Origin of the sequence: Pantoea sp. Fr+CA_20, assembly GCF_024520835.1 — a bacterium.
In the GTDB taxonomy this organism is placed as follows: Bacteria; Pseudomonadota; Gammaproteobacteria; order Enterobacterales; family Enterobacteriaceae; genus Pantoea; species Pantoea allii.
Genome location: NZ_JALNPN010000001.1, coordinates 343,262 through 513,684 on the forward strand (window position 1 = coordinate 343,262; position 170,423 = coordinate 513,684).

The 170,423-nt window shown below is 52.8% G+C and carries 145 protein-coding genes, 1 tRNA gene and 4 pseudogenes; 98 read left to right on the forward strand and 52 right to left on the reverse strand.

Features of this window, described 5'->3' with window-relative positions; translation table 11 throughout:
- The first annotated feature begins 202 nt into the window (after positions 1 to 202).
- Together NR177_RS01605 and NR177_RS01610 are read left to right on the forward strand one after the other, a co-directional pair.
- Positions 203 to 727: an SCP2 sterol-binding domain-containing protein gene (locus NR177_RS01605; RefSeq protein WP_256852151.1), complete on the forward strand. Its 525-nt coding sequence runs from the start codon at positions 203 to 205 to the stop codon at positions 725 to 727.
- Complete coding sequence (locus NR177_RS01610; protein WP_256852152.1) at positions 721 to 1,227, forward strand: GNAT family N-acetyltransferase; 507 nt, start codon at positions 721 to 723, stop codon at positions 1,225 to 1,227. Before NR177_RS01605 ends, NR177_RS01610 begins: the two co-directional genes overlap by 7 nt.
- Here the strand turns inward: NR177_RS01610 and NR177_RS01615 are convergent.
- Positions 1,211 to 1,498, reverse strand: a complete 288-nt coding sequence (locus NR177_RS01615) for a GIY-YIG nuclease family protein (RefSeq protein ID WP_256852153.1) — start codon at positions 1,496 to 1,498, stop codon at positions 1,211 to 1,213. The two genes, NR177_RS01610 and NR177_RS01615, sit on opposite strands and share 17 nt — an antisense overlap.
- Positions 1,499 to 1,579: 81 nt before the next feature.
- Here NR177_RS01615 and NR177_RS01620 point away from each other — a divergent pair, with 81 nt between their 5' ends.
- On the forward strand, positions 1,580 to 2,008 hold the full coding sequence (locus NR177_RS01620) for a YhbP family protein (protein WP_256852154.1): 429 nt from the start codon (positions 1,580 to 1,582) through the stop codon (positions 2,006 to 2,008).
- Between the two features lie 40 nt (positions 2,009 to 2,048).
- Here NR177_RS01620 and NR177_RS01625 read toward each other — a convergent pair whose 3' ends face one another.
- A complete protein-coding gene (locus tag NR177_RS01625) occupies positions 2,049 to 2,570 on the reverse strand; it encodes a type 1 glutamine amidotransferase domain-containing protein (RefSeq protein WP_256852155.1) in 522 nt (173 codons plus the stop codon).
- A gap of 146 nt (positions 2,571 to 2,716) precedes the next feature.
- Here NR177_RS01625 and NR177_RS01630 point away from each other — a divergent pair, with 146 nt between their 5' ends.
- Positions 2,717 to 3,352 (forward strand): NAD-dependent epimerase/dehydratase family protein, encoded by a 636-nt coding sequence (locus tag NR177_RS01630; protein ID WP_109716690.1) that lies wholly within the window; start codon positions 2,717 to 2,719, stop codon positions 3,350 to 3,352.
- On the opposite strand, the gene nrdG is transcribed toward NR177_RS01630, so the two are convergent.
- From nrdG to galR, 3 genes are all read right to left on the reverse strand, one after another.
- A complete protein-coding gene (gene nrdG / locus NR177_RS01635; RefSeq protein ID WP_109716689.1) occupies positions 3,344 to 3,811 on the reverse strand; it encodes an anaerobic ribonucleoside-triphosphate reductase-activating protein in 468 nt (155 codons plus the stop codon). The two genes, NR177_RS01630 and nrdG, sit on opposite strands and share 9 nt — an antisense overlap.
- Positions 3,808 to 5,946, reverse strand: a complete 2,139-nt coding sequence (gene nrdD, locus NR177_RS01640; protein ID WP_256852156.1) for an anaerobic ribonucleoside-triphosphate reductase — start codon at positions 5,944 to 5,946, stop codon at positions 3,808 to 3,810. The genes nrdG and nrdD overlap by 4 nt, the downstream gene beginning before the upstream one ends.
- A gap of 437 nt (positions 5,947 to 6,383) precedes the next feature.
- Complete coding sequence (gene galR / locus NR177_RS01645) at positions 6,384 to 7,394, reverse strand: HTH-type transcriptional regulator GalR (protein ID WP_063878175.1); 1,011 nt, start codon at positions 7,392 to 7,394, stop codon at positions 6,384 to 6,386.
- A 187-nt stretch (positions 7,395 to 7,581) separates the two neighbouring features.
- Here galR and NR177_RS01650 point away from each other — a divergent pair, with 187 nt between their 5' ends.
- The 9 genes from NR177_RS01650 to NR177_RS01690 all read left to right on the forward strand — a co-directional run bounded on the left by NR177_RS01650 (position 7,582) and on the right by NR177_RS01690 (position 26,636).
- The gene (locus NR177_RS01650) at positions 7,582 to 9,855 is read left to right on the forward strand and encodes a molybdopterin guanine dinucleotide-containing S/N-oxide reductase (protein ID WP_063881088.1); all 2,274 of its coding nucleotides are present in this window, start codon (positions 7,582 to 7,584) and stop codon (positions 9,853 to 9,855) included.
- Between the two features lie 276 nt (positions 9,856 to 10,131).
- Positions 10,132 to 11,871, forward strand: coding sequence for a penicillin-binding transpeptidase domain-containing protein (locus tag NR177_RS01655; RefSeq protein WP_256852157.1), 1,740 nt, complete (start codon positions 10,132 to 10,134; stop codon positions 11,869 to 11,871).
- Between the two features lie 436 nt (positions 11,872 to 12,307).
- Positions 12,308 to 13,528 carry an MdtA/MuxA family multidrug efflux RND transporter periplasmic adaptor subunit gene (locus NR177_RS01660; protein ID WP_256852158.1) on the forward strand — a complete coding sequence of 407 codons (1,221 nt, stop codon included), beginning with the start codon at positions 12,308 to 12,310 and terminating at the stop codon, positions 13,526 to 13,528.
- Positions 13,525 to 16,737: an efflux RND transporter permease subunit gene (locus NR177_RS01665; RefSeq protein WP_256852159.1), complete on the forward strand. Its 3,213-nt coding sequence runs from the start codon at positions 13,525 to 13,527 to the stop codon at positions 16,735 to 16,737. Before NR177_RS01660 ends, NR177_RS01665 begins: the two co-directional genes overlap by 4 nt.
- Positions 16,734 to 19,835, forward strand: a complete 3,102-nt coding sequence (locus NR177_RS01670; RefSeq protein ID WP_256852160.1) for an efflux RND transporter permease subunit — start codon at positions 16,734 to 16,736, stop codon at positions 19,833 to 19,835. Before NR177_RS01665 ends, NR177_RS01670 begins: the two co-directional genes overlap by 4 nt.
- A 3-nt stretch (positions 19,836 to 19,838) precedes the next feature.
- Complete coding sequence (locus NR177_RS01675; RefSeq protein WP_063878180.1) at positions 19,839 to 21,230, forward strand: efflux transporter outer membrane subunit; 1,392 nt, start codon at positions 19,839 to 19,841, stop codon at positions 21,228 to 21,230.
- A 98-nt stretch (positions 21,231 to 21,328) separates the two neighbouring features.
- Positions 21,329 to 23,479, forward strand: coding sequence for a bifunctional acyl-ACP--phospholipid O-acyltransferase/long-chain-fatty-acid--ACP ligase (gene aas, locus NR177_RS01680; protein WP_256852161.1), 2,151 nt, complete (start codon positions 21,329 to 21,331; stop codon positions 23,477 to 23,479).
- Complete coding sequence (gene lplT, locus NR177_RS01685) at positions 23,476 to 24,669, forward strand: lysophospholipid transporter LplT (protein ID WP_256852162.1); 1,194 nt, start codon at positions 23,476 to 23,478, stop codon at positions 24,667 to 24,669. The genes aas and lplT overlap by 4 nt, the downstream gene beginning before the upstream one ends.
- A 317-nt stretch (positions 24,670 to 24,986) precedes the next feature.
- Positions 24,987 to 26,636: a methyl-accepting chemotaxis protein gene (locus NR177_RS01690; RefSeq protein WP_256852163.1), complete on the forward strand. Its 1,650-nt coding sequence runs from the start codon at positions 24,987 to 24,989 to the stop codon at positions 26,634 to 26,636.
- 107 nt (positions 26,637 to 26,743) lie between these two features.
- Here the strand turns inward: NR177_RS01690 and ridA are convergent, their stop codons facing one another.
- The 4 genes from ridA to argF form a co-directional block, all read right to left on the reverse strand.
- A complete protein-coding gene (gene ridA / locus NR177_RS01695) occupies positions 26,744 to 27,130 on the reverse strand; it encodes a 2-iminobutanoate/2-iminopropanoate deaminase (RefSeq protein ID WP_014606727.1) in 387 nt (128 codons plus the stop codon).
- An 82-nt stretch (positions 27,131 to 27,212) separates the two neighbouring features.
- Positions 27,213 to 27,677, reverse strand: a complete 465-nt coding sequence (pyrI, locus tag NR177_RS01700) for an aspartate carbamoyltransferase regulatory subunit (RefSeq protein ID WP_063878184.1) — start codon at positions 27,675 to 27,677, stop codon at positions 27,213 to 27,215.
- 11 nt (positions 27,678 to 27,688) lie between these two features.
- Entirely contained in the window at positions 27,689 to 28,624 is a 936-nt protein-coding gene (gene pyrB / locus NR177_RS01705) for an aspartate carbamoyltransferase (RefSeq protein WP_241567408.1), read from the reverse strand.
- Between the two features lie 242 nt (positions 28,625 to 28,866).
- The gene (gene argF, locus NR177_RS01710; protein ID WP_241567409.1) at positions 28,867 to 29,874 is read right to left on the reverse strand and encodes an ornithine carbamoyltransferase; all 1,008 of its coding nucleotides are present in this window, start codon (positions 29,872 to 29,874) and stop codon (positions 28,867 to 28,869) included.
- Positions 29,875 to 30,037: 163 nt separating this feature from the next.
- Here argF and rraB point away from each other — a divergent pair, with 163 nt between their 5' ends.
- The 4 genes from rraB to NR177_RS01730 all read left to right on the forward strand — a co-directional run bounded on the left by rraB (position 30,038) and on the right by NR177_RS01730 (position 33,771).
- Entirely contained in the window at positions 30,038 to 30,460 is a 423-nt protein-coding gene (gene rraB / locus NR177_RS01715) for a ribonuclease E inhibitor RraB (RefSeq protein ID WP_063878187.1), read from the forward strand.
- Positions 30,461 to 30,517: 57 nt separating this feature from the next.
- Positions 30,518 to 31,279: a tRNA-(ms[2]io[6]A)-hydroxylase gene (locus tag NR177_RS01720; protein WP_096011480.1), complete on the forward strand. Its 762-nt coding sequence runs from the start codon at positions 30,518 to 30,520 to the stop codon at positions 31,277 to 31,279.
- A gap of 367 nt (positions 31,280 to 31,646) precedes the next feature.
- Positions 31,647 to 32,975 carry an OprD family porin gene (locus tag NR177_RS01725; RefSeq protein WP_256852164.1) on the forward strand — a complete coding sequence of 443 codons (1,329 nt, stop codon included), beginning with the start codon at positions 31,647 to 31,649 and terminating at the stop codon, positions 32,973 to 32,975.
- A 10-nt stretch (positions 32,976 to 32,985) separates the two neighbouring features.
- Positions 32,986 to 33,771, forward strand: a complete 786-nt coding sequence (locus tag NR177_RS01730) for a histidine phosphatase family protein (protein ID WP_063878190.1) — start codon at positions 32,986 to 32,988, stop codon at positions 33,769 to 33,771.
- Here NR177_RS01730 and NR177_RS01735 read toward each other — a convergent pair.
- From NR177_RS01735 to pepA, 4 genes are all read right to left on the reverse strand, one after another.
- Positions 33,766 to 34,275: a GNAT family N-acetyltransferase gene (locus NR177_RS01735; RefSeq protein WP_256852225.1), complete on the reverse strand. Its 510-nt coding sequence runs from the start codon at positions 34,273 to 34,275 to the stop codon at positions 33,766 to 33,768. The two genes, NR177_RS01730 and NR177_RS01735, sit on opposite strands and share 6 nt — an antisense overlap.
- A 78-nt stretch (positions 34,276 to 34,353) precedes the next feature.
- The gene (locus tag NR177_RS01740) at positions 34,354 to 37,209 is read right to left on the reverse strand and encodes a valine--tRNA ligase (protein WP_256852165.1); all 2,856 of its coding nucleotides are present in this window, start codon (positions 37,207 to 37,209) and stop codon (positions 34,354 to 34,356) included.
- Between the two features lie 5 nt (positions 37,210 to 37,214).
- Entirely contained in the window at positions 37,215 to 37,673 is a 459-nt protein-coding gene (locus NR177_RS01745; protein WP_063878193.1) for a DNA polymerase III subunit chi, read from the reverse strand.
- A 69-nt stretch (positions 37,674 to 37,742) separates the two neighbouring features.
- Positions 37,743 to 39,254 carry a leucyl aminopeptidase gene (gene pepA / locus NR177_RS01750; protein WP_013024392.1) on the reverse strand — a complete coding sequence of 504 codons (1,512 nt, stop codon included), beginning with the start codon at positions 39,252 to 39,254 and terminating at the stop codon, positions 37,743 to 37,745.
- 268 nt (positions 39,255 to 39,522) lie between these two features.
- On the opposite strand from pepA, the gene lptF reads away from it, so the two are divergent.
- Both lptF and lptG read left to right on the forward strand, forming a co-directional pair.
- The gene (lptF, locus tag NR177_RS01755; protein WP_063878194.1) at positions 39,523 to 40,623 is read left to right on the forward strand and encodes an LPS export ABC transporter permease LptF; all 1,101 of its coding nucleotides are present in this window, start codon (positions 39,523 to 39,525) and stop codon (positions 40,621 to 40,623) included.
- Complete coding sequence (lptG, locus tag NR177_RS01760; protein WP_063878195.1) at positions 40,623 to 41,699, forward strand: LPS export ABC transporter permease LptG; 1,077 nt, start codon at positions 40,623 to 40,625, stop codon at positions 41,697 to 41,699. The genes lptF and lptG overlap by 1 nt, the downstream gene beginning before the upstream one ends.
- A gap of 129 nt (positions 41,700 to 41,828) precedes the next feature.
- Here lptG and NR177_RS01765 read toward each other — a convergent pair whose 3' ends face one another.
- Positions 41,829 to 42,458, reverse strand: a complete 630-nt coding sequence (locus tag NR177_RS01765; RefSeq protein WP_256852166.1) for an NADPH-dependent F420 reductase — start codon at positions 42,456 to 42,458, stop codon at positions 41,829 to 41,831.
- A gap of 103 nt (positions 42,459 to 42,561) precedes the next feature.
- On the opposite strand from NR177_RS01765, the gene NR177_RS01770 reads away from it, so the two are divergent.
- Positions 42,562 to 43,470, forward strand: coding sequence for a LysR family transcriptional regulator (locus tag NR177_RS01770; RefSeq protein WP_256852226.1), 909 nt, complete (start codon positions 42,562 to 42,564; stop codon positions 43,468 to 43,470).
- Between the two features lie 9 nt (positions 43,471 to 43,479).
- On the opposite strand, the gene NR177_RS01775 is transcribed toward NR177_RS01770, so the two are convergent.
- From NR177_RS01775 to NR177_RS01805, 7 genes are all read right to left on the reverse strand, one after another.
- On the reverse strand, positions 43,480 to 44,115 hold the full coding sequence (locus NR177_RS01775) for a Vat family streptogramin A O-acetyltransferase (protein WP_063878198.1): 636 nt from the start codon (positions 44,113 to 44,115) through the stop codon (positions 43,480 to 43,482).
- 117 nt (positions 44,116 to 44,232) lie between these two features.
- Positions 44,233 to 45,342, reverse strand: coding sequence for a M20 family metallopeptidase (locus tag NR177_RS01780; RefSeq protein ID WP_256852227.1), 1,110 nt, complete (start codon positions 45,340 to 45,342; stop codon positions 44,233 to 44,235).
- 5 nt (positions 45,343 to 45,347) lie between these two features.
- A complete protein-coding gene (locus NR177_RS01785; RefSeq protein ID WP_145393469.1) occupies positions 45,348 to 46,103 on the reverse strand; it encodes a glutamine amidotransferase in 756 nt (251 codons plus the stop codon).
- A 12-nt stretch (positions 46,104 to 46,115) separates the two neighbouring features.
- Positions 46,116 to 47,195: a phosphotriesterase gene (locus NR177_RS01790; RefSeq protein WP_256852167.1), complete on the reverse strand. Its 1,080-nt coding sequence runs from the start codon at positions 47,193 to 47,195 to the stop codon at positions 46,116 to 46,118.
- A 3-nt stretch (positions 47,196 to 47,198) separates the two neighbouring features.
- Positions 47,199 to 48,200: an ABC transporter permease gene (locus NR177_RS01795; RefSeq protein ID WP_162287594.1), complete on the reverse strand. Its 1,002-nt coding sequence runs from the start codon at positions 48,198 to 48,200 to the stop codon at positions 47,199 to 47,201.
- A gap of 22 nt (positions 48,201 to 48,222) precedes the next feature.
- On the reverse strand, positions 48,223 to 48,969 hold the full coding sequence (locus NR177_RS01800; RefSeq protein ID WP_162287595.1) for an ATP-binding cassette domain-containing protein: 747 nt from the start codon (positions 48,967 to 48,969) through the stop codon (positions 48,223 to 48,225).
- Between the two features lie 376 nt (positions 48,970 to 49,345).
- Entirely contained in the window at positions 49,346 to 50,368 is a 1,023-nt protein-coding gene (locus tag NR177_RS01805; RefSeq protein ID WP_218994798.1) for a LacI family DNA-binding transcriptional regulator, read from the reverse strand.
- Positions 50,369 to 50,693: 325 nt separating this feature from the next.
- Between NR177_RS01805 and NR177_RS01810 the strand changes: the two genes are divergently transcribed.
- A complete protein-coding gene (locus NR177_RS01810; RefSeq protein ID WP_063878204.1) occupies positions 50,694 to 51,644 on the forward strand; it encodes a substrate-binding domain-containing protein in 951 nt (316 codons plus the stop codon).
- On the opposite strand, the gene NR177_RS01815 is transcribed toward NR177_RS01810, so the two are convergent.
- Positions 51,637 to 52,518, reverse strand: a complete 882-nt coding sequence (locus NR177_RS01815; RefSeq protein WP_256852168.1) for a ribokinase — start codon at positions 52,516 to 52,518, stop codon at positions 51,637 to 51,639. The genes NR177_RS01810 and NR177_RS01815 overlap by 8 nt on opposite strands.
- 29 nt (positions 52,519 to 52,547) lie before the next feature.
- On the opposite strand from NR177_RS01815, the gene NR177_RS01820 reads away from it, so the two are divergent.
- Entirely contained in the window at positions 52,548 to 53,393 is an 846-nt protein-coding gene (locus NR177_RS01820) for a BtpA/SgcQ family protein (protein ID WP_063878206.1), read from the forward strand.
- A gap of 621 nt (positions 53,394 to 54,014) precedes the next feature.
- On the opposite strand, the gene NR177_RS01825 is transcribed toward NR177_RS01820, so the two are convergent.
- Complete coding sequence (locus NR177_RS01825; RefSeq protein WP_218994802.1) at positions 54,015 to 55,304, reverse strand: DUF445 domain-containing protein; 1,290 nt, start codon at positions 55,302 to 55,304, stop codon at positions 54,015 to 54,017.
- A 245-nt stretch (positions 55,305 to 55,549) separates the two neighbouring features.
- Between NR177_RS01825 and NR177_RS01830 the strand changes: the two genes are divergently transcribed.
- Entirely contained in the window at positions 55,550 to 56,044 is a 495-nt protein-coding gene (locus tag NR177_RS01830; RefSeq protein WP_096011491.1) for a hypothetical protein, read from the forward strand.
- Positions 56,045 to 56,060: 16 nt separating this feature from the next.
- Here NR177_RS01830 and NR177_RS01835 read toward each other — a convergent pair.
- A pseudogene (locus NR177_RS01835) lies at positions 56,061 to 56,323 on the reverse strand (helicase HerA-like domain-containing protein); the annotation flags it as partial.
- A 95-nt stretch (positions 56,324 to 56,418) separates the two neighbouring features.
- On the opposite strand from NR177_RS01835, the gene NR177_RS01840 reads away from it, so the two are divergent.
- Positions 56,419 to 57,156: a metallophosphoesterase gene (locus NR177_RS01840; RefSeq protein ID WP_256852169.1), complete on the forward strand. Its 738-nt coding sequence runs from the start codon at positions 56,419 to 56,421 to the stop codon at positions 57,154 to 57,156.
- Between the two features lie 84 nt (positions 57,157 to 57,240).
- On the opposite strand, the gene NR177_RS01845 is transcribed toward NR177_RS01840, so the two are convergent.
- The 4 genes from NR177_RS01845 to NR177_RS01860 all read right to left on the reverse strand — a co-directional run bounded on the left by NR177_RS01845 (position 57,241) and on the right by NR177_RS01860 (position 60,944).
- Complete coding sequence (locus tag NR177_RS01845; protein ID WP_256852170.1) at positions 57,241 to 58,809, reverse strand: ABC transporter substrate-binding protein; 1,569 nt, start codon at positions 58,807 to 58,809, stop codon at positions 57,241 to 57,243.
- Positions 58,810 to 58,953: 144 nt separating this feature from the next.
- The gene (locus NR177_RS01850) at positions 58,954 to 59,622 is read right to left on the reverse strand and encodes a MarC family NAAT transporter (RefSeq protein ID WP_063878210.1); all 669 of its coding nucleotides are present in this window, start codon (positions 59,620 to 59,622) and stop codon (positions 58,954 to 58,956) included.
- A 12-nt stretch (positions 59,623 to 59,634) separates the two neighbouring features.
- Positions 59,635 to 60,270, reverse strand: coding sequence for a hypothetical protein (locus NR177_RS01855; protein ID WP_096011493.1), 636 nt, complete (start codon positions 60,268 to 60,270; stop codon positions 59,635 to 59,637).
- A gap of 182 nt (positions 60,271 to 60,452) precedes the next feature.
- A complete protein-coding gene (locus tag NR177_RS01860) occupies positions 60,453 to 60,944 on the reverse strand; it encodes a DUF2501 domain-containing protein (RefSeq protein WP_256852171.1) in 492 nt (163 codons plus the stop codon).
- A 230-nt stretch (positions 60,945 to 61,174) separates the two neighbouring features.
- Here NR177_RS01860 and NR177_RS01865 point away from each other — a divergent pair.
- From NR177_RS01865 to NR177_RS01875, 3 genes are all read left to right on the forward strand, one after another.
- Positions 61,175 to 61,259, forward strand: a tRNA-Leu gene (locus NR177_RS01865).
- Between the two features lie 343 nt (positions 61,260 to 61,602).
- Entirely contained in the window at positions 61,603 to 62,925 is a 1,323-nt protein-coding gene (locus tag NR177_RS01870) for a hypothetical protein (RefSeq protein WP_256852172.1), read from the forward strand.
- A gap of 90 nt (positions 62,926 to 63,015) precedes the next feature.
- Entirely contained in the window at positions 63,016 to 63,873 is an 858-nt protein-coding gene (locus tag NR177_RS01875; protein ID WP_256852173.1) for a DNA adenine methylase, read from the forward strand.
- Positions 63,874 to 64,528: 655 nt separating this feature from the next.
- Here the strand turns inward: NR177_RS01875 and NR177_RS01880 are convergent.
- The 4 genes and pseudogenes from NR177_RS01880 to NR177_RS01895 form a co-directional block, all read right to left on the reverse strand.
- Positions 64,529 to 67,576 (reverse strand): NACHT domain-containing protein, encoded by a 3,048-nt coding sequence (locus NR177_RS01880; RefSeq protein WP_256852174.1) that lies wholly within the window; start codon positions 67,574 to 67,576, stop codon positions 64,529 to 64,531.
- A gap of 45 nt (positions 67,577 to 67,621) precedes the next feature.
- A complete protein-coding gene (locus NR177_RS01885) occupies positions 67,622 to 68,074 on the reverse strand; it encodes a hypothetical protein (protein WP_256852175.1) in 453 nt (150 codons plus the stop codon).
- 474 nt (positions 68,075 to 68,548) lie between these two features.
- Positions 68,549 to 69,696: pseudogene (locus tag NR177_RS01890) on the reverse strand (IS3 family transposase).
- Positions 69,697 to 69,784: 88 nt separating this feature from the next.
- Positions 69,785 to 70,618, reverse strand: coding sequence for a GIY-YIG nuclease family protein (locus NR177_RS01895; protein WP_256852176.1), 834 nt, complete (start codon positions 70,616 to 70,618; stop codon positions 69,785 to 69,787).
- A 566-nt stretch (positions 70,619 to 71,184) separates the two neighbouring features.
- Between NR177_RS01895 and NR177_RS01900 the strand changes: the two genes are divergently transcribed.
- From NR177_RS01900 to NR177_RS01910, 3 genes are all read left to right on the forward strand, one after another.
- Positions 71,185 to 72,384 (forward strand): hypothetical protein, encoded by a 1,200-nt coding sequence (locus NR177_RS01900; RefSeq protein ID WP_256852177.1) that lies wholly within the window; start codon positions 71,185 to 71,187, stop codon positions 72,382 to 72,384.
- Between the two features lie 1,244 nt (positions 72,385 to 73,628).
- On the forward strand, positions 73,629 to 77,147 hold the full coding sequence (locus tag NR177_RS01905) for an AAA domain-containing protein (RefSeq protein WP_256852178.1): 3,519 nt from the start codon (positions 73,629 to 73,631) through the stop codon (positions 77,145 to 77,147).
- A gap of 111 nt (positions 77,148 to 77,258) precedes the next feature.
- Positions 77,259 to 78,269 carry a hypothetical protein gene (locus NR177_RS01910; protein WP_256852179.1) on the forward strand — a complete coding sequence of 337 codons (1,011 nt, stop codon included), beginning with the start codon at positions 77,259 to 77,261 and terminating at the stop codon, positions 78,267 to 78,269.
- 385 nt (positions 78,270 to 78,654) lie between these two features.
- On the opposite strand, the gene NR177_RS01915 is transcribed toward NR177_RS01910, so the two are convergent.
- On the reverse strand, positions 78,655 to 79,230 hold the full coding sequence (locus tag NR177_RS01915) for a hypothetical protein (protein ID WP_256852180.1): 576 nt from the start codon (positions 79,228 to 79,230) through the stop codon (positions 78,655 to 78,657).
- Between the two features lie 590 nt (positions 79,231 to 79,820).
- On the opposite strand from NR177_RS01915, the gene NR177_RS01920 reads away from it, so the two are divergent.
- The 4 genes from NR177_RS01920 (at position 79,821) to NR177_RS01930 (ending at position 81,304) form a co-directional block, all read left to right on the forward strand.
- Positions 79,821 to 80,198 (forward strand): putative T6SS immunity periplasmic lipoprotein, encoded by a 378-nt coding sequence (locus NR177_RS01920; protein ID WP_256852181.1) that lies wholly within the window; start codon positions 79,821 to 79,823, stop codon positions 80,196 to 80,198.
- Between the two features lie 169 nt (positions 80,199 to 80,367).
- Positions 80,368 to 80,451, forward strand: a complete 84-nt coding sequence (locus NR177_RS23935) for a hypothetical protein (protein ID WP_372340327.1) — start codon at positions 80,368 to 80,370, stop codon at positions 80,449 to 80,451.
- Positions 80,452 to 80,458: 7 nt separating this feature from the next.
- Positions 80,459 to 80,758, forward strand: a complete 300-nt coding sequence (locus NR177_RS01925) for a contact-dependent growth inhibition system immunity protein (RefSeq protein WP_372340322.1) — start codon at positions 80,459 to 80,461, stop codon at positions 80,756 to 80,758.
- 120 nt (positions 80,759 to 80,878) lie between these two features.
- Positions 80,879 to 81,304: a hypothetical protein gene (locus NR177_RS01930; RefSeq protein ID WP_256852183.1), complete on the forward strand. Its 426-nt coding sequence runs from the start codon at positions 80,879 to 80,881 to the stop codon at positions 81,302 to 81,304.
- A 172-nt stretch (positions 81,305 to 81,476) separates the two neighbouring features.
- Here the strand turns inward: NR177_RS01930 and NR177_RS01935 are convergent, their stop codons facing one another.
- The 3 genes from NR177_RS01935 to NR177_RS01945 all read right to left on the reverse strand — a co-directional run bounded on the left by NR177_RS01935 (position 81,477) and on the right by NR177_RS01945 (position 83,270).
- Positions 81,477 to 81,803 carry a SymE family type I addiction module toxin gene (locus NR177_RS01935; RefSeq protein ID WP_063878236.1) on the reverse strand — a complete coding sequence of 109 codons (327 nt, stop codon included), beginning with the start codon at positions 81,801 to 81,803 and terminating at the stop codon, positions 81,477 to 81,479.
- Positions 81,804 to 82,212: 409 nt separating this feature from the next.
- Positions 82,213 to 82,803, reverse strand: a complete 591-nt coding sequence (locus NR177_RS01940) for a putative adenosine monophosphate-protein transferase Fic (RefSeq protein WP_256852184.1) — start codon at positions 82,801 to 82,803, stop codon at positions 82,213 to 82,215.
- A gap of 5 nt (positions 82,804 to 82,808) precedes the next feature.
- On the reverse strand, positions 82,809 to 83,270 hold the full coding sequence (locus NR177_RS01945; RefSeq protein WP_256852185.1) for a YhfG family protein: 462 nt from the start codon (positions 83,268 to 83,270) through the stop codon (positions 82,809 to 82,811).
- Positions 83,271 to 84,120: 850 nt separating this feature from the next.
- On the opposite strand from NR177_RS01945, the gene NR177_RS01950 reads away from it, so the two are divergent.
- The 26 genes from NR177_RS01950 to NR177_RS02075 all read left to right on the forward strand — a co-directional run bounded on the left by NR177_RS01950 (position 84,121) and on the right by NR177_RS02075 (position 112,514).
- Positions 84,121 to 84,312 (forward strand): DUF4762 family protein, encoded by a 192-nt coding sequence (locus NR177_RS01950; protein ID WP_063878238.1) that lies wholly within the window; start codon positions 84,121 to 84,123, stop codon positions 84,310 to 84,312.
- Positions 84,313 to 84,446: 134 nt separating this feature from the next.
- On the forward strand, positions 84,447 to 85,118 hold the full coding sequence (locus NR177_RS01955) for a DsbA family protein (protein ID WP_241567428.1): 672 nt from the start codon (positions 84,447 to 84,449) through the stop codon (positions 85,116 to 85,118).
- 2 nt (positions 85,119 to 85,120) lie between these two features.
- A complete protein-coding gene (locus NR177_RS01960) occupies positions 85,121 to 86,068 on the forward strand; it encodes an ABC transporter (protein ID WP_256852186.1) in 948 nt (315 codons plus the stop codon).
- A gap of 46 nt (positions 86,069 to 86,114) precedes the next feature.
- Positions 86,115 to 88,256 (forward strand): peptidase domain-containing ABC transporter, encoded by a 2,142-nt coding sequence (locus NR177_RS01965; RefSeq protein ID WP_256852187.1) that lies wholly within the window; start codon positions 86,115 to 86,117, stop codon positions 88,254 to 88,256.
- Positions 88,257 to 88,369: 113 nt separating this feature from the next.
- Positions 88,370 to 89,440 (forward strand): efflux RND transporter periplasmic adaptor subunit, encoded by a 1,071-nt coding sequence (locus tag NR177_RS01970; protein ID WP_256852228.1) that lies wholly within the window; start codon positions 88,370 to 88,372, stop codon positions 89,438 to 89,440.
- A complete protein-coding gene (locus NR177_RS01975) occupies positions 89,433 to 91,379 on the forward strand; it encodes an ABC transporter permease (RefSeq protein ID WP_256852188.1) in 1,947 nt (648 codons plus the stop codon). The genes NR177_RS01970 and NR177_RS01975 overlap by 8 nt, the downstream gene beginning before the upstream one ends.
- A complete protein-coding gene (locus NR177_RS01980; RefSeq protein ID WP_096011504.1) occupies positions 91,376 to 92,764 on the forward strand; it encodes an efflux transporter outer membrane subunit in 1,389 nt (462 codons plus the stop codon). The genes NR177_RS01975 and NR177_RS01980 overlap by 4 nt, the downstream gene beginning before the upstream one ends.
- 15 nt (positions 92,765 to 92,779) lie before the next feature.
- Positions 92,780 to 94,045, forward strand: a complete 1,266-nt coding sequence (locus NR177_RS01985) for a beta-ketoacyl synthase (RefSeq protein ID WP_063881093.1) — start codon at positions 92,780 to 92,782, stop codon at positions 94,043 to 94,045.
- A 3-nt stretch (positions 94,046 to 94,048) separates the two neighbouring features.
- Positions 94,049 to 94,861 carry a MaoC/PaaZ C-terminal domain-containing protein gene (locus NR177_RS01990; RefSeq protein ID WP_063878244.1) on the forward strand — a complete coding sequence of 271 codons (813 nt, stop codon included), beginning with the start codon at positions 94,049 to 94,051 and terminating at the stop codon, positions 94,859 to 94,861.
- A gap of 70 nt (positions 94,862 to 94,931) precedes the next feature.
- Positions 94,932 to 95,180, forward strand: a complete 249-nt coding sequence (locus NR177_RS01995; RefSeq protein WP_063878245.1) for an acyl carrier protein — start codon at positions 94,932 to 94,934, stop codon at positions 95,178 to 95,180.
- Positions 95,181 to 95,183: 3 nt separating this feature from the next.
- Positions 95,184 to 95,918 (forward strand): SDR family NAD(P)-dependent oxidoreductase, encoded by a 735-nt coding sequence (locus NR177_RS02000; protein ID WP_063878246.1) that lies wholly within the window; start codon positions 95,184 to 95,186, stop codon positions 95,916 to 95,918.
- A 719-nt stretch (positions 95,919 to 96,637) separates the two neighbouring features.
- Positions 96,638 to 97,186, forward strand: a complete 549-nt coding sequence (locus NR177_RS02005; RefSeq protein WP_063878247.1) for a tyrosine-type DNA invertase — start codon at positions 96,638 to 96,640, stop codon at positions 97,184 to 97,186.
- Positions 97,187 to 97,681: 495 nt separating this feature from the next.
- Positions 97,682 to 98,203: a fimbrial protein gene (locus NR177_RS02010; RefSeq protein ID WP_063878248.1), complete on the forward strand. Its 522-nt coding sequence runs from the start codon at positions 97,682 to 97,684 to the stop codon at positions 98,201 to 98,203.
- Between the two features lie 78 nt (positions 98,204 to 98,281).
- Positions 98,282 to 98,968: a molecular chaperone gene (locus NR177_RS02015; protein WP_256852189.1), complete on the forward strand. Its 687-nt coding sequence runs from the start codon at positions 98,282 to 98,284 to the stop codon at positions 98,966 to 98,968.
- A 90-nt stretch (positions 98,969 to 99,058) separates the two neighbouring features.
- On the forward strand, positions 99,059 to 101,617 hold the full coding sequence (locus NR177_RS02020; protein WP_172897479.1) for a fimbria/pilus outer membrane usher protein: 2,559 nt from the start codon (positions 99,059 to 99,061) through the stop codon (positions 101,615 to 101,617).
- Positions 101,618 to 101,631: 14 nt separating this feature from the next.
- A complete protein-coding gene (locus tag NR177_RS02025) occupies positions 101,632 to 102,717 on the forward strand; it encodes a fimbrial protein (protein WP_256852190.1) in 1,086 nt (361 codons plus the stop codon).
- A 31-nt stretch (positions 102,718 to 102,748) separates the two neighbouring features.
- Positions 102,749 to 103,294 (forward strand): fimbrial protein, encoded by a 546-nt coding sequence (locus NR177_RS02030; protein ID WP_256852191.1) that lies wholly within the window; start codon positions 102,749 to 102,751, stop codon positions 103,292 to 103,294.
- 105 nt (positions 103,295 to 103,399) lie between these two features.
- On the forward strand, positions 103,400 to 104,101 hold the full coding sequence (locus tag NR177_RS02035) for a response regulator transcription factor (RefSeq protein WP_244915420.1): 702 nt from the start codon (positions 103,400 to 103,402) through the stop codon (positions 104,099 to 104,101).
- 71 nt (positions 104,102 to 104,172) lie between these two features.
- Entirely contained in the window at positions 104,173 to 104,844 is a 672-nt protein-coding gene (locus NR177_RS02040) for a response regulator transcription factor (RefSeq protein WP_063878251.1), read from the forward strand.
- Positions 104,841 to 105,515, forward strand: coding sequence for a LuxR C-terminal-related transcriptional regulator (locus NR177_RS02045; protein ID WP_241567439.1), 675 nt, complete (start codon positions 104,841 to 104,843; stop codon positions 105,513 to 105,515). The genes NR177_RS02040 and NR177_RS02045 overlap by 4 nt, the downstream gene beginning before the upstream one ends.
- Before the next feature lie 814 nt (positions 105,516 to 106,329).
- Positions 106,330 to 106,881, forward strand: a complete 552-nt coding sequence (locus NR177_RS02050; RefSeq protein WP_063878253.1) for a tyrosine-type DNA invertase — start codon at positions 106,330 to 106,332, stop codon at positions 106,879 to 106,881.
- A gap of 535 nt (positions 106,882 to 107,416) precedes the next feature.
- The gene (locus tag NR177_RS02055) at positions 107,417 to 107,869 is read left to right on the forward strand and encodes a hypothetical protein (protein WP_256852192.1); all 453 of its coding nucleotides are present in this window, start codon (positions 107,417 to 107,419) and stop codon (positions 107,867 to 107,869) included.
- 21 nt (positions 107,870 to 107,890) lie between these two features.
- Positions 107,891 to 108,268, forward strand: coding sequence for a hypothetical protein (locus NR177_RS02060; protein ID WP_218994854.1), 378 nt, complete (start codon positions 107,891 to 107,893; stop codon positions 108,266 to 108,268).
- A 241-nt stretch (positions 108,269 to 108,509) separates the two neighbouring features.
- On the forward strand, positions 108,510 to 109,895 hold the full coding sequence (locus NR177_RS02065; protein WP_256852193.1) for a lysine decarboxylase: 1,386 nt from the start codon (positions 108,510 to 108,512) through the stop codon (positions 109,893 to 109,895).
- 32 nt (positions 109,896 to 109,927) lie between these two features.
- Positions 109,928 to 111,424 carry a class I adenylate-forming enzyme family protein gene (locus NR177_RS02070; protein WP_256852194.1) on the forward strand — a complete coding sequence of 499 codons (1,497 nt, stop codon included), beginning with the start codon at positions 109,928 to 109,930 and terminating at the stop codon, positions 111,422 to 111,424.
- Between the two features lie 124 nt (positions 111,425 to 111,548).
- Positions 111,549 to 112,514, forward strand: coding sequence for a DMT family transporter (locus tag NR177_RS02075; RefSeq protein WP_109716644.1), 966 nt, complete (start codon positions 111,549 to 111,551; stop codon positions 112,512 to 112,514).
- Positions 112,515 to 112,558: 44 nt separating this feature from the next.
- On the opposite strand, the gene NR177_RS02080 is transcribed toward NR177_RS02075, so the two are convergent.
- The 8 genes and pseudogenes from NR177_RS02080 to NR177_RS02115 all read right to left on the reverse strand — a co-directional run bounded on the left by NR177_RS02080 (position 112,559) and on the right by NR177_RS02115 (position 121,578).
- The gene (locus NR177_RS02080; protein ID WP_063878257.1) at positions 112,559 to 113,437 is read right to left on the reverse strand and encodes a LysR family transcriptional regulator; all 879 of its coding nucleotides are present in this window, start codon (positions 113,435 to 113,437) and stop codon (positions 112,559 to 112,561) included.
- 322 nt (positions 113,438 to 113,759) lie between these two features.
- On the reverse strand, positions 113,760 to 114,629 hold the full coding sequence (locus NR177_RS02085) for a phosphorothioated DNA-binding restriction endonuclease (RefSeq protein WP_145393509.1): 870 nt from the start codon (positions 114,627 to 114,629) through the stop codon (positions 113,760 to 113,762).
- 516 nt (positions 114,630 to 115,145) lie between these two features.
- Positions 115,146 to 115,310: pseudogene (locus NR177_RS02090) on the reverse strand (chemotaxis protein); the annotation flags it as partial.
- 13 nt (positions 115,311 to 115,323) lie between these two features.
- Positions 115,324 to 115,815 (reverse strand): annotated as a pseudogene (locus NR177_RS02095) (Hcp family type VI secretion system effector).
- A gap of 242 nt (positions 115,816 to 116,057) precedes the next feature.
- Positions 116,058 to 116,576 carry a DUF2778 domain-containing protein gene (locus NR177_RS02100; RefSeq protein WP_256852195.1) on the reverse strand — a complete coding sequence of 173 codons (519 nt, stop codon included), beginning with the start codon at positions 116,574 to 116,576 and terminating at the stop codon, positions 116,058 to 116,060.
- A gap of 750 nt (positions 116,577 to 117,326) precedes the next feature.
- Positions 117,327 to 118,871 carry a methyl-accepting chemotaxis protein gene (locus tag NR177_RS02105; RefSeq protein ID WP_145393515.1) on the reverse strand — a complete coding sequence of 515 codons (1,545 nt, stop codon included), beginning with the start codon at positions 118,869 to 118,871 and terminating at the stop codon, positions 117,327 to 117,329.
- 548 nt (positions 118,872 to 119,419) lie between these two features.
- Positions 119,420 to 120,046: a LysE family translocator gene (locus tag NR177_RS02110; RefSeq protein ID WP_256852229.1), complete on the reverse strand. Its 627-nt coding sequence runs from the start codon at positions 120,044 to 120,046 to the stop codon at positions 119,420 to 119,422.
- A 245-nt stretch (positions 120,047 to 120,291) separates the two neighbouring features.
- Positions 120,292 to 121,578, reverse strand: a complete 1,287-nt coding sequence (locus tag NR177_RS02115; RefSeq protein ID WP_063878264.1) for an MFS transporter — start codon at positions 121,576 to 121,578, stop codon at positions 120,292 to 120,294.
- A 650-nt stretch (positions 121,579 to 122,228) separates the two neighbouring features.
- On the opposite strand from NR177_RS02115, the gene NR177_RS02120 reads away from it, so the two are divergent.
- From NR177_RS02120 to acpT, 25 genes are all read left to right on the forward strand, one after another.
- On the forward strand, positions 122,229 to 122,819 hold the full coding sequence (locus tag NR177_RS02120) for a DUF2778 domain-containing protein (RefSeq protein WP_306277960.1): 591 nt from the start codon (positions 122,229 to 122,231) through the stop codon (positions 122,817 to 122,819).
- Entirely contained in the window at positions 122,816 to 123,031 is a 216-nt protein-coding gene (locus NR177_RS02125; RefSeq protein ID WP_063878265.1) for a hypothetical protein, read from the forward strand. The genes NR177_RS02120 and NR177_RS02125 overlap by 4 nt, the downstream gene beginning before the upstream one ends.
- Positions 123,032 to 123,333: 302 nt before the next feature.
- The gene (locus NR177_RS02130; RefSeq protein WP_256852196.1) at positions 123,334 to 124,038 is read left to right on the forward strand and encodes a PfkB family carbohydrate kinase; all 705 of its coding nucleotides are present in this window, start codon (positions 123,334 to 123,336) and stop codon (positions 124,036 to 124,038) included.
- Between the two features lie 46 nt (positions 124,039 to 124,084).
- Positions 124,085 to 125,005 carry a dihydrodipicolinate synthase family protein gene (locus NR177_RS02135; protein ID WP_256852197.1) on the forward strand — a complete coding sequence of 307 codons (921 nt, stop codon included), beginning with the start codon at positions 124,085 to 124,087 and terminating at the stop codon, positions 125,003 to 125,005.
- A 49-nt stretch (positions 125,006 to 125,054) separates the two neighbouring features.
- The gene (locus NR177_RS02140) at positions 125,055 to 125,546 is read left to right on the forward strand and encodes a YhcH/YjgK/YiaL family protein (RefSeq protein WP_172897470.1); all 492 of its coding nucleotides are present in this window, start codon (positions 125,055 to 125,057) and stop codon (positions 125,544 to 125,546) included.
- Positions 125,543 to 126,832 carry an MFS transporter gene (locus tag NR177_RS02145; protein WP_096011518.1) on the forward strand — a complete coding sequence of 430 codons (1,290 nt, stop codon included), beginning with the start codon at positions 125,543 to 125,545 and terminating at the stop codon, positions 126,830 to 126,832. Before NR177_RS02140 ends, NR177_RS02145 begins: the two co-directional genes overlap by 4 nt.
- 497 nt (positions 126,833 to 127,329) lie before the next feature.
- Positions 127,330 to 127,719, forward strand: coding sequence for a lipoprotein (locus tag NR177_RS02150; RefSeq protein ID WP_256852198.1), 390 nt, complete (start codon positions 127,330 to 127,332; stop codon positions 127,717 to 127,719).
- 66 nt (positions 127,720 to 127,785) lie between these two features.
- On the forward strand, positions 127,786 to 128,847 hold the full coding sequence (locus NR177_RS02155; protein WP_256852199.1) for a class I SAM-dependent methyltransferase: 1,062 nt from the start codon (positions 127,786 to 127,788) through the stop codon (positions 128,845 to 128,847).
- Positions 128,848 to 128,900: 53 nt separating this feature from the next.
- Positions 128,901 to 129,623 (forward strand): beta-ketoacyl synthase chain length factor, encoded by a 723-nt coding sequence (locus tag NR177_RS02160; RefSeq protein ID WP_256852200.1) that lies wholly within the window; start codon positions 128,901 to 128,903, stop codon positions 129,621 to 129,623.
- Positions 129,620 to 130,435 carry a lysophospholipid acyltransferase family protein gene (locus NR177_RS02165; RefSeq protein WP_372340323.1) on the forward strand — a complete coding sequence of 272 codons (816 nt, stop codon included), beginning with the start codon at positions 129,620 to 129,622 and terminating at the stop codon, positions 130,433 to 130,435. The genes NR177_RS02160 and NR177_RS02165 overlap by 4 nt, the downstream gene beginning before the upstream one ends.
- A complete protein-coding gene (locus NR177_RS02170; protein WP_109716630.1) occupies positions 130,416 to 130,673 on the forward strand; it encodes a phosphopantetheine-binding protein in 258 nt (85 codons plus the stop codon). The genes NR177_RS02165 and NR177_RS02170 overlap by 20 nt, the downstream gene beginning before the upstream one ends.
- A 12-nt stretch (positions 130,674 to 130,685) precedes the next feature.
- A complete protein-coding gene (locus NR177_RS02175; RefSeq protein WP_109716629.1) occupies positions 130,686 to 130,937 on the forward strand; it encodes an acyl carrier protein in 252 nt (83 codons plus the stop codon).
- Between the two features lie 6 nt (positions 130,938 to 130,943).
- On the forward strand, positions 130,944 to 131,522 hold the full coding sequence (locus tag NR177_RS02180) for a hypothetical protein (protein ID WP_256852201.1): 579 nt from the start codon (positions 130,944 to 130,946) through the stop codon (positions 131,520 to 131,522).
- A complete protein-coding gene (locus tag NR177_RS02185; RefSeq protein WP_256852231.1) occupies positions 131,522 to 132,883 on the forward strand; it encodes an AMP-binding protein in 1,362 nt (453 codons plus the stop codon). The genes NR177_RS02180 and NR177_RS02185 overlap by 1 nt, the downstream gene beginning before the upstream one ends.
- Positions 132,870 to 133,223 (forward strand): hydroxymyristoyl-ACP dehydratase, encoded by a 354-nt coding sequence (locus NR177_RS02190; RefSeq protein WP_256852202.1) that lies wholly within the window; start codon positions 132,870 to 132,872, stop codon positions 133,221 to 133,223. The genes NR177_RS02185 and NR177_RS02190 overlap by 14 nt, the downstream gene beginning before the upstream one ends.
- A complete protein-coding gene (locus tag NR177_RS02195) occupies positions 133,214 to 134,905 on the forward strand; it encodes a glycosyltransferase (RefSeq protein ID WP_145393533.1) in 1,692 nt (563 codons plus the stop codon). The genes NR177_RS02190 and NR177_RS02195 overlap by 10 nt, the downstream gene beginning before the upstream one ends.
- A 3-nt stretch (positions 134,906 to 134,908) precedes the next feature.
- Complete coding sequence (locus NR177_RS02200; RefSeq protein ID WP_109716625.1) at positions 134,909 to 135,331, forward strand: thioesterase family protein; 423 nt, start codon at positions 134,909 to 134,911, stop codon at positions 135,329 to 135,331.
- Positions 135,328 to 135,933, forward strand: a complete 606-nt coding sequence (locus NR177_RS02205; RefSeq protein ID WP_145393537.1) for an outer membrane lipoprotein carrier protein LolA — start codon at positions 135,328 to 135,330, stop codon at positions 135,931 to 135,933. The genes NR177_RS02200 and NR177_RS02205 overlap by 4 nt, the downstream gene beginning before the upstream one ends.
- Positions 135,902 to 138,220 carry an MMPL family transporter gene (locus tag NR177_RS02210; RefSeq protein ID WP_256852203.1) on the forward strand — a complete coding sequence of 773 codons (2,319 nt, stop codon included), beginning with the start codon at positions 135,902 to 135,904 and terminating at the stop codon, positions 138,218 to 138,220. The genes NR177_RS02205 and NR177_RS02210 overlap by 32 nt, the downstream gene beginning before the upstream one ends.
- An 83-nt stretch (positions 138,221 to 138,303) precedes the next feature.
- Entirely contained in the window at positions 138,304 to 138,873 is a 570-nt protein-coding gene (locus NR177_RS02215; RefSeq protein ID WP_172897584.1) for a DUF3261 domain-containing protein, read from the forward strand.
- A gap of 1 nt (position 138,874) precedes the next feature.
- A complete protein-coding gene (locus NR177_RS02220; protein ID WP_256852204.1) occupies positions 138,875 to 140,044 on the forward strand; it encodes a beta-ketoacyl-[acyl-carrier-protein] synthase family protein in 1,170 nt (389 codons plus the stop codon).
- Positions 140,041 to 140,517: a 3-hydroxy-fatty acyl-ACP dehydratase gene (locus tag NR177_RS02225; protein ID WP_256852205.1), complete on the forward strand. Its 477-nt coding sequence runs from the start codon at positions 140,041 to 140,043 to the stop codon at positions 140,515 to 140,517. The genes NR177_RS02220 and NR177_RS02225 overlap by 4 nt, the downstream gene beginning before the upstream one ends.
- Positions 140,514 to 141,245, forward strand: coding sequence for a 3-ketoacyl-ACP reductase FabG2 (locus tag NR177_RS02230; RefSeq protein WP_109716620.1), 732 nt, complete (start codon positions 140,514 to 140,516; stop codon positions 141,243 to 141,245). Before NR177_RS02225 ends, NR177_RS02230 begins: the two co-directional genes overlap by 4 nt.
- A complete protein-coding gene (locus NR177_RS02235) occupies positions 141,242 to 142,471 on the forward strand; it encodes a beta-ketoacyl-ACP synthase (RefSeq protein WP_256852206.1) in 1,230 nt (409 codons plus the stop codon). The genes NR177_RS02230 and NR177_RS02235 overlap by 4 nt, the downstream gene beginning before the upstream one ends.
- 1 nt (position 142,472) lies before the next feature.
- A complete protein-coding gene (gene acpT, locus NR177_RS02240) occupies positions 142,473 to 143,054 on the forward strand; it encodes a 4'-phosphopantetheinyl transferase AcpT (RefSeq protein ID WP_256852207.1) in 582 nt (193 codons plus the stop codon).
- 135 nt (positions 143,055 to 143,189) lie between these two features.
- Here acpT and NR177_RS02245 read toward each other — a convergent pair whose 3' ends face one another.
- Positions 143,190 to 144,434 (reverse strand): ADP-ribosylglycohydrolase family protein, encoded by a 1,245-nt coding sequence (locus NR177_RS02245; protein ID WP_256852208.1) that lies wholly within the window; start codon positions 144,432 to 144,434, stop codon positions 143,190 to 143,192.
- 224 nt (positions 144,435 to 144,658) lie between these two features.
- Positions 144,659 to 144,871, reverse strand: coding sequence for a hypothetical protein (locus tag NR177_RS02250; protein ID WP_063878268.1), 213 nt, complete (start codon positions 144,869 to 144,871; stop codon positions 144,659 to 144,661).
- 246 nt (positions 144,872 to 145,117) lie between these two features.
- Here NR177_RS02250 and NR177_RS02255 point away from each other — a divergent pair, with 246 nt between their 5' ends.
- On the forward strand, positions 145,118 to 146,308 hold the full coding sequence (locus tag NR177_RS02255) for an alpha/beta hydrolase-fold protein (protein WP_145393553.1): 1,191 nt from the start codon (positions 145,118 to 145,120) through the stop codon (positions 146,306 to 146,308).
- A 107-nt stretch (positions 146,309 to 146,415) separates the two neighbouring features.
- Here NR177_RS02255 and NR177_RS02260 read toward each other — a convergent pair whose 3' ends face one another.
- A complete protein-coding gene (locus NR177_RS02260) occupies positions 146,416 to 146,856 on the reverse strand; it encodes a GNAT family N-acetyltransferase (protein WP_181377109.1) in 441 nt (146 codons plus the stop codon).
- A gap of 473 nt (positions 146,857 to 147,329) precedes the next feature.
- On the opposite strand from NR177_RS02260, the gene NR177_RS02265 reads away from it, so the two are divergent.
- From NR177_RS02265 to NR177_RS02290, 6 genes are all read left to right on the forward strand, one after another.
- A complete protein-coding gene (locus tag NR177_RS02265) occupies positions 147,330 to 148,004 on the forward strand; it encodes an EAL domain-containing protein (protein ID WP_244915418.1) in 675 nt (224 codons plus the stop codon).
- Between the two features lie 508 nt (positions 148,005 to 148,512).
- Positions 148,513 to 149,478, forward strand: a complete 966-nt coding sequence (locus NR177_RS02270; RefSeq protein WP_063878273.1) for a D-2-hydroxyacid dehydrogenase — start codon at positions 148,513 to 148,515, stop codon at positions 149,476 to 149,478.
- A gap of 25 nt (positions 149,479 to 149,503) precedes the next feature.
- Positions 149,504 to 150,313: a class I fructose-bisphosphate aldolase gene (locus NR177_RS02275; protein ID WP_096011523.1), complete on the forward strand. Its 810-nt coding sequence runs from the start codon at positions 149,504 to 149,506 to the stop codon at positions 150,311 to 150,313.
- 30 nt (positions 150,314 to 150,343) lie between these two features.
- On the forward strand, positions 150,344 to 151,384 hold the full coding sequence (locus NR177_RS02280; RefSeq protein WP_217268292.1) for a zinc-dependent dehydrogenase: 1,041 nt from the start codon (positions 150,344 to 150,346) through the stop codon (positions 151,382 to 151,384).
- Positions 151,385 to 151,408: 24 nt separating this feature from the next.
- Positions 151,409 to 152,920: an FGGY-family carbohydrate kinase gene (locus NR177_RS02285; protein ID WP_244915416.1), complete on the forward strand. Its 1,512-nt coding sequence runs from the start codon at positions 151,409 to 151,411 to the stop codon at positions 152,918 to 152,920.
- A 77-nt stretch (positions 152,921 to 152,997) separates the two neighbouring features.
- Positions 152,998 to 154,326 (forward strand): MFS transporter, encoded by a 1,329-nt coding sequence (locus NR177_RS02290; RefSeq protein ID WP_256852209.1) that lies wholly within the window; start codon positions 152,998 to 153,000, stop codon positions 154,324 to 154,326.
- Between the two features lie 344 nt (positions 154,327 to 154,670).
- Here NR177_RS02290 and NR177_RS02295 read toward each other — a convergent pair whose 3' ends face one another.
- Positions 154,671 to 155,738 carry an AraC family transcriptional regulator gene (locus NR177_RS02295; RefSeq protein WP_063878278.1) on the reverse strand — a complete coding sequence of 356 codons (1,068 nt, stop codon included), beginning with the start codon at positions 155,736 to 155,738 and terminating at the stop codon, positions 154,671 to 154,673.
- Positions 155,739 to 155,867: 129 nt separating this feature from the next.
- Positions 155,868 to 156,872 (reverse strand): phosphotransferase enzyme family protein, encoded by a 1,005-nt coding sequence (locus NR177_RS02300; RefSeq protein ID WP_256852232.1) that lies wholly within the window; start codon positions 156,870 to 156,872, stop codon positions 155,868 to 155,870.
- A 244-nt stretch (positions 156,873 to 157,116) separates the two neighbouring features.
- Between NR177_RS02300 and eat the strand changes: the two genes are divergently transcribed.
- The gene (gene eat / locus NR177_RS02305; protein WP_256852210.1) at positions 157,117 to 158,481 is read left to right on the forward strand and encodes an ethanolamine permease; all 1,365 of its coding nucleotides are present in this window, start codon (positions 157,117 to 157,119) and stop codon (positions 158,479 to 158,481) included.
- A gap of 63 nt (positions 158,482 to 158,544) precedes the next feature.
- The gene (locus NR177_RS02310) at positions 158,545 to 159,885 is read left to right on the forward strand and encodes an aspartate aminotransferase family protein (protein WP_109716612.1); all 1,341 of its coding nucleotides are present in this window, start codon (positions 158,545 to 158,547) and stop codon (positions 159,883 to 159,885) included.
- Between the two features lie 579 nt (positions 159,886 to 160,464).
- On the opposite strand, the gene NR177_RS02315 is transcribed toward NR177_RS02310, so the two are convergent.
- The 3 genes from NR177_RS02315 to NR177_RS02325 form a co-directional block, all read right to left on the reverse strand.
- Positions 160,465 to 160,809 (reverse strand): hypothetical protein, encoded by a 345-nt coding sequence (locus tag NR177_RS02315; RefSeq protein ID WP_256852211.1) that lies wholly within the window; start codon positions 160,807 to 160,809, stop codon positions 160,465 to 160,467.
- Positions 160,810 to 161,007: 198 nt separating this feature from the next.
- Positions 161,008 to 161,613, reverse strand: a complete 606-nt coding sequence (locus NR177_RS02320) for a hypothetical protein (RefSeq protein WP_096011530.1) — start codon at positions 161,611 to 161,613, stop codon at positions 161,008 to 161,010.
- Positions 161,614 to 161,624: 11 nt separating this feature from the next.
- Complete coding sequence (locus NR177_RS02325; protein ID WP_096011531.1) at positions 161,625 to 162,587, reverse strand: hypothetical protein; 963 nt, start codon at positions 162,585 to 162,587, stop codon at positions 161,625 to 161,627.
- Between the two features lie 392 nt (positions 162,588 to 162,979).
- Here NR177_RS02325 and NR177_RS02330 point away from each other — a divergent pair, with 392 nt between their 5' ends.
- The 4 genes from NR177_RS02330 to NR177_RS02345 all read left to right on the forward strand — a co-directional run.
- A complete protein-coding gene (locus NR177_RS02330; protein ID WP_063878283.1) occupies positions 162,980 to 163,294 on the forward strand; it encodes a hypothetical protein in 315 nt (104 codons plus the stop codon).
- A 719-nt stretch (positions 163,295 to 164,013) separates the two neighbouring features.
- Positions 164,014 to 165,750: an ABC transporter permease subunit gene (locus NR177_RS02335; RefSeq protein ID WP_109716610.1), complete on the forward strand. Its 1,737-nt coding sequence runs from the start codon at positions 164,014 to 164,016 to the stop codon at positions 165,748 to 165,750.
- A gap of 10 nt (positions 165,751 to 165,760) precedes the next feature.
- Positions 165,761 to 167,098, forward strand: a complete 1,338-nt coding sequence (locus NR177_RS02340) for an AAA-associated domain-containing protein (protein ID WP_063878285.1) — start codon at positions 165,761 to 165,763, stop codon at positions 167,096 to 167,098.
- A gap of 461 nt (positions 167,099 to 167,559) precedes the next feature.
- The coding region (locus tag NR177_RS02345) for an Ice nucleation protein (protein ID WP_256852212.1) at positions 167,560 to 170,423 on the forward strand (2,864 nt) is incomplete at its 3' end.

The following is a 170,423-nucleotide window of genomic DNA, read 5'->3' on the forward strand; positions in this document are numbered from 1 at the left end:
CAATCCTCTCGACATGCAGATGGAGCACGAGTCTAGTCATGGCGCTTCGGGGAAATGTTGATTTGGGGCAGTGAAACCGTCATTGATGAGATAGCCTGGCATTTTTTTAACCCTTCAGCGGCGGGTTTTATTGATCTCACCAGCGGCGAGAACCGCTGTCTGTGGCAATATAGCTAAAATTTTTTTGACGGGAGTGCAAAGCGTGTTCCAGCGGTTATCTGCCAGTTTAGTGAAAAATGGCCATAAAATCCTCAGCTTACCTGTAACATTCGCCCCGTTCACGTTGAAGCAGCGGCTCTTGCAACAACTCTTAAACTGGCAATTTCGTCATGTTTTAGCCGAAGGTGAGTTAGACTTCCTTCAGGGACGCTTTTTGGGTATTGAGATTAGCGATGTTAATCTCACGTGGATCACCACGCTGGAAGGCGGTCGACTGAGGGTGTTGCAGAATGCCGAAGCAGATGTCTGGTTCCGGGGCAACGCCAATGATTTGTTGCTGGTAGCAGCACGCAAAGCGGATCCAGATATGCTTTTCTTTCAGCGACGACTGCTGATTGAAGGGGATACGGAACTGGGACTGGAGGTTAAGAACGTAATGGATGCAATTGAACTCGACACCATGCCCAAGGGGTTACGTACCGCCATTCAGCAGATGGCTGCAATCGTGGAGACAACAATGCAACAGGACGCGAAAGCCGCACAGGCACGCGCGGGTGGCTCATGTTAATACGCACAGAAATTGGCGTGGATGCCGCCGGTATCGATGCATTACTGCGACGTTGCTTTCCCACATCAGCTGAAGCTGAGCTCACTCAGGCCCTGCGCGAAGACGGCCTGTTAACGTTGGGCGTGGTCGCGACTGACGATGAAGGTCAGGTGCTGGGTTATGCCGCGTTTAGCCCGGTCACCATGCAGGGCGAAGATCGCAATTGGGTCGGGCTGGCCCCGCTGGCCGTGGATGAAAGCCTGCGTGGACAGGGCATCGCGAAACAACTGGTTTATGAAGGTCTGGATACGCTGAATGAGTTTGGCTACAGTGCGGTTGTGGTGCTGGGCGACCCCGCACTGTATCACCATCTGGGCTTCGAACCTGCGGCCCGGCACGGTTTGCACTGCCGCTGGCCGGGCAGCGAAGCGGCCTTCCAGGTTTATCGTCTGGCGGACAACGCGTTTGACGGCGCTGAAGGACGTATTGAGTATTCCGCGCCCTTTAATCGGCTGAGCTAAGCCACACTTCAAGGCGAGTGGGTTGCTCGGCAACCAGCTGCAGTTTTCGTTGACGGGTCAGTTGCTTAACCTGATATTCCAGCACGGAAGCCTGCGCGCGGTCACCCGCCGCGCAGGCATAAACCAGCGTTAACGGGCCTTTACCGCGCAAGGCTCGGGCACCGCGACCCTGCTCATGCTGCCCAAGGCGGCGCGTGACGTCAGTCGTGATGCCGGTATACAGGCTGCCTGCGGCTGTTTGTATCAGGTAAAGTTGCCAGTGCTGACTCATAATCTGTCCCAGAAATGCCTGCCCGGCAGTGTACCGTGCTTCCTTGCGGTGCGCTATCCATCGCCCTTACCGGAGTTGATTGTGTCTGATCTTTCCCATCTTGTTCGTTACCTGAAAAAGCAGCATGTGCTTTCATTATGCTGCTGTGCCGACAACGATTTGTGGTGTGCAAACTGCTACTACGTGTTTGATGAGTCACGCATGGTATTCTGGCTGATGACCGAGTCAGATACACGTCACGGCCTGCTGGCGATAAAACACCACAGCGTAGCGGGCACCATCAATGGACAACCGAAGACGGTATTGCTGATAAAGGGCGTGCAGTATCGTGGTCAGATCAGGCAGCTCAGCGACGAAGAAGCAACGGAAGCGCGCACCGCCTATCAACGGCGTTTTCCGGTCTCGCGCAAGGTCGCCGCGCCCTTATGGGAAATTACGCTGGATGAGCTGAAAATGACGGACAATGCATTGGGATTTGGTAAAAAAATTGTCTGGCAACGTGGGGCGTAAATAAAGCGCCCCCTTCCTGGCGGAAAAGGGCGTAAGGCCGTTACAGCGCCTGCAGAATACGCAGGGATTCACGGTTAAACGCGGGCAGGTCCGCAGGCGTGCGGCTGGTGACCAGTTTGTCACTGTCAACCACCACTTCCTCGTCGCGGAAGTCGGCACCGGCATTGATCAGGTCAATGGCAATGGCTTTTACGCTGGTTATTTTACGACCGCGCACACCATTCGCACTAATCAACAGTTGTGGCCCGTGGCAAATAGCAAAAATGGGTTTGCCGCTCGCCACAAATTCTTTGGTAAAGGCAACAAAGCGATCATCACCGCGCAATGCATCCGGTGAGTGTCCGCCTGGCAACAGCAGGGCATCAAATTCTGCCGGACTCACTTCGTCGATGCTGCGATCGATCGTGACTTCAGCCTCACCCTGTTTGCCTTTCACGGTTTTGCCCGCTTGCTCCTCAATCGTTACCACTTCATAGCCTGCGCGTTTGTAGATCTCGGCTGGCGAGGTAAACTCAGAGTCTTCAAATTCATCGGTGATCAGAACCGCAATTTTGGTGCTCATCTTTACCCTCCTTTAGGCATGTTAGGCGCATACTGCGCTATCCTGATTACCTGTTAAGTCTGGTTGTCGATTCTGAGAACGCAAGCCAGGCGGCTCACATTGGCCAGATTTTGCACGGCTGGCGGCGAAACAGGGAATATTCCGAGATGAATCGTATATTACTGACGGGCGCAACCGGGTTAGTGGGATCGCACCTGCTGCGTTTACTGATCGATGACCCGCGCGTTGATGAAATTATTGCGCCGACTCGCCGTGCGCTGCCGGCGATGAATAAAGTGATCAATCCCGTTGAAGCCGATCTAACCGATGTCCTGCGCCCGCTGGACACACCCTTGACGACGGTATTTTGCTGTCTGGGCACGACCCGCAAACAGGCGGGCAGTAAACAGACATTTATTCACGTAGATTACACGCTGGTGGTGGATACTGCGTTGAACGGTTTACGTCTGGGCGCCAGACAGATGCTGGTGGTCAGCGCGCACGGCGCAAATCGTCATTCCCCTTTTTTATACAATCGCGTTAAGGGTGAGATGGAAAATGCGTTGCGCCATCAGGACTGGCCGCACCTGACGGTGGTCCGGCCTTCACTGTTGCTGGGTGAGCGAAAAGATAAACGCCGTGGGGAAAGCCTGATGGCCCCGCTGTTCGCCTGGCTGCCAGGCAACTGGCGCGCCGTCTCGGCCCAGGATGTAGCGCGCTGCCTGCATCACCAGGCGTTTGCTGAGGAAAAATCCGGGTTCACGCTGATCGCGTCGGGTGATATCCCGCGTGCGTCAGCGTAAGTACCAGATTTGCTGATTGCGGCTGCCACGCCACAGAAGCGTGGCATCTTTCTCTGCCGCTTCAAACCGCCCGTCAATCATGACGTCTATCCAGGGCAGGATTGCCCGCTGCGCCGGGCTGAGCGTCTGCATCTCATAGCCGGTCCACAACCAGATGTCTTTGCCTGCACACTCCTGTTTGACCCGTTTCACCAGGCGACGGATATGCGGCACATTGTGGGGATGCAGCGGATCGCCGCCGCTCAGCGATAAACCCTGACGCGGGATGCGCGTATCTTTCAAGTCAGCCAGTAGCTGCTCTTCCATCGCCAGTGTAAAAGGCACGCCAGAATCCAGCCGCCAGGTGCTCTGATTGTAACAGCCACGGCACTGGTGCTCGCAGCCCGAAACAAACAGCGTACAGCGTGTGCCGGGGCCGTTAACAATATCGACATCATAGTAGCGATGGATGCGCATCATCCCAGCGGTCCGCTATCAAGGTGTTTCACCCGACGCTGAACCTCCTGCTGTTTACCAGCGTTGAACGGACGGGCATCCGGGCTTCCCAGGTAACCACACACGCGCCGCGTAACCGAAACCCGCGCAGGATCGTGATTGCCACAGTTGGGACAGGTAAAGCCACGGCTGGTGCAGGTAAATTCACCGTTAAAACCGCAATCGTAGCACTCGTCAATAGGCGTATTAGTACCGTAGTAAGGCACCCGGTCGTAGCTGTAATCCCAAACGTCTTCCAGCGCTTTCAGGTTGTGCTGCACGTTGGGATATTCGCCGTAACAGATAAACCCGCCGTTAGCCAACGAAGGATAGGGCGCTTCAAAATCGATCTTATCGTAAGGATTCACCTTCTTCTCGACGTCCAGATGAAAGCTGTTGGTGTAGTAGCCTTTATCGGTAACGCCGTTTACCACCCCGAACTGTGCGGCATCCAGACGGCAGAAACGGTCACACAGGTTTTCACTGGGCGTGCTGTAAAGGCTGAAGCCATAGCCGGTTTCATCTTTCCAGGCGTCCGTCGCGGCGCGCATCCGTGCCACAATGGCAACACCTTTGGCACGCAGTGTCGCATCATCGAAAGGATGCTGTTTTGCGCCACTCAGGGCGTTCAGGGTTTCATGCAAACCGATGTAGCCCAGCGACAGCGAGGCGCGACCGTTACGAAAAATCGGGCCAATCTCTTCATCGGCATTGAGCCGGACGCCGCAGGCTCCTTCCATATAGAGGATCGGCGCAACGCGGGCTTTGGTTTTTTCCAACCGGGCGACGCGCGTCATGAGTGCCCGTTTTGCCAGCGCCAGCCGCTCATCCAGCAGCGCCCAGAAACGGGTTTCGTCGCCAGCGGCTTCCAGTGCAATGCGCGGTAAATTCAGGCTGATGACACCGATGTTGTTGCGGCCTTCATGAATCTGCTCGCCGTTTTCTTCATAAACGCCCAGGAAGCTGCGGCAGCCCATCGGGGTTTTAAAGGAGCCAGTGACCTTAACGACCTGCTCGTAATTAAGAATATCGGGGTACATGCGCTTGCTGGCACAGATCAGTGCCAGTTGCTTGATATCGTAGTTAATATCGTCCGCACGGCGGTTAATGCCTTCACGAATCGTAAACACCAGTTTAGGAAACACGGCGGTTTTGTGGTTTTTACCCAGCCCAGCCAGGCGGTTACGCAGAATGGCGGTCTGAACCAGCCGTGCTGCCCAACTGGTGCCCAGGCCAAAACCAAAGGTTACAAACGGCGTTTGGCCATTTGCCGTATGTAACGTGTTCACCTCGTATTCCAGCGACTGAAAAGCGTCATAGCACTCTTTTTCAGTGCGCTCGTGGGCATAGGCTTCCGCCTGAGGAATGTGCCAGTTCTGAGCCACGGCAAGGTGCTTAGCGAAGCTCTTTTCCACATAGGGTGCCAACACTTCATCGATGCGATTCAGGGTGGTACCGCCATAAATATGGCTGGCGACCTGAGCAATAATCTGCGCCGTAACGGCCGTTGCGGTGGCAATGGATTTTGGCGGCTCGATCTCGGCATTCCCCATTTTAAAGCCGTTGGTCAGCATGCCTTGCAGATCGATCAGCATGCAGTTAAACATGGGAAAGAAGGGCGAATAGTCGAGATCGTGATAGTGGATCTCGCCGCGCTCATGCGCCTGCACAACATCTCGCGGCAGGATCTGCTGCTGGGCGTAGTGTTTTGCCACGATCCCGGCCAGCAGATCGCGCTGCGTCGGGATCACTTTGCTGTCTTTATTGGCATTTTCATGCAGCAGGGCGGCGTTGGTCTGATCCACCAGACCGCGAATGGCGTGATGCAGTTGGCTGCGGCGTTCGCGCTCTACGTCGCGATCGTGACGATACTCAATATAGGCGCGTGCCAGCTGAGGATAAGGCCCCGCCATCAACGTTTCTTCCACCGCATACTGGATATCACCAATATCCACTTCCTCGCGATCGGCCAGTTGGGTACTGACCCGATCGGCCACCGTGGCGCACCAGGGTGCATCTTCCACATTTGCTGCCCGTGCCGCGGCCGCCACCGCTGCAGCGATACGCTGTGCGTCAAAGCCTACGCGGCATCCGTCGCGCTTCACCACCACCGTTGCCATTTTCTCTCCATTAACTACATATAGGTGTGTTTTTGGATTTTAGGCTCAACATGTAGTAATTGCAGCGAATTAATTGGCTTGTTTTTGACCTGAAGCAAAGAAGCCGTGAACAAGGAGATAAAACCAGCGCCGGAAAAAAAACGGCCCAGGATCGCCTTTCTCTGCGCGCTAATTTGCTTACGCCACAAAATGGCTTAACTCTGTTTATCGTTCTTTTTTGCCATTGACTCGCAGGGAACCGTGCCAGTGTCGTCACGCCGAAAGATGCTGTGCATTGACCTTTTCGTCGCCGCCTTGCGGCAACACCAATGCCCTGGCTGAGTCCACAGAACGCAACGGCTGAAAGAGGATGACGGGAAAAGCACTGTGAGCACGGGGGTGGCGCGCTCCGTGTGGGTTAAATGCCGCGCTGAGCGCGCGGCATGCTAAAGGTGAAATCAGGATGAGGTAATCGGGCCACCAACCGAATGGCGACGTACCAGCGTAGGGCTGAACATATTGGTCACTTCGGGCAGCGGCTGTTGATGCGCCAGCGCCAGGGCCAGTTCGGCGGCCTGCTGGGCCATCGTGACAATCGGGTAACGCACGGTGGTTAAACGCGGGCGAACGTAGCGGGAAACCAGTACGTCATCAAAGCCGATCAGTGACATCTCTTCCGGCACCTGCACGCCGTTATCACTCAGCACCGCCAGCGCACCGGCTGCCATGGAGTCGTTGTAGCAGGCCACGGCGGTGAAGTTTTTACCCCGTCCCAACAGTTCGGTCATGGCCTGTTCACCGCCGACTTCGTCCGGTTCGCCCCAGGCGACCAGCCTGTCATTGCAGGGCAGACCATGCTCCTGCAGCGCATCGTAATAACCCTGCAGGCGATCTTCGGCATCGGAAATGGTATGGGTGGAGCAGATAAAGGCAATATTCTGGTGGCCCAGTTGAATCAGATGGCGCGTGGCGAGCCAGGCACCGTAGCGGTCATCGAGCGCGATACAGCGCTTTTCAAACCCTTTCAGCAGCCGGTTCAGTAACACCATGCCCGGCATTTGCTTCATCAACACTTCCAGCTCGCTGTCGGGGATTTTTTTGGCGTGAACCACCAGCGCCGCGCAGCGATGCCGCATCAGTTGTTCAATCGCCTGGCGCTCTTTTTGCTCATTATGGTAACCGTTACCAATCAGCAAAAAGTTACCTGTCTGGCCTGCCACCTCATCAACGGCTTTAACCATCGCGCCGAAAAAAGGATCGGAAACATCGCCGACCACCAGCCCCAGGGTTTCGGTTGACTGCTGGGCCAGCGCCCGTGCATTGGCGTTTGGATGATACTGCAGCGATTCCATGGCCTGACTGACAGCCTGACGCGAACTGTCACTGGCTTTAGGTGAATTATTGATCACGCGGGAAACCGTGGCGACAGAAACACCCGCCAACCGGGCAACATCCTTAATGGTAGCCATGCGTTTACCTGATTTTGGGGAAACGTTTACACATCGCACCAGTGTTACGGAAAAGCGGGCGCACATCAAGACAACAGAATGCCAGCGCTGTCGCAAACAGGGTAAAATCAGACGGTTGGTGATGCCTTCTGCCAGGTGCCTGGCCCATGCTATGCTGCTTATCCCAACACCTGCCAAAGCGATGACCATGAAAATAAAAGTGCCACATCTGGCGCACTGGGGCGCCTTCACTGCGGTAAGCGAAAATGACCGTCTTATCGGCTGTGAACCTTTTTTTGCTGACGCCGATCCCTCGCCGATGCTCAACACCATTCCTGAACTGGTTTATTCAGACAAGCGCATTCGCCAGCCGATGGTGCGCCGCTCATGGCTGAAATCCCGCGAAAACAGCGACCGCACGCTGCGCGGACGCGAAGATTTTGTTGCCGTTGACTGGGATACCGCACTGGATCTGGTGGCAGAGGAAAATCGCCGCATTCGCGAACGTTACGGTGCGTCGGGCATTTTTAACGGCTCTTACGGCTGGTCATCGGCAGGACGGGTTAACCATGCGCGTACGCTGGTGCGCCGCTTCTATTTCCAGGGCGGCGGCGGGGTCGATCAGCAAGGCAACTACAGCTGGGGCGCCGCGCAGTTTTTCCTGCCCTACGTGATGGGCACCTACATGCCGCTGACCGGGCGCGTCACCGACTGGCCGCAGGTGGTGGAACATGCGGAAGTGTTTGTCGCCTTTGGTGGGCTGGCGCTGAAAAACGCGCAAATCGCATCCGGCGGCGCAGGCCAGCACAGCCTGAAACCGGCGCTGGAGCAGCTGGCGGCGAAAGGCACGCCGGTGATTAACATCAGCCCGATGCGCGATGACTGTCCTGCGTTCGTCAATGCAGAGTGGATTCCGATCCGGCCCAATACCGATGTGGCGTTGATGCTGGCTCTGGGCTATGAAATTTATCAGCGTGGCGCGACCGACGAGGCGTTTCTTTCCCGGCACTGCACCGGCTGGCCACAACTGCGTGCCTACCTGCTGGGCGAAAGCGACGGCATCGCCAAAACTGCCGGCTGGGCAAGTAAGATCACCGATATCCCGGCGGATCGCATTGTGCAACTGGCCCAGCAGCTGATCGGCAAACGCAGTTTTATCACCTGCTCCTATTCCGTCCAGCGCGCCCACCGTGGCGAACAGCCTTACTGGATGATGATCGCGCTCTCTTCCATGCTCGGGCAGCCGGGCTTGCCGGGCGCGGGCTTCTCGTTTGGGCACGGCTCAATGAACAGCGTAGGCAATCCGCGTCAGGAAGGCCCCGCGCCGATGATGAGTACCGGGCCGAATCCATCGGGTCTGTCCATTCCGGTGGCGCGCATCAGCGACATGCTGCTTAACCCCGGCCAGCCTTACGGTTTCCAGGGCGACACTCTGCACTATCCGGACATTCATATGGTGCACTGGGCGGGCGGCAATCCGTTCCACCATCATCAACAGCTTAACCGGCTGGTGGAAGGCTGGCAGAAGCCCGATACCGTGGTGGTTCAGGATATTGTCTGGACGGCTGCTGCACAGATGGCCGATATCGTACTGCCCGCGACCACCACGCTGGAGCGCAATGATATCGGCGGTTCATCGCGTGACCGTTTTGTGCTGGCGATGCATCAGGCGATTAAGCCGCAGCATCAGGCGCGCAATGACTTTGATATTTTTGCCGATCTGGCGGAACGCTTAGGCTATCGCGATACCTTCACCGAAGGGCGCAACGAGATGCAGTGGATAGAACATCTCTACCAGCAATGTGCGGTGGCGCACGGCCGTCGTGGCATTCCTTTCCCTGAGTTCGCTGAGTTCTGGCAGCGTGGCTTTGTGGAGATTCCCGAAGGCGGCAAGCCCTACATCTTTATGGAAGATTTCCGCGCCGATCCCGAGGCCAACCCGATCCAGACCGCCAGCGGTAAAATTGAGCTGTTCTGTCAGACCATCGCGGATTACCAACTGGAGGATATGGCCGGACATCCGGAATGGCGTGAGCCTCAGGAATGGCTGGGCGCGGCAGCCAGCCGTGATTATCCGCTTCACATGATCTCCATTCAGCCATCGGACCGGCTACACAGCCAGTTAGATGCGACGGCCAGCGTTCAGGGCAACAAAACCGCCGGGCATGAAACCCTGTATATGCATCCGGCGGATGCAGCGGCGCGTGATATCGAGGACGGCGATGCGATTGAGGTCAGTAATGCGCGCGGTAAAATACTGGCTGGCGTGCGGTTAACGGAAGGGCTGAAGCAGGGCGTGGTGATCATTGCCACCGGCGCCTGGTTTGATCCCGGCTTTGGCAAAGCGTGGCAGCCCTATGACCGTGCAGGTAACCCGAACGTGTTAACCCTGGATATCGGCACATCATCCCTGACGCAGGGGCCCAATGCCATGAGTTGCCTGGTTGACATTAAAAAACATGCCGTTTGCACAAAAGCGTAAGGATCTCATGGCTGGTTACATTTTGCAGGCATCTGTTGCGTTTCAGTCGTGGCAAAAAAGCCGCACCGCTTGCTACAGTCAGGGTCCCAGAGGTATTGATGGGTGAACATCAATTGATTTTTTCTTGATTACACCGACCTGCGTAGATACGCAGGTTTTTTTTGCCCTGAACAAAATGAACGATAACGAACTGATACACAGTTTTCCTGTGTTTTTGCCAGCGCTTTGATTATAACTGCTGGATTGACCTCTTTTTTTTAAGCGCAGCGGATTGCCATGCCCCGGATTAAAAAATTACTGGGTAAAGACCAGATAAAAGCCCCGTTTAACCCTTTCCGTTTTCGTCTGATCTGCCTCGGCGTATTTACCTGCCTGGCGGTTCTGCTGGCGCGCGTGGCCGATTTGCAGTTTCTTAACCAGCCGATGCTTGAGCATGAGGCCGATCAGCGCTCGCTGCGCACCGTCACGTTGCCCACCAGCCGCGGCACGTTGCTGGATCGCAATGGCGAAGCGCTGGCGCTCAGCGTGCCGTCGCGGGACGTGATCGCCGACCCGCAGCGCGTGCTGGAGAGCAATCCTGATTTTACCAGCGCCAAATGGGCCTATCTGGCGGCGGCGCTGAGTATGCGACCCGAAGAGGTGGCGGCGCAAATCACCGCGAACCCAAAACGTCGTTTCCTCTACCTTGGGCGCAAAGTCGAGCTGGGGATCGCCAAAGACATCAAAGATCTGAAGCTTAAGGGCATCAGTGAAGTTTACGATGACAGCCGTTTTTATCCGATGAGTGAAGCCTCCGCACCGCTGATAGGGATTGTCGGGGCCGATAACACGGGCCTGAACGGGCTGGAAAAAGGCTTCGATAAAGTCCTGCAGGGCCAGCCGGGTAAAGAAGTCTATCGCCAGGATGCGGCGGGCAATATCATCTCGATGATCAGCTATCAGCCGCCCACGCAGCCGCCCACGGTCCAGCTCAGCATCGATAAATTCAGCCAGTACACGCTGTACAGTAAGCTGCGCGATGGCGTGCTGTTAAACAAGGCCGATTCGGGCGCGGCGGTGTTGGTTAAAATTGATACCGGCGAGATTCTGGCAATGGCCTCTTATCCGTCGTTCAATCCCAACAACTATCAGAGGGCAACCCCGGCGCAGATGCGCAATACCGCCATTAACGACAGCTACGAGCCGGGTTCGACGGTAAAACCGCTGGTAGTGATGGAAGGGCTGGAGCGCCACCTGGTGCGACCGGATTCTGTGCTGGATACCACGCCTTACCGGGTTAACGGCCACCTGATTCGCGACGTCGGCCACTGGCCACGTCTGACCATGACCGGTATCTTGCAAAAATCGAGCGACATCGGCGTGTCACATATTGCCCTGGCGATGCCGGCAGAGGCGCTGGTAAACACCTTCTATGCGTTTGGTCTTGGCAAACCGACCGGGTTAGGCTTAACCGGTGAAAGCGTGGGCTACTTCCCGTTGCACCGCACGCGCTGGGCGGATATCGAACGTGCGACCTTCTCCTTTGGCTATGGTTTGCGCGTCACGCCGCTGCAAATTGCCCGGGAATACGCCACGCTGGGCTCCTATGGCGTTTATCGTCCGCTGTCGATCACCAAAGTCACGCCGCCGGTGCTGGGCAAGCAGGTCGCGAACCCGGAAACGGTGAAGGAAGTCGTGCACATGCTGGAAAGTGACGTCTTACCGGGCGGGACCGGCGTCAAGGCGGCGGTGCCGGGCTACCGTCTGGCCACCAAAACCGGTACGGCGGAAAAAATGGGCACCAGCGGAAAGTATGACGGTGGCTATGTCAACTACACCGCCGGGATTGCCCCGGCCAGTCATCCCGAGGTGGCGCTGGTGGTCATGATTAACCATCCGACCGCAGGCGATCACTTCGGCGGCTCCGTTGCTGCGCCGGTGTTCGGTAACATCATGGGGCCGGTGCTCAAGCACATGAATATTGCCCCGGATGCTATCTACAGCAAGCCTGTGGATAGCGGTTCAGATAAATCCTAACCAAATCAAACTGTAAGCGAGGTGTGGATGTTTTTACACCTCGTTTCATTTCGCCGAATTCATTTTCCTTTTTCATCTGTCCCTGTCCCTCACAGAGTGAGAGGATGGAAATCCCAGAGGTATTGATGGGTGTGAAAACGGGCACTGCTCCGGCAAGGCCAATCGTTATTACACCAACCCACGCAGATGCGTGGGTTTTTTTTGCCTGAAGCACAGGCCTGCCTTCGTCGCCGGCATGGTCAGCCATCGTATCCACGCGGCCTTTCTCTGCGCGCTCGCCTTGCTGACAGCAGACTGGTAAGGTTTCTTAACGCAAACCTTACGGTTTGGCGATGGAAAGTCGTAACACAAGTAGCTGATAATCTTTGCTGATGCCGTTTCGATGAATCCTCCTCCTGATGAGGATTCCCTTTTTCCTCAATATCTGAAGAGTTCGATGACTACTTACGTCTCCCGTTCCCGTGGTTCCCGCTGGCTGAAATGGCTGCTTCTGCTCATTGTGCTGCTCATTGTCGCCGGCGTGGCCTGGCGTCTGCTGGGCCATAGAGGCGCAGGGGGCAATATGCCCGCTGGTGGTCATGCGCGCCACGCGGGTCCCGGTATGCTGAAGGGCGGTACGACGCTGGTGCACAGCGGCACCGCCAGCACGGCCGATGTGCCGGTCTATCTCAACGCGCCCGGCACGGTTATTCCTAACGCCAGCGTGACGGTCACCAGCCGGGTGGACGGTCAACTGGAGAAGGTTTACTTCACCGAAGGGCAGAAAGTTGAAGCGGGCCAGCTGCTGGCGCAGATCGATCCCCGCAGCTACGTGGCAACGCTGAACCAGTATCAGGGCGAGCTCAGCGAAAATGCGGCATTGCTGAAAAGCGCCGAACTGACGCTGGCGCGCTACCGCAAACTGGCGGCTCAGGACTCCCTGTCCCGACAGGATTTGGATACGCAAATCGCGACCGTGGGACAGTATCGTGGTGCGGTTGCCGCCGATCAGGCCCAGATCGCCAGCGCCAGGCTTAACATCGGCTACGCGCGCATCACCGCGCCCGTCAGCGGTCGGGTAGGGCTACGTCAGGTCGATCCGGGCAATATGATTCAGAGCAGCTCAACGACCGGGCTGGTAACCATTACCCAGATGCAGCCTGCCGCCGTCACCTTCAGCGTGCCACAAAGCCATATCCCGACGCTGGTGAAAGCCCTTCATCACGATCAGACGCTGCCCGCCACCGCCTTCGATCAGGATAATCAGCATGTGCTGAGTCAGGGACAGGTGAAATTTATCAGTAATGAGATCGACACGGCGACCGGCACCATTGCACTGAAAGCGATGTTTGCTAACGACGACGAGGCGCTGTACGCCAACCAGTTTGTGAACGTTCGCCTGCAAACCAGCGTGCTGAAAAACGCCACCATCATTCCGGCGCAGGCGTTGCAGCTGAGCAGCGACGGCAGCTTTGTCTTTATCATCAATAAAGACAACACCGTCACCCGGCAGCCGGTCACCGCAGGCCCGGCGTATGGCGAAGCGTGGCAGGCTGTTCTGCAGGGCGTGAAGCCCGGCGACCGCCTGGTTACAGAAGGGATCGATCGCCTGACCAACGGCAGTAAAGTCGCGGTCGCAGACAGCACTCAACCGACCGCACCTGCCGAGGCCCAATGAATCCGTCACGCCTCTTTATCCTGCGACCGGTCGCCACCATCCTGCTGATGGCCGGCGTGCTGATCGCCGGTATTTTTGCCTACCGGTTTCTCTCCACCTCGGCGCTGCCGCAGGTCGATTACCCCACCATCCAGGTGACAACGCTCTATCCCGGCGCGAGTCCGGATGTCATGGCCTCGACGGTGACTTCGCCGCTGGAGCGCCAACTGGGGCAGATGTCGGGACTCAGCCAGATGACCTCGACCAGCTCCAGCGGATCGTCCATCATCACGCTGAAGTTCAGCCTGGATCTGTCGCTGGACGTGGCCGAACAGGAGGTGCAGGCCGCCATTAACGCAGCCAGTAATCTGCTGCCGACCGATCTGCCGAACCCGCCCACCTATAAGAAAGTCAATCCGGCCGACAGCGCGGTGATCACCTTAGCCGCCAGCTCGGACACGCTGCCACTGACGCAGGTTCAGGATCTGGTGAATACGCGCGTGGCACTGAAGCTGTCGCAAATTTCCGGTGTGGGCATGGTGACGCTTGCGGGCGGCCATCAACCGGCGATTCGCGTACAGATGAACCCTCAGGCGCTGGCGGCCCATGGCCTGACGCTGGCAGACGTGAATACGTTAATCAGCAACAGCAATGTCAAAGGTTCCAAAGGCGGATTTGACGGTCGCTATCACTCGGTGACGATCGATGCCAATGACCAGCTGCGCACCGCTGCCGAATACGGCAACCTGATCCTGACCTACCAGAACGGGGCGGCGCTGAGGCTGAAGGATATCGCGCATATAGAACAGGGGCCGGAGAACAGCTTTCAGTCTGCCTGGGCCAACGGCAGCCCGGCTATCGTGATCGGCGTGCAGCGTCAGCCCGGGGCCAACGTTATCCAGGTGGTCGACAGCATCAAGGCGCAGTTGCCGACGCTGCAGGCCGCGCTGCCTGACGGCGTGAAAATGACGGTCCTGTCCGATCGTACCCAGACCATTCGTGCTTCCATCAGCGACGTGCAGTTTGAGCTGATGCTCTCGATTGCGCTGGTGGTGATGGTGACGTTTCTGTTCCTGCGCAACGTGGCAGCGACGCTGATTCCCAGCGTGGCGGTGCCGCTCTCGCTGGTGGGAACCTTTGGCGTCATGTATCTCGCGGGCTTCAGCCTCAATAACCTGTCGCTGATGGCGCTGACCATCGCCACCGGCTTTGTGATCGACGACGCGATTGTGGTGGTCGAGAACATTTCCCGACGGCTGGAAGCGGGCGAGCCACCGATGGAAGCGGCGTTAAAAGGATCGCAGCAGATTGGCTTTACCATTATCTCTCTGACCTTTTCCCTGATTGCGGTGCTGATTCCGCTGCTGTTTATGGGCGATGTCGTAGGACGCCTGTTTCGCGAGTTTGCCATCACGCTGGCGGTGTCCATTCTGGTCTCGATGCTGGTCTCGCTGACCTTAACGCCAATGCTCTGTGCCTACCTGCTGCGCCATATTCCGCCAGAGAAACAGTCCCGCTTTGCGCGCAAAGGCGGCGAGATTTTCGACCGGCTCATTCGCGGCTATGATCGCCTGCTGACCCTGGTGCTGGACCATCAGAAACTGACGCTGCTGGTGGCGCTGGCGACCTTTGCCCTGACCGCGCTGCTGTATATGATTGTCCCGAAGGGCTTTTTTCCGATCCAGGATACCGGGTTGATTCAGGGCGTAACGGTGGCTTCTCAGGACGTTTCCTTTACGGAGATGGCGAAGCGTCAGCAGGCGCTGTCAGCGGTGATCATGCAGAACCCGGCGGTCGAGAGCGTCTCTTCGACAATTGGTATTGATGGCAATAACACCAGCCTGAACAGTGGTCGGTTGCAGATCAACCTTAAGCCCTTTGGTCAGCGCGATGACAAAGCCGGTGCGATCATCAAACAGCTCCAGCAGGCAGCAACAGGCGTGGTCGGCATTCAGCTCTACCTGCAACTGGCACAGGATCTGACCGTCAACGATCAGGTCACGCCGAGCCAGTATCAGTTCACCCTTGATGATGCCAACAGCGAAGACCTGGTGACCTGGTCGCCGAAACTGGTGGCGGCCTTGCAGAAACGGCCAGAGTTCAACGGCGTGGTCAGCAACCTGCAGGATCAGGGCCGGGTCGCTTATGTCGAGCTGAACCGGGACAAAGCCGCGCGCGTTGGCGTCACCGCCGCGGACGTGGATACCGCGCTCTACAGCGCGTTTGGGCAGCGTCTGGTCTCGACGATCTTTACCCAGTCGAATCAGTATCGCGTGGTGCTGGAAGTCGCACCGCAGTACCAGCAAAGCCCGGCCTCATTTGATGATGTGTTTCTGAAACCCTCTGCCAGCACGAGCAGCAGCGCATCAGGCAGTACGTCCACCAGCACCAGCAGCACGGAAACCACGTCAACTTCGACCGCCAGCAGTCCCACGGCAACAACGACCAGCAGCAGCGGCATGGTCAAACTCACCTCCATCGCCACGATCCACCAGCGGACCGGTTCGCTGATGCATATGCGGCTGAATCAGTTCCCGGCGGTGATGATCTCCTTCAACCTCAGTGACGGCTATTCGCTGGAAGACGCGCAGAACGCCATTAGCGAGGTGACTGCACAGCTGCATCTGCCGTCGGCAGTGACGCTGCGTTATCAAGGGGAAACCTCGGCGTTTCAGAGTGCCACCAGTAATACGTTGTGGCTGATCCTGGCGGCGCTGCTCACGATGTATGTGGTGCTGGGCATTCTGTACGAAAGTTTTATTCATCCGGTGACCATTCTCTCGACGCTGCCCTCGGCGGCGGTCGGCGCGCTGTTAACCCTGCTGCTGGCCAATACGGCGTTCAGCCTGATTGCGTTGATTGGGGTCATTCTGCTGATCGGCATCGTCAAGAAGAACGCCATTATGATGATCGACTTTGCGCTGGAGGCCGAAAATAAGCAGCATCTTTCGCCCCGGGACGCGATTCACCAGGCCTGTCTGTTGCGTTTCCGGCCCATCCTGATGACCACCATGGCGGCGCTGCTGGGCGCGCTGCCGCTGATGCTGGCCTCCGGATCGGGCGCGGAACTGCGCCAACCGTTGGGGCTGGTGATTGTCGGCGGATTGATCGTCAGTCAGGTGCTGACCCTGTTTTCTACCCCGGTCATCTATCTGTGGTTTGACGGCATCGCCCAGCGCGGCAATGCCTGGGTGAAACGCCGACAGCAACAGGCGCGGAGCGGGCAATGAACCTGACCCAGCTGTTTATCTTTCGCCCGGTCACCACGCTGCTGCTGACGATGGCGATCCTGCTGCTCGGCGTGCTGGGCTACCGCCTGTTGCCGGTGGCCCCGCTGCCGCAGGTGGATTTCCCCACCATTATGGTTAACGCCAGCCTGGCCGGTGCCAGCCCGGAAACGATGGCGGCAACCGTTGCCACCCCGCTGGAACGGTCGCTGGGACAGATTGCCGGTATTACCGAGATGACCTCGAACAGTTCACAGGGCACCAGCACCATCATTTTGCAGTTTGAACTTAATCGCGATATCAACGGCGCGGCACGTGACGTACAGGCGGCGATCAACGCCGCACGCAGCCTGCTGCCGAGCGCGATGGCGTCGCTGCCGACCTACCACAAAGCCAACCCGTCGGATGCGCCGATTGTGATGCTGGCGCTGACCTCCGCCACCCGCACGCCGGGGGAACTCTACGATCTGGCCGAAAGCAAAATCGAACAGGCGATGGGGCAGGTCAAAGGCGTGGGTGATGTGTCGCTGATGGGGAGCGCACTGCCCGCGGTGCGCATCGATCTGCAGCCGCTAAAACTCATCCATGCGGGTATTTCGCTTGATACGGTGCGCAGCGCAGTGGCCGACAGCACCAGTAATCTGCCCAAAGGCTCGCTACAGGGCAGCAGCCAGTCGTGGATGGTGGACGGCAATGGACAGCTGGACAAGGCTGCCAGCTATCGCAACCTGATTATCAGCAACAAAGACGGCAATGTCGTGCGCCTGGGCGACGTCGCCAGCGTGTACGATTCAGTGGAGGACCGCTATCAGGCGGGCTTCCTCAATGCTCAACCGGCGGTCATGGTGGGCATCAAGCGCCAGGCGGGCGCCAATATGCTGGACACCATTGACGCCATCAAAGCCCAACTGCCAGCCCTGGAAAAAGATCTGCCTGCCGATACCCAGCTTAAGGTGGTGGTGGACCGTTCACCGGGCGTGCGCGCCTCGCTTTACGATACCGAAGAAACGCTGCTGATTGCCGTGCTGTTGGTTATTGCGGTGGTGTTTGTCTTTTTACGCAACCTGCAGGCCGTCATGATTCCGGCCCTGGCGCTGCCGGTCTCGCTGATCGGAACCTGTGCGGTGATGTACCTGCTGGGCTACAGCCTGGATAACCTCTCCCTGATGGCGCTCATCATTTCGACCGGCTTTGTGGTCGATGACGCCATCGTGGTGCTGGAAAACATCACCCGCCATATTGAAGCCGGACATCGCCCGCTGCGAGCGGCACTGCGCGGTGCGCGCGAGGTCAGCTTTACCGTACTGTCGATGACGGTATCGCTGATCGCCGTGTTTATTCCCATCCTGCTGATGGGCAGCCTGCTGGGTCGGCTGTTTCGGGAGTTTGCCATCACCTTGACCGTGTCTCTGCTGATTTCGATGTTTGTTTCGCTGAGCCTGACGCCAATGCTCTGCGCACGGCTGCTGAAGCCGAAACCCAGCGTATATAAGCGCCCGCATCCGTTCTATCAGTTGATTGAAAATCAGTTAAACCACGCACTTGCGGCTTACTCACGTGGCCTGAACTGGGTGATGCGCCATCAGAAACTGACTCTGTTCAGCCTGCTGCTCACCGTGCTGCTTAACCTGTTTCTTTATACGGTGGTGCAAAAGGGCTTCTTCCCGGAACAGGATACCGGCTTGCTGATGGGAGCCTTACGGGCGGATCAGAATATTTCGTTTCAGGCGATGAAGCCCAAAATGCTGCAGTTCACCAACATCATTCGGTCCGATCCGGCGGTTGAAAGCGTGATGTCGTCCATGGGCAGCGGGATGTTTGGCTCGCGCAACAACGCCGACTTTTTTGTCCGGCTAAAAGATTTTGATCAGCGTGATGCCACGGCCAGCGAAGTGGCCAACCGGTTAAGTCAGAAAACCAGTAAGATCCCCGGTGCGCAGCTGTTTCTGATGGCGGCGCAGGACCTGCACATCGGCGGACGCAGCGCCAATGCCAGCTACCAGTACAGCCTGCAGGCGGACGACCTTGCGCTGCTACGCGAATGGACGCCCAAAGTCCAGGCGGCGCTGGCGGCGATTCCGCAGCTCAACAGCGTCGATTCCGACGCGCAAACCGGCGGTCAGGAAGTGATGCTGACTATTGACCGCGACCGGGCGACCCAACTGGGCGTGAATGTGAAGATGCTGGACACCATGCTGAATAACGCCTTCAGCCAGCGCCAGATTGCCACGCTGTACCACACGCTGAATCAGTATCATGTGGTGATGTCGCTGCAGGACAGCGATACCCGCGATCCGGCGATTCTGCAGCAGCTTTACGTGATTAACGATAACGGCGATCGCATTCCGCTGTCGGCGTTTGTCAGCTTCGCGGGCGGCAATGCCCCGCTGACGGTGACACATCAGGGACAGTCTGCGACCAGCACCATCGCCTTTAACCTGAATGACGGCGTGTCGCTGGAGCAGGCGGAGGCGCTGATCAAGCAGGCGATGGCCCGGCTTGGCTTGCCCTCAACGATTCAGGCGGGCTATGCCGGGACGGCGGCCGAGTTTAACCAGTTGACCGCTACAATGCCGTGGCTGATTGTGGCGGCACTGGTGGCGGTCTATATCGTCCTCGGCGTGCTGTATGAGAGCTACATTCACCCGCTGACCATTCTGTCGACCTTGCCCTCGGCGGGCGTCGGCGCGCTGCTGTTACTGTTACTGACGAACACCCAGCTCACGATAATCGCGCTTATCGGCATTATCCTGTTGATTGGTATTGTGAAAAAGAACGCGATTATGATGATCGACTTTGCCATCGATGCCGAGCGGCGGCTGGGCATGTCGCCACAGCAGGCGATTACCCAGGCCTGCCTGATGCGCTTCCGTCCCATAATGATGACCACGCTGGCCGCGTTCTTCGGGGCGCTGCCGCTGGCGTTGGGCAGCGGCGGCGATGCCGACTTACGCAGCCCGCTCGGCATTGCCATCGCCGGGGGATTAGCGCTGAGCCAGCTGCTGACGCTGTTTACCACGCCGGTCATTTATCTGTGGCTCGATCGCCTGAGCCGTGCCACTCAACGTCAATGGCGTCGTCTGCGCCATGCGGAATCCTGAATCATGAAATCACTTATTCCCGCCGTGCTGGTGGTGCTGTTGAGCGGTTGTACTGTCGGCCCTGATTATCAACGCCCGACGATGGCTATGCCGGTTCACTACAAAGAAGCGAAAGGCTGGCAGCAGGCCACGCCGCAGGACGACCAGCACAAAGGCGCATGGTGGACGGTGTATCAGGATGCCACGCTAAGCAGCCTGCTCAGCCAGGTCAGCATCTCTAATCAGAATGTGGCGGAATATGCGGCCCAGTATCGTCAGGCGCAGGCGCTGGCGGCGCAGTCTCGTGCAGCACTGTTTCCCACCTTAGGCTATGACGCCAGCACGACGCGGAGCGGCAGCCACGGCGCTACCGACAGTACGCGCACCACCAGCAGCAGCCATCAGGCGGCACTGAATGCCAGCTGGGAGCTGGATTTATGGGGCAAACTGCGTCGAACGCGGGAAGAAAATCAGGCCAGCGCGCAGGCCAGCGCCGCCGAGCTGGCCAATATTACGCTGAGCGCCCAGGCCGAGCTGGCGGAGGACTACTTCCAGTTGCGCATCATGGACGAAAAAATTGCGCTGTATCAGCAGAGCATTGCCGCCTATCAACGCTATCTGAGGGTGATACAGAACCAGTATCAGGCGGGGACAGAATCGCGCGCCACGGTGGCTCAGGCGCAGCAACAGTTGGAGAGCGCCAGCGCCTCGGCACAGGATTATCAGTGGCAGCGCGCTCAAATGGAACATGCTATCGCCCTGCTGGTGGGCAAAGCGCCTGCGGATTTCAGCCTGCCTGTGGCAACGCTGATGGCGACGCTGCCTGCGGTTCCCGGCGGCTTACCGTCCGAACTGCTGCAGCGTCGCCCGGATATCGCCTACGCCGAGCGTAAAATGGCGGCATCCAACGCGGCGGTCGGTGTGGCGGTTGCGGGGTATTACCCCGATCTCACCCTCAGCGCCAGCGGCGGCGTGAGTGCCTCTGCGCTGCATAACCTGTTCGCCTTACCTAACCGCGTCTGGTCGTTGGGGCCAGAGCTAAGCGGCACGCTGCTGGACTTCGGCGCGACCTCGGCCAGCGTTGAGCAGGCCCGCGCCGCCTATGATGCCAGCGTGGCGAACTATCGGCAGACGGTGCTGACGGCGATGCAGGACGTTGAAGACCGGCTGGTGGAGCTGAATACCCTGCAGGGCGAAATCGCCGCGCAGCAGCGCGCCACCGCCGCCGCGCAGACCTCGGCCCAGGTCACGCGTAATCAGTATGAGGCCGGGATGATTGACTATCTGGATGTGGCGACAACGGAAAACAGCAGCCTGAGCGCGCAACAAAGTTTACTGACGCTAAAAAGCACCCAGTGGGTGAGCAGCGTGGCACTTATCGCGGCGCTGGGCGGCGGCTGGCATACCGCACCCTGAAGGCGGACATCGCGCTGAATTCTGCCAATAATCAGTTGTCGATTCCGCCTAAATCCTGCATCGTGAGTGGCTGTTTTTCATGATGCTAAGGAGCCGGCATGTTATTCACTTTTTTCCGCCTGGTATTTCGCCTGCTGTGGCGGGTGGAATTACGGGGCGATACCGCTGAACTGCATAAGCAGAAGGTGCTGATTACGCCCAATCACACCTCGTTTCTGGATGGGGCGCTGCTGGCGCTGTTTCTGCCCATCAAACCGGTTTTTGCGATCTATTCGTCGATCAGCGAACACTGGTTTTTACGCCTGATCAAGCCCTATGCGGATTTCGTCCCGCTTGACCCCATGAAGCCGATGGCGCTGAAGCAACTGGTGCGGCTCATCGACAGCGGTCGCCCGGTGGTGATTTTCCCCGAGGGTCGCATTACCGTCACCGGATCGCTGATGAAGATCTACAGCGGGGCAGGCTTTGTGGCGGCAAAATCTGGTGCAACCGTGGTGCCGATGCGCATTGAAGGCGCAGAATTTACCCCCTTTGGTCGCCTGGCGGGCGTCTTCAAGCGCCGTTTGTTCCCCCGCATTACCCTGAACATTTTACCCGGCACCCATATTCCAATGCCTGAGGCGAAGCGCGCCCGTGATCGTCGCGTGCTGGCCGGTGAGCACCTGCACCATATTATGATGGAAGCGCGCATGGCCGTGCGCCCGCGGGAAACCCTGTTCGAGGCCTTTCTCAATGCCCGCCAGCGCTACGGCGCCTTTAAACGCTGCATTGAAGACGTAAATTTCAAACCCGACAGCTACACCGGCTTACTGAAAAAAGCCCTGGGCGTTGGCCGTATTCTGGAACGTTACAGCCAGCCCAAAGAATATGTCGGACTGCTGCTGCCCAACGCGACGGTCACGGCGGCGGCAATCCTGGGCGCGTCCCTGCGCGGGCGCGTGCCCGCGATGCTGAATTACACCGCAGGCGTCAGCGGTATGCGCGCGGCGCTCACCGCCTCCCAGGTGAAAACGGTGTTTACCTCCCGCCAGTTTCTGGACAAAGGTAACCTGTGGCACCTGCCGCAGGGTCTGACAGAGGTGCAGTGGATTTACCTGGAAGATCTGAAAGAGACCGTGACGCTCAAGGACAAGCTCTGGATACTGGCGCACCTGATTGTGCCGCGCCAGGCCCAGGTGGCGCAGCAGCCTGAAGAGGCGGCGATGGTGCTGTTTACCTCAGGATCGGAAGGTCATCCCAAAGGTGTGGTGCACTCCCACAAAAGCCTGCTGGCCAACGTTGAGCAGATCCGTACCGTGGCGGACTTTACGCCGCGCGACCGCTTTATGTCGGCCTTGCCGCTGTTTCATGCTTTCGGCCTGACCGTAGGGCTGTTCACGCCACTGATGACCGGCGCGCAGGTGTTTCTTTATCCCAGCCCGCTGCACTACCGGATTGTGCCGGAGCTGGTTTATGACCGTAACTGCACTGTGCTGTTTGGCACCTCGACGTTTCTGGGCAACTATGCCCGCTTTGCTCAGCCCTATGACTTTGCGCGCCTGCGCTACGTGGTGGCCGGGGCGGAGAAGCTGCAGGAGAACACGCGCCAGCTGTATATGGACAAGTACGGTATCCGTATTCTGGAAGGTTATGGCGTGACCGAATGCGCACCGGTGGTGGCGATCAACGTACCAATGGCCGCCAAAGCGCATACCGTTGGCCGCATCCTGCCCGGGATGGATTCTCGTCTGATGTCGGTGCCGGGCATTGAAAACGGCGGGCGCCTGCAACTGCGTGGCCCCAACATCATGAAGGGCTATCTGCGGGTCGAAAACCCCGGCGTGCTGGAAACCCCGGCGGCCGATAACGGCGAAGGGCAGATGGAAGCAGGCTGGTACGATACCGGCGATATCGTCAGCTTCGATGATGGCGGCTTCTGCCAGATTCAGGGGCGCGCCAAACGCTTTGCGAAAATAGCTGGCGAGATGGTGTCGCTGGAGGTGGTGGAGCAAATCGCCCTGAAAGCCTCACCGGATAAACAGCATGCTGCCTCGCTGCGCCCTGACGGTAATCGTGGTGAAGCATTAGTGCTGTTTACTACCGACAGCGCACTGGCCCGTGACGGCCTGCAAAAAGCCGCCCGCGAGCTGGGAGCCGCCGATCTGGCCGTGCCGCGCGATATCCGCGTCGTAAAAACGTTGCCCTTACTCGGCAGTGGTAAACCTGACTATGTCACCCTGAAAAAAATGGCGGAAGAGGAACAGGCATGATGGTAGAACGTGATGCGCCGTTATTGTCGCGCGGCATGATAGCGGTAATGGTGGCGCAGTTTTTCTCGGCGTTTGGCGATAATGCCCTGCTTTTTGCTACTCTGGCGCTGTTGAAAAACCAGTTCTACCCCGACTGGAGCCAACCGGTCCTGCAGATGCTGTTTGTCGCGACCTATATCCTGCTGGCCCCCTTTGTGGGGCAGATGGCTGACAGTTTTGCCAAAGGCCGGGTGATGATGTTTGCCAACAGCCTGAAGCTGCTGGGCGCGATGATCATCTGCTTTGGTTTTAATCCTTTCCTGGGTTACACCCTGGTGGGGATCGGCGCGGCGGCGTATTCGCCCGCCAAATACGGCATCCTCGTGGAAATTGCCCATGACGAGAAGCTGGTTAAAGCCAACGGACTGATGGAAGCCTCGACCATTGCGGCCATCCTGCTGGGTTCTGTGGCGGGCGGCATTCTGGCGGACTGGAATCTGGTTGCCGCGCTGGCGGTCTGCGCCCTGACTTATGCCGTGGCGGTAATGGCAAACCTGTTTATTCCCAAACTGCAGGCTGCACGTCCCGGCCAGAGCTGGAACTTTGCCGCGATGCTGCGCAGTTTTAGCCGCGCGACGCGCGTGCTGTGGAATAACCCCGAAACGCGCTTTTCCCTGCTCGGCACCAGCATGTTCTGGGGCGCTGGCGTCACGCTGCGTTTTCTGCTGGTGCTGTGGGTGCCGGTGGCGCTGGGTATCCAGGATAACAAAACCCCGACCACGCTGAATGCCATGGTGGCGATAGGGATCGTGGTCGGCGCGGCGCTGGCGGCCAGGCTGGTGACGCTGGAAACCGTGCGCCGCTGTATGCCTGCCGGTGTGCTGATTGGGGTGATGGTAGTGATTTTCTCGCTGCAACATACCATGCTGAATGCTTACCTGCTGCTGCTGGTGATTGGCGTACTGGGCGGTTTCTTTGTGGTGCCGCTTAACGCGCTGTTGCAGGAGCGGGGCAAACAGAGCGTCGGCGCTGGCAATGCGATTGCGGTGCAGAACCTGGTTGAAAACACCGCCATGTTGGTGATGCTTGGGCTGTATACCTTAGCCATTCGGGCCGGTGCGCCTGCGGTGGCGACCGGCATCGGCTTCGGCGCGCTGTTTGCGCTGGCGATTACCGTACTGTGGCTGTGGCGTCCGTCCTCCCGCTCCTGATGTAACAACGGCAGGGCGCGCTGGCCCTGCCGTTATCTCCCTTTCTTCTTCCTCTTCCTGACGCTGTCGCCAGTGAAACGGTGTCTCTTTTTTGGCGACGTTTTACATTTACTATTCAAAATAATATAGTTTATTTGGTTATTGTTTTTTTCTGTTATTTTATTTTAATTACCATAACTTTTTGCAATGAATAATTAATTTAAACTTGAAATCGAATTCAAGGTTAAAAAATTTGAAATAAATATTTATTTATTATTGCCGATTAATTTCTGGCTTCCTTTGAGAATTCACTCGGGGAAAGAAAGGAGCTTGGTTTAATGAATATGACGCAAAGACTCTCTCTGGCTTTTTCACTTCTGGCAGGTTCGTTAATTATTCTAGGGATTGTAACCATTTCACTTCTCTCAGGTTTTCAGGCGAGATTTGAATATGTGCAGGTAAACACAATTGATTCGCTCAAAGTGCTGAATCGGTTGGTAGATGAAAGTAATCGCCTCTCTGTGGCGTTATATCGACATCAGACTGAAGATGAGAGCGGTAAACTGGCCAGCCTTGAAACGGTGATTCAAAAACGTATTGAGGATATTTCGACATTAACGAAATATTATTTCGATAATGATATTACCAATGACGAAGATCGGGCGATGACGGATAAGTCACTCCGGCTGATCGATGCCGTTAAACAAAGTCTGCCAGCGTTTCTCACGGCCTCCCGGTCGCATCAGAATGCACTCAGCCTGTCGTTGTTAAGTGATGGTGAAGGCATTGGTGGCGCCATCACTCAGCTCAAAAGCAGTTATCGCAATCAGTTCGAGTTCAACAGCAAAATTGGTGAAGCGTTACGTCTGCAAAACCAACATATTTATCAGTTGACCAAATGGGGCATGGTGGCCGGTATCGCACTGGCGATTATCGGCCTGGGCATGTTGACGATTTTAACCATCATGCGCGTCCGTCACAGCCTGAACGCCATTGGCGAGCTGATGGAGCGTGCCAGCACCCATCTTGATCTTTCCCTGAAGGCCGATGACAGCCGGCGTGATGAAGTTGGCATTATGGCGCGGTCTTATAATCGTCTGATGGAAAGCATCTCCGCCGCCATGCATGCGGTCAGCAGCGCTTCACAGTCGGTCAGCAGTGCGTCGGGCCAGATTGCGGCGGGCAATGAGGACCTGTCTGCCCGTACGGAAGAGCAGGCCGCCTCGCTGGAGCAAACCGCGGCCAGCATGACCCAAATCAGCGAAACCGTCAGGCAGACCGCAGACAACACGCGCCAGGCAAGTCACCTTGCAGAAAACACGCGCAATCTGTCCGAAACCAGCTCAGCCGCACTCAATACCATGCTGGATACGATGCAGGCGATTCGTGACAGCTCGGGGAAGGTGGGAGAAATTATTACCCTGATTGAAGGCATTGCGTTTCAGACCAATATTCTGGCGCTGAACGCGGCGGTCGAAGCGGCCCGCGCAGGGGAACATGGGCGCGGCTTTGCGGTTGTGGCGGGCGAAGTGCGCAATCTGTCGCAGCGGTCCACCACCGCCGCCCGTGAAATCAAAGCGCTGATTCAGACGTCCAATGGGTTGATCGCATCGGGAACGTCCCAGGCGGATAACGTGAATCACAATATGGAGACGATGCGCGGTGCGGTCAGTCAGGTCACCGATCTGGTTAACGAAATCGCCGCTGCGGCCACCGAGCAGAGTCAGGGCATTTCGCAGGTTCATCAGGCGGTTAATCAGATGGACGATGTGACTCAACAGAATGCGGCCCTGGTCGAAGAAGCCTCAGCCGCGTCGCTCTCTTTACAGGAGCAGGCTGATACGCTTGCTGCGCTGGTGCGGAAGTTTACGCTCGCAGGCCCGCAGGCGGCGGTAGCCATGCCTCGGGCTAAACCCGCAGCCGTTGTGGCATCCAGACCGGCGCTGGCCCTGGCGGCAGGCGGGCAGGATAACTGGCAAAGCTTTTAAGATGACGGGTCTGAAAGCAGAGTAACAGGTCGGCGGTGAGAAGGGCGAATCCGTATTTACGCCAGGCCGAAAGCAGCGTGCGCACTCAGCAGTGCGCACGTTTTTTATCAACGACGCAGCGCGATCGCTTCAATCTCAATCTTCACGTCTTTTGGCAGACGCGCCACTTCCACGCAGGAACGCGCCGGGAAGGGCGCATTATGCTCGGTAAAAAAGGCTTCGTAGGTGGCGTTTACGGTCGCAAAGTCATTCAGATCTTTCACGAATACCGTGGTCTTCACGATATCGGCAACCTTCAGGCCCGCGGCTTCCACTATCGCCTTCACGTTTTCCAGCGACTGGCGCGCCTGTGCTGAGACGTCTTCGGCGACGTCGCCCGTGGCCGGGTTCACCGGAATCTGACCCGAGGTGATGATCATGCTGCCGAGATCAACGCCCTGAACGTATGGGCCGATAGCCGCTGGGGCTTTTTCCGTACTGATTTCACGAGACATCATTTCTCCTTAGATAAAGGCCGTGGCAGCAAAGGCGCTACCCGCCATAAAACGTGGTTCATTATAAGCGCGGCAGGGCCGATTAAAAGTGACCCAATACCACATGACGGGCGAACTCTTTCTCACAGTATTTACATTTCAGGTGCACCTCATCGGCGCGATGCTTCACGGCAAAGCTGGAGCACACCGGTTCGCTGCGGCTGATGCAGTTGCTGTTCGGACAGGTCAGCACCCGGTCTATCCGGTCCGGCAACGTGGGCGCGATCTTGGCGACCACTTCATAATCATCAATGCGGTTGACGGTGGCGTGCGGCGCATAAAACGCCAGCTGATTGATCTGATCTTCCGTAAGGTAGGTGTTTTCGATCTTAATCAGATCTTTACGGCCCATCTCACCGGATGGCAGGTTCAGGCCGATGGTAATGCGCTGGTCGGTTTCGGTCAGACGAAACAGCGACAGGAGCTTAAAGCCCACCTGCGCAGGGATATGATCGATAACCGTGCCATTTTTGATGGCTTCGACCTGCAGTTTGTTATCCTGGCTCATACTGTCTCTCCTTACAGGGCGGTGTCGCGGTTTAAGACCAGTGCCAGCAAAGCCTGGCGTGCGTAGATGCCGTTACCGGCCTGCTGGAAGTACCAGGCGTACGGCGTGCTGTCCACGTCGGTGGTGATTTCATCAATGCGCGGCAGCGGATGCAGCACCTTCATGTTATCGCGGGCACCGTTCAGGTCTGCCGCGCGTAAAATAAACTGCGCTTTGACGTTGGCATATTCGGACGGATCGAGCCGCTCTTTCTGCACCCGCGTCATGTAGAGAATATCCAGCTCCGGCATCACCGCTTCGAAACTGTCGTGGCGTGACCAGGCAATATTCTGCTCATCCAGCATATCCGTAATATAGGCCGGCATCGCCAGCGCATCCGGGGCGATAAAGAAGAAGCGGTTGCCGTCAAACTTGGCCAGCGCCTGGGTCAGTGAGTGCACGGTGCGACCATATTTCAGATCACCGACCATCGCCACGTTCAGGTTGCTGAGTCGGCCCTGGGTTTCATGGATGGTAAACAGGTCCAGCAGGGTTTGCGTAGGATGCTGGTTTGCCCCGTCTCCGGCATTCAGAATCGGAATGCCATTGGAAAACTCCGTAGCCAGTCGCGCAGCGCCCTCCTGCGGGTGACGCATTACAATGGCATCCACGTAGGTGCTGATCACGGAAATGGTATCGGCCAGGGTTTCCCCTTTTTTGCCCAACGAGGTATTGCTGCCGTCGGCAAAGCCCACTGCGGACGCGCCCAGGCGATGTATCGCGGTTTCAAATGACAGTCGGGTGCGGGTCGAGGCTTCGAAGAAGCAACTGGCTATCACGTTATGCTTCAGCAGTTCCGGCTGAGGGTGGTTTTTTAGCTGCGCCGCGGTGTGCAGCACCAGCTCCAGCTCGTCGCGGCTGAGATCGTTAATTGAAATGATATGCTTGCGATATAGCGGGTTAGCCATAGCTCTCTCCTCTGCGCGGCCGGATAACGGACAAAAAAAAGCCCCTTATACAGGGGCTTTTTTAAGATCGGTTCGATGACGGAAAGAAACAGCGGTGCCGCCTGCATTGAGGCGAGGTAGCGCGTCACATTGTCCACGATGCTGTTGCATGTTTCCTCCGGCAAATTGTGGCGCATTATACGCCATCAGGAATGGGCATCAAGGAAAAATCGCGCAGCAGGTAAACGTTTGCGGTTGCCCGATCAGCGCTGTCCCAGGGTGGCTACCATCACCGCTTTAATGGTGTGCATACGGTTTTCCGCCTGGTCAAAGACGATGCTGTGTGCCGATTCGAAGACGTCATTGCTGACTTCCATTCCATCCTGCAGGCCATACTGTTCCGCCATCTGACGGCCCAGCGTGGTCTGATCGTCATGAAATGCCGGTAAGCAGTGCAGGAATTTCACCTGCGGGTTGCCGGTCAGCGCCAGCATCGCTCTGTTCACCTGATAGTTGCGCAGCAGGGCAATGCGTTCTTCCCACACCGCTTTCGCTTCACCCATGGAAACCCAGACATCTGTATAGATGAAATCGGCACCTTTAACGCCTTCGGCGATATCGTCTGTCAGCGTGATTTTGCCGCCGGTCTTCTCTGCGACCTGACGGCATTGTGCCACCAGACCGGCTTCCGGCCAGCAGCTTTGTGGCGCGACCATACGCAGATCTAAGCCAACCTGCGCGGCGGCTTCCAGCATGCTGTTGCCCATGTTGTTACGCGCATCACCCACGTACACCAGCGTCATCTCGCTGAGCGGCTTGCCTGGCAGGTGTTCCTGCATGGTCAGCAGATCGGCCAGCAGCTGCGTCGGGTGGAACTCGGTGGTCAGGCCGTTCCAGACCGGTACACCGGCATGTTCAGCCAGGGTTTCGACCAGCGCCTGGCCATAACCACGGTACTGAATGCCGTCATACATGCGGCCCAGCACGCGCGCGGTATCTTTCATCGACTCTTTATGGCCGATCTGGCTACCGCTTGGGCCGAGGTAAGTCACGTTTGCACCCTGATCGTATGCGGCAACTTCGAAAGAGCATCGGGTACGGGTCGAGTCTTTTTCGAAGATGAGCGCGATGTTTTTGCCTTTCAGGTATTGGGTTTCACTGGCGGTTTTTTTTGCGCGTTTTAATTCGGCGGACAGGCTCAGCAAATAGTCAATTTCCGCCGGGGTAAAATCCAGCAGTCTGAGGAAATGACGTTGATACAACTGACTCATACAGCACTCCGGTACGGGTTTCATAATGAATTAAAATTCAATCTAACCGTATGAATATGCATTTTCAACCCTAGCGAGAATAATCTTTTATGTTTTGTGTAGTGGCGCGACAGGCAGTATGGGAAAATAATCACTTATTGCCGAACTCAGAGAGGATATCGCCATGGCATTTGAAGCATTGTTGGAAGAGCAGCGTGAAGAGACGCGGCTGATCATCGAAGAACTGTTAGAGGATGGCAGCGATCCCGATGCGCTCTATACCATTGAGCACCATCTCTCCTGTAACAACTTCGACTCACTCGAAAAAGCGGCGGTGGACGCCTTTAAACTGGGCTATGAAGTCACCGAGCCAGAAGAGCTGGAGCTGGAAGACGGCACGACCGTGATGTGCGTGGACATTCTCAGCGAAGGCGCGCTGAAAGCGGAAATCATCGATGCCCAGGTAGAGCAGTTGGTAAACCTGGTGGCGAAATACAACGTTGACTACGACGGCTGGGGCACCTATTTCGAAGATCCGAATGCCCCGGATGACGATGAAGACGACGGCGAGGCTATCGACGAAGACGACAACGGTATTCGTCATTAATTAACGCCGGGCGGAGCCTGCTCCGCCTTTTCTGTTCCCCTGTGTTGTCTGACCGTCATGAATTACGCACCCTTACTTGAACCCATACATCAGTTTTTACGCTGCCGCACACCTCAGGCCTGGATTGATGAGGCGCGCAAACCAGAAAACCTGACTCTGCTGCTCACCGATCATCTGGTGTGCGAACTCAAAGCGGCCCAGACCGCGGTGTGGCTGATCCGCAAATACGTTGCTGACAAGCCCAGCGGTGACCAGATTCTGGCCTGGCTGAAGCCTTACGAGAATTTTATCTTTCGTGAGGACGGCGACAGCGATTTTATCAATGCGCATAAAACGCTGACCAAAGCCATTATCGTGCGCAACGAACTGCCGTGGGCTGACGATCTGGTTGAGAAGATGGTGCTGCTGATCAAAGAAGAGCTGCACCACTTTTATCAGGTGTGGGAAATTATGCAGTCGCGTGGGCTGGTTTATCAGAAAATCACCTCAAGCCGTTATGCGAAAGGTCTGCTGCGTGAAGTGACCACCCACGAACCCGATACGCTGGTGGATAAGCTGATTTGCGGTGCCTATATTGAGGCGCGCTCCTGCGAGCGTTTCGCCAGCCTGGCACCTTACCTGGACAGCGAATTAGAGAAGTTCTATATCTCGTTGTTGCGCTCAGAAGCCCGTCATTATCAGGACTATCTGACGCTGGCGGCGCAGATTTCGCCAAAAGATATTACGGCGCGCGTGCGGGCGATTGGTGAGGCAGAGGCGAAGCTCATTGCTGAGCCGGACAAGGAGCTGCGCTTTCACAGCGGTGTGCCGGCGTTCTGATGAGAGTAAACGGTCTCTATCTATGACCGTTTACTGTTTGTAAATGGAATCAGATAGAATTTATTTATAATAAAAAGATAAATATTAAGTGTTAGTTTAATGCGAATGCGTTATCTCAGATAAATATAATTTGCGTCACTCATCACAGAATTTTTTTTTCTGCTCTGATTTTTATTTGCGGAATAAGTATATTGCTCTTGCCGAATTAGGGTTGTTATTTTTCAAGCAAAACCTGATTCATAATTCTTCTCTGCCAGAGAGGATTATGAATCAGGTTTTTTTTCGTCGGGTATAACCCGGAAACAGAATTAGCGACTTTCTTTGAGGCCACTTTTCCTGAAAAGCGTTTAATGGAAGGATTCATAAAATGAGGAGAAAGACCTGTATTTCGCTATTTATCTTGCCCTTTTTGCAGCCACCTGTTGCATGGGCTGAGTCTTCGCAAGCGTTAGCGCTCTCTGACTCCGCTTTCCTGCGCGATTCTCAGTTCAATCTCAGGCTGCGTAATCACTGGAAGTATCTCAAGGAAAATGAAGCACAGCCTGTCACTGTTCATAATGCCTGGGGACAGGCGGCCAGTCTGAATTTTCGTTCCGGCTATCTGTGGGACTGGCTGGGATTTGATGCAACCTATACCCGAGCGATTAGGCTGGGAGCCAGCGACAACTTTGCTACGCGCGGCCTGCTTTACGACAGCGGCGGTAATCAGCGAAAAGCTGACGCGCATGGCTTTAGCAAGTTTGGTCAACGCTATCTGAAAGTGAAGCTGGGCGACGGGCACGCAGGATTGGAAGGGAAAGCGGGCTGGCAGGCATTAAAAAATACCGGCGTGCTGACCACCACTGACCGCTTATCACGCAATAGTTACTTAGGCTATAGCGGCATGCTGAGCGGACAGAAGGTGCGGCTGGATTTGGCTTACGTGACGAAAACGATCCGACACGACTCGCCAGACAGTCTTGCCCTACAAACGCAGGACAAACGGAAAATTGCTGCGATCTATACGGGCGGCCTGAGCTATAACGGTGAACGCGGACGGTTCACTTATGCATTTGGCGAAGCGGACGCCTATCAGCGTCGCCATGTTATCGAAGCGAGTTACTCCTTTTCTCCGCACTGGCGTTTGTCCTCTCAAGTTTATGGCAGTCAGGGGCTGGAAAATTATAAAAGGATGTCCGCCAGCACAAGATCGTTCGATGATAACGCGTGGCATTATGTTGGTGAAGCTGAATGGATTAACACTGGATGGACACATAAATTCGCTGCCGCCTGGAGCGCCGCGCCCAAACATAATGCGGTGGGATATTATGCGCGCCCGCTGACCAAAAATACCCGTGGTCGTTTTAACTCGCTGACTTCTGCCGGAAAAGATTACACCCGCGATAAAGAACTTGCGCTGGTGTCGCAGACGATGTTTGAAATCTCAAAAGGCGTGTTTAGTGGCATTCAGATTAATTATGGACAGTTTACTTATCGTCATCAGCGTATACGTTCGGGGGAATTTGCGCTCATCAATCGTTTCACTGAACTTCATCCCGCCCTGAAGAATTTATCGATTTTTACATTGTTCGGCTATGGCTGGTCCTACAAAAATAATAAAGAAACACCCGTTTTTAATGCGCAAGGAAGGTATATGCGTTCTCCCAACCTGTCTGCGGAGATTGCGGTTGAGTATAAATTAAACCTGTTTAAATAAGGAAAATACGATGAAAAGAATAGTTAAAGCATTGCTGGTTTTTATGATGGTGGGGACTCTCGCAGGCGAAGCCATCGCCGCCGATGTGACCCTGTTTGTTACGCGGCATGGCAAAACAATGTTTAACACGGTGCAGCGCGCACAGGGCTGGTCCGATACGCCGCTAACCGCTTCTGGGGCGGCGGTAGCGGAGCAGTTAGGGCGAGGACTTCAGCCTCTTACTTTCATCGCAGCCTGGTCCAGTGATGCTGGCAGGGCCAGAGAAACCGCGCAACGTGCTATGAAGTCATGGAAGCGGATTCCCACGCTTAATGAACATAAAGGATTGCGCGAAGTCTGTTTTGGACTTTATGAAGGTGATCTGGATAAGAATATGATTACTGCTGCGGCGCTTCAGGCGGGCTATACCTCTGATGCGGCGATGATGAACGCATTCAGCGCAGGTAAGATTCACATTGACGGGATTATTGATGCTATTCATCGGGCCGAAGCGTCGGGTACAGCCTCACTGCCGGGCATCAACTCCACCGGACAGGCTGAAAGCTATCAGCAGGTGGCAAAACGCATGCTCGAAAGCATGACAGAAATTGCACAGCAGGCTCAGCAGCAGGGCGGTGGTAATGTGCTGGTCGTCAGCCATGGCATGGCGATTACCGCGCTATTGCAAGCCCTTGGCGATACGTCTTTAAAGCAGTCGCTCGAAAATGCGAGCGTTACACGGCTGCGCTACACAGATAGCGGAGAGTTCGTCATTGAGTCCGTTAACGACATGCGCTACGTCGAGCGCGGCTTATAGTGCCTTTAGCATTCGCACTTCGCAGTCGACATGGCCGGTGCAGCCCATCGCGCTGTCGATATGCTCAAAGCCCAGTGACTCATAGAGTTTAATCGCCCGTGTCAGGCTGGCGGTGGTTTCGAGATAGCAGCGGCGAAAGCCGTGGCGGCGTGCATGATCCATCGCCCGCAGCGCCAGCTCGCGCGCCAGACCCTGACCGCGCACCGTCGGCAGAAAATACATCTTCTGCAGTTCACAAATGTCAGGTGCGCTGCAGGCGAGAGGCGCAACACCGCCGCCGCCAGCCACCTTGCCCTGATATTCAATAATCCAGTAGGCGCTCTGTTCGGCACTGTACAACTCAAACAGGTGGTCAAGCTGGGGATCGGATACGGTATAGCCCTTGTCTGCCGTAAGGCCGAACTCGGCCGATACGTCGCGAATCACCTGGGCGATGTGCGGATTGTCGGCAGTCGTAATCGGCCGCACCAGGAGGTCAAAACGCGGGTTGGCACTGGTCGTCATCATCTCTTCCGGATTTGTACGAGGTCAAAAAAAAGCCGGGCAAGCCCGGCTTTATGAATAAGCTGTCAGCTACGATGCTTACAATGCCGCAATGACCGCCTGCTGTTCAATCAGTTTTGCTTTTGACTGTTCCATCTCAGCAACGCGCTCGCGCTCTTTGGCGACGACCGCTTCTGGTGCGCGCGAGACAAAGCCTTCGTTCGCCAGCTTGGTCTGGATTTTTTCGATTTCCACATCCAGCTTCAGCAGCTCTTTGGCCAGGCGCTCCAGCTCGGCGGTTTTATCCACCAGATCCGCCATCGGGATCAGCAGCTCTGCGCCTTCGACGATTTTGGTCACCGAAACCGGACCTTTCTCGCCCGCAGGCAGAATAGTCAGGCTTTCCAGCCGCGCCAGGCGTGACAGGAAGTTACGGTTCGCCTCAACGCGGCGCTGGGCAGCAGGGGAGCAGTCACGCAGCAGCACATCCAGCAGCTTGCTGGGCGCAATGTTCATCTCTGCACGAATGTTACGGACGGCGATGATTGCCTGCTTCATCCACTCGATATCGGCCTTAGCTTCAGCATCTTCTTTCGCCGCGTCGTACTGCGGGAACGGCTGCAGCATGATGGTGTCATCGCTGATGTTTTTCAGGCCCTTCACGCGCTGCCAGATGGTTTCCGTGATAAACGGAATAATCGGGTGCGCCAGGCGCAGCAGCGCTTCCAGCACGTGGACCAGCGTATGGCGGGTGCCACGCAGTTCTGCTTCGCTGCCGCTGTTCATCACCGGCTTGGTCAGCTCCAGATACCAGTCACAGAACTGGTTCCAGGTGAAGTCATACAGGATGTTCGCCGCAATATCGAAACGATAGCTGTCCAGCGCCTCACGGTAGGCTTTTACCGTATGGTTGAATTCCGTCAGAATCCAGCGATCCGCCAGCGACAGCGTCATGTCGCCGCCGTTCTGACCGCAGTCCTGGTCTTCGGTATTCATCAGCACAAAACGGCTGGCATTCCACAGCTTGTTACAGAAGTTGCGATAACCTTCCAGGCGCTTCATGTCCCAGTTGATATCACGCCCGGTCGAGGCCAGCGCCGCCAGCGTAAAGCGCAGGGCATCCGTACCCGATGGCTCGATGCCGTTCGGGAACTGCTTCTCGGTGCGCTTGCGGATTTTTTCCGCCAGCTGAGGCTGCATCATGTTACCGGTGCGTTTTTCCAGCAGTTCTTCCAGTGAAATACCGTCAACCATATCCAGCGGGTCAATCACGTTGCCCTTGGATTTCGACATTTTCTGGCCTTCTTCGTCGCGGATCAAACCGGTCATATACACGGTTTTAAACGGCACCTGCGGCTTGCCGTTTTCATCTTTGATGAAGTGCATGGTCAGCATGATCATGCGGGCAATCCAGAAGAAGATGATGTCGAAGCCACTCACCAGCACGCTGGTCGGGTGGAAGGTGCGCAGGGCTTCGGTGTTTTCCGGCCAGCCCAGCGTTGAGAAAGTCCACAGGCCCGATGAGAACCAGGTGTCCAGCACGTCATCGTCCTGACGCAGCGCGACATCGACTGCCAGGTTGTTTTCGCTGCGCACCTCGTCTTCTGTGCGGCCCACATAGACGTTGCCGTTATTGTCGTACCAGGCCGGAATACGGTGGCCCCACCACAGCTGACGGGAAATACACCAGTCCTGGATATCACGCATCCAGGAGAAGTACATGTTCTCGTACTGCTTCGGCACGAACTGAATGTCGCCGTTCTCAACGGCTTCCACCGCCACTTTGGCCAGCGGTGCCGTGCGCACGTACCACTGATCGGTCAGCATCGGTTCGATAACAACGCCACCACGGTCACCGTAAGGCACGGTTAAATCGTGAGGTTTGATCTCTTCCAGCAGGCCAAGCGCGTCTACCGCCGCCACGATGGCTTTACGCGCGGCAAAGCGCTCCATGTTCTGGAACGCGGCAGGAATCGCGTCGCTGTAAGCGGTGCTGGCTTCGCCGTTGGTATCGTAAACCTGCGCGCTGTCGCGGATCTCGCCGTCGAAGGTCAGGATGTTGATCATCGGCAGCTTATGACGACGGCCCACTTCGTAGTCATTGAAGTCGTGCGCCGGGGTGATTTTCACACAGCCGGTGCCTTTTTCCATGTCCGCGTGCTCGTCACCGACGATCGGGATCAGACGATCAACCAGCGGCAGCATCACAAACTTGCCGATCAGATCTTTATAACGTGGATCTTCCGGGTTAACGGCCACGCCGGTATCGCCCAGCAGGGTTTCCGGACGGGTGGTCGCAACGACCAGATAATCTTTACCGTCGGCGGTTTTCGCGCCCTCTGCCAGCGGATAGCGGATATGCCACATAGAGCCTTTGCTCTCGCGGTTTTCCACTTCCAGGTCAGAGATGGCGGTACGCAGTTTCGGGTCCCAGTTCACCAGGCGCTTGCCACGGTAAATCAGGTTCTCTTTATACAGGCGCACAAAGACTTCTTTCACCGCATTGGACAGACCGTCGTCCATGGTGAAACGCTCGCGCTCCCAGTCAACCGAGTTGCCCAGACGGCGCATCTGACGGGTAATCGTCCCGCCGGATTCGGCTTTCCACTGCCAGATTTTGTCGATGAACGCATCACGACCGTAATCCTGACGGGTTTTGCCTTCTTCTGCCGCGATCTTGCGCTCCACCACCATTTGGGTGGCGATGCCTGCGTGGTCAGTACCGGCCTGCCACAGGGTATTTTTGCCCTGCATGCGCTGGTAGCGAATCATGGTGTCCATGATCGTTTGCTGGAAGGCGTGACCCATGTGCAAGCTACCGGTGACGTTCGGCGGCGGGATCATGATGCAAAAGCTTTCCTGGCTGGTGTCGCCATTCGGTTTGAAGTAGCCCTGCTTTTCCCAATGCTCGTAAAGCGGCTGCTCAATATCTTGCGGGTTATATGTCTTATCCATTTCTGCTATGTCGTTTGCGGCTGTGGCGGCGTTGCCGTATTCAATTGGAAGCCAACGCTGCGATAGGCTTTATAGCGATCGCGCGCCAGCTGTTTGAGAGCGTCTTCGTAAGGAACGAAGTCTATCACTTCATGGAAAGCAGTAGCAAAATCTGCGAACTGCGGCAGCAGGCTAATCAGCAGGTCGCGTGGCGAATTGCCCCGACGCTGCGGCCATGCCAGCTCTACCGGTGCGCCGTAGCGCGGACCTTCCCCGGCGAGATTGTGGGGCACAAAGGCGTTGGCGGGGCGCTGCCACAGCGCCTCATCAAGGCGAATGGCTTGCTGCTCATCTTCACAGGCGATGAGCACCCGCTTACCGGCCCGCCAGCGTGTTTCCGCCAGATCGCACACCAGCGCTTCAACGGCGGTTAAGCCCTCGCTGGATGCATCGGTTTCCAACACGTAGAAGGTTGCGTTTTTCATCGAATTGCCTGTTTAACGAAAAGAAGGGCGGAGTAAACTCCGCCCCGATGGGGTCGGTTATCCGTACGATTAATCGTCGCCGTTCAGACCGGCACGATTTAACAGGAACTGAGACAGCATCGGTACAGGACGACCGGTGGCACCTTTGGCCTTACCTGACCGCCAGGCGGTACCGGCGATGTCCAGATGTGCCCAGTTATATTTGCGCGCAAAACGGGCCAGGAAGCAAGCGGCGGTAATGGCACCACCCGGACGGCCGCCAATGTTCGCCATATCGGCAAAATTGGATTCCAGCTGTTCCTGATACTCATCGGCCATCGGTAAACGCCAGGCGCGATCGCCGGACTGCTCGGAGGCACCAATCAGCTCATGCGCCAGCGGGTTGTGGTTCGACAGCAGTCCGCTGACGTGATGACCCAGCGCAATAACGCAGGCACCGGTCAGGGTTGCTACATCGATGACGACTTCCGGATCGAAGCGTTCCACGTAGGTCAGCGCATCGCACAGCACCAGGCGGCCTTCAGCATCGGTGTTTAACACTTCAACCGTTTGGCCTGACATGGTGGTCAGCACGTCGCCCGGCCGCATGGATTTACCGTCCGGCATGTTTTCACAGCCCACCAGCACGCCCACCACGTTCAGTGGCAGATTCAGCTCGGCGACCATGCGCATCACGCCATAAACCGAGGCCGCGCCGCACATGTCGTACTTCATCTCATCCATGCTGTCCGCAGGCTTGATGGAGATACCGCCGGAGTCAAACGTCAGCCCTTTGCCGACCAGCACAATCGGACGCGCATCGGTATCCGGGTTGCCTTTGTACTCAATCACCGACATCAGGGATTCATTATGCGATCCGGCACCCACGGCGAGATAGGCGTTCATGCCCAGCTCTTTCATCTGCTGCTCGCCAATCACGCGCGTCGTGATGTTTTTGCTGTAGGCATCAGCCAGCTGACGTGCCTGAGAAGCCAGGTAAGCCGGATTGCAAATATTGGGCGGCATATTGCCAAGATCTTTTGCTGCTTTCACCCCGGCGGCGACCGCCAGTCCGTGTTGAATCGCACGCTCACCGCTGGTTAACTCACGGCGCGTGGGCACGTTAAACACCAGCTTACGCAGTGGACGACGCGGCTCCGCTTTGTTGCTCTTCAACTGGTCGAAGTTATACAGCGCCTCTTTCGAGGTCTCGACGGCCTGGCGCACTTTCCAGTAGGTGTTGCGCCCTTTGACGTGCAGTTCGGTCAGGAAGCACACGGCTTCCATCGAGCCGGTGTCATTCAGCGTATTGATGGTTTTCTGAATCACCTGCTTGTACTGGCGCTCATCAAGCTCACGCTCTTTACCGCAGCCAATCAGCAAAATACGCTCTGACAGGATATTCGGCACATGATGCAGCAGCAGCGTCTGACCCACTTTGCCTTCCAGTTCACCGCGGCGCAGCAGGGCGCTGATATAGCCGTCGCTGATTTTATCCAGTTGCTCGGCAATCGGTGACAGACGACGCGGTTCGAAAACACCAACTACAATGCATGCACTGCGCTGTTTTTCCGGACTACCGCTTTTTACACTGAACTCCATGCACTCTCCTGAATCTTAAAGACAACGGCCGCGGCTGCCGCTAGAATGTAGCGCGTTCGTGACCCATTTATTAAGCTAAGCAACATGACAGCGTGCTGCTGGAGGTCATAATGAATCAGGGTGACAAGATGTTGTTTTTTCATCACCCAAACGCGATTACCATACATTTCTAGCGTCGACGACGGCCATTTATGAAGAAAAATGGCTAATAAGCGTTGAAATTAGCGATTTTCCTGCAAAAAGACAAGTTTTCACAGGCGTATTAAGCGTGATCATTATTAGATATCTGGTTCGGGAAACGCTCAAAAGCCAGCTGGCTATCCTGTTTATCCTGTTGTTGATCTTCTTCTGTCAGAAGTTGGTGAGGATTTTAGGGGCCGCGGTGGATGGCGAAGTGCCGACAAACCTTGTTCTGACGCTGTTAGGACTTGGCGTGCCTGAAATGGCGCAACTTATTTTACCCCTAAGCCTGTTTCTGGCGATTTTGATGACGCTCGGGCGGCTGTATACGGAAAGTGAAATTACCGTAATGCACGCCTGCGGCCTGAGCAAGGCGGTGCTGGTCAAGGCGGCGATGGTGCTGATGCTGTTCACCTCGGTGGTGGCAGCGGTGAACGTCATCTGGCTGGGCCCCTGGTCGTCGCGCTATCAGGAACAGGTTACACAAAATGCCAAGGCCAATCCTGGTACTGCCGCACTGGCTGCGGGACAGTTCCAGACGTCCAGCGATGGCAGCGCCGTGCTGTTCCTTGAGAACGTTAAGGGCAATCAGTTTGGTCACGTCTTCCTGGCGCAGCTACGGCCGAAAGGCAATGCCCGACCTTCTGTGGTGCTGGCGGACAGCGGGCACATGGAACAAAAGAAAGACGGTTCACAGGTTGTGACCCTGGACAAAGGGACGCGCTTTGAGGGAACGGCGCTGCTGCGCGATTTCCGTATCACCGATTTCACCAACTATCAGGCCTACGTGGGCTATAAGCAGGCAATACTCGATCCTAACGATGTGGATCAGGCCACGTTCGGCACGCTGTTAGCCAACAAAACGCCAGAGTTTAAAGCCGAGCTCAACTGGCGCCTTACGTTGGTGTTTTCCGTGCTGGTGATGGCGTTGATGGTAGTGCCGCTCAGCGTGGTCAACCCGCGTCAGGGCCGCGTGCTCTCAATGTTGCCCGCGATGCTGTTGTATCTGATTTTCTTCCTGCTGCAGAGTTCGCTGCGCTCAAGCGGTGCCAAAGGCCGTCTTGATCCGGCCATCTGGATGTGGGTGGTGAATCTCAGTTATCTGACGCTGGCGATCTTGCTTAACCTGTGGGATACCGTGCCAATGCGTCGAATTCGTGCGCGCTTTACACGCGGAGGATCGGTCTGATGTTTCGCGTTCTCGATCGCTATATCGGTAAAACGATATTTAATACCATCCTGATGACGCTGTTTATGCTGGTTTCGCTGTCCGGCATTATCAAATTTGTCGATCAGCTGCGTAAAACCGGACAGGGTGCCTACAGCGCGCTGGATGCGGGCTATTACACCTTGCTGAGCGTGCCGAAAGATATTGAAATCTTCTTTCCGATGGCGGCCTTACTGGGGGCGCTGTTAGGTCTGGGTACGCTGGCGCAGCGGAGTGAACTGGTCGTCATGCAGGCAGCGGGCTTTACCCGTATGCAGGTCGCCCTGTCGGTCATGAAGACGGCAATTCCGCTGGTGCTGCTGACCATGGCTATCGGTGAGTTTGTTGCCCCACAGGGCGAGCAGATGGCGCGTAACTTCCGCGCTCAGCAGCTCTACGGTGGTGCGCTGGTGTCAACCCAGAGCGGCCTGTGGGCCAAAGATGGCAACAACTTTATCTATATTGAGCGCGTGAAAGGCGACAATGAAATCGACGGCGTCAGCATTTACAGCTTCAATGACGATCGCCGTTTACAGAGCGTCCGCTATGCCGCGACGGCCAAATGGGATAAAGACAAGAAGCTGTGGGTTCTGTCCCAGGTGGATGAGTCGAATCTGACCGATCCGAAACAAATTACCGGCTCACAGAGTCTGGGCGGGGAATGGAAAACGAATCTGACGCCAGACAAACTGGGCGTGGTGGCGCTGGACCCGGATGCGCTGTCGATTACCGGCCTCTATGATTACAGTAAATACCTGAAGCAAAGTGGGCAGGAAGCTGGCCGTTATCAGCTCAACATGTGGAGCAAAATCTTCCAGCCGCTGTCCGTGGCGGTCATGATGCTGATGGCGCTGTCGTTTATCTTTGGTCCGCTGCGTAGCGTCTCGATGGGCGTCCGCGTGGTCACCGGGATCAGCTTCGGCTTTCTGTTTTACGTGCTGGATCAGATTTTTGGTCCACTCAGCCTGGTCTACGGCCTGCCGCCCATTTTTGGCGCGATCCTGCCAAGCTTTGCCTTCTTTGCCATCAGTCTGTTTATGCTGATAAAACGGCGCTAAATGCTGACAGTCAGAAAGGCCGCGCGATGCGGCCTTTTTTTATGGGCGGGCAGACAATAAAACGTTATTTCAGGCTAAGGATGCCTGTCACAGACATAAGGTGCGATGCCCTGTCGCCCTGAACCTGTTTTAGCGACGGGAAGTGCCTGCCAGCGCGGCCTTCAGTTGAGCGCGTGTCATGCGTACGCAATATACTGGCGTCCCGCGTTCGAAACGCCAGCCTTCAGCTAACGGCCCCACATCGACCGGATCGAAGCCAAACGTGTCGTATAACGTAGCGACACGCTTTTTAGCCTGCTCATCATCCCCTGCCAACGGCAGTGCACGTCGGTTCGCATCGCCTGCGGGCAGCCCCTGAACCTCCAGGTCGGTCATCTGAATGGCATTAAACGCTTTTACGACGGTCGCGTCAGGGAACTGCTGGGCAAGTCTTTCGCTAGTGGTTAGCGTACCGTTATCCAGTTCTGCAATCTGTCCATCGCGCTCGGGATAGTAGTTTACCGCATCAATTATTAGCTTATTTTTTAGTCGTGATGATGGAAGCTGTGCCACAGCGTTAAGTGGCACGGCAATCACCACTATGTCGCTAAAGTCCGCCGCTTCCTCTACGGTGCCAGCTTCGCAGCCAATCATAGGTTTCAGGCTAAATAGCGTCTGCGGTCCGCGAGAGTTACTTAACATCACCTGATGGCCTGCCTGGGTTGCCAGTCTGGCGATCGCTCGTCCAACAAACCCTGCACCAATAATGCCGATTTTCATTATGTCGTCCTCCAGTATTGTCGATAGCACTCACGTTAATTAAAAATATTTGGTTGATAAATACGCAGTTAAGAGCAAGATAAACAACAAAAAGGAGGGAATGATGGACAGGCTTACCAGCATGAATGTTTTTGTCAAAGCCGCAGAGGCCGGCTCCTTTGCTGCGGCAGCCGAGCAGCTTCGACTCTCACCTCAAATGGTGGCAAAACATATCGCCAGCCTGGAAACGCGACTGGGCACGGTGCTGCTGAACCGCACGACGCGGCGGCAAAGTCTGACGGATGTTGGCCGTAATTATTACGAACGCTGCAAGGTTGTTCTGGCAGAGGCGGCAGAGGCCGACGCGATTGCCATGGAGATGAAAAGCACACCTTCAGGCACACTAAAGGTGAGCGCGCCCCTGACTTTCGGGGCGTTCACTCTGGCACCTTTTATTACCCGTTATCTGGCACGCTATACGGAAATTCAGGTTGACCTGGAACTTAGCGACCGCTTAGTTGAGCCGTTCGAAGAAGGGTACGAAGTAGTGATTCGTATTGGTGAATTAACGGACAGTTCATTAGTTGCGTATCCGCTTAAGCCTTATCGGTTGATTGCCTGCGCTTCGCCCACCTATCTGGCACGAATGGGCATGCCCGCAACGCCCGCAGACCTGATGGATCACGTGTGTTTGGTGTATGGCATCTGGTCACCGTCCATGCCTTGTCGTTGGCATTTTCAACGCGCTGGCAGGGTTGAGGAAGTAAAACCACAGGGTCGCTTCCGTTCTAATGACTGGAAGGCGCTGTTGCACGCAGCACTGGAAGGACATGGTGTGACGCTCGGCCCGGCCGATGTGCTGAATGAAGAGATCGAAAAAGGCCGACTTATACAGATTTTGCCTGAATACGATGGACCTGCGCGGCCAATGAATATGTTAATCCCCGCAGGTCGACGTCAGACGGTGAAAATTCGCAGTTTTGTTGATGCCATTAATCAGACATTTGGTCTGCACCGCAGCACAACGGACTGATTCCCGAGGCTACTTTTGGCACGCCAGCAGCGCCTCCACATCTCCCGACACAATCTGCTCAAGGTGCGCAGTAATCCATGCCGGTGATTGGTCCCACCACGCCAGCGACTCCAGTTGGGCCACGACCTCTGGGGCAAAGCGGGCACGGACGGGCTTCGCGGGATTACCGCCGACGACCGTGTAGGCTGGCACGTCCGAGGTGACGACGGAACGGGAAGCGATAATCGCGCCGTTACCTACCTTAACGCCGGGCATGATCAGCGCCTCATAGCCTATCCACACATCGTTACCGATCACCGTGTCGCCTTTGTAGGGCAGATCGCCTTCGCCCGGCATCACCTTTTCCCAGCCGTTGCCAAAGATCTGAAACGGGTACGTCGAGATGCCGGACACTTTGTGATTGGCCCCGTTCATTATGAATTGCGCACCTTTGGCAATGGCGCAAAACTTGCCAATAATCAGCTTGTCGCCAATGAAGGGGTAATGGTAAAGCACGTTACGCTCGAAGTTTTCCGCGTCCAGCGGATCGTCATAATAGGTGTAATCACCCACGATGATATTGGGATTGCGAAGGGTGTTCTTGATAAAACACACTTGTGGAAAGCCTGGCAATGGATGAGGATTTGCGGGGTTGGGTCCGTTCATAAAGGCTCCTTTTAGCTGACCTCAGGGTAGCGCTAGCGCGCGACGTTAAGGTGATGCGCTCACGTCTGCGGCGGCGACTTCATCAGCATAACACCCTTTCAGAAGAGTACCTGGTGGTCAGCTTATCCCGTCACAAATCAACGCACCATACAGCGTCTCCGCTTCCGTTAACCGGCTCAGCAGGCAATATTCATCGGTCTGATGCGCCATCGACGGCTCGCCGGGGCCAAGAATAATGCAGGGCGGATTGCCCAGCGCGGGCAACAGCAGTGAAGCATCGGTAAAGTAGGGCACAATCCGCGGCACCAGCGGTGCATCATGCAGTGGCTGGCATCGTTGATAAACTGCCTGAATCCATGCCTGATCGCCTTCACTCAGCACGGCAGGCAGATCCACCAGCGTGGAAACCGTCACACTTTCACCCAGTAAGGTGGTGAGCTGCTGGCGAATGGTGGCGTGCTCAAGATTGGGGGCGCTACGAATATCCACGTCGAACTGCGTGCGGTCAGGCACGGAGTTGATGTTGAGGCCACCAGAGATGCGCCCGACGTTGATCGTCGGCTGCTTCATCAGTGGATGCGGCACGCCGGGTGAGAAATGTTGAATTTTACCCAGCGCATCAGCCGCCAGGTAAATGGCATTAATGCCCAGCTCCGGCATCGCGCCGTGGGCGGTTTTCCCCCGGGTTTCACAGCGCAGCCACAGTGCGCCTTTGTGGCCGATAACCGGATAATTCGCGGTAGGTTCGCCCACGATAAGCGCCCCGACCTCGGGCAGCGTGGCGTTTTCGATGAGCGCCCGCGCCCCGTCGCAGCCGGTTTCTTCCCCGCCGGTGATCAGCAGGACAACGCCCGTACCCTGCCGAATCGCCTGTTGGTGCGTAACGCAGGCCACAGCAAAGGCGGCGACGGCCGCCTTCATATCGCTCGATCCCCTGCCATAGAGCCGATCGCCCGCGATCTCACCAAAAGCATCGTGTTGCCAGTCGGCATTGCCAAGCGGCACCGTATCCAGATGTCCGGTAAACGCCAGCGCAGGTCCGGCACGCTCGCCGGACATCCGGGCTATCAGGTTACGGCGGCCTTCACCGAAGGTAGACAGCGTGACCTCAAAGCCGTTTTCACCCAGCCAGTCGGCAAAAAACTGCATACAGGCCGCTTCGTTACCCGGCGGATTAATGGTATCAAAGCGAATCAGCTGTAACGCCAGATCCGCCGTGCGGGTGATCGTCATCAGTGGCGTACCGTTAACCAGTCGAGGCAGTTGATCCACAGCTGACGATAGCCCTGCCACTGGGAAAACTCCTGCGGCAGCCAGTGGGCCGACATATCGCTGGTCCACACCAGTGAGCGGCCCTGCTGATATTCGCGCACCGCCAGCAGTGGATGATCTGTGCCGGCGACGGTGGCCAGCAGCTTGCCTTCGGGATGCATTTCCACCTCGTTATAGCCAAGCAGCCACGGCCACTCGCCCGGCAAATCGGCAAACACCGCGTGGGATTCCGTCACGCTGGGATAGCAGCCTTCGGGCGTTTCAATCCGGTCGTCCCAGGCCAGGCAACGCACCGGCAGCACTTTTTCCACCGCGGTATTGCGATAGCGCGCGCCGCCATTGATGCCCTGGAAACTGAAGTAGCCGCCAATCATCATCAGGGCACCGCCCGCCGCCACATAATCGTGGATCAGCGTCAGGCGATTCGCCGTGCGTTGGCTCTTCAGCCAGGTATCCGGGTGCAGGAGCAACGTGTTTGCACCGATATCCGACAGAATGATGGCGTCCCACTGTTGCAGCCCCGCCAGGGTCAGCGGAAACGCCGTCGCCGCTGCATGGGCGGGCATATAGGTGATGGCATAATCACTGTCTGCCAGCGCCGCCATAAAGTCGGTCGCGCCGTTGTGCCAGGTGGCGGTCGCAAACTGATCGAAGCCTTTAACGTGTACGGATGTGCTGGTCCAGGATTCGCCGACCAGTAAAATGTTCTTCTGCATTACGCTTCTCCCTTACCCACCAAATACGCGCTGTGGGTTAGCAATCATTAAGGTTTCAAGTTGTTCGCCGCTGACGCCGTGGCGTTTCAGGCGCGGAACAAAATGTTTAAGGATGTAGCCATAGCCGTGGCCGCCGTAGCGGGTGAGCATGGTTTTCAGGAATACGTCCTGGGACAGCAAAATCTGCTCGATAAAGCCGTCATCAATCAGTTCGCGGATAGCGCGGGCGTTCTCTTCGTCGGACGGTGACTGGGCGGACTCATCGGCGTAGTAATAGCTCATGCCGATCATGTCGTATTCCAGAAACGCGCCGCGCTGGGCCAGTTCACGCTGATAGCGCTTGTCGGCAAAGCTGGGGTTCATATGGCACAGCACCACATGACGCAGATCGGCTCCTTCGTGTTCCAGGATATCCAGCACCTTGTGGCCCAGCCGTTCCCAGCCGGGCAGGTGAACTTCAATCGGCACCCGGGTTGCTGCACTGGCGCGGCCTGCTGCCCGCAGGGATTTCTCCTCGCTGGCGGTAAAGCGGCTGGACACGCCGATCTCGCCGATCAACCCGGCGAGTACGTCGGGTTTGTCTTCCCGGCCACCAAGGTCGTAAATCAGCTTGTCAGCCAGGTCCTCGATGCTGAGGGTTTTCACCCACTCCGGGTGCGAAGGTTCCAGGTACAGGCCGGTACTCATGATGATGTTCAGCCCGGTCAGACGCGCGATGCGCTGCAGGGCTTTCGGGTCGCGTCCGATGCCGATATTGGTCGGATCGACCACCGTTTCACCGCCGAGCGCACGGAATTTCATCAGCTCCTCAATCGCCAAATCCACATCAAACAGCTGACAGTTGTCGCGGCTGATTAACGGGTTGAGTGAGAGCTCGCCCAGGTTTTCCATGCTCACCGGCATGTCCGCGAGGTGGCGATCGCCACAGCAGCAGGGCGGTACCCACTTGCCGGACGCATCCAGCAGAATGTGTTCATGCATCAGCGTCACGCCCATTTCACCGATCGGCAGCGGCCCCAGCACCGTCATGACATAGCCACTGTGGATGCCGAGCGGCAGGGGATCGGGATGCCGAAAAATCGAGTGTTTCATCACCTATCCTTTTGCCGCCGCGCGGGTCGGATTGAGAATGCGGGTGTTCAGCCAGATCGCCAGCAGAATGATGGTGCCGGTGGCGATCTGGGTATAGAACGGGGAGATATGAGACAGGATCAGGCCATTCTGGATAATGGCGATCGACAGCGCGCCCAGCAGCGTGCCAATCACGGTGCCGAAGCCGCCGAACAGGCTGGTACTGCCCAGCACCACGGCCGCAATCACCTGTAACTCAAAGCCTTCGCCCTGGTTAGACGAACCGCTGCCCAGACGGGCGGTAATAATCATGCCCGCCAGCGCGGCGGCCATCCCGCTGATGATATACACCTTCATGGTCACAGCTTTGGTGTTAATCCCACTGCGGCGCGCGCCTTCGGCATTCGCCCCAATCGCCGTCACATAACGACCAAAACGCATATGGTTCAGCACGATATGGCCGACAATCAGCACCACAATGCCAATCAGTGCCGGCATCGGCACGCCCAGCACCTTAGCGCGGCCCATCAAGGCAAACAGGCTGTCGGCAGGGATGGGAATGGAGTAACCCTGGGTAATCAGCAGCGCCACGCCGCGCACCACGGCTAAAGTCGCCAGCGTGACGATAAAGGCGGGAATGCCTTCATAGGCGATAAAGAACCCGTTGATGGCACCGACCAGCGCGCCCAGCAGCAGGCCACCCAGCAACACGACCGGCCAGGGCAGTCCCCAGCTATTCAGTGCGATAGCCGACAGTGCACCGACCAGCGCCAGCGTCGATCCCACGGAAAGATCGATCCCGCCGGTGGTGATCACCAGCGTCATGGCCGTGGCCACGATCAGCAAGGGCGCACTCTGGCGAATAATATTGAGCCAGTTGGCACTGCTGAGAAAGTTGCCGGTGATCAGGGAAAACACCACGCAACAGAACACAAAAAACAGCGCGATGCTGACCACGCCAGAGTGGTTGTGCAGCAGGCGACGCGGCAACGAGTGTTGGGCCATACGGGAACCGCTCAGATTCATGATAGTCATCCTGTTACCTCGCTCAGTGCGTCGCCGCAGAGCGGGCGACAAATTTTTCGCCCACGATCAGATTGACGATCTCGCTCAGGTCGGTGTCCGCCACCCGGCGATCTGCCACGTTCGTGCCTTCGTACATCACCATGATCCGGTCGCAGACCAGGAACAGATCCTGTAAGCGATGGGTAATCAGGATCACGCTGACGCCGCGCGCCGACACCCGACGAATCAGTTCCAGCACCGCTTCGACTTCGGCCACGGCCAGCGCCGCAGTGGGTTCATCCATGATCAAGACTTTGGGATCAAAGGCGGCCGCGCGGGCGATGGCGATAGCCTGGCGTTGTCCGCCAGACAGATTGCGCACCAGCAAACGCGTGTCGGGAATGGAGATGCCCAGACCTTTCAGCATTTCCCGCGCATCGGTATGCATTTTTTCCTGATCGAGAAAGGGGATGCCGAGGATCGATTTCATCGGCTCGCGTCCCATAAACAGGTTGCCTGCCACATCGACCGTGTCGCACAACGACAGATCCTGATAAACCATTTCGATATGGCAACGGCGTGAATCCGCAGGATTACTGAAATGCTGCGGTTCTCCATCAATACGAATCGTGCCGCTGGTGGGCACCACCGCGCCAGACAGCACCTTGGTCAGCGTGGACTTGCCCGCGCCGTTATCGCCCACCAGACCCAGCACTTCGCCAGGCGCCAGCTGTAAATTGACGCCGCGCAGGGAACGTATCGCGCCGTAGGTTTTGGTGATATTCACCATCTCTACCCGTGCCGGGGCAGTATGTAATTGCTGCATTCGATAACTCCCATCACCACTCACGGGAAAAGCTGAACGGAGGTAAAAAAGCGTTATCCTGCACGGTTTACGCCCTTGTAAACCGGTTTACCTGCCAGATAAAGCCTTTATGCATAACCTCTGAACAACCGCTGTAACGATATTTGCTTGCCAGATACGCTATTGCAGCATCCGTGCCAGCCTGCAACACAGGCATTACACACGCGGTTTAACCATTTGTTTTTAAACACGTTTAAATGTTAATTTCTGGTAAACCGGTTTACTAACTATAACGCTGAGAAATTAAAAAGCTCGTTATTTGCGCTAAAATTGTGCGCTTTTGCGCCATTTTGGGACGCAGTTAGCAAATTTGTATGGAATCACGCGCCACCCATTCCACCGCAAGACGGGTTTCGGCGGGGATATCGGCTTCGTCATTCAGGATGCGCAGCATGATGTTAACCGCGGTCTGGCCAAGTTCCCGGGCGGGCTGGCGAATGGTGGAAATGCGGGGTTGGGTAAAATCGGCATAGGTGGCGTCGTCGAATCCCACCAGCGACAGCGCCTCGGGAGCCCGCAGCCCGCGCGCGCGCAGGCCATCCAGCAAGCCCAGCACCAGGTAATCACTGGCGGCAAACACGGCGGTCGGGCGGTGCGTCCGGCTGAACAGATGCTGAAGCGCCTGTTCACCAAAGGTGCGCTGGTATTCGCCGTACATCACCCATTCGGGCGGAACGTCCAGACCTGCCTGCTTCATGGCGGTGCAGAAACCCTGATAGCGTTCGCGCACGCTCATCAGTTCATCCGGCCCGCCCACAAACGCGATGTGACGATGACCGGCAGCGATCAGTTTTTCGGTGGCAATACGACCGCCCTGCACGTTATCGGCAAAGACTTTTGGCACCAGGCTGCCGGGAATATCTTCATCCAGCAGCACAATGCGCTGATGGCGGTTAATTTCCTTACGCAGCAGTCCGTTATCCGGGTGGTTGGTGGTAAACAGCAGGCCATCCACCTGGCAGGTATCCAGCCAGCGAATAAACTGGCTTTCTTTGCCGGGATGGTTGCGGGTGAGGCACAGCACCAGGCTGTAGCCGTGGGCCGAAGCGGCTTCTTCCGCCGCGTCCGCCAGTTCGGCGAAGAAGGGGTTGGTGATATCGGGCAGCACCAGGCCTAAGGTTTCACTGCCGCCTTTGCTCAGACGGCGTGCCAGGCTGTTGCCACGATAATCCAGTTGGCGAATGGCGGCTTCGATACGGTCGATGGTGTCCTGCGGCAGCATAATGCTTTGATTCATATAGCGGGATACGGTCGCTTTTGACAGCCCGGCCAGCGTCGCTACGTCGGATAACAGCACCCGTTTTTTGATCATATCCACAGCCATGTTGCCCAGAATCGGCTATCTGTAACACAGTTACGCGCAACGGATACAGTATTTTTGAGCCAGACCAGGCGATAAAATAATCGCTTGACAAAATCTGAGCGGAAGAGAATGGTAGAGTCAGTTTACCGCATTACCCGGGAGTCACTCCCAAACCGGCTTAACCCGTTTCAGGTGTTCACCATAATGGACAGTGAACAGAAATGACGTTATTCAGGTTCAGGCTGAATAAGCCCTTCCTACGATATTTGCCCGCCAACAATAATCCCTCTGCATTTCGATGCGGAGATCGACTGGTTATCGCGTATTCCCGACGAGGAATTTTATGATGATGTCATTTAACACCAGAAAATTGCGTTCTGTTGCGCTGGCAACGGGCTTACTGGCAGCGGGTTCTGTTTTTTCTTTGGCTCACGCAGCACCGACTTATGCGCTGGTACAGATTAACCAGCAGGCCCTGTTTTTTAATCAGATGAATAAGGGCGCACAGGAGGCGGCGAAAGCCAGCGGTAAAGAAGTAGTGATTTTTAACGCCAACGATAATCCCGTATCGCAAAACGACGCCATTGAAAATTATATTCAGCAGGGCGTAAAGGGCATTATGGTGGACGCGATTGATGTGAACGGCATCATGCCTGCAATTAAAGAAGCGGCTGCCGCAAAAATTCCGGTAATCGCGATTGATGCGGTATTACCGGCTGGTCCACAGGCGGCGCAGGTGGGCGTGGATAATCTGGAAGGCGGTAAGATTATCGGTAAATATTTTGTCGACTATGTGGCAAAAAATATGGGCGGCAAAGCGCGGCTGGGGATTGTGGGGGCACTGAATTCTGCGGTCCAAAACCAACGTCAAAAAGGCTTTGAAGACACCATCAAGAGCAATCCTGGCATCACCGTGGCCGATGTGGTTGACGGCCAGAACGTGCAGGATAACGCGATGACGGCGGCTGAGAACCTGATCACCGGGAACCCGGACTTAACAGCCATTTATGCCACCGGCGAACCGGCCTTACTGGGGGCGATTGCGGCCGTGGAGAACCAGGGACGCCAGAAAGACATCAAGGTGTTCGGCTGGGATCTGACCTCAAAGGCTATCACCGGCATTGATAACGGTTACGTCACGGCGGTGTTGCAGCAGGACCCGAAAAAAATGGGGGAAGAAGCCGTGAAGGCGCTGAACCAGATTACCGCAGGCAAAAGCGTACCCAAAACCATACTGGTACCGGCCACGGTCGTGACCAAAGCTAACGTCGACAGCTACCGCGCGATGTTTAAGTAACCGATGCCTCGCCGCCTGCACGCAGCAGCGCGGCGAGTTCGTTGACGGAGGGGAAGGCGCTTAGCGTGCCACGGCGACTCACCGTTATGGCGGCGGCGTGGCTGGCATGAGTAAGTGCTAACTTATCTGTCTGAACCTGACGGATGAGCGCCGACGCCAGCATCACCGCAAGAAAGGTATCGCCTGCGCCGGTGGTATCCAGCGCCTGAACGTGCTGGGCCGGGCAAAACGTACGTTGGGTGCCCTGAATCAGCCAGGCACCGGCGCTACCGTGAGTAACCACTAACGTTTTGACCGCTTCAGGCTGCAACTGCCGGGCTTCGTGCTGATTCACCACGGCAATATCCACCAGCGGCCAGCAGGCACTAAATCCGGCATGGACTGGCGAAGGATTAAATACGGTGATCAGGCCACGCGATTTCGCCAGCCGGAACAGCGCATGGGTTTTCTCTGGCGAGAAATTGCCCTGTTGTAGCAGCATATCGCCCGGACGAGCCGCCGCCAGATGGCTGACGATCGTGTCGAGGCTCAGCGCCTCGGCGGCCCCGGTACTGGTAATAATGGCGTTGTCACCGTCCGCGCTGTTTAAAATAAGCGAGGTATCGCTAAAGGGGTGAACAGGTTCAGCCGGCAGCAAATAAAGCGGCTCCTGCGTGAGCTGCTGGCGAATCCATATTCCATTACTGTCTTGTCCCGTTGCGGCAATTAAATGGGTTTCAATGCCGCAGCGGGATAACAGAATGGCCTGATTCGCGCCTTTGCCGCCGATATCCTGCGACATTTTATTTCCATGAATGGATGCGCCCTTTAGCGGAATATCGGCAATGGACCAGGTTTCATCGACAGTGATATTTCCGGCCACATACACACGCATAGTGTTTCCCTGAACAGGATGAAGAAAAGATGGTTGCTATATCAGCAGGAAAAAATGATGCAATACAAGCGATATTTTCCCGCCCAAAAGCGGTGATTGGCGTTATTCACTGTGACCCGTTTCCCGGTGCGCCACAATATCGGGGGAAACCGGTTAAGGCGATAATTGAGCGTGCCCTGCGCGATGCGGAAAATTATATTTGCGGTGGCGTTCATGGCCTGATCATTGAAAACCACGGCGATATTCCGTTTTCAAAACCCGAGGATATTGGCCCGGAAACGTCCGCCCTGATGGCGGTCATCACGGAAAAAGTGCGTGAACGTTTCGGTGTGCCATTGGGGATTAACGTATTAGCCAATGCGGCACTGCCGGCCTTTGCCACCGCGCTGGCGGGCGGAGCCGATTTTATCCGCGTTAATCAGTGGGCCAACGCCTACATCGCCAACGAAGGCTTTATAGAAGGCGCTGCCGCCAAAGCCCTGCGCTATCGCAGCCAGCTGCGCGCCGAGCATATCCGGGTGTTTGCCGACAGCCACGTCAAACACGGCAGCCATGCAATTGTGGCCGACCGCTCTATCCAGGAGCTGACGCGCGATGTCGACTTCTTTGACGCGGACGCGGTGATCGCCACCGGACAGCGCACCGGCGACAGCGCCACTCTGGACGAGATTGACGACATTCGTGCCGCCACCGCCTTGCCGCTGCTGGTGGGCTCGGGCGTGACGCCAGCCAATGTCTGCCAGATTCTGGGCCGCACCCAGGGCGTGATTGTGGCCAGCGCGCTCAAGGTGGATGGCGTGTGGTGGAACGATGTGGATCTGGAAAGGGTGAAACACTTTATGGCCGTGGCGCAGGCGGCGCTGGATAAGGCGTAGCCGCCGTTTAGCGCCAGCCACAGACAACAAAAAACCCCGCTGGTGAGGCGAGGTTTTTTGTTTACATCAGCACGGTTAAGTGCGGTGCACACCATGCAGTATCAACGTTTTGAAATATACGAACAAATCCGCTATAGCGCAAGTGGGTGAGGTTTTATTGTTCGTTCTTCCTTAGCCGTTATGCGGCAGCGCTCGTAATAACGGGTCTTAACGCTTTGTCTATAAAGTTATTTTGTTATGCTTTTCCACGTTGATAGTGATGTGCTCTGAGGCCGCACCGGGTTGTGAAAGCGGCATTCCATGACAGACAAGTCCTGGCTGAAACGGGTGGTGCCGTCAGTGCCTTAACCTCCTGGGGCACATCATGCAGTATCAACCTGATCAGCCTGTCACAGGCAGCGGAAAGGTACGCAGGCTGAAAGTGCTCCTGACCACAGGAGTCAGCGTATGAGATGGATAGAAATCGCACGCGTATTTCTGAAGCTCATGGTTGCGCTACTGCAACTGCTTGAAATTATCGTGAAGACCTTCAGGTAAATCACGTTCAGGCCGCACCTAAGGGAGGTGATATTCACCTCCCTTTAACAATGCGGTTGAAAAGAGGAACAGCGCCGTTGTAACTCAGGCCAGCCAGCCTTTTACCACCGGCAGCACCGCCGGAATCTGCGACAGCAGGTAGAGAATCAGGCCGATGGTGCCGCCCACCAGCGTCCCGTTGATGCGGATAAACTGCAGGTCTTTACCGATGTTGAGTTCGATCTGTTGGGACATATCACGGGCATCCCAGCTTTTCACGGTGTCGCTGATATGGCGCGTCAGAAAGCCGGCAAACTCAGGCGCGACGCTGCGGGCGGCGTCTTCCAGATGCTGATTCATGGAGCTGCGCAGTCCTTCGTCGGCGGCCAGGGTTTCACCCAGCCACAGCGCCGCCAGACGGACTTTGTCCTGCACTTTTGAATCGTCGCTGCTCAGATCGGCTTTCAGCCAGTTACGCAGATCACCCCAGAGTTCACCGATATAGCGGTTGAGCGTGGGATCGTCTTTTAACCAGCCTTTGATCACCTCTGCGCGCTCGGCCATTTCGGGATCGTTTTTAAGCTTCTCAATCAAACGATCCACCGCACGGTTAAAACCCAGACGCAGCTCATGGCCCTGATCCAGCGCCACATCGTCCAGCAGGGAGTCCACCGCATTGGCCACCAGCTCTGCGCTGTGCTCGCCCAGCCATTCAGTTGGCAACATTTTGGCTTTGATAGGATGTTCACGCTTCAGCCAGCGCACCAGCTGGCTGGCGATAAACTCCCGGGTGCTGGGTTTATGCAGCAGGCGCAGCAGCTGATCCACCGCCGCATCCAGCAGTTCCTGATGACGGTTGTTTTTGGTCAGGCTTTCCAGCATCAGCGCGCCACTCTGACTGAGATCGACTTTATCGATCGCCTTGTGCACTGCCCGGCGGATAAAGTGCTGAATCCGGGCGTCATCTGTCAGATCAAGAAAGCCACGCATCACCTGTAACAGATGGCGGCCGATCCGATCGGCATTGCCGGGGGCGCTCAGCCAGGAAGCTAACATCTGAGAAGGATCGTGACGGCGGATCAGGTTCAGCAGCGAATCGGTATCCAGAAACTTTTCCTGCACGAAGCGGCCAAGATTTTCCCCGATACGATCTTTATTCCGCGGGATGATCGCCGTATGACGGGCGATAAAGGGCACCGGCACGCGCCGAAACAGCGCGACCACCGCAAACCAGTCGGCCAGCGCACCGACCATCGCGGCTTCGGCAATGGCTTTGATGCCGCTAACGTAAAAGTTGGGCGGCAGAAACAGGGTGACCACAAAGGTGGCGGCGGCAAGCAGCAGCAGCGACAGCGCCAGACGTTTCGTCCGTTTTAGTTCGAGTTGTTTATCCATATCCTGATCTTAGCAGCTTGCCTGATAAGTAAGTGAAAAATGCCCGACTGCGCCCGTGCGCCACAGGTCAGAATGGTACTGAATCCTACCCTGTTATTCGGCGAACGCTCCCCGAATCGGACTGTTCCTAAAACTAATCACCGTGAAAATTACCACTCTGATAAACAGTTACGCCAGGGTACATTTCGGGTGCAGTCTCAATACGTTGACGCATCTTATCCATGGAACCAGACCAGGAGAATCACGTGAAAGCAATCGCAACGGCAACCGCAAGTCTGTTGATGTTAATGAGTGGCGTGACCGCGCAGGCAGAAGGGCTCACCACCTCGGCGGATGGTAAAAACCTGACCGTCAGCTTCGGCCAGCCCACCATCAAGCAGGTGCTGCACTACCGTAAAATGTACGACAAAAAACCCTTCCCCGATGCCGAGATTTATTACTACGACAACGGCACCTATAAAATCATCTCGCAGGGCGAAAACCACTACGGCGTTTACGTGATGCAGGGTAAGTTCGATGATGAGACCTTTACCGTGCGCTTTATCTCACTGCCGTCCACTGACTGGGGTAATAAAACCGCCTTCCACCAGTTAACCTTTGTGCGCGGCGACAAGCAGAACGTGTTTATTCAGAACGCGATTGTGGATACCGGCGAGGCGATAGCCCAGCAGAACGGCACTTACACGCAGGAAAAGAACACCGTGACCAATCCGGTGTCCACCAGCTGGAAACACAAGTAATCGCAAGGTGGCGGCCTGGCTGCCACCGGATTAAGCTGCGGCTGCCAGTCTTTGCCAGCCGCGCTTGCAACTTCTCGCTGTCATGGTCTTCCATCGTTACGCCGGTTAAATCATCTTACATATCCGCCATAAACACCGGCACGCCAATCGACGAAAAAGATTCCGCCAGCTTTTGCAGCATCATGTTTTCCCTCTACCTGTAGCGTAGGTGATCAGGCCGCGACGGTTTGCCAACTGTGGCAGCAGGTGCCAGAGAAGTATCGTGAAAGTGCAGAGGATATTGGATGCCGCTTTGCTGGCAGAGATCAGACAAATGGCCCTTCTTCTGCTAAACGTGCTTAGCTTAGATCAGGCTCACTCGCGGATGAGATCTTATGCTGATTGCACAAATTACAGATATTCACGCCTCGCCAGATAACAATAATTTGGATCGATTTGATCAGGTAATGGCATGGCTCGCGCATCTGAAAACGGATGTGCTGGTGCTGACAGGGGATATGGTTGAGGGGCAATGGCGGCAAGGTTACGAACACATTGCCGGGCACCTGAGTCGGTTAGGTTATCCGACGTTGCTGCTACCGGGTAATGCAGACAATCGCGCTCTGATGCGCTCAGTATGGAGCAATCAATTGTGGGCTAATGATGTCTCAGGTGAAGCCCTGCATTTTACGCATGATGCCGGAGAACTGAGGCTTATCGGGCTGGACTCGACCGTTGAGGGCGAGGATGTTGGTTGTGTAACGGACCATCTCGCGTGGCTGGAGCAGCAGCTCGCGGCAGCAGACGATTCGCCATCTTTGCTATTTTTACATCATCACGTTTTTACATCTGGTATTCCGACACTCGATGCAACGATGTGTAGAGGGCGGGATAAGCTGGAAGCGCTTCTTCATCATTATCCGGCTAAACTCCTGATGATTGCGACAGGCCATGTTCATCGTCCTGTGGCTGGCCTGTTTGCGGGCATTCCAGCATATATCTGCGGTTCAGTCTGCCCGGCTAATCCCGTATGGTTTGGAACGGAGAATGTTCCTCCCGCCAATGACTCGCCCGCGCTGATGATTCACCGTTACGTTGACGATGTGCTTAGCTGTCATCACGTCTGCGTTTAATTCACCAGCAGCGGATGGGATCTGGTGCAAATAGCCAGCGAGGCGGCAGACGCCAGTGCAGTTTACGTGCCGCCGCCCTCAGATTTACTTCTCCACCTCTTCAAAATTCAGCAGCGTGACGCCAATGCCTTGTTGCGCGTGCGTCACGTTTTTGCGCAGTGCCACCTGTACCTTGCCCTGCAGCATCACCACGTAAGGGGAGTTCTGCTGTAACTGCTTTTGCAGGGACACATAATCTGCCCGACGCTGTGCGGCATCGCTTTCTCCGGCGGCTTTACGGGTCAGGGCGCTCAGTTGCGGAATATCCCAGCCCACGCGCCAGGCCAGGGTTTTGCTGCCGTTGGGGACGTTATAGGCGAAGGTGCTGGCGTTGGTGTTCGGATCGATGTAGTCCGCGCCCCAGTAGGTAAAGATGGACTCGAAGTTGCGGCTGCGCATTTTGCTCCACAGCTCTGATTCCGCCACCGGCTGGATATCCAGATTCACATCCGCTTTGGCAAAGCTCGACTGCAGCGCCTGGGCGATATCGATATAAGGCGGCTGATTCACCACCGACAGCGCGATATGCGCGCCGGGCTTAATGCCGCCTTTGGCTAAAATCGCTTTGGCTTTCTCGACATCGTAGTGGAACGGTGTGGTCTCCAGCGCGCCGTCAAAACCCTGCGGCAGGAAGCTCTGGTGCACGCGGTATTGCCCTTTCAGCAACTGATTCGCCAGGCTGTCGTAGTCCACCAGCCAGCGCGCTGCCTGCCATAAGGCCGGATTGCCCAGCGCAGGCTGCTGCGGGCTTTTGGTATTAAAACCCAGGTAGTAGATCAGGCTGGAGGGAAAGGCGGCGATGTGCACGTTGGGATCGCTTTTCAGCGAGGCAAGCTGATCCGGCCCCAACTGGTACGCCGCATCCACATCGCCCTGCTGGATCAACAGCCGACGGGTGCCCGGATCGGCCACGCCTTTCAGCAGTACCCGTTTCAGGTGCGATTTCTGCGTGCTGTTGGGATTGGCCTCCAGCACCAGCGCCTGCAGGGGCACAAACTGTTTGATCGCATAGGCCGCGCTGCCCGCCGAGTGGGTTTTCAGCCAGCCATTGCCGAAGTCGTTGTTGGCGGCATGCGACTGCGCCAGCTTGCTGTCAACGATGGAGGAGACGGACGCGGTCAGCAAATGCAGGGCCAGATCCTGCCCAATCTCTGCCGGCCAGCGCAGCTCCACCTGATGGTCGTTGATGACGGTGAATTGCTGGTCGATATTCTCCGGCGTCCAGCCAAATTCCCCAAGGATAAACGAGGGCGCTTTGTTCAGCCTGACCGCGCGGGTTAAGGAGAACACCACATCCTGCGCCGTTAACGGATTACCGCTGGTAAAACGCGCCTGCGGGTTCAGGTCAAACACCAGGCTGTGCGGCGTTTTGCCCGGCTGCCAGCGTAGCGCCGCCAGCGGGGACAGTTTTTGCGGGTCCTGATTGTCCGGCTGCAGTAAGGTCTGATAGATATTGCGCAGGCTGCCGGTGCTGACGGTTTCAAAGCTTTCCGCCGGATCGAAACTGATAATGCCGTCCAGCGGCACGGCGACCACGAAGGTATCTTTCGGCGTCGCCGCGTGGGCGGCAGAGGAGAGAGCAAGGGCGGTAAGCAGGAGCAGCGGTTTGCGCATAGCGGTTATCCTTAATGATTGATAACCCTACTTTAACCCGCGCCAGAGCAGGTCAAAATGCCGGTTTGTTCTGAGCTATGCCAGTTTCGTCTTAGCCGATTTGTCTTAGGTGATAAGCCGCCCAACCGCGGGCGGCTCAGGCCGTCAGTGGAAGGTGTGAATGACTTCCAGCACGCCGTTGATGATGAACTGCACGCCCATGCACACCAGCAGGAAGCCCATCAGACGCGAGATCGCCTCAATGCCGCCTTTGCCCACCAGGCGCATGATCGCCCCCGAACTGCGCAGGGAAATCCATAAAATCACGCTCACCACCAGGAAGGTCAGCACCGGGGCCACGTTGAGTACCCAGGCGGGAAAATCCACCCCGCTGCGCACCGTGGAGGCCGATGAGATGATCATCGCGATCGTCCCCGGCCCGGCGGTGCTTGGCATCGCCAGCGGCACAAAGGCGATGTTCACCGGTTCCTGCGCGGTTTCCAGCTCATCGTGCTTGTGTTTGGCTTCAACCGAGTGGCCCACCGGCTTCGCCGGAAACAGCATGCGAAAACCAATAAAGGCCACGATCAGCCCGCCCGCGATGCGCAGCCCCGGAATGGAGATGCCGAAGGTGTGCAACACCGCGCTGCCCGCATACCAGGCTACCATCATGATGGCGAACACATAGATGCTTGCCTGCAGCGCCTGACGGTTGCGCTCCTGAAAACTCATCTCACCGGCCAGGCCCAAAAACAGCGCCACGGTGGTAAGCGGGTTGGCGAGCGGCAATATCACCACTAAGCCCAACCCGATCGCTTTGATTAACTCCAGCATACCTTAACCTGCTTAATGTTTCGGACGTTCCAGCGCTTCCAGCAGTTCCGGGAAGAAGTCTTGCAGGATCTCCGGCGTCATCAGCTCCGGGTACTGCATCAGGTGCTCGCGGATACGTTCATTCACGTCCGGGATCAGGCGCTGTGCGGCATCGCTGGCGCTGATCTTGTGCTTTTTCATGCTGCGAAGCAGGTCGGCGGGCAGGTTGTCTTCGTCTTCGCTGTCTTCCACCATCTCCAACGCATCCAACTCGTCGAACATCTCCATCAGGGCTTCGGTCTGCGGCGTGCGGGATTCATATTCGCGCGGATGTTCCTGCTCCAGATAACGCAGCATGGCGCGCATCGGCGTGCCGTCGGGCGAGGAAGGCGGTTCGGTTGCGAACCACGTCAGCATTTGGTGGCTGGTAATCTGGTGGACGTGATAGCCCTGATCCACCAGTTCGTCGGCCAGCAGTTCGGCGCTTTCGTTTTCGATCAAACAGATATGCGTGCGGTTAGGATCGTACTGTTCGAGCCACTGGTAGATCTCTTCGATCACCCCGTCGTCGTACTCGAACTTTTTATTGACGAAGCTCCCTTCTGACGCATTTACGCAGGCTGTGATCAGGTCTGGATCGAAGTAAATGGCGATGTTGATACCTTTCATGCGTGCTGTCCTGTTCAAATCAAAACATCACTATAACGCTCAACGCATTAAGAAGGGAAACTTATGGCTAAAGGTGTTGGGATTCAGGGTGATGCATGCGGTAAACAGGGCGGGAATGCGCGGGGAGAATGACGTGCCGGAAGAGGCGATTGACCTGCCAGCACAGGGCTGGCAGGTGGCTGTCAGGAGATAAAGTTTTTACCCTGTTTCAGCACCACGTCACAGGCTTTGGTTTTCAGCTTCTCGCCCATCGGGGAGTTGCTGAGGCTTTGCAGGTTTAGCTGTTGGCCATTGCCGGTGTTCAGCAGTCCGGCCACGCCCTGGGTGTAATCCGGTTTCTGCTGCTGTGCGGCGGTGGTATCCAGGCCAAGCTTGCTCAGCACCTGGTCCTTCACCGACTGCACGTTGTTTTTCACCACGTTGTGCTCCACGCAGTACTGCATGACGCCTGCGGCGTTGGTCATGCTGTTGGCGCTCATGGCTTTGTCATTGCTGTTCAGCAGGCTGGTAATGGAGGACATCGACAGTCCGACATTCTGCTGACCGGATGCACCGTTATTTTGCTGGCTCAGCTGGTTGGCGGCACTGCTGAGTTGATCCTGCCAGCTTGCGGCTGACGCATTGCCCGCCAGCAGCAGGGCTGCCAGGGCGCAGACGATATGGCGCTTTTTCATTTCGACCTCGGTTTGGTTTTATGCTTCATGCTGTTAAGAGGCGGTGCGGATGAGAAAGTTCAGACGAATGATGAGGGGAAGGCGGTTTGGGAGGATTCTGGCAGCGGGAAAGGGCGGGTTTGCCGGGTTCCGTGTGTTTTTTCGCCGCTTAACGCACAACACAGCGGAATTGGGTTGCGTGCTGGGCACGTAACGGTATAATCCCCAACGTTTTCCGCATCCTCTTCAGTGCCGAAGTGGCGAAATCGGTAGACGCAGTTGATTCAAAATCAACCATCGAAAGATGTGCCGGTTCGAGTCCGGCCTTCGGCACCAAGTGAAGTGAGTTGTAGGACTAAGAAGCTGCCTGAGGGCGGCTTTTTTTGTGTCTGTAGTATAGCCACATTGTTTTTATCTAAGCCCCTGCTAATTAACACTTAAATTTTTATAAGTTTTGAAAGTTACAATACTCATTTCCTTAAGTATTGATTTTAAAGGTTAAAATCCCGCGTTTAGTCTTAATGAAAGTAGATTTTAGCTTAATGCTTATTACAATTCCCGTGAAAATTTTCGATTTGCTTTTAACAGGAAAGTTTTAATTGCATAATAGTGTTGAGTTAAATATCTGGTAGTGATAGATGATACTATGTTTCGAACCTTAAAAAGTCAGGTATAAATCATGGAAAGTATCAGTGTTAGAGTATTGGATTTATATTTAGATAGCAAAAATCCGCGACATGAGCCAATTTCTGACAGACAGAAAATAATTGAGCACTTGGTTAAGACAGAAAAAATAAAAGCTTTAGCCAAAGATATATCTGATAAAGGCATTAGCCCATTGGATCTGCCAGCAATTATTAAAGATGGTAAGGGCAACTTCGTTGTTGTTGAAGGGAATGGAAGAATATGTGCTTTAACACTTTTAAATGATCCAGAATTATGTCCGGAGGGAGATAAAACATATTTCAAACAGCTCTCAGAAAAAAGTAAAAACGTCCCTGAAGAATTGATTTGCGTCCTATTTGATACTCGTGAAGAAGCTAATGTATGGATTGAACTTAGACATAATGGAGAGCAAGGAGGTGTTGGTTTAGTTACTTGGGATGCAACCCAGAAAGCGCGTTTTTTCGATTCTTCAGATAATACATTAGCGCTAAAGCTTATTGATTATGCACAGGAAAGAAAAATAATAACTGCTGCTCAAAGGCAGACGAAAATTTTGACAACAATCTCAAGGTTCGTTGGAAACCCTATCTTTAGGAGTGTGCTTGGAGTGACTACGGGACGTTCAGATCCCAATGTTAAACTTGATGTGCCTCGTGAGGATTTTGATAAAGTTTTGAAAAAATTTTTTGATGATCTTTTTGCGGGGGTAAATAACGTTACCTCTCGTTCTAAGAAAGATGATTGGGAACGTTATGCTAAGAAATTAAAAACTGAAGGTTATGCACCTAATTCACATGTTGATGAGTACGATCTGTTAGAAAAAACATCAAAGCAATCGTCACCACAAAAACCACCTCAGTCTCAAATTGATGGCTCTATAAATAATCCAAGTCCAGATTCAAGAAAGTACATAATACCTTATGACTTCAAAGTTGTTATCAAGGATAAGATTATTAAAAGAGCATATGATGAACTCCGAACACTAAATTGTGATGAGTACACATTAGCATCCGCTTTAGTTTGTAGAGCGTTTTTAGAAAATGTTTATGGCCGTTTCTACGAGAAAACATATGGTAATCATCCTAATGGAATGCAAACACACAGCGTTCTTGATAAAGTAATTAAGAAACTCGAAGAAAACAAAGATGAGTTCACCAAAATAGAATCAAATGCACTCGGTGCATTGAGAAGGGTTCAAAATAATGAAAACAACGTTTTATCCCCAAAAACATTGGGCGCATTTGCACATGCTAGCTGGTATCCTGACTCAAAAGCATTAAAAAGAGAGTGGGATAATATCTCAGCAGTCGTCGCCATACTATTGAAAAACATATGATTTTTAGTGTGTGTGAATTTTTAGTCTATGGCCACATGGCGTGGCCTGTAGTATACTATCGTACATAAACATTAGCTTAAGAGTATAGTCATGCCACAAACCCCATCCCCATTAAGATACCCCGGAGGAAAAACTTCGATAGTTGATATGGTGTCTAAAATTATTGAGTCTAACAAGCTTACTGGTGGACATTATGCAGAGCCATACGCAGGTGGTGCTGGTTTAGCTTTATCTTTGCTATTTAATGGTAAAGTGCATGAAATCCATTTGAATGATTTAGATAAGGCGGTATGGTCATTTTGGAATTCTATAATTAACAGAACAAGTGATTTTATTGATAAGATAATTGAAACCGAAGTGACTATTGATGAGTGGAAAAAACAGCGAGAAATCCAACTTAATCGTAATCTTTATTCGGATTTTGAATTGGGTTTTTCTTCCTTTTTCCTCAATAGGACTAATAGATCTGGTGTTATCCTTAAAGCTGGTGTCATTGGTGGTATTAAGCAACAGGGCCAATATAAATTAGGATGTCGATTTAATAAGGATGGTCTCATAAAAAAAATAAAAAGGATATCCAAATATAAACATAGGATACATGTTTATAATCTTGATGCTGTTGATTTTATAAAAAATATAGATAGTTCATGTGGGGCTGATGCGTTTCTTTGTATTGATCCGCCATATTATAATAAAGGATCCACATTATATACCAATTTTTATGAGCCAAGAGATCATGAATATTTATCAAATATTATTTTATCTATAAAAAAACCATGGATACTCACTTATGATAATGCCATGGAAATAAGTGAGTTATATAAAAAACGTAGGCAATTTAACTTTAATCTTAATTATAGCGCGGCAACCAAAAGAGTCGGGACGGAGTTGTTGGTTGTAAGTAAAGGTCTAAAGATCCCCAATGATTTAAATATCGTTAAAAAATAATTTTATATTGACTTACTATGGTTTAATCTTTTTTATTATAACCATGATAGAGGGTTTGAAAGTCTCGGCTTTATAATGTGTCTTTTTTAGTATTTGGTAATGTGTTCTCATTTTTTCAAATGTGATCTTCTAATATATAGTCTCAGCGCTTTGGTGCTAAACGCAAAATAGATTAAATATTAATTAGTAAACGTCAAAAAATGTTATTCTCTTTACAAATGATAATTTTTCTGGAATTATATATTCGATCTGAGCCAATGCTTGAGCTTTTTAATCCCAGAATCACATCTTATCATTCTTAGGAAATAACGCTTTTTTTAGATTGTTAATTAAATTTAGTATCATTTAATATGGATTTATCATAAATTAAAAGAAAATATTTACGAGAATAGTGCCTTGTTAGCGTGGTTAAAAAATCCTTAGTTGGCAAACACAGGAGTTTTGTTGGATTTAGCAAAAAAATTAAATTAATAGGTAGTCTAAGAGATAGTATAAAATATACGTGTTAATTAACGATATTCCATAAAGTTATCATGAAGATGAGTTGGGATATTAAAGATTACATTTTAAATAAAATGGATTACTGTCAAGGCTGGCCATTTGAAAAGCCAGCCTTAATATTAAGTAATTATGAAATGAAAAAAAATAAAAGCTTTTATTTTTCACTTAATTTTTTTATTAGTTTGGTTATCTGACCTTGTGCATGTCCTTCTTCGCAAAGTGCAACTGCATCAAGCTCAACATCTTTAGCAACGCTATATAAGCCGTTGTCGAAATCAAGAATACCAATATCACACATTATATTTAAAAACTCATCATAGGATTTACCTGTTACTAAATTACTTTGAGCTTTTATTTTATTTAAACTCATTGATAGAAAACCAAGGCCTTGACGCATTGACTTTAAAACTTGTTTAACGTCAGATTTAGCTTTGGTAGCTATCTCACCTCTTTTATCATCCCCAGCATACAGCAAGTGTCGCATACCATCATCTAACTTACATTCTATAAAAACATCTGATCTTATATTCTCGCGCTTGAAACTGGCTGTGCAATCGCTAAATTCACAGTTTATGAACTTTGTATTTTCATTAATTTTGCAATTGAAAAAATTTCTAAAATGACGGAAAATACCGTTTTCTACTACACAATCGGTAAAGTCAATTGATAAACAATCTGACATAATACATATACCTTTAATCATACTATTAGTATGAAGCTTTTCCAGTATTTTTCTTCGTTCTGTAGCGGTTTTTGGATTCCAAAATTCAAAAGCTAGCATATGCAGCTCATGAATTGCTCTATATGTTATAATCCCACTACCATTTTTCTTAACTCCATTTAATAAGGTGATTATTTTTTCTTCAAAGCTAAAGTCTTCAATATCTTGAGCTATTAATTTTTTTATTAATCGTTCTCTCAATCCAAAACTTTCACTTTTAGTGCTGCCAAATATCGACCTTACTATTCTTATATCATTTGGAGTTACTAAGCTTTTATCTAAAAAAACAAAAAAAAGCTTGTTCAACATAATATGAGCTACGTATTCTGTATGAGACATACTGGTAATTAAATCTTTTTCTTCTAATAAGAAAAATTTTAGATAGGGTTCTCTTCTAGGAGGCGCGGTAGAGCCATTTTTTTGTAAGTAGACCTCAATATAATCTTCAAAATGGTCAGATTCCATTTTATTTTCTTTCTCTATAACTATTTCATCTAATAAATCACAGTAATCATCAACAGTAATGTGTAGGGATTGCTTTTCAATTTCACGCATTAAAGCTCGGGCAAGGCAGTAGTCAAAAGGCTCATTTAGCAGTAGTTTTTTAGTTATAATTTCTTCTTTTTCCCAGCTTTCTCTTACCTTTTCAAAGTGAAATTGTCTGATAACATGTAAAAGATAAGGGTTAACTAAGTCATTATTGTTTTTTATTTTTAATGCAAACTCTTTTATTCTTTTTTGTATTTCTTTCTCGTCTTTTGTAGTGTATTCATCAATATCCTTTGCAGAGAATCCTTTGATATAAACAAGATCAGAATTCTCAACACTAGAGAATCTTAAAGCGTTAGAATCACGTGATGTAATCAATACTCGACATGATTTTAGGTTTTCATTCAACTGATTTATTGATTCTAAGAATAATTCCATTTTGAATTTATCACCTAATGCTGACTCAATTTCATCAACCCCGTCTATTATAAGTATGATGGATCCACAGCTAAGAGCTAATGGAAATGTTTCGTGAGAAATAGGTCTTGCTTGCCCCGAAATGTTACGAGTATACTCCATGTATAACTTTGAAATTGAGTCTATTGTTTCACCGCTAAAATTGTTAATAATGTCTGTTTTTGTTATTAGAAGAATTCTTTTTTCAATGTTTGGAGCATCGTTTATCATCTTCGCTAAACTTAGACAGAATGTGGTTTTTCCAATGCCACCTTGCCCCAATATAATTGAAATGGGATTTATTCTGAGGCTTGAATAATCAGTGCTCTTAATAAAACTTCGTGCATACTTGCTGCCGAGTAAAGAAATTTCATTATTACAATATACTATTTGATCAACGTAATTTTCTGGTGGTTGAATTAGCTTCATTGATGTGTTTTTTTCAACGACGCGTTTGTAAATAAACTTACCAATTTCTGAAATAAAGTATTTTTCACAATTGGATTTAATTAATATATCTTCGTAAACCTTTTTGTTGCTATTGGTTATTTCATTGTTTGTAGCTATGCAAATATCAATCCTAGATGGTTTTGATATACTTTTAATAGTAGCTCGTATTGTTTCGGGTATGCTATGTGCTTTAGAAATATACAGTATTATCCATGCATTACCCATGTCAGGATGTTGATGAACTTGATACGAGTTTCTTGCTGTTGTAACTTTATTAATTTTAATGTCGCTGTTGTTGTTAAATATTTCTTTCGAAATCAATTCATAATCAATGTCATTTTTGAAATTTACGTCAAAATTGTTATCATAATAATTATCTAAATCATCATATTCCGTTATGAAATCATAGAAGAAATCTATGCAATTGTTTGCAGCAATTTTTTGATAATCATCCTCTTTATTAATACCATCATCAGATGATGCTTTTATAACAATCCAAGGGGTTTTTTTTATGTCACAACAGACACCAACAAGATATGACTCCATGTCCCCACACAAAGCATCAGGAATAGCTTTTGAAATTGCATCTTTAAAATGATAGTTATTTACAACTTTATCGCCACATGCAAAGTTACCACCAAATATTTTAAAGCTGTAGCTTTTGTTGATAGCAAAATTCATTATTTTTGAGTAAATATCTCCATCTGATTGTATGGATTTTACTCTGTGCTGTATATTTTCCTCGTTAATTTTAGCTGATTCATAATCTGATGAATGTTTACAGACAGCTACATCACCAATTTTGAATTTTTCGTTAATGCCAAAGCAAATACCTAATTCGATAACTAAGGATGGCTGCAGATAATTTAATAATTCTGGAAGTTTATGAGATATGGTATCTCTACCTCTTCCTCCAATTTCCATAAAACGGACAAGAAAAAAAGCTTTGTTATTTATAAGTCCGTGCTCTATTACTATTGAATGATGTACTTCGGAGTTTAATGTTGTAAATTTAACCTTTATTGCTAAATATTCGCTGTCAGTTACGCAAATTAAAAGTGGTTTTTTTTCTTGCCGAGGTTGCATGTGGAATTTTCCTTATGAAAGTCACTTATGATAAAATAATTGCTTTTATTCAAACAGATAAATGACTAGAGGAGTTGTAATGAGCAATAGTCCAACGTTTGCTAATACATAAAATGTAACTCTAAAACATTTACCATAGGTCCATATAGAAAGAGTGTCTTTGCTAATATAATTTTCATTATATTCATTTGTGAATATTTTTAAGGCTGGATCTAATAATTCTTTTTCTAGTAACTTTAAGGCTGATTCAGATTTTTTTATTAAACTTGAAACTCTATAGTCTAATTTATAAAATATAAAAGTTATAAAAATTATTCCTAACCCTATTAATGGAATTAGATAAATAAATTTCCCACCTTGTTGTAAACAGATTCCACTTCCTGCAGCTAAAAGACCTATTGCAGCAACATAAAAATTGAAAACAGTCATTCTTTGCTGTGAATGCAGTTCAAAGTACTTCCAAGCATGATCAAATGCCCAATTTTTTTCTTCTTTCATTTAGGTGTTCTCTTCTTGTAGGTTTTGAAATTATATTTTTAACTTATAAACTCCATGAAAAATCAATGAAAAGCATCGTAACTGAATTGAGTTTTAATTTTAGCTATTTTGTTATGCATAATAGGAGGATTTTAAAAAATTGTAACGCAAAAAAAATTTTGGTCAATAGAATAATATAGACACCGCTAGAATAAAATTAGTTTAACTAGGTGATAATCAGCAGTGGTGCTGATATGGAGTTATATACCCATGATGACGATACTAAGTTACTGATATTGTTTAAAAAATGTTTTAGATAAGAGTTGATGATATGAAATATTTCATAAAATCAATACGTTATTTTGGATGTTGGATTCTTATTCGGTATAACTTCTCCATACTCAAAGTAAGCTTTGGGAGGAGTTTGTTGTCTATGGGGGGAGTCAACACTCTTATTAGAAACGAATTCATGATGACTGAATCGCCACGGATAATCTAGACACTTCTGAGCCGTTGATAATATAGGTTTTCGTATTCAGCCGGTGGCATCTGCTCGCTCGAGCCATGCCGACGCTTACTGTTATAAAACATTCGATGTAATCAAAAATATCACTGCGGGCTTCTTCCCGTGTTCCGTAGATCTTTTTCTTTATCCGTTCGCGTTTCAGCAACTGGAAAAAGCTTTCTGCAACCGCATTATCGTGGCAGTTACCGCGACGGCTCATGCTGCCCTCCAGGTTGTGTGATTTCAGGAACGATTGCCACTCATGGCTTGTGTACTGACTACGCTGTTCCGAATGAACCAGCACCTGTTTTTGGGGATTACGCCGCCATACAGCCATCAGCAGTGCGTTCAGGACAATGTCGTTTGTCATCCGGGATTGCATGGACCAGCCGATAATTTTGCGTGAGAACAGATCAACAACCACGGCAAGATACAGCCAGCCTTCGTGGGTCCTGATGTAAGTTATGTCCGTTACCCAACTCACATCCGGCGAGTCCGGATTGAATTGCCGCTGGAGCCTGTTGGGTGCAACGATGCTGGCTTCGCCTTTACGTGCCCGTGGGCCACGGTACCCATCCTGAGCTTTTTATTCCGGCACGCTTCATCAGTCACCAGACCAAGTTCACTCCGCACTGCTGCCCGGTATCACGCAGATCGAGATAGATCTTGCGATAACCATAGACGCAGCCAGACTCAAGCCAGAACTGTTTGATCTGCCCGGTCAGCATCTGGTCTGCCTGGGGACGCTGTGAATATGGCTGCTGAAGCCAGAAATAAAATCCACCCGGATGGACATCCAGAACCCGACAGAGCAAACGAACAGGCCAGCAACAGCTGTTGTCGCGAATAAAGGCGTACCTCAGTCGGACAGCTTTGCGAAGTACGCCGCGGCTTTTTTTAATATGTCCTGCTCGTCGGTAACCCGCTTCAGCTCTCTCTGGAGACGGCGGATCTCGGCCTGAGCATCTGACGGTTCTTTATTAGTGGATGAGTCCGGACCGTACTTCTTTATCCAGGCGTAAAGGCTGTGGGTGGTGATATCGAGACGTGTTGCAACGCTGGAAACAGAATGACCACGATCAACAACCTGTTTGACTACTTCAATTTTAAACTCTTCAGGATAACGCTTACCGCTCATGGGCACCTCTCTTTAAGTCATCTTAAATGACTCTGAGGTGTCTGTTAAACCCGTGGCGATTCAGTTCTGCGTGCTTTTATATACTTTATTAGTTTCGGTTATGGCCAAACTCCCGCGAGAGCAGTATTTTTTTCCAGTGAGTTTCACGGCGGTCAATTTCACATTTTTCGGCGTTAATATCCATGACTTCGAGGATCGCGAAAGTGATATTCTGCAGTCGGTTTTCATCGCCTGTGCCAAAAGCTTCCTTAAGCCCTACATTGCCGCCATGCCCGGAACCAAAATAATATTCCCATCGGCCCCATATCCCCGCGATTCCATCGGCTTTTCCAACGTAGAGTTTTCCGCCATCCCGATCGGTTAATACATAGATGCCTTTAACCACGGACAGTGCGGTGCGCCAAGATTGCAGATTAAGTCTGAGGATCGCACCGATGCTGTTCCTGTCCAGCACGACGTTGCGGTAGCCTGGAAACTCGCCGAAGGTCAGACGTACCGGGGTGATGGAGTTAATAACCAGTTCACTCTGAATACTTTCACCGAGGCGAATGAAGTTACGGGCTGCATTTTTAAAGCTGATATACATCCTTCCTGCGTATTCTTCAGTCTCAGGAATTTTCTGAAGGTGGTACTGATAATACAGTTCCTCACGATCAGGATAGGCTTTCTTTCCCGAATTGCCTGTCTGCTGAAATGCTCCCGCAAATAGCCAAGTTTCAGTCCCCGGGATCCTGATCAGTGAAACGATATATCTACGGCTAAACTCCAACCGCTTCTGCCAGCACTGCCAGTCGTCGAAAGTGCCTCCAAGGAATTTAACCAACGGATCTTCTTTATAATCATTCATTTGCGCAAGGTGGACTTTGGTGGCTTCAGGTGTCAGATCAGGAAACTCCATCTTCAGATAATCAAAAAGCTTCAATTCCTCTCCTTAATAATCAGCTGAGTCTGTTAACTCTTTGCTGTGACTTCACGTTATACGCCAGCATTCTACTAGGCTGTTGCCCATAAATTAACACGATTCGATATAAGCATCGTTCTCTTCCGGCAGGTAACTTACTAACGGCTAAATAAGTATGTCGCGGGCTCCGCTGTTACCCGGCTCCCCCTTGGCGGGCGACGCCTTATGGGGAAAGATACCCTCTTACATTGCAAGCTTTAGGTATCATTGCTGATGATAGTCTACTTTGAGCGAGGTGTGGACACAGCCGCCCCAAGATAAATGCTTCAGTTTAATTCGAATACTCAACAAGATGCATGATGACATTGATTACGCGGAGTTGGTCACTTGCTTTATCTTTGATTAAAGCAGTACGTTTAGATATTGCCCGAAAAAATAAAGCCGATTTCTGTAAGAACACTAGTTTTTCAAGGGATGCTTAACTTTAGAGGAGATCATACACGTAATGTATTCAGAACGATTTTAACCTACTTAAAGAATTTTCCCTCAGGACAACCATTCGACCATTTATGATACAGGTGCGCATCATGTCAGATTTAGCAAAACGGGAAGAAAACGGAGCAAAAGGTGAAGCCATCACGCAGTCCATTCTATTGTCGAGATTCTGGGTTATGAAGCGATCTGTAGATGTCGATGGTGCTGATTTTCTTGTGCAGCGTCGTTCAGATAGCTTGGAGGCACTGCGGCAACGCGCCCATAGCATCGATATTTTTGGCATTATCCAGTCGAAGTACTTTGAAAACTCAAATCGTGTTGATGTCCAGAAGTCTTATGTTCTTGATGATGGAATCCCTCGTAAAGATTTTTTCTGTATGTTGCATTCTCATGACGAAGAAGAGGAGACGCTTCATTATTTCTTCTCAGCTGAAGATATTGTCAAAGAGTTCAATTTATCACCCTGTGAGAAGTTTTACTGGTTTGCTTTGACATCAAATCGTCAATACGAAGCTTACAAAAATAAAAAACAAAAATTTATTCTTGACAAAATTGAGCTGGGTATGTTTCAGACGGAGGGGGACGCTAATAAAAAATTCATCAAAAATAAACTTACTGCCTATGCGAAACCTACCATGCATTTTCAGGATAAGCCCGATTTTGAATACATAATGAAAATATTTGATAATGTGCGTGTTGTAATTATACAAGATATGGCAGGAGGATCTCGGCGTTTGCTTGAACCAAGACGTGACCTGTTTGAAAATCAGGGTGACTATTATTGGGGAGATGATGACACCGGCTGCCATTTCCTTGCAGTATCGATGCTGGCGCATCATTTGGACGGCGAATCTCCCGCCGATGTTGCTGTCAGAAAATTACGAGAGCATTTACAAAATCTGGATGCGGAATCGTCATATGTGATCAGGAGTGAAATGCTTCAGGAGTGCATCAATAGCCCGGTGTCTGCATTAAATAGATTACAGGAGCTTGAAGATGAGCTTCCTATTGATCGTAAGGGTCTAGATGTTGCATTTTTTGAATTTATCTCCCTTTTGGGGACTGAGTTGAAAATAAAATGTCGCGACGGCATTGAGTCAGTTCTGGATATTAAAGGATGTGATTACATGAAGACTGTCGTTGATACAGCAAATATATTTACAAGAGGCATTGAAAGCTCAGGTGAATCAACTAAAAGAATGATGGCGATCATGTTGCATGTTGAGCGAGATCCTGGGACAAAAAAAGTATTCAAAATTTTCTATGTGTATATGATTCGTATCGTGGATTGAGGTGTTGGCCTGCTTACCATGATTTAACACAAATTGGTATTAGTAACATCAGCTCCTGGCACGGAGCTGACATCTAAATTCAAAACGAGGGATAATAAGAGATGTGCTAATATTCGTGAAACTTCTCCACTGATTCGTAATGGTGCGTTTGACATCATTTCTCTAGAGAAGATAACTTCTTAGCATGGAAACCGGATAACTCTATGAATATGCTGGTTAATCACTGAGTCAGGGAAAGTCTGGCTTTCATAATCCGCCCAGAGGATGGTCTCACTAAATTGTACGCGCGTGCCGACTGGCTCATTATCGAACAGGTATTTGATATCATATTTCCGCTGACGGATATCCTCATGGAGGATGGGGAACACAATTAAAGATGCACGACCAAGATTGATATTATCAATGACCTAATCAGTATCAATGTAGTATAGGTAGAAATTTCTTTAGCTGTTTGCAAATGTCCGCATTTGGCACGGAGCTGCCTGTCAGATTAGGTTTAGATCTGTGCCATAGCTCTGTCAGGTCAACTCTAAGCTAATACAACTCAGTCATGTTTGCCTGGGGTCTATGCCTAAGAACAATGAGTTTTCGTATTGGTATCTGTGTTGGTATAAAATGAAAGTTTTTTATTAACTATTTTAGATCATTAGCTTGAATGTCATATGCGAGTCCGGCTTAAGCACTATTCATATTTTAAGGCTTTCAATTTTTTAAAAATCAGCGCTTACTATGATTTTTATATCCTGTGTAATTCAGAGCAGCCCGTTAAAATCCTAGGCTGAGTAACTGGGGGGCTTAATTTCTATTAGCGAAAATTCAAAAAAAAGAAGAGCAATGCCAAACATTTTTAAGCTGAAAATATTGAAGAGAAAAATATAAAAATGACATCATTCTGGTGAGTTAAGTTTTAATTTTTCTACTGGTCTTGAGTACTGAAGCAATAAATACAGGCTCCTTTTAACAAAAGAATTATACGTCTTACATTCGGTATTCGGTGCTCATCGCATATCAAAATTTATAAAGAAAAGAGAAAAAATGAAAACGACTTTTCGTCCAAGTCACAGTATACACCATGCTCTGGTTAGTTAAGTAAGGCTTACAGGTTCTTTTTGGATAAATAATTTTTATGTGTGGATAACACCAACAAATCATTGCACTCGCGCTCGCATCGTGGAAAATGCTTAATCATAAGGTGCGTTTATATCTACCAAATCAATAATTTGACTTAAGTTGCGGGATGTGGGATGGACAGTAACACTAAAGGATTCACTTCATACTGGCGTAACTCATTGGCTGATGCAGAGTCGGGTAAAGGGACGTTTGCGAGTAAAGATGTAGGTTCATTCACAAAATGGACGGACATTAACTCAGGAAGGCTAAAGGATGAGACAGTCCGCGCGTTTTTTGAGGATGAAGGTGACGACGTTAAAACCGTCGAAGTGCTTTTACGTCCTCAAGTATTTATCCGCTTGTTAAAGCATGGCAAAGAAAGGACTGCAGGCGCACCAGAGTTTATTACGCCAATGGTCACTTCTGCTCTCCTGAACCGCGAAGGTTTTTTGTTTCCCAACGCGCCGACGACCATTCCGCGTGACCTGCTTGAGCCACTTCCCAAAGGTACATTTTCAATCGGTGAAATGGCGCAATATGACAAATACAGAACGGCACATGACTCAACCACCTTTGGTGTGGATGATGAGCATGAGCACCACGCGGAAACGGATGAGCAGCGTGAAAAGCGATATGAACGATACAAGAACTTTTGGAAAAAATATCGTAAAGAGTCAGAAGATCTTCTTCAAAACGTCGCTAAAGAATGGATTGAATCCCACGAGCAATATGAACTGGCTGAATATGGCTATGTAATCAAAGCAAACAAGCCAGGTGGGGCTACAAAGCATCTTCTGCCTATGTATGATCATCTGTTGATGAGCAAAAAAGAAGTGCCGTTATTATCGCGCTTTGCCTCTCATGAAATGCCCCCCTTAGAATCACTTCTGCCTGACAACGCTATGTTCTGTGAACGTCTTGGGCATTCCGGCGATACATTTCCGCTGGCTGTGGCACAACGTGATGCTCTTAGCCATTATCTGACTCAGCAACCAGGCGATATGCTCGCTGTGAATGGCCCTCCGGGAACCGGTAAGACTACGCTGGTGCTTTCCATTATTGCTACCGAATGGGCCAGGGCCGCGCTCAATAAGAGTGAACCGCCTGTAGTGATTGCTACGTCAACCAATAACCAGGCTGTAACCAACATCATTGAAGCGTTCGGTAAAGATTTTGGTTCTGGCTCCGGTGCAATGGCAGGACGTTGGTTGCCCGATGTGGCCAGTTTTGGTGCGTTTTATCCATCTTCAACGCAAAAAGCCGATGCAGTAAAAAAATACCAGACGGAAGATTTTTTCAATCGTATTGAATCCCTCGAATATGTTGAAGACGCAAGAGTTTTCTATCTGGAGAAGGCAAAGGCAGCGTTTCCGAACGAAGATTGCAGCTCGCCAGAACTGGTTGTAGAACTTTTACATAAGCGTATAGCTGAGATGTCTGTTCAGCTTAAGCAAATCAAGCCCGCATGGAACAGGCTGAATGCGATTCGCCGCGAACGTTGCGCCATCAGCGAAGATCTCGACCAGTATATTCAAGATAAAAATGCGTTACTGCTTAACAGCACAAGTGAAATCGCGCTTTTGAACCAGGGTAAAAAGCAGTGGCAGCAATATCGTGCGAATGAGTCTGTGGTATATGCGCTTTTTTCCTGGCTACCCGTCGTTCGTACTAAGCGCCGCTATCAAATGAACTTCTTTTTGGATGAGACTTTTGGCGCAAAAATGAAGGCATTTCAGGGAACACTACCTGAAGATGTTGACGCATTTATTGAGGGATTAATTTCACACGCGTCAAAAGAACAGGCGGGTTTCCAACAGGAAATCGAATTAGCTCTGGACGTCTCCCGACGCGAAAACGAAGCATCTCAGCGCTGGCGCGAGCTGACATATTCATTAGGGCAAACAGATGAAGATGAATTGACCTTATCCAGAGCGGATGAGCTTGCAGATACAGGAATCCGTTTCCCTGCGTTTTTGCTGGCAACCCATTACTGGGAAGGCCGCTGGCTGGTGGATATGGCTGGGATTGATAATCTTCAAAAAGAAAAAGGTCTCAAAGGGGCTAAGGCAATTAAAGCCCGCTGGTTGCGTAGAATGAAACTCACCCCTTGTGTCGTGATGACGTGCTTTATGCTTCCTAAGCATATGCTCATCAGGGAACATGTTGGCGGCAAGAAGTTTGATGATGGCTATTTATATAACTTCGCCGATTTACTAATTGTCGATGAAGCGGGGCAGGTCCTCCCTGAAGTTGCTGCAGCGTCTTTCGCGCTGGCGAAGAAAGCCTTGGTTATTGGTGATACAGAACAAATCGCGCCTATCTGGAATAGCCTGCCGAGCATCGATATAGGCAATATGATGGAGGAGAATATCCTTCACGGCAGTACGCAAGAGGAGCTTACTGAAGCTTATATCTTAATGGGTGAGTCAGGAAAAAGTGCTGCATCAGGCAGTGTTATGAAAGTGGCTCAGTTTAACTCACGCTATAAGTACGATCCTGACTTTGCCCGCGGAATGTATCTGTATGAGCATCGCCGTTGCTTCGACAATATTATTGGCTACTGTAATGCTCTTTGTTATCACGGTAAGTTGCAGCCAAAACGAGGCGAGGAAAAAGAGACAATTTTTCCTGCGATGGGTTATCTCCACATTGACGGCAAAGGTGTTAAGGCAAACGGCGGAAGCCGCTACAACGCCTTTGAGGCTGAAACGATAGCGGCTTGGCTTGCGGCTCATAAAGAGGATATCGAGTCGCATTACGGACAACCGTTACATAAAGTGGTGGGCATAGTTACACCATTTTCTGCACAGGTTAATGCCATAAAGTCATCATTACGTGACCTGGATATTAATTGTAGCGGTGATGAAAACTCCCTGACGGTTGGAACTGTACACGCCTTGCAAGGGGCAGAGCGACCCATCGTGCTTTTTTCACCGGTGTATTCCAAGCACGAAGATGGCGGATTTATCGATAAGGAAAGCAGCATGCTGAATGTAGCCGTTTCACGTGCTAAGGACAGTTTCCTCGTCTTCGGGGATATGGACCTCTTCGAGATCCAGCCGGGTTCTTCGCCCAGAGGATTACTGGCGAAATACCTGTTTGCTTCCGCAAATAATGCGCTGCAATTTGAGTTCAAAAAACGCCCAGACTTAAGCACTGCTCAAACACAGATATCTACCCTACACGGGGCAGAAGAGCATGATGCCTTTCTCAACCAGACGTTTGACTCAATCGGGAAGAGCATCACGATTGTCTCTCCATGGTTGATCTGGCATAAGCTGGAAGAAACCGGATTTCTGGCATCAATGAAACGTGCTCTTTCTCGCGGGATTGATATTACTGTAGTGACAGATAAGAGTTTTAACACTCAGGCTTCGAGTTATGATCAGCGGATAGAAAAACGGCAGCGCCTTGATGAAGCGCTGGAAAAGCTAGAATCAATCGGCATAACCACCAAGCTTGTTGACCGCATACACAGTAAAGTGGTCATTGGTGATGAAGGGCTATTGTGTGTCGGTTCATTCAACTGGTTCAGTGCATCTCGTGATAAGAACTTCAAGCGCTACGACACATCTATGGTGTATGTTGGTGATGCTTTAAAAGATGAAATTATGATCATTTATTCCAATCTGGAGCAACGCTTGCTGGAATAAAATTTGAGTCACCCTTTGTCATTTGGTAGATGACAACATCACTCTATGAATTGATGCTGTTCAAGTTTTATCATACAGTTTTATCGGTCTTAGCGAATGGAGGATATGGACATGGCACGTAATATTGCCCCTGGATATTGTGTAGTAGATCAGCCGGGTTCACTGGATTTTCAGGCCCGATCACTTTTCAATAACGTCCGTTCCCCAGCCGCTCAGATGTTTATGCAGATAAACGCTGACACGCCTTGGCTAAAGCCGGGCCAAATTTTGATTGTTGCAGACCCTGATACACCGGCACCTTTAACACTTAACGCTCTGGCTGCATTGAGACAGGCTAAGTCAAAAACTAATGAAGCTTTGATCGGTGCCAGGACTGATGAAGCTGAATATCTGCACAAGTATTATGGACTTATTGCAGGCATTACAAGCGCAGGTGACAAAATCTTCGGCATAACCAGTGACGTTGGGGAAAAGTATTTCGCTTCAATTGAGCAGATACTCAAAAAGATCGAGGCAAGCTATCAAAATCAATTTCGGGCTCAAGGAACACTGATTAGTCAGCAGTTTTTTGCAGAGCGTAATCAACTGTTTAATCAACTAAAAGAACTGGTTAATAAGCCATTATTAAAGTCTCTAATTCGCTATTCTGTTAAGTTCAAACCTTACGAAGATATTCGTAGAGCGTTAAACCTCTCCAGCCGTTCGATAGTTCACGAGTGGTCTACAGTTGGTATTGGTGCAATACCGGGGTATTCCACATTTGTAGGGAGTGCCGCCAAAGCTGCACGTTTTCTTAAAAGCGGTGGTTATATTGGTATTGGTTTTTCTTTTGCGAACAGCACCAATGAAGTGGTCAAAAGCTGCACGACGGGTCGAGAGAACGAGTGCGAAAGATCTGCTTTTAAAGAATATGGAAAGTTTGCTGCCACAACAGCCGTTGGCTATGGCGGGGGGGCCTTGGGTACATTTGCAGGTCTGGGTGTATGTGCGGCTATTGGCATTGCAACAGCAGGTGTTGGTGGTGTGGCTTGCGCGGCGGTTGGTTCTGTTGCTGGTGGTATGGCTGGTGGTTACGCAGCTGACCAGGGAATGGATGCTTTATATAAACATATTGGCCTTTAATACATGAAAATTTTTGTTGTTCTAATTATCCTGTTTGCCAGTACAGCCTTAGTCCTTTCATTCCTTCTGTACGTGATAAACAGAAAAAAATATTATGAGCTTATTAGCCTTTTTCAGAAAAAACATAAACTTCCTTCACCGTACCTTTACAGCAGTATGATTGGTTTCTTTGGTGCAGCCACGATGTCATATTTTTTCATCAGAATTAAGAAAAATAAAAGTGTTTTTTTCTTGGATAAAAACAGCGATGCATACCATTTTATCAATGAGAGTAATTCCGAATTGGTGCGATGGATGGTTCCTTTCTTTTATCTGTTTGCGTTGAGTTTTGGATTTTTTGTGTTCCTCATTTCTCTTGGCGGCGTGCTGACCTTAATCGATAAGTTCACAGTTTGACTATAAGTAAAATATTTTTAAAGTCCGCTGATGGTGTTTGTCTTATGTTGATGATGCCAGCCACCACAATCCACGCATTGGCAATCGCAATTTCTTTCGCCAGTACATCAGCATCGAATCTGCCAGTAAACGGACAATAGCGTCGTGCCATCGCCAGATAGTCATCTTCTCCGCCCATGCCTTTTACCAAAGGCGCTAAATCTGTCGCTGGGCTATCCAGCTCAAATCGTTCCCAGTCGAATAGCACTATCCCGCCATGCTCTTTCTTTCCCCAATAGCCTGCATTAGTTTCATCAGAGATCACACAGTGCGGTTCAAAAAACGCATTGCTGTGTGCCTGTATTGTCCGAAAACGTCGTTCTGCCAGAACCGGCAGGCGTAATAGAACCATGCATCCTTCCAGCGCTGCTTCGCTCCAGTGATGTTTGCTGAACGTCCATGAATAATCCGGCGAGATAGAATGTAATCGCGCCAGAACGGGCAGGAATGCATCTTTTACTTCTTTCTTCTTGACCGGAGAATCAGTTCTAAAACAGCTGCAATTATGATTGTCAACACGCTGCATAAAAACCAATAATCAGGGACAGCAAAGTAGTAAAAGAAGAAGAGGAACAGAACAGCTAAACATATTCCTAAATAGGTGGCTGTATCTTTAAATAATGCTGAAATGGCCTTTTTCATTTCTTTATCTTGTTGCGTATTGTTATTATTAGGGAGAAATAAATTAGCGATGAAATTATAAGGGATATAATTAGTAGAAGTATGAATAATGAATCAAAAGACTGTTGGAATCCTAAAAATGAAAGATTTCCTAAAAGAGATATAAATGAGTTGGCATCTCCGAACATGAAGGTTATCTCAAAAGTTACTGAGGCGATTAAAACAAATAAAACAATAAATAAAAGTGTTTTGATGATATTTCTCTTCAAAAGTTATCACCTCATGATATTATAAATGGCTTATTTTATTTGGGTTCAGGATACTCGTTAGTTTGCATATCATCAATAATAAAATTCTGAACTATGTCTGAAAAAGATGCAGCAACAGCACTTGATAAAGCTGTAAGCGGGGTTGGTAAGAACGTATTCTGTGTAAATCTATATGCTACGTATCTCAGTTTGATCAGAAAACCATCACGGGAAAAGGACAATAATCATGAAGGGTAAAATTTTGTTGGCTTCAGTATTTCTTTTAACCGGATGCCCTGGACCGGGTGACAGGATGACTGAGCGGGAATCAGCGACTGCGATGCTCAAAGATAATCAGGTTTGTGTCGTGTCGCCGCTGAAATCAGGAGAACGGATTACCGCTATTCAAATCAACGGCGATAAAAGCGATACGCTTCATAAAATCTTTGATGATAAACCTGTTTATGTTGCTAAAGGAGAATGTCTGCCTCTGTTCGGATTTACCTTTACACCGGGTGAACGATATTCAGTTGCTTATGACGTCATCGATACGAAATCACAATCGCACCTGGTAACAGCTGAGTTTTCCACTCAAACTGAAAAAGGCGGCATTAAAATCCTATAACACAGTGATTTTTACGTGAACCCGTATGTTTATAAAAGCAGAGCCAGCTCTACACATAAGCCGACATGCTATCAAATATGCGCTGGCAGGTGCTAAGCAAGGTGATTAACGATTCTCACGCCGTGAGATAAAATATGGATATGCCCGTGCAAGTTCCCAGCTAATGACGATGCATGCAGTGCGTATTGTCATTGATATTCAGGAGTATAATGGTAAGCCCTATTATATCCTTACTGCTTTTCCAACCCCATAGGTACCATATGCAACGGTTTTACCAACTCGATCAGCTAATTCAGGGTTATTTCAATCAGGACTTTGACAGTATTAATGATGGTGAGGATACGATTGAAGGTATTACCAGATTATTTATAAATTCCGCATCGAAATCGACGTTAGAAGAACTGGTAGGGGAGATTGACGACTTTGTTGATAAGTACAAAGCGAGTTTAGAAAAGGAATTCAAAAGTCGCTATGGTTATGATTTCTCACCCGAGCTTTGGGAGACAACCGCTTATGATTTCCTTATGACATTGCGTAGGTTGTCACTCAGCGGTGTTTAGGTTCCTGCCAGGATGTGCGAGTGACGGATGTACACTTCAAAACTTGCATTAAAGGCGAGTTCAGAGCCTCGTGTACAGGGACAATCCCACTATAAACAATGCACAAGGGAAGGCGTAAGTATGACATTGAAAACGTTTATTAAGTGGCTGCATCGTGTGCTGACAGTAGTATTACTCGTCACGGTGGCTGCATTCTTCGCCTTAAATTCCGGTGAGAATGATCACTCCAAAGATAAACTCATCTCTTCCCAACAGCTTAACGAGCATACATGGCTTTATGTCACGGGGGAAACGGGTGGTGGAGCAACCGTTGCAGACAGCTATCGGTATTATTTAGCCGGTAAAATCCAGAGTGATATCAGTGCGAATCTGGCGAAACAGGTTCCGTTTCTGGTCGCGACAGGCAGTTCGGCTGCTGTAAGCGTAGAGGGCGATACCATCAGTATCCAATACAGCGGTCGCGTGTATTCATTCAGTAATTCTGTTGTGTATGAATATCAGGGAAAAACGTTCAGGCCGCATCTCGATTTTCAGGCCACTTACTGACCCGTTCTGTTTCCCTTGAGGCTGTCTTCAGGTGTGCCAGAAAAAGTCTGGCACGTTACAGGGCACAAGTTATTCGCCAGACATGCACAAGCCGTTATTGACGGGCGCGCTCAATTATCTGGCTACCCAAATCCACTCGCCCCCACCTCCGCAGGGGCAAGCCCATCAATCCTTACCAGTCAGTCAACCCAATCGCCTTCATCACCCGTTTTCTCATATGCACAGGCAGTGACGCCAGTTCCTCAATCGATCTCACCCGCGTCCCGTTGATCACGTCCCTGGGCTTAAAGCTGATAATGATCCGCCCCCAGGTCACTTTCACATCCAGTTGCACCCCAATGGGAAAACCCGCTGTTTTCAACCAGCAGCCTTTAAGCGTAATCGCCGGAATGCGGCGGTAATCTGGAGTGCGGGTCACATAACCCACGGTCGCATAGCGCTGGGTGTAGTTTGTCTCTTTAGCTTCGTGGTGGCCTGAAATACAATCGATGGCAGTCATGATTACTATTCTCCTTTAATAGTGATTGTGATCAGCGATGCGGATGTGTTGCCCCACATTCGTATCGCGCTAAATTACCTGATGATTTAATCAGGGAGGCGGGAACGCATCGAGCGTGAAAAGAGAAAACTGCGAAAGGGCACGCAGAAAGATCTCGCTGATTTCAGTGAAGTTCATCGATTTTCGACCTGTATCCAGCTTCCCTCTTTGCCATCTCACAGGCATATGAAAATCCAGGTAGATCAAGGCAGTTTCAAGCGCGGTTGAGGCAGGGCAGGCTGTTAAAACACGCGGTTTGAGCCGGTGTCAGGGAAGGGGGCGTTTTCTGTCGCATAACCACATTTCCCTGTCATGAAGACGCGTCATTAAAGGATGTGTGCTACGTTCGTGAAAAATGCTGTTTTAGCTGTCATGGGCAAGGTGTAACGATGCGCCTGAATATCTGAGACATCGGTTCGTAGTTCACATAAACACCATCTATATTAGCCTGAACCCATTCATCTGGTGCGATATGGTCCCAGTCAAGGTCGTAACCAGCAGCAAGAGAAAGGTGCTCAAATAATAAACGCTGGACTCTGCCATTCCCTTCGCGAAAGGGATGTATCATGTTAAATTCGCAGTAGTATTCAGCCGCTTTATCGCAGAAAGCATCCTTATTAAGACCCGACAGCCAGTTATCGTTGTTTAATTTAGTGAATAATTTATTGGCCTCAGCGGTGATCCTGTCGCAATGACAAAACCGTGTACCGCCTTTAGAAATATCTACGGTTCGCAGCGTACCTGCCCATTCATAGAGATCTGAAAAAAGCTGTCTGTGAAGCTTGCACATATAAGCCAGGTTGTAGGGTGGCTGGCTGAACACGATGTCGTTCACTGTTATCGCAGTGATCTCTCTTTCAGCCTTTTCAAGCACATCGGTCTCTTCGATATTGAGCTTGTTTTTTAATACAGCGCTAACCGGATAGCAGTAATGGTCATTAGCGGCATCATACTTATCCATAAGCATTACCTCCTGTATTTTTTCAGGACACTTTCCAGCGATGGTTTTTCATTTGAAATATCAATGTCGATACCTTCCAGCTTTGAGCTACCTTTGAATTTTTTTAATTTTGTTTGCTCGTAATGCGTGTAAGGATCAAAAACGCCTGAACAAAAAACGAAAATGAATGAATCAACTTTTTGCTTCAGTTCCGTCCAGCTTTTGGCTTTGACATTGATTGTCAGAATGTCCGACACTTCTTGTTTTGATTGCTTAAAGTCTTCTTTATTACAGGCAGACTCTAATGCCTCTTTGTTTGAAGAGACAATGTTCTTAAGTTTTTTAATTTTAATGAAGAAGGAATCCCAGCCATTAACCTCGAGCTTATTATTCAGTTCTTGTTCAAAACTGTTCTTAAGCTCGAAGTAGGAGCCAAATTTTCTGAGATCATCTGTTGTCGATGCTTTCAATACTTCGCTTACTTTCATATCGATTAACACCTTCATCACCAATAGGCGGTCTATTATACAATTAGAGCGAGAAGGATGCGCAGAGATTTTGTGAGGCATGGCCCGATACCTGCACAGCAGAGCATCCACAGGCCAGCCAACGTAAAATTTGGCACATGTCCCTCATCATAAGCCAGTTAACCAGCCTGTCCTGTGTTCAGACATGGCTGCCAGCCACAGGTTTACTGAAAATAAACGCCGTGCCTCAAGGTAACGCTTGCAGCCTGTCCACCCTGAGCGGATCACCCAGGTCCGCGCAGAACGCAACCCATGAGACAGGGAGGGGTTTTGCTCGTGAACACAGCCCTGAGCGTTAACGCCTCATCTCCTTCACGCGACCAGCGCTTTTCTCAGGCTTTTCGTTCTGTGCGACATGCCCAGTGCGCCCCTCACTCACCCAAAACCCACTCCATCTCCACCCACATCAAAAAAATTTTAAAAAAAATTATTTTTTACGATCCATTCAGCCTGTTTTTTTCTCAGAAATATCCCTGGTAGATAAAAATAAAATCGGTGTCAGATAGGGAAATAAATCCTGCCTTCGGAATAAGGCAGTATCTTATATAAGAAAGATCTGATGGCCTTAATAACACAATAACTCTTTTTAATTAACATGCGGCGTTTTAAGTGTATTGCCTAATTAAAAAACCGCCACTAGAATGCGCCGTGTCCGATAATGACGTTCTGTAACATGTTTATGTAAGACGATCATTACGGTATGCCAGGGAGGCAATTCCCTCGATCACCCTGGCATGGCATAGCATGAAATATGCCATCTGATATCATGCTCATATTACTTAATCGTAATAATAAAATAAGGAAATCACAGATGAAAAAAATCAATATGTCTGAAGCAAGCGCAGTTGTCGGTGGAACAACAACGTGTGTAAACAGCTTTGAGCTGAACCTGGTGGGCGACGCCACGGTATGTAACGCAGTAAAAACCTGTACCGATAAAAATGGTGTGGTGACAAAAACTTTCACCCCAGCCGCTATCATCAACTGCGGAAACGCAGGCTAAGATATCGCTCTTTATCACTAAATAAGAGTAAATTTCAGTAATATTTATTCTTAAAGGCGTTGTGTATTATATACAACGCCTTCCTGATAAATACTGAATGTGCCTTATTGTTGTATTCAGGATCGAAGCCCGCCATGAAAAAAAGAATTTCTTACGTGCTGGCCTATACCGTCTTTGTTGCGGTTATTTCAGCAGTGATTACCACCGCCTGGTTCCATATCTTCGTGTTAAATCAAACCAGCAGTGCAGAGCAGCAGGTGCTGACCTCGCTTTCTACCGACAAACTGGATAAAAGCCCGATTGCCGACGGCGACGACATTATCGAGATCTTCTCTTACGGCTGCCATTATTGTGAGATCAACGAAAAGAACGTAGACGAGCTGGAAAAACGGATGCCGCCAGGTAAAAAGCTGGTGCGTTTACATCTCAGCCTGGACAGTCAGGCCGGGCTGGCGCGCTATGCCCCGGTGTTCGCCACGCTGGAAGTCATGGGGATTGAAGAAGCCCATCGCCAGAGCGCCTATGATGCGGTGATGAAAGACAAGATTGATTTAAGCGATGCGACTCAGCGTGACGCGTGGCTGGAAAAAAATAAGATTAACGTCGCGGAATATCACAAAGTCAGTCAGTCCGCCGACGTGAAAGCGCGTCTGGATTATATGACGCGCGTTTCGCAGTATTACGATATCAACGCCACGCCGACCTTTATTGTCGCGAAAAAATGGATGGCGATTCAGGATCGTGATTTCCCGGCCTTCTCTGACAAACTGCTCTCTATTTTAGAAACAGGTAAGGCACCGGAGTAATAATGAAATTTTATGCCCTGTGGTGCGCGCTGTTCTGGCGGAACCTCACCGCCAGAAGTCAGTGGCTGGCGTATAAGTTCCAGCTGGCTGGCTACAGGGCGCATTGTTTATTATTTCGGTGTTTCCACTACCGTATTATTTTTGCGTTTGCCCACGTCAGGCGTTTTTTAAAATTAATCCCGCGTGATGTGAAATGGCGCGCAGCGGTGGCGGAAGCTAACCGTCAGTGTCTGCTGCAGGATAATAAAAAATTTGATTATATCTGGCTGACCCAGCGGCGAAAGTTGCTGATTGAGGCGGTGACCTACGGGCAGAATCGCCGGTTGTTGCGCGAGCTGGCGGCCTGTTCGGCACAGCTTAACGACGTGGTGGAGCCGCTCCAGCGCGCAGGCCAACCGGTGCTTCTGGCCCCGCTGCATATGGTCTCGGACATCCTGACCACGATGGTTGGCGCGGCGGCCTATCCGGGGAAAGCCACGGTGATCACCTCCCGCAGTGCGGATGCGCATTCCGAAGCCGAGCGGCTGCTGGGTGGGTTAGATCTCACCTATTGTTCGATTCATGAAGATAATAAAAATATTGCCGGAAACTTAATGACCTCGGTGATGGCGGCGGCGGAGAATAAACGCAATATTATTTTATTCCCCGACATTACGCCGGACTTCACCCAGTTTGCCAGTAAAGACAAAGCCGAGAAATTACCTTGTCGCTTATTTGATCGTCCGGCCAGTTTACACAGCGGAATTATCCGGTTGGCCAGAATGATGTCCGCGCAGGTGGTGTTTTATCATCTTTATTTTGATAACGGATTAAAGATAGTAATTCACCCTCCCGTTGCAGCCAGAAAACTCAAGGATGATATGCCGCGCATTATCGAGCAAAGCATTCGGGATTATTCGACTGACTGGATGCTGTGGCATTCCCACTCACTGTTTTTTATTAATGACTAAACAGCCATCACAAGAGAAAAGAACAGGGCGTTTTAGGGGTTAAATTATGGAAAATAGTATTCCAAAAATCGTTTATCAGGCGGAAACCAATGAATGTGCGTTGGCCTGTATTGCTATGCTGGCGGAAACCCAGGGAATGGATGTGCCGCTGGACGTGCTGCGCGAACAGTATCCGGCGTCGGCCCACGGCACCGCACTGTCAACCCTGTGCGCCATCCTGTCCGACCTGGGGATTCCGGCGTATCCGGTGGCTTTCGACCTGGATGAGCTGGCAGAGCTGCCGTTACCGGCCATTTTGCACTACGGCGCCAGCCATTATGTCCTGCTGGCCTACCGCCAGGGCAGCTATGTGTGCGTGATGAACCCGGCGATTGGCGAGCAACTGTTACCCATCGCCGCGCTGCGCTCCGAAATCAGCGGCTATGCGCTGGTGCTGGATAAAGACGCCATCGGCGAAAAGCCCGCCGTGGCAGCCCACAAGCGCACGCGGCGCTTTCGCGCGCTGGACTGCATGAGCCTGAAACAGACAGCGGGGATTCCGGGTATTTACCGCCTGATGCTGCTGGCGTTTCTGGTGTCGCTCACCCTGTTCATCATGCCGGTGATGGTCAGTTCGGCCATCAACAATGTCTTCTCCTCCGGCGGTGAACGCGATTTCCCGTACTTCTACTACCTGCTGGCGTTTGTGGTATCAACCCTGCTGGCCTTTGTCGTGCGCAGCGTCACCGAGCGCTTTATCAAACGGTTTGTGGTGATGCAAAGCGTCAGGGGGTTCGCCAGCCTGCTGAGCAATACGCTCGCGTACTTTGAAAAACGCAGTCCGGGTGAGATCTACAGTCGCTTCGCCAACTGGCAGATGGCGGCGGCCCAGAAAATCGAGCTGGATAACAGTCTGCGCACAGACTGGATCGTGGGCGTGATTGCGCTGGCGGTGATGTGTTACATCAGCCCGCTGCTTGCCACAATCTCCGCCGTGGGCGTGACCTTAATGGGCCTGGTCAGCGTCTGGGCGATTTTTCGCGATCGCTATTACACCCAGCAGGTGCAGGTGAAAAGCGCGGAGCAAAGTGACTTTCTGCTGGAATCTATCCAGGGTTTCGCCACGCTGAAATCGGCGGGCTTAAGCGCCCAGCGCCAGACGGCGTTTGCTGGCTTTGCCGCGTCCCTGTTTGACGTCAGGCAGAAGCAGAAGGTGTACGAACAGGTCAAGAGCAGCCTGTATCAGCTGATTGGCAGCCTGGAGATGGTGTTTTTCATGCTGCTGGCCTTACCGCTGCTGAAAGACAACCACATCTCGCTGGGGGAGTTCTTCGCCTACAGCTTTGTGCGCCAGATTTTTACCGCCTATATCACCCAGATTTTCTTCTCGGTGTTGCAGAAGAACCAGCTGCACGTCATTGATACGCGCGCTGCCGATCTGTTTCCGCAGGCAGAAAAAGACGAGGACGCCGGGGCGCTCGTAGCGCCCGTCCATTTTACCCAGCGGCTCAATTACCGTGCGCTGCAGTTTGCCTACGAGCCGGGCAAGCCGGTGCTCAGCAATGTGTCTCTGGCGTTATGCCGGGGGGAAACCCTGGCGATTGTCGGCGAGTCCGGGGCCGGTAAAAGTACGCTGCTGAAAGTGATCACCGGGCTTATCGCGCCCCAGTCCGGCGAAATCCTGGTGGATGGCGAGCCGGTAAGCGCCCGTCAGGCGCAGAAGCTGTTCTTCCTGCAAAGCCAGGGGGACATCCTGTTTAACACCAGCGTCCTGCAAAATATTACGCTGTTCGATCGTCATCACGATGCGCAAAAACAGCTGCGCATTGATGCGTCCCTGCGGGGGCTGAAGCTGACCGGGGTGATTGACAGCCTGCCGGGAAAACAAAACGCGCTGATCCGCGAAAGCCATCCCGCCCTGTCGCTGGGGCAACGTCAGCGGCTGATGCTGGCGCGTGCCATGTACAGCGACTGTCCGGTGATGGTGCTGGACGAACCCACCGCCAACCTTGACGAACAGACCGCGCTGCAGGTGATGCAAACCCTGATCGACCACTGCCGTGAATACGGCAAAACGCTGATCGCCGTGACGCACAGTGAAACGGCACTGCCGCTGTTTGACCGCATCTGCGTGCTGAGAAATGAACAGATGCAAGAGGTTCAGGACGCGGCGGAGACGGGCAGGCTGCCTCAGGGGGAACCGGCGTGAGTGCCGTGATAAAAAAACGTCCCCTGCTGAGCGCAACGTTCTCTAAACCCGTTTATCTGCTGGTCGCGCTGCTGCTTATTCTGCTGGCGGGCGGCGCCTGGGTGCTGCACAGCATGTTGTCTGACCGCGTTGTGCCGCAGGTCTCGCAGGTGATCGATCGCGGTGATATTGAAAAAACCGTGCTGGCCACCGGCATTCTTAAACCCTCTGTGCAGGTGAACGTGGGCGCACAGGTCAACGGCCAGTTAAAAAAGCTCTATGTGCGCGCTGGCGATCGGGTCACCAAAGGGCAGTTGCTGGCGGAAATAGATCCAACACTGCAACAGAGCGAACTGCGTAAATCCGAGGCCGAGCTGGACAGTGCGATGGCGCAGAAACAGGCGTCGTTATTTACCTTAAACCAGTACCAGCAGGAGCTGAAACGCCAGCGGCAGATGGATCGTGAAGGATCAGGCACTAAAAGCAATCTGGAGCAGGCGCAGGCCAGAGTGGATACCCAGAAGGCACAGGTCAAAGTGAATGAAGCGCAGATCGTGCAGGCGCAGATGGCGCTGGAAACGGCGAAAGCCAACCTGGGCTATACGCGCATTCTGGCACCGATGGACGGTCAGGTGCTGGGGATCGTCACCAAAGAGGGCCAGACCGTGGTCTCCTCGCAAACCGCGCCGACGATCCTGGTGCTGGCGAACGTGGACACCATGACGGTGCAAACCCGTATTTCAGAAACCGACATCCTGAAAGTCCATCCCGGCCAGCCGCTGTCGTTCTACGTGGTCGCGGACCCGCATCATCGTTATCACAGCGTGATGGGCGCGTTGCAGGACGCGCCTGACGAGGCCTTACAGGATAGCAGCCTGCGCGGTCAGCCTCAGCAGTCTTCCGCCGTGTATTACAACGGCGTGTTTAGCGTGCCGAATCCCGACCACCGGCTGCGCACCTCCATGACGGCACAGGTCTTTATCGTCACCGAACAGGTCAAAAACGCGTTACGCCTGCCGGTGATGGCGCTGGGTCAGCCGCAGGGTGATGGCCGCTACGCTGTGCAGGTCGTGAAAGGGGAGACAACCGAACAGCGGCTGGTGCGCGTGGGGATCAACGACCGGCAGTTTATTGAAGTGAAAGAGGGCCTGCGTGAAGGCGAACGTGTGGTCACGCAAAACACCGCAGGGGCCGCCAATGGCTAGCGCGCCGGTGATTGAACTCTCTCATATCTCCCGTCGTTTTGGGACGGGCAACGCGGCGGTGACGGTGCTGAAGGACATTTCCCTGCGTGTGCACGCTGGCGAAATGCTGGCGATTGTCGGCGCATCCGGCTCCGGTAAGTCCACGTTGATGAATATTCTGGGGTGCCTGGATAAACCCTCGGAAGGCGAGATGCGCATTATGAATGTGTCCACTCAGGTCGCCACGAGTGACGAGCTGGCACAACTGCGCAGTCAGTATCTGGGGTTTATTTTTCAGCGCTATCACCTGATGCCTTATCTGACCGCCATGGAGAACGTCACGATCCCGGCGCTGTATACCGACATGCCTGTTTCGGCGCGTCAGTCGCGTGCCGAATACCTGCTGGAGCGCCTGGGGCTGGGGCAGCGCATGCACTACCGGCCAGCACAGCTTTCCGGTGGTCAGCAGCAGCGCGTCAGTATCGCGCGCGCCCTGATGAACGGCGCGCCGGTGATTCTGGCGGATGAACCCACCGGCGCACTCGACAGCGCCAGCGGTCAGGCGCTGATGGGCATTCTGCATGGTCTGCACCAGGCCGGTCATACGCTCATTATCGTGACGCACGACCGCAGCATCGCCGCGCAGTGTCAGCGCATTGTGGAAATCCACGACGGCCAGATCGTCGCCGACCATGCCAACCCGGCGAGCCAACAGGGTCAGCCGCAGGGATTACCCACGGTTGCCGCGACCGGACGCACCACCGTCTGGCAAAGCATCAAAGAAGCGCTGCGCATGGCATGGCGCTCGCTGCTGGGACATCGCATCCGCGCGTTTCTTTCCATGCTCGGCATCATTATCGGCATCGCCTCTGTGGTGTCCTCGATGGCGGTGGGCGAGGGCGCGCGGCAAAACATTCTGAGCCAGATAAGCCAGTTGGGCACCAGTACCATCGAAATCCAGCCCGGTCTGGGCTGGGATCAGCCGCGCCCGGATTTTGAGCGGTCGCTGACGCTGGAAGACGTGGCGCTGCTGGGCAAACAGCCGTTTACCGACAGCCTGTCGCCGGTAGTGAGCAAAACCGTGCGGGCGATCCGTGGGGGGAAACAGGTGCTGGTATCGCTGCTGGGCGTGAGTAACGGTTTCTTCCGCGTGCAGGGCCTGCATTTTGTTGCCGGCAACCGTTTTACGCCACGCGACCTCGACGATCGTGAGCCGGTGATCATCATCGATCCCAACGTGCGCAGCACGCTGTTTGCCGACGGGCAGGAACCGCTGGGCGAGATTATCCAGCTTGGCGGGGTGCCGTTCCGGGTCATTGGCGTGGCGGACAAACACGGGCCGAAGTCTGTCGGTGAGCAGCCGGGTGCCTGGATACCTTATACCTCGCTGCTTGAACGCATGTCGGGTGATACGCCGCTGCAGTCCATTACCCTGCGCATTGCTGACGGTTATCCGATTGAAACGGCGCAGCAGCAGATTGAGCAACGGCTGGACTCGGCCCATGGCAAACGCGATTTCTTCACCCTGACCAACGATCAACTGACGAAGACGATCCGCAAAACCTCAGAATCCATGACGCTGCTGATCACGGCGATCGCCGGGATCTCGCTGCTGGTGGGCGGCGTGGGCGTGATGAACATCATGCTGGTATCCGTGACGGAGCGCACCCATGAGATCGGTATTCGTCTCTCTGTCGGGGCGCGTCCGGTGGACATCATGCGCCAGTTCCTGATTGAAGCGATGGTGATTTGTACGCTTGGCGGCCTGACAGGCATTGTCGGATCGGGCATCGCGGGGCTGATTTTTTCTCAGGTTACCCAGGAGTTCCGCATGATTTTCACCTGGCCGCCCATCCTTCTGGCCTGCGGGTTTTCCGCGCTGATCGGGCTGGGGTTTGGCTTTTTCCCGGCGCGCAACGCCGCCCGGCTGCACCCGACCGAGGCGCTGGCACGCGAATGAACAGGCTGACGCAATTCTCCACGGCGCTGATGGCGCTGATGCTGACCGGCTGCGGCCAGGCACTGAAAAGCGACTATCAGCGGCCTTTGCTCTCGGTGCCTGACGCCTGGCGCGTACAGGATACCGGCGAAGGCGTGGCGACATTCACCCCGCACTGGTGGGACAACTTTGGCGATCCGCAGCTGTCGCGGCTTATCGTCGCCGCGCTGCAAAGTAATCACGATTTAGCCCTGGCGGGCATCAAGCTTAAGCAGGCACGGCTGGCGGCGGGCCTGTCCGATCTCACGCTGACGCCTGATTTTTCGGTCAACGCCAGCGCCAGTAACAGTAAGAATTTACGGCGTGATACGGCGTCCGTGGAAAATTACAGCAACACGCTGACGGCGGCGTATGAACTGGATCTGTGGGGAAAACTGGCGCGCACGCGTGAGCAGTCGGACTGGCAGGCCAAAGCCTCAGAACAGGATTTGCGTGCCACTGCCCTGACGTTGATCGGCACGGTGTCCCAGCTCTACTGGCAGATAGCCAGTCTGAATCAGCAAATCGGGAACCTGCAGCGCAGTCTGGACATTGCCCGGGATACGCTGCGGAGGGTGACATCGCGCTGGAAAGCCGGGGATCTCGGCCAGCTTGATTATCTGCAGGCGCAACAAACGGTGCTGAACCGGGAAAACAGCCTGCACGATCTCAGTCAGCAGCGCGAGGAAAGCCGTAACGCCCTTGCGATTTTACTGAGCCGTCCGCCGGGGCAATATCCGGCAGAGCGCCGTTCGCTGGACAGCGAACAGTCTGTGCCGGTGGCGCAGCGCCTGCCGCTGGAGACGATAGCCAAACGGCCGGATGTGCGGGCCGCCGAGCTGAACCTGCGCGCGGCGCTGGCCGGTTCGGACGTGGCACGGCTGAATTTTTATCCCACGCTGACGCTCAATGCCTCCCTGAATGCCGGGGCGTCGGTGTTCCGGCAGTGGTTCAGCAATCCCGCCAGAACGCTCGGATCGGCGCTCGATCTGCCCTTTATCCAGTGGAATAAGGTGCGACTGACGATTGCACAGTCCGATCTGGAGGTGCAAAGCGCGGCCATTCAGTTCCAGAAAACTGCCTACAGCGCGTTACAGGACATCGACAACGCGATGTCACAGCGCCTGACCTGGCAGCAGGAAAAACAGCGGCAGCGGGATAACCTCGCACTGAGCCAGCAAAGGCTGACGCTGGTGGAAAGCCAGTATCGCCACGGTGCCGTGGCCTATCAAACGCTGCTGGATGCGCAGAATACGCTGCTGGACAGCGAAAACGCGCTGCTGAACACGCAATACAACTACCTCTATTCCACGATGAAGCTCTGGCTGGCGCTGGGCGGCGGGGAAGACGACACAGTGAATCACTAAGGATGAATCATGCAAATGGACAGTTTACAGGCGGCGAACGCGCCACGTCGGGTGGTGGTCACCGGTTATGGTGCGGTCACGCCATTGGGGATGAATGCCGCTGAAAGTTGGGCGGCCATCATGGACTACAAACCCGGCTATCGCTATTGCGACAAGTCTGCCGCAGGGATCAAATCCCGTTTTTACGGGCTGATCGATGAAGAACCTTCACTCAACGGCGTTCCTGCCGCGATCCGCCGCCGCCTGCCGCGTTTCGCGCGGCTTACCCTGGCCGCCGCGCGGGAAGCCATGCAGATGGCCTTTGGTGATGAAAAGCCCGGGCAGCACTACGATCTGCGCGATTGCGGCGTCATCATGGGCACCGGCTGGGCGGGGCAGGACGAAACCCAGCTGCATTATGAGGACTTCCTGCGCACCGGCGTAGGATCGCCGTTTGGCTGTTTCTTCTCCATGCCCAACGCCGCCACGGCGGCCGTCAGTCTGTTGTGGGCGCTTCGGGGATACCAGAACACGCCGGTAGCCGCCTGTGCAACCGGCACCATCGCCGTGGGCGATGCCTTTGAGCTGATCCGCCAGGGACGCGCCAACATGATGCTGGCAGGCGCAGGCGAGTCGCTGCGCTCGGATTCGGCGGTATGGAATATTGATGTGCTGGGCGCGCTGGCCAGTGAGCAAACGGCGTTAACCCGTGCCTGCTGTCCGTTTAGCCAGCATCGCAACGGCTTTGTCCTGAGCGAAGGGGCGGCGGTGCTGTGCCTGGAAGCGCGGGAATCCGCCATAGCGCGCGGTGCGACAATACTGGGTGAAATTCTCGGCTACGGCAATTACTCGGACGCCTTCGATTTTACCGCACCGGCTGACGACAAAATTGCCCGCGTACAGACCATTCGCGGCGCGCTGAACCAGGCTGGCATTGACGCCAGTGCACTGGATTACATTAATGCGCACGGCACCTCCACGCCGCTTAACGATCTCAACGAAACCGAGGCGCTCAAAATGGCGCTGGGTGAAGCGGCGGCTTATGCCACGCCCTGTTCCAGTACCAAATCCTATAGCGGTCATCTGATCGCGGCCGCAGGCAGCTTTGAATCCATTATCTGCCTGCAGGCCTTGCAGCATCAGATTATCCCCGCCACCTGCCATCTCGATGCGCCCGATCCGCAGTGCGATCTGGACTATGTGCCCAATAAGCACCGTCCGGCGGCGTTGAACACAACGCTCAACCTGAGTTTCGGCTTTGGCGGCGCGAACGCGGCGCTGGTTATCGGTCGGGGGGAATAAAGCATGTCGGTGCGTTATACGCTGCGTGACGCGGAGCGCTGGGCCGCGTTTTCCGGAGACCGCAATCCGATTCATTTTGATGCCGCCGAGGCGAGACGTCTCGGCCTGGACGGATTATGCGTCCACGGTATGCGCGCGCTGCTGGATGTGAAGGCCGGGCTCAGCCAGGCGCTGGAAAAACACACATTGTGGTCGGACGGTCTGCTGTTCACCAGCCGGCTGCGCGATCCCGTGCTGTGCAGCGTTCCCTATCAGCTGGCGTTAAACGAAACGCACACCGGTGACCGGGTACAGATCAGCGGCAACCTGGTTAACAGCTATACCCTGCAGAGCAGCATCAGCAGCAAGCTGACCGAGGCGAAACCGCTGGCGTTATCGCCGGTCAGCCAGGCGAAGACCCTGCGTGGGGCAGCGCTGGCGGCGCTGTATCGCCAGTTTCAGGCGGTGGAAAATCTCCCTATCCCGTTATGGAGCTTTTTCGATGCCGTGCTGTTTCGTCAACTGGTGAACGCCCCGGAAACGCTCGACACCGTACACCGTCTTCTGCCCGATCATCACGCGACCTGCCTGGGGGACATATTCAGCCGGGTACAGGTGGTGCAGACCCATCATCAGACCCATTTTTCGCCGTGGCTGCTCCAGACGGCGGGAAACGCGCTGCAATGTGAACCCTTGCATTATGCCATCCAGCCGACGCTGGTCATGGGCGAAAAAGCGGCCGGTCTGGTGTTAGTGACGGGCATTCAGGCATGGCGCATCAATGAGCCGCTGATGACCGTCACGGTGACGTTGAAAACCGGGCCGCTGGCTGAATAACAACACCTCTGAACACTAACCAAAAATTCGACCTGAACATAAGTAAATCATTGAACTAAAGGAATAAAAAATGGCTCAATTTGATGAAGTTTACACCAAGGTATGCGAGATGCTGTGCGATGCAAAAGATCTGGAGATGACCAGTCTCCGGCCGGACATGCCGCTGTATCTGCTGAAACTCGACAGTCTGGATTATGTGGAACTGATGGTGCTGGCGAAGCGAGAGTTTGGCGTCACGATTGAGGCCGAGATGTTCGCCAGTAACGTCAACATGACGCTGAGCGAGTTGTGCGAGTACCTCAGCGAAAAAAGCCAGTAAGCCATGCGTAATCAATGGATTTTAGTCACCGGTGGAAGCCGTGGGATTGGCCGTGCGACGGTATTGCGGCTGGCAAAACAGTGGAATGTGGTGTTCACCTGGTGCAAGGATGAAAGCGCAGCGCGCGAGGTGGAGCTTGCCTGCAAGGCGTTGCCCGGCAGGGTGGAAGGTTATCAATGTGACGGCGGGGATGAGCAGGCGGTAACCCGGCTGGCGACCGATCTGCTGGCGCGTTACGGTGCGCCCTATGCGTTGGTCCACAATGCCGGTATTACCCTTGATGCCCTGCACATTCATCAAACCCCGGCGAACTGGCGTAAGGTGATGGACACCAACCTGAATACTCTTTTCTACTGGAATCATCATCTGCTCGAACCCATGATGATGCAGGGGACAGGCTCGGTGGTGCTGATGTCGTCGGTGACCGGCGTGAAAGGCAACAGCGGGCAAAGCGCCTATGCGGCAAGCAAAGCCGCGATGATTGGGCTGGCGCGCACCTTAGCGGTGGAACTGGGTCGCTTTGGCGTGCGGGTCAACAGTCTGTTGCCCGGTTATATTGACACCCAGATTATGGCCACCATCCCCAATGCCAAACGGGCGGAACTGCGAAAAACTATTCCGCTGAAACGCTTTGGCAAAGTGGATGAGGTGGCGGGCGCCGTCGCCTGGCTGGTCAGTGACGACAGCACCTATATGACCGGTCAAACCCTCATTCTGGATGGCGGTCTTTCTGCCTGATCCCCGGCCTGCTCTCTGCTCTGCTTAAACAGGACGTGACCCGTCCTGTTTTTTTTACTGACGACCATCTGTCAGGCGCGTTCTGCCTCTTTCCTGCTGGCTATCCTTAACCTGTCCCTTCTGCGGCTGATTGCACTCAACGGCACTCAATGCGGCGGGCAAAAGGTGCCTTTCGCCGGGTCAGTCAGCCTTGTCTAAAAAACGTTGCACGGCTCTTATCGAATCCGGCGCGGGATCTGAGATAAATCCTTGTAAAAACGTGCGCCCAAATAAGCCATCCCGGCCAGAAAAGCACAGAAAGGGTGGGCATAAGCCGTTAGTCAGCCGTTTTAGGTCGTGCGGTAACGGCGTTGATGTTAAATAAAACCATTAATCCATAGATTAAATGCTGTGCGAAATTTAAAATGTTAATGTAATTAAATCCCTCGGTTATATCCTCACAGTTTCACGGGGATTAATCCCGCCGTTTTTTTTCATTGCCTTCTGTTTGATGTATTGTCTGTTAAGACGTATATTAAAAATACATCCGTAAGTTATTCACGTGTTACGTAAAGGAGGTTTTATAAACAGCCGGGAAAACTGATCGCTATTATTGCACAAAACATCCTTCGCACGCGCTGTATTAAAGCGCGCGTATTGACCCTGTCAGAAAAGCATTTCTGGGTGAGTGCCACCGGACTGAATGTTTATCTGAGACCACATGAATATGAAGAGACACTATGAAAAATCGTAAATACCTGACGCCGTCTGAAGTCGAGAAGCTGCTTGAAGCGACCCTGCACGGCAAGCACCCAGAGCGGGATTACTGCCTGATCTGGATGTGTTTCATCCACGGCTGTAGAGTCAGTGAAATCAGCAGTTGGCGACTGTCCGATATCGATATAGAGGGGAATAATATTTATATTCATCGATTAAAAAACGGCTTTTCTACCGTTCATCCGCTTTACCGACGTGAACGTAAATCATTATCGCTGTGGATGAATAAAAGAAATCATTATCGTGGTGCGGAAACAGACTGGTTATTTCTTTCTAACCGAGGCACAAAATTATCCCGGCAACGCATTTACTGGTTAATCCGAAATTATAGTCAGGCGGCAAATCTGACAATTAATGCTCATCCTCATATGTTAAGACATGGCTGTGGTTTTGCGCTGGCCGACCGGGGAATAGATACGCGTTTGATTCAGGATTATTTAGGCCATCGTAATATACAGAACACCGTTATCTATACGGCAAGTAACGCGCAGCGATTCAAAGAAGTGTGGTAAATAAGCTGTAACGAGTTATTACAATGGAGTCATTTTGAACTAAATTGGAGCTTACTTTAGTGAGCTGTTATATTCCTGTCAATACTGTTTGTATTATCGAGTAACATTTTATTTTAACTATTTAAATTTCAAAGTGTTATGTGAAGATTTTCTGTTTAATTACCTTCCTGCACCCCTCGGTTTTTTCTTATCTCTGTGTCACCCCTTTATATTCCGCATTACGTTAGCTTAAAAAATAGTATATCTATATCTTCTTAAATCGTTGTTTTTAAGTTTTTTATCCTGATTTATTCCTGTTTTGAGGTGTAAAAAACCAAAGGAGTCACTTTAGTTCAAAATGAATCGTTTGTCTTTCGGGTAAAACCGTTCGGCGATTTATTAATTTGAGACGGAGTCTCATGAACTAAATAAAGGAATGACAGATGGTTTTGTCATAACGAATTCGATCGCCGCGTTATAGGCATATCGATTTTAATTGTTTACAGGATAATTCTCGTGAAAAAAACGCTTATTGCTATTGCTCTGATGGCGACTTCCGCTATTTCTTCTTCTGCTTTCGCTTCTGATGGCGCCGTGAACTTCACCGGAACCATTACCGATGCAGCCTGTACGATTGACACCGCGTCTCAGAACCAGGACGTGTTCCTGGGCAACATCGCACGTACCGCTTTCGCGGGTGCTGGTTCTCTGGCTGCGCCGAAGAAATTCACTCTGGTCCTGACTAACTGCCCTGACACCGTCACGGGTGCAACCGTGCGTTTTGACGGTACCCAGGTTTCTGGCGACAACAGCATTCTGGCCCTGACCGCTGGCGACAGCACAGCAACAGGTGTGGGTGTGCAGATTTCTGACAGCCAGAACCGGGTCGTCCCGCTGTATGAAGACTCTTCGGTTTACCCTCTGGTCAGCACCGGTCCTAACAACCTGGACTTCAGTGCGCGCTACATCTCCGTGGCAGATTCCGTCACCGTGGGTGATGCAAACGCGGTAACCCAGTTCACCGTCGTTTATCAGTAATTTCGCGTTCGTAGTAGCAGATCAGAGGCCGCTGTTGCCTCTGATCTTTTTGAATGTTTCAGGGCAGGTAGGGACACCATGAAGAATTGGCGCAAAACAGCGTTGGCAGTGGTATTAACGACTTTTTGCACGATCGCGCAGGCTGGCGTCGTCGTCGGCGGCACGCGTCTGATCTATGACGATGCAAACAAAGAGTCATCCATCAATATCAGTAATCCCGACAAAAACGTGTACTTGATCCAGTCATGGGTGGACAGCGGGGATACCGCGCCGGGCGCACAGGCGAATAAAGCCCCGTTTATCGTGACGCCGCCTTTATTCCGTCTGGACGGGAATCAGCAAAACATTTTGCGCGTGGTACGGGCAGGTGGCGATCTGCCAGAGAACAAAGAGTCGCTGTTCTGGCTCAATATCAAATCCATTCCTTCTGTAGAGAAGCGGCAAAACACCCTGCAAATTGCGGTGAAAACGCGTATCAAACTGATTTTCCGTCCGGCTGGTCTGAAAAGCACGCTGGAAGAGGCGGCCAAAACGCTGACCTGGAAACGAGTGGGTAACCAGCTTCAGGTGACGAATCCCTCTCCGCATTACATCACCTTTTTCAACGTCAGGATCAACGGCACTGACGTCAAAAATGCCACCCTGGTCGCCCCTGAGTCCGATGCCATGTTCGATTTGCCCGCCAGCGTCGCCGGCGGATCGCTGACCTGGCAGTTTATCAATGACTATGGCGGTACCAGCAAGGTTCTGACGGGCAGTCTCTGATCTCGTCGTCGGGGGGCGCATTACGCCTGTCGCCTATAAGGAAGTGATGCACGCAGGCGCCAAACTGCGTGATGAGTTGGAACAAACACAATGAAAAAAATAACAAATATTCCTGCGTCAGCCGGTTTCAAACTGTCCTGTCTTGCACAGCTCGTGGCCTGTCAGGTTGCGTTGTTCATCGGCGGAACGGGTGTGGTCAGTGCAGCGGAATACTTCAACCCGGCCTTATTAGAAATCGATAACCCTGTACAGGGAAAAGCGGATTTATCCATTTTCGAAGACGGCGAATTGCAGCCACCCGGCACCTATCGTGTGGATATTTATCTTAATGGTTCCGAGGTCGATACACAGGATGTCACCTTTACCCTTGCAACGGATGCGTCCGGTAAGCAACGCCTTCAGCCCTGTCTGAGTGGCGAGCAGTTGCGGGAGATGGGCGTAAGAATTGGCATGTTCCCGGATATTCAGGCCACGGATGCCTGCGCCAATTTTACCGAGGCAATAGCGCAATCCTCCGCAATATTCCGTTTTGATCAGCAGCGGCTGGAACTGAGCATTCCGCAGGCGGCGTTGAATTCGCAAGCGCGCGGTTATGTCTCCCCAGAGCTGTGGGACCCGGGCATTCCGGCATTGCTGCTCAATTACAGCTTCAGCGGTGCCAACACCGAAGCGCGGGAAAATGATGCCCGAAACACGAATACCTATTATCTGAACCTGCGTTCCGGCGCAAACCTTGGTGCCTGGCGTCTGCGCAACTATTCAACGTGGAACCGGGACAGCAAAGGTCAAGACAGCTGGAACTCCATCAATACTTACCTGCAGCGCGATATCCAGATACTGCGGAGTCAGCTGACGCTGGGCGACAGTAACTCGCCAACGGAAGTGTTTGATACCGTGCCTTTCCGTGGCATTCAACTCGCGTCTGACGACGATATGTTGCCAGACAGCAAGAAGGGCTATTCACCTGTCGTACGCGGCATCGCGCAGAGTAATGCCCAGGTCACCATCCGCCAGAACGGCTATGTGATCTATCAGAGCTATGTCCCTGCCGGGCCGTTTGCCATTTCTGACCTTTATCCAACGGCGGGCAGTGGCGATCTGAATGTGACCATCAAAGAAGCGGACGGCACCGAACGCACCCTGATCGTTCCTTTTGCTTCCGTACCGGTCCTTCAGCGTGAAGGGCACCTGAAATACAGCTTCACCAGCGGTCAGTACCGGTCGTACAACGATGAGGTCGAAAAAACGCCCTTTACGCAGGGCACCGCCATCTATGGTTTGTCGCATGGCGCGACCGTCTACGGCGGGCTGCAGGCCGCGAGTAAATACCAGTCGCTGGCCCTCGGTCTGGGACAAAATATGGGGCGCATCGGGGCACTCTCTGCTGACGTGACCCAGGCGTGGAGCCGCCAGGAGAATGGCGTGAAAGAAAACGGGCAGTCCTATCGCCTGCGCTACGGTAAGAGCTTCGTTGAAACCGGAACCAACTTCAGCCTTGCCAGTTACCGTTATTCGACGGCGGGATTTTATACCCTGCAGGAAGCGCTCGAAAGCTACGGCAGAGGCAATGACGATAACCGCGATCACAAGAAGAGCCGTGCCGAACTCACGCTCAGCCAGAACTTATGGCAGCAGGGGGGCGCACTCTCGCTGAGCCTGGTGAAAGAAGCCTACTGGAATAACAACCGCTCCAGTGAGTCGGCCAGCATCGGCTACAACAACACCTGGAAAGGGATCTCATACGGTGTGAACTACAGCTATAACCGTAACGGCATGGACGGCAATGGCAACCGCACCTATTACACCGACCAGATTATCGCCCTGAACCTCAGTGTGCCATTGAGCAAATGGCTGCCGGGCAGTTATGCCACCTATAACCTGAACAGCAGCAAAAATGGCAATACCTCGCATAACGTGGGCCTCAGCGGAACGGCGTTACGTGACGACAACCTGAATTACAGCCTCAGTCAGGGTTACACCACTCAGGGGCAAGGTGCGAACGGCTATGCCAGTGCCGACTATAAAGGCACTTACGGCGAAATGAACGCCGGTTACGGCTATGACCACAGCCAGCACCGCATGGATTATGGCCTGCAGGGCGGCATTGTGGTCCATGAAAATGGGGTCACGCTTTCACAGCCCCTGAGCGAAACGCTGGTGTTGGTGAAAGCCCCGGGCGCGAACGATGTGAGCATCGCCAGCAATACCGGGGTAAGAACCGACTGGCGCGGTTATGCCGTCGTACCTTACGCCACCGCCTATCGCCGTAACCAGATTTCGCTTGATACCGCGACCTTGCCGGACAACGTGGATATGACGCTGACCAGTGCGTCGGTCATCCCCACGCGGGGGGCCGTGGTGCGTGCAGACTTCAAGCCAAACGTGGGCCAACGCGTGCTGATGACGCTCACCCGCGCTAACGGCGAGCCGGTGCCGTTTGGCGCAACCGCGGGCATTGATGATGACAAAAAGAGCACTGGCAGCATTGTCGGCGACGGTGGGCAGGTTTATCTGTCGGGCATGCCGGATAGCGGAACGCTGACGGTGAAATGGGGGACTGCGGCGGCACAGACCTGCCGGGTGAGTTATCGCCTGAATGAACAGTCGGCCACCTCGGGGATTCAACTTATTAATGGAGCCTGCCGGTAAGGCGGAACAGGGATATGAACGAACGCATGCAGACCTTTATTCTGGACACGACCTCACACCGCAATTTGTTGCGCCGTTCTTTCGGGGGCAAACGCGCAGCCTGGCTTTGCCTGGCGCTGGCGGGCGGCATGTTAAGTGCCCAGGCGCAGGCAAGTGATTGCGCCCCGACAGACGGGACAAAATCGTACAACTTCAATATGTCTTACCTGCTGGCGGACCCGTCACAGAACACCACGGGCAGGGTGATTAACAATGCCTATCAGTGGAATCTCAGCGGGAACTACAACGTGACCTGCTCATGTACCGGCAGCTATACCGGGGCCTACGTCACGGCAAAAGTGCCGGATACCGGGCTGGTCTACAGCGACGGTAATCTCAATTATTACAGCATCAACGAATATCTGGCGGTGGCCAGCGAGGTTTACATCGCCGGCGGTTATGGTGCAAACAGGGCAACACCGTTCACCAGCGTCAGCAACCTGAACAGCGCCACCAACTGCGGCAGGTATCCTTACGCCACCGGCTCACGCGGTTCGATCTCGCTGTACTTTCAGCGGCCCTTTGTCGGCGAACAAACCATTCCTCTGACGAAGGTGGTTGATGTTTATCTCGCTTCAGATCCGACAACGCAGTCTGGCGTACCGGTTTCAACCGTCTGGATGAGCGGCACGGTAACCGTGCCGCAATCCTGCGAGATCAATGGCGGGGGCGTGATCACCGTTCCTTTCGGCGACATCATGTCAGGGGATATCGCCACCAAAGGGGAAATGGCGAAAAACTTTACGCCGAAGAACGTCAATTTCAACGTCGCCTGCACCAATATTTCCGAGGGCGTGAAGGTCAGCCTCTCTTTCCAGGGAACGCCAGATGCAAACGATCCGACGCTGCTGTCCACCACCAACCGCGACGTAGGCGTCAGGATTCAGGATACCGCTGGCACAACCATCGTGCCGCTGAGTGGACGCTTGCCGCTGAGGATGGATTACGCCTCGCAGGTCGGCACCTCGGGGATTAACTTATTTCCTGTTAACAGCACAGGTCAGGCACCGGAGACCGGGGATTTTTCGGCGACAGCCACGATTCGCGCCGAAATAGAGTAATTCCGTGATGCAACGCGTAAGGGAAACGAAAATGGTTAAGGAAGCAGCGTTCAGTTTGAGCAACAAAGCAAAAATGCCGGCGTTGATACTGTGGCTGACGGCCGTCATGCTGGCCTCGCCGGTGAGGGCGAATACTCAACTTAATATTACTGGCAACATCAAAGCCTCGCCTTGTCACATTGACCTGCCAGCCAGCGGATTGAATGTGGATTTAGGCCAGAACATTTTAGCGACATCCCTGGCTGAGGCGGGCGCGTCAACCGACTGGCGACCCTTTTCGATTGTCCTGAGCGAATGCCCGGCATCGACGCGGGAGGCGACGATGACGCTGAACGGCGTGGCGGATGAGGTCGAAAGCACGATGTACGCGAATACAGGCACCGCCTCACAGGTACAAATCGAGGTGCAAAGCCGTGACGGTGTGCCGCTCGGCAACGCCACGCAAAGGGTACAGCGCGTGGATAACGCCGGTCGTGGCACCACCTTCGAGATGCAGGCGCGCGCCTACAGTGCGCAGGGCAATGCCACGCCAGGAACCATTGTTGGAACCATGCAGGTCACCTTTACTTATCAGTAGTTGAAAGGGCACGAACAGAGAGAGGAAAACCCACACAGCACGTCCATCTTCTGGTCGAGAGGAGGCTGCCGTCAGGGCGCGTTACGAAGAAAACAAGGAGGTAAGATGAACGTCGTCACTCATTTAACGCCAGACCCTGCTCCATCAGGCATGTCGCCTGCCGGATCAGGGGTACTGATTATGGATGCCTGCCCGGCGACCGCGCTGGGCATAAAGCAGATTCTGGTCGGGTCATGCGGAATAACCGATGCCATCAGCTATGTGCAAAGCCTGGCGGGCATCTCATCGCGCGTGGCCAGCGCGCCGCCAGCGCTACTGATTATGGATATCTGCGGCGAAAAAGAGCGCATGCTGGATGGGCTGCGCCTCTTGGGGCAACTGCATGAAACCTGCCCGGCCCTGAAGATCATTATCTGCACGGATTTCAGCGACTACCGGATACTTGAGATGCTTGTCTCCTCGAAAGCGCACGGCATTTTGTTAAAACACGAACCGGCACTCGCGCTGGCGCAGGGTGTCACCCGATGTCTCGCTGGCGAGCGGCAGTGGCTAAGCCCCAAAGTGCAGCAGTTGCTGGCAAAGACCACCCCGAAAAATACCGCGCTGACGGCCAGAGAGCTGGATGTTCTCGCTTACCTGTTTTCCGGCCTGAGCGTTTCCCGGGTGGCGCAGGCGCTTCATCGCGATATCCGAACCATCAGTACCCATAAGCGGAATGCCATGGTGAAACTGGGTTTTCATAATGACAGTGAACTCTTCGCGCAGGGCACCTGGATGGCGCAAATCGGTCCCGCTACCGGACTTTAAGCGTTACCCCTGGATGTGTTTCTTAATGGAAAAACGGCCGGTAGCCCCGGCCTGCAAGGAGCAACAGCCTGATGAATCAGACCTGCACATCGCCCCGCACCGTGGCGTTAATGGACAGCCATCCTTTAACGCTCGCTGGCCTCTCGACGCTCATTGAGTCTGTCGATACAGACTGTGACATCATCATTCGGGAACCCAGCCTGGGCAAAATGTTCGATGCCCTGATGTACCAGTCCGTGGATATCCTTATCACCGACTTGCAGAGCGCGGAGGAGACGCTCCAGGAAGGCATTGATCTCTTACTGCGGCTGAACGCGCAGTTCCCCGACATGAATATCGTGGTGTATACCTCATGCCATGACAGTAACGGACTGCGGACCTTACTGAATCACTACAATATCAGCGTGATCGCACGCGGGGAATCCCTGGCCAATACACAGGAATTCTTCAAACAGGCGTTTGAGCAGAAGCGTGTGCTCAGCCCCAAAATCTGCTGTGACCTTGCACGAATCAATGAAACCCATCACTGTACGCCGTCGAAATTAACGCGCAGCGAACGTGATGTTTTAAGGCACCTTTTTAATGGCATGGATTTGCAACAGATTGCGCGGATGAAGCAGTTAAGTATCAAGACGATTAGCGCCCACAAATGCAATGCGATGCGAAAACTCGATGTCAGGACCGACGCAGAGTTGTTTCTACAGTTAAATACTATGTTTAATCAAGGATTCGATTTCTCATGATCCAACACGCGCATTTGAGCAGCCTGTGTCAATGTGTTCGCCATAAGGCACCGATTATCGTCCTTTCTGATAATTACTGGTTGTATTTCGGTGTCTCACAACTGTACCCGCATTCGAAGGTTATCCACGTCAGGTTTCTTGATGAAGCGCTTTATCGCAAGTTATGGGGTAATGCTGATTCAGTCATATTAATTATTGATAACGATATCTTTATTCAGGGCGAGTGGTTATCGATGCTGGGGATGTTTGAGGTCTGTACGTTCCTGAAAATCATCTGGCTAAAAGGGGATAAAACCGGCGCTTTTATTCCCGTCGATCATGCCAAAAGTTTTCTGGTGGAGAAGAAAAAAGCCCTTTTCGAATTTGAGCGTGATTTGAATGACATTTTTTGCGGTCAGGAATTACGGATCGCGAAAAGTCCATGCACAAGTTTAACCAAAAAAGAGCGCTATATGATTAAATACCTGGCCGCCGACCAGGATATTCAGACCATCTCTGAGCGTGCCTGTTTATCCCTGAAGTCAGTCTACCATGTCCGATCAACACTGATGAGCAAGCTTGGCTTCGACAATGCGTATTTCTTTCAGCTTATCCTTTTCAAAAATATCGACATACTCTTTCCCTTTTTTACCAACAGAACGCACGCATTTCATGTCCAGCAGCGTCAGTGAGCCATGAGGCAGGTTGAACCTGTTGAGCCAGAAAAAACAGGGTGCTTATTATTCCATGAGGTGACAACCGCACAGAATGGATAAGAGTGTTTCTACTAAAAAGGGAACGCTGAATGTCAGGCTGTCATTTAGCGACTGATCATTTTTCCCATCCTGTGGAACATCAGGTTTAAGATAAATACCAGCATAGATAAATGTATCTGATTGAATGCAGGGCTAAACGAATGCGCCTTTGCAAAAGCAAAATGCTCCGGACAAAGCACCCTAGCTTAACTTGCTGTTTTTATGACTTTTATTTATCTTAAAATAATGCCGGTTTGATATGAATTATAAATAATCCTAAAAGCGGGCGTTAAGTTTTAATTTATTATTTTCAGTCTGTTATTGTTAACATTATTGGGGTAAATCATTCTTTTATTTTGTCTGTTTTATCATTTTTGCAGTTTAATATTCTGGTTGCCCTGTTTTTTATGGGGTTAAGTTCTTTAATATTCATATTTACAACAACTCCGCTGATTAAATATTACGTTTTTATAAAAACACACTTCCAAATATATTCATCTGTGTGATTTAATCTTTGGCCCATAAGCTTATGACAATACCCGAATTCGGATTCGCTACATCACAACCGATGATGCCTGTATGAATTTACATTGAAACAATAAACGGATGTAACAATTTGCTATGTGTTTTTTATGCGTTTATATCACCTTAAATAGGTAGGTGGATTGAAGGGAAGAAGGCCGTAATTATGTTGGTTATATTTTTATCTACAGTTTTTGTTTGAATTCTTATGGAAGAGTAAAAATAAAAAATGAAAAGAAGAAAATACCTGACGGTGAACGAGGTCGAAAGGTTGATCTCTGCCGTGGGCACCTCAAAAAACAGTGAAAGAAACCAATGCATGTTGCTGATGTGCTTTATACACGGACTCAGAGTCAGTGAGTTGTCGCAACTGAAACTGAGAGATGTGGAGATTTCCAATAAAATCATCTATATATCGAGGTTGAAGAATGGATTTTCAGTCCAGCATCCTTTGCAGCATCGCGAACTGTTAGCGTTAGAGGCCTGGATGCAGAAGCGTTCAAGCTATTTGGGTTCGGATTCTGAATATCTGTTTTTATCGCGACACGGTAAAAAAGTATCCAGGCAGCAGTTATACCGTATTTTCAAAGTGGCCGGTAAAGCCGCAAATATCAACATTGATGTGCATCCGCATATGTTCAGGCATGCCTGCGGCTATGCCCTGGCGGATAAGGGATGTGATACGCGACTGATACAGGATTATTTAGGTCACAGGAATATTCAAAACACCGTCATTTACACGGCATCGAATGCTGCCCGTTTTAAATCTGTCGTGTTTTAGCCTGCGGGGGAATGCCTTTTTTAACGACCAGACCTGCGATGATGAAAAAGACTCACGCCACCTGAGAGGTGGCGTGAGTCCTGATCGCTGGCGTGTTATTGCACCGGCAAAACCTGTCGGTACGATGTTCCTGTGTCGTCTGGCAGGGGCGAGGTTATCGTGGCTGGTGTCTTCGTTCCCCTTTACGCGAAAGTGATGGAGAGAACCTGAGTGCACTGGACTTCAGCGGAAAACGCCAACCCTTTCCTTGCCTCACAACCTATTGCGGCAGACAGGCGGCGCGAAAAAGAGAATCTTGAGTCACGTTCGGTCGCTTGCGTCACTGCGAAAAGGGAAGTCGCTTATGAGACTCTGTGACTGAGGAGGACGGAGAGAAAAGTTTACTCTGCGGCAATAAGTGTGGTGCTTTGCCAGAGGACGCCTTTAAGCCTTCATTTTACGTAACCATCAGGCTATAAACGGCTCAGAAACCCTGATAATCATCGCGAAACGCTGCGTGAACCATGAAAAAAATTACTAAGGCGCTCAAAACGAAATGCATATTTTTTTATCATTTGTCTTACCGCTGGCGCTCGTCATTTTGCTGATAAAGTATTTCTTTCTGCCGATGTTCATGCGAGATGATTTCTTTGCTGCTAAAGGTGAGTTAAAGAAAATCTCCATTGATACACCTTTGCTTAAACGTCTTGGGATGAACATGGAGGATTACTATTACGACGCAGATTTTCTCTATCAAAAGCGTAAGGAAGACATCCTTAATACAATCTCACTGGGCCAAATTATTCAGGTCAGATCGACCGGAACGATGATCGGCAATCGCCGCGTGTGGCAGGTTCGTTACCTCACGGGGGCCTCGCGGACAGAAAAAACAGTCAGCATTCTGCATAATTACTCAATATTTAATCAGGATTTCGCCGGTTTTCTTTCAGCCGTGCGGGCAGCCAATCCTGAAGCAGAAGTAGAAAAAATGACAATCTGGCGCATATAAACGTTGGAGGCCGGTGCTGAAATGAGTCCTGAACTGGAAGACGTCATCGCATTTGTTCGCGACTATGCGGGATGGAAGTCTAAAGTCGTCAATCAAAATACATTGTTGGAACGGGACCTTCATCTTGCCGGTATGGATGGTGTCGATTTTTTGGAGGCAGCCGAAACGTTTTTTGCCGTCAGCTTTGATATCGAAGATGAAGATTTTCGCACACTGTTTGATTTGAAGGAAAACGAATACCTTTTCAGCAGCGAAGGACTCGACTTGTTGGGCATTGGCTACTTTTTCGAATGGCTGCGGGGAAAACCGCATTCTGTCGTTAAAGATCTGTCTGTTGGTCAACTTCACCAGGTTCTGGTGAAGCTACGCAGCAAAAATCCTCCAGACGTAAATTTGTGATGTCTGACGCTGTGGGCCACAGTGGATGCGAATGATTGTTTCCAGTGGCCGGTCAGGAATCGTTCAAACACCTCTGGGCTGGCAGAGGAGTAACAGCTGTATTATGAAATGCATTGGGGCCCCGTTCCTTCATATAGGCCTATCACCAATGCTGATAACTGAATCAAAAAATACAAATATTCATTTTAAAAATAGGGAGGCATATTTTATGGCGAACATAACATGACAACAGGGAATAAACATGAACGCCAGAGTAATAAATATGACCGGATCTACCCCTGTATTAACCAGGCTTAAATATCTTCGAGAGAAAAAGTTTTTTTCATTTCATGCGCTTCCTGTATCAAGCTATGGAAACAGTGATGTCATCGGTGATCCGAATGCTGAATTAACAGAGTGCATTGAAAGCTCAGTGACGGGGGAACTGTTTGATAGTTTCTTTTTTCCATCTGGGATCATTTCAGACTCGCAAAAGCTGACTGCAGGACTTTACAACTCAGACAGTTCATTTTATATCACCGGTGGAACCAGTACAGCTAACCAGATAGCGATTTCAGCCCTTTATGAAAAAGGGGAAAGCATTCTCGTTGATAAAAACTGTCACCAGTCAGTGCATTTCCATACCAGGTCAATCGGTGCCGACGTTCATTATATCTGCCCGGACCTGCGTACTGAAGATGAAGAAATCAGCGCGTGGTCATATGAACATTTGGAACGAACTCTTCTGGCGCTACAGGAGAGGGGGAAAGCGTGTGATATGATTATTCTCACTGCACAGTCGTATGAAGGGGTAATCTACGACATTCCTGGTGTTTTGGCGCGACTGCTGGCGGCGGGAATCACTACGCGTAAATTCTTTATTGATGAAGCCTGGGGAAGCCTGAATTATTTCAGTGAAGATATTCGTCGTTTAACCGTCATGAATATCGATTCATTGTTAGAGAAGTATTCAAACCTTGAGGTTATCTGCACCCACTCTGCGCACAAATCTCTTTTTTGTCTTCGCCAAGCATCTCTTATCCATTGTCGTGGAACTGAAAAGCTCGCGGAAAAAATTGAAACGGCTAAATACCGCATTCATACCACTTCACCAAGCTACCCCATTATCGCCTCACTCGACAATGCACAGGCCGTTATGGGTGGACAGGGTCATGCCCTCGCTGCGCACGCACGCAGCCTGGTCGACAGATTTGTCAATGGTGTTTCTTGCCTGGACAGGCTGGGCTCCGAAGCGGTTAGTCGGCAAATTTTCACTTCACACTGGCATATTCATTACGATCCTACAAAAGTGATGCTCGATGTGTCCTCACTGGGGACGGGCAACGAGATAAAACAGCGTCTATGTGAAGAAAACATTTACGTAAAAAGAGTGATTAATAATTCTCTTCTTTTTAATTTCCACATCGGCATCAATGAGCAAGCCGTAACAGCATTACTCTCTGCACTTAATAAGATCTGCCAGGAAAAGACTTTTAACGCGGATTCAGAAAACGAAATCTCTGATAAATTTATTATTCCCTACCCACCGGGTGTTCCACTCGTTTTTCCCGGGGAAGTGATCGACGACGTGATAAGAAATAAAATAGAAAATCACCGTAGGAATGGATTTATTATTATCGCAGCCTGAATTTCAAACCTTTTCTATGCCGGGTATTTATAATGATTACACTTAGCCGAATGAATGAGATTGCTGTCTTACGCGGCAATCAGACTTGTATTTCTGACAATGAAAATAATTATACATGGAATGATATTATACGACAGACTGAATCCCGCGTGATTTTCCTTAGGCGCAGTTTCAGTCAAGAGCAACTCCGTTCGGTTTGCTACTTGTCAAAAAATAATGCGGAACTCATCAGCTGGCTGGCCGCATTTGCCACGCTGGGTATTCCGGCCAACGGACTGGATTATTCGCTGCCGACAGAGACGCTCAGCACATTGATAAAACAAATTAGTCCCGGTTTGTTGCTGGTTTCGTTTAGCCTCTATACGCCCGATGAACTCAGTCATCTAAATATCGCCGGAACGAGCATGCTGGGTGTTAATTCTCCAACTGATCCCGTGATCGAAAGTATTGGAGAACTGCATCATTCTGAACTTAACTGCCTGCTTTCCGCGCCCATCTGGCCTTCGTTCCGCGCGGTTTCACTGACTTCTGGAACGAGCTCTGTCCCTAAGATAGCGCTGCGCTACCGCTCTTTTGACGCACGACGCTTCGCGTGGTTTACCAATCGATTTGGCTTCAGTGATGCTGATGGATTCATGCTTATTCTGCCCCTTTATCACGCGGCTGGTAACGGATGGGCACGGATGTTTATGGGCCTTGGTGCTCCTCTGTACCTGGTCGACCAGGATGATGAACAGGCTCTTATTCAAACACTCTCTGAGGAAGACGTCCGGGCAACAGTCATGACACCGAATCTGGTTAACAGGATAGTCAGTCTCTGTGCTGACACCGCTTTGCAACATTACCTGCGCTGGGTGCTTGTTGGAGGCTGCTATTTTCCAGTGAAAACCAAACGAGCCGCACGGGCTGCCTTGGGCGATATTTTTTGTGAGTATTACGGCTGTACGGAGACGGGAGTGAATGTTCTGTCAGATCCTGCTGACATGCTGGACTGCCCTGCGAGCGTGGGACGTCCTTATGACGGTAACCAGGTAAGGATTCTTGATAGTAACAATAACCCGCTCAATGCAGGAGAAAAAGGCAGAGTGGCTATCTCCAGTTATATGCTCATGGATGAGTACCATGACGGAAGTAAACCGTTCATGGTGCTTGAGGGGGAGCGCTACTTTCTGATGGCTGATTACGGCTATCTGGATGATAGCGGCAGGCTGTTTCTTATGAACCGTAACGGTGAAATCCATAGTCAACATGATGTTTACTGCATTGAGGAAAAAATTCGCGCGCTGTCATGTATTAGAGATGTAGCCCTGATCACGATCCAGCTTGAAGGTGTGAATCACATCAAGTGTATTTTCAGTACTGACCAGAATAATAAAGAGAAATTTATCCGCCTGTTTGAAAAAATCCATGAAGAGGCCGTCAAAACGGGAGTCATTAATTTTTCAGCCCACTGTGTTGACGACATCCCTTACAGCCCCAGCGGAAAAGTTCGGTTCAGTGAAATCATACGTATTCTTGATGCGGCATAAACGACCACTATCAGAATTTCTGATACCAGAATAAAAACTCGCGAATAGTTAATACGTCGCGAATATGGAAATATAAAAACACTTCCTGCCTAACTTATTCTTAATACATGATGAAGGTGAATAAATGAATGTTTATATTAAAGGGCTGCTCTGCTGCTTCTTAGCCACGGTTTCATGGGGCGCGATGTTTCCTGTCATGACACAAGCGCTAACCAGAATCGATCCGTTTAATTTCACCACGCTCCGTTATGGCATCGCAGGTATTGCTTTCGCGCTCATGCTGATTTTCCGGGAAGGGCGTTCTGCTTTCAGGCTGAAGGGCGAAAAATGGGGACTGGCCTGGCTGTTTGGAACGTTGGGATTTGCTGGATTTGGTTTTCTGGTGTTTTTGGGCCAGCATCTTGCAGGGCCAACTGGCGCACTGACCGCATCTATTATGATGGCAACGATGCCAATGTTGGGGCTACTCACTATCTGGGCACTGAAAAAGGTACGTCCACAAGCGAGTACCTTTGGATTTATCCTGCTGTCCTTTAGCGGCGTTGTGCTGGTCATCACCAACGGTAATGTGTCAGCAGTCCTGGACTCCCCAATGAGCGTAACGGCGAATCTGTTACTGATTGGTGGGGCACTCTGCTGGGTTTTATATACCATCGGTGGAAGCTATTTTCCGGGCTGGAGTCCGCTGCGTTATACCACGCTAACGACGCTGCTGGGCATGACAAGCGTCATCAGCATTGATGTGCTGCTAATGGCTACAGGTAAGATTGCTGTGCCAGATACCGCTGCAATCATCTTTGTGATTCCGCACCTGCTTTACATGGCACTCGTCGCAGGTCTGATGGCTGTTTTGTGCTGGAACATCGGTAACCGGATTATCACCCCCACTAACGGCGTACTCTTTATGGATGTTGTTCCCGTCACCGCCTTTCTTGTGTCAGCACTGAACGGCGTGTTGCCAACGAATATGCAGATGATTGGTGCAGCAATCACTGCCACTGCATTGGTGCTCAACAACCTTAACCAGCGTAAAATGGCACGGCAGGCCGTAAACAACACCATCATGAAAACGTCTGTCGCCCGCCGCTGAGGTTCTTTATGCTCCTCTCCCAGCAAGAGGGGAGCTTTAAGGCCTCACGTTGTTACATGCCAAATATCTCTTACCGTCTCGATCAGCGCAGCCACCACGGGGGAGGTTTCTTTTTCACGGTCCCAGACAAAACAAAGCTGACTCACCGTTTTTTCGCCGGGCCAGATATACAACTCACCACTATCCTGAAGCGTAAGCGCAATATCCTCCCGCATAAGGGTGATACCGACTTCCATACCGACCAACTCAGCGAGCGTTTTTTCCTGATCAGCGATAATAGCAGGCCTTATCTCTATGCCGTGCCTTTGGAGAAAATCCCTGGCTATTGAACTAAAAGAACATTTTTCAGGCGTGGCAATCCAGGGCAATTCTCGCAGATCATCCCAGCCAGCCGTCTCAAGTTGTGTTTTCCAGGCGCGGGGGCCAACAATACATAGCGTAATAGGGGAAACCACAATCATGCCTAATCGCTCTTCATGCACGTTGCCAATGATGAAACCCGCGTCCAGTTCACCGGCGAGCAAACTATCAATGATAAGGCCGGAGATATTCTGGCGGATTGTCAGACTGACGTTTTGATGCCGCTGACGCAGTTGGGTCAGAACCTGTGGCAGATTAAGGATCACTGGAACTGAAATCGTTCCGAGCGCACAAGTACCAATCGCATTAAGCGAGCGGGCCTTGTTGACAAATTTACTGGCGGCCTCAAGCGCGAGGCGGGCTTCATCCCGCATGATTAAACCAGGTGCGGTTAGCGCCATACCACGAGGGGTGCGCGTGAACAGTCGAACATTAAATTCTGTTTCGAGTGATTTTATATGGGCGCTTACCGCGGGCTGGCTGAGAAAAAGTAGACTGGCTGCTCTTGTAAGGCTTGCTGTTTCTGCGACGGTCACAAAGGTTCTGAGTTGGTTTAAATCCATTACGCTTCCCGCCTGTTGTCGTTAGATGATGCGTCAGTGTCTGTGACTGACTTAATTTACATTAGAAATTGTTACTTTACGTTAAAATACCAACGACTATGCATCACTTTCCTGATGATGAAGTGATGGTCTGCTACCCTTTTTGTTCGGCAATAAAATGAACAACGCGCCAGGATTGAACCTGGTGGTGAAAAAGACTTTTTTTTGGGATTAGTAAGAAACAGTTGTCTGGTTTTTCTGTGAAAAATAAATGTAATCCATAGCGTAAAATTGCCAGCATAAATCTGGGTATTGAAAATGGCAGGGAAAAATTCTTTATTACTTATCGTCTAAAAACTTCTCGTGAATGCCATTCCACGAATTTATCTGATGGATAATGCTGACTGACCTGCGGCAATTTAATCGGTTTACCTGAAAAGTCCCAGAACAGGCGGTCGACAATGCCACCGCCGTTTACGCCCGCGGAAACTACAACGCGCATATTCTCATCCAGCCCAATCGATCCTTTATCAAAGGCTTTATGATGAATGGCGCAGAGTGCCAGCCCGTTAACGACTTCGCAGGGGCCGCCGTACTGTTTCCATTTAATATGCGCGGCTTCTACCGCCACCAGCGCATTATCGTGGCGCATATTGAAGCCACATACCGCACACTGGTAGTGATAAGCGCGCAGCACCTGCTGCCGGAAGTGAGGATCGCGCTGTTTCCGCATCTCACTGATGCCAAAACCCAGTTCATCCGCCAGCGCTTCCTGAATGCTTTCGGGAAAATGCGCTTCAAGGATTTGCTGTGCCAGGCTATCGATTAGCCTGCTGTCACTTTTAACCCGTTCATAATGCTCAGCATCAAAGCCACCGGCGACCTGATACCGTTTCAGTTCCCCAGCCGGAGGTTGCTTACTTCCTGTCGATGAGCAGTGCTCTGCATTAACCAGCTCCCAAAAACCGTCACCCTGTAAGCGCCAGAAGGGCATATCAGGACGATACTGACGGCGTTGCGGGCCATAACGTTCTAACAGTGCATGAAGCACAGGCTGAACTTCAGATGCGTAGTCAAAAAACCGGCCATGGCCATGGCGATATTGAGACAGCGCATAGAGCACGAGCAGTGGTTTATGGGGCGCGCGTTGTTCGCCTTTACGCCAGACGGTGATTTGAGAAAGTAATTTTTGCAGGTTGTTGGCTGATGTCATGACGCAGTTTGATAAGGAAATAATTGCGATAATGCTCGCAAATTATCGCTTGATCAATCGATTAGCGACGGGGAAATACAGGGAAAGAAGGCGATGCTAAATAGCGAAACGAAAACCGGCTCCCAGAATCCTCTTCCACCCACATCAACAGGTTATGACAGATGAGGCTGTGCGAAGCCGAATAAAAGCCCCTTAACAGGGCTTCGTTTACCCCAGCGAAATCAAATAAAACATCCCCACCAACCCATAAACCCCCGCACAGATCAGATCACAACGCCGTGCCCGATTGAGGTCTTTCTCTGCGGTTTGCGAGGCCAAAATCAGCGCGTACAGGCTACATATCATCACGCCGGTCAGTGCGCAGGTTGCCACCACAATATCGCACTGCCACTGCGCTGCGGGTCAGTCCATTCAGGGGAGGGAGCCGTTACCGCTGACCATGCCGTCAGCGGGTTGCAGAATAACGGTGATCACTGCCGAGCGTGAATACGTCTGTAATCGGCAGTGTTTTTACATTCAGACTTTGAATGTCTCTACGGCGAGACGCAGCGTCTGAGCCTGTTCAGAAAGCGACTGTGAGGCGGCTGAAGACTCTTCAACCAACGCAGAGTTGTTCTGCGTTACACCATCCATCTGGCTTACCGCCAGGCTCACCTGAGAGATCCCCTGCATCTGCTGATTAAGGTGTGCTATTTTATGCCGTAAGTCTCTCATTCCATGCATCAGTAAACTGAATATTGCCATCAACAATCCGCCAGGTAATTTTTTCATACTGCAAACTGATACTTTAAACGTGGTTCATTTTATCATTACCCGCTAAGCGGACATTAGGTACGCCGCAGTTGACGCCTGTCACTTTTACATTTTCCATAAGGACTGTGTAATAACAAACTTCTTGTCCTGCATCGTTTATGTGATAGAACTTAATTTCTGCACTTTTTAACGTTTGACCAGTAGCCGCAGCCTTATAAAAGTAAGGTGTAGAACTATCAACATCTTTTTCAATCATCATGGATGAATGCTGACGCGTACCAGTAATTTTCCCGTTAGTGCTATCGACAGGGAGGTTAACGCCATGACCCAGTCCGATGATCTCTATGCTCCCTTCCCGATCCTGAACGTCAACCGATCCTTTAATATCTGCGCCGCCGTCGTCTTTAAGCCACATATAGGGAGGAATTGGCATACTATTTTCTCCTTGTTTTTCTGATTAACATCATTGTTATTAAATAAAAAGCAATACTGATCGTTACGACAGTGAAAAAGTCTATGTAGAAATATGTATCGTAGATTGATTCTGCATTAACATCACCCGTTAAAAATAGGGCTAACTGACTGACAAATTCATGGTCTGCATAGTTCTCGGGATGACCGAGTGAGCGAGCAACAGCGAACGTTATAATCAAAAAAAAGAGGATTTTAACCGCGTTACGGGCAAGCGCTGTAACCATTCGTTACCACCTCAATCCAGCCACGAGCCATGAGATCACGCATGCAAGGCACCTGAACAGGATCTGTTTTGAGGAGTGCATCTCTTATGCGCGAGTAGTCTGAATTATGTGGAATGGTTAAACATCCCTCTGAGACTTGCCCGGGATGGAGTCTGAATAATCCGCGGTAAACGCCTTCTGTCCATGTTCCGTCATCAATACTCAGGTCATCTTTGTACAAAGCAAACCACTCGTCGCGTCCAAAGGCCGTCCCATGGTAAAATTTATTCCATGCATCCTGAATTTGCGTCTTTGTTTTAGAAAATACGCCACCAGAGCCACGTTCTACAATCCAGTATTTACCCAGTGGTAACGGACCATTACTTTTAATGGCTCCACATGCACCGTGATTACGGTAGATACCATTGCCTGAAAAGGCCATGAAAACACCCACCCCATATAAATTAAAAGGCGCATAATCTGCACCATCAAGCGTCAACTTTCCGTGTAATGCCATGATATACCATTCCCTGATGAGGTTTATGGCTTATCATATAAATGAAAAAATAAGTCATCAACTTTAGCCTTACGATTTTGGATTTATATTCAATTAATGTGGTGTGCATTTGATTTTTCGATTTGCTTTGTTAAGGACTGTCTTTACTGATGAGTTTTATGTGATTTTTATTTTAAATGGATTGGTTTTGTGTTTCTTGGTTTTCATTAATGAATAGTGTGAGTTGTATATCAGGTCAGTGGTTTAGAAAAATTGTTTCAGTAAATCATATAATGAGAAGTAAAAACTATTTTTTCAGTAACAAGAGTGGAAATTGAAATTCACTGGCATTCTGTAAAGGGCGGGTTAATAAGCCAACGGCGATCTTCTTATACAATAAACCGGTGATGGATGAAGGATAGCGCGGATTACGTTTCCGCGAATATAACGAAGGCCTCTGAATGACGTTACCCCAGCGAAACCTAAAACCCCACCGCTACCAACCCATAACCCCCCGCACAGATCAGATCACTACGCCGTGCCCGATTGAGGTCTTTCTCTGCGGTTTACGAAGCCAAAATCAGCGCATGCAGGCTACATATCATCACGCCGGTCAGTGCACAGGTTGCCACCGGAACATCGCACTGCCACTGCGCTGCGGGTCAGTTCATTCAGGGAGCCGTTACCGCTGACCATGCCGTCAGCGGGTTGCAGAATAACGGTGATCACTGCCGAGCGCGAATACGTCTGTAATCGGCAGTGTTTTTACATTCAGACTTTGAATGTCTCTACGGCGAGACGCAGCGTCTGAGCCTGTTCAGAAAGCGACTGTGAGGCGGCGGAAGACTCTTCAACCAACGCAGAGTTGTTCTGCGTTACACCATCCATCTGGCTGACCGCCACGCTCACCTGAGAGATCCCCTGCATCTGCTCAGCGGACGACAGGGCGATGCTATCCATTGATGTGGCCAGTTCGTCAACCAAATCGATCACTTTAAGAATATTTTGGCCTGTTTCATTCGCCACCGTAACGCCAGATTCCACCTGACCCACCGCCTGCTCAATGAGTGATTTAATGTCTTTTGCCGCCGTGGCACTTCGCTGTGCCAACGTCCTGACTTCCGCTGCCACCACGGCAAATCCACGTCCGCTTTCACCCGCGCGTGCCGCTTCTACTGCCGCGTTAAGCGCCAGAATATTCGTCTGAAATGCAATACTTTCGATGACAGAGGTAATGTCTCTGACCTTAGACGCGCTTTGTGAAATTTCGCCCATGGTGCCTGACATACGGCGGACATCGTTTTCACCATTTTTTACGTGTAAAGCCGTATCCCTCGCGGCGTTGGCCGTCTGTCTGGCCATGGCGCTGTTACTCTGCACGGTGGCTGTCAGCTGTTCCATACTTGCCGCTGTCTGCTGGAGTGCAGCGGCCTGCTCTTCAGTGCGGGAAGCCAGTTCGTTGTTACCCTGTGAGATTTCGTTTGCTGAAAGCGCAACGGAAGCAGAGCCAGACTTAATGTCGGATACGACCCCGCGGAGCCGCGACTGCATACTGGACAAAGAGGCCATCAGGCTCCGGGTGTCATTTTTGCGTAGCTGAACGGCTGAGGTCAAATCCCCCTGAGAAATCGCATAGGCAAGGCGCTGTGCGGTCACAGGCTCACCACCCAGTTCACTCATCAGCTTACGAATCAAATAGATGCCCGTGGACAGGCCAAAAATGACCGCGACAGCTAACAGTACCAGTAAGATGACGTAAGCCTGTTCCGTCGTTTTACGGTTGGCACTGACGGCGTCATCAGATCGCTGCGTGAGCACCTGCCCCATGGCCGTCAGTCCGTCAATCAGGGGATTCTGCGCGGGTCTGACGGTATCCAGAAGAAACTTCACTGTCGCGGCGTTATTTTTCCCCAGCGCCAGTGGAACCGTATTACTGAATGATTCCAGGGCATCTTTTTCACTGCTTTTTATCGCTTCAAACGCTTTTATTTCTTCATTGTTGCCCGACTGGTCAATCATCTGCCCCAGTTGAGTGCTGCTGTCGACAAAGCGGGTCTTTAATTTTCCGAGCCGCGCAGATTGCTCCGCGATGCCTTTTTCATCGGTAAATAACGACAGATTCCTTACTGTAATGGCCATGTCGCGCTGGATAAGCGTCAGGTCTGTGATCAGTTTTGTTTTTTTCATATCTCCCTGAACGATGGATTCAAGGGCATTTTTGGACTGATACAAAGAATGAATAGCAACGACTATGCACAGGGAAAAGAAGACGATTAACGTACCAAAACCCGAGCCGAGCCGTGTTGAGATTTTCATAAATCTTTCCTGAAGAAGGGTGGGGAGACGACGATCTTTCGGCGCAGACTCGGCAATCTTTATCCCGGCCGTGATAATTAAAATGTAAGCAATCACGACATAAACTTTTACAGGAAAAACCCCTCTCGCGGGTCTGTTAATATTTCTTATTTATAGGTTTATTTATGGCTCGGCCCGCGGCAGAAAACGGCAGATTGCGAGTGGAAACCGCGTCGCGCCAGCATCTTGCTGAGCATCCGGTGGGGACAGGCTCAGTGCCGATCATGAGGTGAGCCAGTTGCGGTAAGGGCTGTCAGGACATAAGCCATGGGTGGCAATAAACTATAAAGTCAGCAGGCATCGCGTTAATGGTTGCGATAACCTGCTGGCAGAACGCGTTTTCCAACGGCTGAACCGCGAGCGGTGCTAAATCAGAGATCGTCATCTTTTCTGAGGTTTAGGATGAGTGCAGCCTGCGTCATGTCAGTTTCAAGTCGTATCATCAGGTTGTTATCTGCGAAGCTGACGCGCCAGGCAGATCGAATAACCGCCTGTGACAGGGGCTTTTTTTAACCCAGTGACACCAAAAACCCCACCGCCACCAATGCATAAAACCCCGCACAGACCAGATCAAAACTGCGCCGTGCGCGGTTGAGGTACTTCTCTGCCGTACGTGAGGCGAAAATCAGCGCATACAGGCTAAATATCATCACCCCGGTCAGTGCGCAGGTGGCGACCAGAACATAGCTCTGCCACTGTGGCGCGTTGCGCGTCAGCCCTACACTGGTCACGGTGAACCAGGTTAACGCGGCTTTGGGATTGGTCAGGTGCAATCCCAGCCCTTGCAGGTAATAGCCGCGTAAACGCGCGTGGGCCTGGGCAGGACGTGCCGAAAGTTCACCGGGTCGTAAGGCACTGCGCAGCGCTTTTGAGGCCAGCCAGAGCAGATAAGCCGCGCCGAGCAGTTTTAACCAGATGATAAAACCGTGGGAAGAAACCAAAATCGCGGACACGCCAAAGGCGGTTAACAAGCCCCAGCACAGGGAGCCGGATATGACGCCGGTGGCCAGCACCAGACCGGCTGTACGGCCATAGTTCATCGCCGCATTCGCAATGGACAGGTTTCCCGGTCCGGGCGAGGCGGTGCCAATGGTGTAAATCAGTAACGCCGCAAAAAATGAAGACATGTCCCACATCCATTCGTCCGACCCGTAACCGTAAGAATGTATTAACATAATTCTGTGAAAAAACACATTACAGCCTGTCTGAGATGGGCTTTTGACGCCAGGCTCAAGCATTAGGTTAATGCATCAGCGTCAGACGCCGGCGGATATCATCCCACGCTTCCTTATCGGACTCTCACGCCGCCAGCGCTTCTCTTTAGATGAGAAAAAAGAGGCACGCCCCGCAGCGCACCTCCACGTCATATCACGCCACAACACTACGGCGATACGGCTAATCCTGCATCCGACGTTCCGGCATCCTTTGGCGCTTTGATCAATATCCACAGCGCCGCCGCCCCAATCAAATCAAACACCGCCAGCGCAATGAAGAACGGGCCAAAGCCAATTATGCTGACGAACGCGCCGATAAACAGGTTAAAGATCAACTGACCCGACCAGGCACAGGCACCTGCCATCCCCACGGCGGTCGCCACCTCATCCTTTCTGAACAGATCCGCACCCAGCGTCGCGGCCACGGTAGAGAGCAACTGATGCGAGAACCCCCCAATGCTGATCAGCAACACGGCGATATAGGGGTTGTCAACAATGCTGACCAGGCCGATGGTGGTCATCAGCACCGCCCCGAGAGTAAAGGTAATGCGGCGAGAATTAATCAGGCCAATGCCACGGTCGTTCAGAAACTTCGCCACGAACCCGCTGGCAAGGCAACCCAGATCGGCCATCAGGAAGGGCAGCCAGACGAACATAGCAATCTCCTTCAGGCTGAAGTGCAGGGTTTCCACAAAGAAAATCGGTACCCAGAAGTTAATGGTTCCCCATGCCGGATCGGCCAGAAACCGCGAGATGCCAATGCCCCAGAAATTACGCTGTTTCAGTATGCGTAATGCAGAGGTCTTTTCTTTCTTCCCGGTGTGAAGGTGTTTTTCCTGACCGCTTTCAATGTAGGCGCGCTCTTCCGCCGACAGCCGTTTGGCCTCTTTAGGATCGTGATAAAAGATAAACCAGACAAAGGCCGCTACGATAGCCAGGCCGCCGGCAACGACAAATGCAAACTGCCAGCTGTGGAACATAATGCACCAGGCAATCAGCGGCGGGGCCAGCATCGCCCCAAAGGAGGTGCCCATGTTAAATACCCCGGTGGCAATGCCTCGCTCCCTGGCGGGAAACCAGGTGGCCGCGGTTTTCACCCCGGCCGGAATCGCCGAGGCTTCACTAAAGCCCATAATGGCGCGCATACACGCCAGCCCCTGCCAGGAACCGATCAGAGAGTGAGCTAAGGTGGCCAGCCCCCAGACGATGGCGCAGAGAAAGAAGCCCAGCTTCAGGCCGATAGTATCAATTAACCATCCCATCACCGGCTGGCCGATGGTATAAGCCAGCTGAAAGGCGCTCACCACCCAGGAATACTGCTCCTTGGTCATGTCCAGTTCTTTCATCATCGTCGGCGCGGCCACGCCCAACGCCGTGCGGTCGAGGTAATTAATGATCGTAATGAAGCACACCAGTAATATCATATGCCATCTGTAATAGCGGATTGTTTTCATGATTGTTCCCTTATTGTTACCTTTTCCTCATGCTTTCGCTAAACAGGTAACATGATTGCTTAAATTAGATGTAGGTTAATTAATAGAGTGTTAGTTAATCTCATGATTGCATCTTGTTATTATTGGGTAAGCGATTTTGCAATAAACGCATAATCGAGTGGTGTGATTACGCGCATTGTTTAATATCGTGAAAATAACTTTCGGTAAATAATGTGATCGGCGTAACCGACATGGCTACAGCGACTAAATAGCGAGATGCGGGTTTGGCATCATGTTAACGCTAAGCTGTTCCAGCCATAACGTCCTGACGAAAGCCTTTTACTGGCGGGCAGAAGGGAAGGTTCCTTACAGGTTGATGGGCTGTTTACATTTTTTTATTTCGCCGGGGTTTAGGCGTTACGTTAATTATCACGATGGGTTTTAAGTCTGATGGTTAATAAAGCCGTCTGTAGTTGTTAACGCGAATAAGGCCGGGGCGTTATATACACATTCAAATGTTATTCTCTTTTGGTAACTTAACCTGCCAGCGCAGGTGTTTTTATGCTTTGCAGAAAATAAAAATAGAGGGCAACGTTCAGCGTTGGTGAACATAATAACCTGCAGGAAGGCGCTTCAACGTTATAAGAGGAATCTTAAAAGGTAGTCGTTTGATGTTGAACAGGGTTTCAGTATTATTTTCAGCTTGTGCCACCTCTAAAGGAAGTGAGATGCAAATCTGTACGATGGACTACGATCGTCTCTCGCCAGACGGAAAAAGGGTTAAGCTTGACTGCTATGGCATCGGTTCATTTGATGTTTTGTCAGGCATCGATCGCTATATCAATAACCCTGACTGTTCAGATATCGAAAAGGCCGCGATCCCGCCGGGCACATACTGGATAGTCGATCGTCCGAAAGGGAGCGTGCTAAACCAACTGCGTGCAGAAGTGATTGATGCTTATCATTTGTACAAAAATCATCATTCCGAATGGTTTGGTTTATACAACGCAGAAACCATGAGTGATCATGTTTACGTCAATGGCACACGGCGGGGCAGCTTTCGTCTCCATCCTTTGAACAGCGACGGCACCGGTGTGTCATGGGGCTGCGTAACGCTGTACAGCTCATCGGAGTTTCAAACCCTCAGAAATGCGTTGCTGCGGATACCCAAGATAAAAGTGCCGGGCGGGAAAGACCTGATGGCTTATGGCCGCCTTGATGTGCGCGGCATTCCAGATTTTAGTCAGTGTGGTGTGAGATGAAAATTGCGGTATTCATTATTGTGTTGCTGGCGGCTTTTGTGCTGATCCCGGATAGCTGGATCAACACGTTATTTATGAGCCATATCACTATCGAAGGCGATGGCGAAGAGGCGATGAACAGTTATTCGTTTACGTTCATCGTGGTTAAGTTCGTACTGTCGCTCGTGCTGGCTGTTCTGGCCTCGTGGGGATACCGAAAGCTAAAACGTTAGCCCGCCGCACATGCCTGGCGGGACGCACTTACAGAGGCTTACCGCGGCCAGGCGTTTCCTGAACAGGATGATCTCCATTCAACGCGCGTTTGCGGGTATTTCCCGCCGTTACCGCCCGAAGACAGTTTGTCGCGAATCACACCTGCCGTTTTTCAGCCCTCACACTGCCCGTCTTGATAATGTCGTAGCGGCTGACTCGTTGACTTCCGTTTGCTTCCGTTTTTCCCCGGGTGCTGAGATCTGCATCACTTTCATGCCGCGTGCGCTCCCTTACGCTTAACGGCCAGGCTGGAGGGGCGGAAATGTTTCTGGAAGAACGACGCAATCAGATTTTGCAATGGCTGGACGAACATGAACGCGTCACCGTTAACGGGCTGGCGAGTCAGTGGCGTGTCACGCGGAAAACCAGGCGCAGACAGGGCAAGGTCTGCATTCCTGGCGAATGCCATGTGGACAGCGTCGCCAGGATGGCGCGATTTCCTAAAAGTGGTGAATCGCCGATGGCGCACAGCAGCACCTCTGGGCCAGGCGGCAAGGGGGCCAGGCAGGCGATGGCCGCCAGCCGCGCCGGATCGCGCGTTCATTTGGTTGCCAAAGTCGGCACCGAAGGGTTCAGCCAGTTCGCGTTTGATCATCTTTCGTCATCAGACATTCACTCTTTCCGTTTATACCAGACCGATACCGAACCCACGGGCAGCGCCATCCTCGATGTCTCGCAGGAAAACGGTGAGAGCATGATTGCTGCCTGTTCCGGGGCCAGTAAAACCCTGACGGATGCCGGGATTGCCGGGCTAACCCACGCATTCACCGAGGCGGATGTTCTGCTGCTGGATGATCCGCATTTTTACGCTATTCCCGCCTTTCCGGCGCTCAGTGTGAACACCACCGGCGCGGGCGATGCCTTTACGGCGCGCTGGCCGCCATCTGGGCCTCGGGCCGTCGCGCGGGAAGGCGCAAGCACTATGCCCAAACGGCATCAGGCTGTCACCCGACTTAATCAACGATAACCCGACGTAACGCAACCGCCGCGCGCTGGCGCTGGCAGGAGAAACCATGAAAAAGATGGAAGGTATTGTCCCGGTCATGCTGACCCCGTTCACCCCGGATGATCAGATCGATTATCCCGGCCTGTCACGCCTGATCGACTGGTATCTGGCGCAGGGCGTGGACGCGCTGTTTGCGGTGTGCCAGTCGAGTGAAATGCAGTTTCTCAGCCTGGAGGAGCGCGTGGCGCTGGCGCGTTTTGTGGTGGAGAACGTGCAGGGCCGCGTGCCGGTGATTGCCTCCGGCCACATCAGCGATGGGTTAACCGAGCAAACTCAGGAGCTGCAGGCGATGGCCGGAACGGGCATTGATGCTCTGGTGCTGGTCACCAATCATCTTGATCCGCAGAATCAGGGAAGTGAGACGTTTTATGCTCACCTCAATCATCTCCTCGCGGCGCTACCGACCGATCTTCCGTTAGGGCTCTACGAGTGCCCGGCACCGTATCGTCGCCTGCTCAGCGATGAAGAGTTCAGCTTCTGCGCCAACAGCGGTCGCTTTGTGGTGCTGAAAGACGTGAGCTGCGATCTGCCCACGGTACAGCGTCGCGTCAGGCTGGCCGAAGGCACGCCATTGGCGGTAATCAACGCCAACGCAGCCATTGCGTGGCCCGCTATCCAGGCCGGTTCGCGCGGTTTCAGCGGCGTGTTCACTAACTTTCATCCAAACCTGTATGTCTGGCTTTATCACCAGGGCGCACAACAGCCTGAAAAAGCCCATGAGCTGTCGCTGTTCCTGTCGCTGAGCGCCGTCACCGAAACCCTGGGCTATCCCAAAAACGCCAAAATTTATCACCAGCGCCTGGGTACCTTTACCAGCGAGCACTGCCGCGTCAACCGGGACAACGTGCTGGAGAAATGCTGGGGACTGAGCGTATTGCTTGACCAGATTCGCGAGGGCAGTGCGCTGTGGCAGTCACGCCTTTTATAACAATCGCTTTACGCTGCTTATGCATCGGTTTACTACAGGGGAAAACACCATGATTGTATGCGATCAACTTGACTGGGCGCGCGAGCGCCATGCGTTTCATCCCATCGTTGACCAGGCGATTCGCTGGATTGCAGCCAGCGATTTCAGCCAGATGGAAACGGGAAAATACGATTTGCTGCCTGACAACCAAATGTTCTGCCTGCTGCAGGAAATGGAGACCGAGCCTGCCAGCGCCCGCCGGGCCGAATCCCATTTTCGCTATGTCGATATCCAGTACCTGCTGGCCGGACGTGAAACGATCGGCGTGACGCGTGCCCAGCCGCAGCATGTGATAGCGGAAGACCGTCGGATTGAAAACGATGTCGTGTTTTATCAGGACATCACGGATGAATACAGCATCGCGCTGACGCCAGGGCAGTTTGCACTGTTCTTTCCCCACGATATTCATCGCCCTGGCTGCGCGTCTCCGCTGGCCCAGCCTGTCCGCAAGGCGGTGATTAAAATTCATCTCGATCTGTTTGCCGTGCAGGCGTTGCCATGAAGCCTTCTGCAACGATGTCAGAGACGACGGTAAGCGAGCAGGGCACGCTGAAAGGGCGACTGCGCTGGGGCATCGTTACGCTGTTACTGCTGGCGGCGATAGTGAATTACCTGGACCGCGCCAACCTCAGCATTGCCAACACCACCATTGCGGCGGAATTTGGCTTTTCCCAGACCGAAATGGGCTTACTGTTGTCGGCGTTTCTCTGGCCCTATGCACTGGCGAACCTGCCTGCGGGCTGGCTGGTGGACAAACTCGGCCCCAAAAAGATGTTCTCCTGGGCGCTGGGACTGTGGTCGGGTTTTACCGTGCTGACGGCGTTTGCCAACAGCTACAGCTATTTCTATGGCCTGCGTATGCTGCTGGGCGTGTCTGAATCCCCGTTCTTTACCTCGGGGATTAAAATCACCCACCGCTGGTTTGGTGACAGTGAACGCGGGTTGCCCACCGCGATTATCAATACCGGTTCGCAAATTGCCAATGCCATTGCGCCGCCCATCCTCACCGTGCTGTTACTGACGTTGGGCTGGCGCGGCATGTTCGTTGCGATCGGTGTGATGGGGCTTCCCCTGCTGCTGGCGTGGTGGAAATTCTATCGCGATCCCAATGCCCGTGAGGATGCGCTGCTGCATGCCGGACAATACAGCGCGGCCACACCGCAAGAGAAAACCGCGGTTCGCTGGCGGTCGCTGTTCCGACACCGCACCACCTGGTTTATGGTGATCGGCAATTTCTCAATTATGTTCACGATTTGGGTCTATCTGACCTGGCTGCCGGGCTATCTGGAAAAATCGCTGGGCTTCAGCCTGAAAGCCACGGGCTGGATTGCCTCTATTCCGTTTCTGGCCGGTATTCTGGGCGTGCTGGTTGGCGGCATGCTCTCGGACAATCTGGTGCGTCGGGGCGTCAAAGCCATCACCGCGCGCAAAGTCCCTGTCGTCTCAGGGGCTGCTCTGGCCGCCTGCTTCGTGGCACCGATTCCGTTCGTCGACAGCACGCCGCTGGCAATTAGCTTGCTGTCCCTGGGCTATTTTTTCTCGCAAATGCCGCAGGGCGCGCTCTGGACGCTGGCCAGCGATATTGCACCGAAGTCTCAGGTTGCCTCGCTGGGGGCGATTCAGAACTTTGGCGGCTTCCTGGGGGCGGCGATGGCGCCCATCGTGACCGGCATTATTCTGGATACCACGGGGAAATTCACCAATGTGTTTCTGCTCGGTGCCGCGCTGCTGATGCTGGGCGCGCTGAGCTATGGCCTGTTTGTGCGTAAGCCACTGCAGGCAAGCTAACAAGCCCAACCCTGGCGGCCAGCCAGGGTTGCACCAGGTGGCAGCCCACGCTGACGGTTATCGCTGACAGGGTTTACCTTCTGTTAACGAGGGCTGACGTGAGATGTACCAGTACGAAACCGTTTAACGCGGCAATCGGCAGAGCAGGGTGCAGATAACGCCGGTTCAGGATGATCGGCGCATCGATTGCCCTTAAAGAAAATGATTCATCCAGACGGGGGCGTTTTCTCCGTCTGTCATCGTCTTTTCTATTCGGGTTAACCTCTTTGCCCGGCGCGTAATTATCGTTTTTTCTCTTCCAGACAATAAATCGGTTTAATTAAATTCTGTTGAACTAAAAGAGAAAATATAACAACATTGCGGCCGTTTATCATGGCATCACAGACGAGGCACCGCGTTTAAATTAACGCAAATAAGCCCTGCATGATGAATCTCAATAATCATTTTCACGCTAATTATTGTTGTCCTTATTTACTTCACACAGACAGGTATGTTGAATGAAAAAGTCTATGAAATGGTTTGCCGCCCTCACGGTCGTTGGGGCGTTGGCAGGCTGCGCACGTACCGCGCCGCTTGAGAAAATTCATACCACCCTTACTGCAGGTCATACTCAGGATCAGGTCAAAAACGCCATTTTAAAAGCCGGTGTTCAGCGTCAGTGGATCATGACCCAGGTTGCACCGGGCGAGATCAAAGCGCGTCAGCAGGTTCGTGACCACATGGCGGAAGTGCGGATTACCTACTCGGCGACAGGCTACGATATCCTGTACGACCACAGCACCAATCTGCTGGCGTCAGGCGGACAAATTCATAAAAGCTATAACCGCTGGGTGCAAAACCTGGACAAAGATATTCAGGTTAACCTGTCTGCGGGCGCAAATTTATAATGATGTCTAAAGTCGGGCCTGCAATGGCCCGATACTACTCCTTTGACTCAGCAGGTTTTCTCAGCCATGTATGAAAAAGATTCGCTCAGCGCACTGGATGCGATTACTGAAGCACAACGTATCGCTTTTGCGCCGATGCTTTTTCAAACCGCGTTGTGTTTGCGGAATACGGGCGTGCTGGAGTATCTGGATAAGCAGGGAAAACGCGGCGCGACGCTTGAAGCCATTACGGCAAACAGCACGATCAATGAGTATGCCGTCAGCGTCCTGCTGGATATGGGGTTAAGCGGACGTATCGTTACGCATCAGGATGGACACTATTATCTGGCGAAAGTCGGTCATTTTCTGCTGCATGACCCGATGACGCGCGTGAATATGGATTTCACTCAGGATGTGTGTTACCAGGGGCTGTTTCACCTGCAGCGCGCGCTGGAAGAGGGCAAACCGGCCGGATTACAGGTTTTTGGCGACTGGCCCACGATCTATCCCGGATTAGCGCAACTGCCTGAGGCGGCGCGCAACAGCTGGTTTGCGTTCGATCATTACTATTCCGACGCGGCCTTTGACGCGGCGCTGCCGTATGTGTTCGCCAGCGGTCCCGCTGCCCTGTACGATGTCGGCGGAAATACCGGTAAATGGGCAATCCGCTGCTGCCAGTATGACAACGCGATAGCGGTAACCCTGTTAGATTTGCCGCCACAAATTGCACTGGCCCGTGAAAATATCGAAAATGCAGGCTTTTCTCATCGCATCGCCTTCCATGAAGTCGATATGCTTGGCGACGCGCCATTACCCGCAGAAGCCGATGTCTGGTGGATGAGTCAGTTTCTGGACTGCTTTTCGCCTGAACAAATCGTCAGGATGCTGCGCCGCGTTGCCGACGTGATGAAACCCGGCGCGAAGCTGTTCATCATGGAACTGTTCTGGGATGCACAGAAATTTGAAGCGGCCTCATTTAGTCTCAATGCGTCTTCGCTTTATTTTACCTGTATGGCCAACGGCAACAGCCGTTTCTACAGCGTAGAGCGGTTTTATCACTATCTGGACACAGCAGGCTTCCAGGTTGATGAACGCGATGACGGGCTGGGCGTGGGTCATACGTTATTGCAATGCCAGAAGAAATCATAACAACACGGCGATAACCGCCCTGAGTATCACCTGAATATCGCGGACGCGCGTTGATGAAATTTGCATTAAACATTGTTGACTGGCAGGCCCGGGCCCCAGGATTAAGCGAAACGACACAGTGGCTGGAATGGGCTCGGCTGTCGCACGCCATCGATCCTGCGGCACCGCAGGCAAAGCTGACCGAACTGCCGATGATGACCGCGCGCCGCCTCAGCGCTGGCAGTAAGCTGGCGGTGGAGTGCGGGCTGGCGATGCTGCGTCAGCATGAAATCGACGCCGTGCTTTATACCAGCCGTCACGGCGAGCTGGAACGCAACTTCCGCATTTTGCAGGCGCTGGCGACAGGCCAGGCGCTTTCGCCAACCGATTTTGCCCTGTCCGTGCACAACTCCGCCGTGGGCTGCCTGACCATTGCCGCGAAGAAACCGATTGTGTCTTCGTCGCTGTCCGCCGGTCAGGACACCTTTCAGCAGGGGCTGTGTGAGGTGATGTGCCTGCTCCAGGCGGGCTATCAGCGCGTGTTAATGGTCGATTTTGACGGGGCGATGCCAGCGTTTTATCAGACGCATCTCTCATCAGAAACCCCAATGTGGCCGTTTGCCGTCGCGCTGGTGATCGAAGCCGGTGACGCCTTAGCGTGCGAAACCCGGCCAACGCGTGCAGCGGAACAGACCGCGCTGCCGCAAAGCCTGCTGTTTTTACAGCACTACCTGCAAGCGGCCGCCACCTTTGCCCTGCGCGGCGAGCGGGTTGACTGGCACTGGAGCCGCCGATGAGCAGGCCATTTTCGCGCCTTAACCGGGCATGGCGACGGGTCATGACCGGTTTTTGCTTTGCCCTGTTCGGCGTCGGTGGACTGCTACTGTCTGTGGTGTGGTTTAACCTGCTGTTACTCGTGGTATGGGATAAAGGCCGCCGTCGCCGCATCGCCAGGCGCACGATTGCCGCCAGTTTCCGCTTCTTTTTAAGCGTGGCAAAAGGCGTCGGCGTGCTGGATTACCGTATGCGCGGGATTGAGCATTTGCGCCAGGATCGCGGCTGTCTGGTGGTCGCCAATCATCCGACGCTCATCGACTATGTGCTGCTGGCCTCGGTGATGCCGGAAACCGACTGCCTGGTCAAGGGCGCGCTTTTGAAAAACCCGTTCGTCAGCGGCGTCATCCGGGCAGCGGATTATCTGATCAACAGTCAGGCCGATGCATTACTGCCCGCCTGTCGGCAACGGCTGGCGCAGGGCGACACGATTTTGATTTTCCCGGAAGGGACACGTACGCGGCCCGGCGAACCCATGACACTGCAACGTGGCGCGGCCAATATTGCCGTGCGCTGTGGCAGTGATTTACGCGTAGTGCATATTCACTGTAGTGAGCATCTGCTGGATAAGCACAGCAGATGGTATGACGTTCCGCCCGCCAAACCGATGTTTAGCGTTGAGGTGCGGGAACGGATCGCGATCGATCAGTTTTACGATGCAGACTTACAAGAACCGGCACTGGCGGCACGGCAGTTGAACCGGCATCTTTTGCTTCAATTACAACCAGGTTGTTCACCTTTTTCAGGAATTAATGATGCAAGCGCTTTACCTTGAAATCAAAAATCTCATTATAACGACGCTGAATCTCGACGAACTGTCGCCCGACGATATTGATACCGATGCGCCGCTGTTTGGCGATGGCTTAGGGCTGGACTCCATCGACGCGCTTGAGTTGGGGCTGGCAGTAAAAAATGCCTACGGGGTGGTTCTCTCGGCGGAAAGCGAAGAGATGCGCCAGCACTTTTTCTCCGTTGCCACGCTGGCATCGTTCATCCACGCGCAACGTGCCTGAGGAGACGCCGTCATGACAGAACAAAACGCCATTTACGAAGAGGTCTCCGCGCTGTTGGTTAAGCTGTTTGAGACCGATCCGCAGGACATTTCCCCCGAGGCGCGGCTGTACGAGGATCTGGAGCTGGACAGCATTGATGCGGTCGACATGATCGTGCATCTGCAAAAGAAAACCGGCAAGAAAATCAAGCCGGAAGAGTTCAAAGCCGTGCGTACCGTGCAGGATGTTGTCGACGCGGTTGAACGTCTGCTGAAAGAAGCCTGATTCGCGATGTCGGCTACGCGCGCGTTGCCAGTCGTCAAGCTGCTGACCGGCTTACTGCTGCTGGCCTGGCCCTTTGTCATCGGGTTCGGCCTGGCGCATAACAGCCTGCACTGGTTGCTACCGCTGATGGCGCTTCTTCTTTTATTACGTCTGCGCCAGACCCGGCGCAAAACGGGGCCGCTGCGCGTCATTACCCAGGTGGTGGCGGTAGCCGGCATCATCCTGTGCGTCGCCAGTCTGCTGCTGAAAACGCACCAGCTACTGCTTTTTTACCCGGTGGTGGTCAATGGCGTCATGCTGGCGGTATTTGGCGTCTCCCTGTGGTCAACCATGCCGCTTGTCGAACGGTTGGCCAGAGTCAGTGAACCCGATCTGCCTGAAAAAGGCGTGCGTTATACCCGGCGGGTGACGCAGGTCTGGTGCGTCTTTTTCATCATCAACGGCAGCATCGCGCTCTTTACCGCGCTGTATGGCGATATGACGCTATGGACGGCCTGGAACGGGATGATTTCCTATCTGCTGATGGGCTCGCTGATGGCGGGCGAGTGGCTGGTCCGCCGCAAGATAACAGAACGAGATGGATGATGAAGCAGACGCTTACACTGACACAGTGGCTCACTGCGCCGCGACCGGCTGCGCTGCCCGTCGCCTGGCTGGACGACCGCACCTGGACGCTGGGACATCTGCGCCAGGATGTGGCCTGCCTGATCGCCTTACTGCAGCAGCAGGACGGTCAGCGCTGGGCGTTGTGTTTCGAGGACAGCTACTTATTTATCGTGGCCCTGCTGGCGACGCTGCACGCCGGTAAAACGCCCGTCATCCCCGGCCATTGTCGTGTGCCCTTACTGAACGAGCAGCAGGCCCTGTTTGACGGCGTGATGAGCGAAAAAACGCTTAGCTGGCAGGGGCCGCTGCTGGTTGTCAGCAGTTCGATGACGATCGCCTCACCGTCTCAACATTTTCCCGCCCTGCGCGACGATGCCGAAATAGAACTCTTTACCTCCGGCTCGACGGGGCAGCCCAGGCGGGTAGTGAAGTCTGTGGCGAGTCTGGATAACGAAGCCGCCCTGCTGGCTGCCCGCTTTGCCGGGCGGTTGACCGGCTGTCGTGTGGTGGCCTCGGTCGTGCCGCAGCACCAGTACGGCCTGACATTTCGTATCATCCTGCCCATGGCGCTGGGGTTACCGCTGCATGCGGCGATGCTCTGGTATGCCGAACAGTTTGCGGCCTTAAGCCACGATTATCAGTATGCCTTTATCAGTAGCCCGGCGTTTCTGAAACGCCTCGATCGCCAGCTCACGCCGCCGCCGGTCGCCATGGTGTTTTCCGCGGGTGGCATGTTACCCTGGCAGGATGTTTCACAAGCCGCTGACTGGATGCATATCTGGCCAGATGAAATTTATGGCAGCACGGAAACCGGCATTCTCGCCTGGCGCTATCGTCAGCATGACGACGTAACCTGGCAACCCTTTGAGGGTGTCCATTTTCATCAGGAAGACGACACATTACGTGTGTTTTCGCCGCTGATTGCCGACAGAGGCGGCCTGTTGCTCGACGATATCCTGCACATCGAGCAGGACGGCCAGTTCCGGCTGGCGGGACGGCGGGGCAGCGTCGTTAAAATCGAAGAAAAGCGCATTTCGTTGAGCGACGTCGAACAGCGGCTGTTAGCGCTGGACGGCATCCGCGAGGTGGCGGCGGTGGCGGTCTCGCGTCGCGGCCGACAGGGCGTAGGCGTGGTGCTGGTGCTGGACGATGAAGCACGGCAACGCTGGCAGGAACACGGCGGTAAGCTGCAGGAGCTGGCCTGGCGACGTGCGTTGTTGCCCTGGCTCGAACCCGTTGCCGTGCCCCGTTACTGGCGGGTGATGGATGCGATCCCGGTCAACAGTATGAACAAGCGTGTCTATGCGCAGTTACAGGAGTTGTTTCATGAAACCCCGTGAAATTGAGCACCATCAGGCACAGCCCCATCAGGTTGAGATGGTTTTATACCTTGATCCTTCGCTGTTCTGGTTCAAAGGGCATTTTGCTGTGCAGCCGCTGCTGCCCGGTGTGGCACAGATGGACTGGGTGATGCACTACGCCAGCACGCTGCTGGTGCCCGGCTGGCGTTTTCACAGCATTCAGAACGTGAAGTTTCAGTCTCCGCTGCTGCCAGAGAGCACCGTTACGCTGACGCTGAGCTGGCAGGAAGCGCGCCAGATGCTGACCTTTAGCTATCACCGCCACGACGGTGAGGCGCGTCATGCCGCCAGCAGCGGTAAGATTCGGTTATGTCGTTAACCTTTTCCCCTTGTGTGCTGATCCCCTGTTACAACCATGGTGCCATGATGGCGTCGGTGCTGGCCCGCCTGCAGCCGTTTGATCTGCCGTGTATCCTGGTGGACGATGGCAGCGATGCCGCCACGCGGGACGTGCTGGATCGGCTGGCCGCCGAAAACACCACGCTGACGCTGGTTCGCCTGGCGGAAAATGCCGGTAAGGGCGCGGCGGTACTGCGTGGTATGCAGGTGGCGGCGGCGGCCGGTTTTACCCATGCCGTGCAGGTTGATGCCGACGGTCAGCATGCGATTGAAGATATCCCCAGGCTGCTGGCGCTGGCGCAGCAGCACCCCGATGCGCTGATTTCCGGTCAGCCAGTTTATGACGACTCCATTCCCCGCTCGCGTCTTTACGGGCGCTGGATAACCCATGTCTGGGTGTGGATCGAAACGCTGTCGCTGCAGCTGAAAGACAGCATGTGCGGCTTCCGCGTTTATCCGTTAGCGCCGACACTTCGGTTAGCGCAGCGCGCGACGCTCGGTCAGCGGATGGATTTTGATACCGAAGTGATGGTGCGGCTCTACTGGCAGGGCAATAACAGCTACTTTGTGCCGACCCGGGTGACTTATCCGCAGGACGGCCTGTCGCATTTTGACGCCATCAAAGACAACGTACGCATTTCCCTGATGCACACCCGGCTGTTTTTCGGCATGTTGCCGCGTATCCCTTCCTTGCTGTTTCGCCGTTCGCCCCAGCACTGGGCGCGACAGAAAGAGGTGAAAGGGTTGTGGGGGATGCGCCTGATGCTGCTGGTGTGGCGACTGCTGGGCCGTAACGCCTTTGCGCTTTTGCTGTATCCGGTCGTCGGCGTTTACTGGCTCACGGCGGCCACGGCGCGCAGAGCCTCACAGAACTGGATGGCCCGCGTGCGTGCGCAGTTGTTGATGCGACAGCAGCCGCTGCCGGAAAACCTCAACAGCTACCAGCATTTTCTGCGCTTTGGCAACGTGATGCTGGATAAAATTGCCAGCTGGCGCGGCGAACTGCATTTTGGCCGAGACGTCGTTTTTGCGCCGGGCGCGGAAGCCAGGCTCGACCTCAGCCATCCCCAGGGCAAGCTGCTGCTGGCCTCGCACCTGGGCGATGTGGAAGCCTGCCGGGCGCTGGCGCAATTAAAGGGCAGCAAAACCATCAACGCGCTGGTGTTTAGCGATAACGCCCAGCGCTTTAAACAGATTATGGAAGAGATGGCACCGCAGGCCGGGCTGAACCTGATGCCGGTGACCGACATCGGCCCGGACACCGCCATGCTGCTGAAAGAGAAGCTGGACCGTGGCGAGTGGATTGCCATCGTGGGCGATCGCATCGCGGTAAATCCGCAGCGCGGCGGGGAATGGCGCGTTTGCTGGAGCCCGTTTATGGGCCAGCCCGCGCCTTTTCCGCAAGGGCCATTTATTCTGGCTTCCATCCTGCGCTGCCCGGTTAACCTGATCTTCGCGCTGCGCCAACAGGGAAAACTGCATATCCACTGCGAGCCGTTCGCCGATCCCCTGCTGTTGCCCCGCGCCGATCGCCAAAACGCCCTGCAGCAGACCATCGATCGCTATGCGGAACGCCTTGAGCACTACGCGCTCCAGTCGCCGCTCGACTGGTTTAACTTTTTCGATTTCTGGCAACTGCCAGATAGCAAAGACAAGGAGTAAAGGGTGCTTAACGATCCCCGTTTTACTGTCGACGTAGCGATAACGATTCCCTTTCATGATGTCGATATGATGGGCGTGGTCTGGCACGGTAACTATTTTCGCTACTTCGAAATCGCCCGCGAGGCGCTGCTGAATCAGTTCGACTATGGCTACCGACAGATGAAAGCGTCCGGCTACGTCTGGCCGGTGGTGGATACGCGAGTCAAGTACCGCCATCCGGTGACTTTCGAACAGCGCATTCGCGTGCGGGCCCGCATCGAGGAGTTCGAAAACCGCCTGCGCATTGGTTATGAAATTTTCGATGCCGAAAGCGGTAAGCGCACCACAACGGGCTACACCATTCAGGTGGCGGTGGAAGAGAGCAGTCGGGAGATGTGCTTTGTCTGCCCGGCGATCCTGTTTGAACGTATGGGAGTGACGCCATGAGAGGCCTGTTATTACTGGCGCTGTTGATCAGCCCCTTTGTCAGCGCCCTGACGCTCGACGATCTGCAACAACGCTTTACCACCCAGCCGGTGATCCGCGCACACTTCGATCAGATCCGCACGATCAAGGACATGCCGCAGCCGCTAAAATCGCAGGGCACGATGCTGATCGCCCGGGATCAGGGATTGCTGTGGGATCAAACCCGTCCCTTCCCGATGCAGCTGCTGCTGGATGACAAACGCATGGTACAGGTGATCAACGGCCAGCCGCCGCAGACCATCACCGCCGACAACAACCCGCAAATGTTCCAGTTTAACCACCTGCTGCGAGCGCTGTTCCAGGCAGATCGCAAGGTGCTGGAGCAGAACTTTCGCGTCGATTTTGCTGATCGCGGCGAAGGCCGCTGGACGTTGCGCCTGACGCCAGTTACCACGCCGCTGGATAAGATCTTCACCAGCATCGATCTGAGCGGCAACACCTATCTGCAGCATATTCAGCTGAACGATAAGCAGGGCGACCGCACGGACATTACCCTTTCTCAACATCAACTGACGCCAGCGCAACTGACTGATGACGAACGCCAACGCTTTGCCGCCCCGTAAGCGGCCCGCGCTGCTGTGGGGGCTGGCCTGCCTGATCATGGCGGCCGTGCTGCTCATGCTGCTGCCGCAGGCCCGGCTGAACAGCAGCGTGCTGGCGATGCTGCCGAAACAGGCGCTGGGAGCGATCCCGCCCGCCCTGAACGACGGCTTTATGCAGCGTCTCGATCGTCAGCTGGTCTGGCTGGTCAGCCCCGGTAAGCAGGCCGATCCGCAGGTAGCGCAGGCCTGGCTGGCACTGTTGCAGAAATCTGGCGCGCTGGCCGAGGTGAAAGGCCCGATGGATGCCCGTAGCCAGCAGGCCTGGGGCACCTTTTTCTGGCAGCATCGTAACGGGCTGATCGACAGCGAAACGCGGCAGCGGCTGCAAAACGGCGGCGAGGCCCAGGCCCAATGGGTCCTCTCTCAGCTCTATTCCGCGTTTTCCGGCGTTAGCGGCAAAGAGTTGCAAAACGATCCCTTGATGCTGACGCGGGGATCGCAACTGGCGATGGCCAAAAATGGTCAGCGGCTGCGCCTGATGGACGGCTGGCTGGTGACGCAGGATAGCCAGGGCAATAACTGGTATTTGCTGCACGGTGAGCTGGCCGGATCGTCGTTTGATATGCAGCAGACGCATAAACTGGTGACCACGCTGGGCGCGCTGGAAAAAACCCTGAAAGCAGCCTACCCGCAGGCACAGCTGTTATCACGCGGTACGGTGTTTTACAGCGATTACGCCAGCCAGCAGGCGAAGCAGGATGTTTCCACGCTGGGCCTGGCCACGGTGCTCGGCGTGCTGCTGCTGATTCTGGCCGTGTTCCGCTCGGTGCGTCCGCTGCTGCTGTGCCTGCTCTCTATCGCCATGGGCGCGCTGGCAGGCACCGTCGTCACGCTGCTGGTGTTTGGCGAACTGCACCTGATGACGCTGGTCATGAGTATGAGCATCATCGGCATTTCGGCGGACTATACGCTTTACTATCTGACCGAACGCATGGTGCACGGGGCCGAAACCTCGCCGTGGCAGAGCCTGGCGAAAGTGCGTAATGCGCTGTTGCTGGCGCTGCTGACCACGGTTGCCGCGTACCTGATTATGATGCTTGCGCCTTTCCCCGGCATTCGTCAGATGGCGGTCTTTGCGGCGGTGGGCCTGAGCGCCGCCTGCCTGACGGTGGTGTGCTGGCATCCCTGGCTGTGCCGTGGTTTGCCTGTCCGTCCGGTGCCCGCCATGGTGCTGATGCTGCGCTGGCTGGCCGCATGGCGGCGTAACACCGTGCTGTCTGTGGGGCTGCCGGTGGCGCTGGCACTGTTCTCGCTGGCGGGCATCGCAACCTTGCGCGTGGACGATGATATTTCACAGCTCCAGGCGCTGCCACCGCATATTCTGGCGCAGGAAAAAGCCATTACTGCGCTGACCGGGCAGAGCGTCGATCAAAAATGGTTTGTGGTGTACGGCAACAGCGCGCAGCAGACACTGACGCGACTGGAAGCCTTTAGGCCCGCACTGGAACGCGCCAGAGCGCAGGGGCTGATGAGCGGTTATCGAACGCTTCCCCTGAATTCGCTGGCACGCCAGGCGCAGGATCTGACCTTGCTGAAAACGGCCGCGCCCGCCGTCACTCGCGCGTTGAGTCAGGCTGGCTTAACGACGGCTAACCCCGATCTCAGTCCGATGCCGGTCAGCGTTGAGGCCTGGCTTGCCAGCCCGGCGAGCGAAGGCTGGCGGCTGCTGTGGTTGACGCTCAAGGGCGGTGAGAGCGGCGTGCTGGTGCCGGTTGAGGGGGTGAAGCAGAGCGCTGCCCTGAATGCGCTAAGCCAAAGCGTTCCCGGCGTCGCCTGGGTGGACCGCAAAAGTACCTTTGACGCGCTGTTTGCGCTGTACCGCCACATCCTGACCGGCCTGCTGCTGGTTGCGTTGGCGGTGATTGCCTGTGGCGCGGTGATGCGGCTGGGCTGGCGCAAAGGCGCGCTCAGTCTGGTGCCTTCCGTACTGTCCCTGAGCTGCGGTCTGGCGGCACTGGCCTTCACCGGCCATGCGGTCAACCTGTTTTCGCTGCTGGCGTTGGTGCTGGTGCTGGGCATCGGCATCAATTACACGCTGTTTTTCAGTAATCCACGCGGTACGCCGCTGACCTCAATGCTGGCCATTACCCTGGCGATGATGACCACGCTGCTGACGCTCGGCATGTTGGTTTTCAGCGCAACCCAGGCCATTAGCAGTTTTGGCATCGTGCTGGTGAGCGGTATCTTCACCGCCTGGCTGCTGGCACCGCTGGCGATGCCGACGAAAAGAGAGAAAAAAAGACGATGATCAACCAGACTTTACGCATGCTGAAAAAACGCCTTGCACAAAGACAGGCCATGCCGGAGCCGGTTTGCGGCCGCCGCGTGTCCATGGGAGGCTGTCTGGTGGTTGCCGCTGCGCTGATGCTGGCCGGGTGCAGCCATTCAACCCACCGCCCGCAAAATCGCCCGCAGGCATGGCTGGCACCGGGCGCGCGCGTTACGCTGCCAGCGCCGGGGATCGCGCCGTCAATCCGTTCCCAGCAGCTCCTGACCGGCCGTTTTCATGGCAAAAGCCAGTCGCTGCTGGTGATGCTCAACGCGGATGATAAAAAAATCACGCTGGCGGGGCTGTCATCGGTGGGGATTCGCCTGTTCCTGGTCACTTACGATCGCCAGGGATTGCACACCGAGCAGTCGATTGTGGTGCCGCAGTTGCCACCTGCCAGTCAGGTGCTGGCAGACGTGATGCTCAGCCACTGGCCGATTAGCGCCTGGCAGCCCCAGTTGCCCAAAGGCTGGACGCTGAAAGACAACGGGGATAAGCGCGAACTGCGCGACGCCAGCGGCACGCTGGTGACTGATATCACCTATCTGAACCGTCAGGGCAAGCGCGAACCCATCAGCATTGAGCAGCACGTTTTTAAATACCACATCACCATTCAATACCTGGATGACTGAGATGATCTACGTTTCTGCCGTTGGCATGATTAACGCGCTGGGCAAGGATAACGATGAGGTCGCCATGAACCTGGTGCGCGGCGTGGCACCCGGTATGCGGGCGCGGAGCGGCTGGTTACAGGCGCATCCGCACGCCGTGCTGGCGGGCGTGGAAGGGGAGCTGCCGGTTATCCCGGAGGCATTCCGTGCACATCGCTCGCGCAATAATCAGCTGCTACTGGCCGCGCTGGCACAGATCCAGCCCGAGGTCGATAAGGCGATTGCACACTATGGTCGCGATCGCGTCGCCGTGGTGCTGGGCACCAGTACATCCGGGCTGGACGAAGGGGATGTGCACGTCAACCTGACGTTGAATCAGCAGCAGAGCACCGCGTGGTGCTATCCGCAGCAGGAACTGGGCGATCCCTCACGTTTTCTCAGCCACTGGCTGGCGCTTGACGGTGCGGCTTTTACGCTGTCCACCGCCTGCTCGTCCAGTGCCCGCGCCATCATTAGCGGTCGCCGTCTGATTGAGGCCGGGCTGGCTGATGTGGCGATTGTCGGTGGAGCAGATACGCTGAGCCGCATGCCGGTCAACGGCTTTCACAGCCTGGAATCGCTTTCCCCCACGCTGTGCCAGCCATTCGCCCGCGACCGCAGCGGAATAACGATTGGTGAAGGCGCCGCGTTGATGCTGTTAACCCGTGAGCCGCAGCCGATTGCGCTGCTGGGCGTGGGCGAATCAAGCGACGCATACCATATTTCGGCCCCTCATCCTCAGGGGGAAGGGGCGATCCGCGCCATCAGTCAGGCCCTGAACGAAGCCGGGATTTCACCCGCAGCGGTGGGCTATATCAACCTGCATGGCACTGCCACCGCGTTAAACGATCAGATTGAATCCAGCGTGGTGAGCGAACTGTTTGGTGAGCAGGTGCCGTGCAGTTCAACCAAACATCTGACCGGGCACACGTTGGGCGCAGCGGGTATTACCGAGGCGGCGCTCAGCATGCTGATCCTGCAACGCGATCTGCCGTTACCGCCGCAGGATTTCAGCCTGTCGCCGCGCGATCCTGAGCTGCCGCCCTGTGGCATCATCGAACGGCCTCAGCCGCTGACGCGCCCGGTTATTCTGTCAAACTCCTTTGCCTTCGGCGGTAACAACGCCAGCATTCTGCTTGGGAAACTCTCATGAGCCACTATTTATCCCCCGGTGACTATCTGCCGCATGACGCGCCCATGCTGTTGCTCGAACAGGTCGACAGCGTGACGGACGAGACCGCCGCCTGCCTGGTCGCGGTATCGGCAGACAGCGTGCTGGCCCCTTTTCTCGATCCCGATGGCAACCTGCCGGGTTGGTATGCTCTGGAGTTAATGGCGCAGACCGTCGGCGTCTGGTCGGGATGGCATCGCCATCAGCAAGGCCAGGCCAGTATCTCCTTAGGCATGGTACTGGGCGCACGGGAGTTAATCTGTGGGGCAGGCATTCTGCCGGGTGGTGCAATGCTGACCGTGAAGGTCAAACTGCTGGTGCGGGATGAGCGCTTTGGCAGCTTTGAATGCGCCATTGAGGCTGGCGGCGACACGCTGGCAACCGGTCGGGTGAATACTTTTCAGCCCAGCGCCGAAGAACTTCATTCTCTATTTCAACAAGGAGCGTCTTCATGAGTCGTTCAGTTTTGGTTACCGGTGCCAGCAAAGGCATTGGTCGTGCCATCGCCCGTCAGTTGGCGGCGGACGGCTTCGTGACTGGCGTTCATTATCATCATGATGTCGCGGGGGCGCAGCAGACGCTCGATGACATTGTTGCCGCCGGTGGCGCGGGGCGACTGCTTCAGTTTGACGTGTCGAATCGCCAGCAGTGCCGCGACGTGCTGGAACAGGATAATGACGTGTACGGCCCCTGGTACGGCCTGGTCAGTAACGCCGGGATCGCCCGTGATGCGGCCTTTCCGGCATTGAGCGAGGACGACTGGGATCAGGTGATCCACACTAATCTGGACAGTTTTTACAACGTGATTCAGCCCTGCATCATGCCGATGATTAGTGCCCGTCAGGGCGGTCGCATTATCACGCTCTCCTCCGTGTCCGGGCTGATGGGCAATCGCGGCCAGGTGAACTACAGCGCGGCTAAAGCCGGTATCATCGGGGCCACCAAGGCGCTGGCGATTGAACTGGCCAAGCGCAAGATTACCGTCAACTGTATCGCGCCGGGGCTGATTGATACCGGGATGATCGAGATGGAAGCGACGGCGCTGAAAGAAGCGATGTCCCTTATCCCGATGAAGCGGATGGGGCAAACGGAAGAAGTAGCCGGGCTTGCCCGCTACTTAATGTCGGATATTGCGGGTTACGTGACGCGCCAGGTGATTTCCATCAACGGAGGGATGTTATGACACGTCGTGTTGTAATTACCGGCATGGGCGGCGTCACCGCCTTTGGCGAAAACTGGCAGGCCGTGTCCGCCAGGCTGCTGGCGTATGAAAACGCGGTGCGCAAAATGCCGGAGTGGCAGGTTTACGACGGGCTGCATACCTTGCTGGGTGCCCCGGTTGATGACTTCAGTGTGCCGGAGCACTATACCCGCAAACGCATCCGCTCCATGGGCCGCGTGTCGTTAATGTCCACCCGCGCGACCGAGCTGGCGCTGGAGGACGCGGGATTGATCGGTGATCCCGTGCTGACCAATGGCGAAACCGGCATTGCTTACGGCTCGTCGACCGGTAGCACCGGCCCGGTGAGCGAATTCGCCACCATGCTGACGGAAAAGCACACCAATAACATTACGGGCACCACCTATGTGCAAATGATGCCACACACCACCGCCGTGAATACCGGGCTGTTTTTCGGTCTGCGCGGCCGGGTTATCCCCACGTCCAGCGCCTGCACCTCGGGCAGTCAGGCGATTGGCTACGCGTGGGAAGCGATTCGCCACGGTTATCAGACGGTGATGGTCGCCGGTGGCGCAGAAGAGTTGTGCCCGTCGGAAGCCGCAGTGTTTGATACACTTTTCGCCACCAGCCAGCGCAATGATGCGCCGAAAAGCACGCCGTCGCCGTTTGATGCACAACGCGATGGCCTGGTCATCGGCGAGGGCGCAGGCACGCTGATCCTGGAAGCGCTGGAGCATGCGAAAGCGCGCGGCGCGACAATCTATGGCGAGATTATCGGCTTCACGACCAACTGCGATGCTGCCCATATTACTCAGCCGCAGCGCGAAACCATGCAGATCTGCATGGAGAAGTCGCTCACCATGGCTGGCCTGAGCCCGCAGGACATTGGCTATATTTCCGCCCACGGCACCGCGACCGACCGGGGCGATCTGGCAGAAAGCCAGGCCACGGCGGCGATTTATGGCAATCAGGTGCCCATCTCGTCCCTGAAAAGTTATTTCGGTCACACGCTGGGTGCCTGCGGTGCGCTGGAAGCCTGGATGAGCCTGCAAATGATGCGCGAGGGCTGGTTTGCCCCCACGCTGAATCTGAGCCAACCGGACACGAACTGCGGCGAACTGGACTACATCATGGGGCAATCCCGCAACATCGATTGTGAGTTTTTGCAGAGTAATAACTTTGCGTTTGGCGGCATTAACACCTCCATCATTATCAAACGCTGGCACTGACATGTATCAGATCTTTCTGGGGAAAATTTCCTCACTCAGCGCTGGCCTGACCGCGTCTGAACTGAAAGATCAGGCACCCTTGGGTGCGCGGCGCGCAGGCTGGCTTGCCGGGCGTGCCATGCTCTCTGCTGTGGTTTCGCCCCTGCCGGCGAGCGTCGTCGGCCAGCACGGCAAACCGGCTTTTCCCGCTGACGTCCGGCTCTGGTTCAACCTTAGCCACAGTGGCGACGATATCGCACTGCTCCTTAGCGATGAAGGTGAAGTCGGCTGCGACATTGAAGTGCTGCGCCCACGGCCAGGCTGGCGCAATCTGGCGCAGCAGCTGTTTAGCGCGCAGGAACAGGCGCAACTGGCGGCGGAACCGGCGGCGCAGCAGTTAGCAGCCTTCTGGCGCATCTGGACATTAAAAGAGGCCATCATCAAGCAGCGCGGCGAAAGCGCCTGGCAGATGGCCAGCATCGACAGCACGGCACCGTCTGCGTTGTCGGTCAGCGCACTGCAGGTGGGCGGCCTGAGTCTGGCGGTGTGCACGCCGACGCCGTTTGCGTTGACGGTTGCAGCGATACAAATACAGGGGAACTGAGCCGTCGCTTTGGCAAAGACGGCGAGCAGTGATTACGCCCTACTCAACGCCAGGTCATCTGGCAGGGTTTTGACTTAACGAGAGGGGCAGGGCCTGTGAAAAATAAGCCGCGTTGCTTTAAGCAGAAGCAAGGCGTCAAAGGGCATATTCATCCTGAATCAATATCGCCAGCCTGTTAATAATGGCGTCGAGCGTCCCATCCGATGCGGATGTATGGAGCAATCCCTCAATATAGCGATCGCCGCGAGTATAAACGGTCACCAGACTCAGGCACTCAGCGACAGACGCGTGCGAAATCCTTTCTTTTTCTCTCAGCGACATATTGTTGGTTATCCACTGGTTCCAGCCAAAACCCGTCAGCATAAGTTGATTTTTTTCGGCGGATAGCGGCATGTTGTTTTCAATATCGTCCTGGCAGTCAGCGATGAAGCGTTTTAGTACGGTATTGTCTTGTCTGATAATCAGGAGATTAGCCCGTTGCACGATGTCATCGTGCCAGGCCAGCCGTGACAGCCAGGATTTTGGCAGGGCATGGTAACCGTAATACGCACCCGCAAGCTGACCATAAATAGCGGCGACACTGTCCGCGTCATCGCCAAGATTCGCCGCCAGTAACGCCCCTTCCTCAAATGTCTCGCTGTGCCAGAAACACCAGAGAGCGGCTTCCAGTGAGTGAATCACATAGCCAGAACTGCTGATTTCATCACGGGATTTAAGACGGTAGCGACCTTGAATAATGGCTAAGGAATCCGGATGCAGTGTTTTTATCCATGCGTACTGCGCAGAATGAAACGCATTGAATAGCCTTGCTTTGGTCGGCGTGTTATCGCTGTTGAGCAGCATGTGGATCAGGCCCGTGATGTACTGGCAGGCCTCAATACATCGCTGTTCTGCATGAGTGGTGGCGCTGGCCAGTTTCGTCGCTTCAAAGACCGCAGTGAGAGGGGCATGATGCATGAATAATGCCACAGGCGCGGTGCGCATCAGGCTGCCGTTGCCCGCACTTCTGGGGTCGGTGCTGCCCGCCAGCGCAATGCTTTCAGCGCTGAATGTTTTTAACGCGAGGGCGACGGTCGTGCCAATATCGAAACAGGTTCCGGTGCAGGAGTTATAACCATAATCGCGCCAGTTGATATAGCGTCGCATTTGATCGGCAGGTACATTTTCGCCCCGTTCGATCAGGCTGTCAGCCAGACACAGCATCATGGACGTGTCATCCGTCCATTGACCGGGTTCAAGCATAAAGGGGCCACCGCCAACCAGGTCGGTTACCACCGGTTTTGCCGGTCTGGGCTGAAATTCAAGGGTGGTACCTAACGCATCGCCCAGCGCCAACCCAACTAATGCGCCTATAGCCCGATTGATTTTATCAGCATTCATCCATTTGTCCTGATTTACCTCAGCGCCAGCCAGACAGGGCGGCACGCTTCTCGGCTTTTCAAACACGATTTGGCACATTAACGCGAGTTGAAAGCAATGTCGATCAAAGGCTATTGGCGGGCAGGGGGGAGGAAAGCAGGACGGGAAAGGCAGGCGTGGATTTCATTGCCACGCCGAAGCCTAACCTTTAGCGGGGCGGCCCACTGGCAACCCCAACTGAACCGCTAGTGACTTTGCTTACTGTCTTCTTCTTTATGCTTTTTCGCCAGGTAATGCCCCGCCGCGCAGCCCGCCATGGCACCGGCAACCGCATGATGTTTAAGATGGCCCGCCACGCCGCCCACCAGCGCGCCTTTCAGGCAGCCTTCGGCCTGTGCCTGAGAGGCAACCGACATCAAAAGGCCCAGGGTGACCAGCAGAAAGGGAAGTTTACGCATCGATACTCAGTCCTTATAAAGGGGAAGGTGTTAATGCTGCGACGATAACCCTAATGCGAGGCTGGCGGGTGAGAAAATGCGAGTCGTTGCACGATGGTTGCAGAAAAAAGGGCGGGTTTTGCATGCCAGAGCGTGGCGGAATTTTTTGAACCGCATCACACCCTGCATTTTTTGCGAATCCATTTTCTCTCTTCCGGGACAGAAAGATGTAATAACTACCTCGCCATACACAAAACGGAACCCACGATGAAAAAAAACTTAGCCTGTTTTGCATTCCTGGCAGGAAGCCTGCTGACGGGATATGTCCCAGTACTGATTGCCGCACCTATACCGCAAACCCCGGATACAAGTATCCCGGTGAGCCGCTACATTACGGCGCTCAATCCGGATCACTCCATTACCTTCCGTCTCTTTGCGCCTGCCGCGAAGCAGGTTGCCGTGGTGACCGGCGCCACGCCGCTGAGCCAGCAATCGCATGACATGAAAAAGGACAGTGCCGGCATCTGGTCGTGGACCAGCGCGCCGATGAAGCCCAACCTGTATGAATACTATTTCGACGTAGACGGTTTCCGCACGCCGGATACCGGCAGCCGTTTCCCTAAACCGCAGCGCCAGGTGAACACCAGTATGATTCTGGTGCCGGGCAGTATTCTGGACGAGCGCAACGTGCCGCACGGCGATGTGCTGACCCTGACCTATCATTCCACCGCCCTGAAGTCGGAACGTCAGGTGTTTGTCTGGGCGCCGCCGGGTTACAAGGCCGATGATAAACCGCTGCCAGTGCTCTACTTCTATCACGGTTTTGGCGATACCGGACTGTCCGCCATTTCGCAACTGCGCCTGCCGCAGATCATGGACAACCTGCTGGCAGAGGGCAAAATCAAGCCGATGCTGGTGGTGGTGCCCGATACCGAAACCGACATCGTGCAGGCTATTCCTGAAAACTTCCCGCCTGCGGATCGTCGCAAAGACTTTTATCCCCTCAATGCCGCTGCTGCGGATAAAGAGTTAATGCAGGACATTATCCCGCTGGTGGAAAAACGCTTTACCGTGAGTCGCAAACCGGCTGACCGGGCGATTGCCGGGCTGTCCCAGGGCGGCTATCAGGCGCTGGTGTCAGGCATGACGCACCTGAGCGACTTTGGCTGGCTGGCCAGTTTTAGCGGCGTGACCACCAGTACCGTGCCTAATGAGGTCGTGACGCGTCAACTGAGCCAGCCGCAGACCGTGAATAAGCAGCTGAAAAACTTTACGCTGGTGGTGGGCGATAAAGATATCGTGACAGGCAAAGACATTGCCGGACTCAAAACCGAGCTTGAAAAGCAGGGCGTAACCTTCCATTACACCCAGTATCCGGGCTTAGGGCATGAGATGGACGTCTGGCGACCTGCGTATGTGGAGTTTGTGCAGCAGCTGTTTAAACCACAGTCGCACTAATCCCGGCTTCAACGCGGACCGCGCACAGGATGAGCAGGACATCCTGTGCGCATTCTCCCCAACGCGGCGGGAACGCTGCGGTTTCGTTGGCGGCGGATGGCGTCATGTCAGCCACGCGGTAAGCGCTTACGCATCACCCGCTGCCCAAACGCATCACTGCCTTCTGCGACCCAACCATTTGCCTGATAAAACCCCTCCGCGTTCGAGCCGGGATCGGTGGTCAGTACGATGGCCTCCGCGCCCTGATCGATAAACCACTGTGTGATAGTGTTCAACAGTTGTGTCCCGATGCCCTGTTTTTGATATTCAGGTTTAACAAACAGCCCGCCAATAAGCGGTTCAGGCGCATTGATCCCTAACCCGTAACCGGCATACTCACCGTCCACCTGGCAAATCCAGCCGCCGCCCTGACGAATATCGTCGAGCGCTTGTTCACGCTGTAAATAGTGGATTTGATGCGCGTGCAGGCGATTTTCCGTTACGGAAAAGCGTATTTCATATATTTCTTTAAGATGATGAGGTTCAAGTTTAGAAAATGAGAGGCGCATGGCAGCTCTGAATGAAAATGACGATGTCAGGTGGTCAAACAGTATCGCCTGAATAACGGCGTTTCAAGGCGTAAAACGTCATGGGGTGCCGCTTTTCTACAAATACCGTTTTTAATCTTGTTTTGTCATTTCGCTGGCATCCTGGCGTCATCGGCCTGCCAGTTTCATCTGTTTTACGCTGGACTTAATGCGGCGATGACCGGCGGCCTGAGCCGTATTACCCCTTTCCCTTGTACTCTGAAAGGAATTAATAAAGGTATCCTGGCTGAGCCTGCATAACCTGACCACAATACGATCCAGACGTAACTGGAGTTTTTCAGTTTTCGAGTCTTCATTAAATAACAAGGGTTTAACGATCGATTTTTAAAGTTTGATAGGTTTAATCATAGACCAATCCGTTAAAATTCATTTGATTGATAGCTGGCGACGATCAATAATCGATCTACTTTAATGCCGTTAATCAGAGCATGGGAATGGAAATCCAGAATCTTGATAATAACAACCGTGCCTGGCGGTTCATTGCTGAGCCTATTGTAAACCTGAAATCTGAACGTATTGCCGTTGAAGTCTTAACCCGATTTGCCGCACCAGGGACGCCTTTTTTCCATATAAATAACATGCATAAAGAACAGAAAATAAGTCTCTTAAGAGACCAGTTGTTCTTGATTGATAAAAAAAGACATTTCTTTGAAAGTCACCAGTTGCTGTGTTCTGTAAATGTCGATGTAGAGATGGCTTTTGCGCTGCTGGAAGAACGGGATATTTACGAACTCGCCACAGCGCATTCTTTTCTGCGCATTGAAGTATCAGAAGACTTCCCCAATCTGGCGGAGGGGCTGAATAATCCCTTACTGCGAAAGTTATATAATCATTACACCTTATGGCTGGATGATTTTGGCAGTGCCTCTTCCCATTTCCCCTGTTTGCAAAAGGGATTATATGAGGCCGTTAAAATCGATAAGTTTTTTTTCTGGAAGCATCATAACAGCCCGCTCTGGAAGGATACCCTGATGCAAATTAAAGACTATTGTCAGTTTATTATTGTAGAAGGCGTTGAACAGGAAACTTACTTTCAGTTTGCTAAACCCTATGCCGCGGCATTCCAGGGCTACCTGTTTGACGCCATCAATTTTGAGGCATTGGGCTGAACAGCGCGTTTAGCCGTTAACCAGAAACGGCCGTTTCAGCCACTCCCGGCGCAATCCCACGCTTCACTACCCGGGCCGCCCGCACGCTGATAGCCTCTCTTGATGCATCCCGGCCCTGCCAAAGCAGGGTGACGTTCCCTCTCTGTCCTCACCCATTTTTACCGCCTTTTCATACCGCTTTCCTGCCCCCCGCTTTGCTGACGCAATATTGCAGCCGCCAACCGGAGGCCAACAGGCTATTCCATTAACGTGTTCAGCTAAATAAAAGGGAAGGGCGGGTAAAAACAGAAAGGATAAATTCGAGCGAACCTTACCGAATGATCCTCTTTTTTTATTACGGGTTTAATTAATTAAAACGAAGTTTATGCGAGAAGTCTCGCAGCGATTTGTTTAATTACACAGGAAGTATGATAATTATTGCGCACTATTATGTTTTTTTGCATATAGCCTGATGAATGTCTGTGTGGATAATGGCTGAATATCAAGACATTCAAAGGATGCTCATGCAATGGACAATAAAAATATCGTTTTTCTTGATTACGCTACCTTTCCCGGGAGTGTGAAGTTAAAAACGATTCATGGCGCGCATAATTTAATCTTGCACGCACGAACCTCACCGGAGCAATGCGCTGAACGCATTGCAAAGGCGGATGTGGTCATTACTAATAAAGTCAAGTTAACGTCAGAGCTGATCGCTCAGGCACCGGATCTTAAATTTATTGCGGTGGCTGCCACAGGTTTTGATGCGATTGATATCGACGCCTGCAAAGCCAGAAATATCCCCGTCGCGAATATTCGGGATTATGCGGTGGATACCGTACCTGAGCACACCTTTGCCTTGCTGTTCGCCCTGCGCCGCAGCATTACGGCCTATCATCAGGCCGTGCAGAAAGGACGCTGGCAGCAGGCAGGCCAGTTCTGTTTTTTCGACTACAGCATTAAAAATCTGGCCGGTTCGACTCTGGGCATTATTGGCGATGGCGTACTCGGTAAGCGAGTGGGCGAAATAGCGAAAAGTCTGGGAATGAAGGTGCTTTTTGCTGCGTATAAAGGGGTCAGTAATATGGGGCCGCTTTATACCGATTTTGACGAAGTGTTGAAAACCAGCGACATCTTATCACTTCATTGTCCGTTATTACCCTCAACGGAAAATATGATTACCGAAAATGAGTTTGCACTCATGAAGCCTGAGGTCCTGCTTATTAATACGGCACGCGGTGGCATCGTCAATGAAGAGGATTTATATCGTGCATTAATGACGCGGCGTATTGCCGGGGCCGCTTTTGATGTGGCAAAACATGAGCCGCCAGACAATGACGCGCCGATCATGAAACTCACGCAACTCCCGAACTTTATCTTAACGCCACATATTTCATGGGCCAGCCAGGAAGCGATTCAATCATTAGCCGACAAACTCATCGACAATATTAATGCCTGGCTGAGTGGCAAACCAATAAATATCGTTAACCCGTAGTACATAAAACACCAGGAGAATAATTATGTTTTTGGGAAAAGAAATCCGCTTAAAACGACTGCTAAATAAAAAATCAGGACGTCTGCTGGCCATCACCATGGACCATCCTATTACACGCGGCGTTTTACCCGGCATTGGCCCGATAAACGAGGTCATGGGCAAGGTTGTCGCCGGTAAACCCGATGCCATTACGATGCACAAAGGCATCATTGAAAAATCCTTTGCGCCTTATGCCGATTCCGATGTCTCCATCATCATGAAAGCCACCAGTTACTCCATTCCTTATCACGAGGCGTTTGATACGCCCGTTGCGGATGTAGACGAAGCGATTCGCTTTGGGGCAGACGCCATCTCGGTGGGTTGCATTCTGGGTGGGCCGGAACAGGCGAAGCAACTGACCTTTCTGGGGCAGATCACCAAAGCAGCAGGCTCGGCAGGGCTGCCGGTTGTCGCACACATCTATCCCAAAGGGCCAATGGTAGACAACCCCTTCGATGCCAAAAATCTGGCCTACTGCGTCCGCGCCGGTGCTGAACTGGGGGTGGATATCATTAAAACCCTGTGGTCCGGTTCTGCTGACACCTTTAAAGAGGTCGTGGCGTGCTGTCCGGCAATGGTGGCGTTGGCCGGTGGGGACATGGGTAAAGATCTGGTGAGCTTTTTGACCAACACCCGAAAAGCACTGGATATCGGCGTGGGCGGGGTCACCTATGGCCGCTTTGTCTGGCAGCACGACAACCCCACCGCCGTCGTCCGCGCACTGGACGCCATGATTAATGACGATTGCAGCGTAGACGAGGCGATCGCGGTTTACAAACAAGCCGGCGGCAACTAAGTCCGCGACAGCATAAATGAGGAAATCAGTATGAAAGCAGCAGTGCTATTCGAGGCCAACAAACTTGAAGTGATTCACGTTGATGCACCTAAAGCGGCGCAAGGTGAGTTGGTCATGCGTGTTAAATCAGCGGCTATCTGCGGTACAGACAGCCGCATCATAACCGGCAGAAAAACAAAAGGGGTACGTTTTCCTTCGGTTATCGGTCATGAGTTTGCCGGTGAAGTGGTTGATGTCGGGCAGGATGTCACTCACTTTGCGCTCTCGGATCGCATTGCTGTTGATCCTGTCATTCCTTGCCGTTCCTGTCTGTATTGTCGCAGTGGAAAAGAAAACGTCTGTCAGCACCGTCAGGCTATAGGTTACGAGTTTGATGGGGCTTTCGCTGAGTACGTCAAAATACCGGCCATTGCCCTTGAGGCCGGCAATGTTTTCAAACTACCCGACACCGTTTCTTATGATGCCGCCGCGCTGGCAGAGCCTTTAGCCTGCTGTATTAACGGGCAGAAAAACGTGGGTATCCATCTGGGGGATGTGGTGGTCATTATGGGCGCAGGCCCAATAGGGCTGATGCACGTCGCGCTGGCGAAGCTGTCAGGCGCATCGAAAATCATCGTCAGCGATCTCAATGAAAAAAGACGTCAGGTGGCCCTGCAATGCGGGGCCACCCAGGCCGTTGACGCCAGTCAGCAGGACCTGAAGGCCATTGTACTGTCTGAGACGGCCGGGCTGGGGGCAGATGTGGTGATCATGGCTATCGGCATTCCCGCGCTGGTTAATCCGTCGCTGGCATTACTGAGAAAAGGCGGTCGAGCCAATCTGTTTGCCGGTTTCTCAAAAGATGATACGGCCGATATTGATGTCAATCTGATCCACTACAACGAACTGGTGATTACCGGTGCCAGTGCGCTCAGCCGCGAAGGTTATGAAAAGGCTCTTGCGCTTATTTCATCGGGGCAAATAAACGTCGAAGCCTTAATTACGCACCGTTTTAGCTTATCGGAAATAAACGAAGCACTCCGCCATGCGCAAAATGGTGATGCGGTGAAGATCATTATTCATAACGATTAACGTCAGCCAATGGAGGTCATAGCGATGGAAAAAGCCTTTCTTGGTATTGATGCGGGAAGCAGTGGCGTTAAAGTTTGCGCTTTTAATTTTCACGGAGAGTTGCTGGCTAAGGCCGCACGTGATGTCACCATTATATCGAAAACCGCCTTGAGCCATGAAATAGCCGTTGAGGAATACGGGTTACAGGTTGAAGACGCGATTAGAGAGGTAACGGCGCAAGTAAAGCATATTGTCTCGATTGGCTTCTCCGTCGCTTGTCCAACACTGGTCTTGCTGGATAAACAAGGTAAGCCCGTATGTAACGCGATCACTTATCTGGATGGGCGTTCAGAGGCGTTTATTAACCAAACGCTGGGAGACAAGAAAGAGTATGTCCGTTCATTAACGCATAACAGCCCCGGACCTTCTGCCTGTTGGGTGGGGACGCTGGGCTGGTTGCAGAAAGAGCAGCCGGAGTTAATGAAAAAAGTCCACAACGTCGTGCTGTTAAACGGCTATCTTGCGCTGCAACTCGGTGCGAAGAAAACGGGTATCGATCCCACGCAGGCGGCCTATTCTGGCGCGGTGGTGTTGTCTTCTGCACCAAAATGGTCGAGCGATCTTCTCAGGTTTTGGAAGTTTGACCATAACATCCTGCCGCCAATTTACCAGTGCACGTCGGTTGTGGGGCATATCACTGCAGCCGTCAGTCACAGAACCGGCTTAATGGAAGGCGTGCCTGTTATTCTTGGTTCTGCTGACACCGCGGCGGCGGCCTTTTCTGTAGGGCTTATCGATGGTGGGACGGCCTTTGAGTCGACCGGCACCTCGGGCGTCATCACGTTTTGCCTTGAAACGCCGAACTTCGACAGCCGTTTCATGAATCGTTACCACGTTGTGCCTAATCAGTGGCTGGCCCATGGCGCAATGTCCACCACCGGCGGCACCTTTGGCTGGCTCAATCAGGCCTTGTGGCCAGAAATGCAGGATATCGGCGAACTGGAAAAACTGGCCGCGATGTCTGCGCCTGGCGCTAACGGGTTGATTTATCTTCCTTACCTGGCGGGCGAGCGCAGCCCTTTATGGGACACGCGGGCTTCTGGCGCCTGGGTGGGGTTAAGACTGTCGCACAAACGAAACGATTTAATCCGCGCAGCAATGGAGGGAACCGCTTATGGCATGAAACAGATCCTGGAAATCGCTTATGAAAAGTGGGGCGTCAGGCTTGATGAAATTTTAAGTGTAGGGGGCGGTTCTCGTAATGCGTTATGGACGCAGATAAAGGCAGATATCCTCCATATTGAATATAACCTTGCCCAAACCAGTGATGCAGCAGCATTTGGTGCGGCAATGACAGGCGCAACCGGGGCCGGCTTTTTTTGCGGCATTAACGATCCCGACTTGCCGATATTAAAAACGGAAGAAGCCAGTTTTAAACCCAGTAATGATAAAAAACTGATCGACCTTTATCACAACCATTACCGTATTTACGATTCACTTTACCCGATACTTAAATCAACCATGCATTCATTAGCGAGCAATAAAAACACACTGTAATTTTTTTAAAATAATAACCAAACAGGAATCGTTATTTATAACGTCTCTTTATTTTTTCTTTTGCAAAAGGGAAAATTATGAAAACCTCTTCTCTGTCACAGGTAAAACCCGCCACGAATTTTCGCTGGGTGGTGCTGGCATTAATCTTTGCTGTATATGCCGTGAATTATGCAGATCGTTCAAATATAGGTTCGGTATTACCCTTTATTACTGAAGAATTTAATATGACCAATTTCGAAGCAGGTCAAATTGCGAGTATGTTCTTCCTGGGTTATGCCATTTGCCAGATTCCCGCCGGTTTCCTGCTGGCTAAACGCGGTGTGCGTGGGATTGTCACGCTTTCCATCCTCGGTTTCTCGGCCTTTACCTGGTTAATCGGTACAGCGTCTTCGGCGCTTTCTATCAAATGGTTACGGCTCGGTCTGGGGGTTACCGAATCCCCAACGCCGGTCGGGTTAACATCAACCATTAACAACTGGTTTCCACCGAAAGAAAAGGCGACTGCAACAGGAATCTACATCGCTTCCACCATGTTTGCGCCTATCCTTGTACCGCCTTTAGTGGTGTGGATCTCTTTAACCTTTGGCTGGCGTTGGGTGTTTTTCCTGTTTGCCATTCCCGGGCTATTACTGGCCGTCATATGGTATTTCCTGGTCAAATCCAGACCGGAAGACAGTAAATTTGTTTCTCCCAGTGAGCTGAAATATATCCGTGCGTCTGAAACAGAGTCCGGTGATGAGGTCACTATTGAGAATATTGTGCAACATAGCCGGTTTGCAACGCTGGATAAAATCATCAGGGTAAGGGAAATTAAGCCGCTTGATTCCGCCGCCAAGATTTTCCGGTCGCGCAATGTCTGGGGAAACACCATCGCCTATTTCATGATGGTCAGTATCATGTACGGCATTTTGACCTGGATTCCCTCTTATCTGGTGAATGAGAAAGGCTTCTCATTTGTCAAAATGGGCTTCGTCGCGGCCATGCCGTTCATCGGCGGATTTATTGGCTCTATTTTTGGTGGCTGGATCTCTGACAACATTTTTGGCCGACGTCGTAAGCCAACGATGATTTTCACTGCACTGGCGACCATTCTTATGATGGTGGTGATGATTCACGTGCCGCAGAGTACCGCTATGGTCGCGGGAGCCTTGTTTATGGTGGGGCTGTTACTCAACATTGGCTGGCCTTCATTTACCGCTTATCCAATGGGCGTTGTAGACCGGAAAAACTATCCTATCGCCATTTCACTGGTGAACAGCGGCGGTAATCTGGGCGGCTTTGTATCACCTATGGCAGCGGGTTATTTACTGGATAAAACCGGGCAATTTAGTTCAGTGTTTACGTATTTCGGTATCTGCGCGGTGATTGGTCTGGTGTTGCTGCTGATTATTGATGAGCCGAAGTAAGACTCACCGCCTGATAATGAAAGGCACAGTGACGTCTTTGCCCGTCAGCAAAGCAGAACATAACGGTGTGTCAGTGTTTGGCGCGCTGACCTGTTTACCGAATAGCCGGTGTGCGGCATGACAAGGCGGTTATGATGGCGCCGACGGTGTACGGACGCTGGCAAACCGCTTAATTCAGAAAGGCAGCATCGGGCACCGATCGGACACGCGCTGGTCGGTGCGCTTTTCATTTTGCCATTGATAAAAAGCAGCGCGGAGATTTTACCCTGTTCTGGCGTATCTGCGCCGTTGGTGCCCGGGCAGGGAAAGCGTCTGTGCTGCCACGTACCGCCCTCATTTAATGGCTACAAGAACAGCCCCTCTTGTGATTTACGGCAATCGCGCGGGCTGCAACCGAACCAGCGGCGGAAGGCGCGCGAAAAGGCGCTCACTTCAGAGTAACCCAGCAGCAGCGCCATCTCGGAAACAGAAAGATGATGCTGTTTCAGATAATGGGTAGCCATCTCTTTGCGAACGCTGTCGACCAGTGCTGAAAAGCAGGTGCGCTCATCGCGCAAGCGCCGCTGCAACGACCAGGCGGATAAGCCCTGTTTTTCAGCAATGATTTCTAACGACGGCTCGCCGTTCAGTAACTGAAGGTGGATGTCGGTTCGGGTCTGATTCACGGTGTCCTGACGGACGACGGGCGGGCTAAGCCGGCGGATGGCATCCTGCATGACCAGTAGCAGCATAGGATCATGATCCGGCATTTTTCGGTTCAGATCCGCTTTCGCGATGATCATCGAGTTAAAGGGTTGATCGAAGTAAACCGGTGCATCAAACACTTTGCAGTGTTCATGCCAGTGCTCCGGACGCGGATGCTCAAAATGCACTTCGCGCGGTGCCCAGTGGCGACCGGCGGCATGGCGGATCAGGTTGAGGAACATGCCCAGTGTCAGCTCGGCGTCCTGTCGGCGCATCAGGATCACACCATGACGTACCTGATAGTCCAGTTGCCAGCAGTCGCTGCGTTCTGTCAGCCGGATGCAGGTGTTGTGTTGGTGAAAGGGAAAAGCATTCACCACATTATGCAGGGCCTGTTCCAGCGTGGCGGAACACAATCCGATATAGCCAATCAGCCCCAGGGACTGTGGCCGGAACTGGTGACCGTACTGCAGACCAAAGTTGTCCACGCCAGCCTGGCTTGCGGCTTCCTCCAGCACCCGGCAGTAGCTGACCAAATCCAGACTCAGCGTGGGGCAGGCGAGCGTATCGGGATCGATCCCGCTGATCCCGAAAATGCGATCGACATCGCCGCCCTGTGCATTGATAAATTCGCCTAAGCCCGTTGCGGCGGCGGATAACACACCGCGATGGCCACTGCCTGCGCCGGAGATGGCCGTTAAAGCGGCTTCTGGAACTCTGATGGTCATCTTGTTTTCCGCAAAAAGTGAACGTCTTGTTATTCTGCAAAAAACATACCAGCTGGAATATCCGTGATAACAACCGCTTACCCGGTGCGCTTTTATTTTTGCACCGCAATCAGGCACTGCGACGGTGCGTTAAACGCCAATCGGCAGCGCAGCGCCCTCAAGATAACGATGACACAGCCGGACGGTGTGGCTGGCCCATTGGTGACCCAGGCTGCGCGCCATCTCGGTTTCACGGTGGGAAGCTACCCAGGCGGTAAGCTGGATGCGCCGCTGGATCAGCATGGCCGGGATCATCGCCAGTTCCTGATCGCTGATATGCGCGACCTGTTCATATCCTTTTAACCAGTTTTCTACCCACTGCGGCGCGCTCGGATGATGTTCAACAAAACTGATCGCGGCGGCAAGGTCGTGTAAGTACCAGCCCATGCCGCAATCATCAAAATCGATCACCCGGGTTTCGCCTTTATCTACCAGCAGGTTTGTCAGACGCAGGTCGGCATGAATCAGCCCATAGCGCGCGGGTGACTGGCCAAAGTCCATCATCTGGCGGCGCACATGTTCCAGTGTTTCTTCCACTACCGCGTGCTCGGCGGCAGGTAAGCCTGCGACGTCACGCCAGTCTCCCCAATGGCCGGACGGAGAAACCATCGTATGATGATCCCAGATAATGCGGCGAAATCCCTGCGGCTTTTGCCATTGCCGACTGTGCTGGTGCAGACGGGCAGTGATGGCACCTAACTGGCGAAACGCTGCCGGATCGACGCTGTCGGTCAGCATATCGCCCTCTATCCAGTGGAACAGCACCGCATAGCGTTCGCCACCGTCGGGCAGCGGCAGGATCTGAATGCGGTCACCTTGCCGATCTTCTACAGCGACGGGCACCATAATGTCTGCCGCCTGAAGTGCGTCCAGCCAGAGCAGCTCACTTTCAATATCCTGCTTCGCGTGATAATCGCCGCGGTGAATCCGTAACGCATAGCGGCCCTGCGGCGTGCTGACAGAAAGCGTGGCGTTTTCCGAGCGGCACAGCAGCCTGACCTCTGCCTGCGAACAGGCGGGATAGTTTATTAATGCCCGGTGGGCAAGCTGAAGGATGGTGTCGTTACTCAGCGTGTCATACTGTTTAATGCTCATGTCCGGCTCCCAGGTTTCTGCGTGTGGAGTCAGCATGGCGCTGAACCCTGCCTGCACGCTTGACCTGAAAGCAGAGGAAAATTGACTTTGGCAGGCACCTGACGGCCTGGCCTGGGGCAAGTTGACCTTAAATCACGGCGTTCTGTTTTCTGCGGTCAAGTTTTTCCCTCCTCACTGTGTCCATCATCTACCCGACAGCTTTTGTGCAGCCTATTTTCCATTAACACAGACGGGGAACGCAGTGATGAAAGAGAAACTGAAACCCACCCTGGGCACCCTGCGACTCTGGGGCATCGCCGTGGGGCTGGTGATATCGGGTGAGTATTTCGGCTGGAGCTACGGCTGGGGCGCAGCTGGCACCCTGGGCTTTCTGGTTACGACGTTTTTTGTTGCCGTCATGTATACCTGCTTTATCTTCAGCTTTACCGAACTGACAACGGCCATTCCTCAGGCAGGTGGCCCGTTTGCCTACAGCCGTCGAGCGTTCGGTGACACCGGCGGGCTGATTGCCGGTATCGCTACGCTGATCGAGTTTGTGTTTGCTCCTCCCGCTATTGCGATGGCGATCGGTGCCTATCTCAATGTGCAGTTTCCGGAGATCAATCCAAAGCTTATCGCCGTGTGCGCCTATCTGGTGTTTATGGGGCTGAATATCGTCGGCGTCAGCATCGCTGCCACCTTTGAGTTACTGGTCACGCTGCTTGCCGTGATTGAGCTGCTGGTCTTTATGGGCGTTGTGGCACCCGGCTTTAGTCTGGCGAATTTTGTCGCCCACGGCTGGGCTGGGCAAGAAACCTTCTCTGGGGCTTCTGTGTCCGGCATGTTTGCCGCGATTCCCTTTGCCATTTGGTTCTTTCTGGCGATTGAAGGCGTTGCGATGGCGGCAGAAGAGGCAAAAGACCCGCGCCGCACTATTCCTCGCGCCTATATCAGCGGCATTTTAACGCTGGTGGTTTTAGCGATTGGCGTGATGGTGTTTGCGGGCGGTGCAGGCGACTGGCGTACATTATCGGGCATCAACGATCCGCTGCCGCAGGCGATGAAAATGCTGGTCGGTAATGATTCGCGCTGGATGCACATGCTGGTCTGGATTGGCTTATTCGGTCTGATTGCCAGTTTTCACGGCATCATCATGGGCTATTCGCGCCAGTTCTTTGCGCTGGCCCGTGAAGGCTATCTGCCGCCCGCTCTGGCGAAGCTGTCGCGGTTTAACACACCGCACCGTGCGATTCTGGCCGGTGGCGTGGTAGGGATTCTGGCCATCTTCTCTGACGGTATCAGCTTTCAGGGGATGAGCCTGACCGCCGCCATGATCACCATGTCGGTGTTTGGTGCGATTGTGATGTACATCATGAGCATGCTGAGCCTGTTTAAGCTGCGTCGCACGGCCCTTGGGCTGGAACGCAGCTACCGCGCGCCGGGTTATCCGGTTATCCCCGCGATTGCCCTGTGCGGCTCGCTGATCTGCCTGGCGGCGATGTTGTGGTTTAACCCAGAGATTGGCGCGCTGTTCCTGGCCTTTATGGTCGTGGGTTACCTCTATTTCCTGACCACCCACTCCCGGCGCGGCACGATCGCGCAAACCTCTGTCGCGGCGGAGATCGACTAACGCAGACAGGCGCTGCCGCGCGCTGATGTGCGCCAGCGTCTGCATTGAACCTGAGGAGCAATGATGACGGTACGTTCAACCATTATGGATACCAACAGCTTTCGTGCAGAGAACGCGGAAGCGCTGGCCCCGGCGATTCGCCAGTTAACCGATAAACGCAGTAAGGTGCTGGGTGAGTCGTATCGGCTGTTTTATCGTAATCCCGTGCATCTGGTACGGGGACAGGGTCAGTATCTCTGGGACCAGGCGGGTAACCAGTACCTGGATATGTATAACAACGTCGCCAGCATCGGCCACTGCCATCCGGCGGTTGTGGAGGCCGTGCATCAGCAGATGATGCGGCTGAATACGCACACGCGCTATCTGCATGAGTCTATCCTGGAGTATAGCGAACGGATTCTGGCAACGATGCCGGCGGCCATCGATCGGGCCATGTACATGTGTACGGGTTCCGAGGCGAACGATCTGGCAATACGCATGGCGCACGCCTGGAGCGGCGGCACGGGCATTATCGTTTCGAAAGAGGCCTATCACGGTACCAGTGCGCTGACGTCCGGTGTATCACCGGCACTGGGCAGCGGTCAGCCGCTGTCATCGCATACCCGACTGGTGGCATCGCCCGATTTTTATCGCATTCAGCCCGCCGATCAGAGTGCCTGGTTTGCCCACGAAATTCAGAAACAGATCGATGATATGGCCGCGCACGGTATCAAGTTTGCGGGTTTCCTGGCCGATTCGATTTTCTCTTCTGACGGGGTATTACCCGGCGAGCCTGGCTTTTTAAAGCAGGCGATTGAAGTGGTTCATCAAAACGGCGGGATTTTTATTGCCGATGAGGTTCAACCCGGTTTTGCCCGCACGGGGGAAGCATTCTGGGGATTTGCGCGCCACGGTGTGGTGCCTGACGTGGTAACGACGGGCAAGCCGATGGGTAACGGTATTCCCGTATCCGGTTTGATGGCGAAAGCGCCGGTTATGGCGGCCTTCAGTGATTCGCTGCCGTATTTCAATACGTTTGGCGGCAATCCGGTTTCGATGGCGGCGGCGCATGCGGTGATGGATGTGATTGAGCAGGAGGCACTGCAGGCACACAGCCTGAAAACCGGGCAAGCCTTGTTATCGGCCTTGCAGTCGCTTCAGGATAGTTATGCCTGCATAGGCGACGTGCGCGGCGCAGGCCTGTTTATCGGCTTTGAGCTGGTCACGGACAGAGAAACTAAGCAGCCAGACAAAAGGCTGGCGCTCGATCTGGTTGAGGCGCTGCGCGAGGAATGTGTGCTGACGTCTGTCGCCGGACCTTACGGCAACGTGCTGAAGATCAGACCGCCGCTCTGTTTCCAGACGGGCGATATCGACTGGGTGGTCAGTGCCATGGATCGCTGCCTGAGAAAACTGCAGGGATAAACCGTCGCCGGGCACAGGATGACAGTGTTATTAACTGCCCGGCGTATGGCCCGACTGGCGGTGTAGCGGTGATTGGCGAGCGAAGAAAGCCCGACGCATGCCGGGCTCAGTCAGGTCAGCAAAACGCAATATTGTGTGTTAAATATTGAGGCTTTTAGTCTTATTTTAATTTAACTTAAAGGATTTATGATGAGGTTAATTTAACAGGTGTGTATCTTGTTACGGGTTGAGTATTATAATTTTTTGTACTCAGCGTTTGCTAAGGTTTTTTAATCAGGCCCTGGGAAAAGGCCTGAGATCGTTCAATCTGATTAATGTAGACTTCCTGCTTACGACGCATGCTTGCGTTCTGATTCAATTTGCTTGCGCCAGGCACGGTTGTGCAAGTAGTAGGCAATCATGCGGTAAAAAATCATGCTGTTAAGACATCTTAAGTTCAATGCAATTAAAATGGTTCCAATGATTGAGGCTACCAAATGAGTGGTTTTTATCTCTGCACCGAGTAACGTGCCAAATGTGGTATATATAAAAAATAGCACGACTAACACGGTAGTGCTAAAGGCTAAGTAAACATAGCTTTTAAGTGCCCAGTAATGCCCTCTTGCTATCAGAATCATTAAAGGGTTTATGATGATGCAATATATAAAATCTGTGATTATTGTCCCTGTCAAAAAAGCATGTTCTGACCAGTTCATCCAATTTGAAATGCCATGCCAGAGAGAGATTTGAGGAAGAGAAAAACTTATCAATGTGAGCATGACACTTGCTATTAGTGGAAGGCCCATAGTATGCCGATCCAATCGGCACGTCCATCTCATCTGTCATATCTTCTTTAACTTCTTCTAACTTATTAATATCACCATTTTTTATTTTATTATCAATGGTAAGGCTGACGTTTAATGTCTTTTTTAACTGGCGTAGCATTTTTTATACCTGTAAAGAGAAGTGCTTCGACATTAAGAGTATATTGCTTAAAATTAATCGATTGTAGCATTTAAACAGCCATTATCATTCCCTGTACTAAAGGCATTTTTTTACTTAAAGATTATGGTTTATAAAAAATAAAGTTGCTTTTTTATAACTTTCTCTTTAAATCTATAATAAAAACTAATGGGCGATTTTTCATTTTTTGAGATTGCTTGTGCTTTTTCTCTGAATTTCAAGCTGTTTTCGCCATATGCGATTGTGCAAATAGAAGGCGTTGCTTTTATAAAACATTAGGCTATTTATGCATTTAAATGCAATAAGCATAAAGATAACGCCCAGGCAGGATGATAGAAAAGTTAAAGTCGAGGTGTTTTCACCAAACATGAGCGCCCATAGTGAATGACCAAGATATAAGAGTGCGACTGCGCTGGTGAAATACATAAGAGAGATATAAACTTTAAGCGCCGTGTAATTACCTCTCGCTATCAATGATAAAGATGGAAACATAATTAGACAATAAGGTAGTCCCGTGAGAATGATTCCTCCTAGTAAAGCATAATCAGGCCACCCCATAAAGGAAAATACAGCCTCCCAAATTAACGCCTGAGGCATTGCAAAACTAAGCAGAGTAAGAATGAAACTCACCACTAAAGGTAAACCCATAGTATGAAAACCTATGGGCTTTTCCATTAATTCTTTCATATCGTCTTTAATGTGTTCGAGCTCATCAAGATCGTTTGTTACCATTCTTTTAGTTGTACTTTTGCTAAGTTCTAAATTTTTTTTCAGTTGTATCAGCATAATATACACAATTAATTTGTAGAAAAAGATTGAATCATCCCAATCAAATATTTCCCAGATTGGGAAATAGTCTGGGGGTTTTTTATTGTGCCGGTAAGGGCACTGCCAACGAATGCTGAAGAGTTGACGAATGCTGAAGAAAGTTCCCGTTGCAAAGATTTTTGCAATGCTTCTGCAGGGTAACGCTTAGGATATATACCCGCTTTCATTACAGCTTTTATGCCTGCATTAGAGATGCCGGGATTTTGCGAGCGTATTATTTCCTCAGTAATGCGCCGGCGTTCAGACCTGCTTAGTGATTTAAGCCAGTTAATTAAATTTCCTGAAGACGTGGTTGCTTTCATTAACTTATACGTTTCTATGGTACTTTTTAATCCTGCACCCGCTCCGGCAAGAGAAATAATATCAAGTGCAGTAATCGTTGCCGTATACCATTCCTGAGAGTCAAACCATGTCAACGTTTCTTCTTTATCATTTGCAATTAAAAAAAGCCTTGCTGCGCCTACGAAGCATTGCAAGCCAGTGGCTACTCCGCCTGCTGTAATAACACCGGCAACAATACCAGATGCGCCTGCCGTGATGGGCACCGCTGCCGCTGCTCCTAATGCTAAGACAACTGTAGCAACGGCCGCACCGCATGAAAATGCCGTCGACGTAATTTCAGTTGCAAGCGAGGGCTTACTTAACGTATCTGTTAAGGTCTTCGCCGCCGTTTGCGGAATGACGGTTGGGACCTTAGTAATCACCACATGACTCACACTACTTCGGTTTGGCGAAGCGTAGCGGCGAGAAGGGCGAACAAGCCATTGTTCGCGGCCATCGGAATAGATGATGCCCACCTGACTAAAATCGCGCGTGCAATCCAGACGATTGGCCAGGGCGGTGAAATCAATGTCATCTGCGGACACCAGGCCCATCCGTCGGCCAAGGCCGTAATCCGGAAGGTTATTTGAATAGGATTCTGATAAGGCCATTAGCTCACTCCTTGCTGATGATGACCGTGTTATGAAGCGTCAAGGGTAAAGTGCAGCGGAAACGAATTAATTAGGAATAGTCTTAATGATCCATTAGAGCCATCAATGTGTCGATGTCCCCATCCATGCCAGCCATCCCTCTGTAAGAAGTTTGTGGCTTATCAAGTGATTAACCCTGCTTTACATTTCATGACAATGCAACCTTTTCATGCCGCGACTTATGCGCTGTCAGCCAGGTTATATCCGTTTTATCAACAAAACGCGTAGCACCAAAGCGACATAATTTGTTGCTTTAATGCGGCGTAAAGGTTTAAAACTATCGTGCAGGAATTAATCAAATGCTTGAGTTTTTTTAACCTCTCCTTTTACATTTATTTGGGATAAATAAAATCATGAAAAACAGGGTACTTGTTGCTTTTGCTCTCCTTGCGCTGAGTGGCTGTAGCACGATGTCTTCTAATGACGCCATTCCTCCCCTTCAGACCGAGACAGCAAAAATGCTGGGTCTGAGTTCTTCTGATGAGCTGACCGTAACCAACGTGTCCGCGACAAAACCAGATACGCTGGGATCTCAAATGCTGTCTTATCGTGCAACCACAGATAAAGGCCGTATTTTTGACTGTCAGTCTCAGATGATCCCCGGCATCCTGGGCCAGGAACCGGTTGTCACCGTGCCAAAATGTACGCCAGTTAAAGTACATAACTAAAAACCGTTTCCCTGCCTGTATTTCGGGCAGGGAATCTCCGTTTACCGGTTCGCCTTTCGCAATAAATCAAAGAAATACCCATCCCGTGGTTTCCTGTCTTGAACGCGCGTTTCTTTCAACGGTTGTACCCATTTTAGTGGCACGAACCCGATCTGAATATTCACGTTGCAATCGCTCAGCATCAGCAGCGTGAGATGTTTTCCCCTTCCCGAGCCGTCTTGCTGCCGCAAAGCACAGACGTTGCGTGAGTGACCAGGCACCCGTTTTGAGATCAAGCGTGTTGATCCTGACTCAGCGCCTTCGTTAAGCTGCCTGCACGAAATCATCATCTTGTTTAACTTTTCTAATGCTTTTATGTCACTCTCTTCCTGATTGTCACCTCACAAGCAGGGCGCTCATCTGCCAGAAACTTATGTGACAGGGCATGATAAATTCGCCATCGCCGTTAGTAGCGCCGTCGCGTGTTTTATTTATAGCAATAAATCTACTCTATGCTTGAGTAGGCATTGGGTGTTTGAAGGCGTCCTGACGACATTGCCGGGCCGGTTTTTGATGGGAAACTAATGCATTCGGGGATGAGCGATCAGATCGGGGTTTTGCCTTCATAAAAAATTAACAAAAACCCCGTCATCAGGTGAGCATACGTTTAATAATCCTGCCTGATAATCCCTCACCTGAAATAATTCAGTCGCTCCCGTGATGAAAAGAAGAGAGGGTTCATGAACTTCCGATTCACCATGCTGGCGGCCAACAGACGGTTATTGCCTAACGTCTGGGATGCCGTGGCTTTTCCCCTGATTATCTGTCTGATTGCGATGGTGGCGGTGGGCTTTCATCAAACGCTGATGCCGATAGACAGTTTAAAAACGCAGGCGATCTCGCTCGATCCTTCTAATCTGCCAGAATATGCCATGCGCACCACCTTGCGCATGCTGGTGGCGATGCTGGCTTCACTGGTCTTCAGCCTGATTTACGGCACGCTGGCCGCCAAAAGCCGTCGTGCTGAAAAAGTGTTGGTGCCTATTCTGGATATCCTGCAGTCCGTGCCGGTGCTGGGCTATATCTCCTTCACTGTCACCTTCTTTATTGCGCTCTTTCCGGGGCAGGTGCTGGGCGTTGAGCTGGCGGCCATCTTTGCCCTGTTCACCAGTCAGGCCTGGAATATGACCTTTAGCTTTTATCAGTCGCTACGCACGGTGCCAGCCGACCTGGTTGAAGTGTCGCGCGGCTTCCATCTGACCGGATGGCAGCGTTTCTGGAAGCTGGATGCGCCTTTTGCCGTGCCTGGGCTGGTCTGGAACATGATGATGTCGATGTCAGGCGGCTGGTTCTTTATTGTCGCCTCTGAAGCGATTACCGTGGGCAATAACACCTTTACCTTGCCCGGCGTGGGTGGCTACCTGGCGCAGGCTATTCTGCATAAAGACATTCACGCGGTGGGCTGGGTATTACTGACCATGGTGATTGTGATTCTGGCTTATGATCAGCTGCTGTTCAGGCCGCTGGTCGCCTGGGCGGATAAATTCCGTATGGAAAACACGCGTTCAGGCAATGCACCCACATCATGGGTGCGTGACCTGATGCGCAGGACGCGTCTGATTCACCAAATCTTTACGCCATTACGGCTGCTGCTGTCAGCGCTGGCGCGTATCTCGTGGCGCTGGCCAGCAAGGGGACCGGTACGTGCTGAGAGCCGTACGCAACGTGCCTCGCGGTGGGGTGACATGGTCTGGGGTGCCTTTGTGATCTTACTGACTCTGTATGTGGTTTACCGGGTCATCACTTATGTTCAACTCGGCGTCACGCTCGATGAGGTGAAACACGTCTTTACGCTGGGGCTGATTACCTTATTACGTGTGACGATACTGATCCTGATTTCGTCGCTGGTATGGGTACCGCTGGGCGTCATGATCGGCCTGCGGCCTGCCCTGGCGGGGAAAATCCAGCCGGTCGCCCAGTTCCTCGCGGCCTTCCCGGCAAACCTGATGTTTCCCGTATTCGTGATTATGATTGTGCATTTCCATCTTAATCCGGACATCTGGCTGTCACCGCTCATCGTGCTGGGCACCCAGTGGTACATTCTGTTCAACGTCGTGGCGGGGACCACGGCGTTTCCCAACGACTATAAAGAGGCCGCTGCGAACTTTCATATCCGCGGCTGGCAATGGTGGCGTCAGGTGATGTTACCCGGCATTTTTCCTTACTACATTACAGGGGCGATTACCGCCTCCGGAGGCGCGTGGAATGCCAGCATCGTGTCTGAATTTGTGCAGTGGGGAAATACTCAGGTCACGGCGCACGGTTTAGGTGCTTATATTGCACAAACAACCGCCGCCGGCGACTTTCCCAAAATCATTCTGGGGATCGCGGTGATGTCGCTGTTTGTCACCCTGTTCAACCGTCTGCTGTGGCGACCACTGTACGTGTACGCCGAATCAAAATTCCGTGCTAATTAAGGGACACCTGATGTTAAACAACCCATCCACACTGAACGCAGACGTGTCGAACAGAAAACCAGAAGGGCGCAAAGCGGTCCTGTCGGTAAAAGGCATTAAGCACGGTTACGATAAAACGCATGGCGAAGTGCTGATCCTCGATGACGTCAATCTCACCCTACAGGAAGGGGAGATTGTCGCTCTGCTGGGCCGCTCCGGTTCAGGAAAATCGACACTGCTGCGCATCATTTCTGGCCTGATTACGCCGGGTTCCGGTTCAGTCGAGTATCTGGGCAAGCCGCTCAACGGGCCAGCCAAAGGCGTCGCAATGGTGTTTCAGACCTTTGCGCTGTTTCCCTGGTTGACGGTGCTGCAAAACGTGGAAGCTGGCCTTGAGGCGCTGGGCGTGGAAAAAGCGGAACGCAGGAAACGCGCGCTGGCGGCCATCGACCTGATCGGTCTGGACGGTTTTGAAAACGCCTATCCGCGCGAGCTGTCCGGCGGGATGCGCCAGCGTGTCGGCTTTGCGCGCGCGCTGGTGGTCGATCCTACTTTGTTGTTGATGGATGAGCCTTTCTCTGCGCTGGACGTATTAACCGCCGAAACGTTACGTACCGATTTACTCGATTTGTGGAACGAAGGCCAGATGCCGATGAAGTCGGTGCTTATCGTCACCCACAACATCGAAGAAGCTGTTTTTATGTGCGACCGTATTCTGGTGCTGTCGTCTAACCCCGGACGTGTGGTCGCGGAAATCAAGGTTCCTTTTGGTCATCCCCGCAATCGCCTGGACCCCGCGTTCCGTCGTCTGGTCGATGATGTGTACACCCAGATGACGGCCAGACCAACCAGCGATAACGTGAAAAAGAGCCTCAGGCTGGGCACACGTCTGCCTCACGTATCGACTAACCTGATGGCCGGCCTGATTGAAACCCTGGCGGCCGCACCTTATCACGGTCGTGCAGACATGCCAGATGTGGCCCGTTCGCTGCATCTGGAGGTGGATGAGCTGTTCCCGATAGCCGAGGTACTGCAGTCGCTGGGCTTTGCCGACGTGCGGGAAGGGGACATTTTTCTGACACCGCCCGCCCGGGTTTTTGCCGAGTCGGATACGCAGCAGCGCAAAATCATGTTTGCCGATCATCTGCTGCGTTATGTACCGCTGGCGGCCTTGATTAAAACCGTACTGGATGAGCGCCCGGGCCATCGTGCGCCGCGCGTGCGCTTTGAGCAGGAGCTGGAAGACTCGCTGGCTGACAGCGCCGCCAAAGAGACCCTGGACAGCGTGATCAACTGGGGCCGCTATGCGGAGATCTTCTCTTATAATGATCAGACCGAATTCTTCAGTCTGGAAGACGTTGAGTTCTGATCCCGTTCGTTCAGTGAAACGTGGCTATTCACGGCTGACACCATCCCGATTTTCAGCGCGGGATGGTGCCTGAAAGATTCTCAAGGTTAAAAATCCCTCCTGACGCATCAAGATGCCGCATTTTATACTGTCCCTCTCTCCCGGATATAAATAGCTTACTACTGTGATTAATAATTATAATTAATTGCCTGCACTCTCAAAACCAGTCATTTAATTGGGTAATTCGTATATTTTTTCTGTTGTTGTTTTTCAAAAAAATAAAGAATTATCAGTGTTTAATTCTATTGGATAATTATTTTTTTGATCCTGAAAATTAAGTATTGATAATTCATTATTTATTAATATTTCATGATCGAATTAATATCTGTGAGTTAGGCGATATTTAAATAATTATCATTAGGTCCTTTTTTAACTACAGGAGTAAGACTATTTTGATGCCCTGATGAAATGAAGGTTTAGACATGAAAGATGACAAGATTTTAATATTGCGTACCTGTGCTAATAATATGGCCGATCACGGCGGAATCATCTGGCCCTTGAGCGGTATCGTGGAGTGTAAATACTGGAAGCCTGTGAAAGGCTTTGAGAACGGGCTGACGGGACTGGCCTGGGGAAAAGGATCGGATTCACCGCTAAGCCTGCATGCCGATGCCCGGTGGGTTGTCGCTGAAGTCCCTGTCGATGAATGTATCGCGACAGAAACCCATGGCTGGGTTAAATTTCCCCGTGCTGAGGTTCTTCACGTCGGAACGAAAACCAGTGCAATGCAATTTATCCTGCACCATCACGCTGATTATATTGCCAGTAAGGAAACGCAGGCCGGATCGGTTATTCCTGATGTCGCTTCAGAAATAAAGGCAGGGGAGCGATCGCTGCCCGTAGTCGATGACATTGATGCAACCATCGAATCAGGCAGCACTCAGCCGACGCAAAAAATTGAAATCGGAACCTATGGCAGTACGCTCAGCGGCACGCATCAGAGTCAGCTGATCGCCGGGTATGGCAGTACCGAGACGGCGGGCGATAACAGCACATTAATTGCCGGTTATGGCAGCACCGGTACGGCGGGGGCAGACAGCGCATTAGTCGCAGGCTACGGCAGCACCCAGACCGCCGGGGAAGAGAGCAGTCAAATGGCGGGTTACGGCAGTACGCAGACCGGCCTAAAAAGCAGCGATCTCACCGCCGGTTACGGCAGCACCGGCACGGCGGGGGACGACAGCTCATTGATCGCCGGTTACGGCAGTACCCAGACGGCCGGGGAAGACAGCTCGCTGACGGCGGGTTACGGCAGCACGCAGACCGCGCAGAAGGGCAGCGATCTCACCGCCGGTTACGGCAGCACCGGTACAGCGGGGTCCGACAGTTCGTTGATCGCAGGCTATGGCAGCACCCAGACTGCCGGGGAAGAGAGCAGCCAGACGGCGGGTTACGGCAGCACGCAGACCGCGCAGAAAGGCAGCGATCTCACCGCCGGTTACGGCAGCACCGGCACGGCGGGGGATGACAGCTCATTGATCGCCGGTTACGGCAGTACCCAGACGGCGGGCGAAGACAGCTCGCTGACGGCGGGTTACGGCAGTACGCAGACCGCGCAGAAGGGCAGCGATCTCACCGCCGGTTACGGCAGTACCGGTACGGCGGGGTCCGACAGCTCATTAATCGCGGGCTACGGGAGTACCCAGACGGCCGGGGAAGAGAGCAGCCAGACGGCGGGTTACGGCAGTACGCAGACCGCGCAGAAGGGCAGCGATCTCACCGCCGGTTACGGCAGCACCGGCACGGCGGGGGCCGACAGTTCATTAATCGCGGGCTACGGCAGTACCCAGACGGCGGGCGAAGACAGCTCGCTGACGGCGGGTTACGGCAGCACCCAGACCGCGCAGAAGGGCAGCGATCTCACCGCCGGTTATGGCAGTACCTCGACTGCCGGTTATGAAAGTTCATTGATCGCGGGCTATGGCAGTACCCAGACTGCGGGTTACAGCAGCACGCTGACGGCGGGTTACGGCAGTACGCAGACCGCGCAGAAAGAAAGCGACCTCATCACCGGTTATGGCAGTACGTCTACAGCCGGGTCAGACAGTTCATTGATTGCAGGCTATGGCAGTACCCAGACCGCCAGCTACAACAGTGTGTTGACGGCGGGCTACGGCAGTACCCAGACGGCGCGAGAAGGCAGCGACCTTACCGCCGGTTATGGCAGTACCGGCACGGCGGGCTCAGACAGTTCCATCATTGCAGGCTACGGCAGTACGCAGACAGCAAGCTATAACAGCAGCCTGACAGCGGGGTACGGCAGTACGCAGACGGCGCGTGAGCAGAGTGTGCTGACGACAGGCTACGGCAGTACTTCTACGGCAGGTGCCGACAGCTCGCTGATTGCAGGCTATGGCAGCACCCAGACCGCCGGGTACAACAGTATCCTGACAGCCGGTTACGGCAGTACCCAGACGGCGCAGGAGGGCAGCGATCTCACCGCCGGTTACGGCAGCACCTCAACCGCCGGGTCCGACAGCTCGCTGATTGCGGGATACGGCAGTACCCAGACCGCCAGCTACAACAGTGTGTTAACGGCGGGCTATGGCAGTACCCAGACGGCGCGAGAAGGCAGTGACCTCACCGCGGGTTATGGCAGTACCTCTACGGCGGGTGCCGACAGTTCAATCATTGCAGGCTACGGCAGCACCCAGACTGCCAGCTATCACAGCAGCCTGACGGCGGGCTATGGCAGTACCCAGACGGCGCGCGAGCAGAGTGTGCTGACGACGGGCTACGGCAGTACCTCAACCGCCGGGGCCGACAGCTCATTAATTGCGGGCTACGGTAGCACCCAGACCGCCGGGTACAACAGCATTCTGACAGCCGGTTACGGCAGTACCCAGACGGCGCAGGAGCGCAGCGATCTGACGACCGGCTACGGCAGCACCTCAACCGCCGGTGCCGACAGCTCATTAATTGCGGGCTATGGCAGCACCCAGACTGCCGGGTACAACAGCATCCTGACCGCCGGTTACGGCAGTACCCAGACGGCGCAGGAGCAGAGCGATCTGACGACCGGCTACGGCAGCACTTCGACGGCGGGTTACGACAGTTCGCTGATTGCGGGCTACGGCAGCACCCAGACCGCGGGCTATCACAGCATTCTGACCGCCGGTTACGGCAGTACCCAGACGGCGCAGGAGCGCAGCGATCTCACAACCGGCTACGGCAGCACCTCGACGGCGGGTTACGACAGCTCGTTAATCGCGGGCTACGGCAGCACCCAGACCGCGGGCTATCACAGCATTCTGACAGCCGGTTACGGCAGTACCCAGACGGCGCA

Excerpts from the sequence above, each read along its gene's own strand:
- NR177_RS02000 (WP_063878246.1), top strand. The coding sequence starts at position 95,184 with ATGCGTAATCAATGGATTTTAGTCACCGGTGGAAGCCGTGGGATTGGC.
- NR177_RS02070 (WP_256852194.1), top strand. The coding sequence starts at position 109,928 with ATGATTACACTTAGCCGAATGAATGAGATTGCTGTCTTACGCGGCAAT.
- NR177_RS01840 (WP_256852169.1), top strand. The coding sequence starts at position 56,419 with ATGCTGATTGCACAAATTACAGATATTCACGCCTCGCCAGATAACAAT.
- NR177_RS01905 (WP_256852178.1), top strand. The coding sequence starts at position 73,629 with ATGGACAGTAACACTAAAGGATTCACTTCATACTGGCGTAACTCATTG.
- NR177_RS02080 (WP_063878257.1), bottom strand. The coding sequence starts at position 113,437 with ATGGATTTAAACCAACTCAGAACCTTTGTGACCGTCGCAGAAACAGCA.
- NR177_RS02330 (WP_063878283.1), top strand. The coding sequence starts at position 162,980 with ATGAAAAACAGGGTACTTGTTGCTTTTGCTCTCCTTGCGCTGAGTGGC.
- galR (WP_063878175.1), bottom strand. The coding sequence starts at position 7,394 with ATGGCTACCATTAAGGATGTTGCCCGGTTGGCGGGTGTTTCTGTCGCC.
- NR177_RS01825 (WP_218994802.1), bottom strand. The coding sequence starts at position 55,304 with ATGGATAAACAACTCGAACTAAAACGGACGAAACGTCTGGCGCTGTCG.
- NR177_RS01610 (WP_256852152.1), top strand. The coding sequence starts at position 721 with ATGTTAATACGCACAGAAATTGGCGTGGATGCCGCCGGTATCGATGCA.
- NR177_RS02230 (WP_109716620.1), top strand. The coding sequence starts at position 140,514 with ATGAGTCGTTCAGTTTTGGTTACCGGTGCCAGCAAAGGCATTGGTCGT.
- pepA (WP_013024392.1), bottom strand. The coding sequence starts at position 39,254 with ATGGAGTTCAGTGTAAAAAGCGGTAGTCCGGAAAAACAGCGCAGTGCA.
- NR177_RS01880 (WP_256852174.1), bottom strand. The coding sequence starts at position 67,576 with ATGCAACCTCGGCAAGAAAAAAAACCACTTTTAATTTGCGTAACTGAC.
- NR177_RS02065 (WP_256852193.1), top strand. The coding sequence starts at position 108,510 with ATGAACGCCAGAGTAATAAATATGACCGGATCTACCCCTGTATTAACC.
- NR177_RS02265 (WP_244915418.1), top strand. The coding sequence starts at position 147,330 with ATGGAAATCCAGAATCTTGATAATAACAACCGTGCCTGGCGGTTCATT.
- NR177_RS01975 (WP_256852188.1), top strand. The coding sequence starts at position 89,433 with ATGGCTAGCGCGCCGGTGATTGAACTCTCTCATATCTCCCGTCGTTTT.
- NR177_RS01725 (WP_256852164.1), top strand. The coding sequence starts at position 31,647 with ATGAGGAGAAAGACCTGTATTTCGCTATTTATCTTGCCCTTTTTGCAG.
- NR177_RS02145 (WP_096011518.1), top strand. The coding sequence starts at position 125,543 with ATGAAGCCTTCTGCAACGATGTCAGAGACGACGGTAAGCGAGCAGGGC.
- NR177_RS01985 (WP_063881093.1), top strand. The coding sequence starts at position 92,780 with ATGGACAGTTTACAGGCGGCGAACGCGCCACGTCGGGTGGTGGTCACC.
- NR177_RS02260 (WP_181377109.1), bottom strand. The coding sequence starts at position 146,856 with ATGCGCCTCTCATTTTCTAAACTTGAACCTCATCATCTTAAAGAAATA.
- NR177_RS02250 (WP_063878268.1), bottom strand. The coding sequence starts at position 144,871 with ATGCGTAAACTTCCCTTTCTGCTGGTCACCCTGGGCCTTTTGATGTCG.
- pyrI (WP_063878184.1), bottom strand. The coding sequence starts at position 27,677 with ATGAGCCAGGATAACAAACTGCAGGTCGAAGCCATCAAAAATGGCACG.
- NR177_RS02235 (WP_256852206.1), top strand. The coding sequence starts at position 141,242 with ATGACACGTCGTGTTGTAATTACCGGCATGGGCGGCGTCACCGCCTTT.
- NR177_RS01925 (WP_372340322.1), top strand. The coding sequence starts at position 80,459 with ATGCAACGGTTTTACCAACTCGATCAGCTAATTCAGGGTTATTTCAAT.
- NR177_RS02125 (WP_063878265.1), top strand. The coding sequence starts at position 122,816 with ATGAAAATTGCGGTATTCATTATTGTGTTGCTGGCGGCTTTTGTGCTG.
- NR177_RS01790 (WP_256852167.1), bottom strand. The coding sequence starts at position 47,195 with ATGAAACACTCGATTTTTCGGCATCCCGATCCCCTGCCGCTCGGCATC.
- NR177_RS01845 (WP_256852170.1), bottom strand. The coding sequence starts at position 58,809 with ATGCGCAAACCGCTGCTCCTGCTTACCGCCCTTGCTCTCTCCTCTGCC.
- NR177_RS01860 (WP_256852171.1), bottom strand. The coding sequence starts at position 60,944 with ATGAAAAAGCGCCATATCGTCTGCGCCCTGGCAGCCCTGCTGCTGGCG.
- NR177_RS02335 (WP_109716610.1), top strand. The coding sequence starts at position 164,014 with ATGAACTTCCGATTCACCATGCTGGCGGCCAACAGACGGTTATTGCCT.
- NR177_RS02165 (WP_372340323.1), top strand. The coding sequence starts at position 129,620 with ATGAGCAGGCCATTTTCGCGCCTTAACCGGGCATGGCGACGGGTCATG.
- NR177_RS01650 (WP_063881088.1), top strand. The coding sequence starts at position 7,582 with ATGAAAATAAAAGTGCCACATCTGGCGCACTGGGGCGCCTTCACTGCG.
- NR177_RS01795 (WP_162287594.1), bottom strand. The coding sequence starts at position 48,200 with ATGAATCTGAGCGGTTCCCGTATGGCCCAACACTCGTTGCCGCGTCGC.
- NR177_RS01885 (WP_256852175.1), bottom strand. The coding sequence starts at position 68,074 with ATGAAAGAAGAAAAAAATTGGGCATTTGATCATGCTTGGAAGTACTTT.
- NR177_RS02015 (WP_256852189.1), top strand. The coding sequence starts at position 98,282 with ATGAAGAATTGGCGCAAAACAGCGTTGGCAGTGGTATTAACGACTTTT.
- NR177_RS23935 (WP_372340327.1), top strand. The coding sequence starts at position 80,368 with ATGCATGCAGTGCGTATTGTCATTGATATTCAGGAGTATAATGGTAAG.
- NR177_RS02220 (WP_256852204.1), top strand. The coding sequence starts at position 138,875 with ATGATCTACGTTTCTGCCGTTGGCATGATTAACGCGCTGGGCAAGGAT.
- NR177_RS02140 (WP_172897470.1), top strand. The coding sequence starts at position 125,055 with ATGATTGTATGCGATCAACTTGACTGGGCGCGCGAGCGCCATGCGTTT.
- NR177_RS01820 (WP_063878206.1), top strand. The coding sequence starts at position 52,548 with ATGGTTGCTATATCAGCAGGAAAAAATGATGCAATACAAGCGATATTT.
- NR177_RS02160 (WP_256852200.1), top strand. The coding sequence starts at position 128,901 with ATGAAATTTGCATTAAACATTGTTGACTGGCAGGCCCGGGCCCCAGGA.
- NR177_RS02025 (WP_256852190.1), top strand. The coding sequence starts at position 101,632 with ATGAACGAACGCATGCAGACCTTTATTCTGGACACGACCTCACACCGC.
- NR177_RS02180 (WP_256852201.1), top strand. The coding sequence starts at position 130,944 with ATGTCGGCTACGCGCGCGTTGCCAGTCGTCAAGCTGCTGACCGGCTTA.
- NR177_RS02175 (WP_109716629.1), top strand. The coding sequence starts at position 130,686 with ATGACAGAACAAAACGCCATTTACGAAGAGGTCTCCGCGCTGTTGGTT.
- NR177_RS01955 (WP_241567428.1), top strand. The coding sequence starts at position 84,447 with ATGAAAAAAAGAATTTCTTACGTGCTGGCCTATACCGTCTTTGTTGCG.
- NR177_RS01670 (WP_256852160.1), top strand. The coding sequence starts at position 16,734 with ATGAACCTGACCCAGCTGTTTATCTTTCGCCCGGTCACCACGCTGCTG.
- NR177_RS02060 (WP_218994854.1), top strand. The coding sequence starts at position 107,891 with ATGAGTCCTGAACTGGAAGACGTCATCGCATTTGTTCGCGACTATGCG.
- NR177_RS02185 (WP_256852231.1), top strand. The coding sequence starts at position 131,522 with ATGAAGCAGACGCTTACACTGACACAGTGGCTCACTGCGCCGCGACCG.
- NR177_RS01995 (WP_063878245.1), top strand. The coding sequence starts at position 94,932 with ATGGCTCAATTTGATGAAGTTTACACCAAGGTATGCGAGATGCTGTGC.
- ridA (WP_014606727.1), bottom strand. The coding sequence starts at position 27,130 with ATGTCTCGTGAAATCAGTACGGAAAAAGCCCCAGCGGCTATCGGCCCA.
- NR177_RS02205 (WP_145393537.1), top strand. The coding sequence starts at position 135,328 with ATGAGAGGCCTGTTATTACTGGCGCTGTTGATCAGCCCCTTTGTCAGC.
- NR177_RS01875 (WP_256852173.1), top strand. The coding sequence starts at position 63,016 with ATGCCACAAACCCCATCCCCATTAAGATACCCCGGAGGAAAAACTTCG.
- NR177_RS01800 (WP_162287595.1), bottom strand. The coding sequence starts at position 48,969 with ATGGTGAATATCACCAAAACCTACGGCGCGATACGTTCCCTGCGCGGC.
- NR177_RS02155 (WP_256852199.1), top strand. The coding sequence starts at position 127,786 with ATGTATGAAAAAGATTCGCTCAGCGCACTGGATGCGATTACTGAAGCA.
- NR177_RS01930 (WP_256852183.1), top strand. The coding sequence starts at position 80,879 with ATGACATTGAAAACGTTTATTAAGTGGCTGCATCGTGTGCTGACAGTA.
- NR177_RS02110 (WP_256852229.1), bottom strand. The coding sequence starts at position 120,046 with ATGTGGGACATGTCTTCATTTTTTGCGGCGTTACTGATTTACACCATT.
- NR177_RS01615 (WP_256852153.1), bottom strand. The coding sequence starts at position 1,498 with ATGAGTCAGCACTGGCAACTTTACCTGATACAAACAGCCGCAGGCAGC.
- NR177_RS02195 (WP_145393533.1), top strand. The coding sequence starts at position 133,214 with ATGTCGTTAACCTTTTCCCCTTGTGTGCTGATCCCCTGTTACAACCAT.
- NR177_RS01765 (WP_256852166.1), bottom strand. The coding sequence starts at position 42,458 with ATGAAAATCGGCATTATTGGTGCAGGGTTTGTTGGACGAGCGATCGCC.
- nrdG (WP_109716689.1), bottom strand. The coding sequence starts at position 3,811 with ATGATGCGCATCCATCGCTACTATGATGTCGATATTGTTAACGGCCCC.
- NR177_RS01665 (WP_256852159.1), top strand. The coding sequence starts at position 13,525 with ATGAATCCGTCACGCCTCTTTATCCTGCGACCGGTCGCCACCATCCTG.
- NR177_RS01730 (WP_063878190.1), top strand. The coding sequence starts at position 32,986 with ATGAAAAGAATAGTTAAAGCATTGCTGGTTTTTATGATGGTGGGGACT.
- NR177_RS01655 (WP_256852157.1), top strand. The coding sequence starts at position 10,132 with ATGCCCCGGATTAAAAAATTACTGGGTAAAGACCAGATAAAAGCCCCG.
- NR177_RS02310 (WP_109716612.1), top strand. The coding sequence starts at position 158,545 with ATGACGGTACGTTCAACCATTATGGATACCAACAGCTTTCGTGCAGAG.
- NR177_RS02055 (WP_256852192.1), top strand. The coding sequence starts at position 107,417 with ATGCATATTTTTTTATCATTTGTCTTACCGCTGGCGCTCGTCATTTTG.
- NR177_RS02045 (WP_241567439.1), top strand. The coding sequence starts at position 104,841 with ATGATCCAACACGCGCATTTGAGCAGCCTGTGTCAATGTGTTCGCCAT.
- NR177_RS01745 (WP_063878193.1), bottom strand. The coding sequence starts at position 37,673 with ATGAAAAACGCAACCTTCTACGTGTTGGAAACCGATGCATCCAGCGAG.
- NR177_RS01855 (WP_096011493.1), bottom strand. The coding sequence starts at position 60,270 with ATGAAAGGTATCAACATCGCCATTTACTTCGATCCAGACCTGATCACA.
- NR177_RS01960 (WP_256852186.1), top strand. The coding sequence starts at position 85,121 with ATGAAATTTTATGCCCTGTGGTGCGCGCTGTTCTGGCGGAACCTCACC.
- pyrB (WP_241567408.1), bottom strand. The coding sequence starts at position 28,624 with ATGGCTAACCCGCTATATCGCAAGCATATCATTTCAATTAACGATCTC.
- NR177_RS02030 (WP_256852191.1), top strand. The coding sequence starts at position 102,749 with ATGGTTAAGGAAGCAGCGTTCAGTTTGAGCAACAAAGCAAAAATGCCG.
- NR177_RS01785 (WP_145393469.1), bottom strand. The coding sequence starts at position 46,103 with ATGCAGAAGAACATTTTACTGGTCGGCGAATCCTGGACCAGCACATCC.
- eat (WP_256852210.1), top strand. The coding sequence starts at position 157,117 with ATGAAAGAGAAACTGAAACCCACCCTGGGCACCCTGCGACTCTGGGGC.
- NR177_RS02120 (WP_306277960.1), top strand. The coding sequence starts at position 122,229 with ATGTTGAACAGGGTTTCAGTATTATTTTCAGCTTGTGCCACCTCTAAA.
- NR177_RS02170 (WP_109716630.1), top strand. The coding sequence starts at position 130,416 with ATGCAAGCGCTTTACCTTGAAATCAAAAATCTCATTATAACGACGCTG.
- NR177_RS02190 (WP_256852202.1), top strand. The coding sequence starts at position 132,870 with ATGAAACCCCGTGAAATTGAGCACCATCAGGCACAGCCCCATCAGGTT.
- NR177_RS01950 (WP_063878238.1), top strand. The coding sequence starts at position 84,121 with ATGAAAAAAATCAATATGTCTGAAGCAAGCGCAGTTGTCGGTGGAACA.
- NR177_RS01720 (WP_096011480.1), top strand. The coding sequence starts at position 30,518 with ATGAATTACGCACCCTTACTTGAACCCATACATCAGTTTTTACGCTGC.
- lptG (WP_063878195.1), top strand. The coding sequence starts at position 40,623 with ATGTTTCGCGTTCTCGATCGCTATATCGGTAAAACGATATTTAATACC.
- NR177_RS02315 (WP_256852211.1), bottom strand. The coding sequence starts at position 160,809 with ATGCTACGCCAGTTAAAAAAGACATTAAACGTCAGCCTTACCATTGAT.
- NR177_RS02105 (WP_145393515.1), bottom strand. The coding sequence starts at position 118,871 with ATGAAAATCTCAACACGGCTCGGCTCGGGTTTTGGTACGTTAATCGTC.
- NR177_RS02255 (WP_145393553.1), top strand. The coding sequence starts at position 145,118 with ATGAAAAAAAACTTAGCCTGTTTTGCATTCCTGGCAGGAAGCCTGCTG.
- NR177_RS01775 (WP_063878198.1), bottom strand. The coding sequence starts at position 44,115 with ATGAACGGACCCAACCCCGCAAATCCTCATCCATTGCCAGGCTTTCCA.
- NR177_RS01815 (WP_256852168.1), bottom strand. The coding sequence starts at position 52,518 with ATGCGTGTGTATGTGGCCGGAAATATCACTGTCGATGAAACCTGGTCC.
- NR177_RS02320 (WP_096011530.1), bottom strand. The coding sequence starts at position 161,613 with ATGCTGATACAACTGAAAAAAAATTTAGAACTTAGCAAAAGTACAACT.
- NR177_RS02210 (WP_256852203.1), top strand. The coding sequence starts at position 135,902 with ATGACGAACGCCAACGCTTTGCCGCCCCGTAAGCGGCCCGCGCTGCTG.
- NR177_RS01870 (WP_256852172.1), top strand. The coding sequence starts at position 61,603 with ATGGAAAGTATCAGTGTTAGAGTATTGGATTTATATTTAGATAGCAAA.
- NR177_RS01910 (WP_256852179.1), top strand. The coding sequence starts at position 77,259 with ATGGCACGTAATATTGCCCCTGGATATTGTGTAGTAGATCAGCCGGGT.
- NR177_RS02035 (WP_244915420.1), top strand. The coding sequence starts at position 103,400 with ATGAACGTCGTCACTCATTTAACGCCAGACCCTGCTCCATCAGGCATG.
- argF (WP_241567409.1), bottom strand. The coding sequence starts at position 29,874 with ATGAGTCAGTTGTATCAACGTCATTTCCTCAGACTGCTGGATTTTACC.
- NR177_RS01810 (WP_063878204.1), top strand. The coding sequence starts at position 50,694 with ATGATGTCATTTAACACCAGAAAATTGCGTTCTGTTGCGCTGGCAACG.
- NR177_RS01625 (WP_256852155.1), bottom strand. The coding sequence starts at position 2,570 with ATGAGCACCAAAATTGCGGTTCTGATCACCGATGAATTTGAAGACTCT.
- acpT (WP_256852207.1), top strand. The coding sequence starts at position 142,473 with ATGTATCAGATCTTTCTGGGGAAAATTTCCTCACTCAGCGCTGGCCTG.
- NR177_RS02150 (WP_256852198.1), top strand. The coding sequence starts at position 127,330 with ATGAAAAAGTCTATGAAATGGTTTGCCGCCCTCACGGTCGTTGGGGCG.
- NR177_RS02340 (WP_063878285.1), top strand. The coding sequence starts at position 165,761 with ATGTTAAACAACCCATCCACACTGAACGCAGACGTGTCGAACAGAAAA.
- NR177_RS01675 (WP_063878180.1), top strand. The coding sequence starts at position 19,839 with ATGAAATCACTTATTCCCGCCGTGCTGGTGGTGCTGTTGAGCGGTTGT.
- NR177_RS01740 (WP_256852165.1), bottom strand. The coding sequence starts at position 37,209 with ATGGATAAGACATATAACCCGCAAGATATTGAGCAGCCGCTTTACGAG.
- NR177_RS01735 (WP_256852225.1), bottom strand. The coding sequence starts at position 34,275 with ATGACGACCAGTGCCAACCCGCGTTTTGACCTCCTGGTGCGGCCGATT.
- NR177_RS01660 (WP_256852158.1), top strand. The coding sequence starts at position 12,308 with ATGACTACTTACGTCTCCCGTTCCCGTGGTTCCCGCTGGCTGAAATGG.
- NR177_RS02085 (WP_145393509.1), bottom strand. The coding sequence starts at position 114,629 with ATGACATCAGCCAACAACCTGCAAAAATTACTTTCTCAAATCACCGTC.
- NR177_RS01990 (WP_063878244.1), top strand. The coding sequence starts at position 94,049 with ATGTCGGTGCGTTATACGCTGCGTGACGCGGAGCGCTGGGCCGCGTTT.
- NR177_RS02100 (WP_256852195.1), bottom strand. The coding sequence starts at position 116,576 with ATGGCATTACACGGAAAGTTGACGCTTGATGGTGCAGATTATGCGCCT.
- NR177_RS02130 (WP_256852196.1), top strand. The coding sequence starts at position 123,334 with ATGTTTCTGGAAGAACGACGCAATCAGATTTTGCAATGGCTGGACGAA.
- NR177_RS01630 (WP_109716690.1), top strand. The coding sequence starts at position 2,717 with ATGAATCGTATATTACTGACGGGCGCAACCGGGTTAGTGGGATCGCAC.
- NR177_RS01690 (WP_256852163.1), top strand. The coding sequence starts at position 24,987 with ATGAATATGACGCAAAGACTCTCTCTGGCTTTTTCACTTCTGGCAGGT.
- lplT (WP_256852162.1), top strand. The coding sequence starts at position 23,476 with ATGATGGTAGAACGTGATGCGCCGTTATTGTCGCGCGGCATGATAGCG.
- NR177_RS01850 (WP_063878210.1), bottom strand. The coding sequence starts at position 59,622 with ATGCTGGAGTTAATCAAAGCGATCGGGTTGGGCTTAGTGGTGATATTG.
- nrdD (WP_256852156.1), bottom strand. The coding sequence starts at position 5,946 with ATGGCAACGGTGGTGGTGAAGCGCGACGGATGCCGCGTAGGCTTTGAC.
- NR177_RS01945 (WP_256852185.1), bottom strand. The coding sequence starts at position 83,270 with ATGAAAGTAAGCGAAGTATTGAAAGCATCGACAACAGATGATCTCAGA.
- NR177_RS01980 (WP_096011504.1), top strand. The coding sequence starts at position 91,376 with ATGAACAGGCTGACGCAATTCTCCACGGCGCTGATGGCGCTGATGCTG.
- NR177_RS01940 (WP_256852184.1), bottom strand. The coding sequence starts at position 82,803 with ATGGATAAGTATGATGCCGCTAATGACCATTACTGCTATCCGGTTAGC.
- NR177_RS02075 (WP_109716644.1), top strand. The coding sequence starts at position 111,549 with ATGAATGTTTATATTAAAGGGCTGCTCTGCTGCTTCTTAGCCACGGTT.
- NR177_RS02225 (WP_256852205.1), top strand. The coding sequence starts at position 140,041 with ATGAGCCACTATTTATCCCCCGGTGACTATCTGCCGCATGACGCGCCC.
- NR177_RS02295 (WP_063878278.1), bottom strand. The coding sequence starts at position 155,738 with ATGACCATCAGAGTTCCAGAAGCCGCTTTAACGGCCATCTCCGGCGCA.
- NR177_RS02050 (WP_063878253.1), top strand. The coding sequence starts at position 106,330 with ATGAAAAGAAGAAAATACCTGACGGTGAACGAGGTCGAAAGGTTGATC.
- NR177_RS02215 (WP_172897584.1), top strand. The coding sequence starts at position 138,304 with ATGGGAGGCTGTCTGGTGGTTGCCGCTGCGCTGATGCTGGCCGGGTGC.
- NR177_RS02285 (WP_244915416.1), top strand. The coding sequence starts at position 151,409 with ATGGAAAAAGCCTTTCTTGGTATTGATGCGGGAAGCAGTGGCGTTAAA.
- NR177_RS01965 (WP_256852187.1), top strand. The coding sequence starts at position 86,115 with ATGGAAAATAGTATTCCAAAAATCGTTTATCAGGCGGAAACCAATGAA.
- NR177_RS02020 (WP_172897479.1), top strand. The coding sequence starts at position 99,059 with ATGAAAAAAATAACAAATATTCCTGCGTCAGCCGGTTTCAAACTGTCC.
- NR177_RS02115 (WP_063878264.1), bottom strand. The coding sequence starts at position 121,578 with ATGAAAACAATCCGCTATTACAGATGGCATATGATATTACTGGTGTGC.
- NR177_RS02270 (WP_063878273.1), top strand. The coding sequence starts at position 148,513 with ATGGACAATAAAAATATCGTTTTTCTTGATTACGCTACCTTTCCCGGG.
- NR177_RS01915 (WP_256852180.1), bottom strand. The coding sequence starts at position 79,230 with ATGCAGCGTGTTGACAATCATAATTGCAGCTGTTTTAGAACTGATTCT.
- NR177_RS02280 (WP_217268292.1), top strand. The coding sequence starts at position 150,344 with ATGAAAGCAGCAGTGCTATTCGAGGCCAACAAACTTGAAGTGATTCAC.
- NR177_RS02300 (WP_256852232.1), bottom strand. The coding sequence starts at position 156,872 with ATGAGCATTAAACAGTATGACACGCTGAGTAACGACACCATCCTTCAG.
- NR177_RS01935 (WP_063878236.1), bottom strand. The coding sequence starts at position 81,803 with ATGACTGCCATCGATTGTATTTCAGGCCACCACGAAGCTAAAGAGACA.
- NR177_RS02325 (WP_096011531.1), bottom strand. The coding sequence starts at position 162,587 with ATGGCCTTATCAGAATCCTATTCAAATAACCTTCCGGATTACGGCCTT.
- NR177_RS02135 (WP_256852197.1), top strand. The coding sequence starts at position 124,085 with ATGAAAAAGATGGAAGGTATTGTCCCGGTCATGCTGACCCCGTTCACC.
- NR177_RS01920 (WP_256852181.1), top strand. The coding sequence starts at position 79,821 with ATGAAGGGTAAAATTTTGTTGGCTTCAGTATTTCTTTTAACCGGATGC.
- NR177_RS01970 (WP_256852228.1), top strand. The coding sequence starts at position 88,370 with ATGTTGTCTGACCGCGTTGTGCCGCAGGTCTCGCAGGTGATCGATCGC.
- NR177_RS02290 (WP_256852209.1), top strand. The coding sequence starts at position 152,998 with ATGAAAACCTCTTCTCTGTCACAGGTAAAACCCGCCACGAATTTTCGC.
- aas (WP_256852161.1), top strand. The coding sequence starts at position 21,329 with ATGTTATTCACTTTTTTCCGCCTGGTATTTCGCCTGCTGTGGCGGGTG.
- NR177_RS02040 (WP_063878251.1), top strand. The coding sequence starts at position 104,173 with ATGAATCAGACCTGCACATCGCCCCGCACCGTGGCGTTAATGGACAGC.
- NR177_RS02245 (WP_256852208.1), bottom strand. The coding sequence starts at position 144,434 with ATGAATGCTGATAAAATCAATCGGGCTATAGGCGCATTAGTTGGGTTG.
- NR177_RS02275 (WP_096011523.1), top strand. The coding sequence starts at position 149,504 with ATGTTTTTGGGAAAAGAAATCCGCTTAAAACGACTGCTAAATAAAAAA.
- NR177_RS02005 (WP_063878247.1), top strand. The coding sequence starts at position 96,638 with ATGAAAAATCGTAAATACCTGACGCCGTCTGAAGTCGAGAAGCTGCTT.
- NR177_RS01770 (WP_256852226.1), top strand. The coding sequence starts at position 42,562 with ATGGACAGGCTTACCAGCATGAATGTTTTTGTCAAAGCCGCAGAGGCC.
- rraB (WP_063878187.1), top strand. The coding sequence starts at position 30,038 with ATGGCATTTGAAGCATTGTTGGAAGAGCAGCGTGAAGAGACGCGGCTG.
- NR177_RS01900 (WP_256852177.1), top strand. The coding sequence starts at position 71,185 with ATGTCAGATTTAGCAAAACGGGAAGAAAACGGAGCAAAAGGTGAAGCC.
- NR177_RS01805 (WP_218994798.1), bottom strand. The coding sequence starts at position 50,368 with ATGGCTGTGGATATGATCAAAAAACGGGTGCTGTTATCCGACGTAGCG.